The organism is Ignatzschineria rhizosphaerae, assembly GCF_022655595.1.
GTDB lineage: Bacteria > Pseudomonadota > Gammaproteobacteria > Cardiobacteriales > Wohlfahrtiimonadaceae > Ignatzschineria > Ignatzschineria rhizosphaerae.
Genome location: NZ_CP093379.1, coordinates 1,934,289 through 2,164,974, shown reverse-complemented (window position 1 = coordinate 2,164,974; position 230,686 = coordinate 1,934,289). Strand labels below are relative to the sequence as shown.

The window sequence follows — 230,686 nt, the reverse complement described above, 5'->3', positions numbered from 1 at the left end:
AGGTGAGAAGGTTTCACGTCAAGAGGTTGAAGCGGTGTTTCGATTATTAAGCTTACCGATTGAAGAGAGACCTGTGAGATATTTTTCCGCAGGGCAAAAACGCCGCGTAGTTCTAGCAAGGTTGTGGTTAGAAAAGCGAGCCTCTATTTGGATATTAGATGAGCCTTTTACGGCATTAGATGTTGACTCTATCGCTCTTTTAGAAGGGGAAATGGTTCAGCATTGCCAAGCGGGCGGGGCGATTATTTTTACTTCCCATCAGATGCCAAGTAGTACTGTTTTTAGTAAAGAGTTGACGATTGAAGGATTTACTCGCAATGCTTAAGTTACTATCAGCTGTCATGATCCGGGATTTTAAGATCGGAATGCGTAATCGTTCTGAAATTTTTATGCCGCTAGTCTTCTTTTTAATTATTATCTCGCTCTTTCCTTTAGGTTTAGGCTTAGAAAATCAGAAGTTGTTATTAGCAGCAGCACCGGCAATACTCTGGATTGCAGCACTATTGTCGACAATATTAGTATTAGATCGAGTGTTTAAGAATGATTTTGAAGATGGTTCTTTAGAGCAGATGGCAATTAGTGGTGCGCCTCTTTATTTTATTATCTTGGGTAAAATGATTTCCCATTGGCTCTTAACAGGTTTGCCATTAGTGATTTTCTCGCCTGTCTTAGCGGTAATGCTTGGGTTTACCTTGATGCAATCTTGGGTTGTAGCGTTAATTTTGCTTATTGGAACTCCTTTATTGAGTCTAATTGGTGCTATGTGCGTGGCATTAATCGTTGGGCTGCGTCAGGCAGGGTTACTCTTGAGTATTATTACCCTACCACTCTATATCCCCGTACTATTGATTGGTGTTCAGTTAATCTCTAGATTGCAAGAAGGCCATTCATTAGGGAGTTTGATGATGATCTTAATTGGTGGTGATCTTGCGGCGATTATTTTGGCGCCTTTAGTGACAACATTTGCGATTAAGATGAGTTTAGATTAACGCGAGTTGTGATTTAACTAGATCAAGGTGATAAAGAGATTAAAGGTATTGCTATCTTTAATCTTTTTTTATGTGATAAATTTTAGGAAAGCATTTAAATAATTGTTTTTTGTGAGAAGAATATTTTTTCTACTTCGTTTTTTAAGGTCTGCTCAGAGCGCTCATATTGAGAGAAGAGCTGAGGATTGTTGTTGTTTTTTAGAACAATTCTCATTTCAATTTTGTTGACAACAAGGTTGTCAAGATTTACTATCTACAATTGTTTTACTCTTTTCTAAAGAAGATCATGGCTGAAAAAAAAGATATTACTGAAAAACCACTATTTGTTTCGATGTTTCAAGAGATGTTTTCGCTCTTGTCGAAATTGCATCGTATTAGTGAGGATCTATTATCTGAAGCAAAAAGTGATATTACACACTCTTGCTGGGTAATTTTATCGATCATTAATCGAGAGCAAGAAGCATTGTCAGTACCGCAAATAGCTGAGTTACGCTCGACATCTCGTCAAGCTGTGCAAAGACAAATTTGCCTGCTTTTAGAATATGGTTTTATTCAGCCGATTGATAATCCTCAAAACAAACGATCTCCGCTCTATGAGGTAACGGAGGAAGGGGCTTCTTATCATCAATCGTTGGCTGAAAAGATTTATGGCCCTTGGTTAGATGATATTGCAAAAATTATGGGAACCGAAGATGGGGAGAATTTATTAGCCTCTATTCGTCAGCTTGATGAAGCCTTGAATACAGTTGCTAAAAAGACAGAGTATCCCACGAAGTAATTGTGATTTTGGGAAAAGTTATAAAATATGAAGTTCAAAATTAACTTGAGTATATGAGATAAAAAATGAGAAAGACTAACTATTTTAAGCATTTACGAAACGCTTTAGGGGTTGTCAGTTTAGGTTTAGTTATTGCCGCTTGTGGTAATGATGAGCCTAGTCAAATGGGAATGACAGCACCACAAGCCGTGGTTCAACCTGTTGAACGTCAAAATATTACGGTAGAAGCGGAGTTGCCAGGACGAACGGAAGCATCGGTGATCGCAGAAGTAAGACCACAAGTTGGGGGCATTATTTTATCCCAAAACTTCACGGAAGGAAGTATGGTTAAAGAAGGGGATCAGCTCTATCAGATTGATCCTGCAACATTTGAAGCAACGTTGCTTCAAGCAGAGGCGGGACTTGCAAGAGCGCAAGCAAACCAAAATGCGGCAAAATTAAAAGCAGATCGTTTAAATGCTTTAGGGAATTCCAAAGCAGTCAGTCAGCAAGATATTGATGATGCACAAGCGGCGCTTTTACAAGCTAATGCAGAAGTATTAGGCGCTGAAGCACAAGTTTCTACTGCAAAAATTAGTCTTGAATATACCAAAATGGAAGCACCTATTACAGGACAAATTGGCCGTAGTAACTTCACGCAAGGGGCGCTTGTTTCACCAGGTCAAGCTAAAGAGATGGCGGTGATTCAAGTTTTAGATCCGATGAAAGTCAATATTACTTATTCGGCGGCTGAGTTTGCAGAGGTGCAAAAGAAAATTAAAGCAGGTATTTATACTGAGAAACAAGTTGTGAATCCGCAAACGGGTGAGACAGAAAGCGGGCACTTAGTTCGTGTCTATTTAGATGATGGCACGCTTTATGATAAAGCGGGTTACATTAAGTTTTCAGATTTAACTGTTAACCCAACAACAGGATCGATCTTCTTACAAGCACAGTTTGAAAATGATGGCTCACTCTATCCTGGTATGTTCTTAAGAACAGTTGTTGAACAAGGGATTGAGGAAGGCGCTTTAGTGATTCCACAAAAGGCTGTGACACAAGGTCCTGGCGGCATCAGTATGGTCATTGTGATTGATGAGAAAAATGTGGCAAGCTTTCGCCCTGTTGAAATCTCGCGTGCGCATGGTCAAAACTGGGTCATCGCAGGGGGCCTACAAGAAGGTGAACGTGTTGTGGTAAAAGGCTTACAAACTGTTCAATCAGCGATTCAACGTAGTGGTGGGCAGGATGTCCATGTAGATGTCATTAGCGATGATGTATTTACACAACTGTAATGACTCAATCATCTTTTACGCAATAAATGCTAATAGAGAATAGACAGGAAATTACGAATACTTAAATACCGTAAGTAAGGAATAATTGTATATATGGCACGATTTTTTATTGATCGCCCGATCTTTGCATGGGTTCTGGCGATTCTAACAATGTTTATGGGACTACTTGTAGTCAAAAACATGCCAGTTGCGCAATATCCAGAGATCGCTCCACCGCAAGTTTCTATTTCAGGGGTTTATCCTGGAGCTAGTGCGGCAACGGTTGAAGAGAGTGTAACTCAGGTGATTGAGCAGAGTATCTCAGGACTTGAAGGTTTTAGATACATGGATGCACTCAGTTCAAGTGTTGGGGTGTTTCAAATTAACCTCACGTTTGAGCAAGGAGTGGATCCTGATATTGCTCAAGTTCAAGTGCAAAACAAGATTCAGCAATCATTAAGTAAGTTGCCACAAGCTGTACAGCAGCAAGGGGTAACGATTGCGAAATCAAGTGGTTCGTTCATGATGGTTGTGGGTTTCTACTCACCAGATGGCACGATGACTTCTGGGGATATTGGAGATTATATCTCCTCGACTTTGCAAGACCAGATTAGCCGTTTGCCAGGGGTTGGAGATATCCAGTTCTTTGGATCAAGTTATGCGATGAATGTTTGGGTAGACCCAATGAAGTTGCATAAATATGATATGACGACGCTGGATATTGTAAAAGCAATTCAAGAGCAAAACTCGCAAGCAACCCTTGGAAACCTAGGGGCATTGCCGGCAAATCAAGATCAGTTGATTCGTTATACGGTGACATCGCAATCTTTATTAACAAGTGCTGAAGAGTTTAAAGCAATTCAGCTTCGTGTAAATGAAGATGGAAGTGAGGTTTTACTTTCAGATGTTGCGCGTATCGAGCTGTCTCCTGAAAATGAGAACTTTACCGTTCACTATAATGGGATGCAGGCATCAGGGGTTGGGATTAACTTAGCATCTGGGGCGAATGCTTTAGATACTGCTAATATTGTTAAAGATTTCTTGGCTAAAGAGAAACATAACTTCCCATCAGGAATGGATTATACTTATCCGTATGATACAACTCCATTTGTTGAGCAATCTGTAGATGGGGTTGTTCAGACGTTAATTGACGCGATTATTTTAGTATTTATTGTGATGTTCCTCTTCTTGAAGAACATTAGAGCGACAATTATTCCATTATTGGCGATTCCTTATGTTCTTGCAGGAACGATGTTAATCCTTAACTTCTTTGGATTTAACTTAAATACCTTAACGCTTTTTGCTTTAGTTCTGGCAATTGGGCTTCTTGTAGATGATGCGATTGTTGTTGTTGAAAACGTTGAGCGTATTATGGAAGAAGAGGGCTTATCACCATTAGAAGCAACGCGTAAATCAATGACGCAAATTACCGGTGCCTTGATTGGAATCGGGGTTGTACTCTCTGCGGTATTTGTACCGATGGCGTTCCTTGGTGGAGCATCTGGGGTTATTTATCGACAGTTCTCTATCACGATTATTACGGCGATGTTGCTCTCGGTTCTTGTGGCGATTATCTTTACGCCCGCACTTTGTGCAACGATTTTACGTCGTCCTGATGATGAATCTGAACCAACAACTGCAGTGGGTCGCTTCTTAAGTAAATTATTCTCACCTATTACAAAAGTACTTTTTGTCATTGTGAAATACTTTAACTTAGGATTTGATAAATTAAGTAATGCTTATGGCGTAACGATTCGTCGAATCTTAAAACATCCTTTAGTATTCGTTGTGGTATTAGTTGGTGGGCTTGGGTTTATCGGTTATCAATTTACCAAATTACCAACAAGCTTCTTACCTGATGAGGATCAGGGGATTTTAGTCGGGATGGCTATTAACCCTAATGGAACATCACTCTTACAGACAGAGATTCCATTGGAGAAGGTCACAAAGTATCTTATGGAAGAAGAGAAAGATACAGTTGATGCGGTAATGACAGTTGGTGGATTTAGCTTTGCCGGACAAGGTTCAGAGCAGTCAATCTTCTTCATTAAGCTTAAACCATGGGATGAGCGTAAAACAGATCATCAAAGTATTGATGCCGTGATTAGCCGTATTCAAGCATTCTTTGCTGAAGTTCCTGAAGCGAATATGTATATCTTTAAACCACCTGCAATTATTGAGTTAGGTAGTGCAACAGGGGTAAGCTTTGTATTACAAGATACACTTGGTTTAGGGCATGATGCTTTAATGAATTCAGTGATGACATTTATCGGGCATGCAGCACGCTCTGAGAATATGAATATCGCAACATTAATGCCAGGAGGTCAGTTTGACTCAGGACAGTACCATATTGATATTGACCGTGAGAAAGCGCAAGCACTACAAGTCTCTGTGGGAGATATTAACCAATCTCTCTCAATTGCTTGGGGTGGGATGTATGTGAATGACTTTATAGATCGTGGTCGTATTAAACACGTTCAGGTTCAAGCAGATGCTGATTCGCGTATGATGCCAGAAGACTTTAAGAAATGGTATGTTCGTAACGCAAAAGGGGAGATGGTACCATTTAGTGCTTTTGCAGAAGGGCGCTGGAGTTATGGTCCACCGCAATTAAACCGTTTTAATGGTTTCCCTGCATTCCCCCTTTCTATTGAGGCAATGCCAGGTAAGAGTACGGGAGATGTGATGGCGGAGATTGAAACGATCGTCTCTGAGCACTTACCGCAAGGAATCAATGTTTCATGGAAAGATACTTCCTATGAAGAGCGTGAAGCGGGAGATTCTCAAACAACGTTACTTTTAATATCGGTGTTTATTATCTTCTTAAGCTTAGCGGCACTTTATGAGTCGTGGAAAGTTCCGATCTCTGTACTTCTAACGATCCCTGTGGGATTAGTCGGAGCGATTGTAACAGCAAGATTGCTAGGGATTGAAAATGACGTTTACTTCCAAGTCGGAATGTTAACAACCATTGGATTGACCTCGAAAAATGCGATTTTGATTGTTGAGTTCGCAAGAGATCTAGTTCGTACTGGTATGACCATTATGGATGCAACAATTCAAGCTGCCAATGAACGTCTACGTCCGATCTTAATGACATCACTTGCGTTTGGTATTGGGGTTCTTCCACTTGCTTTATCTTCAGGTGCAGGATCTGGTGCTCAGAACGTTGTAGGGCGAATTGTTGTGGGCGGGATGCTTGCAGGAACAATCTTAGTATTAGTTTATACGCCTGTATTCTTTATTCTCTTAAATAGAGACGCAAAGAAATTACAAGCCCATAAGTCTGATGACTCTAATGACAAGCCAGCATTAGAAGATGCAAGTACTCAAGCATAAAGGATCTATAGCGATCTAAAGTAGTATTGAAATAAAACCTCTATCTAAATATTAGATAGAGGTTTTTTTATAGGCTCTTGATCTTATAGTCGATCTTGGTTTCAAAAACGCTATTTTAAAAGCATAACAGTACCGTTGTTGATGAAACGAGTTTGCATGATACTAGATAGTATGACTCTTGCGCTTTTTGTAATTGGTACGCTGGCAATCTGGTTTAGTATCTTTTAAGCCGAGTTTCTAAAACCGGCATTAATAGCGCGGAAAAAAGCCCTAAATCTGATAGATCTAGGGCTTTTTATTCTTAAGGCAGTGAGCTGTTTATACGAACTTATGCATCTTTACGAAATGCAATGGCTTCAATCTCTACGAGCGCACCCATTGGTAATGCACCCACTTCAAAGCAGGAACGAGCTGGTGCATTTTCTGTACCAAAAAATTCTGTATAAACTTCATTAAAATCTGCAAAATCATTGATATCATCAAGATAGCAAGTGACTTTGAGAACTGTTGAAAAATCAGCATCGCCAGCTTCTAAGATTGCTTTGAGATTTAACAGCGCTTGGGCTGCTTGCTCTTTAATGCCACCTTCAGGAAACTTCATCGTTTCCGGATTTAAAGGCAACTGGCCTGATGTGAAAACAAGGTTACCAAACGCATTACCTTGTGAATAAGGTCCTACAGCTGCAGGAGCATGATCGGTATTAATAATTTTTTTCATAATGTCTTCTAATCTATATAAATGAAAATTTCTTTTTTAAAGCGTATAGATGTTAGCAGTTTTCCTGTGAATATCATAATTTTGTCAGGATACTGCTTGTGATAAATTTTAAACACCCATACAGATATTGGTTGCTTTCATCGTTTGAATCAGTGGATGATCGACCGGAAGAAGGCGCGGTTTTCCGGCAACTTCTTCTAGCGGAACAGGAACTAATACACGTCCTTGTTCAGCAACCATGACCCCAAAACGGCCTTCCTTAATAAACTCGATAGCTTTTGTCCCACATTGTGTTGCAAAGATTCTATCGGTTGCCGTAGGTGCGCCGCCTCGGCTGACATATCCTAATGTTGTTAAGCGTGATTGCATTCCTGTTAATTCAGGAATACTGTCAACAAGCTTAATTGCTTCGGCATGTTTTTTGGGGGTTAATCCAAGCTTATGATTTTCTTGTGAGATAGCGCCTTCTGCAACCACTAACAGCGCAGATCTTCTATTGCGAATATTATCGCGAATATAGGTGACAATCGCTTCAAGAGAGTAGGGGATCTCTGGAATTAAGCAGATATCAGCAGATCCGGCTAACGCAGCTCCTGCCGCAAGCCATCCGGCATCTCGCCCCATCACTTCTAAAATCATTAAGCGGTGATGAGAATCGGCGGTAGTTCTTAATCTATCTAAAGACATGACAGAAACATGCACCGCCGTATCATAACCAAAAGTGACATCAGTATGAGCAATATCGTTATCAATGGTCTTTGGTAATGTCACAACAGGAATGCCTTTTTCATGTAGGTAAGAGGCAAAGCGTTGTGTGCCATCTCCCCCTAAGCAGATAAGTGCATCAAGTTCTAACTCATGAAAAGCAATAACACAAGCTTCTACGGCTTCTTCTGTATTTTTAGCACGACCGCCCCCACGACCGGTTCCAAGGATTGTGCCCCCAATGCCGGCAATGCCATAGACATTATCAAAGGTTAATTCACTATGAGATTTCTCGGCAAGTCCCACAAAGCCATCATGGATACCTGTTACTTTCCAGCCTTCTCGTAAAGCAGAGAGCGTAACGCCACGAAGTGCTGCATTTAAGCCTTGGCAATCACCACCGGCCGTTAAAATTCCAATATGCTTTTGCGACATTTATGATTACTCCTTATTCATTCTCAGGTTCGTCATCGTGCCAGATATGCGTAATCTGGATAGGGGATTGTATTTTTAAGGCTTGATCTTTAGATTCTAAACGAATCACAGCAAGGGCATCATTACCTTCACTATATACGATTGTGCCGGCATCTTGCTCTTTTTCATTCAGAATTTTTGCATTAACCTGTAATTCAGTAGCATTTTCAGAGTGGATACGTGCTAAACGGCGTTTATGCTTTCCTAGATATTGCATACGAGCGATGATCTCTTGTCCGGTATAACAACCTTTTTTAAAATTAATGGCTAATAGAAGATCAAGGCTTAGCATCTGTGGCACATACTCTTCACTGTTTTCATCAATAATCCAAGGGATTGTTAGTGAGGTTGGCAATGTTGCAATATCTTCAGAGGAAGGTTCATCACGTGTAATCGTCACTTTAGATCTAAAAATAAAAATAGTGAGGTGCTTTTGCACTTTATCTGCTAATGATTCAGGAAGAAGTAGATGGAAGGTTTCATCATTGATCTTGATCATCCAAAAAAGTGAGATCACACGCCCTTGGCGATTACAGATTGCAGAAAGCCCATATTGCTGCTCAGCCTTTTGATCGATAAAGCTGAGTTTATTGACATCTGCAGTGGTCTGTCCTTGTAAAAAACCTGCCGCATCTTTTCCTGCAACAATGAGTCGGCTAAGCTTGATAGACATGGATGAGTCCTCCGTCATAAGTAAATTTTAGAATATGTTTTAATAGGCAATGTTGAGTTGAAATTTTAAAAATTATGACTCTTTTAAACTGAAAATACCTCCCGGTAAGTATAGGATCTATTTTCTCTATATTGATGATTTTTCTCTATTGGAACGTTATATAGAAATTTGTATAATCGCCTATTTCAGTACCCTTATGATAGACTAAAAGAAGTGATATACCTATCAATTAAGCGTATTTTATCTGTAGTTTGTCTCAATTTTATATCAAAGCTGGAGGACAATATGAGTTATCAAGTTGTTGGGTATCCTTTATGCCCATTTGTGCAAAGAGTTTTAATCACTCTTAATGAAAAAGCCGCAGGTTATGAGCAGATTTGGCTCGATCCTCATGCAGAGTTGCCCGAGTGGTTTAAAGAATGGTCACCACCTGGCAAAGTACCGGTGATGAAGGTCTCTTCTGGTGAAGTGCTTTTTGAGTCGATGGCGATTGTTGAATATATTGAAGAGCAACATAAAGTGCCTTCTATCTATGCAAAATCAGCTACAAAAAGAGCAATCCAAAGGGCTTGGGCTGGGGTTGCGGGGGATCTTTATGGTCCGCAATATATGAGTATGGCAGCAAAGACAAAAGAAGAGGTCGATCAGTATTTCGATGTGATGAAAGAAACACTACAACTTTTGGAAGGAAAATGTGGAGCATCATTTTTTATGGGGGAATCTTTATCTGCTGTGGATGTTGTTTTAGCCCCAATGTTTATCCGCTTTGATGTAGTTGCATCTATCAGTGGAAAAAATATCTTAGATGATTTTCCTAAATTACAAGCATTGAGTAATAAACTGTTAACACATCATTCGGTATTAAAAATCATTAATGATGAATGGCATCAATTGTTTATTGATACTCAAAAGATGCGTGGTGGTCTTATTTTTAAAGATCTTTAAAGCGTGTAATACAAGGTTATATCAAAGTTTTAAGCGAATCTTGAATCTTGGTCTCTTGGGAATTAAGTAGTACAATTAGCGATGCTAAGATATTTCATTTCATGAAAAAAAGATTAGTGAGAGTATTTCTTGCAAAGGTAATACATCTACTGATCTTTTTTTATAGATTTTATTGGCGCGTTTGATATTGGTGTAACCGTATTATCGTTGCCATTACACAATTTAAAAATCGTATCATTTCGACTAAAAGGAATATTATGAGACCGTTAATCGCTTACTTTTCCGAAGCGGCTTTAGAGAATAATTTAGCAATCTTAAAAGGGAAAGCGCCTAATAGCCAGTGTTGCGCTGTGATAAAAGCGAATGCTTATGGTCATCGAGTTGAGAATCTTATTCCTATTTTAAATCGTCAGGTAGATTATATGGCGGTAGCGATTCGAGAAGAAGCGGATGATATTCGTCAAAAAGGCGGCGAGTTACCAATCTTACTATTAGAAGGCGTTTTTTCTGCAAATGAGTATCAAATTGCAAGTGAGCAGAATTATTATGTGGCAATTGGTAATAATCGTCAGTTAGAGATGTTACAAAGTATTGATTTAGAGAGCCCTTTAAATATCTTTTTAAAAGTCGATACAGGAATGCACCGACTTGGATTCACTCCTGAAGAAGCGCCTTCAATTGTTACGCAGTTAAAGGCATTATCCTCTGTTGCTTCTATTACTTTAATGACCCATTTTGCAACTTCTGATGAGAAAGATTCTCCGTTATTAAAACGACAGGTTGAAAGGATGAGTGCATTAGATCGTTTGCAATTACCTCAAACGCTGGCGAATTCTGCGGCATTATTAACACTTCCTATGACGCATCATGATATTGTACGTATGGGCATATCGCTTTATGGAATTTCTCCTATTGATGATTCGACAGGTAAGTATTTTGGTTTAAAACCTTTATTGACGCTAACATCTAAGATTATCCATACCACAATGATAGATGAAGGCGAAAGTGTGGGATATGGGGCAAAGTTTATCGCTCCTGAAAGAATGCCTATCGGCGTTATTGCATGTGGTTATGCCGATGGTTATCCCCGAGAAATTACAAAAGAGGCGTATGTTTTAGTGGGAAAATATCGTGCGCCAATTATTGGGCGGCCTGCAATGGATATGATGATGATTGATTTAAGAGATGTTCCACAAACTGCATGGAATGAGCTTGTTGAGATTTTTGGGGAGCAATTACCTTTAGAAAAAGTTGCCGCGTGGGCAGGAACAATCCCTTATACTATTTTGACGCATATCGCACCAAGGGTGCACTTTTTAAAACGATAGTTTAGAATCAAAGAGTTCTAGGTTAAAATAGATGGCAAGAAATAGGTTATTAGATGATAAAAGTCGGAAAATAACTTGTGAAACAGTATATTATATTGGTTATCGGTAAAATTTATGAATAATCAAATTTGTTATGGTTAATATTTTAAGGGGAAGAGGGTAATATGAAGATCCGTGCCTTATTGGCGTCAATGTTGCTATTAGGAGCAGTATCAAGCGCGCAAGCAGAGATTACGAAAGGGTTTTATGCCGGAGTGAATTTAATTGGTGCTAAACAGAAGGCAAAGGATATGGATGATTCTATTCATGCCGCTGGTGGTCAATTTGAAAAGCATAAGGACAATAAAAGTTTCGTAACAGGCTCTATAGCAGGTGGATACAAGTTTGACGATATCTTCCGTGTCGAGCTTGAGTATGTCATTCCTAAAAAGAATGAGTTTACAAGTTCCTTTGGCACTGACTTTAATACACATAAAATTAAAAGTCAGCGTTTAATGGTGAATGCTTATGCAAGCTATCCTATTAATGATGACTTTTCTGTTTATGGAAGTGCTGGTCTAGGTTATGCGCGCCTTACTTCAAAGGGTGCTCATAATAATGGATTAAGCCATTATAGATCTGCAACAGATAATAACTTTGCATGGTCATTAGGGGCAGGTGTTTCTTATAAGCCGGTGGATAATACCTATATTGATTTAGGCTTCCGTCATGTGGATATGGGGAAAGCTAAAACAGGTGTGAAAAACAATGGTGACCAACTTCGTGCAAAATTGAGCTCTAATGAGGTGACTTTAGGGGTTCGTTATATGTTAGGCGAATGGTATACAGAGGATAAGAATCCTGTATTACCAACAGATAATATCTACGCAGATCATGTGACTCCTGAATTACGTGAGAGTTTTGAAAAAGCAGATCCAGAAAGCGGTAGCTTTAGAGAGTCTCATGCAGCGCAGCCACTTAAAAAAGCAGATGGCACAAGTGTTCCAAGAGAAGTGAAAGTGATCGACTGGAGACAACATCCTTATTAATAGGTGATCTTCAACGAATAAAAAATCCCCTGAAAATAACTTTATTTCCAGGGGATTTTTTTGTGAGAAATTTAAAGATATTCGTCAAGAGCACGCCTTATGATTAGCGCTTATGATTTAAAATAGAAATAAAGAGTATTAATGATAATCGTATTTATAAATGATCATTGTAAATGGTAATCATTACTATATACTGATTTATAGGGTTTTAAACATCTGTTAAATCGTGTTTGTATTGATGAAGGAGTTTGTATGAAAGCAGCAGTCGTTAATCAAAGTAGTGATGGTCAAGTTGAAATTAAAGAGTTAAAACTTCGAGAGTTAGAAGCAGGGGAAGCCCTTGTTGATGTTGTTTGCTGTGGGGTTTGTCACACAGACTTACATGTTGCTAAAGGCGATTTTGGTAAAGTTCCTGGGCGTGTGATTGGGCATGAAGGAATTGGGGTTGTCTCGAAGATTGCAGATGATGTAACAAGCCTTAAAGTAGGGGATAGAGTCAGCATTGCCTGGTTTTTTGAAGGTTGCGGCGTTTGTGAATATTGTATTACGGGTAAAGAGACGTTTTGCCGTAGCGTTAAAAATGCAGGGTTCTCAGTTGATGGGGCGATGGCAGAAAAATGTATTGTGACGGCTGATTACGCCGTGAAAGTTCCTGATGGTTTAGATTCATATCAAGCAAGTAGTGTCACTTGTGCGGGGGTGACGACCTATAAAGCGGTTAAAGTTGCAGATGTTAAAGCAGGGCAATGGATTGTCATTTTCGGTGTTGGTGGGCTTGGCAACTTGGCGGTGCAATATGCGAAGAAGGTCTTTAATGCAAAAGTCATTGCCGTTGATATTAATGATGATAAATTGCAATTAGCAAAAGAAGTTGGGGCTGATAAGATCTATAACTCCGCAAAAATTGAGGATGTTGCAGCTAAAATCCAAGAAGATGTGGGCGGCGCTTATGCGGCGATTGTTACTGCTGTTTCTAAGGTTGCCTTTAATCAAGCTGTGAATTCTCTTCGTGCAACAGGAAAAGTTGTGGCAGTAGGATTACCTCCGGAAACGATGGATTTATCTATTGTTAAAACCGTTTTAGATGGTATTGAAGTGATTGGAAGTCTTGTGGGAACTCGACAAGATTTAATTGAAGCATTCCAATTTGCCGCAGATGGATTAGTGGTTCCTGTGGTTCATAAGCGAAAATTATCAGAAGTAAATGAGATTTTTGCAGAGATGGAGGCAGGTAAAATTCAAGGGCGCATGGTTGTCGACATGCAAGGTTAAGGCAAAAAATATTTATAAAAAAGGCGCTGTTTTATTGAAATAGCGCCTTTTTTATATAGTTGATTCGGTTTAAGAAACATTATTTTAAATGATAATAAGGGAATAGAGTGTGTATCAAATGAGCTTGCACAATGCCGGATAGAACGATTATTGTGCTTCTCATAACCGATGTGCCGGCAATCTGATTCAATCTCTTTTAAACCGATTTTACGATAAATTTGGTAAATGCTTATTTAGGAAGGTGATTGATAAAGTTTTGATGTGCAAAACCTCTAATTTCATCCTCAGAATAGTGTGGTTTAAGGGCCTCAATAAGATTTTGGTACATCGATGCATCGCTTAAATTTTCAACTTTTGATTCAATGCCATCAAAGTCTGAGCCAAAACCAATATTTTTAATTCCCCCAAGTTTTACAATATGCTGAATTTGCCTTACCACATCATCAATAGTTGCATCGCCCCCTTTTTTCACAAAGGCAGGGCAAAAAACAATATGAATCATTGCATCGCGCTTAATCATCGCCATGATCTGCTCATCTGTGAGGTTTCTGCGGTGATCACAAATTGATGTGGCATTAGAGTGGCTAGCGATCGGATATTTTGCCAGTTCCATTACATCCCAAAACCCATTTGGGTGAAGATGAGAAACATCAACAAAAACATCATGATCATTACACCATTCAACTAAGCGTTTACCAAAATGGCTTAAGCCCGCACCACGGGATTCCCCAACGCCATCTGCGGCAAGATTACCATTATTCCATGTTAAACCAATGGAGCGTACGCCAAGTTCATATAAGATCGTGAGTTTATGAAGGTCATTGCCGATGGCATCAACGCCTTCAAGCGTTAAGATTGCCCCGATCTCTTCTTCTTTTAATAAATTAAAATCAGACCACTTTCGAAGAAGTTTCATTTCAGGATTTTTAGCTAAGATTTCACTATAAAAATAGTGAATCTGATCAATCACTTCCTGAAATTGATTCCCACCAGGAATGGATGGATAGATAAATATCGCAAAGGCTTGGAGTTTTACTTTCCCTTGTTGCAATTTAGCTAGATTAATATCAAGCTCTGGCGCATCTTTAAAGGAGAGCTTTCCTTTCGCATCCGAGAGTTTCATAAGCGCATCGCAATGTAGATCGATAATATTCATAATGATGACCTTTTGTAAGGTAGATATAGGTATTGATGATTTTCAAATAACTTATTTCGGATCTTTATAAACCGTTAGTCCGGCAAAGGTTTGCATTGTTGGCATGATCTCAATGCGGTTAACATTAAGATGCTTAGGTTGCGTTGTTAGCCAGTAGAGAATATCTGCAATCTCTTTGCCGGTAACCGCATCAACATCAGCATAAACAGCCGCTGCTTTATCATCATCGCCTTTGAAACGAACATTTGAAAATTCAGTATCGCTGCAAAGCCCTGGTTCAACATTGGTTACACGGATGTTTTTGCCAATAAGATCTGCACGAAGATTTTGTGAAAAACTTGTCACAAACGCTTTGGTGGGCCCATAAACATTAGAACCATAATAAGGGTAATTCCCCGCAGTTGAACTAATGTTGATGATATAACCATCATTACGTTCCACCATCTGCGGTAAGATTAGATGCGTGATATAGGTTAATCCACGAATATTTACATCTATCATCGTTGCAAGATCTGCAAAATCGACATCAAAAGTGGGCTTTAAGTTTAGAGCTAGTCCCGCATTATTAATCAGAACATCTATTTTATCAAAAGGTTCAGGGAGGTTTTCAATGCCCTCTTTGATGGAGGTGAGATTTTGCATGTCAGCCGTTAAAGGATAGAAATTTTCACCAAGAGATGCTTTGATCTCCATGAGTTTTTCATGGCGTCTAGCAAGCCCAATAACGGTATGCCCATGTTGAATAAAAAGTTTTGCCGCTTCAAGTCCAAAGCCAGAAGATGCGCCCGTGATTAGAATATTCATAGATACCTCATTAGTCTTGATGGTTAGTCATTATCATTTTTAGATTATCGATCTTTATCGTCATTTATAGTCCTAAAGACGATAAAATGCTAGAAATTCATACTAGCATGAACTCCGTGGTGGAAAGAAGCGGGTTTTGGAAAGATCGATAATTTATCGCATAATACTCTCAGTATTATTGAGTGATAGTAAAATTGGTTTAAAAGTCACAGAACCTGATTGCCGGCGCATCGGTTATGAGAAGCGCAAGAATCGTTCTATCTGGCATCATGCAAGCTTGTTTGATTTATATACTGTCCTGCTTTACTTTTAAAACAGCGATTTCTTAAACCGAATCGACGATATTATAAAAAGATCAGCAAGTGGTCGATGATCATCAATAGGCAAAGCCCCATAATAATCAACAGTGAGTTTATAAATTGTTGTTTTCCCCACAAGCTTGTATCGTTTAAGGTCGGCGTTTTAATCGCTTGATATAGCCAATAACTAATAAGCAAGATTGTGATGATTTTTGTTAGCGTAAAGTGAAAGCTTTGCAGTACTAAAAGTAATACTGAAATCACCATAATAGCAATATAGAGTGCCGTCCATTTTTGCGCTGTCTTAAAGGGCATTGCAAGTGTCGATATAGGAATACTCGCTTTTTGATAATCTTGTTTGCGATAAAGGGCAATGGCATAAGAGTGGGCAATTTGCCATGAAGAGAAGGTGATAAAGAGATAGAGCATCGTTAAATCAAGCTGATTTGTGATCGCGACATATCCTACAAGGGGAGGAATCGCTCCTGAGATGCTACCAATTAAGATGCTAAAAGAGGAGTGTCTTTTAAAGATTAAAGAGTAGAGAATAACATAGTCAATAAAGCCTATTAATGCCAAGTTTCCGGCAAGTGTATTAACGTGAAAATAGAGTAAGTAAAAGCCTGTTATTCCAAAAAAAATCGCAAGGAGTATCGCGATTGTAAGGGAGATATCCCCATTGACTAAGGGGCGATTTTGCGTTCGTTGCATGAGTTTATCGATATCTCTATCGATAATGTTATTAGTGATAGTAGCGCTGGCAATAACGAAGGTAATTCCTATCATCGTTGTGAGAAGTAAGATCACTGTCGCCGGAGTTTGAGGGGTTAACGCTAAAAAAAAGCCGGCAATAACAGGCACGAGATTACCTAAGATAATCCCGTGCTTGATAAGTTTTAAAAAAGGTTTAAGCGTCTTGTTTTTCACGTTTTACTGTTTTTACCTATTTAGAGCGGTAATTCAGGCATCATATTCATATGAAGATAGAACATGACCCAGCCAGAGCCCCCTACAATCATTAAAAGTATAATGCCGGTGAAAAAGAGTGCCGCTAAATTCCAGCCATCGTTATCGCTTTTTCGAATATGTAAAAAGTAGACAAATTGCACCACGATCTGTACTAAAGCACATAGCGCTAGAATGCTTGCCAGTACGCCAATAGAGAGATAATCCTTTAAATAGACGACAACACCAAAGGCAATTAAAGAGAGTGCAATAGAGAATCCATATCCAATGAGATAATCAAGGAGTTCTTTTTTTGCTTGTGATTGATCGATCATCATAATGAAACCCCCATTAAATAGACAACTGAAAAGATACAGATCCAGATGATATCTAGAAAGTGCCAGAAAAGACTAAAGAGTTTAAGACGCGTTGTCACGGCAAGCGTCGCTCCTTTTGTGGCAAGTTGTAACATCATGACAATCATCCAGATCATCCCAATGGATAAATGCACGCCGTGAAGCCCCACTAAGGAGAAGAAGCCAGATAAAAAGCCGCTACTTTGAGGTGTTGCGCCGATCTCAATAAAAGAGAGGAACTCTTTGATCTCTAAAGCTAAAAATATCCCCCCTAAAATAAAGGTGAGAATTAACAGTAAAATGGTCTGTTTAATTCGCCCTTGTTTTAAAGTGAGCATAGCAAATCCACAAGTTAAGCTACTAGTAAGAAGCGCTACGGTTTCAATAAATGCATTGCTTAAATCAAAGAGTGATTGCGGCGTGTGTCCATGCGTTGTATTTTTAAGTAATACCACAAAGACGGCAAAAAATGTTCCAAAGATGATGGCATCGGTCATTAAATAGATCCAAAAACCAAACACCTTATTATCGGCATTTTCCTGCTCTTGCAGTAGCTCGAGATTTGGGCTGCTTAATGTCGTACTCATTCGCGACCTCCTTGCGGCATATTAAATTGTTTGACCTTCTCTAAGAATGCAAGATCTGTTTTTTCAACTTCTTCTTTAGGAATACAAATTTCCTCATGATCTTTGAAGCTATCAATAATCCAAAGAAGTATCGCTACGCCAAAGAAGATAATCGCAAGCCACCAGATACTCCAAACTAGTGTAAAGGAGAGTAACCCAGCAAGTACGCCGCCGGCAACAAATCCTAGCGCTGTATTTTTAGGCATATAGATATCTTGATACTGTTTGTTTTCAGGATAAGCGGTTCCTTCTTGTTTTTGTTTCCAGAAGAGATCCGGTTCATCAACTGCCGGAATCACTGCAAAGTTATAAGAAGGAGGGGGCGATGCGATAGACCACTCGAGTGTTCTACCATCCCAAGGATCGCCTGTGACATCTTGTAGTTTATGACGCTGCGCTATACTGACAAACAGTTGAACGATGATGGCGACAATACCAAAGAAGATTAAAACAGCACCCACCCAAGCAACGACTAAGTATGGCCCGTAGCGAAGATCCACGTTTTGGCTAATTCGGCGCGGCATCCCATCAAATCCAGCGAGATAAAGTGGGGCGAAAGCCACGATAAAGCCAATAAACCAGAGCCAGAAAGTTGTATAACCCCAGCCTTTATGGAGTCTAAATCCAAAGACTTTCGGGAACCAGAAGTTATAACCTGCTAAGACCCCAAAGACAACGCCAGGAATAATGGTGTTATGGAAGTGGGCTACAACAAATTCTGTATTATGGACAGAGTAGTTTACGCCAGGGATAGCTAGCATAACCCCTGTCATACCTCCAAGAACAAAGAGGATGAGGAAGCCAATCGCCCATAGCATCGGCACATCCATCTTAACGCGACCACCATAGATCGTAAATAGCCAGTTAAAGACTTTAACCCCTGTAGGAATCGCGATAAACATCGTGGTAATTCCAAAGAAGGCGTTGACATTGACGCCGGCCCCCATGGTAAAGAAGTGATGGAGCCAGACGGTTAAAGACATAAAGAGAATCGCAATAATCGCCCAAACCAGCGCTTTATAACCAAAGAGGTATTTGCGGCTAAAGGTAGAGACGATTTCAGAATAGATACCAAATGCCGGCAATATTAAGATATAAACTTCAGGATGTCCCCAAGCCCAGATGAGATTAACGTACATCATCTGATTGCCGCCACCAAGAGTATTAGTGAAGATTTCAAAACCTAAATAACGATCTAACGCGAGTAAAATCATGGTTGCGGTTAAAATAGGGAATACCGCCATGATTAAAACAGAGGTACAAAGCGTTGACCAAGTGAAAAGAGGCATATCAAAGAGCTTCATACCACGAGCTCTACCTCGTAAAATGGTTACGAACATATTAATGGCTGCAAAAGTTGTTCCTAGCCCAGAAACCTGTAAGCTCCAGATATAATAATCAACCCCAACGCTTGGGCTATAGAGTTTTTCAGAAAGTGGGGCATAAGCAACCCAGCCTGTTCTTGCAAATTCCCCAATCCCAAGAGAGAGGTTAATTAAGATTGCGCCCGCAACAGTTAACCAGATACTAACAGCATTTAAGGTTGGGAATGCAACATCTCGTTTCCCTACTTGAAGCGGAACAACAATATTCATTAAGCCAATAATAAAAGGCGTTGCCATAAAGAAGATCATAATCACGCCATGAGCGGAGAAGATCTGATCATAATGCTCTGGAGGTAAATAGCCAACTTGATCGCCAGTAGAAGCGAGCGCAAGTTGTGTTCGCATCATAATGGCATCTGCAAATCCACGAATGAGCATGATGATCGCCACAATAATATAGATGATCCCAATTTTTTTATGATCGGTGGTTGTGAGCCAATTTGTCCAGAGCCAACCCCACCTTTTTGTAAAGGTGATCGTGGCAAGGACGGCTAAAACAATGAGGATGATGACACCAAATGCCGCAAGCGGAATGGGCTCGTTCCATGGGATACTATCAATGGTCAAATTGCCAAACATAGGATATTCCTTTATTGATGAATTTGAAGTAAGTTATTGAGCGGAATGAAGGTGTTGCATCTGCATGTGCATATGCTCTTTCAATTGGTTAAGATCAAAAAATTGGGAAATCACCCGTAAATAGAGACCTTGTTCAACCGGGTGGAAAAATTGTTCTGGCGCGTTAATAGGCGTTTCTTTCACAAATTCTTGATACTTATCCCAATCTAATGGGTGACTATTTTTCGCTTGTTGAGTAAGAACCCATTGATCAAACTCCTCTTCGGAGACGGTATTGACCTTAAATTTCATATCTGAATAACCAGCTCCACTATAGTTATAAGAAGCACCAGGAAACACGCCTTCTTCATTAGCAATGAGATGCAATACATTTTCCATACCAGACATAACATCAAGTTGTGTTCCAAGTTGTGGAATAAAGAAAGCATTCATGACGGTTTGAGAGGTGAGTTTGAATTTAAGGGGGCGATGAGTGGGGATATAGATGCTGTTAATTGTAGCGATCTTTTCTTCCGGATAGATAAATAGCCATTGCCAATCCATAGAGATAACTTCAATCACAAGCTCCTCTTTATGAGATTCGATCGGTTTTTTAGGGTTAAGATCTATCGTGCTTTGAATGGTAACAAAGGCCAATACTGCAATAATAGCAATAGGAACACCCCACATAAATTTTTCAAGAACCTTAGATTCCTGCCAATTAGGGGTATATTTAGCCTTTTTATTCGATTCTCTAAACCACCAAGGGAAGATAATCGCCATAAAAATACAAGGAATAATCACGATTAACATGATTAAGGCGCTAAATATGACGAGCCATTTCTCATATTCAGCAATTTCACCTTTGGGGTTAAATAGTGATAAGTCACAACCTGAAAGAACTAATAGAACCGAGACAAAGGTGCCTATTTTAAGCATTTTGAGGTAGGTTTTATTCATGAGAGAGTTAACCTTTTATGAGAGCAGATAAATTTAAGAAGTCTAAGGCGATGAATGAATCATTTTCAAAGACTTCGTAGTACTTAAAACAAATTAATGTTTTAAGATTGTTTGGACATCTTTTAATGATACAGCTTTTCCTTGATTTCCCCAGCTGGTACGGATAAAGGTTAGGACATCTGCAATATCAGTATCATTTAAACGATCGTTCAATTCATTTGGCATGACGAAGGTTGTAAGCGCATGTTCTGTGCCATGCAGGGTGCTACCTTCTGCGATAATTTTGACAAGAGAGTCAATTTTATCTGCTTGTACCGAAGGATTTCCTGCAAGGGCAGGAAAGACTTCTGAATACCCAAGTCCTGTTGTTCTATGACATGCAGCGCAAGCATCGAGATAAATACTCGCTCCTCGCATAGAATCATTACCTGAGCTTAGCGCTAGATGAGTCGTTTCATCATACACAAAGGGGGGATTTAACGAGTTTACAGGAGACAACGTTTTAAGGTACTTTGCTATAGATATGATATCGTCTTTGGTTGCAAATTGTAAAGAATTATCAACTACTTCTCTCATCCCCCCAAAAACAGCATGACGTTCACTTCTACCGCTCCATAAAAGGATCGCAAGCTCATCTGCGCTAATATCTCCTAAACCAGTAATATGATCTCCACGGAGATTGATGGGTACCCAGCCATCAATAGCGACATTACTGCCGGAGAGAAAGGCAGGATCTGATTCATTATAGCCTTTTTCATTTAAGGTTAAACTGCGAGGAGTATGACAGCTACCACAGTGACCTAAACCTTGCACAAGGTACGCACCTCGAGCGATTTGAGATGTTGGGTATCGTGAGGTATCAAACTCTTTTGGCGTTGGTGAAAACATTAATCGCCATGCGGTTAATGGCCAGCGCATTGATAATGGCCATGTTATTTCTGCTTTCACTCTGGGGGTTGCAGAAGGTTGAACACTATTCATAAAATAAGCATAGAGCGCTTTGATATCTGCCTCTGAAATAACGGCATAATCAGGAAAAGGCATCGCTGGATAGAGAGATTTTCCATCTTTACGAATGCCATAGCGAATAGCATTATCAAATTCTTCTAAAGAGTAGTTCCCAATCCCATGGGTTTTATCTGGCGTAATATTTGGTGAATAAACAGTGCCTATCGGCATTTCAAATGGAACACCGCCGGCGAAAGGCTGTTTTGTATCTGATGTATGACATGAGGTGCAATCTCCTATTTGTGCGAGATAAGCACCTTGATCAATAAGGGCCTTTGAGGGCGATTGATCTGTCAGTTGAAGTTGAGATGTAGGGCCTTTATAAATGTTTAAAAAAATGATTAGTATTACCCCAAGTCCCAAAATGATGAGCAAGCTACGAGTAATGATTGAAGAGATTTTCATAGTGTACTCCTATTTAACGAGCGGCCCAGGATTAGAGAGATAACGCTCTTTAATAGCTTTTGCCGAATGATAGGCAAGTGCGCCGACTAATCCTGTGGGGTTATAAGATAAATTTTGTGGAAAGGCTGAAGCGCCATAAATAAATAGATTAGGAATGTCCCAAGATTGTAGATATTTATTAACAACACTATTTTTAGGGCTATCTCCCGTAATTGCACCTCCGGTAATATGGGTTGATTGATAGTTTCTAGTATCCCAGTCGCCTGTGATTTTTTGCACACTAAAAGATTCGACATTCTCCATAGCTTCACAGATTTTTGTGAGCTGTTTTGCCATATAATCCCCTTGACGGTATTCGTTGTCGTGCCAGTTAAAAGTCATCCTTGCAAGTGGAATACCAAAGCGATCTGTGTAAGTTGGGTCAAGGTCAATATACGCATCTTTATAAGATAAGACCGACCCTTCAGCATTGAGACTAATGGTTCGTTGATATCCCTCTTTTTTCCCCTGTTTCCAGCCAGCTCCCCAGTTTGGTGTTCCTGGCGCCGTATGGGTTTGAGCAATGGGGCGGCCGCCTGTATTTGTTGCGGCAATATAAGCGCCCCCAATAAAGTTTCCTTCTCGATGATCAAAGTTTAAACCATTAAAGTCATCAATAACCGTTCCAGATGCGCCCGCACCAATAAAGGGGTTATTAATTGCCCCTTCTTTTAAGTAAATAGTGGCGCTTGTATTGTATTGATAGGCAAAGTTCTTGCCGACAACGCCATTTCCTGTTTGAGGATTATAGGGCTCTCCAATTTTTGAAACCAGTAATAGTCGAACGTTGTGAATCTGAAAGGCGCAGAGCAATACCATATCCGCCGGTTGAAAGACTAAATCTCCATTTTTATCAACATAGGTCACTCCTGTCGCTCTATCTTTGGCGTCATTTGTATTGATCTTAATGACCTCAGATTGGGTTCTAAGTTCAAAATTAGGGTCTGGAATTAATGCCGGTAAAATAGTTGTCTGTGGGCTTGCTTTAGAGTACATATAGCAGCCAAAATCTTCACAAAATCCACAGTAATTACAAGGCCCTAAACGAACGCCATAGGGGTTGGTGAAGGGTTTTGATGCATTAGAGGCTGGGATTGGAAATGGGTGTAGCCCCAGTTTTTTGGCAGCATTTTTAAAGATATTTCCACTATAGAGTGTTTTTAAAGGCTCATTAGGATAATCATTGGCGCGTGGAGATTCAAAAGGATTTCCTCCTTCTATTATTTTTCCATTAAGATTGCCAGCTTGCCCCGAAGTACCACACACATTTTCAAACATCTCAAAGTGAGGTTCTAGTTCTTCATAAGTAACAGGATAATCTTGAATAGTGCTCTCTTTAGGGATAAAGTCTTCTCCATATTTTTCAATATATTTAGAGCGAATCTGTAGATCCTCAGGTAGTGCACGCCAAGTCATGCCGTTCCAGTGAAAACCGCAGCCACCGACATGTTCTCCTAAATAGAAAGATCCCAGCTGGCGATAAGGAACTGCTTCACTCTCATCATTATAACGAATGGTAACGGTGCTATTTTTCATACGTTGAAATAGTCTAAAGCGCTGCACATGGGAGAGTTCGTCTGCAATGCCGGGATAAGCTGCACCTTCTGAGGTCGGGCGATGATCACCTCTTTCTAAAGCTACTACCTTTAAACCAGCATCGACTAACTCTTTAGACATAATAGCGCCAGTCCACCCTAAACCAATGACGACAACATCGGTCTTTGGCATTGTTTTTTGAGCTTTTTTAGTTAGCATGATTACCCCCTTTTTCCTGCAAGATTAACGGGCCCATAAGGATATGGTTTTCCCGGTTTGTCGACAAAATCCATAAAGTCTGCGCGAGCCCCAGGAAAGCCTAAGAGTTTCCAGCCCATCATCTGCTTATTTCCCCCATATTTAGGGTCAGAGAAGAATCCTTCTTGGGTGTTTTTCCAAAGGAGATTAAAGAATGTTGTGGAAGAAGAAATCCCTTGTAATGGTATTGTTCCTGCCTCTAACTCTTTCATAACGAGGATCTGCGTTTCAGCATCTAGATCGGGAAATTGTTTTTGATATTTTTGTTGTAGGTAGTGATTAATTTGAGCAATAGCATGCTGGTAAAGCTCATTAGGGGCATATTGTTCTTGATATCCTAATGTAGGGAGAGCATCTATATGATAGGGACCACTCATGTAAAAGAGTGCGCCTGTGCCATAATCGGTGAGCATTTGCCGGTCAATAAATTCAGGGACACCCGCCGCAATCGCTCCGCCGCCAAGCTCATCTTCAGGAATTAATTGATCCGTAATTGCACAAATAAAATTCCACTCTTCTTGGTTGAAAAATTGTGGTACATACATTTCATTATGGTTTTGAGTTTGGCTAAAACCTGCTCTTGGGATTAGTAGCATCGTCGATGTTGCAATGGATATTTGCATGAATTTTCGACGTGATGAATCATATTTCTTCATTAGTTATGCTCCTCTATTTATATAATTTTTATTGATACCTCATTATATATTGGTGATTTTTAAAACTAATAAATAGAAAAATAGTTAACTAAATATGGAACAGTTTAATTTATCTTAACTGTCACTTTTGAAAATTTATTAACCCCTTCTTAGATATTTCTTAAAAGATAGTTAAAACAATGGGTTGTGGCTGTTTTATGGCTGAGATGTTAAAGTTTTTTTAAAGAGATAGCAGATGGCAGAGTCTGATAGAGAATGATGCTAGTTTTCTTTTTTTTTCCTAAATTGATATTTAATAACAAAAAAGCCACCCTTTTTAGGGTGGCTTTTGAGGTTGCTTAATAGACGTTAGTTATTGATATCTAAGAGATCATTGAGTTCTTCAATCTTCGCTGAGCCTTCTAGCCAGTTTTCTTCTAGGGTAAGTTGCTCATTTTCTAATGTCAGTTTTTCATCATTGAGAATTTGAATCTCTTCTGGTGATTTTGTGTCATAGGTTGTCGGATCACCTAAAACATCATCAATCTTTGCTATTTTCTCCGTGAGTTTTCCTAATCTCTTTTCTGCTTGCTCAGTCTCTCTTGTAAGACGACGTAATTCAGTTTGTAGCTCTTTACGTTCTTCTCGATCAAGCTGACGCTTCGATTTCGTCGTGGTGCTTTCTATTTTTTCCGTTTTTGTTTCTTGATTTGTTGGACTTTTTTTTTCAGCCCGATTCGCTTCACGATTTTGTTCAATCAAATATTGGCGATAGTCATCAAGGTCACCTTTAAACTCTGTCAGCCCTTTATTAGCGACTAAGACAAACTGATCACAACAAAGCTCTAAGAGAGAAGCATCATGCGAAACCATTAAGACGCCGCCCTCAAATTCCTGAAGTGCCATCGCAATCGCTTCGCGCATTTCGATATCTAAATGGTTCGTTGGTTCGTCAAGAAGGAGTAGATTAGGTTTTTGAAAGACAATCATCGCTAACGCAAGGCGTGCTTTTTCACCGCCAGAGAAGGGGGCAATTTTCTCTAAAACCTTATCGCCATGAAAACCAAAAGAGCCTAAGAAATTACGAGCCTCTTGCATTGTTGTCTCTTTATCGAGCTGTAAGATATGCCAAACGGGATCTGCATCTAAATTAAGATATTCTACTTGATGCTGTGAGAAGTAGCCGACACGAAGATGTTCTGACGCTATGATATTACCCGCTGTCGGGGAATTCTCGCCGGCGATCATCTTAATTAGCGTGGATTTACCCTCACCATTACGTCCTAAAATTCCCATGCGAGTTTCCGGCGTAATGGTCATGTTGATTTTTTCTAAGATATTATGCGCACCATCGTAAGTGAAGCTCACTTCATCAAGACGAATAAGGGGATCTGGTAAGCGATCAGGTGTTTGGAAGCTAAAAGCAAACTCATTTTCAGCGACAACGGGGGCAATATCTTCAAGCTTTTGAAGCGCTTTCACGCGGCTTTGAGCTTGTTTTGCTTTGGTAGCCTTTGCGCTAAAGCGATCTACGAATTTTTGTAAATGCGCCCGTACTTTCTCATTTTTTTCAAATTGTGCTTGTTGATGCGCGAGTTTTTCAGCTTTTAAGCGTAAAAATGCTGTGTAGTTACCCGTGTAAGCCGTTGCTTTTTGTTGGTAGAGATGAATGATATGGGTGCAGATATTATCAAGGAAATCTCTGTCGTGGGAAATTACAATTAAAATACCGGCATATTGCTTGAGCCAATCTTCAACCCAAACAACCGTTTCAAAGTCTAAGTGGTTGGTGGGTTCATCTAAGAGCAAAATATCCGAGCGGCACATTAAGGCTTTACCAATATTGAGGCGCATTCTCCAACCACCAGAGAACTCTTTGACTTTTTTATGATAATCTTCCGCTTTAAAGCCAAGACCATCAAGAAGCTGGTAAGCACGGCTATCAGCGCGGTAGCCATCAATCTGTTCAAGGCGCGTATGGATATCACTGATCTTCATGCCATCACCTTCTTCCAGAGCTTTTAGCTCATCAACTCGAAGCTGAACAAGTTCCTCATCTCCACTTAAGATATATTCAAAAGCTGAGAGCTCGGTATTGGTGATCTCTTGCGCTACTTCTGCCATGACTGCATTTTTAGGGATTTGAATCTCCCCTTTATCTGGCTCAAGTCGACCTAAAATAGTATTAAAGAGTGTTGTTTTGCCGGTCCCATTTTTACCGACAAGCCCAATACGCATTTTAGGAGTGACAGAAAAGCTAAACCCATCAATTAAGACGTTAGCATTCATGCGGACAGTGAGGCCTTGGAATTCGATCATAGCAGTGTTACTTTATTTTTTAATGAAGTTAAGACGAGAATTATACCGAAAAAATGGAAAGAAATAAGGAAGAGTATGAAATTTGAAGATCAAATTGTGTTAGTAACCGGTGGGAATCGTGGATTAGGGGCTCAGATCGTTCGTTCTTTTGCACGAGAAGGAGCAAAAGTAGTCATCAATTTTTATCAAAATAAGACGCAAGCAGAGGCATTAGTGACAGAATTAAATACTCATGATGAGAAGCAAGTGATAGCTCTACAGGGAGATATTCGTGATCGGGAAGCGATGAGGGAGTTATTTGAACAAGCAAGAAGGGCTTTTGGTGTCCCAATTACTACAATTGTGAATAATGCCCTTGTTAATTTTAAATTTGATCCTGTTAATCGCCAAAATGCTGAAAACATTACCTGGGAAGATTTCTTAGGGCAATTAGAAGGTGCTATTCAAGGCTCTCTGAATACTATTCAGGCAGGATTAAAGGATATGAAAGAGGCAAGATTTGGGCGGATTATTAATATTGGAACCAATCTTGTGCAAAATCCTGTGGTGCCTTATCACGATTATAATACGGCAAAATCAGCACTCCTTTCCTTTACTCGAAACATGGCAAAAGAGCTTGGAGTGTTTGGTATCAACGTGAATATGGTTAGTGGAGGTTTGCTTCAGACGACAGATGCAAGTAGTGCAACTTCTGAAGATGTTTTTAAGATGATTGCGCAAAATACCCCTTTAGGGAAAGTCACGACGCCCGCAGAGGTTGCAGATACCGTACTCTATTTTGCATCTCCTTGGAGCCGAGGTGTAACAGGACAAAATATTATGGTCGATGGAGGGTTAGTGATGAATTAGGGCTGTGCATCGCAATAGTTACTGGTAAATATCTGGTAGTGCTATAAGAGCAATTTATGGAGCATCATTTTAAGTTCTCTATTAATCTTGCCGGATAAAAGATCATCTTTGCGATCAATAATCCCTTGGTGAATAATGGAGTGAGTCATAATGCGGATTGTCCACGCTAAATCTTTAGCAGAGATTGATGGTAAATCTGTATTTTGAGTAATCAGTGCGATCGTTTCTAAAAATTGATCATTCCCCTCTTTTAAAATGGCAGTCTTGAGTAACCTAGGAATCTCTTCTTGAAAAACACGGTGGAGCTCTGGATTATCACTATGTGCTTTGACCATCGCATCAACAAAAAGGTCAATCATGGTCGCTGTTGAGCTATTTTTTGCTTTTTTTAGTATCTCATTGATGGTATTTCGGGTCTGTTTAGCGTGATTGGTATGTAATGTGGCGACGAGAGATTCTTTGTTAGGAAAGTATTGATAGAGCGAAGCGATGCTCACTCCTGCACGATCAGCGACATGATTTGTGGTAAGCGTTTTATATCCTTGCTCAATTAAAATGTGAGTAGTGGCTTCTAAAATAGCATGGTAAGTTGCCCATGATCTCTCTTGTGTAGGTGTTTTTAGGGGCTTTAACGATATTTCATTCATGATTTTTTTCTAAAGAAAATGTAAGTTTCAAATATAAGTGATTACTTATATTATAACGCGACATTGATAAAAACTTTATTGAAAGAGGATAATCATGGCAAAAATGCAAGCCGCTGTCATCACGCAGCTAGGTCAAGCACCAAAATATCAGCAATTCCAAATGCCGGTAGCGCAGGATAACGAGGGAATCGTAAGGGTTCTCGCATCATCTTTAAAGCAGTTAGATCGGGCGATTGTTGCCGGGACTCATTACAGTAGCCCATCATCAGAAAGTCTCCCCGTTGTTTGTGGTACAGATGGTGTTGGAATCAATGATAAAGGTGAGAAGGTCTATTTCCAAACGACTTCAAGTCAGTTTGGGGCAATGGCAGAGTATGCGCCGGCATCAATGATGGTCAATATTCCAGAAGGGCTTGATACCGATATGGTTGCAGCGCTGATTAACCCTGCTATTGGTGCATGGCTTCCCCTTGCTTGGCGCGCAAAAATGGTACGGGGAGAAACGGTGCTAATTATGGGCGCAACCGGTGATACTGGGAAACAAGCATTGGCGATTGCGAAATTATTAGGGGCTAAAAAAGTGATTGCGGTAGGCCGTAAACGTAGCGGATTGATGAGTTTGATTGCTGACGAATATATCGATACAGAGCAAGATGAGGCGCTATTGTTTGCAGAGTTTCAACGCTTAGCAAAGCGAGGGATTGATATTGTGGTGGATTATCTTTGGGGCAGACCCGCTGAACTATTGATAAAAGCACTAATGACTAAAAGCCTAAAAGTAGATGAGAAAGCAGGGGAGCGAGGTATTCGTTATGTTTCCGTGGGGGCACTTGCCGGCAGCGAAATTCAGTTAGCTTCTGGAGTTTTCCGTAGTAGTTTTTTAACGATCTTAGGAAGTGGTACTGGTAATTTTCCGCCTAAGGAGCTATTAGAAAATATTGTGATGCAGATTTTAAGAGAGGCGGTGAAGGGCAATCTTAAAATTGAGTATGAAGTTGCATCTTTAGAAGATGTTGAAATATTATGGACACAAAAAACGGCAAAAAGGTTAGTATTTCAAGTTGCGAGTTAACTTGTGATGACCGAGGCGCTGAATTAGATCATGTGCTCAGCCAGTGAAATGTTATAAAATTTTTTACGGCATTTCACGTTGGCTTTCCACGAAGTTATAAGGATGAGGGAGCCGCATTTTGCATGGCTAACCACATTAAAAAGGCTTCCTTAGTGGCTTTAACATCATGGACACGGAGGATTTTTGCGCCTTTTTCAATGCTCCATAGCGCAACCGCTAGATTGCCGGCAAGACGATCTTTCGCCATATCAACATTCGTAATAGTCCCAATAAAGCGTTTTCGTGAGACCCCGACAAGATAGGGATAAGGAGAGGTCGTGACTTGGTCGAGCTCTTTAAGAAGTGAGAGCTGCTCTTCTGGCGTTTTATCAAAGCCAAATCCGGGATCTAAAATAATGCGTGAAGCTTCAATGCCGCTCTGAATACAGAGGGCTGCTTTCTCTTCAAGCTTTGTGATAACGGCTTGAGTAACCCCTCCTTGAGCACTATAATCCCCTTTAATATGCATCTTTTCATGATTGCCGAGCATATGCATTAAAACAATTGCTGCGTTGGAATTTGCAACGACTTCTAAAGCACCAGAATCGCTTAGGGCCGTGACATCATTAATGATATCGACTCCTTCATTGATCATCGATTGCATCGTATTTGTTCTAAAGGTATCGATGGAGAGAGGAACTTTAATATGCTGCTTTAATTTGCGAATGACCGGCAATAGACGACTGATCTCTTCCTCGCTTGTAATGGGATCTGCTTTAGGGTTGGTCGATTCAGCACCAATATCTAAAATATCCGCACCATCTTCAATCATCTCATAAGCTCGATCAAGTGCCTTTTCAGGATCAAAGTAATCCCCTCCATCAGAGAAGGAGTTGGGCGTTAAATTAAGGATCCCCATAATTTTAGGCGTAGAGAGATTTAAAGATTTTTGATTAAAGGTGATATGCATGATGGTTTGCGTCGATTCAATAAAACAGAAGGTTTTATCGTATCACTTTCTATAAAAAAAGGGGGAAAGCGTTTATATAGTCAATTCGATTCAAGAAACACTATTTTAAAACTAAAACTAAAACTAAAACTAAAACTAAAACTAAAACTAAAACTAAAACTAAAACTAAAAGTAAAACAGTATGCCGTGTGAATCAAGCCAACTTGCACAATGGCAGATAGAATGATTATTGTACTTCTCATAACCGATGCGCCGGCAATCTGATTCAGTGACTTTTATAGTCAATTCGGTTTAAGAAAAGCAAGTCTTAAACAGCTGGCACGGGATTTTAGAAAGAACACGAAACATTCCCTCCAGCCTTGCATAAATCTATAAAGGTACGTATTAAACCAGTGTTTTCAAGATGCCGGATAGAACATATTTCATATTGTTAATAGCCGATACTTCGGCATTTAAATCAGCCTGTTTTGAACGTGTTTCACTATAAAGGGTAGATTATGCACAATAAAAAAGATGAGTATAAATACTCATCTTTTAAAGTTAATTCCCAATTGATATTGACGTTCTTGTCAGGGAATTGGAATTATAAAGTTCTTCGAGGATCTGGGTTATTAGGCGTATCAGTATCTGAAGAGTTTTCTACTTCATTCTCTTTTGTATCATCATTATGAGAATCGATAATTTCTGCATCAAGCGCATCATCTACTGCTGTCCCAATTTTTTCAGTTGAAGCAATTAACAGATCGCCATCCACAGGTATGACATCTTTTGGGCGCTCATCAAGCATGAGGCTCATCGCTTCTTTAAACGCAATTAATGCCCCTTTTTCATCATTTTCAATAAGCTTGATTTCGCCGAGTAAGCGATAGGCTTTGACAAAGTGAGGATCTAGTTGCAATGTTTTTTCTAGATGTATTTTTGCCTCTTCATATTGCTGACTTCTAAAGAGCATGTGCGCTAATGTATATTGTGTAATTGCGCTATCTGGCTGACTTTCATTAAAACGCTTAGCATATTTTAAAAGTTGAGGTTGATCTCCTCGGTAGAGATGGGCATACGCCATAATTAAGCGCTCATCTTGAGTTTTTAAGATCTCTTTACGCAGTAACTCTTCGGCGCGTTTGGTATCGCTGACATCAAGTAAGCGATTAGCGTAGTGAATAAGAATCGTAGGATCTTGGCGCAGATATTTGGGGATTTTACTCCAAACTAAACGTAGCTGATCAGACTCTTTACTGATGCGGCTCGCATAATCAAAAAGTGCACAGTAGATATCTTGGGTATATTGGGTAATCTCACGACTAGGTGTTAAGCGAGGCAGGGCTTTTTGTAGATCAGGGAGTAATCTAAAGAGCGCTTCATGCTTGCCTTGACGTTGTAGAGATACCGCTAAAAGAAGCGTTGCCGGATAGTTTTTATAACGGGTAAGGAGGTCTTTTAAAAGGGATTCTGCTTTATCATTTTCTCCAGCTTCTATTAGCAACTCTGCGCGTTTTACTTCTGCGTATTCTCGATCATGTTTTGATTCTGATAGATCGATTTCACGAAGGTAACGATCTCTTCGATCACTTTTATGAAGTAATTGCGCTGCGCGAGCTGCCCCTAGATAACAAAGGTTCGGGCTTTTACTCCCCTTTGCGGCAGTCAAAAAGAGATCTTCGGCAACGGCGGGTTTATTTTCTAAAAGCGCCAGCTCTGCTTGGTTATACTGTTTTTCAGCAGTTTTAGCACGGCGGTTAAGTGAAAACTTACGCATAATGCTCGGGGTACTGAAAATTGTGATAATAATTCTAATCACAATGTAAGCAGCGATAATGCCAATGGCTCCAAATAGTAGCCCTCCAATAATCGTCGTGTTAATAGTTTTAGGGCCGATAATTGGGAATGTTCCGGTGATGAGAACGTGCCCAGCATCATCTTTGACAATTAGAAAGAGCAATATGGCAAGTAAGGGGATGAGAAGAATCCATCCGACAGTTTTAAATAGTTTACCCATGATTTACGCTCCTTTGTATGCTCGAAGGGTTGCTTCGAAATCTGTGAAGGTTCGTTCAATATTGGGTGGGGTTACTTGTAATGGTGCATCTAATAGCCACTGAATTTGCTGAATAGCTTCACGCACATCCGCATTATCTTCATCGTAATAGGTCTTAATCCAGTTTTGAACGGTTTTAAGGCTTTTTTCAAAAATCGCATATTGATCTTGTAACATCGCCACTTTTGCTGCCGAAAGCTCTAGCTGAATATTTTGTCCTAAGAAGAAACGATCATCTTTTGCCATGAGTTCAGGCACTTCAGTGCGTTTATTTTCAATAACGATGAGATGTTTTAAGGAGCTTGTGAGTTTTTCACTCCAACTCTCTCCTTCAGGCGTGCCTTGATTGAAGATCTCATTTTTAAGATTCAATAGTGCACTATCATCTTTTAAGGGCGCTTGTTGAATAAGCGCTGCGATTTTATCAAGACGATTAGAGACTGTTATAAGATCGACTGATTTTAAAGATTGAAGTGCTTCAATATTTTCAGCAAGTAATCGTTTGGTTTCAGAAAAATTAATGCTATTAATTTGATTTAAACGATCAAGCGCAGAAGAGAGAAGGCTACCGGCAATTTGGTAATCTTTATCAAATTGAACTTTTTGAATAGCAACTTTTAACAAGTAATCGACTTCTGTGGTGCGAAGCATCTCAAGATCAGTAATGTTTTTAATGGTGCTAATAAGCTCTTTTGCTTCATTTAACACGACAGATTGTGCAAGTTCTTGCTCTGCTAGTTTTTTGTCAAAGTTATTGGCAATAGTCATCGCTTGGTTGCTAACCGTTGCAATCTTATCGATGCTATCACTTTTCTCAATGAGCGATTGTTGCGTCTTTTTCAGGCTATCAATTTGAGTTTGCAGACTTTTCGCAGAATCAGCGAGCGCTTGATTCAGTGATTCATGTTTTTGGGCAACAAGAGAGACTTGATCTTGAAGTGAACCTTTTTCAGTTTCAGTCGTCTTTTTTGTGGTTTCTTGAAGCGTTTTTAAGTTCGCTTCAAGTGCAGAGATTTCTGATTTTAAAGCATTAATCGTTGCTTTGTCGCTCTCAACGGTTTGTGTCATTGTGGTAAAGCGAGCTTCTTGTTCAATGACCCCTTTATAATAAGCAAAACCACCTAAGCCGATACCGCCAAGTGCAATGAGAAGGGCGAGATAGGTTAAGGATTGTCCTTGTTTTTTGGGAGCGAGGGCTGTTGATTCTTTCGCTTCGACTTTTTCCTCTTCAACTTTACTTGCGGTCTTTTCTGGCTGATTAGCGCTCTTTTGTTCAGGTTCCACCGCTTCTTTTTCAAAGGCTTGTGAGTTTAGCGTATCGCTAGCGCTCCCATTGAGGGATTTATCGTCATTTTCTTCTAAAGCTTGCGCATCGTTGTTATGACGATTATTTTTTCTTTTAGCGCGGCGATTTTTATTATTTGCTTCCCTAGATTGGCGCTTATTTAAATCGTGATTGTCAGCTTTTGCATTATCAGTAGCCTGATCCGCTGAGTCATCAATATTTTTGTCATCTAGCGTGACGTCATTGTTGTTTTGCTCTTTACTCATAGAGAGCTCCTTATTATTATCGGATATGATCGTTAAAGGGGCGTCGGGTATGACTGCCTGAGAGGAAAATTCTGTTTCAATTGCTTGCCAAAGATCGTTTTCAAGTGCCGATCTTGCAACAATAACATTGTCGAATCCTTCTGATTCGACAATATTTTTTAATCTTTCACTGCCTACAAAGATACCATCAATTAAAGGTCTTAAACCACTCTTATCAATAGTAGGTAAAAGATTAAGGAATGCTTCTTGGCTAGAGATTATGAGATAAAGCCTATGATTTGCTGATTCTTTTTTAAAGTTTAATATCTGTGAAACATCAAGATCAGAAGGGGCTTCTCGGCGATAAACATCGCAATAGAGACCTTTGCCCCCTAATTCATTAATTGCATTATCAAGGAGCCTTCTCCCGCCTTCACCACTAACAATTAAGACCGATTGATCTTGCATTCCATGGGCTTTTAGGGTTTGAACTAAAGCTTCAGAGGTATAAGGTTTTGGCGCCGTTAAAATCTTTTTACCATTGAGATACGGTTTTAAGGCATTTTCTGTACCAGAGCCAATGGCTATGAAGGCTTTAATTTTATCAAAACCAAGTTGCAGACGTTTGCCAAACTTCACAGAGTTGGGGCTTGTAAAAAGGCAATAATCGTATTGATCGATTTGCTGCAATGTATCGATGGCTTTTTTTTGGTCTTTTGTTGGAACGATTAAGATCCCTGGAAGATCAAAAGCTTGATAACCTCGATTTTGTAGGCGATTAATAAAGCTTTGTGACTGTCCTTTCGGACGAGTCACAATAATGCCAATCTCTTGAAGTGAAGAAGTCTGATCTTGTTTAGCCATAAATCTTTTCGAGGATCTCTTTTGCGCCGCGTGATAGTAAATTGTCTGCAAGTTCAATGCCAAGCTTTTCAGCATCTTCAGGTTTGCCGTGAACTTCATGGAAGATAATTGTTCCATTATCAAGATCGCCCACTAGCCCACGAAGACGTAAGCCCTCTGCAGAAAGCTGTGCAAATCCTGCAATCGGTGCTTGGCAGCCACCATTAAGTTTTGCGTTAAATGCCCGCTCTGCGGTGACGCAGATAGAGGTTTCTCTATCATTAAGTGCTTCAATGGCTTTTCGCACCTCTTCATTTGCAGTGACACACTCAATGCCGATCGCCCCTTGCCCAACTGCCGGAAGAGAGACCTCATCACTTAAGTATTCTGTAATTTTATCTTCAAAGCCCAAGCGAATGAGTCCCGCCGCAGCTAGGATAATGGCATCATATTCCCCATTTTCAAGCTTTTGCAAACGGGTATTTACATTACCGCGAAGATCTTTTAATTGAAGGTCTGGGCGAATAGCTAAAAGTTGTGCTCGGCGTCTTAATGAGCAAGAGCCGACAATAGCGCCTTGTGGTAAATCTGCTAAAGATTTGTAGGTTTTAGAAATTAACGCATCACGTGGATCTTCACGCTTTAAGATGACCGGCACGCTAAAGCCCTCAGGAAGCTGTGAAGACATTGGGACATCTTTCATGGAATGAACAGCAATATCAGCACGACCTTCAAGCATAGCGACTTCAAGTTCTTTAATAAAAAGACCTTTTCCCCCAATTTTACTAAGAGGAGATGAGAGCATTTGATCGCCTTTTGTGGTCATCCCTAGAAGCTCTACATCCATTTCTGGGAAATGTTTAAGAAGCTCTGCTTTAACATGGTTTGCTTGCCAAAGTGCTAATGGACTTTCACGAGTTGCGATAGTTAATTTCATTGATTTATCCTGTTATCTATTTTTAATTCTGCTGTTTTACTATTGGCAATAGCCTCTAAATTATCAATAATTCTTCAATAGCCAATAATAGTTTAATCAAAATACCCACTATTTATATAATAATTTGGGTGAAACTTACAGGATTAGCGTAGCATAAAGTGATCTCCGTAGTGCTTTTAAAGGATTAAAAGCCTTTGAGAAAGAGGATGCTCCATATATAGGAAACAAAATGCAAAATATTATTACAGTAGATGGCCCAAGTGGTGTAGGTAAAGGAACGCTCTCTTTAGAGCTGGCTAAAAAGCTTCAGTGGCACTTTTTAGATTCAGGTGCGATCTATCGTGCTGTTGCGGTTTACGCATTAAAAAAAGAGATTGATCTAGAAGATGAGATGCAAGTTGCGGCATTAGCGAAAACATTGCCATTAACCTTTAAAGTTACGAGTAATCAGTTAGCGATCTATTTAGCAGATGAAGAGGTGACAAAACTAATTCGCGCTGAAACAACAGGAAATGCCGCATCAATTGTGGCTAAGCATCCATTGGTCAGAGAAAATCTTCTGCAAAGACAACGCGATTTTGCGCAAATGCCGGGGTTAATCGCAGATGGTCGTGATATGGGAACGGTTGTATTTCCAAAGGCGCCATTAAAACTCTTTTTAACAGCAAGTGCGAAAGTACGTGCAGAAAGACGATATAAGCAGTTGTTAGATAGTGGTATTTGCGTTAATATAGAGCAAATTTTATCCGAAGTGGAGGCAAGAGATGAGCGAGATCGTTCACGTTCTGCTTCTCCTTTGATTCCAGCTGAAGATGCGTTAATCATTGATACATCAGAGCTTGGGGTAGAAGATGTATTGCAAAAAGCATGGGAAGCGGTTATTAAAACCTTTCCTAAACGGTAATTAATCTATATTTAAATAGATAAAAGCAGCGTATATCTGATAAAATAGAAAGAATTTATTGGTCTCACGAAGATCGGTTTCAAAGTCGCTTTAAGATTTTAAGGCGGATGAGGAGTCGTCTTTGTGAATTTTTTATTTACTTTAAACAAGTCGTAGGCGGGAGATTAAGGGAAGACTCAATGCTTTAATTGAGATAACTTTAATCATTAATCCAAAGATGTCTATGCATTTTTAATTATATGTCATTAAGTTTTGCAGAATTATTTGAGCAATCAATTGCCGAAGAACAAGCGCGTGAAATCGGTGGAATTATCAAAGCAACGGTTGTTAAAATCGAAAACGGTTTTGTAATCGTAGATGCGGGTCTTAAAAGTGAAGGCCGTATCCCAGCTGAACAATTCCAAGATTTAAATGGTGAGTTAGAAGTTCAAGTTGGCGATAAAGTTGACGTTGTACTTGAATCACTTGAAGATGGTTTCGGTGAAACTCGTCTTTCACGTGAAAAAGCGAAACGTGCAGAAGTTTGGGCGTTCCTTGAGAAAAAACTTGAAAATGATGAAATCATCAAAGGTATTATCTCAGGTCGTGTTAAAGGTGGATTCACTGTTGATATCGGTACAGAACGTGCGTTCTTACCAGGTTCATTAGTTGATGTTCGTCCTGTTCGTGATATCGCTTACCTTGAAGGTAAAGAGCTTGAGCTTAAAGTGATCAAACTTGATCAAAAGCGCAACAACATCGTTGTTTCACGTCGCGCGGTACTTGAAGAAGAGTATTCTGCAGAGCGTGAAGAACTCCTCAAAACACTTGAGGAAGGCGATGTAGTTAAAGGGATCGTTAAGAACCTTACAGACTACGGTGCGTTTATTGACCTTGGTGGTATCGACGGTTTACTTCATATCACAGATATGGCGTGGAAACGTGTTCGTCACCCATCTGAGATCGTAGAGATCAACCAAGAGATCGAAGTTAAACTTCTCAAGTTCGACAAAGAGCGTAACCGTGTTTCACTTGGTCTTAAACAACTTGGTGAAGATCCATGGAAAGATATCGCAATGCGCTTCCCAGCAGGCCTCCAAACTAAAGGTAAAGTTACTAACATTACTGATTATGGTTGCTTCGTTGAGATTGAGCCAGGTATCGAAGGTCTTGTTCACGTTTCAGAAATGGATTGGACGAACAAAAACGTTAACCCTTCAAAAGTTGTTACAGCTGGTGAAGAAGTTGGTGTTGTGGTTCTCGATATCGATGAAGAGCGTCGTCGTATCTCACTCGGTATGAAACAGTGTATGCCTAACCCATGGTCTGAGTTTGAAGTTAAATTCAACAAGAACGACAAAATCAAAGGTACTATCAAATCAATCACTGATTTCGGTATCTTCATTGGTCTTGAAGGCGGAATTGATGGTCTTGTTCACCTTTCTGATATCTCATGGAGCGTTCCTGGTGAAGAAGCAATCCGTGATTTCAGCCGTGGTGATGAGATTGAAGCAATGGTACTTGCAGTTGATGCTGAGCGTGAGCGTATCTCACTTGGTATTAAACAACTTGACCAAGACCCATTCTCTTCATTCTTAGCAGAACACGAGAAAGGTTCACTTGTGAAAGGTCTTATTACTGAAGTTGATGCTAAATATGCAGTTGTTGACTTAGGTAATGGTGTTGAAGGTAACCTTCGTGCAGCAGAGATCTCTTCTGAGCGTGTAGAAGATGTTCGTAACATCTATAACGTTGGTGATGAGCTTGAAGCACGTTTCATGAGCGTTGATCGCCGTAACCGTTCAATCGTTCTTTCTGTGAAAGCGGTTGACGAAGTTAGCCCACAAGATATTGCTGATTACGCAAATAATGAAGCACAAGTTGCAACAACATTTGGTGATCTCTTAAAAGAGCAAATGAAACAACAATAATTCATTTTTGTAAAAAAATGTTTTTGTAAAGAAACCGTGAGAAGCGTTATTCTCACGGTTTTTTGTCATAAAGGCTTTGATTTTAAACTGAAAAATCGAAAAATAATAGGCGTTAGATCTTGCTTAATGAGTTAATAGATTGTATTATTTATCAAATATATACATATATTTACCAAAACTGATGAAAATCAGTTGCAAATTTTAAGTCTATATTTTAAGGAGAAAATATCGTGACTAGATCGGAGTTAGTTCAAAGACTCAGTGCTAAATACCCTCATTGTTCATCAACAGAGATTGAAAAGAGTGTGAAGAAAATTTTAGAGCATATTACAGATACTCTAGGGGAAGGTGGCCGAATCGAAATCCGTGGCTTTGGTAGTTTTTCTGTGCGCTATCGTGAGCCAAAAATCGGTCGCAATCCAAAAACTGGGGATGCAGTAAAATTAAGCGGAAAATATACGACACATTTTAAACCAGGAAAATTACTTCGTGAAAGAGTAGATGAGAGCCGCGAAGGTCATCCTCTTCCAGTATAATTTCTAGTTGTTGCTAATAGCTAATATTTTTTATTTTATACATTCATTATTACAAGAGCATTTTCATCAAGGGAATGCTCTTTTTTTATAATAGTTTCAGGTAGAATGGATATTGATAATCGAGTTATTATAGTCGTATAGTCGGCTAGGTTTAAGAAATGCTGCTTTAAAAGTCAAAACCGTACGGCGTGAATCAAATTCGTTTGTACGATGCCGGAATAGAACGATTCTTGCGCTTTTCATAATCGATGCGCCGGCAATATGATTCGGTCACTTTTAAACCGATTTTACTATAACTTGCAGGATGCTAGATATAGCGATTCTTGAGCCTCTCATAACTATATGCCGGCAATTTTATTTCAGTGATTTTTTAACCGTTGTCACCATACTTTACGGATTGAATGAGTAGCAAAAGCACAAATATGATAAAAAAAGAGATCTATTTTATAATTCCAGCCGCAGGTATTGGCACGAGAATGGCGGTTGAGAAGCCTAAGCAGTATCTAGAGATCAACGGTCAGACAATTTTAACCCACACGCTGAAATTGTTAATATCTGTGCCTGAAATTAGAGGCGGCGTTGTTGTGTTATCAAAAGAGGATAAGACGCCTTTAGCCATTGAAAATGATCATCTCTGGGTAACCATTGGGGGAGAAACACGTACAGATTCTGTTTTTGCGGGGTTAAAGTTTTTATCACAAAAACTGACATCTTTGGGGAAAGATCTTTCCAGTATCTGGATTGCGGTGCATGATGCCGCCCGTCCTGGTTTAACATCTTTAGAGATGTCTCATTTTTTTCAATCTGTTTTGAAAGATCAGCCAGAGGGCGGTGCGATTATGGCGCTTCCAGCACAAGATACTATTAAGCTTGTAGAAGGGGCTTGTATCACAAAGACATTAAATCGAGATCAGATTTGGCTTGCACAAACACCCCAGATGGCGCCGTTAGAGATGTTGCTCTCATCAACAGAGAAAATCATGATGGATGGTGCAAATGTCACAGATGAGGCTTCGGTTTTAGAGTATAATGGCTACTTCCCAAAAGTTTACCGAGGATATCATCACAATTTTAAGATCACCTACCCAGAAGATCTTAAGTTGATGAGCCTCTATTTTAGTGAGAGAGAGAAATGCGAATAGGATTTGGCTTTGATGTCCATACCTTTAAAGAAGGTGATCACTTAATGCTTGGCGGTGTAAAGATTCCTTTTCACAAAGCTTTTAAAGCCCATTCTGATGGTGATGTAGTACTTCATGCATTAACGGATGCTATTTTAGGGGCTGTAAAATTAGGCGATATCGGGACTTTATTCCCCGATACAGATCCGGCCTATAAAGATGCCGATAGCCGTAAACTATTAGTACAGGCTTATCAGTTAGTATTAGATCGCGGATATGAGATTGGGAATATTGATATTACGATCATGGCAGAAAGACCCAAAATTTTGCCACATCGACAAGCGATAGAGCGTATTATTGCCGGCGATCTGATGATTAGCGAAAATGATATTAATGTAAAAGCGACCACAATGGAAAAGCTTGGCTTTGTTGGTCGTGAAGAAGGAATTGCAGCCCAAGTTGCGGTTCTTCTTAAACCGCAGTAAGCTTAAATATTAGCCTTAACAATTTAGGGTATTAAAAGGTGCTGTGATAGCACAAAATGTAACAAGTAAGGGTTTATGAACCCTCATTCATCTAATTGAAGATAGGACTTAGTAGAGTATGCAACAACAGAGAGATATTTTTGTCACAAACGCACTGCCATTTGCCAATGGCGATATTCATCTTGGGCATCTTTTAGGTTATGCTCAAGCAGATATTTGGGTGCGTTTCCAACGAATGCTTGGGAATAATGTCTACTATATTTGTGCAGATGATACTCATGGAACGCCTATCATGCTTAAAGCTGATCAATTAGGCATTACGCCAGAGGAGTTGATTGCTAAAGCTCACGCTGCGCACTTACAAGATTTTGATCGTTTCCATATCGATTTTGATAACTACTACACAACGCACTCAAAAGAGAATCAGCAGTTGGTAGAAGAGATCTATCTAACACTTCAAGCAAATGGTTTAATTGAAACTAAAACAATTGAGCAGTTTTATGATGAAGAGCGCAAAATGTTCCTGCCCGATCGTTTTATCAAAGGGGAATGCCCAAAATGTCATGCGAAAGATCAATATGGGGATAACTGTGAATCATGTGGCGCAACTTATCGCCCAACCGAGTTAATTAATCCTTTCTCAGCAGTGACAGGGAAAACGCCTGTAATGCGTCCTTCTGAGCATTTCTTCTTTAAATTATCAGATCCACGTTGTGTGGAATTCCTTCGTGAGTTCTTAGAAGATAAAGCGCGCCTTCAACCAGAAGCGGCTAATAAAATGCGCGAATGGATTGGTGAGGAAGGGGATTGCAAGCTTTCTGATTGGGATATCTCTCGTGATGCGCCTTATTTTGGTTTTCCAATTCCTAATGCGGAGAATAAATATTTCTATGTTTGGTTAGATGCGCCGATCGGTTATTTTGCATCTTTTAAAAACTACTGTGACAAAACAGGTGGTATTGATTTCGAAAGCTTTATTAAGAAAGAGAAAGCAACTGCTGCCAACACTGAAATGGTGCATTTTATCGGGAAAGATATCATGTATTTCCATACGCTTTTCTGGCCGGCAATGCTCAACTTCTCAGGTCACCGTGTGCCATCGCAATACGCAATCAATGGTTTCTTAACGGTTGATGGCGCTAAAATGAGTAAATCTCGCGGGACCTTTATTACGGCAGATTCTTATATCTCTCAAAATCTTGATCCTGAGTGGTTGCGTTACTACTTTGCGGCAAAATCTAATGGGGCTATTGATGACTTTGATTTAAATCTTGATGATTTTGTCAATCGTGTCAATGCCGATCTTGTTGGTAAATATGTCAATATTGCGTCACGCACGAGCCGTTTTATTGCCAAAGAGTTTGATAATGAACTCGGGGATATCGCAGCAGAAACCAAAGCTTTAATCGCCTCTATTATTGATCGTAAAGCTGCGGTGAAAGCAGGTTATGAGAAGCGTAATTTTGCGGCAGCACTACGTGAGATTTCCGCAGCGTGTGATGATGTGAATGAGCATTTTGACCAGATGAAGCCTTGGGAGATTGCAAAAGATGAATCAAAACGTCAATTACTCCAAGATCTTTGCACAGGCTATTTAGAATGCTTTAGATTGCTCTCCCTCTATTTAAAACCCGTGTTACCAATTGTTGCCGGTAAAGTAGAGAGCTTTTTAAATGTTGAGCCATTATCATTTGCGGCATTAACAGCAAGTTTAGAAAAAGGCCATAAAATTGGGAGCTATGAGCATCTGATGACTCGTTTAAATCGTAAGGATTTAGATAAGCTTATTGAAGCAAATAAAGAGGCGTTAGCGGCGGTTCGTAATGATGCGGCAGATAATCAAAAATCAGATAACGTTAAAAAAGAGGTAAAGGCAGAGAGTAAAGAAGCAGATGCCGGCGATTACATCTCGATTGATGATTTTGGTAAGATCGATCTTCGTTTAGGAAAAGTTTTATCCTGTGACTTTATTGAAGGGGCAGATAAGCTCTTAACATTCCAGATTGATTTAGGGGAAGAAAAACCACGCACGATCTTTTCAGGCATTCGTAAATTCTACGAAGACCCAGCGGCGCTTATCGGCACTTATGTGATTGTGGTTGCAAACCTTGCACCTCGTAAAATGCGTTTTGGCGTGAGTGAGGGGATGATTCTTTCAGCCTCTACAAAAGATCAATTAACGCTCTTAACAACATTAGGTGAATTAGCGCCAGGGGCGAAAATTTCGTAAGCGATTAAGTCATTAAGCGATTCGAAAGAGCATTTTAAGCATAGGAAAAGCTAGTCTCAAGTAAGACTAGCTTTTTTGTTCGCCATTTCATGTTATACCGCATCGTTTGGAGACTAAAAAGGACATGGAGGATCAATCAGCTAGGTTCTATGTCTTTTCGAAATATGGATGGTTGCATAATAGGAAACGGTGAACGGGCAGAACGCAATAATAATGAGGATCATGATCTCTTTCTGATTTATTCTTGGTGAGATCATGATCTTTTTTGATTAAAGCGTAATGAAAGCACTCGCAATCCCAAAGTAGATAAAGACACCGACGATATCGCAAATGGATGTGATGAGCGGTCCACTTGCTGTTGCTGGGTCCATTTTGAGTTTGCTAAAGATAAAAGGTAATGAAAGCCCGATGAGACTACCGATCATTACTACGAAAACCATTGTTAAGGCAACAATAAAGGCAATCTCCATGCCACCGCGATACATTCCCACAAGGGAAACAGCAAGCGCCATAGTAAAACCAAGGAGCGCGGAAACAAGCGTTTCTTTACTGATCATCTTAAACCAGTCTCTCATTCTCACCTCACCAAGCGCCATGGCTCGAATCACAAGGGTAGCAGACTGTGCACCAGCGTTACCGCCACTATCGACCAGTAATGGTAAGAAAAAGACAAGCGCTACATTGCTTTCGATAAGATCTTCATAAGTTGCAATTCCAGCGCCGGAGAAGACATTCATAAAGACAAGTACCACAAGCCAAGCAATACGTTTGCGGTAAAGAAGCCCAATGGTGGCCGTTAAGATATTTTGATTCTCTAACTCATCACTTTTGATAGATGCCATGCGGTAAATATCTTCCGTCCCCTCTTGCTCCATCACATCTAAAATCTGATCGATATGAATAACGCCAAGAAGATGCCCAGATTCAGCAACTACAGGAATCGTGACAAGTTCTGTTTGTTGGAATAATTGGGCAACCTCTTCTTGGTCAATGGAAGTGGTGACTTGCTTGAGCTTTGTTTTCATCACCTTAGAGATTGCCTCATCGCCCTTTGCTGAGAGAAGCTCTCTAATAGCAACAACGCCTACTAAAATCTTATTTTCATCAAGAATATAGACATAATGAATATCTTCTCTTTGATAGAGATTTTGACGAAGGTAGTGGATCGCTTCATCCACAGTTTGATGCATATCGAGGGTGATAAAGTCATTGGTCATGAGCGACCCTGCTGTTTCTAATCCAAACTTCATATTGCGGTCTTGAATTACCATTTTTTGCTTAACTCCGTATCTTTTATTTGCATAAAACGACAGTAATTTGATTGCTGTCTTCGATATATTTTGTTAAGCGCGGCAGTGCGCGGCAGCCGACGCTGGTATCCACTCTAAAGAGCTTATAGATGATCAGTCTATTTTAAGATCAAAAAAAACACCCAACCACAAAAGTGTGAGGAGGGTGTTTTTTGCAAACGCGCACAAAAACGTACACGATCACGTTGATCTCTCCTCTTTCGTAAAGTTTTAGCACTATATGGCATGGGGATGATCCCGGCTACATTAGATACCGCCTTAGCTCGACAGTTTCTGCTGACCCGTTGGTGTCTCTCGACGTTTCTGGGCAGTAGCTTATCTCCATATAGGAGCCTCACCTAACGAGGATAGTTAGCAATCATTGCTAACCCAAAATAATTTGTTGAGCGCATTGTTACGTAAAAATTTTCAATTGGCAAATATTTTTGGCTGTAAATTTTTTTTATATTATAAAAATTCTCATTTCAGCCACGTCTTTTTAAGGAGAATTAGTCGCTGATAAAAGTGTTTGAAAGGGGATTTTTGCGGGGGAAATATCAAAGTTTGATAGAAAATATATACAATCAATATTTTTTATAAATATTACTATTTAATTGTTTTATCAGTATTTTTCGATAGTTTAGAGATCTGTTACAGATGTTGCTTATTGATTTCTCAAGGTGTGAGAAACCATTTTGCAAAAGCTCATTTCTATATTATTGTCATGAGCTCTGTGTTTAAAAATTGTCACAATAATAAGGATTGTTTTATGGCAACTGATGCTGCACCTATTAAGAAAAAAGGTTTCTTAAACGCCGTAGAGCGTTTCGGAAATACGATGCCAAGCGTCACAATGCTCTTTATTTATGCATTAGTGATCTGTTGGATCCTCTCATTTTTACTCTCATTTATTGATTTTGATTATTACTTGCCTTCCCATGTGGAAGGGCAAGCACCGCAAAAGATTGAGGTCTTAAATCTTTTTACTTACGATCGGATCGTCACTTTTATTATCTCTACGGTGAAAAACTTTATGAGTTTCCCACCACTTGGCATTACGATTGTGGCAACACTTGGTATCGGCATTGCGGAAAAAAGCGGCTTTATTAATACGTCACTTAAGAAATTATTAAGTTTTATTTCTCCTCGCTTTTTAACACCAACAGTGGCATTTGTTGCGGTTGTCGCGCATATCGTGTCAGATTCTGCCTACGTTGTCTTAATGCCGGTTGCGGCTCTGATGTTCTATGCTAAAGGTCGCCATCCTCTTGCCGGGATTTCTACGGCATTTGCAGGTTTAGCTGGAGGCTTTAGTGCCAGTTTCTTACCCTCAAAAATTGATCCGATTATGCAAAGCTTTACACAAGATGCGGCGCGGATTGTGAACCCTACCTACGATGTTAACGTTTTAGCGAACTACTTTTTAAGCTTTGGTAGCACCTTTGGGGTGATTCTCATGTGCTGGTTTATTACGGAGAAAGTGGTAGAACCTTGGCTTAATAAAAACTGCCCATTAGATAGCCAGATTTCATCACAAGAGACAAAAGAGCTTTCAGAAGTCACTGCGCTTGATAAAAAAGGCTTTAGATGGGCAGGTTTATCTATTGTGGCGATGATTGTCTTAATTACGGTTCTTTTAATCCCTGAGAGCTCACCTCTACGTGCGCCAGATGGCAGCATGACAAGCTCAGATGCCGGCATTATGCAGATGATTGTTCCGTTAATTTTTATCTTCTTTGCCGTTCCCGGCATTATTTTTGGGTTTATGACAAAGTCATTTACATCCAGTAATGATGTGGTAAAAGCGATGGAAGATATTATTAAGTCTTTGATTCCTTTTATTGTATTTGCCTTTTTTGCTGCACAATTTTTGTATTCCTTTAATGTCTCTAATATCGGTAAACTGATCGCGCTTGCCGGTGCGGATATGTTAACCACAATGAAGTTCCCTGCAGAATTAACGATCTTCCTTGTGATTGCTTTGGTGGGCGTTGTGAATATTTTAATTACCTCAGCGACTTCTAAATGGGCGATTATGGCGCCGGTATTGGTGCCGATGCTGATGGCAGTTGGTATCTCTCCTGAATTAACACAAGCGGCATTTAGAATCAGTGATTCAGCGGTGAACGTCGCAACACCGATGTTCCCATTTTATCCGCTGATTATCATGTACTGCGCAAGATATTATACTAAAGCAGGCGTAGGGACACTTTGCTCAATGATGATCCCTTATACCGCAGGGCTCTTTATCGTGTTAACGCTCACGCTATATGCATTTTGGTGGCTGAATATTCCATTAGGATTTGAAAGTACTTACACTATTCCTGTAATAGGTGCTGGCGCGCCTTAATGGAAAATAGCGATTTCAGTCATCGATAGATCAACATAGAAAGGGAGAAAACTCCCCTTCTCAAAGGAGATTTTTATGTCATTAGGACAAACATTAACAGAACGCTTTTTTAGATATTTAGCAATAGAGAGCCAAAGCTGCGCTTCAGGAACAACGGTTCCTTCTACGCCAAGCCAGTGGAATATGGTGAAAGCCTTAGCAAAAGAGTTAGAAAGCTATGGTTTAGAAGAAGTTCATATTGATGAACATGGTGTTTTAACGGCATTTCGTAGAGGGACAATTAAAAATGTGCCAACGATTGGTTTTATTACACATGTAGATACGGTTGATGTGGGACTTTCTCCTAATATTAAGCCGCAAGTTCTACGTTATGAAGGAGAAGATCTTTGCTTAAATAGTGAAGAAGATATCTGGTTTAAACGTCATGAGCACCCAGAAGCAGAGCGTTACATTGGTGAAGAGATTATCTTTAGTGATGGCACTAGTGTGTTAGGCGCTGATAATAAAGCGGCTGTTACTTGCGTGATGGAGCTTGTAAAGCAGCTTGCTGATAGTAATGCAAATTGTGGCGATCTTTATGTGGCATTTGTGCCAGATGAAGAGATTGGTCTTCGCGGCGCTAAAGTGATGGACTTAGATCGTTTTAAAGTAGATTTTGCTTACACGATTGATTGCTGCGAAGAGGGGGAAGTGGTTTATGAAACCTTTAACGCTGGATCTGTCAAAATTAAGATTGAAGGGGTGACCGCACATCCGATGTCAGCAAAGGGTGTCTTAGTGAATCCTCTTCGTATTGCCCATGATTTAATGGGCTGCTTTGATCGTCTTGATACGCCAGAGCATACAGAAGGCCGTGATGGCTATTTCTGGGTAACGGCAATTAATGGCACGCCTAATGATGCAATCATGAATATCAATATTCGTGATTTTGATAAAAAGAGCTATGAAGCGCGCAAGGCTTTTGTCCATGAAGCAGTAGCGATGATTGCCGCACGTCATCCACGAGCGAAAATCGAGTGTGAAATCACCGATGTCTATAGCAATATTATCGATTCAATGGGGGAAGATAAAACCGCATTAGATCTTCTTTTTGCATCATTTAAGGCGTTAGCCATTGAGCCAAATGTGATTCCAATGCGTGGTGGAACAGATGGTTCAGCGCTCTCAACTAGAGGGATTTTCACTCCTAACTATTTTACAGGGGCTTTAAACTTCCATTCTCGTTTTGAGTTTTTACCGATCTCAGCTTTTGAAAAGAGCTTTAATGTAACGAAAAAGATTGTGGAGCTTGTAAGCCAACATCAAAAGTAAGAAAGATAGTGACATAGGATTAAGAAAGGCTTTTGATTTATAGTCGATTCGGTTTAAGAAACACTATTTTAAAAGTATTAAGGATGTAGAGTCTGTATCCAACTAACTTGCACGTTGCCGGATAGAACGATTCTTGTGCTTCTCATAATCGATGTGCCGGCAATCTGACTCAGTCTCTTTTAAACCGAAGATGTCCTATTTATAAGTTTTCACTACTTATCAAAAGTAATCCCCAATTGTTGTGGATAAGTTTTGTGATAAGAAATGTGTAACATGGGAAAAGTGTAAAGAGCCTGCTAAAATGCAGGCTCTTCTATTTGTGGCTATTAATTAGCCATTATGGGAACTTTGTTATTTTATGAATAGCTTTTGAGTATGGATATAGACAAATAGTGTAAGGATTAAAATAAAGAATAATCCCGCAAAGATCGTCATGAGATACGTAATATGAATGCTAGTAAAGGCAGATAGAGCTCCAAAAATAATGATAACAAGCGCTATAAAGCAGTGTTCAAAGAGGTATTGAATAGCAATCGCAGTGCCTGTATTTTTAAATTTGTTGCCACGTTCTTGAAGCAAAGCATTGAGTGGGACAAGAAAAATTCCGCCAAAAATTCCTATAAACAGTAGGGGAATATAAGCAAAACAGAGATTGTCTTGGATGATAAAAAGAATAATGGAAATACTCATGCCAATTCCTGCCCATAAACTGAGCTGAATATTCCTTTGGGTGATGGTTATTGCAGCAAGCACAGAGCCAAGAATAATGCCAATACCCACAATGAGAGTGAGTTGAGAAACTTTTTCAATGCCTTCGCCTAAAACTTCCCTAACCCAATCGTTGATTAATAATTTTAAAACAATCATCGCTCCCCAAAAAAGACTCGTGCCAAAAATAGCAAAGCGAGCTTTTTTATCTGTTAATAGCCGGCGTAAAACAATCGTGAATTTTTTTAAAATTATTCCCAAGTTCAATTTATCTTGATGTTTTGGGGGGATTTTAGGAATGAAAAGATTAAAGATAAGCGCAATTAAGAATGATGCAAAAGCGAGAGTAATGGCATAGAAAACATTAATTTCGGCAACGATACCGCCTATTGCAGATCCTAGTAAAATAGCAATGATGGTTGCAGCTTCAATAAGACCATTGGCTTTAATGAGCAGTTTATTTGAGACAAGTTCGCTAAGTATTCCAAATTTAGCGGGAGAATACACTGAGGCACCAAGACCGACAATGGCATAGCAGATAAAAGGGTTTACGCCTGCAAATAAAAGAGCTAGACCGATTATTTTAATGCTATTACCTATAAACAGCACATATCCCTTTGAGAGGTTATCTGCAAGATGACCTACAAGCGGGGCAAGGAAAATATAAAAAAGCACATAGGTTCCTTGAAGAATATATGTCGCTTCTTTGCCAAAGTTCTCTCGATGGATAATCTCCATGAATGCAAAAAAGAGAACATTAACCGCAAATGCGGAGAAGAACTGCGCCTTTAGAACCGTCGTAATGCCCCGATTAAATAGCTTCTTGTTGGTTTTGGTGACAGGAATAGGGGATTTAGGAACGTTTTTATTCATATTGAAATATTTCCTATAAGTCCTTTTATAGGGAAGTTATATTCTTTTAAATATACTCAACAATATAGCGCAATTTTTACTCAGGGATCTCAAATAACTCCATAAAGAAGGAATGGGAAATACCCTAATATGATTAATATCATAGGCTCATGACTTATAATTCTCTATCATTCAATGTTAGGCAAAGACATTTCGAATACGGATATGGATAAAAAGGGCTAACACTAAGAGGGAGAATAATCCGGCGAAAATCGCCATGAGATAACCGATATGAATAGTGGTGAGTGCTGATAATCCGCCAAAGATTAGTAGCGCAATCATCATAAAGCTATTTTCAAAGAGGTTTTGAATGGCAATTGCTGTTCCTGTACTTTTAAGTTTTCCGCCACGCTCTTGTAGTAGTGCGTTAAGGGGGATTAAGAAGATTCCTCCACAGACGCCTACACAAAGAAGGGCAGTATAAGCAAGGTAGAGGTTCTCTTGGGTAAGAAAGAGAATAACGGAAATGCTCATCCCAATACCCGCCCAAAGGCTGAGCTTAATATTTTTTTGAGTGATCGTTATTGCCGCAATGGCGGATCCTAAAATTACTCCAACACCCACGATAAGGCTAAGTTCTGAAACTTTTTCAGTCCCTTCACCTAAGACATCACGTACCCAATCATTAAGCAGCAGTTTTAATACCGCAACGCCGCACCAAAAGAGGCTCGTTCCTAAAATGGCAAAGCGTGCCTTTTTATCCATTAATAGACGGCGAAGGACGATTATAAATTTCTTGGAGATCATCCCAAGTTTAAATCCATCTTTGCGCTTTGGGCTAAGTTTGGGAATAAAGAGGTTGAAGATTAAAGCCAAGAAGAAGGCGCTAAAAGCTAATAAAATGGCATAAGTCACATTACTTTCGGCAAGAATCCCCCCAAGTGCGGAGCCTAATAAAATAGCGACGATTGTTGAGCCTTCGATTAAGCCATTGGCCTTGATAAGGAGATTATTAGAGACAAGTTCACTTAAAATACCAAATTTTGCCGGTGAGTAAACAGCCGCCCCAAGTCCGACAATGGCATAACAGACAAAAGGATTAATGCCGGCAAAAAGAAGCGAGATCCCAATAATTTTAATCCCATTCCCGATGAGCAATACTTGCCCTTTTGAGAGGTTGTCAGCAACATGGCCGACAAAGGGGGCTAAGAGAATATAAAAAAGGGCAAAAGTTCCCTGAAGAATATAGGTTCCCTCTTTCCCAAAGCTTCCTTGGCTGATGATCTCCATCAGCGCAAAAAAGAGCGCATTATCTGCAAATGCAGAGAAGAATTGTGCATTTAGCACTGTCAGGATGCCACGATTAAAGAGTTTTTCTTTAGTTTTGATGTTAGGTAGCGCTGAGGGTTTGGCATTCATAATGAAGCTCCTAGAGTCCTTTTAATCTTCTTACCATTTAATAATCTTGGCATTGATCTTAAAAGGTGATGCAATAAGATAGCGTAATATATCAAGGAGAGGGCTAAGAGGTATTGATATTACAATTATTACTCCTTATTAGCCCCTCTATTAGTTTGGTTTAAGAAGCATCGCTGCCGCTTGCCATTTCGGTTAATTCTCGATAATTAATTTTTCCTGATCCTAAGCGAGGAAGTTCTCTGATATAGCGAACATCTCGGCTAATAGCGAGTTCTGGAATGCCTAAAGAGCGAGCCGTTTGTGTTAAGGTGCGGCGATCAGTCTCCTTGCAAGTGGTATAAACCACAATAGCCTCCCCTTTATTCTGATCTTCACGAGTCACTGCTGCATGTTGAAAGTCAGGGTAAGATTCACGAAAGACTCTTTCAGCTGTTTCAAGTGCAACCATCTCGCCGGCTATTTTTGCAAAGCGTTTTGCGCGTCCTTCAATTGAGAGAAACCCCTCTTCATCAATGGCCACAATATCGCCAGTATCGTACCATCCACCATTCTCTTCAATCTCCTTGTTGTCTAAAATGCCAGGATTATCGTAAAGAAGGTATCCTTTCATGAGATTACCACCGCGAATCATTAAGCGGCCACCTTTATCGATGCCTTCTACCGGCATTAGCTTAGATTCAATTCCTGGTAATAATTTCCCTAAGGTATTTTCTTTATAATCCATAGGAACATTGATAGAGATGACAGGTGCGCATTCTGTAGCGCCATAACCTTCTAGGATTCTAATGCCAAATTTTTCCTGCCATGTTTGCTTAACAGTATCACTGAGTTTTTCAGCACCGGCAACAACATAACGAAGAGTGGAGAAATCAACAGGATTAGCGTAACGGGCGTAGTTTTGTAAAAAGGTTGAAGTCCCAAAGAATACGGTTGCTTGTAATTCATAGATCATCTCAGGAATCACACGATAGTGTAGCGGTGATGGGTAAAAGAATGCTTTAGCTCCTGATAAAATCGCTGTAAACATTCCTGCTGTTAAACCAAATGCGTGAAATAGGGGAAGTGCAACCATAAAGCGATCTTTTTTTGTAAAGTCCGCCACCGTATGGAGCTGCTCAACATTTGTTAAGATTGAAGCATTCGTGTGCACAACACCTTTAGGTTTTCCTTCGGAGCCTGAAGTGAAGAGGATAATTGCCTCATCTTGAGCTTCCACTTTAGGAAGATGCTTCATAGGGTTACGGCGGGCCATTAATACCCAGAGTTTATCGGTAAGCGAGATTTGAGGTCTTAGATCCTCTAAATAGATCCAACGTATTTGTGGGAAGCTTTCAGGAAAATGGGTGAGTTTTCCCTCTTTTAGGAAGCGTTTTGAGGTAATGATTGTTTGGATGTTTGCTGCAACGATCGCCGCATCCATCCCTTCAATGCCGGCACTATAGTTTAAAAGGGCGCTGGTGCGGTTAATGGCGTTAAGGGCTAAAAGGGTAATGGCCGAAACGTTCGTATTAGGGAGTAACAGACCAACCCGCTCTCTCTCTTTAGTGTGACGAGTAAAAACACGAGAAAGGGCAAGGGAGCTTTCAATGAGTTTTTGGTAGCTCAGCGGTTTTCGAGTAATATCTTCAATACATTCTGTCTCTTTACCAAATTCACGGCGAGCATTGACGATGCTCTCAAACAAAGAGGTGGGCTGAAAGACTTCAAGACGAGTATTCATAAGACATTCCTGAGTAAATTTTGCGAGATAATGGCGAGAGTTTGGCGTGGAGTTTTTTTCGGGTAGATCAATGTAGACCGGTGCTTGCATGATGATGCGGATGCTTGAGAAAAGACGCTGTTTTACAATCCCTTTTAATCGGCTAAAGTGTGTTTGATCCGCTCCTTCAATAAAGACTGGAATTAGGGGGCGGTTTGTTTTATGGGCAATAAATGCAGCGCCTTCATAGAACTTCATAAAGCTGCCAGTTAAGGTAATTCTTCCTTCAGGGAAGATGACGATGCTTTGACCCGTTTGTGCTTTTTGTAAAATGGTTTTCATCGCCATAGGGTGAAGAGGATCCACGGTAACATGGGGTACAAAGCGTAGAAAGAATTTAAAGTACCATCTTGCGGCAATTTGTCTATCAATTACAAAAAGCGGTTGCTGAGGCAGATAAAGTCCTAGTAATACACCATCTAAAAAAGATTGGTGATTACAGACAATAATGCCTTGTTGATCTTGGCTTTTTGCATCAATTTCTACTTCAATTTTGTAGAAGAAGTTGAGTAGGGTACGTAAAAACCATTTCATGGCGCTGCTCCTATAAAGATGCCTTACTGTTTGAAGGCTTTATCATTACGATTTTTTTGATTCGGGAATCAATTAATTTTAATAAATTCTGTAAGTAAACGTTAGTTAACTTTCTGTTAGGTTAATCGCTTATCGAATCCCTGTCAAGTAAAAGGTAAACGATAGTTAACTTTTTTGAATGTAAGTCATGTACAAAAAGGATAATGATTCCCTCAGTCTTAGATTATTGCTATACTAGATGTTAACAACTGTTAGCTAAAGGGAGTATATCGATGAAATTTGATTTTTCAGAAGAGGGTAGTAAAAGCCGTTACTTAGAAGCAGGTTTAACGCTTTTTGCTCATCATGGATATGATTTAGTCTCTGTGAGAGATATTTCCAAGGAAGCGGGAACTTCTGAAGCTGCTCTCTATAAGCATTTTAAGAGCAAAGAAGAGATGGCTCTTTATCTTTTTAGAATTATTTTACGAACCTACACGAAAGAGATTGCTAGAATCGCAGGGCAAGCGGATAAGAGTACGATTGTGAGATTACAAGAGATGCAGCGTTATACTTATGCGCTTTATCATGTTGATCCTGAAAGCGTGCATTTCGCGCTTCTTTCTCAATATAAATTTTGGGCGAAAGTAGAAGATGAGTTAAAGCCCCATTTTTGGATGCGTGATCTTCTTTTAGAAGGGATGGAAAAAGGGGAGATTGAAAAAGTATCGATCTTAACGCTAGTATCTCTTTATACTGGGCTAATTTTAGAGCCACTAATTCAATACACGATGTTTGAAGATCCCCATGTTTCTTGGGAAGCCTTTACCGATGAGGTGAGCCATGCGGTTCATAAGCTCTTGGTGAAAAAGGATTAAGACTTTTTCCAAGTCTTTTTTAACCTGACTTTTAGGTTTATCTTTAAAATGAAAAAGCGCATATTTATAGATGCGCTTTTTTGATAAAAATGATTGATCTTAATGAATATTAAGAGACTTTCACCGTTAAGATATCGCAAGGGGAATCATTAATGATTGATCCCGAAGTTGAGCCTAAAAGGACACCTAAGCCCGATCTTGTATGCGACCCTATGACTAAGAGATCTGCTTTGAGTTCTTCGGCTGCTCTTAAGATTCCTTCTTTGGTTGAAAGCGCCGAGATGACCATGGTATCGGCATCTGGAATACCGAGTTTCATGGAGAGCTCTCGCATGGATTTTTTTGCTTCTGCGATAATTTCGCTATCAGAGACTTGAGGAATGATCGGCATTAATTCGTAGCCTGCACTAATACTGATGCCTTCAAGAATATTGAGAAGCGTGATTTTTGCATGGTTACGCTTTGCAACAACCAGCGCTTGTCTACCGACTTTTTCAGCATCTTGCGATTGATCGACAGCGACAATGATGTGTTGATATTCTGATTCGGACATTTGTTATCTCCATATAATGGTATGAATGTAATATGCGATCGTATTAATGATTAATACATTAACCTTCTATTTCCTTATAACAAGAGATCAGGGTTTTGGCAATTCTAATGCGCCGAAAAAGCGACCTAAACCAAAAAAAAGTGTACAATACGAGCACCTATTTTTTGAGTAACGTATTAAAAAAATTACAATCATGAGTAAATTAGCGAAAGAAGTTGCAAGACGTAGAACCTTTGCCATTATTGCCCACCCGGATGCCGGTAAAACAACAATGACAGAAAAACTCCTTCTATTTGGGGGTGCGATTAATCTTGCCGGCTCTGTAAAGGGCAGAAAAGCAGCAAGACATGCCACCTCAGACTGGATGGAGCTAGAGCAGCAACGTGGGATTTCTGTAACATCCTCTGTGATGCAGTTCCCTTACCGTGATTGTATGATTAACTTACTTGATACGCCTGGGCACCAAGACTTCTCAGAAGATACTTATCGTACTTTAACAGCAGTAGACTCAGCGCTCATGATGATCGATTGCGCAAACGGGGTTGAAGAGCAGACGATTAAGCTCATGAATGTATGCCGTCTTCGTGATACGCCTATCATTACCTTTATTAATAAGCTCGACCGTGATGGTAAAGAGCCTATTGATTTACTGGATGAGGTTGAAGATGTTCTAAAAATCAATTGTGCGCCTGTGACTTGGCCAATTGGGATGGGCCGTGATCTTAAAGGGGTTTACCATATCTTAGAAGATTATATTCATCTTTATGATTCAACAGAGCGTGGAACAAGAAGTAAAGGGCGCGTGGTTCAAGGGATTAATAGTAAAGAGCTAGATGACGTTTTAGGTGTTGATCGCGCAAATGCTTTTAGAGAAGAAGTAGAGCTTGTGAAAGTGGCAAGTCATGAATTTGATATTGAAGAGTATCGCGCGGGGCGTTTAACGCCGGTTTACTTTGGTTCGGCAATTACAAACTTTGGTGTTCAAGAGATGCTTGATGGCTTTGTAGAGATTGCACCATCGCCGAAAAAACAAGCGACCTTAACACGAGATGTCCTTGCTGATGAAGAACCTTTAACAGGATTTGTTTTTAAAATTCAAGCCAATATGGACCCTCGTCACCGAGATAGAATCGCTTTTATGCGAGTTTGCTCTGGGAAATATACGCCAGGCATGAATGCGCGTCACGTCCGTATTGGGAAGAATATTCGTATTCCAGAAGCATTAACCTTTATGGCATCAGATCGGGGGCATTTAGAAGAAGCTTATGCCGGCGATATTATCGGGATCTATAATCACGGCACAATCCGTATCGGCGATACTTTCTCAGAAGGGGAAGAGATCAGCTTTAAGGGGATTCCCGATTTTGCTCCTGAACTTTTCCGCCGTGCGCGTCTTCGTGATCCTCTTAAGATGAAGCATCTTGAACGAGGTCTTGAGCAACTTTGTGAAGAAGGGGCAACGCAATTATTTAAACCGCTTCGTAATAATGATTTAATTATTGGGGCTGTCGGAATCCTTCAGTTTGATGTGGTTGCTCACCGTTTGAAGCTTGAATATAACGTTGATTGTATCTTTGAGCACGTTGATGTTTCAACGGCGCGTTGGGTACATTCAAAAGATCCGAAGAAATTTGAAGAGTTTAAGCGCAAAGCAGAAGATAACTTAGCGGTAGATCACCATGGTGAATATGTTTATATCGCACCTACTCGAGTAAACTTACATTTAGCGCAAGAGCGTTATCCGGATATCTCTTTTGATGCATTCCGTGAAATTCATGGTTAAGAAGTCGCTTATTAAAGGCGCTCTTTAGTTATAATTTTTATAAAAATATTATCCCAGTTAATCAAAAAGAGATTAGCTGGGATTTTTTATAAAAAAATTTTCTTATAAATATCATTTGCCTTTACTTTTCTTTTCAAATATTTTACATGTAAACAGATCATTATCAATTTAAACAGTAGGTTTGTGTGTAGTATTCGCTATAATACGTGCAGGGATTTTTATATGGGAGATTTAAAGAATGAAAAAGGTATTTTTAATTTCAGCATTATCAATTTCAGTAATGGGTACTGCTGCAGTAGCACAAGATTATCACCACTATATTTCTGGTAAGGCATCAGCAACTCGTTTAGAGAATAAATTTACGAGCGATATAGGGTTAAACCAAGTCAATACATTTGATCGATTAAACTTAGATCATAAAAAAAATGATACAGTCGCAGGATTGCGTTTAGCTTATGGTGTAAACATTCCACTTTGGGATAATAATTTACGTGCAGAGTTAGAGTATGGCTTTAATGGTAAAGCAAAATTAGATGGTTATTCTGTATCATCAAATGTGAACTATAAAAGCGATATCAAATCACAGGTAGTGGTAACTTTGCATGGAACTTAACAGCAGGTATCAGCTATGATGTAACAGAAGATTTCTCACTAGATGCAAGCTATCGTTATATGGATTACGGTAAAGCAAAAGCAAATAATGATGGAGGCTTTGGTGCATCGGCTTATCGCATTAATAGCGAATCCAAAGTGCGTGCAAACGAGATCAATCTTGGTATTCGTTACCGTTTAAATTACAATAAGTAATCTTAAAGGGATTTTAAAAGTCATTTTAGATCTCATAACAGATGAAGAGAAGACCTTGGTGATTGCCAAGGTCTTTTTCATTCCTTAAGAAAAATGAGAGATACGTTATACTGATTTTATTTTATTACTGAAAGAAAGAGGGTTATGACGATAACATCTAAAGTTTCTTTAGCCCAGATCGGCACAGAACAGCGAAATCCCCGGACAATGGCGATAGATACCCTGTCAACATTGGAGATGGTCACTTTGATCAATCAAGAAGACCAGCAAGTTATTATCGCTGTTAACCAAGCACTCCCTGAGATTGCCAAAGCAATTGATGCAATTGTGATAGCCTTAAAAAAAGGGGGGCGATTAATCTATATTGGTGCTGGCACTTCAGGGCGATTAGGCGTATTAGATGCTTCTGAATGTTTACCAACATTTGGTGTTGGTGAAGAAAAAGTGATTGGGATTATCGCAGGGGGGGATAGAGCCTTAAGACACCCTGTTGAAGTTGCTGAAGATAGTGAAGAGAGCGTGATTGCTGATTTAAAAGCGATAGGTTTTAATGATAGAGATATTTTGTGCGCCATCGCCTCTTCAGGGAGAACGCCTTACTGCCTTGGTGGTATTGGTTATGCGAAAAAGATGAAGGCGAAAAGTATAGCGCTTGCGTGTGTTAAAGAGAGTGCGATTGGTAAAATTGCTGATTTTACAATTGAAGCCGTTGTTGGCGAGGAAGTGATTACCGGCTCTACTCGCATGAAATCGGGCTCTGCGCAAAAAATGATCCTCAATATGTTATCTACCGGTACGATGATCCAATTAGGGAAAGTGTATAGTAATTTGATGGTAGATGTTCGCTCGACAAATGAGAAGCTGATAGAAAGATCCCGACAGATGTTGATGGATGCTACTGATTGTGATTATCAGCGCGCTGTTACCCTGTTATCTGCCGCAGATGGTCATGTGAAAAGCGCAATTGTTATGGAAATTTTAAACGTTGATTATCAAGAGGCTAGGCAGTTATTGGAAAAGCATGAAGGGCATATTCGACATCTATTAACCGCTAAGAGGGAGGATTGATGAGTAAGGCTGTATTTGCTGTTGGCTTAATGACCGGTACCTCTTTAGATGGTATCGATGCTGCACTTGTAAAGCTTAAAGGGCAAGGACTAGATACAGAGTGTGAATTGCTACATTTTTTATCAAAGCCTCTCTCTTTAACATTAAGACAAAAGATCAGTAAAGAGTGTGACAATATGCAATCTACGGTGGCAGGAATCTGCTCTTTAAACATGGAGCTAGGAGTGCTCTATAGTGAGACTGTGACTGCGTTATTAGCAGAAGCTTTATTAGCGCAGCAGACATTTCCCGAAAAGTTTGCCGGATTTAAAGGGAAGTTAGACTTTATTGCCTCTCATGGGCAGACGATCTACCATCTTCCCCAAAAAGTTGCTAAAAAAGCAGGATTGATGCCATCGACTCTCCAAATAGGCGATCCCTCTTTGATGGCTTATCAGCACCAAACAGATGTCTATTTTAATTTTCGTATGATGGATGTTGCCGCCGGCGGTGATGGTGCGCCTTTAGTGCCCTTAACAGAGTTGATACTCTATAGTCATCCTCAGAAGAATCGATTGCTTCAAAATATTGGGGGAATTGGGAATGTGACGGTCATGCCTCAAAAAGCGACCATTGAAGATATCTGGGCCTTTGATACCGGTCCTGGCAATATGATGATTAATGATGCCATGATGTATCTTTATCAAAAACCTTTTGATGATAAAGGCGCTATTGCCAAAAGTGGGGCGTTAATTGAGGATTTATACTCACAATTAATAGCGCATCCTTACCTACTAGAAAAACCGCCTAAATCAACGGGAAGAGAGCTTTTTGGCAGCCGCTTTACAGATCAATTATTACAATCTTTTTCTTACGAAAAGCCGGAAGATTTGATTCATACTTTGACAAGATTTACCGCTTACACTATTGCTGAGAATTATCGGCAATTTATATTGCCTTATCATCTAATTGATGAGGTGATTATTGGGGGTGGCGGGGCTTATAATTTAGCTCTTGTGTCTTATCTACAAGAAGAACTCCCTAATATCTCTGTGTTAACCAATGAGGAGATTGGGATCTCAAGTGATGCTAAAGAAGCGATCGCATTTGCATTGCTTGGTTATCAAACAAGGATGCGGCAAATTGGGAATGTGCCTAAAGCAACAGGGGCAATAGAGGCACTTGTGATAGGTCAACTTTGCCCTAATCCTTTCCCTATTATTTTAGAATAGTGTTAGAATGGCGAATTGATAATCATTCTTTTTTATGGTGATAACCAATTGTAATCTGCCTTCAGAGAGCTGTTTTATTAATGGTTTTTAAGGGCTTTTTTTAAACTAAATTCAATAGTATTACGATTTTTGGGAGGTAAAAATGTCAGCATCGACAGATAATGCACCAATTTTGGAATTAGGAATTACAGAGTGGCGTGCGGAGAATATTGATCAAGAAAATATTGTGGCGCATTTAGAGCAAGGTGAAGTGCTTTATTTTCCCTCTCTACCTTTTAAGTTAACTGAAGAGGAAACGGCCCTTTTAGATCCAAAATTTGTGAGCCCAAAACGTAAAAACATTATGTATCAGGCAGATAAAGATGCCATTCGTGGAACGGCTGAAGATCTATCTGAAGCACAAAAAACTGCCTTAAAAGGGCTATTAAAACGCTATTCTGAGGCGAGTTTGCGTTTAATTACGGATCTTATCCCTGAGTATAAGGGGAAGCTTCATAGTCCGATGAATACTTTAAGACTCAATGCGATTGATGAGTGGAGCGATAGTAACTCTTTTCGTAAAGATGACCGTAGGCTTCATGTTGATGCGTTTCCTTCAAGACCACTCCATGGTAAACGTATTATCCGTATTTTTAATAATATCAATCCTGCCGGTGTTCCTCGAAAATGGCGCGTAGGGGAGACTTTTCCTGAGTTAGCAAAACGCCTTTTGCCTCAAACTAAAAGTTATTCCAGTATTGGTGCCACATTATTAGATACGTTAAAGATTACAAAAAGCCGTAGAACGCATTATGATCACATCATGTTACAGTTTCACGACATTATGAAAGAAGATCAAGATTATCAAGATAATGGGGTACAGTGGGATGTTAACTTTATGCCAGGATCGACTTGGATCTGCTTTTCAGATCAAACGCCTCATGCGGCGATGAGTGGGCAATTTATGTTAGAGCAGACATTTCAATTAGATGTCGATGATATGGTGGATAGTTCGCAATCGCCTCTTCGAGTTTTAGAGAAGATGGTCGGGCAAAAGCTTATTTAAAATAGTCAGACTATTTTTAAGTGAGATCATTAGTTTTAGAAGAAATGCTGATATGATACCTATCGGCATTTTTCTTTTTTCACCTTAAAAAAGTAGTGTGCCTATACTATAGTAAAACGGGTCTAAAAGTAATTGAATCAGATTGCCCGCGCATCGGTTATGAGGAGCACAAGAATAGTTCTATCCAGTAGCGCGCAAGCTAATTTGGTACATTCTCCAAACCCTTGATACTATTTAAAATAGTCTTTCTTAAACCGAATCTACTATATAGAAATTTATTATATCTCTTAAAGGCAATTTATCAGTTATGTACGAAGCAACCATGTTATTAATCACTGTTGCGGGGATCCACTTAATGGCATTAATCACGCCGGGCCCTGATTTTTTCTTAGTAACACAAGTCGCGGTGAGTCATTCAAGACGTGAAGCGACAATGGCAGTGATAGGCATTACATTAGGGGTTGCGGTATGGGCGGTGGTTGCTTTATTAGGATTGCATGTTTTAGTTGAAAAACTCCCTTGGATTCAGACGATTCTCTATTTTGCGGGGGGGAGTTACTTAAGTTATTTAGGCTACTTACTTTTAAGATCGAGCTATATTCAAATTAAGCGTCAAAAAAATGTCCATACGGGACGAGTCGGCGATGAGAGTGAAAGTGCGCCTAAAATTCAGATTGAGAAGCAATATAAGAACCGTCTACTTTTAAAAGGTTTGTTAACAAATTTGGCTAACCCCAAAGCATTAATCTATTTTGGGAGCGTGTTTGTGCTTTTTGTGGGGGGACAGGTCTCTAATGTGGTACGTGTAGAGATCTTTGCACTTGTTGTGATCGAGACCTTTTTGTGGTTTATGCTCGTTGCGATTTTATTCTCACTCCCTAAGTTAAAAGCGCTTTATCAAAGTGTTGGTGGTTATATTGATGGCATTGCCGGTATTTTCTTTGTAGGTTTTGGTTTAAATTTAATTTATCAATCGATCATGGCGCTTATTAGTTAATCACAGATCATAACGATTTCCTGATTGCTGTGCACAAAGCGATGGTTAAAAGAGGTTTTCTTCTTTTTAGAAAACCTCTTTTTATATTAATAAGTTATGGTTTTTATAGGCCTAATAATCAAGAAGAAATAAGCAAAGAAGAGCGCTATTCATAGTTATTATCCTTTCATACGCAGAGTTGTCCTAAAAGTTATCCATAGAAATTGTGCATAACTTCGAGTATTTTGGAAAGGATCTGTGATCTATGGTGATTTCTAAATAAAATCAGAGGTCAAAATTTATTAGTTAGCCATCTCTAAAATAGGTCGATGAGCAGCTGTGTCGAATACTTGCATGCTTTTTGAAATTACGCACCAGCAGTTTTAAGCCTTTTTAAGTTCGTATCGGAATTTAATACGTAACAGCTATATTTAAAAAAGGAATAAAAAAACGAGTCTGTAAAAAGACTCGTCTTTTAAGAATATTTTAAGAGGTTGGATTAATTGGTGGAATTGGGGACTTGATAGAGCCCAATTGTATCTTCGATATGAGCCTTCATTAATTCAACGCCTTTATCCGCATCACGAGCTAAAAGGGCATTGTAGAGCTCTCTATGCACATCGACAAAGTAATCAACATTCACCAATTTACGTACCGTGGTTCTTGTCTCATTAAGAGATTCAAAGAGCTGTTTAAAGATAATCTCTACAACACGAACCATCGTCGGATTATGGCTTGCTTTAACGAGTGCTAAATGAAAGCGCAGATCCTCTTTAGTTGCCGCTTTATGCAGTTTTGTGCGCTCTTCAAGGGCAATAAGCGCCTCTTCGATATCTTTAAGATCATCATTTGTAGCCCGTTTAGTGGCAAGTACAAAAGCTCTTGTCTCAAGACCTTCCCGAATCTCTAAAAGATCAATAATATCTGAGCTATGAATATTAAGAACACGATTACGAAGACGGCTTAAGATGAGGTCTTTATCATTATGGGTTAGGAAAAGCAGCCCTTCACGATCTAAAAAGATATTTTCACCCTTTAAGACATCAATCGCTTGTAAAATATCGGCTTCAGGTTTTTTGAGTGATTTTACGATTTCAGGGATTTCCGGCAGGATCTCTCCTGGTAAAAATGCCCCAGTTTCAATCATATCCATAAATTCAACGATCACTTCTTCATGGGGTAAGCGTTCTACAACCGATAATTTCATAATGATTCCTCCTATCAAATAAGCACTGAAAAATTACTAAGCTTATTTATGTGAATGAATGGTAGCAGCCGACTAGGCACGATTAAAGCATCGAAATATCAATGATAATAATAGATCCCTAGGGTTAGCAGCTGCGTATCACTTGTTATTTTAATGAGCTATTTCAAGATCAGGTGATGAAATAGTTAAATATTGTTTTTTATAATAAATTTATGATTTTTATGGTTTTTGATAATTATTTTTTAAGATAGATCTCTTAGATTCACTTTTACATAAAAAAGCGTTTGGAGCAATAGTTACTTATTAATGTATTTTATTTACAATAATCAATTCCATAAAAAAGAGCTCCATAAGAGCTCTTTTAGGCGTTAGATAGAATGTATTAAGACCATTATATTTCTATTAGAAATTATAGTTAATTCCTAAGGCAAAACTTGTCAATGTTGAGCGGTTAGTGATGGGGCTATCCTTTACTTTGCTTGGAAGGAATTTCATCTCAACGCCGCCAAAAACATGAAATCGGTCTGTTGCTTTTACAACCATTCCTAATGCAATATGAGGCGTAACGCTCGCACCAGGGCGGTATTGCTTAATTCCAGATCTAAAAGACTCATCCATGGAAACGCCGTAGTAGTAGCGATTATGCTTATTGTTATCCCAGGTTAATCCTGCTGTTGGAACTAACGTAAAATGGTTATTGACCTGATAGATATAGCCTAAACTCGCATCAGCGCTTAAACCTTTACTACGACCAAGGATATCTCCATTGATTTCAGCGGAGATAAAAAGGTTATTATCAAAGCGATGATTTACCCCCGTTCCTAATAGTAGTGTTGATTTACGGCGATCTAAGAGGGTAAATACCCCATGTGAATCACTAGGTTTAAAGCTTAAAGCTTGATATTTAAGATGAACATCAATCTTTGTATTGTCAAATTCCAGAAGATCTAACCCAAGTTTAAGTCCTTTAATAAAGAACATTCCAGATTGATACTCGACATGAGGAACCGGAACCCAATCAGAGTTATCGCCCACAAAAGGTTTTTGCTGATAACCTACGCCGATTCCTAAGCTTAAACCTTCTAAAGAGTTTGCTTGTGAGATGCTAAATAGTGACGCAATAAATGTGGATAGTAAAATTTTTTTCATCATTATCTTTTTCATAATTCGTTGGGAGATTTCAGCGCTATTTCTGATTGGTAAGATTATTAGATCCCTGTAGGTATCAATCTTTATCAGTATATTGTTAATATTGACAACATTGTTGTCGATATATTCTAGTCGTTGTCTTTCGTTAAAGAAAGTCCTTTTCGCAAATTTGTTGAAAATAATTGTCAAAAGGTGATGCAATCAGTCATTAATTATAGGTTTTGAGAGGATATTCAGGGAATGCCTGTTTTAGAATCAATCCTAAAATAGCTTTTGCTTGAACAAAATTAAAAAGAGCATCTTTATAGATGCTCTTTTATGAAGTGATTAACTCTTAAAAAATAATGATCATTTCCCTTATTTTGCCGTATTTGCTGCAATATTGATAGCTTCCCATGTTGTCGTAAATGGGGGGGCGTAGCCTAAATCAATAAATCCTAACTCATCAGTTGTAATGCCGGCATGAATGGCAATACTTAAAGCATGTAAGCGAAGTGCTGCATCTTTTTTACCAAAAATTTGTGCCCCCAATAGGACCTTAGTATCAGGGCTATAGACTAGCTTGATCGTTAGGGTGATCTGCCCTCGATAATAATTGGTGTGATTAGGTGTTTCAATAAGCGTTGTTTTATAGGGAATATTGGCTTCTAATGCCATTTTTTCGGTAAGACCTGTACTGCCACACTCATATTGCCCGACTTTTAATAAGCTAGAACCTAGAGCGCCGGGAAAGGCGACAAAGTGTTCTTGAGTGGTTACCACATTGGTACCGATTAATCTTCCCATTTTATTGGCATAGGTCGCTAGCGGTAGATAGCGATTCCCTAGTTGTTGATGAGGGATGGTTGCGCAATCGCCGGCACTAAAGACATCGGGAATGGATGTTTGCCCATATTGATCGATGATGATGGCGCCGTTAGGGAGTTTTTGTAAACGAGCATCGGTAATAAACTCCGTATTAGGCCTAAAGCCGATGGCGACTATTACTGCATCTGTGGGAATATGTTCATCAGTTGTCATGACACTTTGTACTTGATTATCAACAACTTTTAAACCTGTTACGGCTTCATCTAAACGAATTTTAATACGCTCTTTAGTGAGGGCTTTTTCAATAAGCTCCGAAAATTCTGTATCAAAGGGCCCTTGCATAATATGAGCGCCTCCTTGAATAATCGTCACTTTTTTCCCTAAAGTTGCGAGCTGATCTGCAACTTCTACGCCAATAAAACCGCCGCCAATAACAGCAATAGATTGATATTTTACTAGATCTGCTTTAAGGGCTTCTACATCTCGTAGTTTTGTATGTAGATAGATATTTTTAGCACTCATTCCCGCAAGGTTTAATTCTTGTGGTGATGCACCCGTTGCGATTACTAAACGATCATAAGCAATATCTGAGATCTCTTGCGTTTTAAGGTTGCAGGCTTTAACGATTTTTTTATCAAAATCAATCTTAATGGCTTCTGTTTCTAGAAGTAAGGTGATACCACTTTTTTCGATCTGCTCAGGGGTTCTTGCAAACATATAGCTTGGGTCATCAAATTGCTTTCCTAGATAGTAAGGTAAACCACAAGCGCCAAAAGAGATGTAATTCTCTTTTTCAATGACCGTGATCTTTGCATGAGGATTCTCTCTTTGTGCTTTCGCAGCTACACTCATGCCGGCACCGATACCGCCGATAATCACGACATTTAAAGGGGGATTCATATTTATCTCCTTTGATGGTTTTATAATTGAGATATCAAAATGGATGAAGCATTTTAGGGTTGTAGTAGGTCAACAAGCCAGTTAGCAATATCTTGTAGCTCTTCATTGATTACTTCATGACGCATAGGATAATCGTGCCACGTTGTTTTAACGCCTCGAGTACGCAAAAATTCTTCCGCAGCCTTGCCTAGCTCGATATTGACAACATCATCCATTGACCCATGGAGATGAAGCGTTGGAATGGCTTTTTTAGTTTCTGCAATATTAAGTGATTCATCAAAGGTAGCGCTATATGTTGAGAGCGCCATCACCCCGCCAACAGCTTTATCATAAGCAATAAATGCGGTATTAAAGACTACGGCGCCACCTTGAGAGAATCCCGCTAAAACAATGCGGTTCAGCGCAATCCCTTTTTGAACTTCATCTTCAATCAAGGAGATTACGTATTGGCTTGATTCATCAAGTTCAGATTGTTTGATTTCTCGTGGTGTTGTCAGCGCAATAATGTCATACCAAGAGGGCATAGGAAAGCCGTTGTTTAGCGTGACAGGGCGAATGGGGGCTTGAGGGAGGATAAAACGTGTTTTAGGTAAGATTTTATTTTGTAGGATTTGAGCTACTGGAAGAAAATCTTCTTTACTTGCTCCTAAACCATGGAGCCAAATGACGGCAGAATCAGCGGTTTGCTTCGGATCTAAAATGATGGGGCTTTCCATTGATTAATTCCTTTATAACTTTTCAAATATGAAAAAATTAAATTTTTATAAAAAGTACTCTATCATAGGATTACGGAAATGGGAGGGAAGAATATTGTTTTTCAGCCGGAATTTGATCATTTAGCAAAGTAGTTTTATTAAAGGATGTTCACTTCAAGTTAGTTATCTTGATGACCTTATGAAGTGATTAATCTATTCTCGCTATGAATAACTTAGACTATTTTTTAATACAAAATAGAGATGAACTATTAAGGTTGTAAGAGAGGGTGAGTGAGAAAATTTATTATAGTAATTATTGTTTTTTTAACAGGCTGTTTTGAAGAAAAGAATCTTCAAGGACTAGATGTTACTGAAATAATAACATCTTTAAATTTGATTATAGAGCCTCGTTGCATTTATACGCCTTTAAAAGGTCTCTATTTTAATACCAGCTCTAGAGTCTATGATGTGGAGGAACGACGTTGGAAAACTACCGCATTGCCGGCAATTAGTGTAAGGCGAGAGTCTTTTGAGCAAGATAAAATCGAAAAAATGATGGTGCTTGTGGATTTAGGCCTTTTCTCGATAGAAGAACGGACGTTGATTCTGAAGAATAGAGATTATCAAGGACGCCATAATCTTTATTATGTTGGGGATTTTAGGGAAGATGAGGAAGAGATACAGTCAACTTATGGCGTGAGATTTATTCTGACAGATTATGGTAAAGAGTATATCAAAGAGAATGATCAATATGGCAACTTAGGGCTTTGCACTGGGTATCACTCTGTTAAGGCAATAGGAAGACCTCACAAAGCTTATCTGTTTGATGCAAAAACAGAAAAAGATATTAGGCGTTTGCACCTCTCTTTTAATACAGAATTTATTTTAATAGATAACTTTATTAATAATAGTAAGTTACAACAAGCATTCCCCGATATTCATGAGGTGATCTCTAGACATCAAGCTGGCTACGGACTTTTCTCTGTTAATAAACGGGAAGAGCTATGGAAGGTTGAGCCAAAGAGCATCATGTTCTAAGGAGGAGAGCGCTTACATGGTGTTAGATGCACGATCTAATATTTAGATAGGTTTAGATAGGAAGAGACATGATTAAAAAAATGGCTGTTTTATTCAGCTTATTAGTAATTATTTCAGCAAATATCGCATTTTCACAAGTAGAGTCAGCTACTAGTGATAAAACAGACAAAGAACTCGAAAGTGAATGTTACGCGCTTGTTAAGGAAAAGCTCAACTTCCTAGAACAGCCAAGATTTCAAGGAACTACAAAATCTTCTTATAGAGAAGGACATACTTTAATCTCTCTTAGCTTTGTTTCAAGAAGTGATACGGGACAAAACACTTTTTGGTCAGGACTCTGTGAAATTGAAAATAAAATAATTACTTCTGTTGAAATCATAGATATGAATTGATCTCTTTCTTTAGCCTTGTTGAACTATAGTTATTTAATGATCGGCGGGAATCACGACCGATGTTAATATCTCTTTGGGTTCCTATGATAAAGGGATTTCTTTGCTCTGATTATTGCTCCGCTACGTTAATTGGCATAGCGGACAATTAAAGGTCTTTCGGATATTTCGTAGATGTATTAACCGCGTAAAGTATAGCTCCATCGGTATAACGATGGATATCTTATATAATGCATTTTAAGCATCAAAAGCTGTTTCAAATCCAAGACTTTCTCCCATATCATCAATCAAATCTAACCATGTAGGGATTACAAAGCTTGTCATTAAGGGGGCAAAATCATAGTTTGGAATCTCTTTTGGTGTAATCCAAATGGCTTCAGCGATCTCAGATGCGGCACTAATTTCTACCAGTTCTGGTAACAAAATAAAAAAGAGGTTTGAGCGAATAAAGTAGCCAGGCTCATTAGCAGCTGGCGCATCATACTCTTTAATAAAGTGGGCAAGCATGGGAGGGATTGTAAGGCCAACTTCTTCTTGAAGTTCTCGCATAAGCGCTTCTATGGGTGTTTCTCCGGCATCAATTTTCCCACCAGGAAGCATATACTTTTGGGTGTTTTTCTTTCTAACAACAAGTAATCGTCCTTTAGGATCGACAATAATACCGGCAGCTAGTATAAAAAGTTTTGATTCATCAACCATGATTATAGATCTCAATTTTTGGATAGCGTTAATTTAAAGTGGAGAGGTAATTGTACGGTATTTTAAGAGGGAACTAGATCTTGAATCATAAAAATAGTACAGATTTTAATTTCTAATATGTCAATGCAATATGTTAATAGCCCCAAAAACAGGTATAATTATGAAGTTAGGCACAACAATTTAATGGCAGAAAAGAAAGGAGTAAGTGATGAGTGAACTGAATTTTCAGGAAGGTTTAATTATTGAAAACCGCGATCATGCAATCTTTATGGAAATTGATTTTAAAAGCGAAGATCTTGATGCTATTAAAGATGCAATTTCAGGGTTATTAGCAAGACAGCGTTCTTATATTAGCCGCTTTTCTGATTCAGGTTTACAGGTCGTGGTGGCGTTTGGCCGTGATGTTTGGACGAAGCTTTCAGGAAATAAAGAGAGTGCGCCTGAGCTTGTGGACTTTAAAGAGCTTGGTTATGGAATGGCTAAAGCGACGCAGCGTGATATGTTTGTACATATTAACTCTCACTCCCATCGTATTAATTTTTCTGTAGCGCAAGATTTAGTTAAGCTCTTTAAAGGGCTTGTGACGATTGAAGAAGAGGTTCATGGCTTTCGCTGGTTAGAAGCGCGTGATTTAAGTGGCTTTGTTGATGGCACGGAAAATCCCAAAGGCGCAAAGGATCGTCAGGACGTTGTGGTAATTAATGATGGCATTGATGCGGGCGGTAGTTATGTGATTGCTCAAAAATGGGTTCATTCATTAGAGCAATTTAATCACTTTGATCTTGAAACTCAAGAGGGCGTTTTTGGTCGTCATAAAGAGTCTGATATTGAGATGGATGATGAGGCAAAACCAGTTGGTGCCCATACGGAACGTGTTGTGATTGATGAAGATGGGGAAGAACTAGAGATCGTTCGCCATAGCTTGCCATATGGTTATGCAAGTGGTGAAAAAGGGCTCTATTTCTTAGCCTATAGTGCTGAGCTTAGCCGTTTTGTGAAGATGCTAGCAAGAATGTTTGGAGATGAGGATGAGCATTTTGATCGAATGCTCTCTTATACTCATGCGGTTACTGGGAGTTTCCTCTATGTCCCATCTTTGGATCAATTAGAAGAGATTGGTGCGGCGTAATGGTATTAATATCATTCAAAATTGCATAAAACTTTAAAATAGCGCTCGTTTGAGCGCTATTTTTTTGTAATGCCATTATCTATTTTCACAATAGGGCTTAGGAGAAGAGATTAGGGAAAGAAGATTTGGAGTGAATAAAGAGATCTCATCTCTCCCTTTTATAAATAGGGGGACAATACTAGCGCGATAAAGGGGATGAAATGATGTGGAGAATTTTATTTTAAGAGATGCTTGCAGGATTGAAATGATTGCTATATAGTCTTTTTCTAAATATTACCTTACGGTAGGTAGGTAATATTTAGATGAAGTATTAAAGATGATGTTTTAGCAGCAAAGCAAGGATGCTTTGATTATTTGATGAATGAATCATAGGTTAGAAAATAAAATTTTATGAGAGCAAAAATAGTGACGAGTAATCGTCGAGCGGTGAGTATCTCCCTTCTTCTTTTAATGGCGCTGTTAACGGCTTTAGATTCTATGGCCATTGATATGTATTTGCCGGGAATGCCAGATATCGCAGAAGATTTACAAGTCCCCTTTGGAAGGGTTCAACAAACATTAGCTATTTTTCTAGGTGGGCTTGCCATTGGGCAGGGGATTTATGGTCCTTTATTAGATCGTTTTGGCCGCAGAATCCCCTTATTGATTGGGATTATCATCTTTATTATAGGTTCTATCATGGGCGCAGTGGCACCAACTGTTGAGTGGCTTTTAGCCGCGCGCTTTATTCAAGCAATTGGCGCATCTGCAGGGTTAGTGACGCCAAGGGCTATTGTGGCAGATACTTGTAACTTAAAGGAATCTGCTCATGTCTTTTCGCTATTAATGCAAGCGATGATGCTCGGCCCAATTCTTGCCCCTGTTCTTGGCGGAATTGTGCTCGATATTAGTGATTGGCGGATGATTTTTTGGGTAATCGCCTTTGTCGGATTGATCAGTCTTGTTTGGGCTTGGTATTTAGTTCCCGATTCTCTACCGATTCAAGATCGCTCTCCTCTTAATGTAAAATATGTGTGTAAAACCTATTTCGCGCAGATGGGTAATTTTCATTTTATGCTCTATGCGCTTGCCTCTGGATTTGCGATGAGTGGGCTTTTTCTTTATGTCAGTAGCTCCGCCTATATTTTTAGAGAGCATTTTGGACTCTCATCAACCATGTTTAGTTATCTCTTTGCGATGAACTCGATAGGGCTTGTGGTAAGCGGCATGATCTCAAATATCTTTTTAGTCAGAGGTGTTTCCGCGCGTGCTTTATTGATGATTGGCATGATTATTCATACGCTTTTTGCTGCTATTTTATATCTATTAACGCAGCAGATGTCGCTAAGTATTTTGGTTTATACCGCCCTTTTAGCAATCTCTATTTCGGCATTAGGATTGGTATTAGGCAATATTACGGCATTAACAATGAATAGTGGCGGTAAACAAGCAGGTGCAGCTTCTTCTGTGATGGGCGTTTTACAATATCTATTGCCGGCAATTACAGGATATATTGCAACTCTTTTTGTGCAGAGCATTGCGCTATTACCAATTGCGATCGCGATTTGCGGTATTTTAGCAATAGGATTATTAATGCTTTGCCGAGTGCCCCAAAATGCATAAGTGTAAAGGTATATTGCCCCTTTCCCCAAAAAGGGGATCGCATGCTTTTGCGGAAGATTAAGAATCGGCGCTGATCATCTGTCATAACTAGTATATAATTTTTAGATAATAGAAAAATGGAATAGAGAGATGACAGCTTCGAAATTACAGCATGTGGCATTAATTCGATTTGCCGAGCAAGGATTTGATGCCACTACCATGAATGAGATTGCCAGTGATGTGGGGATTAAAAAGGCCTCTATCTATGCGCATTTTCGCAATAAAGATGAGCTTTTTTTAAGTCTTATTCCTATTATGATTGAGCGGGAATTAGATTACATTAAAGCCATGATTTGTGGTGGGGAATCTCTTAAAAAGCAGCTCTATGCTTATCTAGAGAGTTTAGATAGTCGTTTTATGAAATCACATGATATGCAGTTTTGGTTACGCACGATCTTTGCACCGCCATCGCATCTATATCATGAATCAATTACGCCAATGCATGCTTTTATGGATCATGTTGAGCGGCATCTTGTGAGTGTGATTGAAAGCTCGCCCTTAAGACATAATGTCAGTGATCTTTCTGTAGAGGAGCTAACAGCGACTTATATGGCAATGATTGATTCACTACAAACAGAGCTGCTTTTCGGAGGGCATGAAAAATATGAAAAGCGCTTTCAAGCGCTTTGGAAGGTATTTGATTGTGTCACAAAACTAAGCGCTTAAAGCGTGATGTTTGTTAAATCAGATAGTGATTTCAAGATTTATTTAGAGCTGTGAGGGAAGAGATCTGACATAAAAAAAAGCAGTTTTCAATTAAGAAACTGCTTTTTGCGATTAAGTCCATTTCATTAAATAGACATAGACTTAAAGGTCTATTGTTAAATGACTACATTGCTGCTTTAAAAATCCCTTCTACATCAGCTTGCGAGCCTTGTACAGGATTTGTTGCTGAACAGACATCTAAAAGCGCATTTTTAGCAAGAAGAGGGATATCTTCAGCTTTTGCATTTAAGAGTGTGAGATTGGCTGGGATATCAATTGATGCTGATAATTCACGGATTTTTGCAATAGCGGCATTTGCTCCATCCATATCACTCATCCCTTCAACATTCACATGGAGCGCTTTAGCCACATCTTTAAGGCGCGCTGCGGCAGCTGTTTTATTAAAATCTAAAACATGTGGAAGAAGAACCGCATTACAAACACCATGAGGTAAGTCATACATTCCCCCTAATTGGTGAGCCATTGCATGAACATAACCCAAAGAGGCATTATTAAATGCCATTCCAGCTAAGAATTGCGCGTATGCCATATTGTCACGAGCCGTAATATCGTTACCATTTTCAACCGCTGTTTTCAGGTTTTCAATAATCAGCGTAATCGCTTTAAGCGCACAAGCATCGGTAATAGGATTTGCCGCTGTTGAGATATAAGCTTCAATGGAGTGTGTCAATGCATCCATTCCCGTTGCAGCCGTTAAGCCTTTAGGCATTCCTTTCATTAGATGAGGATCATTAACAGAAAGGATTGGGGTTGAGTTTTTATCAACGATCGCCATTTTTACATGACGCTCTTCATCTGTGATGATACAAAAACGGGTCATCTCTGAAGCTGTTCCCGCGGTTGTATTAATTGCAACCATCGGTAATTGTGGGTGTTTGGTTTTATCAAGGCCTTCAAATGCGCTGATATCATCACCATTTGTGGCACAAAGAGCGATCCCTTTGGCGCAATCATGAGGAGATCCGCCACCAAGAGAGATCACAAAATCGCATTTTTCAGCTTTTAAAATCGCCAAACCATCCGCGACATTTTTGGTGGTTGGGTTTGGATTCGTGCCATCAAAAACAACAGCCGTCATACCATCTTTTTTAAGGAGATTGATCACTTCATCTGCCATACCTGATTTCGCAAGAAAGCTATCAGTGACGATTAATGCTTTTTTAAAGTTATAACCTTTTAACGTTGCAACAGCATCTACAAGGGCATTTTCACCGATAACGTTGACAGGTGGCATAAAGAAAGTACTGCTCATTATTTGACTCCTTTTGATCACAAATTTTGGATCAATTAGTGAATAAAAAACTTCTGACAATAACTCATGCAGCAATCGAGAACTAGGAAAGGTGCTGAATGAGAATTGTTTATCTTAAAATACTTTTCTATAGATTAATCCTCATTATAGGATGATTAATCTTTCGAGACTTGAAGTTAAAAGGGCAAATATTGATATGGATATGTTTTTCTTTAATAAAATTTTAATATGGAGTTTTAAATGATCATTAAGGATTTTTTGCCGGTAAATTACTGGAAATAGAGGCGCTCTCTTGTCGCTCTTTTGCTAAATGAGCTTGCCTATCTTTACTATTCCAAGCTTGCACCAGCGTTGTAATATAGACCGTAAAGATCGGGAAGATTGTAATCCCTGTAATGGCAAGAATGGCAGTACAGATCTTGCCGGCACCTGTAATGGGAATGATATTAGACCCAAGTGTTGTGACAGTCATTGAAGCCCACCAGAGAACATCATAATAAGATTTTACCTCTGGGTTTTTAGGAGATTCAAAGAGGAAAAAGATGAGCGTTAAGATATAGGCAATTGAGATAAAGATCGAAAGATAGGCAATGAAAAGGCCGGTGATCTTATTACTAATTAAAAGATTAATAAGTAATATCATCGCCACAACGCCGCGGATAATGGGCATAAACTTTAAAAGGTAGAGAAGATCAGCACTTAAATCCACGGAGTAATAGGTTAAAATATTGCTATAAGGAATCGATAAAGGTAGCAAGATAAAGTAGCGCTTAAAGTATTGCCATTTATCATCAGCAATAAGCATTAAGAGCATGAAATCAATCAGAAAATAGATACAGATCCAAAATTGCAAACGTGTCGGCTCTACATCGAGATTTCGCTGAATATTAGGAAGATCAACGATTGTAATATCGGCAATTAAGATGAGAGATGCCACAATCGTGAGAATATAGAGAGTTTTTCTAGCAAATAATTGGAAGTTAAAATGAATTTTAGTCATGGGCTTTGATCCAAAGTCAACAGCAGCAGAGATCCACAAAGATCTCTGTTTTTGTCTATAAATATTTACAACGATCAATTATAGCGTTTATTGCGAGGCTTCGGCATTAATTCCCTCTCTAACTGTGTGAAATCTTTTATATAGTCATTTGGTGTAAGAAACATTGTTTTAAAAGTCAAAGAGTACAACGTGAATCAAATGAGCTTGCATGATGCTGGATAGAATGATTCTTGCGCTTTTTATAACCGATTTGCCGGCGATCTAATTCAGTAACTTTTAAGCGGATGTTACTATAAAATAATTTTGAAAAAATAGCTGATGAGCCTTATTTTAATAATCTTATGGCAACAGCTTATTGCCACAAAATAGAGTAAAATTGGTTTAAGAAAAGCAAGTCTTAAACCGCTGGCACGGGATTTTAGAAAAAAATACGAAACATTCCTTCCAGCCTTGCATAAATCTATAAAGGTATCTATTAAACAGTGCTTACAAGATACCAAATAGCACATATTTCTTATGGTTAATAGCTGATGCGCGGCATTTAATAATCATCATTGAGGAGTGATAAAATGGAGAGTTTGTTAAATCAGAATTTATTAAATCAAGATACATTAGCAAAAATGTCCCCACAAAAGGTAAGAGCCTTGATTCGGGAAGGAGACTTAAAACGCCCAACGGCAGGAATTGCCAAAGGATATGCGCAAGGAAATTTAGTGGTTTTGCCACAAAAATATGCCTATGATTTTTTGCTTTTTGCCCAAAGAAATCCTAAGCCTTGCCCGATTTTAGAGGTCAGTGATGTGGGTTCTAGATGTTTTCATTTAACAGCTAAAGATTCAGATATCGCTCGCGATATCCCCCTTTATCGAATTTATGAAAATGGGGAATATGTCAATGAGCTTGAATCTGTGGAGGATTATTGGCGAGAAGATTTGGTGAGCTTTTTGCTAGGTTGCAGTTTTAGTTTTGAAGCGCCCTTAATGGATACAGAGATTGAGATGCGGCATATTACAGAAAATTGTAATGTCCCGATGTATATCACTAATATTGAAACAACGCCTGCCGGCATCTTTAGCGGTCCCTTAGTCGTGAGTATGCGCCCGATCCCTTATGATCAAGTTGTCAAAGCGGTGACTATTACTCAGCAGCTACCAGAAGTCCATGGTGCGCCTATACATATTGGTGATCCTTCTATCATTGGCATTCAAAATATTCATCAACCTGATTTTGGGGATTCCGTGATGATAAAACCTGGGGAAGTGCCGGTATTTTGGGCTTGTGGCGTGACTCCTCAAGCAGCGGTCATGCGCTCGAAGCCTGATTTCGTCATTACTCATGCGCCGGGACACATGTTTATTACGGATCTTAAAAATACGTTGTTATCTTCTTAAGAGGCGTTTTATTATATGGCGCCTCTTTGAAAGAAGGTATTAGCTCGAGTAGGGAGCGAATATTAGAAGAGACCGTTTTACTAAAAGTTAAAAATAAAAGGATCATCGATGAGCACGGCGCTAATAGCGAGTAGTGAGCCAAAACCTTTTTGGCAAACCCTTAAATGGATGTTGAGTGTTTTGATGGTATTGCTCTTCTTTTTAGACAAGATTCCATTGAGCGCTATCTCAGGGAATCTATCTGCTATGCATGAATCGACAATATTGGGAGTTACAATATCGTTTTCAGAAATAGAAGTTTCTCTACTGCGAGGAATTCTTCTAGGGCTTAATATGGTGCTTATTCCCATGTTTATCTTTATTGCCGCTTACTTATCACAAGGAAGTACAATAAAGGAGATTAATCATGGTGTATTGCCGGCATTCATCACTTATAGTGCCTTTCAGCTCTTAAACACAATCCCATTACTGTTAGAGGGGCATTTCTCTTGGCTAGCATTTTTCCTGTCGCCTTTAGATGGGGTTTGGTTTATTTTAGCCGTTCCTTTTTGGCAGTGGTTTAGCCTTTGGCTCTCTGGATTTAATCTGGGCTCGATAGCAAAAGTGCTACTTTTTTTAGGGTTTTTAGCCATAGGATTTCTCGCTTTCTATAAAGCGCTTCCTTATACAGGATTTGCCCTAGTAATTGGCTATTACCCCATTTTTTATTTAGGCCGGCAAGTATCTCATCACCTTATTGCAAGATGGCGAGGAGTTTCTTGGGTTGTCTTTATTGGTTTTCTTTTAGCTGTTTTAGCGCTATTTATGGGGAGTTTTTTAAGATTGCCAATGAGTGAGTCCTTAATAAAAACCTCCGGCATCTCAGCCACTATTGCGTTACTAAATTATCTTCTTTTTATGCTATTTAGTATTCTTTTAGGGATGATTGCGATCTACCTGATTCGTTATTTAAAGGTTTTGGAAAAAATTGCCCCAAAAGCCCTTGGGATCTATCTTATTCATCCAATTATTTGTACGGGATTACTCGCTATTTTGCACAGTTATGGTATTACCATTAACCTACTGTTGGCGCTGGGATTAACGGGGATAGCGGTTATTATCTCGCTGTTACTTGCATCAATCATGCCATTTAAGTGGTTGCTTGCGCCAAAGTTTTCGTAGAGAGAGGTTTTTACTTTGAATTTAGCTCCAAACAAATTCGCCACTATCGCCTATCCAGCGATCAATGAGTTTTTGGCTTAAGGCTTTATCATCAATGATTTTATTGGCAATTTCAGTCGCTGCTTCAATTAGGTGCTGATGATGGAAAAGATCTGCCATTTTAAAGCGAAACTCCCCTGTTTGCCTTGTGCCAAAGATATCGCCTGCGCCTCTGAGTTCAAAATCCTTCTCGGCAATCTCAAAGCCGTTATTAGTGGCTTGCATGATCTCTAATCTCTCGCGCGTCATATTAGATAAAGGTGGAGAATAGATTAAGAGACAAAAGGACGCTTTTGAGCCACGCCCAACACGGCCACGAAGCTGATGAAGCTGTGATAATCCTAATCTTTCAGCATTTTCAATAATCATGATAGAAGCATTGGGGACATCAACACCGACTTCAATAACGGTTGTTGCCACTAAAACATCGAGCTCATGGGCTTTAAACAATGCCATGATTGCTTCTTTTTCAGCAGATTTTTGTCTGCCATGAACAAGCCCAATACGTAGATGTGGTAAGCGCTCACAAAGATCTGCATAAGTTATTTCGGCAGCTTTTGCCGGCAATACTTCGGATTCTTCAATGAGTGTACAGACCCAATAGACTTGAGTACCTTCTTTGCACTGTGCATTAATTCTCTCGATCACTTTATCTCGCGCTTTTTCGCTCACGACCGTCGTGGTAATCGGAATACGATTAGGTGGATATTCATCAATGATTGAGCTTGAGAGATCTGCATAGAGCGTCATTGCTAACGTTCTAGGGATCGGTGTAGCCGTCATCATCAGTTGATGAGGCGTAAAGCCTTTGGGAGCTTTTTTCTGTAAAGTGAGGCGCTGCTCAACACCAAATCGGTGTTGTTCATCAATAATAACAAGGTTCAGTGATTGATATTCCACTGATTCTTGGAATACGGCATGAGTCCCTATAATGATGGAGACTTCGCCACTTTTAATTTTTGTTTGGGCTTCTCGTTTCTGTTTTTCAGTAAGTTTACCAGTGAGCAAGAGAGAAGTAATACCCAGTGGTTCAAACCATTTTTGCAGGTTAATCGCATGTTGCTCTGCTAGGAGCTCCGTTGGCGCCATAAAGACAGCCTGAAAACCAGCCTTGGCGGCATGAATTAAGGCGCCGGCAGCAACGACTGTTTTACCAGAACCTACATCTCCTTGTACTAAACGCATCATAGGTGATTGAGATTGGATATCATTTTCGATCTCTGAAATCACACGGCTCTGTGCGCCTGTTAATGTGAAGGGGAGATTTTCTTTAAACTGTGATATGGCATCTGGATCTAGATGAATAGGGCTCGATTTCTCGAGACTAAAATGTTCTCGAGATTTTTTAAGCGCCACTTGATGCGCTACGATCTCTTCGAGGGCTAATGTCTCTTGCACTGGGTATTTCTTATTCTCCAAGCGTTCAATATCCACATCTGTTGGTGGCTTGTGAAGAAAGTAGAGTGCATCTTTAAGATTCACATCGGGCGTTTCTAAAAATGCTGGAAAATGCTCTTCTTTGAGCTCTTGGAGGAGATTATCAATAAAGCCTTGCATCTGCCTTTGGGTAATGCCGGAAGTCAGTGAATAGATCGGCGTCATCCGCTCTTCTAACTCGGTGTCTTTATCCATAAAGTTTAAGACTTCCGGATGGCTCATCTCTAAGCGATTCATGCCATAACGCACCTCGCCATAGCAGCGGAGGGTTTTTAGTGCGTCAAAGCGCTTAATCATATTGGTGTAGAAGTTAAAGAACCTCACCGCAATCACGCCTGTTTCATCTTTTAACCAAACAATTAGGGTTGGGCGTTTACCGTGCGTCATCTCTTTTTTAAAGATCTCCCCTTCAATAATAGCAATTTGTGAAGGTTGTAGTAGCGCAATGGGCGTAATTCGAGTGCGATCTTGATAGCGAAATGGCAGGTGAAAAAGAAGATCAAGATAATTCTTAATCCCAATTTTCTCTAAAGTTTCGGCTGTTTTTGGACCTACGCCTTTAAGTTTGGTAATCGGTCGATTCTTTAAGGTTTCCACAATGAACTGAATTTGCCTGTAATGAAAGATTCAAGATGATTAATTTTGCCACGTTTAATAAGGATTGCGAACCCATTTGCGGTTCATATTAGCAAATAGTCGCTACTCGCGGATATTTCTCTCTCTTAAGGGTAGATAACGGGGAGGGTTTTGGGGTTGCTATCACGACTTATTTCTTTGGGGATTTTAAATTTCTGGTGTTAAAGTCTTTAGTTTTTTTAATACTAAAAAAGCTTTAAAAAAGTATTAAAAAAAGGTGTCTCAATTTTAGTGATTTTTAAAAAAGAAGAATTTTTTACGCTTCTTTTAAAGACTTTTTTGAAAAAATTAAGAAACTTTCCCCATCTTTTTAGGAAATAAACTAAATGAAAAAATGAATATTTTGTATAAAGTTTGCGCAAAATATCCTTTTTTCACAGCTATTTTTGAGGGGGGATTTCATTTTAAAAGTTTATTAAAGTTATTGATATACGTGGCGTATGTGAGTTTCTCTCTAATGAGAAAGCTAGTAATAATGACCTTTATGGGGATATTGCATTTAAAAAGGTTGTATGGATATACTGAAATTCGTCACCTTGAGGAGGGTGATTAAGCTTAAAAAGCAAAACAAAAAAGCAGAAGACAAATTAATGAACGATGAGACGAATTTAAAAGCCTATGGCAGACGTCATGGCTTTTGATGCAAAGACATCAATGTCTTGTCGTATAGATGTGATACCACCATCAAAAAAGCATTACGAAAACATAAATTATAAAACAATGTAATCAGAAGGAGGCTACATGGCTTGTTGTGACAACAATAAACTAGATAGCGAAGAAGTTTTTATTAAGCGCGATAAACCTTTGCCAAGTTTAACGATCGCTTTAATCCCCATTGTCTCGATGATGGTGTTACTGTTTACCGGTATTTTTCTCTTTGGTGCAGAGCCCCATATTCCGGTATTAATCAGTGCTGTAATTGCTGGAATTGTCGCCATTTACTTAGGCTACACTTGGTTTGAGATTGAAAAAGCGATTACCGCAGGTGTTGCGCTTTCTGTACAAGCCCTCTTAATTTTGATCATTTTAGGTACGCTAATTGCCACATGGCTGGCAGGCGGTATTGTTCCGACAATGATCTACTACGGATTAAATATCCTTTCTCCTGATTGGTTTTTGCCATTAGCGGTGATTATTACAAGTGGTGTATCGCTTACATCCGGTAATGCATGGACGGCCGCTGGAACTGTGGGAATTGCAGTGATGGGAGTTGGATTAGTATTAGGTTATAACCCTGCAATGGTGGCAGGAGCGGTAATTTCAGGTGCGTACTTTGGTGATAAACTCTCACCTCTTTCTGAAACGACCAATATGGCGCCAGGAATTATTGGCGTAAATCTTTTTGAGCATATTCGCTACATGCTCTATACCACGATTCCTGCGTGGGTGATGACGATTATTCTTTTTGTCATCTTAGGGATTTTTAATAGAACCGGTGTAACAGATATCTCTGATATCACCTTATTACAAAATCAATTAGATGAAATTTTTATCATCAGTCCATGGCTTATCTTGGTGCCGATTACCGTTTTAGGCATGATTATGTGTAAAATGCCGGCGATTCCAGGATTAGTGATTGGTTCGCTTTTAGGTGCTGTGGTTGCATTCTTTGTACAAGGTGAATCGATGGCAGCGATTTTGAATATGATGATTGTGGGTTTTGAAAAGCAGACCGGCAATGAAATGATCGATTATCTCCTTAATAATGGGGGCATCGAGAATATGATGTCTACGGTGAGCCTTGTGATGCTTGCGATGAGTATGGGTGGGATATTGGAATTAACGGGGGCTTTAGAAACGATTGTTAATAGGCTCTTACGCTTTGCTCGCTCAACAGGAAGTTTGATTGCGACAACAGCAGCATCATCGATTACGGCAAACGTGATTGCTTGTGACCAATATTTATCAATTCTTTTACCTGGGCGCATGTATATCCAAGCATATAAAGATAAAGGATTAGAGCTTAAAAACTTATCGCGCACAGTAGAAGATGCAGGAACCATGACCTCTTCACTTGTACCGTGGAATACTTGTGGAGCCTTCATGGCGACAACATTAGGCGTTGCAACGATTGAATATGCACCTTATGTCTTTATCGCTTTCTTAAGCCCACTTGTTGCCATCATTTATGGGTATACCGGATTTAGAATTGCAAGAGTTCCTCGGGCTGAGAGAACCGAGGAACCCGTTGACATAGACACTTCAGGCTCGGTTTTGATTGATGCAAATCCCGCATTAAAGCTTGAGGATATGCAATATCACAAAGGGCAAGGCATATAGTGTCTATTCCCAAAAATGTAGAAGTTTAGATTGAGATGTAGATTTACTAATAATTCATTATCAAAGCATAGCGGAGAAGCAAAAAGGAGACTCGAGCCGACCCGAAGGGCGAAGAAAAAAATTTAATCGTTTACAAAAACGACAGTAGTTAGAAGAAATTAGAAATTGAAATTAAAGAAATAGAAAAGAAGACTGCAATCTCTCTCGCTGACCCATGTAGTCGCAAATTATCGGAAAACGATAAGGTTGATAGGAAAACCATTGAGAGATCGCTACTAAGATTTTAAATAATCGCAAAATTAGGAAATATAAAGGAAATTGTATGAGTAAGAATACAGAAGTAAGAGAATTTATCGGTAAAGTATTAGGTTTAGTTGAGAAAGAATCTGTGACTAAAGAAGATGCAGCATGGATCACAGCGCAAACAATTGAAGGCTTCCGTGAGAACGTAAACCCTGGATTTTTAGAGTACCGTAAAACAGTAACTGAAGATCAAGGCTTTGCGGCAGTTGAGTGGTCAGATGGTGGCAATGGTTTTAAAGATGTTAACGGTAATACTTATATTGACTGCTTAGGTGGTTACGGAATTTATAACGTTGGTCACCGTCATCCTAAAGTTGTTAAAGCGGTTAAAGATCAATTACAACATCAAGCGCTTCATAGCCAAGACTTACTCGATCCATTACGTGCAATGCTTGCAAAAGCACTTGCAGCAATTGTTCCTGGTGATTTGAAATACTCATTCTTCACAAACTCAGGAACAGAAAGTATTGAAGCGGCATTAAAAATCGCAAAACTTTATGCTTACAAACATAATCCTGTTGCTTCAACATTTATCGCAACAGTGGGCGCATTCCATGGTAAGAGCTTAGGTTCACTTGCAGGAACGGCTCGTGGTGCATTCCGTAAGCCATTTATGTCGCTTCTTCAAGGTTTTAGACACGTATTATATGGCGATATCGACATGATGCGTAAAACGTTTGAAGCATGTGCAGCAGTTGGTGAAAATGTGGCAGGGGTTATCCTTGAGCCAATCCAAGGTGAGGGCGGAATTATCCTTCCACCAAAAGGTTATTTAAAAGCAGTTCGTGAGCTTTGTGATGAGTACGGCGCTGTGCTTATTTTTGATGAAGTTCAAACAGGTATGGGTCGTGCAGGTTCAATGTTTGCATGTGAAATCGAAGGCGTTGTTCCAGACATTATGTGTCTTGCAAAAGCATTCGGTGGTGGTGTAATGCCAATCGGCGCAACAATCGCTTCTGAGAAAGTATTTGCACCAATGTTTGATAACCCATTCATGCACACAACAACATTCGGTGGTAACCCACTTGCATGTGCGGCAGCGTTAGCAACTATTGATGTGCTTTTAGAAGAGAACTTACCAGCACGTGCAGCTGAAGTGGGTGAATACTTCTTAAAAGGTTTAAAAGAAGCGGCGAAAGGTCACGAAGATCTCGTAATGGAAATCCGTGGTCAAGGCTTAATGATTGGTATCGAGTTCCATAAAGATGAAGTAGGTTATGAAGCTTCAAAAGGAATCTTCGAGAAAGGAATCGTTGTTGCAGGAACACTTGTAAACTCAAAAACAATTCGTATCGAACCACCATTGACAATTACCTATGAAGAAGTGGATTATGTTCTTAAGTCCTTTAAAGAAGTTTTAGAAAACCTTAAGAAATAATTATTCTCTCATTCTTTGTAAATAACTATTTTTAGGGAGAATTTTTTATTAGAAGATTTGTAGCTTGCATGTTCTAATGAAATTCTCCCTTTTGAATTTTTCTAGAGAATCTTTGAAAGGATTATATTAATAACTAACTAAACCGGTATGGAGAAAATAATGGTTAAAGAAATATTAAACTACATTAATGGTGAGTGGGTAAAACCGGACTCAGGTAAAGAAAATATCGTTATCAATCCGGCGAACCAAGAAGTCATCGGAAAAGGTTTCCATTCTTCAAAAGAACAAACAATCGAAGCAATTAAAGTGGCTAAAGCGAACTTTGAGAGTGGTGTTTGGGCTGACTTATCGACAAGAGAAAGAGCGGATGTGCTTAATGAAATTGCCGATAAAATCGATGAGCGAGCAGAAGAGCTTGCGACACTTGATACGTTAGATAACGGTAAAATCCTTCCAGAAGCGCAAGGTGATGTGGCTGATGCTGCTTCAACTTTCCGTTACTACGCAGGTCTAATCCGTGGAACACAAGGGGAAGTATTCAATGCTTCAGAAGATTATCAATCGATGATCGTTCGTGAACCAGCGGGCGTTACAGGTCTAATCGTTCCTTGGAACTATCCTCTTTTAATGTCTGTTTGGAAAATTGCACCAGCACTTGCGGCGGGTAACTCAATTGTCTTTAAACCAGCAGAATTAACACCACTTTCATGCATGGTGCTCTTTGAGATCCTAGATAGCGTTGAAGGTCTTCCAAAAGGCACGATCAACATGGTAATGGGTGAAGGAAACGTCGTTGGTCAAACGATCTCTGAAAGTGACGATATTGATTTAGTCTCTTTCACAGGTAGTACTGCGGTGGGTAAAAAAATCATGAAAGCTTCAGCAGAAGGAAACCTTAAGCGTGTTTCTCTCGAGCTTGGCGGTAAATCACCAAACGTTGTATTTGCAGATACAGATTTAGATTTAGCAGTAGATTATGGTCTTTTTGGTATTTTCTACGGAACAGGTCAAGTTTGTTCTGCTGGAAGCCGTATTTTAGTAGAAGAGTCTATCTATGATGATTACGTGAAGCTTCTCGTTGAAAAGGCAGCCAAAATCAAAGTAGGTCCAGGACTTGATGAAACTTCAAATATGGGTCCAATCGTTTCTGAAGTTCAAATGAACCGTGTTCTTGAATATATCGAGATCGGTAAGAATGAGGGTGCAAAAGTTGCATTCGGCGGCGTTCGTTTAACAGACGGTGAGCTTTCAAAAGGATTCTTCGTTTCACCAACCATCTTTGTTGATGTGAAAAATGATATGCGTATCGTTCAAGAAGAGATCTTTGGACCAGTTGTCACTGTTCAAAAATTCAAAGATGAAGCAGAAGCAATTGAACTTGCGAACTCTACAAACTACGGTTTAGCAGGGGCTGTATTCTCGAAAGATGGTTCAAGAGCCCTTCGCGTAATTAAGAAAATTCGTTCAGGAATTACCTGGGTGAATGATTACCACCCAACATTTATTGAAGCACCTTGGGGCGGTTACAAGCAAAGTGGGATCGGTTTTAGCCTTGGTACATACGGCTTAGAAGATTTCCAAGCGGTTAAACAGATCAACGTTCGCTTGAACCCAGAATCACCAGGTTGGTTCCCACAATAGTTTTTTATTGATAGTTAGAAGTTATCAATGATAAGAAAACCTCAAAAGCTTCACGGCTTTTGGGGTTTTGTTGTTTTGGGAGTTTCATAATAGTGATGGGGTTTTATAGTCGATTCGGTTTAAGTAAAGCAGTTTTAAAAGTAAAACAGGATAGCGAGTGAATCAAATACGCTTGCATGATGCTGGATAGAATGATTCTTGCGCTTCTCATAACCGATGTGCCGGCAATCTAACTTAGTTATTTTTAAATAGATTTTACTATATAGCTATTGCGCATTAAATTCCGATTCGAACCGAAAAGGCTTAAAACGTGCTGGCACGTAATTTCCAAAAATATGCAAGCATTCGATCCAGCCGTTGGATAGATTTGAAAAGAACCATTAGTTAATTCAAGGCGAATAAAGTTTATTAACGAGAGATCATAAACTTAGTAATGATCTATAACTTATTGAAGCGAAACTGAAATAAAACAACAAAAAAGCGAAGCCATCACAGCTTCGCTTTTTTCTTATTATCATCACCAATCGGGTAATTGGATGACTACTATACCTTAGATATTGCCAATAGAGAGATATTTTGTTTCAAGGTATGGTTGAATTCCTTCAATACCACCTTCGCTACCGATTCCACTCTCTTTCATACCACCAAATGGTGCTTGTGCTGTACTTGGTAAACCATCATTCCAGCCTAAGATGCCAAAATCGAGGTTTTCTTGGAAGAAAATGCCACGTTTGTAGTTATCTGTAAAGAAGTACGCAGCTAAGCCAAATGGCGTGTTATTTGCGATCTCAACGGCTTCTTCATAGGTTTTAAATGAAACGATTGGTGCCACAGGACCAAATGTCTCTTCTTGCATGATATTCATATCGTGCGTCACGTTACCAAGAACCGTTGGGTTGATGAAGAAATAACCTTTCTCAACGTCGTGGTTAGTGGTGCCACCTGCTAAAACAGTTGCGCCTTTTGCTTTTGCGTCTTCGATTTGCTCAACGATCTTATCAAAGCCTTTTTTATTGATAACAGGGCCTACTTCAACGCCGGCATCCATACCGTTACCTACTTTAAGCGCAGCAGCAGCTTTAGCGAACTTCTCGCTAAACTCCGCCACAACGCTTTCGTGGACTAAGAAACGGTTGGCACAAACACAAGTTTGGCCTGCATTACGGAATTTAGAAGCAAGCGCTTGCGTTACTGCGTAATCGATATCTGCATCTTCACAGATGATAAATGGCGCATGACCACCAAGTTCCATTGAAACGCCTTTAACAGTTTCCGCGCTTTGTTGAATAAGGAGCTTACCAACAGGTGTTGAACCTGTGAAAGTAATTTTACGAACGTAATCGCTACCTGTGAAAAGTGGTCCAATTTCAGAACCTTTACCGTTAACGATTTGTACTACATCTTTAGGAATCCCTGCTTCGTGTGCAAGTTCTACTAAGCGGATCATGGTTAATGGGGTATCTTCTGCTGGTTTTACAATGAAAGTACAACCTGCCGCAAGCGCTGGGCCTGCTTTACGAGTCATCATTGCTGCAGGGAAGTTCCATGGCGTAATCGCCGCTACTAAGCCAATTCCTTGTTGTGTCACTAAAAGGCGCTTGCTAGAGGTTGCAGCAGGAATTGTACGGCCATAAAGGCGTTTTGCTTCTTCAGCGTACCATGTTAAGTAGCTAGCTGTATAAGCCGCTTCGCCTAAAGATTCAGGAAGTGGTTTACCATTTTCTTTTGTCATAATCTCTGCAAGTTCTTGTTTATTTGCAAGGATTAATTCTGCCCATTTTTCTAAAAGCGCAGCACGCTCATAAGCGGTCGTTTTTGAAAATTTCTTGAATGCTTCATGGCCTGCTTTTAGTTTTGCATTAACTGTATCTGCACTATCTGCTGGAATTTGTGCAAGAACTTCACCAGTTGCAGGGTTAGTGACAGTAATTTGGTTACTCATTTAATTCTCCTTCAATGAATATTGTTATTTGAAGCATTCCCTTAATGTAGGTTTTTCCTACAATTTATGCTCAAGTTCGGATAGTTGAGGAATTTCCTCAAGACAGTTCTATCATAAAAGAAAGTTGCTTAAAAAGGTAGCTGTTGAAGATGAATCCTGAAATAAATTCTCTAATCCTTTCTAGGGGAATCTTACTAGCGATTTTCTTAAAAAAATATTGTTGTATGTTGCATGCAATTAATAGCATTTTTTGAGGTTTCATTCAAATAGAATGTTTACTGAATTATTGATAGGACTTTGTCTTAGATTCAATGCAGATTATCTCTAGTGGATTGATCTATTTTACTTAAATAAGGCCCTGAATTTAAAAAAGGAAGAAACTTATGCTAAGTTTAGGAATCAGTTTCAATAAAAATGCTAGGAGCGTTAATCTATGATCAATCAAAAGAAACAAGGATTACTTTCTCGTCTTTTATTAGGGGGCGCAATGATGGCAATACTAGGAGGGACAATGAGTTTTGCAGAAAATGGTGCGCTATTGCATAGTGCCGTTGCGAATAAAGATTCGCAGAAGGTTACTGAAATTCTTGCAAAAAGTGTGTCGAATTTAGATTCTAGGGACTATCAAGCAAGAACCCCTTTGATGGTTGCAACCCAACAAAATAATGCCCAAATTGCCAAATTACTCATAGAGGCTGGCGCGGATGTCAACGCTAAAGATGGGATACAAGATACGCCATACTTACTTGCAGGAGCGCAAGGTTATAATGAGATCTTAGAGCTGACATTAGCTCATGGAGCTAATATTAAAGATACAAATCGTTACGGTGGTACCGCTATCATACCGGCTGCTGAAAAGGGGCATCTAGAGACCGTGAAGATTTTATTAAAGGCCGGTTTAGATCCTAATCAGATTAATAATTTAGGTTGGACAGCTTTGATGGAAGCGGTGATTTTAGGGAACGGTTCAGCTCGCTATGTGGAGATTGTTAAAACTTTAATTGATGGTGGCGCAGATCCTAATATTCCTGATAAACGAGGAACAACGCCATTAACGCATGCGAAAAATCGTGGGGATCAAGCGATGGTTGATCTGCTTTTACTGCATGGTGCAAAGTAGGGATAGAGATTATTTATCCTGAAGGCGTTTGCTAATAAATATATTGCTAAAAAGGGTTCTTTAAGAACCCTTTTTTATTATTCTAAAACACGGCATAATTACATTTTTAATAAAATGGATTTTATAGAAGGTCATTATGCGTTGGGAAAATGAACGTCGCAGTCAAAATGTAGAGGATCGTCGAGGGCAAAAGGGACGTGCTCGAAATGGTTTAGGAAAAAGCGCTGGTTTTCCGATTCCTTTAAAAGGAAAGAGTGGGTTGGCGATATTAGTCATCGTGATTGCTGCTGGCTATTTTGGCTTAGATTTAACACCCATTTTAAATGGGGAGTTACCGTTTGGAAACCAGCAGAGCCAACAAGGGCAGACACAATATGTCGCAACGCCAGAAGAGAAAGAGATGGCAGAGTTCACTTCGGTTGCGTTAGCGAAAACAGAAGATCTATGGATCGCACGTTTTCGTGAACAGGGGATGCAATATCGTGAGCCAACTTTAGTAATGTACAGCGGTTCAACAAATACGGCTTGTGGTTATGGGCAAGCAGCAATGGGGCCTTTCTATTGTCCTGCTGATGAGAAGGTCTATTTAGATTTAAGCTTTTATCAAGATATGAAACGCAATCTTGGTGGCGGTGGTGATTTTGCGCAAGGCTATGTTATTGCTCATGAAATCGGGCATCACGTTCAACATCTTTTAGGAGTTACAACAAAGATGAGGGAGATGCAATCTCGCGTTAATCAAGTTGAAGCAAATAAGTTATCAGTGAAGTTAGAGCTTCAAGCAGATTGTTTTGCCGGCATTTGGGGTAGATCGATTCAGGATCAGAATCTCTTAGATGTCAGTGATATTAGTGAAGCGATGAATACCGCTGCGGCAATTGGCGATGACCGATTACAAAAGCAAGCACGTGGTACAGTTGTGCCAGATAGCTTTACTCACGGTACTTCAAAAGAGCGCCAAGAATGGTTTATGCGAGGATTTAATACCGGCTCGATCCAAGCTTGTGATACCTTTTCTCAGCGTTAAAATACTCTTTAGAAGTGTGATTGTCGTTAGCTTGCGCTTTAGAAGATGATCACTCGCAATATTTCGCGAAATTTCTGTTATATTGGCAAAGATATTTATAAAATATAAAAGTGATTTCTAAAAAGGCATCTATCCTGATGTTATGGTTAGGGACAATCCGTCAGCTTTTGAGAATCCAAAAATCTTGTATGTTGAGGAGTAGCATGAACATGATACCTTTTAAAAAGACGATATTCATTGCTGGCGCTGCGCTTTTTTTAGCAGCTTGTCAGCCTAATGGCCCTGATATTGAGGCGCTTAAGAAATTAAGAGATGCAGATTCCGGTATCGAGATCACCAATAGCCGGATCAAGTCAGTCACAGAAATCAATGAAACATTATCGCTCTATGATATAGAAGGAATGTTTAAATACCGTGATGGACGTTATCAATATTTAACGGATTTTGGGGATATTAAGATCTATACCCCATTAAATAGTGATAGCACAGAGCCGTTTAATGCAACGATTATTGCGGCAGAAGTGGATAAAAATTGGCAAATTGTCGATGAAAATCTGCCTGAATTTAAAGGACCATTAGGATCATTGCAAGAGGTGGTGACGCACAATACGCTTTTTGCAAATAGTGAAGAGTTAATGCCGGGATTTTTTACCAATGCAGATGGCGTGACTTTTGCCTTAAATGATAAAACGTTAGATAAATATGCGAAAGCTTTAGTCAAAGGGTATGAAGCGAATCTGAAATTAAATCTTGAGCTAGATAAAAAGCTCGAGAAGACAGAAAAAGAGCTCTCAACGCTTCATGGCAAATTAGAGAAGGACGCTGAAAAATCGCTTTCAGATGAGAAGCTCAAAGGGGAAGCTCTAACACAAAAATTAGCAGAGACATTGCCGGCAATTTTAGAAGAGAGCGGTGCTTATCAAACATTAGTGACAGAAAAAGCCCATATTGAAGCAGAGATTAATGCGCTACATCAAGAGATGCCAAAGTTTTGGGAGATGAACGCTTGTTATGATACGGCATATCGTTTCTATGGCAGAATTTGTAATCAAATTACGAGTGCAAACCGTAGCTATCTGCCGGAGATTCGCTATCAAAATCGTCCTGATGCTAAGCTTGAGTTCATGAAGTAATGAGGAAAGTTATTGCGGTAAAAGGTCGGTTTTACTTAGTGTAAGCTAAGGAGTACTGATCTTTTAAATACGTAATTTTATAAAACCTTGGCTTATCAAAGCCGAGGTTTTTCATTATGAAGAGCGAAAGAGGGCTACCTTTGTCATAAATAAGCTTTATAATAGAGCTGAATATTTGGATAGTGATCCTTAATGATTGGGAGTCTTCAAGCCTATTCATCACTCTATTTTATTTAAAACCTTAAGGTATTCAATCAATGTCAATAGAAGCAGTACAAACGCTTGCAAAAGATGATTTCTCAGCGGTTAATCAGAAAATTTTAACAGCACTTCATTCCGACGTCGTGTTGATCAATCAAGTGGGACAATATATCGTTTCATCAGGCGGTAAACGTTTAAGACCATTGATCACGCTTCTTGCAGCAAGAGCGGCGGGTTATGAAGGTGAGGGGCATATTACAGCGGCAGCATTGATTGAGTTTATTCATACCGCAACCCTTTTACATGATGATGTTGTCGATCATTCAGATATGCGCCGTGGTCGTGAAACGGCTAATGAGCTTTGGGGGAATGAAGCGGCGGTTTTAGTCGGTGACTTTATCTATACGCGCTCTTTCCAAATGATGGTGAGCCTTAACTCAATGCCGATTATGAATATCCTTTCTGATGCGACAAACATTATCGCAGAAGGAGAGGTTATGCAGCTCATGAATATTGGCGATCCTGATACGACCGAAGAGAATTACATGAATGTGATTTACTCTAAAACGGCAAAGCTCTTTGAAGCATCAGGCGCAGTTGCCGGCATTTTAACGAAAGAAGCAGGCGGAAAAGATTATGAAAAGGCGCTCGCAACTTACGGCATGTATTTAGGAACAGCATTCCAGCTTGTGGATGATATCTTAGATTATTCTGCAAGTAGCGAAGAAATGGGGAAAAATACAGGTGATGATTTAGCAGAAGGTAAACCAACACTTCCACTTATTTATGCGATGAGAGCAGGCACAAAAGAGGATGCTGCGCTTATTAAAGATGCATTAGTCAATGCCGATATCTCAAAACTAGACTCTATTTTAGAAGTGGTAGAGCGCACAAAATCACTTGATTACACCCATAGCGTTGCAGTAAAACAAGCTGAGCTTGCAATTGAAGCATTAGCTGAATTACCAGAATCAGCTTATAAAGAAGCTTTAAAAACATTAGCAAATTATGCGGTAATTCGTAAGTTTTAAGCCTTTTAGCATTTACAAATAGTGAAGGATGGTGGATTTTCATCATCCTTTTTTGTTGCCGGCAATTTTTTGAAATGATCTGCTAGTAGTCGAGGTTATTTTTCATTTCTTAGATAATTATTGTTGGATACCAAGCTAGGTCTGAGAGGCTTAATCTGGAATATACATCATTATGATTCATAATAATGTATAAAAGAGTATGAAAATCGAGTAATACCATAGATAATTAACCTTATTATCAATTCCTTAAAACAAAGGGGCTCGTCATGGGACAATCTAGACGAAGAACAGAGAAGTGGTTTAATCGTCTTTTATGGATTATTGCAGTGATTTTTGCCGGATTCTTAATTGGGCTTGGCGGTAAAGTGATTGGGGATCTTCCTTTAATGAGTGAGCCTTTGGTATTGGAGAGCTTTTATCAAGAGCCTCAATATACTAAAACAAATGATCAGCTAAGAGAGAAGATTAGGGAGAGAAATGATCTCTCTAATCAAGCAGAGTTGCTCCAAGAATCGATCTCTCTTGAGAAATCAACCTATAAAAATGAGCGAGAAACTTTTGAAAATTGGCTTAAAACTCGCACGGCAACTTTAGATCCGAAGAAGGATAAAGAACTAATTACAAGAACTGAGCATTTAGAGAATATGAATCAGGAAATCTCAACGCTTGAGAGTGAGTATTCAGGATTAATGGTTGCGCAAAAGGAAGTGCAGCAAGCGATGAATACCATTCGCCAAAATATTAATGACATTGAAAGAGATGGGCAAGAGCTGTTTTATAGCGCCATTAAGAAGCAGCAACTCCAAGAGTTTTTAATTCGCTTACTTTTAACCTTGCCACTTCTTGTTATCTCAGCCTATCTTTTTGCCAAACGCCGCAAAGGGAAGTACTGGCCATTTAGTTGGGGCTTTATCTTCTTTTCACTCTTTGCCTTTTTCTTTGAGTTAGTCCCTTATTTGCCAAGTTATGGCGGATATGTTCGATTTGGGGTGGGAATTATAGTCACTGCAGTCGGTGGTTACTATGCTATTCGGGTGTTTAATCGTTATCGTGAACGCCAAAAAGAGGAAGAGTCCGTGAGTGATAGTGAGCGCCGGAAGATGCTCAATTATAGCTTTGTGCTCCAGCGTATTGATAAATCGCTCTGCCCATCTTGTGAGCGAGGGATTAATTACCGAAATCCGGCAATTGATTTTTGCCCTCATTGCGGCATTACCTTATTTAAACGTTGCCCGGCTTGTCATGTTCGTAAAAATGCCTTTTTAAATTTCTGTGCATCTTGCGGGACAAAAGATGATAATGGCGTGGTAAATGAGTAGTAAAAATATGTAAGAAATAACGAGAGAGCGGGATTATCTCCTAAATTATTCTCTCACTATTTTAATGATCAACCCTAGCTCAATAAAGGAGTTTTCAATGAGCAATACCGGTTCTGAAAAAAAAGGAACGCGCCATAAGGAATATGCGGTATTACTAGCAATTGCAGTGATTACGTTTAATCTGTTTTTTGGTAGTACGCAATCGACGGCATTTTTAGTATTGATTAACCTCATGTCATTGGTGGCTATTTTATATAGTGCCTTTAGTGTGGTTAGACATGCCGATATATTCGCTCACCGTTTAGGAGAACCGTACGGATCGCTAATTTTAAGTCTATCAGTTGTTATTTTAGAGGTTAGCTTAATTACAGCGGTAATGTCATCAAGCCCAGGTCCTGGCGCTGATGGTATAGATCCTTATGCTACTTTAATGCGAGATACACTCTATTCACTGATTATGCTTGTCATTAGTGGTTTTGTGGGGATTTCGCTTTTAATGGGTGGTCGAAAGTTTAAAACGCAGCATGTGAATCTTGCCGGCGTAACGCAATATACAACAGCGATTATCCCGCTTGTATTAGTGGTTTTAATCTTGCCAAGTTTCTTAGATGCACAGACTTTCTCGCAAGGGCAATTAATCTTTGTCGCCTTATTGTCAGCTTCACTTTATGCGGTATTTTTGATTATTCAAACAAAAACGCATCAAACACTCTTTATCTATGAGTATGAGGATCAAGATGAGAGTCATCATGGGATTCCTTCAGCCCACTCTAACCTTTGGCATGGTATTTGGCTTGTAATACATCTTGTCTCGGTGGTTGCCATTACTAAAGTCGATTCAGGTCCATTAGAAGCCTTATTGAGTAATTTAAATGCGCCCAAAGCCTTAACAGGATTGATTGTTGCAATCTTAATCTTTGCTCCTGAAGGATTAGGTGCTATTCGTGCGGTCTTAAAAAATGAGCTACAACGTGCGATCAACATGTATTTTGGTTCAGTATTAGCAACGATCTCTCTAACGGTTCCGGCAGTGGTATTGATCTCTTTAATTACAGGGCATGAGATTATCTTAGGGTTACCGATTACCGATGTGGTGCTATTAGGTGGCTTATTTGTCCTTTGCCAAGCAACCTTTGATAGTGGACGCACCAATCAGGTTGATGGCGTTGCTCACCTTGTGATCTTTGGCGCGTATTTAATGTTGCTATTAGGCAGTTAAACTTTAGGACAAATTTTTTAAATATTAAAATAATATGATGAAATCCCCCATTAAGCACTTTGCGGTTAAGCTGTGATCTTAATGGGGGATTTTTGATCTAGGATCTTCGATTTATAGCCGATTTGGATTATAGTAAAATCGGTTTAAAAGTGACTAAACTAGGCTGCCAGCGCATCGGTTATGAGAAGCGAAAGAATCGTTCTATCCGGCATCGTGCAAGCTAATTTGATACACACTCTGTACCCTTAAATACTATTTAAAATAGTGTTTATTAAACCGAATCTACTATATTTCCGGCGTTTGATTTGTAGCATTTCTGCTCTTATGAGAAGCCAAAGCCGCCCATAATAATGGGGATTGTGATGATGGAAAGTAGCGTACTCCATGTAATCATAGAGGCCATCGCATCAGAATCTCCGCCCATTTGTCTTGAGAGAATATAAGCATTGCCGGCACTTGGCATGGTGCCAAATAGTAGGGCAATTGCCGCAGGAAGCCCGGTGATATTAAAGAGAGAGAGTAGTGAAATTGTTAATAGCGGTGTGACAAGGAGCTTTAAGATTAGCGCTAAGCAGACGCCGCTTGTTTTTTTACGATCCATGACAAGAATTAACCCAGCGCCAACCGACATTAAGCTTAAAGGTGTTGCCGTATTCCCAAGATAGAGCATCCACTGCTTAAAGGGGCCTGAAATGGAGATATTTAAGAGGTTCGCGGCAATACCGATTAATACCCCAACAATTAATGGGTTTTTAAATAGGGCAATGATAATTCCCCCAAAGCTCTTCTTGCCACTTTGATTGCTTCCATAAACGTTGAGCACCGAGATCGAGAGAATATTAATCACGATAATCATATAGGCCATAAAAACGCCGGCAATAACGATTCCAGAGCTTCCAAATAAAGATTGTGAGAGCGCTAAAAAGACATAAGAGTTATAACGCACGCTTCCTTGGAAGATAGAGGTAAAAAGGGTGTTCTCAATATTGAAAATACGCTTCATAGGGAAAAGCGCAATCGCAATAATAATGGTCGCAATAAATGCCGCCATCAATCCGCCCCATAATCCAGGCTCACTAAAGTTGGCTTTAGAGACTTCAAGAATTAATAAGATCGGGAAAAAGAGATAGTAAACGAGGGCTTCAATACCTTTCCAAAGATCATTACTTGGAAGCAGTCGTTTCGCAACAAAGCCTGTCATCACAAGCCCAAAAATAGGAATGACAGAGAGAAGAGTTTCTAGCATTTTGAAAAATCCATAGGTGATCACTGCGAGGAATTATTATTGTTTTGTTACTCAAAATTAGCACTAACGCCGAGAGAATCCTAGGGCTATTTAGATAATTGTAGGAAGTCTCTATTTTCCCAATAAAATTTATGTGAATGCTTTATTGGGAATGTTTAATAGATAGAGTCATTCGTTTTTCTGTAGCTCGATTTCTATCGCATTAAAAAGGGTTGTTGCCATAACTTGGTTGTAGTCTGCAATTTGATTCTCATCTATTGAAAAATCAGGGATATCATGGCTAGTTGGATAGCTAGCGCCAATCCACCATAGTTTTTCTATAAGATTCTTTTTAATAAATTTTGGTAAAGCATGAACAGTTTCACCATGATAACGAGTCGCTAATACGCCGATATTGATTTGATCTTTTTTGAGAGCTTTAAGGTGATTATTAACAGTTTCAGCATCATCTCCTGCTGTTGCAACAGCAATGCGTTTATTTGTTTCGATATGCTTAAATACCGCATATCGATCTTGTATTCCCTCTTGTTCTAATAAGCTAGGGTTTAATAGAAGTGTTTCAAAAGATGGATGTGCATTTATGAAGTTAATAAGATTATTTAAAGTGGTGGTTTTGCCACTATTTTTTGCCCCATAATAAGCAATAATTTTTTGAATAGCACTCATAGAAACATCCTATTTAAAATAAAAGAGATAAATAAAAGCCCATTAAACCGTAGTTTAATGGGCTTTGGAAGCACTTTGGAAGATTATCTGATCTTTTTAGAGCTAAAAACGATTATCGACCACTTTTCATCTTCATCCACATGCGGTTAACCGCTTTTTGTGCGCGCATATCGTATGGGCGTTTGATGTGGACATTTTGGAGCGAATCTTCAGATGGGAAGAGGATGGGGTTATCGCGAAGCGCTGGATCTAAGAACTCAAAAGAGGCCTCGTTAGCGGTTGGGAACATGATTTTGTTCGCAGCTTTTGCGCTATTTTTCGCATCTAGCATAAAGTTAATGAATTCATAAGCTTCATCGATGTTTTTCGCATCTTTCAAGATCACCATCTCATCAAACCAGACAATTGAGCCTTCTTTAGGAATGGTGTATTGGATATCATTATCACGACCTGCATCTTCTGCGCTATTTTTGGCAATAAAGAAGTCGCCAGACCAACCAAGCGCCATACAGATATCGCCATTAGCAATAGCGCTGATATATTCTGATGAGTGGAATTTCTTAATGAAGGGGCGAATTTCTGCCATCATCTTCTCTACATTTTCTAAATCTTTTTTAGAAGTGGATTCAGGATCTTGCCCTAAATACATATTGAGGATTGGCATCGTTTCTGCTGGGCTATCGAGCATATAAATGCCACATTCTGCAATTTTTGCGGCATATTTAGGGTCCAGCATTGCCGCTAATGAATCCATTGGGGCATCGGGCGCTACTTCTGCGATTTTTTGGGCATCAAAACCAATGCCGGTCGTGCCCCAAAAGTAGGGAATCGCATAATCATTAATTCCTTCAAAGGTATTGAGCATCTCTAATGCTTTAGGCCAGAGATTTTTATGATTAGGAATTTTATCTAAATCAAGTTTATGAAGTTGATCAGCCTCCATCAGATAAGTCACGGCAAAGTCAGAAGGAACCACGATATCGTAGCCTGAATTGCCGGTGAGTGTTTTTGCTAACAAAGTTTGGTTACTATCAAAGGCATCGGCAATTACTTTAATGCCGGTTTGCTCGGTAAATTCTGCAATCAATTCTTTATCAATATAGGAAACCCAATTATAGATCTTAAGCTCACGCTGTTTCTCTTGTGCCATTGTAAGCTGAGTTAGTCCCATAAAAGCGATTAACATTGTGATACCACGAATGATTCTCATCATGCATATTCTCCTTAGAAATGAAGGGTAATGGCGTAAAACGCTATTTCAAAATTCTGCTTAAGAGCGGAGATGTGCTCTTTAAGTAGTGTAAATAAATTTTTATTAAAACGCTGCTTAAGTTATTTACTTAAGTCATTTGTATAAGTCATGTGCTTATGACGTTAAAAGGGGCTTTTTAACATAAATAAAAGTGAGAAGAAAGCCCCTAACAAGGAAACGATTATCTGTTAGAAATCGGCGGGTTGTTTACACTTCAGTGTTAAAATAATTTTCTAAAACTTCATAAGGCGTTAAACCATTAATACCCTTATGAGGTTTTACTGTGTTGTAATAGTTCAAAAATCGTTTTAGCTTTTTTTTCCGATCATCTGAACTGATAAACTCTTCCTGATTATGCCACATTTCCATGAGTGTTCGAATGACTCTTTCTGCTTTTCCATTCGTTTGAGGGCAAGCTGGCTTTGTAAACTTTTGATTAATCTTATGTGTTAGACACATTTCGACAAAGGCATGTTCTGATGTACCTTTATACTCACGCCCATTATCCGAATAGGTGCATTCTACAGTATAGGGACACTGTTCTAACAGATCCCATCGAAGAAATTCAGCAGCACTAAACTGTGATTTATCAGGATAAATACCGGCATAAAGTTCTCTTGAAAAATCATCAATTCCTACAAATAAATACTCTCTAGTGCGATTTTTAAGATCTCCTTTTAAAAGAGGGAGCCGTTTAGTATCCACATGGACCATCTCGCCAGGATAGTTTTTGTTATAACGTTTAGCCCTCTTTTTAAGTTTCTCTTCAATAGATTTTTCAATCTTTGCAAGACGTTTAATGCCATACTTAATTGTTCTATAACGTTCATTTTTACTAGCTAATGGCACAAACAAGTTCAATCTACCTTGTTTTAGTACTTTATAGATCGTAGGTCTGCTTACCATAAAACGCTCAGCTAGATAGGTTACGGTAAATTTTTCTTGATGATGTAATCGCCAAATCTCTTCTCGATGAAACGGCGTTAATTTTGTTTTTCGATGGATATTCATAACAGTATTTTCTCCTAATACTGTAAACAACGCGATAAAATCCTACAGATTATCTTATGAATGATTAACTTCAATGAGGCAATCGTTTCTCTATTATAACGTATTGAATCAATAATGATTTATTGGGTAAGAGTTAACTATTAAAAGCCTTGGATTATTTACCACTTTTAATTCTCATCCACATCCGTGTGAGCTTCTTTTGACCAGAGAGATCATAGGGGCGTTTAATATGTACGCTTTTTAGAGATTCTTCAGGTGGAAAGAGCATCGTATTGTTTTTTAGCTTAGGATCTAAATACTCAAATGCCGCTAGGTTTGGGGTTGGTGCCATTGTCTTATTGGAAGCTTTAGCACTATTTTTGGCATCTAACATGTAGTTAATAAACTCATAAGCTTCATCGATATTTTTAGCATTTTTTAAAATCACAAGCTCATCAAACCAGAGGATAGATCCCTCTTTAGGAACACTGTATTGGATATCGTGTGATCGGCCGGCATCATCAGCGCTCTCTTTAGCCATAAAGAAATCTCCAGACCAGCCAACAGCAACGCAAGCATCTCCATTAGCAATGGCACTGATATATTCTGATGAGTGGAATTTTTTGATGTAGGGGCGAATATCTTCTAAAACTTTTTGGACATTAGCAAGATCTTGCGGATCGACAGATTCAGGATCTTGTCCTAAATAGATATTAATAAGTGGCGTCATTTCAACGGCGCTATCGAGTAAGTAAATTCCACATTCTGCAATTTTTGCAGCATATTTTGGATCAAAAACGAGCGCATAAGAATCGACGGGCGCCTCTGGTAAAAGCGCATGGATTTTTTGAGCATCATAGCCAATGCCGGTCGTTCCCCAAAAGTAGGGAATCGCATAATCATTAATCCCCTCAAAGGTCGCTAAGCGCTCAAGCGCAAATGGCAATAGATTATGATAATTGGGCATTTTATTAAAATCGAGCTTTAAGAGTTGATCCGCTTCCATGAGGTAAGTCACAGCAAAATCAGAAGGAACGATAATGTCATATCCTGAGTTACCGGTGAGTGTTTTTGCAAGTAAGGCTTCATTGCTATCAACGGCATCGGTGATGACTTTAATGCCGGTTTTTGCTGTAAAGTCATCCATGAGCGCTTGATCGACATAAGAGCTCCAGTTATAAATTTTCAGTTCCCGAGTTTTCTCGTTTGCTAAAGAGAGTGATAATAATCCGCAAAAAGCGACCAGCATCGTTAAATGACGAATGATACGCATGGCATATCCTCCTATCCAATAAAGTGGTGTAAATTGCTTAGCAAGCTAAATAAAATAACAAGAAATCGGCTGGGAATAAAAGCGGAGTTGAAAGCGTCTAACGTGATTTACAAAGATTACGGAAGCTGATTCTAAAGTTAGAATTTTTATAGTTATTGTACAAAGTAATAGGCTTTTATTTCTGCCGAGCGATCAGCACTGATGATGTGCTAAAAAAGAGTTGTAACATGAAATGAGTGAATAGGACAACCGTTATCTAATTCTGAGAAAATATTATTTTTATCAAGTCTTCTCTAAAATAGGGTATATGAGGTTCTATGAGGATTGTCATACCAGATTAATCTAGTATGACAATTATAGAAAAATTTAGCTATTGAAAATCACATTATTGATTAAGAAGATCTTTTAGAACATCTTCTAAAAATAAACCTTCCAATTATTGCAATGATTAAAATGCCGGCGATGAAACCTAGCATCGCAATCACGGAGGCATGTTTTACGAGAAAGGGCGTGTTTCCACCTGCCTTGATAATTTCGATATCTACTCCTGATAATGTAGTTTCTCCATCACCAAAATGCTCGGTAACATAGTTAGTAACAGCTGCGATTTGTTCATCAGATAGCCATGAGAAAATTTCTGTTTCTTCAAGGGAAAATGCCGGCATTAATGTGATGCTTTCATTTAGGGTTGGCTTTCGGTGAACGCCCTCTAAAATAGTAAGAACTAAGTTGGTACGATCAACTCGACCTACCGTACTATTTTGCGTTAAAGAAGGGATACTCTGATCTAAAGCGCCTTCACCTTGAATACCATGACAAGTTGCACAAGCGGCATTATAGAGTAGGGCGCCATCTATGGTTGTATCATCTCGATAAAATGAAGATTGGTTGTCGTGGGGGGGATATTGTTCAAAATCACTCCAAGTGATGGTTTCTTGATTGCTATATTGATAGGCAGGAAGTTTTTGCTCGGGGTTTGCGATGGGAGGAATTGTTTGCAAATACTCGACAATTGCTGTTAGATCTTCATCTTTAAGATGTTGAAAACTATAATCAATAGCATCAGCCATTGGCCCTGCTGCAGATGATTTTCCAAAAGCTCTCCCAGTTTTGAGATAGGTGAATAACTCCTCTTGGCTCCAGCCCCCAATGCCGGAGATTTTATCACTCGTAATATTGGGCGCGTGCCAGCCATCGGCAATACCACCACCGAGATATTGCTGATAATCTTCTGCCATAAACTGATTTCGAGGAGTGTGACAAGTGGAGCAGTGCGTTAATCCATCGACAAGGTATTTCCCACGATTTTGGGATTCAGTCAAGGAGAGATCATAAGTAAGATTGGAATCTTGCGTAAAGAGGAGGTTCCAAATGGGCATAATGCCGGGTAAGTTAAAAGGAAAGGTTAATTGGGTTGTGATAGGAAGCGCTTCATCAATGGGAGTAACGCCTTTCATAAAGTAGTGATAGAGCGCCGTGATATCCTCTTCGTTAATGATAGCAAATGCGGTATAAGGCATCGCAGGATAGAGATGAGAACCATCAGGGCGAATTCCTTTTTTAACAGCTTTAGAGAAATCTTCTTTACTCCAGTTTCCAATGCCATACTGCTTCGATGGGGTAATATTACTTGCAACGATAGTGCCCATAGGCATTTTAAACTCTAATCCACCGGCATATGGCTTATCATTTGAAGCGGTATGACATGCCATACAGTCTCCAAGGATCGAAAGATATTCTCCTTTTTCAATGAGCTCATCTTTAGGACTCTCGGCATTGGCATAAGTGAAACTTAAAGAGAGGAGTAACGTCAGTGCACGCCCATAAATTTTAAAATATTTTTTGAACAAAGATGTCATTTTATACCTCCCTAGCGATGATATCAGCGGTACGAATACCGAGCGCAATAGCGGTAAGAGTTGGATTAACCACGCCACTGGCAGGAATAACCCCTACCGATGCGATAAAGAGATTATCGTGATCAAAGGTACGCCCTTCATGATTGACAACAGAGTTTTTAGGATCATCGCCCATAATTAAAACTCCCATAAGGTGATCATGGTTTTCCCAAGCACTATTAATAGTAAGAGAATCTCCACCCATCAGTTCAGTAATGAGTTGGTACTGTTTTTTAGCCTCTTTGGCACCTCTTATCACATAATTATCGACATCGTAGTTAATTGTAATTCCTGGTAAACCAATGCTATCTTTCCAATTAGGGTTAGGATAGATCCGGTTACTAGGATCAGGTAGTTGCTCAAAGAAGGTGTAGATTGATATCCAGCGGGATGAGAGATCCATAATTCGATCATCGAGTGCTTGCCCCATTAATCCTTCAGAAATCGCCTTTGCTGCAATATCAATCTGGGGATTATTATTGGCAAAGCTATGTTTGTTCGCAGAATATTGAGATCTAAAATCCCCTTCGCGCCATTGATTAATCGTAGCTTGTTGAACAGGACCTCTTCCCATCCACATAGGCTCTTTTGCGAGAAAGTTCATGGAGATTCCCACATGATCCATCAGGTTTCTTCCCACCATATCAGAGGAATTTGCCACATTATTCATAAGGAGCAATTTTGCCGTTTCAAAGCTATGAGCAGCAATCACAAAGGCTTTTGCTTTGAGGGTATATTCTGTTTTATCGGGGGTTAAATATTTAATGGCTTCAATTTTTTGATTGTTTCCTACAATGATTTTATGCACGACAGCTTCCGTAATGAGCTGCACCCCATTTCTCACGGATTTTTCAGCATGGATTGCGCCATTATAGAGGGTGCCAATCGGGCAGATCTGATCACAATTATTATTCCCTTGGCAAGCAGGGCGACCATCATATGATTTTGGGATACGCACGGTGGGTTCGTGAATAACGGCAATGCCGGCAGGAATAAGTGCTTCTTTGATCTTTGTTGTCATGTAAAGATCTGCTTCTGGGGCAATCGGATAGGGTTTAGAGCGTTTGGGGTAAGCCTTACCTGGATAGATGCCAGATTGATCCTCGCTATCAGAACCGGCAACACCGATCGCATACTCAGCACGAACATAATAGGCCTCTAAATCATCATAAGAGATGGGCCAATCCCTGCCAACACCATATAGCGATTGGATCTTAAAATCATTGGGGGTATAACGCCAAGTAGCACCGCCCCAATGAGAAGTGGTTCCGCCAACATGTTTGAGCATTCCCGGCATCATTCGAAAAGAGCCTATATTGTATAAATAGCCTTCTTGGTTACTAGTGGGTGCCCAAGGATTATTGGGGTATGCATTATTGCGATCATAATGGCGTCCTGAATTTTTAAAGTTTTCTAAGAGCTTCCAGCGAGGAACTCTAGGGCCCGCTTCTAGCATAATGACGGATTTTCCTTGAAGAGCGAGTTCATTGGCGACATTGGCGCCCACAGCACCAGAGCCAATGATAATGACATCTGCATCGTAGAGATTATTCATAATGATTACCTTAATAGGTGGATAAAATGGATGGATAAAAAGTTGGGGTTATGCGGTTGGCAGATTCGCCCAATAATTGGTTTTCCAACGGGAGTATCCGGGGATAGGCGTGTATTTTTGGGTGAGTTTAAAGGTTTCTATTTCGGTATAAGTGACAAATCGAACGTTGTCATGTGCTGCTTGTGGTATTGGTGTACCAGCATATCCAAGGTAGAAAACTGCGATGATCGAACGAGCGGTTGTTTGATGCTCTTTCTTAAAGTGAGCATCTTTTTTTAAGGTTTCTATGGATTGAAATTGCTGATCTTTAATGTAGGAGCAAAGAGCATCTGCTTTCTTTTGAAAATTAGGGTCGACTTTGATGAGCGCTTCAAAAGCACGGTCAACAAGCGCCTGATCTAAAGGCTTATTAGTCAGAAATTTTGCTAAAGAGACATTCCTGTTTTCCGTTATATTGAGGGCAAAAGCAGATGGGCTAAGCATCATATAAGCGGTGATAACAGTTGAACTAAAAAGAAATTTACGGCGAGAAAGGGTGGGAATATGGGCGTGATTCATGAGACTTCTCCAAGCGTTTTAAGGTGAGGCAATGTTTTGAAAAATAAGGCTTACATTTAAAACATGGGACAGATCACTGTATTTTTTTATAAATGATTATGATTTATTGTTTCCCCTAAAGAGATTTGCACCCTGAAAATAGATCCCTTATACTTTTAGCCTATTGGTATTCCCCTAGAGGTGCTGTTAAAAACAGCTGAGATTGAAGTGAAACTTCGGGACTCTTATGACCTGATCTAGTTAATACTAGCGGAGGAAAGTGGCGAATCACTGCTTGGTATTTATTTGTCGTGGCTGTGCGAAATCACTTTCTCTGCAATGGAGAATATATGTCTATGTTACATGCCGTCACGCGTGATATTTCTGATATCCCTGATAGTAGTTTAGTGTCGATAATTGAAGCGATTGTGCCTTTTGTCGATTATATTCAGCTACGGGAAAAATCTCGTTCCTCAAAATCCTTAGGATTATTAATTGAAAGCATTCTTGAACGTGGTATTCCCGCAGAAAAGCTCATTATTAATGACCGAGCGGATATTGCGAAAGCTTTTGGGATTCCACGAACCCATCTAACGGAAAAGAGCTTAAGCCTCTCTAAAATGCAAGATGCATTCCCTGAGATGAAATTTGGTCGCTCTTTTCATAGTATTAGCGCTATTACGCGCGAGATCGCTGCTTACGATTATGGCTATTTAGGCCATATTTTTCGTACCTCAGAAAAGAGCTATCCGGCACTTGGAATGGAAGCATTGAGAGAAGCTTCTAAAGAGGCTAAAGAGAGAGGCGGTAAGCTCATTGCGATCGGTGGTATTGATGTCGATACGATAGGACAAGTTTTGCCCTATGCTTCGGGTGCTGCGGTAATGTCTGCGTTATTTCCGGTGGTGAATTATCAGTTTGATGTGGGTAGAGGTTTGCGCCGAGCGAAAGCCCTTCGTGAGATGATCGATCAATCCTACCAATAATCACGATTCTTCAGATTACGTAAGAATACGGGCTTGATGACAGAGTATTGCCGGAATTTGTCACTTTGTTTTGTCATTTAAAAAGAGACGAAAGCATGAATGAATGTAGAGAAATGAAGGAGGTTTTTCAATGAGTATAAAAATTAAAGTTAATGGAGAAGTGTTAATGCTTGATTCCGCTGTCAATACAGTAGAAGCGTTGGTTACACACTTATATCTTGAGAAGAGGCGATTTTTCATTGTCGAGATGAATCGTGAAGTGATTAAGAAAGAGGATTATGCCAAGACCGTGATCGGTTCGGGTGATCAGTTTGAAATTGTCCATTTTGTGGGCGGTGGTTAGGATGGAGAAAAAAATGAGTGATATTTTAAAAATTGGGAATTTCGAGTTTAATTCACGTCTATTTCTAGGAACGGGGAAATATCGTAACTTTTCAGAGCAAAAAGGGGCAGTAGAAGCGAGTGAATCTGAGGTATTAACCTTTGCAGTGCGCCGAATGAATATCTTTGATGATAATCAGCCCGATCTCCTTGAATCTTTAGATCTTTCTAAATATAAATTATTGCCCAATACTGCCGGCGCAAGCACGGCGGAAGAAGCGGTTCGTACGGCAAAGCTTGCTCACGCTTCAGGGCTTTGCGATATGGTAAAAGTGGAGATTATCGGTTGTGCTAAAACCTTATTACCAGATCCTATCGAGACTCTACGCGCCACGGAGATGCTACTTGCTGAAGGCATGACAGTTTTAGTCTATACCTCAGATGATGTGGTGTTAGCGCGTCGCCTACAAGAGCTTGGTTGTCATGCGATTATGCCGGGTGCTTCGCCGATTGGCAGTGGGCTTGGGATTATTAACCCGATTAATTTGCAGCATATTATTGAGCAAGCAACGGTGCCAGTGATTGTGGATGCGGGACTTGGAAGCCCAAAAGACGCCGCATTTGCAATGGAGCTTGGCGCAGATGGTGTTTTGATGAATAGCGCTGTGGCGTATAGTGAAGACCCGATTAAGATGAGCTTAGCGATGAATCTTGCAACTAAAGCCGGGCGACTTGGATATCTTGCTAAACGGATGCCCATGAAAAAATCGGCAACGGCAAGTAGCCCCTTAACAGGGTTAATAACAAGTTAATTGTTTTTAAAAGAGATTAAAATAGAGATGATTAAAGATCGTTATAGCCGCTTAGCTCGATTTCATCGAATCGGTAGCGCTGGCGTTAAGGCTTTTCAGCAAGCTAAAGTTGTGATTGTGGGCTGCGGGGCATTAGGCTCGCAACATGCGGAAACCTTAGCGAGAGCAGGTTTTGGCCGATTAACACTGATTGACCGTGATTTTGTGGAGTATTCAAACTTACAGCGGCAAACGCTCTTTACAGAGCAAGATGCAAAGAGAGCGTTACCAAAGGTTATCGCTCTCAAGCAGCATCTTGCCAAGATTAATTCAGAAATTGAGGTTTTAACTCATATTGCCGATGTCTCTTCTGATAATATTGAAACGTTAATTTCTGGACATGATCTCTTATTAGATGGTACTGATAACCTCTCGCTTCGTATGTTAATCAATGATGCTTGTTATAAGTTACAAATACCCTGGATCTTTGGTACTGCGCTTGAGAGTTATGGCATGAGTTATAACTTTAATTTTCCGGCAAAGGAGAATAAGGATAGCGATGCTGAGGATATCGGCAAGAGTAGCGCGAATATGATTGCCGGCAATCGATTACAAAGCCCTTGCTTAAGATGTTTGCTCGGCTTATTACCATTAGAAAGCTTATCTTCTGAAAAGAGGGATAGTTGTAGCTCAGTGGGAGTAATTCAGCCGATTTTACAGCTAATCTCCGGCATTCAAACAAGTGAAGCGATGAAGTTTTTTGCAGATTTTTCAGCAACTAGAGAAACGCTCTTTACGATGGATCTTTGGGAATTTCACTCTCAGGATATGAATCTTCATAAGCTCAAGGATGCCGATTGCCCAACTTGCGGTGATCATCCGACTTATCCAGATCTTCATGTTAAGAAGAGGGAAGCGCAAAGACTTTGCGGCGATGGCTCCGTGATGATTCGGGAAGTGAAGCCGCTTGATCTTGAAAAAATTAGCACAAAGCTTGATGCCGGCAATATCCATTATCAATATAACGATTACTTTCTCAATATCCATTTAGAGAATAACCGCATCATTCTATTTCATGATGGGCGAGGGATTGTATATGGGGTTGATGACGTTAAGGAAGCGATAGAAATTTATCGTTTAGTTATTACTGATCCATTTCAGTAGATTAAGTCATGATAGTGAAATCAATTTAAAAGTGACTGAATCAGATTGCCGGCGCAGCGATTATGAGAAGCACAAGAATCGTTCTATCCGGTAGCGTGCAAGCGAATTGGATACACTTTGTACCCTTAATATTTTTAAAATAATATTTCTTAATCAAAATTGATTATAAATTGGATGATTCATGCTATTTAAGAAAAACTGAATTTCCTATGTGAGGTAGGTAGGAAACTGAACTTATGCTATTGTTATCCCCATGAAAATAGTGTGAAAATCTATAAAGCAGATAGCTATAATGTCGCTAGGGAATTATAAAAATGAAAAATTTAGGAATAAAAGCATTGTGGAGTGCGGTAGTTTTATCGCTCTCACTAGGTATTGCCAGTGCAGATCAAGCGGTAGATTTAGATAAATTTCGTTTTGATATTGTTGAAATGAAGGATATCGCAAGTCCTACAAAGTTAAAGCATCGTATTTTTTATGAAGCGCCATCCACAGGTGAAAATGCCGCATGGTTTGATGCAGTAAAGCAGGGAAATCTTGAGCTTATAAAGTCTATGGTTGCAAACGGACAAGATATTGAAGCAAAAGATAGCGGAAGCCTTGATCAAACAGCACTTGGCTGGGCGGCATTTATTGGTTATGAAGATATTGTAGATTTCTTAGTAGCGCAAGGTGCTGATCTTTGGGCGACAGATAAGGGCGATGTTTATCATGTGTTAAAATCTGCAGCGCTTGGCAAGAATGTCCATATCGTGAAAAAGATGCATGAAGCATTAAAAGATGAGTACGATATTAACGATACTTCTTATGAAGATGATGGGGAATCATTAGTGATGGTTGCCGCAAGTAATAATCGTATGGACGTTGTGCAATACTTTATTGATGAAGGTGCGGATTTAAATATTGTGACAACGATCGAAGATCCTGCGCGTTTTTCTTATAACCAAAGTGCATTAAGCTATGCTTGCCAACAAGGTTATGAAGAGATGCAGCAACTTTTAATTAAAAATGGGGCGGTTAATCATCGTACTGGCGATACGAGCTGTCAGTAATTAATTAAATATGAGCTTGTCATCATATTGAAAAGTTAGAGATTTGATATTTTAAATCCCAGATACCAAAGTGGTTCTGGGATTTTTTTATGTTAGTAACAATAGCGAAAAAGAAGCACAACAATCGTTCTATCCGGCATTGTGCAAGCTAGTTTGATTCACATGCTATATTTTTACTGGCATCAATTACTTAGCATAGATTAATAATCGTCCTTTGTAAGGAGCATTATTAACAGGCTCCGATAATCTAATATGCTCTTGCAATGTAAAGCCATATTGCGCCATCTCTCTTGTAAAGTGATTGTGATAGCCTCGGCTAGGATCAATCACCCATACCGTACATTTTTCATCTGCAAATTGATGGATAAACCTCGCAACTTCAATTGCGGCATTGGGTTCATATAACACATCGCTGGCAATAATATGTTGATAATGCCCCGTTAATAGCGGTGCATTGGTATCTGCTAATGATGGAATAGGAACATTGCCCCATTGCGCGTGCTTAAAACGAATAGCAGGAAGATCATTGAGTTTTGCATTTTTAGCAAGGAACTTGCCAGCAAGCGGATGGCGATCACTGGCGGTGATATTATACCCAAGTGATTGCGCTGTGAGGCTTGCTATACCAAGTCCACAGCCGATCTCTAAGAGATGATGATCTTCTGGGGTAGGATATTTGAGAAGCTTTAAAGCAAGCTGAACGCTCGAAGGCCAGAGCATGCCAAATATAGGCCATGCGGCACTACAAATCCCAAGACGTTTTGCTTGGTCGAGAGGATCATAAAACTGTTGCTGATCCAAAAGGGACTTGATCGTGAAACTTAAGTCATGATTAATTGCGACGGATTGTCGTTTTGTTTCATAAGGTATCGTATTCATGGATTTTTGCGTTAAAACAAAAACTCCTTTAATTGCTAATATGTAGGATTTTATCGCGTTGTTTACAGTATTAGGAGAAAATACTGTTATGAATATCCATCGAAAAACAAAATTAACGCCGTTTCATCGAGAAGAGATTTGGCGATTACATCATCAAGAAAAATTTACCGTAACCTATCTAGCTGAGCGTTTTATGGTAAGCAGACCTACGATCTATAAAGTACTAAAACAAGGTAGATTGAACTTGTTTGTGCCATTAGCTAGTAAAAATGAACGTTATAGAACAATTAAGTATGGCATTAAACGTCTTGCAAAGATTGAAAAATCTATTGAAGAGAAACTTAAAAAGAGGGCTAAACGTTATAACAAAAACTATCCTGGCGAGATGGTCCATGTGGATACTAAACGGCTCCCTCTTTTAAAAGGAGATCTTAAAAATCGCACTAGAGAGTATTTATTTGTAGGAATTGATGATTTTTCAAGAGAACTTTATGCCGGTATTTATCCTGATAAATCACAGTTTAGTGCTGCTGAATTTCTTCGATGGGATCTGTTAGAACAGTGTCCCTATACTGTAGAATGCACCTATTCGGATAATGGGCGTGAGTATAAAGGTACATCAGAACATGCCTTTGTCGAAATGTGTCTAACACATAAGATTAATCAAAAGTTTACAAAGCCAGCTTGCCCTCAAACGAATGGAAAAGCAGAAAGAGTCATTCGAACACTCATGGAAATGTGGCATAATCAGGAAGAGTTTATCAGTTCAGATGATCGGAAAAAGAAGCTAAAACGATTTTTGAACTATTACAACACAGTAAAACCTCATAAGGGTATTAATGGTTTAACGCCTTATGAAGTTTTAGAAAATTATTTTAACACTGAAGTGTAAACAACCCGCCGATTTCTAACAGCTAATAATTTAATCACTATCTCAGGCTATTGAAAATAAAGCTACTTTTAAATGCCCTTAAACCGGGATGAAACAAAGATTAATAGTAATTTTAAGTAGGGTAATAGCGGGCTTTTCATCAGCTGGTAGCCTGATAAAATGATAGAAGCCTTCGTATCTTTATGATTTACATCAAATTATGATTTGTTAGTAAAGTTGATTAGACAACTTTAAGAATGGCTTAAGTTAACAGAGATAGGATTTAGCCAATAATTGATAAAGGTTTCTTTGATCGATTATCTGTTTTTGATATCAAGCAGTACGGTGTAAAGGGTTTTAACGGATATAGAGCTCTTGCAATAACAGAAAGCAGTTTGAATATAAAAGAGAAAGATTATGAGCAGAGAAAAGATGATTGTATGGGGCGTTTTATTATTTTCCATACTATTGTGGGGGCTAGATGTATTAGTAACTTATAACATTGGTGATTGGAGCGTTTGGCTTTGGCGTAAAGAGATGATCAACCTAACGGGCGTGATTTGCTTAGTATCTATGGGGATTATCATGCTCTTAGCATTAAGGCCCAAGTTTTTAGAAGGGATATTTCAAGGGTTAGATAAGACCTATTATGTCCATAAGTGGTTAGGGATCTTCAGTGTCATTGCGGTGGTGCTTCATTATGGTGCAAAGCTTAGTAAGACGGTGTTACAGCAATTTTTTGAGCGAGGAGCAAAGTTACAAACATTTCGTATTGAATGGATGGAAGATTACCGTAGTCTGGCAAAAGATACCGGAGAAATCCTCTTTTACCTCTTTTTAATCATGTTAGTAGTGACGCTATTACATAAGATTCCCTATCGGATTTGGCGTGTGATTCATAAGGGAATGTCCCTTCTTTTTTTAGCGGTGATCTTCCATACCATTATTCTATCGCCGGCACGTTATTGGGCGGAGCCTGTAGGAATAGTTTTCATCGTCTTTATGGTGATTGGCGGCTATGCTGCGATGGCATCGCTTTTGGGTGCTATTGGCAAGAAACGTCGTTTTGAGGGAGAAATTATCGGGCTAGCACAAGAAGCAGATATTACAATTGTGACCTGTAAAGTGGATGAGAAATGGCAACATGAAGCAGGGCAATATGCGTTTATTCAGCATAAAGATTCAAAGGAAAAACACCCTTTTACGATTGCTTCGGTGGTTAATAGTGATCATGAGATTCGTTTTGCGATTAAATCTTTAGGGCACTATACCTGTAAAATTCAAGATGAGTGGATGATAGGAGATAAGGTAAAAATTGAGGGGCCTTATGGCAGGTTTTCCTTTGAAAATTCTCAGCTTCCCAAACAGATTTGGATAGCCGGCGGTGTTGGTATTACTCCATTTATTGCTTGGCTTGAATCGCTTCAAGGGCAAAAAATCTCTAAAGAGATTACGCTGTACTACTGCGTTAAAGATCATGAGGAGTGCTTAGTTCTCGATTATTTAATAAAACTTGCTAAAGAGAGTGGAATTCTTTTAAAGATCCATTGCAGTAAGGAAGAGGGATATCTTAATCCAGAGAATCTCTCGATAGATGAAGAGACTTCCATTTGGTTTTGTGGTCCTGCAGCATTTGCCGGCAAGCTTGAGCAAGCGGTTAGAGCGAAGGGGTTATCTTTATCGGATCACTTTCATCGAGAGTATTTTAATATGCGTTAAGCTCTGCAAGCAGAAATTAAGAATATATAAAGGCAAAATCGCTTAAACCCCTGTAAATGGCGTTGGCGTTAAGCGATTTTTATTAAAATCACGTATATAAAAATGTTTAACTATAAAGCTATTTTATAGTTTAGTCGTAAGTGGTGTGATACCACACCATTGAGCGATAAACAGAGCGATAGTTTTTGTTATTAATTTTAGTGAATCAATATGGACTCGTTCATCAAATCCATGAATATCTAGAGATTTTGGACCATAGACTAGCGTAGGCATATCCCCATAGATCACAAATACACGTGCATCTAAGTAACCCGGCGTTGTAAAGCTCTCTAATTCACTTGAAAAAGCTTGGCGGTGACAATCTCGTAGCGTATTTTCGGCATCAGATCCTTCTTCAAGAACGTAACCCTCTGCATAAAACCCATTAAAAGTTATTTTTGGGGGAATTCCGGCAAGTTTAGGATCAGTTGACACCTCTTTTAAGCACGCTTCAATTTGTGAGCGAGCTTCATCAGCAGTCATTCCTGGATAGATTGCAGTTCGAACATCAAACTCACACCAAGGTGGTACTGTTGAAGCCCAGTCCCCTCCTTCAATTTTACCGATATTAAAATTAATAGGATGATCTAAATGTTCAAAATGGCGATGTTGATGGTGTTCGCTATTCCATTTTGTCTCTAATTTACGTAGTGCTGCAATTGTTGTATAAGCGGCATCTATCGCATTAAATCCATTTCCCATTTCACGGGTATGTGTTGGAAAACCTTGTACTCTAACTTTAAACCAAAGAACCCCAACATTGGCTCGAACTAACATATTTTCTTCAGGTTCAGGGATGATGACAGCATCTGCTTGATATCCACGAAGAAGCGCTGCAAGAGCTCCATTTCCGGTGCATTCTTCTTCAACAACTGATTGAAAATAGATAGGTGCTGAAGGTTCATAACCAATGGCTTTTAACGCATCAAACGCAAACAGATTTGCAACTAAACCCGCTTTCATATCAGCAGAGCCACGTCCATAAAGCCAGCCATCAATTATTGCAGGTTCCCATGGAGATCTTGACCACATTTCTTCAGGACCTGTGGGAACAACATCGATATGACCATTGAGGATGAGGGATCTACCTAATTGTGTTTCTGGCCGATAGCTTCCTACTACGTTAAAAGCATTTTCATAAGAAACATCAACAGGACCAAATCCTGGGTGTGATTTAATGTCATCAATATCGATTTTCCAACGATCCATTGCAAGTCCTCGCTGACGCATGGCTTCATATAAAAAATCTTGAGCAGTATGTTCTTGCCCCCTCAAGGAGGGAAATCGGATTAACTCTTGGGTAAAGGCTAATTGTGCATCAAAGTGATGATCAACAGCACTCATAATTTTTTTTATTAACTGGGGATCTAAGGGAGTATTAGATTGATGCGTATTCATAAATAATTTTCCTTATTCAAATATTTAAAATAACAATAGGGATCATGTTGGTTGTAGGAGGATTAGATCATGTTGTTGTTTTTGTAAAATCCTTGTCTAACGTGTATGAGTTATCACCTTTATCGCTTGAGATTAGATATTGGGTCAATTAATGCTTTTTAATAATTAACAGTAATTAAGCTAATGTTGATTTGTTGCGCAATAAATATTTATTTGTTAAATGTTTAGATAGGAGTGCATTAATTTAAAAACAGGCATAGGTGGTGCTTTTGTTTAAAAGCAAGGAGGTGGGTATGGGGAACAATGATAAGATTATAAATCCCTCGTCACGGGATAATCGTCTTAATGAGAGATTAGATTGGAATTTATTGCGGACATATTTGGTAATTGTACAAGAAAGAAGTATTAGCGTAGCGGGGATAAAGTTACATCTCACGCAATCTGCCGTAAGCCAGGCATTAAAGAGACTGGAAGATCATTTTGGAAAGCGTTTAATTGAGAGGCATGGTACGAAGTTCTCCATGACAGCTGCAGGTTTAAAAGTTCAAAAAGCAGCTGAGAATATCTACGGGAATATTTCTGAATTGATTAGTGAAGTGTCACAATCTAAGGAAGAAGCTGTAGGTAAGGTACGATTATTGTGCGCAAGTCGTATTCATTCTATGGTTTATGATGAATTTTGGGGTGAGTTTCATCGCATGCATCCCAGAATTGAGATTCAAATAGAAGTTCTTCCGAGTCGTGATATTGTGAATCTTCTTCAACAACGTACTGCAACTGCGGGAATTGCCCTTTGCCGAAAAATACCTTCTAAAATAGAATCTAAAGTATTTTTAACGCAACGATATGCTCTTTTTTGCGGGAAAAAACATCACTACTTTGGTAAAGAAGATTGTCAAATAGAAGATTTAATTAACGAAAATTTTGTCTCTTTTACAAGTGATGCATTAGGAGATAGCTTATCTCCCTTAACCATTTTTAGAGATCAAAAAGGATTTTCAGGAAATATAGTAGCAACATCAACTCATCATGATGAGGTTAAAAGATTGTTAGTTGCAGGTTTAGGAATCGGCTGTCTTCCCGAGCATAGTGTACAACAATATGTATCTGAGGGGTTGCTTTGGCGTTTACCGCCAGAAGAGGGTGTTTGTACAACGGAGCTTCATTTTCTATGGCATAAAGATGCTTATAGAAGTAGTGCAGAGACAATTTTTATTGAAGCATTTATTGAATATATGGAGAAATATAGCTTATCGCAGCGCTTGTTAACGAAGTTGATATAAAATTTTAAGTGATCGATGTAAGCAAAAGGGACGAATTAACCTGCATTAAAAGGAAAATCCTTGTATCCTATAGCGATTCTATCGCACTAAAATTAAGATCCCACTTTTGTGGGATTTTTTGACGAGCGTGAATGAGATGAAGATTCCCTTTTAGCTTTTGAAATTTTGAGAATATGAGCCTGTTATCCCACGAATTAGAATTATTAAGTCCTGCCCGAAATGTTGAAATTGCGCGAGAAGCCATTATTCATGGTGCGGATGCTGTTTATCTTGGCGGGCCTGAATTTGGTGCGCGTCATGCAGCAGAGAATGATGTGGCTTCTATTGCAAAGCTTACAGGCTTTGCCCATCATTTTAATTCAAAGGTTTTTATCGCCCTTAATACGATTTTGCACGATAATGAGCTCGAAGGCGCGCGTAAGCTCATTTATGAGCTATATGATGCCGGCGTTGATGCGTTAATCGTGCAGGATATGGGAATTTTAGAGCTCGATATTCCACCAATTGAATTACATGCTTCAACACAAACCGATATCCGTACTCTAGATAAAGCAAAGTTTATGGCGGATGTAGGTTTTTCACAGTTGGTATTAGCACGAGAATTAAGCCTAAAAGAGATTCGTGCCATTCATGAAGCTCGCCCAAATACGGCGTTAGAGTTTTTTGTGCATGGGGCGCTGTGTGTCGCTTTCTCTGGGCAATGCTATATCTCACATGCCGATACGGGGCGATCTGCTAACCGTGGGGATTGCTCGCAAGCTTGCCGTTTACCTTATACCTTAAAAGATAGTGAAGGGCGGGTTATTGCTTTTGATAAGCATCTATTATCGATGAAAGATAATAATCAATCTGCCAATATTGATCAGCTCATTGAAGCGGGGATTCGCTCTTTTAAAATTGAAGGGCGTTATAAAGATATGGCGTATGTGAAAAATATCACCGCGCATTATCGCCAACTCATTGATAGCTATATTGAGCGTAACCCAGAGTTTACTAGATTATCGCACGGTAAAGTAATGCATCACTTTATTCCAAACCCTGAAAAAACCTTCCATCGTGGCAGTACGGATTATTTTGTGAATGCACGTAAAGGCGATATTGGTGCGTTTGATTCTCCTAAATTTGTGGGATTACCGATTGGGGAACTACTCGATATTAAGAAGAACTTTATCGAAGTGAAAACCACAGAACCGCTAGCAAATGGCGATGGCTTAAATATCCAGATTAAGCGAGAAACTGTTGGTTTTGCCGTAAACCGTGCTGATAAAATTGGCGAGAATCATTACCTTGTTTATCCCAATGAGATGCCGGAAGCCTTTATTGCAGAGCGGGCGAATATCCAAAAGAAACACCCACTTAATCGCAACCATGATCAAGTCTGGAGCCAGTTACTCACGAAAGAATCCGCTGAGCGTCAATTAGAACTCTCCTTAATGTTTAGTAAAAATGTAGATAATATCTATCTTTTAGAGCTTTTCACAAAAGAGGGGCATTATGCGGCGAGTGAACTTGTGGGAGATTTTGAATTAGCAAATGATGCGGAGAAAGGCTTAGCCAATTTAGAGAAAAATCTTACAAAATTTGGTGGTACAGGATTTGAGCTGACTGATGTGCAAATCAGTTTAGCGGAGATTCCTTTTATTCCGGCAAGTGTGGTGAATCAACTGCGTAGAGATGCGATTTTGGGGCTAGAAGAAGCGATTCAAAATAATTATGTTCGCGGTTCACGCCGTGAAAAGGTTGATCCACCGGCAATCTTCCCATTTGAGAAGCTCACGTTTTTAGATAATGTGTATAACCAAAAGGCGCGTGAATTCTATCATAAGCATGGCGTTACAATGATTGAGCCTGCCTATGAAGCGCACGAAGAGCTTGGGGAAGTGCCGGTAATGATCACCAAGCATTGCCTGCGTTTTTCTTATAATCTCTGCCCGAAACAAACTATCGGTGTTACTGGTGTTCAAGGTCAAGTAAAGCCAACGCCTTTAACGTTAAGTCATCAAGGGGAAGAGTACACACTTAAATTTAATTGCCGCCCTTGTGAAATGCATGTGATGGGGAAAATTAAAACACATGTGTTAAAACAGCCCCAGCTCGGCTCTGAGTTAAAGTAGCGCATTGTTTTTTGATGATGGAATGAGTAAAAATCCTGAATAAAGCAGAACTATTCAGGATTTTTTATTGCCCAAGAAAATCATCCATCTGTCCTTTAAGAAAGCTTAAACACAGATCACTATTCGCCTCTAGTTCTTCATGAATAAATTGGAGCTGTGCTTGATGATCCCGCTCTATCTCCGCTTTTGGAGTTCCCAATAACATGAGCATCTCATTTTTTTTAGAGTACATGATATTTAACTCACGGCAATAACCGGTAAGGTTTTCATCGAAGTAGAGCGGTTTTTCTTCGGCGCAGCCGATTAATAAACCTATTGTGAGTAATATCAGGATAATTTTTCTTGGCATAGGGACTCTTTTTCATGATTGACGCTAAGGGGTCATTAAAGATGATTATAAGAATATTTGCGAGCTAATATAGGGCATATATCAAAATCTATAGCGTTGGGGGATTAAGCTTTTTCTAAAACCAGCTCAATGGTATCAAGATTATGAATATACTCTTTACGGTAATCCCAATGATTTTGAAGATCAGCCCAAATACGTAGACGATTAATGGCGACTTGAACGTAGTACTTATACTCTTCTTCAATGAGTCCTTCATCTACTAATTGCCCGAGTGCGGTTGCGATAATGGTTGTATCGAGAGTGAAGATATATTGTTGATCATCAAAATCAGGATCATTGATTTGTTGGAGAATCTTTTCATGATGGACAAGATTTTCCTCATTATAATCTTCATAGTTATCAAACTCACCCACACTTTCAATAATCCAAGCGATACAAAATCCCACCGAAATATCGGGATTTTCAAGGCGCCATTCTCGAAATTCAGAGAGCGCCTCAAAGCCTTCATCTGAGCCAAAAGGGGCTAGCTCATCACCTATATCCCAGAAGAAGTCTTCGGTCATTAAAGCTTGGGCTTTGGGATGGGCTTTCTCTTTTTCAAGGTCACAATAAATGTCAGTCTCCATGGAGATACTCCTTTAAAAAAATGGCGTGTTATTAATATGAAGTATTTTCATTATAAAAGTGATGGATAAAATGTTATACGATTATTTAAAGCACGTGACAATCTAAATGTTATGATTATTTTTTTTTAGTTGATGATTGATCTCTCTGGATAGGAAATGTTTAACGTGAAACGTTTTATAAAGTGGTTTATCTCCATAGCTTTGATATTTTTGGTGCTTGCCGGTGTGATAGGAGGGATCTATTTTAAAGATCGTTTGTGGTTAATTGCTAAATATTTTGAAAGTGGTCAAAAATCGCCGATAGAGATTGCAAAAGAGGAAGATCCACAGTTTTCTCCGGTGGATTTAACAGTGAGAGCCCATGAGGCTTATGAGTATGCTAAAAACAATGGCTTTGACCTTGAGCATGCGGTATTAATCGATTTTGGTCGACATTCAGGAAAGAACCGTTTTTTTGTGTGGAATTTTAAAGAAAATCGGGTAGAGATTGAGAGTCTAGTTGCACATGGTTATGGCAATACAGGTTATGAAAGTAGTAATCAGGAGATTGTCTTTAGTAATATTCCCAATAGTTATACGTCTTCCTTAGGAAAGTATCGCTTAGGTGAACGATCATGGAGCCGATGGGGTATTAATATCCATTATAAGATGCATGGTTTAGAAGCAACAAATGATAAGGCTTTTGAGCGCTATATTGTTCTACACTCATTTAAGCATGTTCCAAATGAAGAGGTTTATCCCGCCTATTTACCAATGGGATTTAGTCAAGGTTGCCCGGTGATTGATGATGACACGATGCGCAAGGTCGATGCATTATTGCAGACAAAAGAGAAGCCCGTATTGATGTGGATTTATTACTTAGAGTAATGAGCATAGAGTCATCATTGCTAGATAGAATTCAGAGATAGGACTTATAGAGAGGCCTTTTATAAAAAAAGATCACGCATATTGGTGATCTTTTTTTGTAGAGATAGCTAAAACTCTTAGTGCAATATTTGTTTTCAGATCTATTTTGAAATAGTTATTTTAGATACTGAAAGACTAATCCACAACAAAGAAGTTAAGGATGCTAATGCTTCCACTTGTATTGCCAAAAGTTACAGAAGTCTGGTCATGAAGTTCGTTATAGGCAGCATTAAATGAATAGTCCATTTTCTCTCTGCCATCTTCTGTAATCGTAAATTGCTCGTGATATTCCTGTCTCATTTTATGAAATTCAGTAATTGATTTCATGCCAAAGAGTTGATCTTTTTGATCCATTACAGCTTTAGGGTCGGTAAGTTGAAACCAAGCATTAATGTCATTTTGTAAGTTAACAAGATGAGATTTAAATTTTTCCCCTTGAACAGAATCTACTTTTGTTAAAGCAATTTTGTAAGGTACATAATCTTGATAGGCTCTTTTATCGAGGATGATTTTGATATCACTATCAGAGAATTCTTGTAGATACTCTTTAATATAATCTTGTGCCCTAAAGAGCTTTTTCTTTGTGGTTTGAAAAGCGCCAGCTTGGTAGTTAGGATCGTTTAAAAGCAGTCTGTTTTGACGGGTTACGACCGGAGAATAGAGTTCGACCTCTTCAGGAAGCTCTTCATTTAAAAAATAGTCCCAGCTAGCTTTTGAATATTCCATAAAGAGATCATTATGGACAGAGAAGGGAACCTCGATCTCTTCTTCTACGTCATCAATCTCAAAGAGGACTTTATGGTTATAAGTATTACTGAGCCATTCAAGGTAACTATCTGTCGCTCTTGCATCGGTGTCGTCGATATAGATCATGTGATTAATCACATAGGTGCTTTGGGTAGGATTAATAAAGGATTTGTTAGCGCTTGAATTTTGGACAAAGAAGTGAATATTCTCACCATTATAGGTAAGTGAATATTCTCACCATTATAGGTAAGTGCATGTTTACCCCAAGTGAGATTAGCAAAGATTCCAGATTCTGCTGGGATTTGATAAGTGCTCTCGTCAATAGTGACGTGGATCTCTGCATTAGTAGGATTATCAATCCAAAAATCATGGCTAGTAGATTCAAAACAACCGGCTAAGCTGATAGTTAAAAAGCTCAGGAGTATGATCTTAAAGGGATGGTTGAAAATTTTCATAATAATATTGCTCTATAATTATCTTATCAATAATAGGAGTTTGAATATTATCCTATTAATTTTAAATAAATATATAGAAATCAAAAAGATCGCTTTAAGAATTGTTTGTTATCAAAGAAATGCTTTTAAATTGCAATTAAGGGAAGTTAGGAGCCGTTAAGGGCAATATTTTAATCCTGTTTCGATCATAGGTTTTAAGAGCATGTCTTGTGTCTCTTTTTTATTACTCCAAAGAATTGGTGTGAGAGATGGCTCTAAAATAAGCTCTTTAGCACGCTTATGGGCAATATCGTTAAGTGGCCAGAGGGTTTCATTAATCCCATCAAATAGCACTAATGTTTGATCACCAAAGCACCAAAGAGTCAGTTCTGTGATTTCTGGTTTAAAAGGCCAATACATAGGTTCTGGTACGTCTTCTATTTTAAGAAGACCAATAGGCTTTACTGTATCAGCTGCTGAAAGATCAAAGAGGGAAACAGATAGGAAGAGTAATCCTAGAAGTTTCTTCATGAAAGAATTCTTTTTGAGAATATGTTATGACAATGTTTGGGGCTCATTCTAGCATTGTTTTGATTATCTTGTTGTTTATCTTGTTGATTATTTGGGTAGGTGGTTGGTCGTTTTGTTTTAGTAAAAGAAAAAGGGAAGCCTAAAGGCTTCCCTTGTATCATTTTATGATGGTTTAATTGTTAGAAATCGGCGGGTTGTTTACACTTCAGTGTTAAAATAATTTTCTAAAACTTCATAAGGCGTTAAACCATTAATACCCTTATGAGGTTTTACTGTGTTGTAATAGTTTAAAAATCGTTTTAGCTTCTTTTTCCGATCATCTGAACTGATAAACTCTTCCTGATTATGCCACATTTCCATGAGTGTTCGAATGACTCTTTCTGCTTTTCCATTCGTTTGAGGGCAAGCTGGCTTTGTAAACTTTTGATTAATCTTATGTGTTAGACACATTTCGACAAAGGCATGTTCTGATGTACCTTTATACTCACGACCATTATCCGAATAGGTGCATTCTACAGTATAGGGACACTGTTCTAACAGATCCCATCGAAGAAATTCAGCAGCACTAAACTGTGATTTATCAGGATAAATACCGGCATAAAGTTCTCTTGAAAAATCATCAATTCCTACAAATAAATACTCTCTAGTGCGATTTTTAAGATCCCCTTTTAAAAGAGGGAGCCGTTTAGTATCCACATGGACCATCTCGCCAGGATAGTTTTTGTTATAACGTTTAGCCCTCTTTTTAAGTTTCTCTTCAATAGATTTTTCAATCTTTGCAAGACGTTTAATGCCATACTTAATTGTTCTATAACGTTCATTTTTACTAGCTAATGGCACAAACAAGTTCAATCTACCTTGTTTTAGTACTTTATAGATCGTAGGTCTGCTTACCATAAAACGCTCAGCTAGATAGGTTACGGTAAATTTTTCTTGATGATGTAATCGCCAAATCTCTTCTCGATGAAACGGCGTTAATTTTGTTTTTCGATGGATATTCATAACAGTATTTTCTCCTAATACTGTAAACAACGCGATAAAATCCTACAGTTTAATTATTTTCTTAAAATTAAGAGAAGAAGTTAATAAGGTACGTATGGTAAGGGATGGAAACAATGTCGATCAATACTGCGCCACTTAAAGGAACGATCATTAAAGCCTTAGTTGAGATGAGCTTATAGCGGTCACAAACAGAAGTCATATTGGCCATCGCATTTGGCGTTGCACCTAACCCATGGCCTAAAAGCCCTGAGCACATGACAGCAGCATCATAGTTTTTACCAAGGAGTCGAAATACCACAAAAATAGTCATCAGAAGAAGGGCTATCACTTGAAGGGCAAGGATAATAAAGAGCGGTAACGCAATTTCACTAAGCTCCCAAATTTTTAACGACATCATTGCCATGGTAAGGAATAACCCGAGAGAGGCGCCGGAGATAAGATCAATACTTTTTTCTTGAATCTCGACAACTTTTAATCCATCGTTGACATTACGAACAACTACTGCAACTAACATTGCCCCAACATAACTTGGTAATGAGAAGCCTGTTACTTCGGTAAAGTAATTTGAAAGCGCTCTACCTGCCACCATAATTAGGAGGATAAGGGCAAGCATCTTTAAAAAGCCCGTTGTATCCACGATCGCTGGAAGGGGCTGGCCTTTTGTGCTCATTGGCATGTGCAGGTCATCGTTAGCTTCAATTTTAACGTTGTGTCTTTTAATAAGGTAGCTTGCAACAGGGCCTCCAAGTAAGCTACCGGAGATAAGTCCAAATGTTGCCGCAGCAAGTGCTGCAATAGTCGCTGAGCTGTGTCCTAACTCTTCTGCCATACCGCCAAAAGCTGCCGCGCCGCCATGACCCCCTGTGAGAGAAACTGCGCCCGCCATTACGCCAAGAACAGGATCAATCCCAAGCGCCATTGCGATCCCAACACCAAAGGTATTTTGGAAAAAGGCAATAAACCAACAGACACAGAGATAGATAAAGAGTAGTTTTCCTCCAGATTTTAAGATCTTAAAGCTTCCCCCTAATCCGACAGTGGTGAAGAAGGCAACCATTAGATAGCCTTGAATACTGGTATCAAATTGAAATGACGCCATATCCAAGATTTTAAGAATCCAGATCAAAATACTGACTAAAAATCCCCCAATGACGGGAGAGGGAATGCAGAACCTTTGTAACCAATTGACACGTTTTTTTAATTCACTCCCAAAAAGTAAGCAGAGAATAGTAAGGAGTAGGGTACTTAAGACATCAAACTCAAAGACCATGAGAAATCCTCCCGGATTTAAAGATTATTATTAATATATTGATAGACGATAAAGGCTGCGAGTTTGGCCGTTCGGTTGTCGATATCAAATTGAGGGTTACATTCAGCAATATCGAGCAAAATTACTTTCTTGGATGCTGTAATTGTATTGAAGAGGGTTTCAAAAGCTTCTAGGGAGAGCCCTTTTGCGGCTGGTGCACTAACTCCTGGCGCTAGATATGCCGGAAATACATCAAGATCAACGGTAATGTAGAGATAATCCATGCGATCAATAAAGGCTTGAACGTGGCTTAGCGCTTCATTAATTTTGTGTGGTGCGAGCGCTTTATCGAGAATATAAGTCACTTCAAGCTCATCTGCGGTATCAAAAAGGATGCGTGTATTGCCATGCTCAGCAATCCCAAGACAGAGATAGTTAAAATCAATATTGTGCGATTTTGAGAGGTTTGCAGCATTTAAAAAAGGCGTGCCGGAGGTAACAACATCTGCCTGACGAAGATCAAAATGGGCATCGAAGTTAATAATGCCGAGTTGGAAGGGCTTATTCTGTGTTAAGAGATGATTAAAAGCACCTTGAAAGCTACCAAACGCAATTTCATGACCGCCGCCCAGGACAATAGGCAGACTCTTGTCACTTAGAACTTGTTGAATCTTATCCGCAAGCACTTTTTGAGCGGCTTCTAAGTCTTCATCTTCACAAATGACATTCCCTGCATCATTGAGGGTAAATGAGCGGTGAACAGGTAAACTTGCGAGTTGCTTACGGATATGGTTAGGACCATTCTTAGCGCCTAAACGTCCTTGATTACGGCGAATACCTTCATCAGATGCAAAGCCTAACAGGGTAAAATCAGCCTTTTCTTGCTGATTGATGATTTGAAAAAAACGGCGATGTTCGGCAGTATCGCCATCAAAGCGGCCTTCCCATCTAAAAGGTATATTGTCCATAATCCACTCCTTGAGATCAATTATGATTAATAATGTCAGTAATGTGATGCGCTGCTGTCATCACAAGTTTAATAAATTCTGGCTCTTTATCTTGAGAGCGAAAATAAGGGGCCATTAATGTGACAACTGCGGCCGTCTGTTTTTGGCGAAATATTGGGGCAGAGATTCCGAGAACACCCTCATCTATCTCCCCGACACTTCTGCCGTAGCCACATTTTTTAATAGCTTCAAGATCTTTTATAAGCAGCGCTTTTTCAGCTTGCTGATCTTGACGAAAGTATTGCGCTAATATTTTTGTTTGTAGCGCTTTATCGTAAAAGGCTAAGAGTGTTTTTCCGCTAGCACCTTTAATTAAAACATCCCCCTTTCCAGGGATAAATGAGCATCGAAGGGCTTGTTTACTCTCGATCATCGAAACACAAATGCTTTTTGATAAGTCACTGACGATGATAGCCGCAGACTCATTACTCTTTTCCATTAAGGTTGTGAGGATCTTTTCAACACTAGGTGTTAAAAGGGAGTACTTTTCATAAAGCTCTCGTCCTTTAAGACTCTGTGCGCCTAAGGTATAGAATCCCAAGATATGAGAATGTGTGACATATTCCCAAAGAATGAGAGTATTGAGGATTCTATAAACACTAGAAATGGGGATGTTGAGCTTCTCTTCTAACTCCTTAGGGGAGACTGGCTTATCTGCATTTCCAATGTAGGAAAGAATATTGAGTATACGATCTGAATTTTTCATAGTAGGTTCCTATCTGATTTGACCTTAGCAAAATTGATTTTTATCAACAAAATCAATTCCCATTTTGTGGGAATATTGTTTTGATTTTAAAGTAAGATGCCAAATAAAGGAACTTGAAAGAGATTGATCTATGGGGAGTTTGATAGAAAAATGGCGAAATGTAAATATTGCTCTTTTATTAATCAATGATGCTAATGAGAAAGGGGAATCGTTAAAGGGGCCTCTTCACCTTTTTTAGTTTTTAAAGTATAGAAAAAAACCATCAATAAATGATGGGCTTGATTAGAGACTTTTATGGGAGTTCGGGGTTAAAAGTCTATTTAATGGAGACTTAAATTCATCAATGATGAGGGATCAATGGGAGAATCCATTGAATGAGATATATGTTAATAGTAATCATTGTTATTTGCAAGTGTAAATTAAGTAGATTAGAGGTTAGTGATAAAGACCTTATCTGAAATAAAAAAATCCATCACTTTAAATAATCTTAAGTGATGGATTTGATAGTACTTTTCATTTTTTATGAGAAGTGGAGATACTTTTTAAAGGAGTGACTAATTAAAAGTCAACATTGATACCAATCCAATAACGGCGACCATCGATCGTGTGGTTTAAGTTTGGATTATCAATTTTTTTGTTGGTAACGTTATAAACACCGGCATAGATACTGGTATCACTACTGACTTTATAGCTACCTCCTAGATCATAAGTGGTGTATCCCGGATATTTATCACCAGGGCCGCCAGAACGTGTTAATGAAGTCTCTTCTCCGCGGTAGTTAATCTTAGTCCAGATGTTTGCTTGCGGCATTACTTGCCAGTCAGCATGGAGATTAAACATATGCTTAGGTGTTTGCGTAAATTGTTCCCCTTTAAACTTCCCTTGGGTGATTTCTGTTTCAATCCAAGTGTAGTTTCCGGTTAAAGTAACTACATCGATAGGTTTCCAGCGTACCGATAGTTCAATACCTTTAGAAGTGGCTCTATCGGCATTTTCACGGGTTTGAATAAAACCATAACCACGACCATCAGGACCAGGATAGCTTACCCCTGGCGTTTTTGAGTGAAGATCAACGATTTGAATTTTGTCTTTAAATTTAGTGTAGAACGCTGTGATACTTGTATCTAGCTGATCATTAGGCGTGTAACTAACGCCAACTTCATAGTTAAGCGTTTTTTCCGGTTTAAGATCCGGATTACCAATAATCATGCCGCGCGCATAAGGGTCGCCTTGGTTGCCACGACCCCCTGTTTGTTGTCCCCATACTTCTGAGGTTTCTCGTAGGCTTGGTGCTGAGTAGCCCGATGAAACCCCCCCTTTAATAGTGATGGCATCTGTCGTATTCCATACAGCATAGAGTCTTGGCGTAAAGTTGCTACCATAATCTTCATCGTGATCATAGCGTAAGCCACCTGTTAATGAGAAGTTATCGAGTAACCACCACTCATCTTCAATAAAGAGGGCTTGGCTCTTATGCGTGAGTTTTCTTGGAGCATCGGTCACGGCATTATCTTCCCCTTTTAGGGTTTCTTTACGAATTTGCCCGCCAACAGTGACGGTATGCATTCCGATAGGAATGATCACATTCCCGTTGGCTTCAAGATTTTCAAAGGTGATGTGACGGAATCTATTGTCTGTTTTTTCATGAGTGATCATAAAGTCCGAAGTAATACCATTATCATATTCCCCTAAATAGCGAATAGATTGGTTATCTCTTCTGTGGGTATCATCCGCATCGTTCCCTTTTGGGAGGCTTTTGCCAACATTTGCAATAGTTCGCTGAACCGCCGTGCCTGCTTCTAATTCAATGGTGTGACCAGCAACGGGTACAAAGGTGAGTTTTCCACCGAGGTTATGCATTTTATCTTCAGCAGAACCGCCAATATCATCCCCTTTATTATTTTGATAATACTTCCCTTCAGAGCGATGAGAGTATTTACCGTAGAGTTGTAATCCAAGTTTTTCTGTGATGATCGGACCATTTAAATAAATTTCAGCAGTTTGAGTATTACCAGTATGGGATTCCCCTTCAATATTGCTCTCTAAACGAACGCTACCGCCCCAAACATCGCTGACTTTTTTAGTAATAACGTTAATAACGCCGCCCATCGCATCAGATCCATAACGTGAAGACATAGGGCCACGAACAACTTCAATACGCTCAATGGCAGAAAGAGGAGGGATCCAACCTTGCTCAAACCCTTCACTACCATTAGGGCGAGATTGACGAGAGTTTTGACGTTTTCCATCTACCATAAATAGCGTGTATTTAGGATCCATTCCACGAATACTAATATCAGCACTATTGCCGCGACCAGAAACGTTAACACCAGGGATATCTCTTAATGCATCTGTAACATCTCGAAAAGGAGCTTCTTGAATATCTTGTTTACTCACAACAGAGATTGAAGCTGGGGCATCTTTAACTTCTTGGGCAAATCCACCGGCAGTTACGACGATTTTTGATAGATCAATGGTGGGTTTGCTATTGAGGAGCTCTTCCTCTTCTTGTTCAACTAGTGGGGAAGTAGTCTGGCTAAAAGCAAGACCTGTTGTGCAGATCAGAAGGAGGGCAGAGCAGAGGATGCTCTTTTTAAATTGAGGCTGGGAAGGCATAGATAAATTTCCTATGAGCAAGTTTAAGAAAGTTAAGAATAGGGAGTTTACAGATCTCTCTATTTCTTAGTTTTTAGTAATATTGCTAATTATTCTCATTTGGAATTTAAAGTCAAATGTTATAGAGAGCTTTTATTGTTAACTTGATTTACGTGCTTGATTTTTCGGGGTTTATATTTTTAAAATATTATAAAAAAGCCCATTACTGAGGATTTAAGTAATGGGCTTTTAAACTTTTAATGTGGAGAATTAAAAGTCAATGATTAGAGATATTGATTAGAAGTCAACGTTAATTCCCATGAAGTAACGGCGGCCTTCTAAATCACGACCGTGGTTTTGGTCATTTACATCTTTATTTGTAACGTTATAAACACCACCAAACAGGCTTACATCGCGATTGATTTTATAAGATCCACCGATATCTAAGAGTGTATATGAATCATATTCATCACCACGAGCACCACCACGAGAGAGGGATGTTTCTTTACCGCGGAAGCTCACTTTTGCCCAAGCATTTGCTTTAGGCGTAAACTGCCAGTCAGCACTCACTTTCACAAGATGCTCAGGAATACGGTTTAAAGGAACGCCTTTATTAGGGCCACTTGTTTGTTTAGTTTTATTCCAAGTATAGCTACCAGAGAAGGTTAAAGTCTCAATAGGGCGAACTCTTGCCGCAATTTCAATTCCTTTAAGCTCTGCTGTGTCGATATTTTCATTCGTTTGGATAAAGTTGAATTTGTTACCATTAGGTGCAAGACATTGATCATGGATATCTGGATCATAAGCGCCTGTATAATCCGTTCTACAAGTAGTCACGTTTTGGAGTTTATCTTTAAACTTCGTATAGAATCCTGTAACGCTAGTATCTACCATCTCATTTGAGTAGCTTAAACCTAATTCATAGTTAGTAGATTTTTCAGGTTTAAGATCTGGGTTGCCAAGGATAACACCATTAGTGTAACCGCCACCTGTTCCATGACCCCAATCAGCTACAGCACTACGAATTGAAGGAGTTTTATAACCTGTTGAGATTCCACCTTTTAAAGTAAACTCATCATTAATATTCCATACCCCGTAAATTCTTGGGGAGTAGTGGCTACCATAGTTTTCGTCATGGTCATAACGCATACCTGCGGTGATCGCAAAGTTATCTAATAACCACCATTCATCTTCAACAAAGATCGCATGGCTTTTACGAGAGATTTTATCGATATCTTTATTTAACTGGTTGTTAGTATCGGTGAGGTCTTCTTTAATATATTGTCCGCCAACTGTCACAGTATGATTGCCAATAGGGATAATAACGTTCCCATTGACCTCTGTATTTTTAACAATCATATTTCGAGAGTAGTTGTCATTTTTCTCATGGGCGTAGAAGAGTTCAGCGGTAATACCGTGATCAAATTCTCCTAAATATCTTGTAGAGATATTGTTACGCTTGTATTTGTTATCACTGCCATCACGAGCCGTTGATTTACCTTTCGTAGAGATACGTTTTTGGAAACCAGCACCGTACTCTAATTCAAATGTTTGACCTTCAATAGGAACGAAGGTGAGTTTCCCGCCAATGTTCTCCATTCGTCTTTCAGGAATACCCGGAGAAGTATGGCTATCTTCTTGACGATGAGAGTATTTCCCATAAAGTTGAAGCCCTAATTTTTCATGAACTAATGGACCACTGAAGTAGAACTCACTATTGATGCTATTTCCTTCGTCTGATTCATGATTTAACGTGTAATCTGAACGGAAGTTACCAATCCATTTATCGGAGATTTTCTTAGTAATAATATTAACGACACCGCCCATCGCATCAGATCCATAACGTGATGACATCGGGCCACGAACCACCTCAATACGCTCAATTGCAGCAAGTGGTGGAATCCAACCTTGTTCAATCCCTGCGCCATCACTATTAGGGCGAGTTGCGCGAGAGTTTTGACGTTTTCCATCCACCATCATCAAGGTATAGGCAGAGCTCATTCCGCGAATAGAGATATCTTCGCTTGCCCCAGATCCTGTAATAACAACGCCAGGTACGTCAGCGATTGCATCTGTAACATCTCTAAATGGTTGATTTTCAAGTTCTTGTTTAGATACAACAGAGATAGATGCAGGAGCATCTTTTACTTCTTGAGCAAATCCACCAGCTGTTACCACAATCTTTGATAAATCAATCGTTGGCTTTTTATTGAGGAGTTCCTCTTCTTCTAGCTCCACAGTATTAGAAACTGATTGGCTAAAACCAATGCCGGTAGAGCAGATGAGGATTAACGCAGAACTTAAGAGTTTTCTCTTAAAATGGGGGTGATTCGTAGAGATCATGAAGATAATTCCTATTAGCAAGTGTGTTTTTTCTTATCAAAAAAATAGAGTTGAAAGAGTTATCAGTATCAACTCGTAATGATAATTATTGCTATTAAGGATCTAAAGTCAAATGTATTTAAGGTGCTATTGATACTATTTGTTATAAGCACTTGATTTTTATTGAAAAGAATTTGTAAAGAGGAATTTAGGCGTTATTAAACAAAGAGCTAGCGAGGATTTTTTATAAAAAAGGATAGGATAATGATTTGATTTAAATAGTATAAATGTTGTATTTACTGATAAATAGAGGTTTTAGGGGAGGTTTACACTCCATTTTTTTGTATCAAAACTCTCTGTTTTTAATATTTATAATGACATTATTATAATGATTATTGTTTTAATGTATCTTGTTGATAGTAAATGGTTATTGGTAATGTGTTGAGCCGTGATAAAGCGGAGATAGAGAAAACAATTAAGAAAAAATAGAGATAAACGTATATAGCTTGATCACGTATCTAGGCAAGAAGATTTGAATCGGGTATGTTGAGGGGAGTGGCAAAAAAATAATGATTAAGGCCACTGTAAAGATCATCAATAACAATCTTAAAAAGAAGGAGGAGTCGTGTCCATAGAGATCTATTCTGTGGGTGATAGGGGGATTACTTTATCTGTTTGTGGTGAAGTGAGCCTAGCTGACCAGCAAAAAATATGGTGGGTTGGGGAACAGATCGCAAGTAGTGATACCTTAAAAGGCCTTATTATCGATATTGTTCCGGGGATGAATAATTTAACGCTCTTTTTAAATCCCTATTACACCGGCAGTCGTGTGGAGGTTTCACAGGTTCTTGAAAAATTTTGGAAAGCTGCCAATGAGTTAGATCTTACCGAGAAATTTAAAGGCAAGCTGGTAGAGATTCCCGTGACTTATGGGGGCGAAAAGGGCCCAGATTTATTAGAAGTTGCCAAAATTCATGGAATTAGCGCCAAGGCACTTGTACAAAAGCACACTGCGCCCATTTATACTGTCTACTTTGTGGGATTTATGCCGGGATTTGTCTATTTAGGCGGGCTAGATCCGTCTATTCATACAGATCGTAGAGCTACGCCCCGTTTGAAAATTCCCGCGGGTAGCGTGGGGATAGGGGGTTCTCAGACAGGTGTTTATCCTGGAGAATCTCCTGGAGGCTGGCAAATTATCGGCAATACCGAAACTTCATTTTTTGATGTGAATAGGGAAATTCCCTCGCTCTTTTTACCGGGTGATCAGCTTCGCTTTGTGGCTAAGGATGTGCTTTTATGATGGAAGTTATTAATGCAGGGATTTTAACGACAATCCAAGATTATGGTCGGCTCTCTTATGCACATATGGGCGTTGGTAAGTCGGGGGCGATTGATGGCGTATCACTACATCTTGCTAATCGCTTAGTGGGAAATCCTGGAAATAGCCCCGCGCTAGAGGTTAGTGTGATGACGCCGGTGAAATTTTTGTTCCATCAAGATTGTTGGATTTCCGTGACAGGCTCTAACTGTACCATCATTATTGATGGCCGCGGGCAAGGGTGGCATGGCTGGCGGACCTTTATTAAAAAGGGACAAACGGTTGAATTAAAGCCAGCTTATAACTCGGGAATGTATAGTTACTTAGCTGTTGCTGGTGGCTTTGATACGCTTAAAGTGATGGACTCTTACAGTACGGATATTAAAAACCGTTTAGGGGGGCATAAAGGGGATGGTTCCCTTTTACAAAAGGGAGATCGTTTAGCGATTAAAAAGCCAACCCATAAGATTATCCAAGCGGTGGGCGTAAGAGCCTTTAGTCGAACCTATATTAGTAGTACGATTTTTGTCTTAAAGGGCCCCGAGTTTGACCAGTTTGATGATGCTTCTCAGATGCGTTTTTTTGAAGAAGAGTGGGAGATTAGTAGTAATAGTAATCGTATGGGTATTCGACTAGAAGGCAATCGCTTAATGAGAGATAAGCCTTTAGAGATGCGATCGCAAGGCGTATTTGAAGGAGTGATACAAGTTCCCCCAAGTGGGCAGCCTCTTGTACTAGCTGCTGAATGCCAAAGTACGGGGGGATACCCTAGAATTGCCGTGATTCCACAAGCAGAACTCTGGAAGCTGGCTTATTTACCAGCACGAAAAAAGGTACAGTTTAAGCTTATAGATGAATTAAGAGCGAAAGAGAAGCTAGAAGTACAGCAGCAATATTTAGAGAGCGTTGAGTATATCTTAGCGCAGCCCCAAAGAGATCAAGAGGTATATTATGAGTAATAATTTAAGTAATAAGGCATTAAAAATCGACCTTAATTGTGACTTAGGAGAAAGTTTTGGCCCGTGGAAGATGGGAAATGATGCCAAGATCTTACCACTGATTACGTCTGCTAATATCGCTTGTGGTTTTCATGCAGGAGATCCTGAAACGATGCTAAAAACCGTGGAGCTTGCGTTAGAAAATAATATTGCCATTGGCGCGCATCCTGGTTTTTTAGATCTGCAAGGCTTTGGGCGCCGTAATATTGCGATGACGCCAAGAGAAGTCTATGGTTTAGTGGTTTATCAAGTAGGCGCGCTTCAAGGTTTTTTACAAGCTTTAGGGGGGAAGCTTCATCATGTAAAGCCCCATGGTGCGCTCTATAATATGGCAGCGACCGATGCCAATCTCTCACAAGCGATTGCCCATGCGGTTGCTGATGTCTCTAAAGGCGAAGCGATTCTTTATGGGCTATCGGGCAGTGAATTGATTAAAGCTGGGGTAGCGTTAGAAATTCCGGTGATGAATGAGGTTTTCTCTGATCGTACATATCAAGAAGATGGCACGTTAACTTCAAGACGAGAAGCCGATGCGCTGATCACAGATCCCAAAGAATCGATAGCGCAAGTTTTGCAGATGATTGAGCAAGGAACAGTGACGGCAACAACAGGTAAAACTGTGAAGCTTGCGGCTGATACCGTTTGTATTCATGGCGATGGTATTACAGCGCTTGAATTTGCTCAAGAGATTCGTGAAACCTTATTACAGCGTGGGATTGAGCTCTCATCGGCATTGTAAGAAGTTATCTTCAATAAATATTTAAATAATAAAGCGTCACTAATAAAGTGATAACAAAAAGGAATTAGAGGATGAAAGAAGATCAAAAGATAAGACGCAGTGCCATTGTTGGCGCCGTCTTTTTGATGGGGTTATCGGCCATTGGTCCCGGATTTTTAACACAAACCACCACGTTTACCGTACAGCTTGGCGCAAGTTTTGCTTTTGTCATTATGCTATCGATCATTTTAGATCTAGGGGCGCAGCTGAATATCTGGCGCATTATTACCGTTTCTAGGGTCTGTTGAACATTCAAAGTTGAAGGGATGCAATATATTGAATAACCAATACTTTTGAGTCATTTTTTAAAATTAATGAAAATGAATATTTTCAGCAAAAAACAATAGGTTATGTGTCAATGTTCAACAACCCCTAATATGCGTGGGCAAGATATTGCCAATAAGGTGATTCCAGGGCTTGGTTATCTGGTCTCTATCTTAGTTGTGATGGGCGGACTTGCCTTTAATATTGGTAATGTCGCGGGCGCAGGATTAGGTCTGAACGTTTTTACAGGATTATCTGTAGAAGTTGGGGCTATGATCAGTGCCGCGATTGCTATCGGGATCTTCTTATTTAAGGAAGCTGGGCGCATTATGGATAAATTTATCCAATATGCCGGTATATTAATGGTGTTTTTAACGCTTTATATTGTCTTTAAATCATCGCCTCCAGTAGGGGAAGCGGCTTATCGCACGGTAGTTCCTGATGCACCATTATCAGCGCTAATTTTGGCAACAGTGACATTAGTGGGTGGAACTGTTGGAGGGTATATTACTTTTGCCGGCGCCCATCGTCTACTAGATGCCGGCGTTCATGGCAAAGAGGCGGTAAAAGAAGTATCAACAGGTTCTCTTTTAGGAATTGGTGTTACGGCGGTGATGCGTATTATTCTTTTCTTAGCCGTGCTGGGGGTGATTTCGCAAGGCTATCAGTTAGCGGCAGGAAATCCTGTGGCTTCAGTATTTGAACATGCCGCTGGAAAAGTAGGATATCTATTCTTTGGGATTATCATGTGGGCCGCGGCAGTTACATCGGTTATTGGCGCAGCTTATACTTCTGTAACCTTTTTAAGAGTTTTTAGTAAAAAAGTTGCAGAGCATCAAAATCGTTTTATTATCGCTTTTATCTTCATCTCAACCGTTGTGTTTGTCAGTGTCGGGCGTCCTGTAGAGATCCTGATCTTTGTCGGAGCACTCAATGGACTTATTTTACCTTTAACATTAGGGCCCATTCTTTTTGCAGCTTATCGAAAGGATATTGTGGGGGATTATAAGCATCCTATTTGGCAAACTGTGTTTGGAGCGATTGTAGTAATAATGATGACTGTTTTGGGCGTGCAAACACTCTATAGCTATATTGCCGGATAAAGCGATGCATTGATGGTACCTATAAAGAATCGATTTAGTAAAGTAGCCTAATTTTAATAGCCCCTTTAAAATCATTGTTTTAAAGGGGTTACTTTTTATAGTCGATTCAACTTAAGGAATACGATTTTAAAAGTATTAAGAGCACAAAGTGTGTATCAAATTAGCTTGCACGCTGCCGGATAGAACTATTCTTGTGTTTCTCATAATCGATGCGCCTGCAATTTGATTCAGTCACTTTTAAACCGATTTCACTATAAAACCGCGCAGCATGAGCATTAAGCCTATTTGCATCATGCCGGGCAGAGCAGCTCTTGTACTTCTCATAATCGATGAGCCAGCAATCTAATGTAGTGACTTTTAAACGGACTTTACTATCCTTTAATATTGTTTTGATGATGAGAGCTGTTAGGCGTGATGAGATCAATACAGTTATCAAAGGCTTATCTCCATTTTGTGCGCAATGATAAGGCATAAAGTGAAAAAGCGCCGTAACGCTGAATAATTGCGCATAAAAAGTTTTGACTCATTTCAAAAATGAAGTATACTTGTCTTCGTTGTTTGAGAGAGCAAGCTTTAAAAGCTTCTTCTTAAATGACACCAAAAGGAACAAAATTGACGTTCCGATTGGGTGCTTAGCTCAGCTGGTAGAGCATCGCCCTTACAAGGCGAGGGTCGGGGGTTCGATCCCCTCAGCACCCACCAAATTTTAAAACCCTACAGAGCTGTAGGGTTTTTACTTCTAAACTAGAGATGGTTTAGTGAGATTAAAGGAAGATAACTCGTTATCATTTTTAATCAAAAAAGATTTGGTGATAGTGGTTAAAGTTTCAGCTTTTACCCTGTTGACAATCTTAATTCAGTGGAATAGAATATCTCTTCTATTGGGTGCTTAGCTCAGTTGGTAGAGCATCGCCCTTACAAGGCGAGGGTCGGGGGTTCGATCCCCTCAGCACCCACCAAATCAATAGGCAATAACCCTGCAAGAAATTGCAGGGTTTTTTGTTGTGCTTATTTTAAGGGATGACTTCTACATTTATCCATAATCTTTGTAAAAGTTAACTTTATAGTGAAACCGGTTTAAAAGTGACTAAATCAGGTTGTCGGCGCATCGGTTATGAGAAGCGCAGGAATAGTTCTATCCGGCAGCGTGCAAGCTAATTTGATACATAATCCGTAGCCTTAATTTTTTAAAAATAGTGTTTCTTAAACCGAATCTACAATATCGTACTTTCAGTTTAAAAAGGTCTATCGTGCGGCAAGAGAGTGCGTGCATTCTGTCTTACTATCTTGCTCGCAATTGATAGCTATTACGTATTAAATTCCGATACGAACTGAAAAAGGCTTAAAAACTGCTGGCACGTAATTTCAAAAAATAGGCAAGCATTCTACCCAGCTGCTCATCAACCTATTTTAGGAGGATGATTAACTAATAAATTTTGACCGCTGATTTTATTTGGAAATCACTATACATCACAGGTTTTTCTTAAACCAAGTCGACTTATACAAATGGTTTATTAAGTATCTTTTAGATGAAGGCGATGGATCAAGTTACGGGTTAATATAAGTGATTATTCAGGTGCTTTGCTTGGTATTGTGGTTTTATCATCATCTAAGGGGTTATTTAAAGGCTTGTGCGCTTTAAGTAACGTTTTTTCTAAAAGAACCGTATAGAGCGGATGCCCGCCAAAGAGTTGTGCAACAATGGTTGCGCCTAGGCAAGTGATCAGCATTGGTAAAATTAAGACAAAATTATCGGTAAGCTCTAATACTAAAATTGCCCCAGTTAAGGGGGCTCTTACTGTTGCGGCAAAGAGGGCGCCCATTCCTGCGATGGCAAAAATGCCGGCTTCTAAGCCATAGTTGGGAAATAGATCGGCTGCATATTCACCAAAAAATGCTCCTGATAATGTCCCTAATGCCAGAAGTGGAGAGAAGATTCCGCCCGGCGCGCCAGAGCTAAAGCTCACGATAGAGGTAAAAAAGCGAAGGATAAATAGAATTAAGAGGAGCTTAAGGGTAAAAGTCCCGTGGCTCCAACTATGAATAACATTAAAGCCTTCGCCAACGGTATTTGGCAGATAAAGAGCGATAAGACCACAGCTTCCGCCAATAAGCCCGCCTGTGAGAACAAACCTTAATGTTTTACCTTTATAAAAAGCTTGAAATCGATCTTGTAGAAAGAGGAGGGATTTATTAAAAAGAAGCCCAATAATTCCGATGATGAATCCCAAAATAATAAAAAGCCACAGTGAAGCAATGGGGGCTGCTTCAAAGATACCAATATTTAAAAGGGAAGCACTGCCATTGATCAGGCGATAAACAATAGTTGCCATCACAGCGCCGATCACCACGGATTTAAAGGAGATCAAACCATATTTAAATTCCGCTCTCATCTCTTCAATGACAAAGATAATGCCGGCAAGAGGAGCATTAAAAGCGGCGGATAATCCAGCAGCAGCGCCAGAAGCTAAAAGGGTGTGGCGATTATCTTTATCTTTAAGGCGAAAGAGATCACTAAACATCTCGGCAATATTGGCCCCTAATTGTACCGTGGGTCCTTCTCGGCCTAATACCATGCCAGATCCTAGAGTGCCAAACCCGCCAAAGAACTTTACAGGAATGACTCGCCACCAGCGAACAGGACGAAGATCTTCCAGCGCTCCTTCAATTTCAGGAATGCCGGAGCCCCCCGATTCTGGAGAAAAACGTTTCACGATATAGTAGGCAAACATGCTTAAAAAAGCAGAAGCAAAGAAGATTGCAATGGCAATTTGCCATTTTTCTGTGAAAAAACCTTCGATGCTAGAGACTCTAAAGGAGGAAACAAAAGCAACGCCCATCTGAAAAAGCACCCCGACTAATCCAGCAAGAGCGCCAATTACTGCTGAAAGTAGAAGAATGTGTAGTGGTGTTTTATCACTTTTAATAAGCTGTTCGATGAATTTCAAATGAGGGCTTCCTTGTCACGATAATATCTATTAATAATATTATCGCAGAATTGAATTAAGGGGATAGTAAAGATATTACTTATTAGTATTGATAGTGGGAAAAGCCTTTTATAAATCCTTTTTATAACGCTTTTTTATAAAGAGGGAGGGTATTAGCAATCATATTTAGCGTTCTAATACTATTAAAGGTTCTTCTGGTAAATATTCCTCGTAAATTTTCTAGTAAAAAATCCTCAATATAGTAAAATACGGCACGACTTGAATTTATCGCTCACCTGAGTGATTTTTCAATGAGCAGAAAGCCAGAAAATTTTGCGAAAGATTTGCCATAAACGTAGCTTGGTTCTACGTTTTTTGTTTTTCTGGCAACCCTAAATATGAATATTATTTTAAATTGAAATGCGGTAGATCGCTTTCCCCTGAAAGGAACTATTTAAATGTCCAAAAAAAGATCAGTCGAACTTCTTGCACCAGCAGGAACTTTTAAGAATTTACAATATGCGTATGCTTATGGCGCAGATGCGGTTTATGCCGGTCTTCCTCGCTATAGCCTTCGTGTTCGTAACAATGATTTCCGTAATACCGAGCGCGTTAAAATGGGGATTGATTATGCCCATGAACACGGCAAGCAATTTTTCCTTGCGGTCAATACTATGCCTCATGGTGGGAAGCTCAAGACATTCGTTGATGATATGTCGCCTGTATTAGAGCTTAAGCCTGATGCATTAATCATGTCAGATCCTGGTTTAATCATGATGGTGCGTGAACGTTTCCCTGATCAAGATATCCATCTTTCAGTGCAATCAAATGCGGTCAATAGTGCAACCGTTAAATTCTGGCAAAAGCAGGGGTTAACACGCGTGATTCTCTCTCGTGAGCTTTCACTCAATGAGATCGAAGAGATCCGTAATGAATGCCCAGATATGGAACTAGAAGTATTTGTTCATGGAGCACTCTGTATTGCTTACTCTGGTCGCTGCTTACTTTCAGGTTATTTTAACCACCGTGATGCCAACCAAGGAACTTGTACTAATGCTTGTCGCTGGAACTATGGTTTAACAGATAGCACAGAAACGCCGGAAGGAGAGTTAGTACCAGTTGGGACTGATATGCAGCGCATCTACCGTGAAGAGAGCCAGCATCCTAATATCGGTGTGAATCCTGTGACATTTATCCAAGATGCGATGAATGAAGTGGCATATACAGACCTTTCAACAGGGAAAGCTTATACCCCACATCCTGAAGCGATGAAGCCATATCTCATTCAAGAAAATGGTCAGCGTAAAGGTGACTGGATGGAAATTAGCGAAGATGAGCATGGAACTTATATCATGAACTCAAAAGATCTTCGTGCCATTCAACACGTTCAGCGTTTGATCGAGATTGGTGTCGATTCTCTTAAAATTGAAGGTCGCACTAAATCACCATATTATGTGGCACGTACAACGCAGCTTTATCGTCAAGCAATTGATGATGCTTTAGCAGGACGTGAATTTAACCCTGAGCTTTATGGGAAGCTTGATGGGCTTGCAAACCGTGGTTATACCGAAGGTTTCTTACAACGTCATGCACCGCATGCTTATCAAAACTACTTAACCGGTAACTCGATTCATTCCCGTCAGCAATATGTGGCAGAAGTGCTTGAATATGATGCAGAAACTGGTCTTTCTAAGCTTCAAGCGAAGAACCGTTTCTCAACAGGCGATCGTTTAGAAGTGATTCATCAACACGGAAACCGTGACATCGTAATGGGTGAGATGAAAACTGAAAAAGGCGAAGTGATCGATTCAGCGAAAGGATCTGCATATGTTGTATGGGCAGATATCGGACAAGCGGATGAAATGACAATGCTTGCACGTTACTTAGATAATGATGAGAATGTTGATTAATCTAAAGAGATAATCAGTTACCATTATTACCGCCAAAAAGCTTAGGAATATTTCTTAAGCTTTTTTTATTTATATTGATATTTTGCTTATAAATTAATGATTTAAAAAAGATAATGCGGGGTGGAAGCTCATTTAAAAATTATGGCATCTTTTTAGAATCACTTCCTGTAAATTGATAATAGTAAACTTACCATATCATCATTATTTTATAAGGAGCGAGCATTATGATTAGATGTATTAGAATGTGGACAGGAAGCGATGGAAACTCTCTCTTTGAGGAAGGAACTTTGGAAATGAAGGAGGGGGAGCGCGGAGATTTTATTGGTTTGCCGATTGAAGTGAATAAACTCTATTTTCGCGAAACAACTTCAGGAGGATCATTTGATTGGCATCAAGATCCAACCCCTCGCTTTGTGATTACGCTTTCCGGCACTTTAGAGTTTGAAACATTTACCGGTGAGAAATTTGTGATTAAACCTGGGGATATTTTACTCGCTCAAGATAATAGTGGGACAGGACATAAGTGGCGTTTATTAGATGATGCCCCATGGATTCGTGCTTATGTAGATTATGATGATGCTAAGAACTTAACATTTAAAGCTAATAATCTGTAGGATTTTATCGCGTTGTTTACAGTATTAGGAGAAAATACTGTTATGAATATCCATCGAAAAACAAAATTAACGCCGTTTCATCGAGAAGAGATTTGGCGATTACATCATCAAGAAAAATTTACCGTAACCTATCTAGCTGAGCGTTTTATGGTAAGCAGACCTACGATCTATAAAGTACTAAAACAAGGTAGATTGAACTTGTTTGTGCCATTAGCTAGTAAAAATGAACGTTATAGAACAATTAAGTATGGCATTAAACGTCTTGCAAAGATTGAAAAATCTATTGAAGAGAAACTTAAAAAGAGGGCTAAACGTTATAACAAAAACTATCCTGGCGAGATGGTCCATGTGGATACTAAACGGCTCCCTCTTTTAAAAGGAGATCTTAAAAATCGCACTAGAGAGTATTTATTTGTAGGAATTGATGATTTTTCAAGAGAACTTTATGCCGGTATTTATCCTGATAAATCACAGTTTAGTGCTGCTGAATTTCTTCGATGGGATCTGTTAGAACAGTGTCCCTATACTGTAGAATGCACCTATTCGGATAATGGTCGTGAGTATAAAGGTACATCAGAACATGCCTTTGTCGAAATGTGTCTAACACATAAGATTAATCAAAAGTTTACAAAGCCAGCTTGCCCTCAAACGAATGGAAAAGCAGAAAGAGTCATTCGAACACTCATGGAAATGTGGCATAATCAGGAGGAGTTTATCAGTTCAGATGATCGGAAAAAGAAGCTAAAACGATTTTTGAACTATTACAACACAGTAAAACCTCATAAGGGTATTAATGGTTTAACGCCTTATGAAGTTTTAGAAAATTATTTTAACACTGAAGTGTAAACAACCCGCCGATTTCTAACAAATAATCAATAATAATTGGCATGATTTACGATAAGCTTCATAAGGATGTGAGATGAAAAAACAGATAAGTAGTGAAACCGATATTATCTTAGTGGGCGCCGGTATTATGAGCGCCACTTTGGGTTCCTTTTTAAAAGAGTTAGATCCGACGCTTAAGGTACAGATATTTGAGCGCTTAAATCAGTGTGGTTTAGAGAGCTCTGATTCTTGGAATAATGCCGGAACAGGACATGCCGCAAACTGCGAAATGAACTATACGCCAGAGCTAAAAGATGGCTCTATTGATATTCATGAGGCACTTGAGGTGAATACAGAGTTTGATATCTCTCGCCAATTTTGGAGCTATCTTGTCAAAGAAGGGAAGATCCAAAACCCACAGGATTTTATCCATAGTTGTCCGCATATGAGCTTTGTGCAGGGGGCAGATAGCGTTGCATTTTTGAAAAAACGTTTTGAAAAGATGAGTGCAAGCCACTGTTATCATGGAATGGAATATACAGAAAGCCATGAGGAGATCGCTAAATGGACGCCGCTAATTACAGATGGGCGAGATCCTAATGAGCCTATTGCGATGACGCGTATGATTACTGGTGCTGATGTGGATTATGGCGCATTAACGCGAATCTTGATTGGCGCTTTAGAAGAGAGTGAGAATTTCACGCTCTCTTATCAGCAAGAAGTCATAGATATTGCGCGTGATAGTAATGGTCGCTGGCTTGTGACCGTGAAAGACACGGTATTAAAAGAGACGAAGGTTATTTCGAGTAAGTTTGTCTTTGTCGGTGCCGGCGGTAGAGCCATTGAGTTGTTGCAAAAATCAGGGATTCCGGAAGGTAAAGGCTACGGCGGTTTTCCGGTGAGTGGAATTTGGCTACGCAGTGATGAAGCATCGATTGTCGATCAGCACCATGCAAAAGTTTATAGTAAAGCGGCAAAAGGCTCACCGCCCATGTCTGTTCCCCATTTAGATACTCGCATTATTGGGGGGAATAAATCATTACTATTTGGCCCTTATGCCGGCTTTTCAACGAAGTTTTTAAAGCATGGCTCATATGCAGATCTCTTTAAATCCGTAAAACCTGGCAATATTTTACCAATGCTCGATGTGGCAAAGGATAATATGGGGCTTGTGGAGTATTTAATCGGTCAAGTATTACAGACTTCGCACCATCAATTTGCGGCGCTTCAATCCTTTTACCCTCAAGCCTTAAAAGAGAATTGGCGAGAAGTTGTAGCTGGGCAACGAGTGCAAATTATCAAACCAGATAAGCCTGAGAAAGAGGGCATTTTAGAGTTTGGTACAGAGCTCGTTTCAAGCAGTGATGAATCGTTAGTTGTTCTGTTAGGCGCTTCTCCCGGTGCTTCAACGGCGGCATTTATTGCCTTAAATGTATTGCAAAAATCTTTTAAAGAGCAACTTAGTGATGGTTGGGAAGCTAAATTAAAAGAGATGATTCCAACCTTTGGCATTGATTTAAAAGTCGATGCGGATGCGTGCCGTGCAACAAGAGAAAGTACGGCAAAAACTTTAGGCTTAGAGTTTATTTAGGACTAAGGCGTTTCTTTTTCTTCTTAAAAATGGCGCAATTATTTTTGTGCCATTTTTTATACTATTTTTAATAGCTATTTCTTCTTTTTCTGATTGGCTTTTTTAAAGGCTAAAAATAAAGCAGGGAAATATCAATAAGCGCCCAAAAGTTCGTGAAATCCATCTTTTGTCGAGCGCTGTTTTTATAAAAATTTGTGGGAGAAATCCAAATAATTTAAAAAAATTGAAGATTTTTCCAACCGCTCGGAAGGCTAGATATTTTGACCTATATCAAAATATCTAGGGCACTTAAAGTCTCTCTTTTAAAGGTCATCTTAGTAAAAAAATATTGTAGAAGTAGCCTTCAATCGTTATGATGAAATGCTTCTATGGCATTCAGAAGCTATGTCACAAAGCACGTAATTGCTCACTTTTGAGCGATCCGTGTTTTTTTTTGCCCAAAAAATATGAAATGGAATAATAAAGGAAAAAACAAAGATGACAAACCCCGCAACCTTAGTTTTGGCAGATGGCACAACATTTAGTGGTATCTCGATTGGGAAAGAAGGATCAACCGTTGGTAATGTCGTATTTAATACGGCAATGATCGGTTATCAAGAGCTATTAACTGATCCGGCATCTAAAGATCAGCTGATCGCATTTAGTTACCCTCATATTGGTAATACGGGCATTAATCAAGAAGATCGAGGATCAGATCACGTGCAAGCTGCGGGGCTTATTATTCGTGATTTACCGCTTTTTACGAGTAATTTTAGATCCGAAGAAAAGCTGGAGAGCTATCTTATTAGGCATGGGCTTGTAGCGATTGCGGGGATAGATACAAGGCGCTTAACGCGGCATCTACGAACCTTTGGGTCACAAGCTGGCTGTATTGTGACTGGAGAAAACCTTGATATTACAGCTGCTACAACAAAGGCGCAAGCATGGCAGATATCAGAAGTAGACGCGCTTACTTCTGATCATAAAGGCTATGATTGGTCTGAGGGGAAGTGGCAGTTAGGGCGTGGGTTTCATCAGGGGATTAGTGAAAAACCGCTTCATGTTGTGGTGATGGATTTTGGGGTAACTAAAGATATTTTACGCCATTTTGCAGAGAGTGGTTGCCACGTTACTGTTGTCCCTAGGTCAACAATGGCAAGTGAAATTTTAGCGCTTCATCCCAGTGGATTATTTCTCTCAAATGGTTCAGGAGACCCTTCTGCTTATCAAACTGTCATAACAGAAATTGCCTCCTTAATTAAGAGTGAAATTCCGCTTTTTGCGGTGGGATTAGGGCATCAGCTGTTAGGGATAGCGCTTGGCGGAAAGGTTACAAAATTGCCTCATGGTCATCATAGTGTGAACCATCCTGTGCAAGAGATTTTTTCAGGTAAAGTGATGATGACCTCTCAAAATCATCATTATGTGCTTTTGGAAGAGAGCCTTCCTGAAACGGTGCTGGTGACGCACCATTCATTGATTGATCATTCGGTTCAAGGAATACGATTACCGAATCAGTGTGTTTACTCTTTTCAGGGATATCCTGAAGGGGATGCCGCTTTTTTATTCGATCAACTCATTGATGCCATGTGGACTAAATAATTTCAGGAGCCAAAAATGCCAAAACGTACAGATATCAAATCTATTTTAATTATTGGTGCCGGCCCGATTGTGATTGGTCAGGCATGCGAATTCGATTATTCCGGTGCTCAGGCGTGTAAAGCGCTACGAGAAGAGGGGTATCGCGTCATCTTAGTAAACTCCAATCCAGCGACGATTATGACAGATCCTGAGATGGCAGATGCCACTTATATTGAGCCAATCTTATGGCAAACGGTAGAGAAGATTATTGAAAAAGAGCGCCCTGATGCCATTTTACCCAATATGGGTGGGCAGACAGCACTTAACTGCGCTCTAGATCTTAGCCGAAATGGAGTGCTTACAAAATATGGGGTAGAGCTTATCGGCGCCAATGAAGATGCGATTGATAAGGCGGAAGATAGAGGTCGTTTTAAAGAAGCAATGTTAAAAATTGGGCTCAATTCACCACAATCGTATGTGGTTCATACGATGAAGGATGCACTTATAGCGCAGGAGAAAGTTGGCTTTCCGACCCTGATTCGCCCCTCTTTTACGATGGGGGGATCGGGCGGTGGAATTGCTTATGATTTTGAGGAGTTTATAACCATCTGTGAGCGAGGATTTGATGCCTCGCCCACTCATGAACTGCTTGTTGAGCAATCTGTTTTAGGTTGGAAAGAGTATGAGATGGAGGTCATTCGCGATCAAAAGGATAATGCGATGATTATTTGCTCCATTGAAAACTTTGATCCCATGGGCGTTCATACGGGGGATTCTATTACTGTTGCGCCAGCACAAACGTTAACGAATCGTGAATATCAGATTATGCGAGATGCAAGCTTAGCGGTATTGCGTGAGATTGGGGTAAATTCAGGTGGTGCAAATGTGCAGTTCTCAGTTAATCCTGTTAATGGCGAGCTCATTATTATTGAGATGAACCCTCGCGTTTCAAGATCTTCCGCCTTAGCTTCTAAAGCAACAGGCTTTCCGATTGCAAAGATCTCAGCAAAGCTTGCGGTGGGTTATACGCTTGATGAGTTACAAAGCGATATCACTAATGGTAGAGCGCCCGTAGCTTTTGAGCCAACAATTGATTATGTGGTGACAAAAGTCCCCAGATTTGCTTTTGAGAAATTTCCTTTAGCCGATGATCGTTTAACAACGCAGATGAAATCGGTGGGGGAAGTGATGGCAATGGGAAGAACTTTCCAAGAATCTTTGCAAAAAGCATTATCTGGTTTAGAGACAGGATTATCAGGATTAAATCCCAAAAGCTGTAATCGAGAAGAGATTGTTGCCGAGATGAAAACGCCAAGACCTGATCGTTTGCTTTATGTGGCGGATGGGTTTCGTTTAGGAATGAGCCTTACTGAAATCCATGAAATATCTGCAATTGATCCGTGGTTTTTAGCACAGTTAGAAGATTTAATTAAGGAAGAGCGGGCGTTAACAGCATTGCTTGAGCAGTCTTCAAACTCTTTGGAATTGATGGATTACACAACATTACGCCGATTAAAGCGTAAAGGATTTACAGACTTTCGGATTGCTGATCTATTAAAGGTGAGTGAAAAAGCGGTTCGAGAAAAACGAGGAGCGCTCAATCTTCATCCTGTTTATAAGCGAGTAGATAGTAGCGCTGGAGAATTTGAGACAGATATTGCTTATCTCTATTCAACTTATGAAGAGGAGTGCGAAGCGCGCCCAAGTGATAGGCAAAAGGTGATGATTCTTGGCGGTGGGCCAAATAGAATTGGGCAGGGGATTGAGTTTGATTACTGCTGCGTGCACGCATCATTAGCGCTTCGTGAGGCGGGATTTGAAACGATTATGGTCAACTGTAATCCTGAAACAGTCTCCACCGATTTTGATACCTCAGATCGACTCTATTTTGAGCCTTTAACCTTGGAAAATGTATTAGAAATCATTCGTATCGAAAAGCCGATGGGCGTGATAGTCCATTATGGTGGGCAAAAGCCGTTGAAACTGGCGAGCGCTTTAACGACAGCGGGAGTCAATATTATTGGGACTTCAGCAGATAGTATTGATGCAGCAGAAGATCGGGAGAGATTCCAACAGATTTTACATCGTTTAGGCTTAAAACAGCCCCCTAATCGGATTGCGCATGATGAAGGAGAAGCGCTCGTGAAAGCCAATGAGATTGGTTATCCCTTAGTTGTGAGACCTTCTTATGTGTTAGGCGGAAGGGCGATGCAGATTGTGCATTCTGATGCAGAGCTTGAGACTTATATGATAGAAGCTGTCAAGGTTTCTGAAGAGAGCCCTGTTCTTCTTGATCACTTTTTAGATCATGCCATTGAAGTTGATGTTGATTGTGTTTCTGATGGAGAATTAGTAGTAATCGGCGGTATTATGCAACATATCGAGCAAGCGGGCGTTCACTCTGGCGATTCAAGTTGCTCATTGCCAGCATATTCACTCTCTCAAGAGATTCAAGAGGAGATTCGGCTACAGACAAAAGCGATGGCAAAGGCCTTAAATGTGATTGGTTTAATGAACGTGCAGTTTGCGGTGCAAGATGATGAAATTTATGTATTAGAGGTGAATCCTCGGGCCTCAAGAACCGTTCCTTTTGTCAGTAAAGCGACAAATATTCCGCTAGCGAAAATAGGGGCAAAAGCGATGGCTGGAATCTCATTAAAAGCGCAAGGCGTTACTTTAGAAACAATTCCAATGCACTATTATGTGAAAGAAGCGGTATTTCCTTTTATTAAATTTCCCGGCGTTGATGTGATCTTAGGACCTGAAATGCGCTCAACAGGAGAAGTGATGGGGATTGGAAAAACATTCCCAGAGGCTTTTTTAAAGGCGCAGCTAGGGGCAGGGGAGAGAATTGCTAAAGTTGGGAAGGTCTTCTTATCAGTACGAGATACAGATAAGCATGCTTTAGATCTTGTGGCTAAAAATTTCTTAGAACAGGGTTATGGCTTATGTGCCACGAAAGGAACGGCGGTATATCTTCAAGAGAAAGGCTTTTTTGTTCAAGTTGTGAATAAAGTCTTAGAAGGGGGGGATCATATTGTCAATGCGATAAAAGCGGGAGAAATTGCGATTGTCGTAAATACGACAAACAGTGATGTGCAAAGTATTCAGGATAGTCACACAATTCGAAGAACTGCGGTAAATCTTCGTATTCCTCTTTATACAACGATTGCCGGCGCTCTAGCAATCAGTGAGAGTGTACAAAACTTAAAATCCCAAGAAGTCTATGCACTACAAACTCTATAACAATTGAATATTATGAGATGATAGCCGTAATTAAAGGCTGAAAAACCAAAAGGATCTTTAGTAGATCCTTTTTTGTTGGGTAATACTTTGAAATAACTAGTGAAATTCTCTTCAATGTCTTTGTGAAGAACTTTGTGCAAGGTGCCATTATCTTGGGAACTGGGCTCTTGTTGTGGCTTTAATTAAGTTTATTAAAGTCTGCCTTTTTAATTGGTGTTTTGCCAACGGCAACCGTGGTTCCGGCGTTAGCAGTTGGTAATAAAGCATATGAAGATAACGGTATTATTAAGTACTTTGGTACGGTTAATATCGATTATTGTTGGTATTACGATCGTGGATTTGATGTAATATTTATAGATCATCACGAATCTTAAGGGCTTTAAATATTATAGTATCCTCGGTTTAAAAATTTACTGAACCAGATTGCCGGCGCATTGGTTATGAGAAGTGCAAGAATGGTTCTATCCGGTATTGTGCAAGCTAATTTGATACACACTCTGTACCCTTAATACGATCTAAAATAGTGCTTCTTAAACCGAATCGACCATAAAAAAGCCAAGAAGTGATTGTGAAATCATAGATTCTTGGCTTTTATGTATTAAGAAAGTTAATTATGCAGCTGCGCGTACTTTTTTCACCATATCTACAAGAAATACGCGAATATCTGTTGGGTTTTTCGCTTCTTGCTCAAAAGTGAAACGCTCGATTCTCTCATCGTGCGCAATAGCAAAACCATATTGGTCAATTTGCGTCATACGCACCTTATCTGGTTTTGAAACGTTAAAGCGTGTTTGCAAGAAGAGAATCAACGCTTCCATATGATCTTCATTCATATGAGTCATCATATCGTTTTCAGTTTCGGCATCAAAAATGGATGGTTGAACGATTTTGTCAAAATCAACCCAATGAATCTCCCCAAAGCCATTAATATAACGGCCTTTTTTGGGTTTGATGATATAGAAGTTAAAGTCATGAACTTCATGATAATCACGACTTTCAGGGAAGTAGCGCTCGTAGCGATCTGCTAAGAAGGGCACATCTTCTTCTTTTGCAAGCTCTGCATTGCCGGCAATGGTTAAACGCCATCCTTTTTGGATATTATCTTGATCAATATTATGCAGCGTTAATGAAACCTTAGGGTTTTCATTAATATTTTTAGTATGCTGCGCAAGATCACTGATTAAGACAACGATTTCATTATTTTGATTTAAGCAAAAAGGTACTACAGAGCCAAAAGGGTATCCTTCAAGATCTAAAGTATCACGCATAACGGTTGATAATACGCCATTAAAATTACTTAAAATATGCGTTCTTGAATCATCTGCGGCTTGCTGTTTAGTATAGATTTGCACGAGGTTATTATTAGTCGTTATATCTGACATCTCTGATATCTCCTTAAATGTCTGGTGATTTACATGACAACTTTTTTAAGTAAAAGTTGTCATTGGTAGAAAGTGGTTAAACTCGAAAAGCGAGTGTTGAAAAAGTGGCATCCTGAGGATGTTGAAGAGTAATAAAATCCACTTCAAATACTTGGTGTAACTTTTGGGAGTTCCAAAGCTCATCAGGGGTATGGCAGCCTTGGAGGGTGCCATTTTTAAGTAGAACAAGCTCATCGGCGATTTGTAGTGCATGATTGATATCATGCATCACGCAGATAATTGTTAACCCTTTTTTTGTTAAGGATTTAAAATATCTTAGTAGCTGCTGCTGATGATAGAGATCAAGATGATTAAAGGGCTCATCTAAGAGCATAATACGCTCATGAAGATTAGGCTCTCCTTCTCTAGAGAAGAGCGCTTGCATTAGGACTCTACCAATTTGTACACGATGCTGCTCTCCTCCTGATAGCGTTTGATAGGCGCTATCTAGAAGGTTTTCTAGTTCTAAGGTTTCACTAATTTTTTCAAGAAGCAAAAGTACTTTAGGGTGATTAAAGGCAATGTTATAAGGCATAACGCCCATCAGTAAAATCGCACGGGTTTTAATTGCAAAGGGAATATGTTCTGATTGAGGTAATACCGAGCGTTTAATGGCAAGTTCATCAATGGTGTAATCATTTAATAATTTGCCATCAAGCAAGATATCCCCTTTAGTTGCCGTTAAGTCACCTGCAAGAAGATTTAAAAAGGTTGTTTTCCCAGCGCCATTAGGACCAATTAAAGCTGTAAAAACACCACTTTTAAGGGAGAGCTCTTCAATATCTATTAACGTTTTTTGGCGAATAGTTAATGAGAGATTTTGCACGTGAAACATTATGATCTTCCTTGTTTGTAGACTAAGTATCCTAAGAAAGGTGCTCCTAAAAAGGCTGTTAAAATTCCAATGGGAACTTCGCTAGGTGCGGCAATGGTTCGTGAAAAGCTATCGGAAACGATGAGTAAAATCCCACCTAAAAGATAAGAAAGTGGTAAGACAAAGCGATGATCCGCACCAAAGAGCATGCGAACTAAGTGAGGAATTAAGAGCCCAATAAAACCGATCGCCCCGGCAAAGGCAACAGCTGTTCCAGTGATGACGGCAACGCCCCAGATTTGGGCTTTCTTTAATTGCTCAACATGAACCCCAAGATGTTTAGCTTCTCGCTCGCCAAGCAGCATAGCATTCATTGCTTTTGCTTTTTTCCAAAGTAGAGGAACAAAGATGAGCTGTGCGCCTGCGAGGATAAGAATTTTTTGATAGTTAAAGCTACTTAAGCTCCCCATTGACCAAAAGGTGAGAGAGCGAAGCTCTGTTTCGCTAGCAATAAAGGTTAAAAGCCCAATCAAAGCTCCGGTAAAAGCATTAATGGCAATTCCGATTAAGAGCATTGAGCTAATGCTGACCCCTTTTTTATTGCGGGAAAAAAGGTACAAAATAGAGGTGACTAACCAGCCTCCTAAACAAGCTGCAATAGGTAGCGCATAATCCCCTAAAAGGGCAAATACTTTAGGGGCAATCTGTTGCCCTAAAACGATTGTTCCAGCTGCAAAAAGCGCAGCCCCACCTGAAACTCCAATAATGCCAGGTTCCACAAGCGGATTACGGAAAAGCCCTTGCATCACAGCGCCGGAAATGGCAAGTCCCCCGCCAATTAGAAGCGCGGCTAAGATTCGAGGTAAACGCACGTGCCAAACGATGTAGTGTTCAATACTCTCTTTATCAAAGACATTGGCCCAATTAATCTCCATAGCACCTTGCCAGATAGCGCCAAAAAAGATGATGCCAAGACCTGCGAGCATAAAGCTAATAATCTGTTTTTGGTACTGTTCAAAAAAATGACTTCCCATGATTATTGCTCCGCCAAGCATTGGTTAATTGCTTCTTGTAACTTAAGGTTATCTGCATAAATATGGATTCCAAATACAAGATAGTTACTCATATTGACATCAAAAACACATTTAGGTTGTAGCGCTTTTGGCCAGCCTTCTAAACCTTCTGGTCTTAAGGCAAAAGGAGGCAGAGCTTCTTCTTTTAAAGAGCCATCTTTTAGATTAAATTTCCCCGTATTGCCAAGGAGCACAATTTCAGGGCGTTTTTGCATCTGATTTTCAATCGTCACCGCGCGGTAATTGGCATAATCTTTTTCAAAAAGATTCTCAATATTTAAGAGTTCTAACACCTTTGCTGCCGTTGTATCACTTCCTGAAATTTGTGGAGAACCATGACCATTTCCTCCTTGAAGGACAAAAAATCCTTTAAGAGCAGGTCTACTATAACTGAGCTCTTTGAGAGCTATTGCCTCTTCACTAATTTGGGTATTTAATTTTTCTCCCTCTTTTGTGAGGTGAAGTTTCTCGGCAATGATACTGACCGCTTTTGAAATAGAGGCAGCATCTTTCAGCTCTTCAAATTGAATAATTTCCACATTAGAATTTGTAAGCTGTTCAATCGTTGCTTCAGGGCCAGAATCATCTGCTAAGAGAATAAGATCAGGTTTTAGCGATAAAATCCCTTCCGTAGAGAGCTGAATTCGATAACCCACATCTGGAATCTTATCGTATTCTGGTTTTGTATGGCTTGTTTTATCAAGTCCTACAAATAATTGATCTTGCCCTAATGCTGAGACAATTTGCGTTAAAGGGTTAGACGCTGAAACGAGCCTTTGAGGGGCAGGTTTTGATGCTGATTTTTGATAAATAGACTGATCAGCAAAGACGGTAGTTTGAGCCATTACCCCACAAAGTAGTAATGGCGTAAGGAGATATTTTGATAACATGATGCTGTCACTCCTTAGAGATCAATGAGCAATATAAGTTGTAGGAATTGATAGGGTACTGAAAGCGCCGTAGTGATTCACTAGGCGCTTTTTGGTAATAAGGTGATAGCAATGGATTAAAGATCGATTTTGATAGAAAATGCGACATTGAATCCAGGATTTGTTGCTCGATCACGCTCTTGTTGAGAGATTCCAGTCATATTGTTGTACCAACTGTTGGGTCCCCAGCTATGATATTTTTTATTAAAGACATTATAGAGTCCCCCATTAAGCGTAATATCTTTAGCCGGCTTATACTCCCCAATAAGGTCAACGGTTGCATAGCCGCCTGTTGCAGTTGTTCCTGTTTTGAGCATGTTTGCTGAGATATCTTTCTCTTTTTTCGCTTGAACGCCTTTGACTCGAGCGCTTAAATAAAGCTGATCTAAATAGGTGTAATCAATTCCGACAACGGCAGTTAATGGCTCTACGCTATTGATAGGATCATTCGTGCCTTTCTCTTTACCTTTAGCATATGCAAGGCTTGCATTTAACCCGATCACACCGCTACCATTTTGTATGGTAAAGAGATCCTTTTGTGCTTTAATCTCTAAACCATAAATACGGCTTTTTCCTAAGTTAACCGCTTGATAGAGCATATAACCTGTTTGTGGGTCTGTGCCAACAGGGCTAAGCTCTTCGATGAAGTTCTTATAGTTGGTATAAAACCCGGTAACGGCAAATGATTGGTGATCGTCAAGATAGTTCCAACCAATTTCATAAGAGCGGCTTTTTTCTGGCTTAAGATTTGGATTTGAGCGGCTAATATAACCATATAAAGGGTTCCCAAAACCAACGTTTACGGCACTAAAAGAGGGAGCTCTAAAGCCTTCTGAATAGTTAATAAAGAAGGTGTTTTCTTCGGTTGGATGCCAAAGAAGTGCTAAGCGTTTAGAAAAATGATGCTCATTCATTTTTGAAGGCGGTAAAACGCCAGGATTTGCCGTTTCATAAACACTACCTTGCGTTGGATTAAGCTTGTATTGATCGTAACGAATGCCAGCAATCGCTTCAAATTGGCCATCAAAGAAGCTCACACGATCTTGTAAGAAGAGTCCAAGCTCTTTGATTTTTGAATCAGGGAAACCTTTGTTAGGAAATGCTTCTGATTCTGTAGAGACACCATTTGCTAAATTGATAGTATCGCCTTCACGTAAGGTGGAGACTTTTCGGTCAATATAGTTAATACCATAAGTGAAGTTGTGATACATCGCGGCATTTTGCTCCCAGCCTTTGGTAAACTCTGCCATTAGACCGACATTTCGATTGGTAAATGAGGAGTAACGATCACGCGCTGAGACGACAACAGGTCTATTAGGTCTTGGGATAGATTCACGAACCTCATGGCTCCACTGCTCAGCTTCACTTTTTTGATAGTAAACTTGCCAAAAACCTCGGTCAAAGAGCATTGTTGGGAGATCAAAATCATGGCGCAGATTAAGCTGTCTTCTTTTATTGATATCTTTGGTATGAAGCGTGAGCTGCTTAAATGAATTCATGGTCACTAAGCCAAATTTTGAGTAAGGGTCGACATTTAAGGTCTCCTTAAAATACTCATAAGAGAGGCTGAATCTATGATTTTCATTAGGTTCAAATACAATTTTTGAAAGTGAGTTGTAGCTTTTAGCATCAGCGGCATCAGGATGGGTTCTATCGGGGCCCATTAAGCTTTCAGATGAGGCTTTCCCTGCATGGTTTCGTCTTTCATGAGGTGCAAGATAGGTTAATCGAGTAAAAGCGGAGAGTTTATCTGTGAACTTGCCGGCAACAGTGCCGGAGATTAAAAGCTCATCAGAAGCTGAGCGATAGCCAACTTTAGCTTCGCCCCCGATCTGTTTGCCTGCTTTGATAAAATCTAATGGGTCTTTAGTTTGCATAAAGATCCCGCCCGCAAGTGCGCTACCACCATAAAGGGTAGACATCGGGCCTTTAATGATATCAACGCTTTTCATCGCATCAAGATCGAAGTAATTGCGGTTAGTATCCAGATAGCTTCCAAAGCTATAAGTCATAGGAAGGGGCGCTCCATCAATAGAGATCAATACTCTATCGCTACCCATTCCACGAATACGAATATCATTTAAACCACCTGAGATCCCCTCATCAACAGTCACGCCAGGCTCATAAGCAAAGAGCTCAGAGAGTGAGGTTGCATTAAGACGATCCACTTCCTTTACCCCAAAGTGAGCAATACTCGCGGCACTTTCAGCGATCGCAAGCTCTTCTTTTAGGGCACCAGTCACAATCACTTTGCTAAGATTAACGGTGACAGGAGGTTTCTCTGGCGCATTATTAGTGATAATACCTTCGGCATTTTCCGTGTTTTCTTCCACCCAAATCGGTGTTTGAGAAAATGCGTAAGAAGACATAAGGAGTGAAGAAACAGTAATGGAAAGTAATGAACGTTTAAACATGGCTAAAGACTCTTATTTGATGGTAGTTACCTAATGCTAATGAAATTAGTTCTTATTTGTATATTCTTCACATAGCGTATGAGTTGTCAAATAATATCTTGTTGTAAAGTAAAGTGATATGGATCAAATATGTTAGATTTTAAAGAGAAATGATGGCAATAACAGTGAATAAGTTACTTTATAGAGGAGAAGTGGTTGTGACGTTTGTTTATAAAATAAGCAGTTTGTAAAGAGACTTTTTGAGAAAAATTATATCGCTCATTATGGGCTTAACCTCATGATCTCAAAATAAAACTCCCAATAATGGAATGTTTTGGGAGTTTGAGATAAAAGGGGGCAATTATGAGTCATTGTAATGGGGAGATCTGCTTTTTGAAGTTATAAGTCTTTACGCATAGAGTAGAGAAGTCATCGCTAGAGATCCCATGACAGATTGGTTATTAAAGATGAGCAGTTCATCGCTAGATTCTTTGAGTCCTAGGATATAAAGAAGGGGAAGATAATGTTCATCTGTGGGAATAGATAGCCTGAAAGCCTCGCCTTGATCTTTAAAATGAATAAGGGATTTTTGATCATCTTCTAAAAGCATTTTAGTCATAGATTGTCTGGCGTCTTCTGCCCAGTCATGACCACCTTGACTATTGCGGAAATCAAGAAGACGAAGATTGTGAACAATATTGCCACTAGCAAGGATTAAAACGCCGCGATGTCGTAGGGTTGAGAGGCATTTTGCTAGTTCATAATGCGCATCTGGAGAGAGCGACATATCAAGGCTCAGTTGTAATGTAGGAATATCTGCATCGGGGTAAAGATGACAAATCACTGCCCATGTACCATGATCTAAGCCCCATTTGTGATCAAGCTCAATATGTTGATTCATGGTATGAATATGTTTGGCAAGATTAGGATCTCCCTCTGCGGGATAGGTCATATCGTAAAGGGCTTGCGGAAAATTATAAAAATCATGAATGGTCTGCGGTTTTTCCATTGCTGTGACAAAGCTTCCCTTTGTTTCCCAATGAGCAGAAATAGAGAGGATTGCTTGAGGCTTTGGTAATGATTGTCCTAGTTGGTTCCAACTCTCTGTAAAGCGATTTGATGAGATGGCGTTCATGGGACTGCCATGCCCTAAAAAGAGGATGGGCATTTTTTGGGTTGTTTTAAATTTTTGAGTGAGCGTTTGTAGTTGTTGTAAGTTCACGACGAATCCTCCTGTTTAGCGTAGGTCATTAAAGACTCATTGTAGCAGGAGAATATTGTTGCTTTAACGGCATAAAGTTAATTCACTTATTCCTATTTGGAATAAGTTTATAAAGGATAGGGAAGTTGCGAGAATGAGATCTTAAAAATTTGGCTTATAATCGAAATTGTTAGCAGCAGTCTCATCTGTAAAGACATTTAAGCGTGATTTATGCGTCAACCAGTTATTAATAAGGACATTGGGGAAAACTTCAATTTTGACATTAAATTTCTCCACATTCGCGTTAAAAATACGCAGGCTTGCCGAAATATTTCTTTCTAATTCAGATAGCTCACGCATGAAACTTTGATAGATTTCTGAAGCTTTTAATTCAGGGTAGTTTTCTGCCACGATGTGAATATTAGAAAGGAGTGCTTTAGATTCTGTATTGACCTTTTTAAGGGCTGAAATATCGGTATTTTCAGGAGAGATATTATTAAGTGCCGAGCGGAGCTTTGTAATATTTTGTAAGACATCTGCTTCATGGAGCTTATACTCTTCAACCATTTTTTCAAGCGTTGGCAGCAGACGTGTTTTCTGGAGTTCTTGAGTAATCACATCTGCCCAAGCGCGTTGGCAAGCATTAAAGTAGGCGATTATGCTATTGTGCGTTGTAATAATATAGATGGCAAAGAGCACAATGATTGCTAAAACAATAAGAAGGGCTGTCGACATTGTAAATCCTTGAGTGAGAGGGCGTTAATTAAAAGTTATGATCAATCTCTTGGAGCATTTGAGAGATCATATGAAGGGTATAGCGTAGATCAGGGAGCGCTGTTGTTTGTTTGATCTCTTCTAAGAAGAGGTCGGTCTCTTTTAGAGAATATTGCAGATTCCCCGTTAAAATATCATGATTGGTAAAAGAGAGTAGCAGTTCTTGATGCTTATTTGTCTCAATCGTGATCTGATTAAATCCTTGTAAAAGTGATTCAATTGTTTCTACCATACTAGGTGTTAAAAATTTTGCCGCTTGAAGACTCTCTTTGGTTTTAACGATAAAGTTTTTCCGAAAGGTAATGGATGCGGGCGCATAATCCCCTTTATTCATCCCAAATAGTGCTTTTGAGTAGATAATTTGAAGCGCTGAGTTAAAGTCCATATTTTTAATAGAAGCAAGATCCACAATAAAGCCGTAGCGATCATAATGATCGTAGCGCTTTTTTGTGCTAGTTTTTCCATCGCTATCTGTCTTAGTTTCTGTTTTTTCATCCACATAATGAAAATGGTAATAATGGTAATTAAAAGAAATCTCCTCAGCATTTTTGCCGGCAATAACCGTTTTAATTTCGCGGGAATAATTTCCCCGGATAAAATCATGAAAGCGAGCTTCTAGCGCTTTTTGAGAATAATTTGCTGAGTGGATAATTTCTAATTGATTATCAAATAAGAGATCTCGCGCGTAGATGGCGGCGGAGAGTTTATCAATGCTTTTTCTACGCTTAACATAATAAAATAGCAAAATAACTGCCACAAAAAGCGATAAAAAAGTGATGAAGAGCCAAAAGCTCTCATCACTTTTTTGAAAGGCTATAATCCCGACAATAAATGCCGTTATATCGATAATAAAATAGAGTAGAAAATCTCTTTGATCAAATTGCAAGTTGCCCTTAAATTCTTGGGCATTAGCAATAATATCGAGCAAATCTTGCGGCGAATTCGCCTCAGCAGTTTTTTGATCTGCTGAAGCGATAAACTTCTGAAGCCGATGATTGTGTTGAAACATCATTTACCTATTTATGTTCAATAAGCGAGATAAAATTTTAAGCGATTATGGATTTAAGCGCTCTTTTTTCTCATCATTAAAGATTGTGTAGCGTACGTTATAGGTAATAATTTTATTGCTTTCAGCCGGGATTTCTAATTCCCAAATTGCCGTGTCCCCCACAATTTTTGGCGGTTTGCTTTGGTTGATGATTTGCCAGTTTGTATCATTGTTAGGATAGAAACTTTCTTTCACAAAGGTATGTGCGGCTTCTTTTTTCGCATTACTAACGGTGAGTTTATAGCTAATTTCCCACTCATCTTCATTCACCATTGCAAATTGCGTTTGCTCTCTTTTCATTGTGATATCAAAGGCGCTACCGGTATTTAGAATGACTTCCTGTTTATTGGGTGTTGCCGGAATATGATCTTCCCCTATAAAAGTTGTTTGGGTATCTTCTTGCTGATAAAGGCGAATCACCCCATCAGGTAGTGGAAAGCCTAACTGGGAAGTTTCATCATTTTTAAAATGAACAGTAACCATTGCATTTTGAAATGCCGGAGATTGTCCCATACGGTAATTAGGACTGTTGTTAGCGAAGGTATAGTTTTTGGTAAAAGGGATGGCATCTTTTTGAAAGAGGGAGATTTGCGTCTGCTCTTTATCATTTAAAGTAGAGGTGTCTGGTATTTTATAAAGATGATAATCCCCTAAAGAGGTTGCTGCAATAGGCGCTGCTTCATAGTTCATATCAAGCGCCATTGCGGCGCCCGCTTTACGTAACTGTGGTACAGCGCGGCTAACGATATTGAGATCGCCGGCAATGAGATTAATCTTATAATCTTGGTAATCCATACCACTATTGTTATTAAGTGTTGCCCAACCTTCGAGTTTTAAGGTTTTGCTTGCTTCATCTAGTTTTGCAATATAGTCGGTATTCCATGAAAGACCCCGTGTTAAATAACTTAAGTCCGCGCGATAAAGCGCTCTGTTTTCTGGAAGGTTTTTTAAGATAACCGATAATACAGGTGTGTTATTAAGACCTGCAGGGATTGTTTTAAAGGCTAAACGTGCATTTTCTGGAAGATCGAGTTCAATACGATCTTTATATTGTAAAAGTAACCCTCCGTTATTGGAGATAATGGTCGCCTTTTCTTGTTTCTCTCGTCCACTATTGCTTGTGATTACTGTGACTTCTTCTCCTACAGAGTATTGAATCATCGCTTGAGGTGAAAGAAGGTTACGATTGAGTTTCTTCTCTGTAATGACTGGTACGGGCTGATCTTTCTCTTTTGGCGTAAAGGAGATCATCAATGATTCCATCATCGTTTCCGGGGCAACATTTGGTAAAAAAAGCTGGCGGAGCTCATTATTTAATTCAAAATTACGAGCCTCTGTAATGAGTGCAACTCCACCTTGGTAGATTGTGATTGTTGGGTTTTCAACGGTTTCAAGCGGCTGATCATTAGCAAATAAGGGTGACGTCATTGCTAAAGTTGATGCGAGAATAATCGGTAACTCTTTTTTAAATGGAATGGTCATGATGTGTTATTGCCCCTTATTAGAAGAGTGAATAATATGAAATGCTACTGCATTTAGGATTGCGGCTTTTTATAGGTAAAGTACGCCGTTTTTCAATCGATAGGGTCATTATCGTATTTTTAGAAAACATTTAACAATAAAAAATCCCTAAATTTTGAAAGAAATTTTAAAATTTAGGGATTAATAGATTCAATAGTTATTAAAACGTCTTATTTGGAAGAGATTAATCTAGGCGTTTTTCCCGCTCTTCATCCTCTTTTTTATCGATCTGCCAATACGCACAGGCATAAAATTCCGAACTCGTTAAAGATTGCTCTTTACGAAGGAAATCCCTGAGGGTTCTGACGGTGCTGTATTCTGCTGTGATATGTGTAAAGTTCGGGGAATCTAGCTTTTGCCACGCATGCTTTGCAATCTTTGCTAATTGACTGCCTTTTTCAGGGGTTGGGTTGATGACCCATTCTGTTGTAATTTTTGCCTTAGAGGTAAAATGCTCATCTAAGATATCATCTGCCGTTAAAACTTCTGTAATAATAGTGGCATTGGCATCTTCAGGAAGCGTCTCAACTAAAGCTGCAACTACAGGGATTCCTGTCATATCAGTCACAAAAAGAAAGTTTTTAACATCTGGCAAAACATCACGATGTTTGAGTTTCATCGCTAAGCCAATTTGGGCACCAGCTTTTGAATCTCTTGCCCAGTTACATGCGATAGAATCACCATCATGTACCGCAAAATCAACCGTTAGCTCTTTTTTATTAAGGTCAATAAAGCGATGGGTATAAGTGCGTACTGAAGGGCGGTTTTCCTCGTTTTCTAGCTCCCATACTTTTGTTTCTGCATTAAAGACCGGCATTTCAACAGTGGTGTGACCTTGAGGGGGAATAAAGAGCTTATTATTAACACCTAAAGGGACATCGCTATAATGCTCAATATCCTCACATTTTAAAACAAGGCGTAAATAGTTGGGAGTGATGTAGTTTTTGCTAACCAAACTAACGGTTGTACGATGAACTAGCATTTGCATGAATTTTATCTCCAAAAGTGGTGAGATCTCATCAATTTCAAGAAGCAATGAGAAGTTTCTTCGTTGTTGATAGCTGTTCATGTTTTTAGCTTTTATCGTAAAAAAAATGGCGATAGAGGCGCTTTTAAACAGCTTTGTCATTTTTTATAACTAAAATGGATATTCATTATTTTATGGATATAATTGCTAATTGCAAATAGTTATCGTTATTATGGCTTGATGTCTGAATTTTGATAAAATCATTCTCAGTAAAAGACGTTACTTTAAAGGTAAAACAGTACAACGTGTAAATTAACTCAACTTGTACGCTGCCGGGTAGAATGATTTCGGCATCTCTTATAACCGATGCGCGGGAACTTGATTAAGTGACTTTTAAACTCATTTCAGGATATCTTTCTTGTCAAGATTTCTTAGATGACTTTCTATATAGATAACTCCCCTTATATAGATAATAAGAAAAGGGCTTAGGATAAATAATAAAAGCAGGTATCGGGGCTTTTTATGCTGTTTTAATTAATTTCAGAGAATCAAAGTGTGAAAGAGCGTAATAAGCTTGATATTTATCCATAGATTGCGTAAAATGCCGAGATCGTTTACCAGCGACCCCTAACGTTGATTTAAAGCCAATATCCCAAGAGTTCGCTCTTAACCGGTATTCACGTTACCGGAGGAATAGATGTTGGATTTTAAGTTTTTTTGTTAGTGAATTTTTATTTTGGAGTTTTCGATGAAAACATTTAGTGCAAAGCCTGCTGAAGTAACCCGTGAATGGTTTTTAATTGATGCAGAAGGAAAAACCCTCGGACGTTTAGCTACAGAGGTTGCAAGACGCTTACGCGGTAAGCATAAGCCTGAATTTACACCTCACGTAGATACAGGTGATTACATTGTTATTGTCAATGCGGAAAAAATCCGTGTAAGTGGTAACAAGCTTCAACAAAAGATCTATTACAAGCATACTGGTTATGTTGGTCATTTAAGAGAAACAACTCTTGAGAAGATGTTACAAACTAAACCTGCGAATGTTATCGAGTTAGCTGTAAAAGGCATGCTCCCTAAAAATGCTTTAGGAAGAGATATGCTTCGCAAGCTTAAAGTTTACGCAGGTCCTGAGCATGCACACGCAGCACAGCAACCAAAAGTTTTAGACATCTAATTAGGAAGAGAGAATTATTATGGCAGCTAACCAAAACTACGGTACTGGAAGACGTAAAAGATCAGCAGCACGCGTATTTTTACGTAAAGGTACAGGCAGCATTATTGTTAATAATAAACCGCTTGATGAGTACTTTCCACGTGAAGTATCACGTATGATCGTTCGTCAACCTTTAGAGCTTTTAGAAGCAGAAGGTCAATTTGATATTATCGTTACTGTAAAAGGTGGCGGTATGAGCGGACAAGCTGGGGCAATTCGTCACGGTTTAACTCGTGCACTCGTTGAGTATGATGAAGCGAACCGCGCTCCATTACGTAAAGCAGGATTTGTAACACGTGACCCACGTAGCGTTGAGCGTAAGAAAGTTGGTCTTCGCGGCGCACGTCGTGCAACACAGTTCTCAAAACGTTAATTTATACCGATATTTTGAGTATGATAAAAAATATCAAAGCCTTTCTTACGAAAGGCTTTTCTTTTTGGAGTAGAGATTCTATGAATCCTAAGATCTACCATTCGAAAGATCACTCTATTAGAAATCGTCAGATTTCTAGGAATTCTCTAACGGTCATTAATAAGCTTAATAGCGCAGGCTTTAATGCTTATTTAGTGGGTGGGGGCGTTCGTGATCTTCTGTTAGGGCTTGCGCCGAAAGATTTTGATATCGTCACAGATGCGCATCCTAGTGAGATCCGTAAAGTATTTCGTAATAGCCGTATTATTGGGCGACGATTTAGGCTTGTTCACGTTGTATTTGGGCGTGAGATTATTGAAGTTGCAACCTTTCGTTCAAATGATGCGGGGGATAAATCAAAGCATTATCAGACAAATGATGATGGTTTTGTCACGCGAGATAATATTTATGGCACAATCGATGAAGATGCGATGCGCCGAGATTTTACGGTCAATGCGCTCTTTTATGATGTGCGTGATCAAACGATTATTGATTATTGTGGGGGTTATCAAGACCTGCAAAACCAAACGCTTCGTTTGATTGGTGATCCGACGGATCGATTTATGGAAGATCCTGTTCGTATCTTAAGAGCTGTACGCTTTCAGGCAAAGCTCGGGTTTAAGATTGATCAGGCGTTATTACCGCCTATTGCCGAGCACCGTCAGCTTTTAGAGAGTGTTTCTCCGGCAAGAATGTATGATGAGGTTCTTAAGCTCTTTTTAACGGGGCATGGGGAGAAATCCTATCACAGTATGATGGAGCATGAGCTCTTTGGGATCTTATTCCCCTTAACTTACAAGGCACTTAAAGCTCAAGGATTCCCAGATGAGCATCTGCTTTTAAAATCACTTAAAAATTCCGACGCAAGAGCTAAGCAGGGCTTAACAAGTTCTCCTTACTTTGTTTACGCATCACTTTTATGGGCGCCATTTATGGAGCGCTTTGAGAGTTTGGTTGCAGGTGGGATGCGTTATAGTGATGCCTCAAAAATGGCGATTGATGATGCTTTTAAAGTGCAGCATCAAATTACGGTTATCCCTCGTTATGTGCGAGAGTTTATTGAAGATCTTTGGGTGTTTCAGTTTAGATTGCAAGCAAAGGTTATTCGGAGCCCTAAGCGTTTAATGGAGCATCCACGCTTTAAAGCAGCGTATGATTTTTTACTGCTTCGTGCTGAAGCGAATGAAGATACTGACGTTCTTGAGAAGGCGCAGTATTGGGCTACGCAATTTGCTGAATATGAAGCTATATTGGCAGAGCAAGAGCGGGAAGAAAATCGCCAAGAGCGCCGAGAAGGTAAGCAAGAAGTTCGCCGAGAAGTAACGCGGCATCAGAAAAACCGCGATGAAAAGCAGGGTGATGATTCTCAAAAAAGACGTCGCAGACCTAGAAGAAGGCGAGTCGCTCGTAAGAGTAGTGATGCTTAATATGAAAGCAGCTGTTAAGATATAAATCTTAAGAATAAAAAACGACCATTGAATATTGGTCATTTTTTATTAGAAGTTAATAGCTTTTGATTGTTTTTAGTTATAGTGAAATGGGTTCAAAGCAAACTGATTGCAATGCCAGTGCGCTTGCTATTAGCAATAAGCAATAAGCAATATGTTCTATCCCGCATCTTGCAAACATTGTTTAATACGCACCTTTATAGATTGATGTACGGCTGGAGGGAATGTTTCATATTCTTTCTAAAATCCCGTGCCAGCTGTTTAAGATGTGCTTTTTTTAACCGATTTTACTATAAACTAGCTTGCACAGTGCCGGATAGATCGATTCTTACCCTTCTCGTAATGGGATGCCAGCAATCTGATTTAGAAACTTCTGAGTAACTTCTAAGCCGAGGATGCTCTACTATACTGAGTATTCCTTAAATATAATTCATCGGGTTAACTGTTTGGCCTTTGGTGCGGATCTCAAAGTAGAGTACCGTTCTTCCATCAAAGCTATTGCCCATGCCGGCAATTGTTTGACCTTTCTTTACTTTAGCGCCTTCTCGCACATTAATAGAGGAGAGATAGCCATAAGCGGTATAAGTGTTCGCGTTATGGCGAACGATAATCAGCTGCCCATATCCTGAATTTCCAGCACCTGCAAAGACGACTTCACCATCATGGGCGGCTTTAATCGGTTGATTAACCGTTCCGGCAATTTGTATACCTTTTTGGCCTGGAATGTTAGGGTTGTAGCTTTTAACAACAGTACCTTCCGTTGGTTTTACCCAGCCGCTAATCCCAGTAGAGACCTGATCTTTAGGTGTTGCGGGTTTTGGGGTAACAACGGTGTTATCGCGTGTTGCTATTTTTTGAGGAGTTGTGTTGGTTGCAGCAATATTTCTATTAGAGGTTGTATTATTACTTCTAACGGCTGAGCCTGCTTTACCGCTAACCTTTAGGACTTGTCCGACCCGAATATGATTGGGGTTAGAGATATTATTAAGTCTTTGTAAGTCACTGACTGACATTTTATGATTACTTGCAATTTGGCTCAATGAGTCGCCAGATCTCACGGTATAAGTACCGCTAGAACATGCAGATAGGATTAAGAGAGTTGTAAGAAAAAATGTTAGTCGTTTTAGGCTCATAATATTTACTTCTTATTATTTAAAAATAAAAACCCCAAAAAGGAGTAGGTATTTTACCACCTTCATCCTTTTAGGGGTATCTTTATGACGTTTGATGTAACTATTGATAGATTAAATCGCGTCAGTTGCGCACATTGCAGTAACGTTAACGATGCGTCTTGCAGTCGCAATATTGGTTACTACGTGAGCTGGTTTTGAAGGACCTGTTAAGATTGGTCCCACAACAATGCTATCGCTAATGGTGCGCACAAAGTTGTAAGTTACGTTAGCGGTATCAATGTTTGCAAAGATAAAGAGGTTTGCCATGCCTTCTAATTCAGAATTAGGGAAGTAAGCATTACGGTAGCGCTCCCAGATAGCAAGGTCTGGTTGCATCTCCCCTTCGCATTCAAGCTCTGGCGCTGTCTCTTTAAGGATCTGTAAGGTTGCTTGCATCTTTCTTGAGAATTTCGATTCACGTGAACCGAAGTTTGAGTGGGAAAGAAGCGCAACTTTTGGAGTGATACCAAAGCGAGCCACAACTTCCGCTGCCATTTTAGTGATATCAGCTAACTCTTCAGCCGTTGGGTCTTCATTAACATGCGTATCGCAGAAGAAAAGAGGACCCTTTGGTGAAAGAAGTAAGCTAACCGCTGCTGGTTGAGAGGTATCTTTTTTAAGACCAATGGCATCAACGATATGGTGGACGTGGCGGTGATATTGACCTAACACACCACTAATTTGACCATCAATCATGCCGAGCTCTAAAAGCATTGCCGAGAGAAGGTTGCCACGAGTTTGCATGCGTTGACGTGCAAGTTCTGGCGTAATCCCTTTGCGCTTCATGACGCTATAGTATTTTTCTGAACACTCATCAAGCATTGGAGGATTACGATAGTCGATAATTTGTACATATTCACTATCAATATCTTTACTGATGCTATCTTCTGGCGTTAATACTTTAGTTGGAAGGTTGATACCAAGCTCTTCAATTCTTCTTTGGATCACTTTTGGTTGACCAATAAGGATTGGGTTTGCAAGGCGATCTTGCTTAACAAGGTAAACGGCACGAAGTACGCGTTCATCTTCACCTTCACAGTATGCAATTGTACGTGCATTCTCTTTTGCTTGGTTGAAGATAGGGCGCATTGCCATATTGGTTTTATTAAAATGTTGGCTTAAGCGATGGCGGTACTCTTCAAAGTCTTGAATCGGACGAAGTGCAACCCCTGATTCCATTGCCGCTTTTGCAACTGCAATAGGAAGCTCTACAATTAAGCGAGGATCAAATGGTTTTGGGATGATGTAGTGGCGTGAAAAGCGAAGTGTTTCACCAGGATATGCGTGTAAAACTTCATCAGTAGGCTCTTTATGCGTAAGATCAGCAATAGCTTTTACACACGCCATCTTCATTGCTTCATTGATCTCTGTTGCGCCGCAATCGAGTGCGCCGCGGAAAAGATAAGGGAAGCAGAGCACGTTGTTGACTTGGTTAGGGTAGTCAGAGCGTCCTGTTGCTAAAATAGCATCTTGACGAACTGCATGCGCAAGTTCTGGGCGGATTTCAGGTTCAGGGTTGGCTAATGCAAAAATGAGCGGATTAGGCGCCATTTTTGTCACCATTTCAGCGGTTAAAACGCCAGGTGCTGATAGACCTAAAAATACGTCTGCATCTTCGATAATTTCGCCGAGTGTCATTTTGTCGGTTTGTTGTAAGAAGAATGCTTTATATTCATCAAGTGTCTCTTCAGCGCGGTGATGATTTACAACACCATCACGGTCTGAGACAGTGATATTTTCTTTTTTAAGACCAAATTGCATTAAGAGATTTAAGCAAGAGATTGCCGCAGCACCTGCGCCACTACAAACGAGTTTAATCTCTTCAATTTTTTTATCCGCAAGCTTGAGGGCATTTAACACCCCTGCAGCAGTGATAATCGCTGTTCCATGTTGATCATCATGGAAAACAGGGATATTCATGCGTTTTTTAAGTTCTTGCTCAATTTGGAAACATTCAGGAGCCTTGATATCTTCTAAGTTAATCCCGCCGAATGTTGGTTCGAGGCTAGCCACGATCTCGATAAATTTATCAGGGTCAGTTTCGTCAATTTCAATATCAAAAACATCGATATTAGAGAATTTTTTAAAAAGAACGCCTTTACCTTCCATAACGGGTTTACCCGCAAGCGGACCGATATTGCCAAGACCTAATACTGCTGTCCCGTTACTAATTACCGCAACAAGATTGCCGCGTGAAGTGTAATCAAGCGCTGTGAGTGGGTCTTTTTGAATCTCTTCACAAGCGTAAGCAACGCCAGGAGAGTATGCTAAAGAGAGGTCTTTTGAGTTGACTAGTGGTTTAGTGGCTTCAACTGAAATTTTTCCAGGCTGAGGTTGTGCATGATAGCGAAGCGCTTCAATACGAAGATCTTCAGTTTTATTATTTGGAGAATCCATTGAGATCTATCCTTTATACTGAAATTTTGGGTTGTTATACTGAATTTGAAGTAAGTCTTAGATACTAACAAGGATTCTGATTCTAATCTACTAGTGCTCCTATAAAAAAAGAAGGGGTTGCCATGATGGCTTCTAACGTTGTGATAATGTTCATCTTTTTTGAGTAAATAGTGCGTAAATTTATGTGATCTATAAAAAGATTAAATGTGCATTAAATAAGGACGTAGTAGATCAAGTTTGTTATAATGAAGAGTGTTAAGAATTTTGGAAAAGGGTTGCGTAAAAATCGCTTGTTGCGATCTTTTCACCCCTTTATGACTAAGATTTGGAGGGCTATTTTATGCCGAGTGAAGATAAACAATTAGTGCTAAGAGCCAATACTTTTCCCTCTGTTGCAGATGGATTAGACGCTTATATCAGTGCTATTGGCGATATTCCGACCTTAACTGCGGAGGAAGAACAAGCGCTTGCTTATCGTTTGATTGAACATGAGGATCTACATGCCGCTCAAACTCTGATTATGTCCCACTTAAAATTTGTTGTGCATATTGCGAAGAACTATACCGGCTATGGTCTGCCTTTAGTGGATTTGATCCAAGAGGGGAATGTCGGGTTGATGAAGGCGGTGAAACGTTTTGATCCTTCTTATAATGTTCGATTAATCTCTTTTGCGGTGTATTGGATTAAATCAGAAATTCATGAGTTTGTGATCCGCAATTGGAGAATTGTCAAAGTTGCAACAACGAAAGCGCAGCGTAAGTTATTCTTTAATTTAAGATCATCAAAAGAGACTTTAGAGTGGTTAACTGATGAAGAAGCTGCTGATATTGCAAAAGAATTGAATGTGAGTAAAGCAGAAGTAAAGCGTATGGAAATGCGACTTTTCTCTAATGATTTAGCATTTGATCTGCCAGTTGGAAGTCATGCTGATGATGGGGACTTTAGTCCATCAGATTGGCTGTCTAGTAATACATTAGACCCATCTCAAGAATTAGAGCGAGAAGATTATGCGTCGCATAATAATGAAATGTTAGGGAATGCGCTTGCCGAGTTAGATCCTCGCAGCAAAGATATTATTATGCAGCGTTGGATGCGTGATGAAGATGAAGAGCGACCTACATTAACAGAGCTTGCTGAAAAGTATTCAGTCTCTGCAGAGAGAATTCGACAAATTGAAAATCAGGCGATGAGTAAAATCAAAGACCTGTTAACGGTATAATTGATTGATTAAAATTGGTAAAAGACTCAGATGAGAAATGTCTGGGTCTTTTCTATTATGGAGAAGCATAAAATGACAGCAATTTCACATATTAAAGAGAGCCTTGAAGTTAAACAATTAGCCCTTGAAAAAATGCCGGAGGTGATTGAGGCAACAGGGGAGTTAATGATTCAGGCGTTACAATCAGGGAAGAAAGTACTTGTGTGTGGGAATGGTGGGTCAGCAGCAGATGCGCAGCATTTTGCGGCTGAGCTTATGAATCGATTTGAAACAGAGCGTGCGCCATTGCCGGCAATTGCTTTAACGACAGATAGTTCAAACCTCACCTCTATCGCTAATGATTATAGCTATGATGAAGTTTTCTCAAAACAGGTGATGGCATTAGGACAAGCTGGCGATGTATTGATTGCCATTAGTACTAGTGGTAACTCAAAAAGTATTAATTTAGCTATCGAAGAAGCCTTAAAGAAAGGGATGGTTGTTTTAGCGTTAACGGGTGAAACGGGCGGTAAAATGCGCGAAATTGAATCTGCTAATTTACATCTTGTAAATGTTCCAAGTAAACGTACTGCGCGCGTACAAGAGGTGCATATTCTTGTTATCCATATTTGGTGCGCAATGATTGACAAGGTATTTCGTTAATAAATAGAGCTTTATCATTTCAAAAGAAGATTCATTCAGCAATAGAGATATTAGGTTTAAAATTAAATCCTAGGAGACAGTGATGTTGAAGCGTTTTTTATTATTAAGTAGTTTTATGGTGGTTTTAGCAGGTTGTGTTCCGGCAATTTTGGCAGGTGGTGTGGGTGCTACCGCTGCAGGAGTGAATGATCGCCGTACCGCCGGACAAATCGTAGAAGATAATGCGATTACTGTTAAAGTTCAAAATAAGATCGGGCAGATGCCAGGGCGCAATAAAGCCCATATCAGCATTTTAAGTTATAACGGTAAGGTGCTTCTTTTAGGAGAAGTCCCAACGCAAGCATTAGGATTAGAAGTAGAAGATGTTGCGGCTAAAACAGAGCATGTAAAAAGTGTGCATAATGAGTTGATTATTGCGCCAGAGGCCTCTTTAGCGAGCATTACATCTGATACGATGATTACTGCAAAAGTAAAATCTGCTTTAGCAACAGGGATTACATTAAAAGGATTTAATGCTGGGAATGTGAAAGTGGAAACTTCTAATCGAAAAGTCTATTTAATGGGAATCGTTAATGAAGCGGAAGCACGCGAAGCAATTAATATTGTTCGTCATGTTTCAGGTGTTGAAGAAGTGGTCCCTTTTTTTGATATTGTAAACCGTCAGTTTTATAACATTAATTAAAAGAAAACCTTGTTTGCCGGATTTTTAGAGTAAATATATTTAGTTGGTCACGGCATAAGGATATGTCGTGACGTTAATTTTTCAGTCGTAATAACTTCATTAGGAAAAGGACTAAAAATGAGTAAGCAATATGATGCAATTATTATTGGTGGTGGTTCAGGTGGGCTCTCTTATGCAGAAAGAGCGGCGAGCTACGGTGTTAAATGCTTATTAATTGAGAAAGATAAGCTTGGGGGCACTTGCGTAAATGTGGGTTGTGTTCCTAAAAAAGTGATGTGGAACGCTGCGAATATTGCGCATATGTTTGATGATGCAAAAGGTTATGGTTTCTCTTTTGGGGAGACGGCATTTTCTTGGAAGATCTTAAAAGAGAAGCGTGATCAATATATTAGCAACATTGTCACTTGGTATAACAATAGCTATATGCCAGACGCAGGGGTTGATGTTATTCATGGTGAAGCAAAGCTTGTTGATAATAATACCGTTTCGGTAAATGGTGAGACCTTTAGTGCAAAAATTATCGTGGTATCAACTGGGGGGTATCCTTTAGTTCCGGAAATCAAAGGGGCTGAGCATGGGATTACTTCTAATGAGTTTTTCGCACTAGAAGATGCGCCTAAGCGTATTGCAGTTGTTGGTGCTGGATATATAGCGGTGGAGATTGCGCAGTTAATGGCAGCATTTGGTACTGAAACCCACCTTATTTGCCGTGGCGATATGGTCTTAAGGAGTTTTGATGAATATGTCACAAAGCATCTTAAAGAGGTGTTAGATAATGACGATCAATTAACATTGCATCCAAAGTCTAATGTTCAATCTGTTGAGAAAAATGAAGATGGATCATTAACTGTAACAACAGAGACAGAAACCATTGTGGTAGATGAGCTTATTTGGGCAATTGGCCGAGGTTACAATACGCATAATATTGGTCTTGAAAATACAGATGTAAAAGTGAACGCTGATGGTACTATTACGGTAGATAAATTCCAAGAGACCAATGTCCCTAATTTTTACGTATTAGGGGATATTATGGGCGGTCAATTCCAATTAACGCCAGTAGCAATTGCCGCAGGTCGCCGTTTAGCAGATAGACTTCACAATGGAATGACGGATCGACATTTAGAATATAACAAGATTCCAAGTATTGTTTTCTCTCATCCGCCTATTGGTACAACGGGTATTACCGAAAAAGAGGCGATTGCCGAGTACGGAGAGGATGCTGTGAGATGCTATACGGCTTCATTTACAGCGATGTATTCAAATTTTAGTACTAAACCTGTTAAAACAGCTATGAAGATGGTTTGTGTCGGTGATGATGAGAAGATCGTAGGGATTCATCTCATTGGACCAACGGTTGATGAAATGCTTCAAGGTTTTGCTGTTGCTGTAAAAATGGGCGCTCGTAAAAAGGATTTTGATGATACGGTAGCGCTTCATCCTACAGCCGCAGAAGAGCTGGTAACCATGCGTTAACTGGTAAAGAATTTTATTAAATAGAGTAGAAAACGTAATGTTAGAATTTTTTCATAGTATTGATATAGTTGTTTTTTTAACGCTATTCCTATCGGTAGGATTGGTATTGGCGTTTGAATTTGTAAATGGATTTCATGATACTGCGAATGCGGTTGCAACGGTTATTTATACAAAGTCAATGAAGCCAAGATTGGCGGTTTTTCTGTCAGGAATCTTTAACTTTTTAGGAGTTTTATTGGGAGGTTTAGGTGTTGCTTATGCGATTGTTAATCTCTTACCGATGGATCTTCTAGCAAGTGCAAGCTCGACAAAAGGGCTGGTGATGGTTGTGTCATTATTGGTCTCAGCACTTATTTGGAATTTGGGAACTTGGTATTTTGGAATCCCTGCATCTAGTTCTCATACTTTAATTGGTTCAATCTTAGGTGTTGGGCTCGCAAATGCGATGATGACAGACCATTCCTTAGTAGATGGGGTTAACTGGGAGAAAGCACTTGGCGTGTTTGAATCTCTGTTATTCTCTCCATTTATTGGTGCCGGTTTAGCGGGATTACTACTACTTGGCTTATTACGTTTTCTACCTAAAAGTTATATTCATAAAACACCTTATCAACGTCATGTGATTGATAAGAAAAAACGCCCCCCATTTTGGCCGCGCTTTTGGCTTGTAACTTCTGCGATGGGAATGAGTTATGCGCATGGACAAAATGATGGTCAAAAAGGGATTGGTCTTGTGATGTTGGTACTTTTTAGTGTGGTACCTGCGCAATTTGTATTGAATTTAAATTCAAGCGTATTTGAGATTGAGCAGACAAGGGTCGCTGCACAGCAAATGGTATCGTATTATGAGACTAATAAAGAGGTTTTAGATCGCCTTTATCCTAAAGGTGATACAAAAGATAGTGATGGGCTTTTTAGTTGTGAATATAGTGAAATGAAGCAACATTCAGAGAAACTCATTACACTATTAAATGGTATTGATGATTATGATAAATTATCGACTGATGATCGTTGGGCTGTCCGTAATGAAGTGATGTGTTTAGCAAGTATTGCTAAAACTTTAGAATCAAAAGATGAGTTACCAAGCGGTTATCGTAAATCATATAAGGCAATCAGTAAGGATTTAACCAAAACAACAGAATATGCACCATTTTGGGTAATTGCTGCGGTAGCGCTAGCGCTTGGAATGGGGACAATGATTGGTTGGAAGCGAGTCGTTGATACTGTTGGTGGTAAGATTGGGAAAAAAGATATGACTTATGCGCAAGGAATGAGTGCGCAAATTGTCTCGGGTATTGCCATTGCTTCTGCGAGTCATTTAGGATTTCCTGTTTCAACAACGCATATTCTTTCAAGTTCCGTTGCAGGAACGATGATTGCAAATAAGTCTGGATTGCAGAAATCAACCGTGAAAAATATCCTTATTGCATGGATTTTAACACTACCTGTTTCAACGGCGCTATCATTTGGTCTTTATTTCCTTGGTACTTATTTATTTGTAAATTAACATGAAATTGCTCACATATGATGAGGCTGCCACCGCCCTTAAGAATGGTGAAATAATTGCTTATCCAACAGAAGGTGTTTATGGTTTTGCGGCAGATGCGATGAATGCAAAAGCGGTAGAAGCGGTGTTAAGTCTCAAAGATCGCTCAGCGTCGAAAGGATTTATTGTGATGGCTGCCTCGCTTGAAAAGTTATCGCCGCTCATCAAGCCTTTAACCAATGAACAGCGTGAAACGTTATTGGGAAGCCTTCGTGGTGGATCTCGTTATACTTGGATTGTGCCGGCGCAAGATCATTGTCCTGAATATTTAAGAGGGCAATTTACAACGCTGGCGGTAAGAGTCACAAATCACCCCGATGCGCTGGCACTTTGTGATCTGATGCCGGTAGGTGTTGTCTCAACGAGCGCTAATTTGCATAAAGAAGCCCCTCTTGAAAGTCCTGAGGCGATTATGGCGTTATTTGGTGATCGCATTGCGGGAGTGATGGTGGGTAATGTTGGTGGGTTATCATCACCAACGCGAATTGTTCATCTGGAAAGTGGGGAAGTTATTCGCGCTTAATTTATTGAGGCTGCGCTAGGATCTATTTAAGAAAGTGTAAAAAAAGCGTTAAGGTAAAAATCTTAACGCTTTTTTATGGCCTCTAAAGTGGTTATAAAATCTTGGGCGTGAGTTTTAAGAAGCTTTGGAGAAAATTGTTCTTTCTCTAATAGATGATAGAAATAATCTAGTTGAGAGAGGTGTTGAGGATGCCACTTTTGAAAGAGCTCTCGATAATCGGAGAGTTCATAAGGCCACTGATGCTCATCTTTAGGTCTTGTGATATTGCTGGCGCGAATTAATCTTTTGCATATTTGGTTCTTGAGGGTTTTTTGTTGGGCATTTTCGCCATCTTGCAGTAGTGCGAGATCTTTTAAAACGGCTTGTTGATAATCCTGATTAAGCGCTTTGGCAATGATAAGACTAGGTTTAAATTCTGGGAATTGTTCTTGAAGATTTTCCCCTTGTAGATGCCGGCAACAATGCTTTAACCAATATCCCCATCGATAAAATTCTTTTTTATCCAATGCTTCTTCTAGTAAGCCAAAATCAAAATCTATTTTAGTAATCTTTGGGTGTTGAGATTGGAGTGTTTCTTGTAATTGAGAAAGAAGATGCTGCTGATTGGGAGTAAGTGGGGAATTAAGAATAATTGTTAAATCGATATCCGATTTTCCTTCAATTGCTGAGCCTTTGGCCGCACTCCCATAGAGCTAGATGCTATGGATTTGAGGAGGGTTTTTTATAAGAGCAAGCAGAGCCTCTTGAAGAATTGGTTTGATAAAATCTTGAATAGGGGCTTGATAGAGGTCTGTGCGAATAGTCATAAAAGAGTTTAAGTGTTTAAAAATTGATATATAGTGCTTTGGCTGAAAAAGAGCGCGTTGCTTTAAAAAGGTCTATTTTCGGCGGAAAGGAAGCGTTTTATGCTTCTTACTATCTCGCGCCGACAATTTAAATCAACGGTTTTATTTAATCCTGTTTCTTATATCGCCGATTCGGTTTAAAAAAAGTACGTCTTAAACAGCTGGCGCGGGATTTTAGAAAGAACACGAAACATTCCCTCCAGCTGTGCATAAATCAATAAAGGTACGTATTAAATAATGTTTGCAAGATGCTGGATAGAACATATTTCTTATTGCTAATAGCAAATATGCCGGCATTGAAATCAGTCTGTTTTGAACCTATTTTCCTATACTATAAAATAGTATTCTTTAAATAGGATCAACTATAAAGATAAAGTTGATGTAGCGGCAATCTAATTTTGTGACTTCTAAATCAAGATTATTATGTTGAAGAACTGTTTGAGCGCTATAAAAGAGTATCTTGATATTTTGCTCTGACAAATAAAAACCCTACTAAAAAGTAGGGTTTTTGTTGAATCTTGTAATCAAAGCTCGCAAATTAAGCGATGTTTTTGATTTGCGCGTTAAGACGGCTAAGAATACGTGCAACTTTATTCTTATGAATAAGACCACGTTTTACTGAACGATCAAGTGCGCTTTGTGCTTTACCAAATGCTTTTACTGCTTCTTCGCGGTTATTGCCTTTGATAGCATTAATCGTTTTTTTAACATATGTTCTAGTCATTGAACGGTATGATGCGTTAGCTGCATTGCTTTTCTCAGCTTGACGAACGCGTTTTCTAGCTTGTGCTGTATTTGCCAAGGTTTTACTCCAGTTTAAAATGTCAGAATTTATAACACAATATTGCGACGCATATCGACGCAATCAAATTTGTAATAATCACATATGATTATCTTTTTTCAGCCTTTTGTCAATCAATTCTGCTGAAACTTTCTAATCTTATAGACACAAATTCCTATATTAGAATACAGGAACGATGCTTCCTTCATATTTTTCTTCAATAAACGTACGAACATCATCAGAAGTAATGACTTCAATGAGTGCTTTGATGCGTGCGTCATCTTTATTTTCAGGAAGAACAGTGATGATATTAGCATAAGGAGACTGCGCACCTTCAATGAAAAGTGAATCTTTCGTTGGATTCAATTTCGCATCTAATGCAAAGTTGGTATTAATCAGCGCTAAATCAACCTCATCTAAAGTACGAGCAAGCATTGGTGCTTCGAGTTCTACAAAGGTTAATTTAAGGGGGTTTTCTTTAATATCAAACACCGTTGAAAGGATATTCTCAGGATTATTTAAGGTAATGATGCCTTCGTTGTGTAAAAGAATCAAAGCGCGGCCACCATTTGCAGGGTCGTTCGGAATACTGACCTTAGCACCTGTTTTTAAGTCATCTTTTGATTTAATTTTTTGTGAATAAGCAGCAATAGGCTCTACGTGAATAGCAGGCTCTAATGCCACAATGTTGAGATTGTGGTTTTTGTTAAATTCATCTAAATAAGGGGCGTGTTGGAAGAAGTTAGCATCTGCTTCTTTCTCATCAACCATTAAGTTTGGTAAAACATAGTCGGTAACAACAACAACTTCAAGATCAATATCTTTCGCTGCAAGTTGCGGTTTGATAGATTCAAGAATTTCCGCATGAGGAACAGGGGTTGCTACAACTTTAAGTTTTTCTGCTGAAAGTGCGAAGAATGGGACGAGCGAAAGTGCTGTCGCAAGAGCTAATTTACGCATAATAATTATTTCCTTTTTTTATTTAGATGGGGAATCGAGCCCCGAACGATACATCAATATATATAGCGATATTTATCGGTGAATGCAATTGTTAGGCCTATTTCTTTTAGAGTGCCCGTTATAGTCGATTCGGTTTAAGAAGCGCTATTTTAAAAGTAAAATAGTGCAACGTGAATCCAATTAGCTTGCAAGATTCCAGATAGAGCGGCTTTGAGCTTCTCATTGCGGATGATCTGGCAATCTGATTCAGTCCCTTTTAAACCCGTTTTACTATATATGTCCTCGATAAATAACTCTATAGTATATTAAACATATATCTTTAATATTTAATGGTCAACATCTAAAGAGAATATTTTTAAGGGCATACTAAATGATAGCTAAAAAAATATTAGATGCCGTGACATGCATCTAATATTGCTGAGTTTTTTAAAGTAGCTATTTATACTATCTTTAGTTTAAGAGGAGATCTAGGGGCGAAAGGGGCTGCTTGCACTCTTTTGCTATCTCATCCTTGCCATTTTAATTAAAGGCTTCTCTTAATCCTATTTCACTATAGACGTTATACAAGTGCTGTAATGAGTTCGTCACGGTCGCCAGGTAAAAGATCAATTATAGGGATTTCGATCATCGTGTAAGCGCCTGGCATCTGTTTTGTAGCCGCTCTGGCCGTTGAAACTAGGATTTGAGCTGTTAAGGCAGGATTGTTAACACGCATATCAAACTCAAAAAGTTGATTATCCGTAGATCCTGAAACCCCTTTTCGGGTGATAGTTACGCCATGACCTGCATCTTTTAGTGGCTCGATAGAGTCTACTTGTTGGATGACCGTATCATCTTTTTTAAAGTAATCATCATTTAAGATGGTTGATTTTACTGTTTCAAAGTCAAGGCCTTCTTCAATCTCAATATAAACCATACGGCGATGTTGTCCTGTTCCGATAGGGATTGTCATTGAAAGCGCGTCTTTAACGCCATCAATAGCTTTAACCGCTGTTGAGTGTCCCATACTCATGCCAGGACCAAAGTTTGTATAGGTGATGCCTTTTGGAGCTGCTGCTAAGAGGAGTGTGCGGATAATCGAATCAGAACCAGGATCCCAGCCAGCTGAAATAATAGCACTACGATTATTTTTCTTAGCAATCACATCAAGCTCACGGCGCATTGCTGCAATATCTGTATGAATATCGAAACTATCCACGGTGTGAATGCCTTTTTCGAGCATTTCTGTGGCGTAGGCTTTAATATGGCGACTTGGAACGCAAAGAATGGCAATATCGACATCCTTTAAGGCAGTAACATCTGTGACAACAGGGTAGTTAATGCCTTCTATGGGGGTCGCTTCTCGGCGGACAATGCCGGCAACTTTAAAATCAGGAGCGGACTCTAAAGCGTTAAGAACATAACGACCAATGTTGCCGTAGCCAATAATTGCCGCATTGATTTTTTTCATAAAATATCTCCAGTTGAAAAGGGGATGAATAAAAATATATTTGTATCGCCATTATCCATTATGGTGAAGAGGCGTAGCATTTTATTGTAGTGGGATAATCTAGCTGCGCCTAGATTTTTTTAATGGTTACTTAAGGAAAAGGCTCGTGAATTATTTCACAAGCCTCTTTAACGTTATCGGTTATTTACGAGTATAGTGCCTCACGAGCCAATCTCCTACCCACTGCATAATTTGTACCATAACAATTAGCACGAGGACGATCAGATACATCAGCTCGGCCATATTTCGGTGAAATCCAAAACGAACCGCAACATCTCCAAGTCCGCCAGCACCGACCGTTCCTGCCATTGCGGTATAGGAGAGAATTAGAATGCCGGTAACTGTAATGCCGGCAATAATGCTAGGTCTTGCCTCCGGCAAAAGTACTTTGAAGATAATGGTACGAAGTGGGGTCCCCATACTTTGCGCTGCCTCAATGACTCCTTTATCCACCTCTCTGAAAGCCGTTTCGGAAAGTCTTGCGAAAAAAGGCGCAGAGCCTATGACTAGGGGAAATATAGCCCCTTTAATTCCCATTTTTGTTCCCATTAATTGAAAGGTTAAGGGTAAAAGCACTACAATCAAGATTAAAAAAGGAATGGATCTTAAGATATTGGTGATGAAAGAGAATACACGATAAAACTTAGGGCTTGAAAGTAGTTGTGAAGGGGATGAGAGAAATAGCGCAATGCCCCATGGGAGCCCTATTAAAATAGTAAATAACCAGGTAAACCCAAGCATTATGAGGGTAATGAGTGTGTTATCCCAAATAATCGTCCAATATTGTGTATTACTAAGCGCGTTAATAAAATCTGTCATATTAATTATCTCCTTGAGTATCTAAGGAGTTAGATGGAGAAGAGAGTTGTCTAAAAAGGGGAGTTGTGGAGATGCCACGAGCATTAAAAAGGGAGATTGCTTGCATTGTCTCTTTAGGCTCTCCGCTTAATGCCACCACGAGTTGTCCATAAGGGATATCTCGAATATAGCTAATAGAGCCTGAGAGAATAGAGAGATCAATATTACTCTTTTTAATAATCTGGCTTAAGTGGGGTTCAAACGCTTCTGTGCCGATATAAGAGAGTTGGTAGAGATACTCTGCTTGCTCAGGATGGCGTTTTAAATATTTTTGTAGTTCATCTCGCTCTGTTTTATCAATGATAAAATCTTGAGTGACTTTTGATTGAGGGTGTAAGAAAACTTTTTCAACTGGGCCTTCTTCAATAATCTGGCTATCATGAATCACGGCAACGCGGTGGCAGATAGAGCGGATAACTTCCATCTCATGGGTAATAATTACAATCGTTAACCCGAGTTTTTGATTGATATCCACGAGTAGTTCTAAAATCGACTGCGTGGTTTGTGGGTCTAGTGCTGAAGTTGCTTCATCACAAAGAAGAACCTTGGGGGCATTAGCAATCGCTCGAGCAATTCCAACGCGCTGTTTTTGCCCGCCAGATAATTGTGCTGGATATTTATGTTGATGCTCTTTAATCCCCACAAGATCAAGTAGCTCTTCAACTCTTCTTTTAATGTCACGCTCACTTATTTTTTCAAGGCGTAAGGGAAAAGCGATATTGTCATAGACAGTTTGGCTTGAAAGAAGATTAAAATGTTGGAATATCATGCCGATTTTCCGGCGCTCATGCATCAAATGACGATTAGAGAGCTCGGTAATATCAATATTATCAATAATAACCTTGCCGCTGTCAGGGCGCTCTAAAAGGTTTAAACAACGAATTAAAGTGCTTTTCCCAGCACCTGAATGACCTATAACCCCAAAAATCATCCCTTCTTTGATTGTCAAGGAGATATCGTTTAGAGCAATTTTGGCGCCTTCTTTCGTTGCATATGACTTTTTGAGATGTTCTATTTTTATCATGGAGTTTTCTAATCTAAGGTGAAGTGGTTTTGTGGAGATTCATCATCAATACTTGATAAGCAGATTCTATTAATTAAAAAGAGTGCTTTAAATGTTGAAAAAGATCATTTCCAAACCTGAAAATATACTCAGCTAGGGTATCAAAAAGTGGCTCTGTTCGTTATATTTTTGTTTAAAACCAAGGTATTTGTGAAGTTATGCCTAATTTTGCTAAATTAGACTTTACATTTAGTGAGCTTATTTTACGTTGAATTTGAGAAAATTGATGCACAACGCTATTAGCGGAGAAAGTTTTTTTGGCTTATATCGATGTTTAGTAGAATTTTATTAGAAGGTGAAATATGAAATATTTAGGAAGTATTGCAGTAGTTGTGGGAATGATGTTGGCATTAAATATCTCGGTGGCAGCGCCTAATCAAGGATGTCAGAGAAAACTTGCAAATTTAGAGAAGCAGTTAGGCTATGCAAAGCAATATAACAACACAAATCGTATACGCGGCTTAGAGCGCGCCATTGCTAATGTTAAAACCTACTGCGGTGGCGGAACAAATATTGATTCTACGGATGCAAAAGCGAAAGATTATTATGAGGCTGAAAAAAAGCTTGAAAAGTCTGAAGAGATTTTAGAAAAAATCGCCGATGCGCAGCAAGATCTTGCTAAGGCGGAGTATAAATATGATAAAGCGAAATACAAAGGTGATTTTGAAGATCAGTTAGAAGCTGAATATAAAATGAAAGAAGCAAGAATGAGAATCAAGATGTATGAAGAGTTTTTAGAAACGCTTAAATAAAATAGCCATAACGGATGAATCTGGAAAAGAGAATTTAACGCTTATTTCGTACCGTAAAAGAGCGTGATCAAGAAGCCTACTTTATGAAGGGGATCTCGTTTTTTAATGAATGAGATACTTTTATACAAGGAAAAAGCCGTCCTAAATCAAGGCTGTTAGGCGAACATTTGGGCGTATAATTGTTTTTAGTGAGTGGATCAAGCCTTTTTTATGAGCGGTCAAGGTCTGCTTAGAAGAGAAAAATAAGCGTAATTTTCAGAGAATATCCGTTATACTGTTAATGATAGTTATTTTAATTTGCCTCAAGAAAAGTCACCTTTCCTTGGGGCATCTATTAATTGTGTGAAAATTTTTTATCAATCTATTAAAAGAAACAAAATAGACATATAAAGGATTAGATGAGACAAAGCTTATCTAGGTTTTCACAAAGTAAGCGAGGCTGTGAAGTACGGTAGCGCTTGAAATGAAAGAGGATGATTTTATGGCAGACCAAAAGTTATTGAATGATATCGACCCATTAGAAACCCAAGATTGGGTCGATTCAATCGAAAGTGTCCTTGAAACAGAAGGCGAAGAGCGTGCACATTTTTTAATTGAAAAAGTGATTGAGCGTGCGCACCGTGATGGTGTACAAATTCCCTTTATAGGTACGACGGAATATATCAATACCATTCCTGCAGATAAGCAGCCACGTTACCCAGGTAATTCAGAATTAGAGCATAAACTCCGTTCTTATATCCGCTGGAACTCGATGGCGATGATTGTTCGATCAAATGCGATTGATTCAAGCTTAGGTGGACATATTGCGAGTTATGCGTCACTTGCGACGATGTGGGAAGTCGGTTTTAACCACTTCTGGAAAGGGAATACCGAAACGCAAGATGGCGATTTGATTTTCTTCCAAGGGCATTCTAGTCCAGGAATTTATGCACGCGCCTTTATTGAAGGTCGTATCACGGAAGAGCAGATGGATAATTTCCGTCGTGAAGTTGATCAAAAAGGGCTCTCTTCTTATCCGCATCCATGGTTAATGAAAGATTTCTGGCAATTCCCAACGGTATCAATGGGATTAGGTCCTATTCAAGCAATCTATCAAGCACGTTTCTTAAAATATCTCCATTCACGAGGTCTTGCGAATACAGAAGGTCGTAAAGTCTGGTGTTTCTGTGGTGATGGTGAGATGGATGAGCCTGAATCATTAGGGGCAATCTCGCTTGCGGGTCGTGAAAAGCTTGATAACCTTATTTTCGTGATTAACTGTAACTTACAGCGTCTTGATGGACCTGTTCGTGGTAACGGTAAAATCATTCAAGAACTAGAATCAGGATTCCGTGGTAATAACTGGAATGTGATTAAGCTTATCTGGGGAAATGGTTGGGATTCACTGCTGGCACAAGACCATGATGGAATTTTGCGTAAGCGCATGATGGAATGTGTAGATGGGGATTATCAAACTTACAAATCTCGTGATGGCGCTTATGTTCGTGAAAACTTCTTTAATACACCAGAGTTAAAAGCAATGGTAGCGCATATGTCAGACAATGATGTATGGCGTTTAAATCGTGGCGGACACGATGAGAATAAAGTGTTTGCAGCTTATGATTCTGCTGTGAAAACTGAAGGTAAGCCAACCGTTATTTTAGTGAAAACGATTAAAGGTTACGGTATGGGGCAAGATGGTGAAGCGCAAAACGTCGCACACCAACAAAAATCTATAAGCCTTGAATCACTTCGCCGTTTCCGTGACCGTTTTGAAGTGCCAATTTCGGATGAGGATTTAGAAGAGTTAAACTTCATTCGCCCGCCAGAAGGAAGTCCTGAACTTGAATATCTTCATGAGCGCCGCAAAGCCCTTGGAGGTTATGTTCCTTCACGTCGAGTACAAGCGAAAGAGAAGTTAACTGTTCCAAAATTAGATGCTTTTAAAGCACAGTTAGAAGCAACGGCAGAAGGTCGTGAAATTTCTACGACAATGAGCTTTGTTCGTATCTTAAATACCATTGTGAAAGATAAAGAGATCGGTAAGCGAGTTGTGCCAATTCTCGTCGATGAATCTCGTACATTTGGTATGGAAGGAATGTTCCGTCAATTAGGTATTTGGTCGCAAGCAGGACAGCAATATACGCCGCAAGATGCCGGTCAATTGATGTTCTATAAAGAGACTAAAGATGGTCAGATCTTACAAGAAGGGATTAACGAAGCAGGTGGTGTGAGTTCGTGGATCGCTGCCGGTACAGCGTATTCCAACTCTAATGTAGAGATGATTCCATTCTTTGTTTGTTACTCTATGTTCCAAATGCAAAGAACGTTCGATTTAATTTGGGCTGCTGCAGACCAAAGAACTCGTGGGTTCTTGATGGGTGGTACTGCAGGTAGAACAACGTTAAACGGTGAAGGTCTTCAGCATGAAGATGGCCATAGCCATGTGTTAGCAAGTCTTATTCCAAACTGTAAATCATATGATCCTGCGCTTCAATTTGAGCTTGCTGTGATTATGCAAGATGGTTTACGCCGTATGGTAGAAGAGCAAGAAGATGTGTTCTACTACATCACGATGATGAATGAAAACTACGCGCATCCAGCAATGCCAAGTGGTGCTGAGGCGGATATCCTTAAAGGGATGTATCTACTTAAAGCTGGCGAGAAGGGGGAGAATCCTCGTGTTCGTCTTTTAGGTGCCGGAACAATTCTACAAGAAGTATTAGTTGCTGCAGAGCTTCTTAAAGAAGATTGGAATATCGATAGTGATATCTATAGTTGCCCAAGTTTTAATGAACTTGCTCGTGATTTCCATGAATGTGAGCGTCAAGCACTCTTCCATCCTGAAAAAGCTGCGCCAGTTCCATTTGTTTCACAACTATTAAATGGTTCAGATGATCCGGTGATTGTCTCAACAGACTATGTGCGTATGCTTGCAGAGCAGATTCGTCCGGCAGTTAAAGCACCATATCGCGTGTTAGGAACGGATGGCTTTGGTCGCTCAGATACAAGAGCGCAGCTTCGTAAGTTCTTTGAAGTGGATCGTCATTATGTGGTGATTTCAGCGCTTAAAGAGCTTGCAGATGCTGGGAAGATTGAAAAATCAGTCGTCACAAATGCAATTAAGAAATATAACATTGATGTTAATAAACCAAATCCGCTTTGGGTTTAAATAATTTGGGCGCCTCTCTTTTAGGATGAGGCGCTTCCTTATTGCGATGATCTAATGGAGATAGCGGTATTGAAGTTAGATCAATTTGGTAAGTTAACCAATTAAAAAGGATTAAAGTTATGGCAAATATTGATTTAAGAGTGCCAGATATTGGTAATTTTGATGCTGTTGATGTTATCGAGATTAATGTGAAAGTCGGAGATATTGTCGCTGTTGACGATACGCTTATGACCCTTGAATCTGATAAAGCGTCAATGGATGTTCCGGCTGAAGCGGCAGGAAAGATCGTTGAGATTTTAGTAAATGTTGGGGATCAGGTAAAAACAGGTGATGCAATAGCACATATTGAAGCCGTTGATGCACCAGTTGCTGTCGCTACTGAAGCTAAAGTAGAGCCGGTGGCTGAGCCTGAGAAAGTGAAAGAGGCTCCGGTCGCTGAACCAGTAGCGGCGCCAGCTGCTGCAGGTGAGGTTGCAGAGATTCGTATCCCAGCTGTTGGAAATTCAGATGAATTAGATGTTATCGATATTGCAGTGAAAGTCGGTGATACTGTTGCCGTTGATGATACGCTCGCAACATTAGAATCTGATAAAGCATCGATGGATGTTCCTGCTGATAAAGCCGGTGTTATTACGGAAATTGCAGTGGCAATTGGTGATAAAGTGAAAGAGGGTGATCTTGTGGTGAAGATTCAAGCGGCAGGAAGTTCTAGCGCTGCTGCATCTGCACCAGAAACAGAGGCGAAAGCACCGGCAATGCAAGCTGCTGCAGCGCCAACTCAATCATCAGCGGTGGAAACATTAAAAGCTCCTCATCCAGGTCAAGAGATTCCAGTTGCACCGATCACTAATGCCGCAACATTAGATTTCAGTGGTGCGCATGCTTCACCATCAGTAAGAGCTTTTGCCAGAGAGCTTGGGGCAAACTTAAATGAGATTGTCGGATCTGGTCGTAATAGCCGAATTTTACGTGATGATGTCTTAAAATATGTGAAAGGCGTTCTTAGTGGCTCCGTTGCGACTAAAGGCGCTAAGGCTGCTAATGTGAATGGTGGTGGACTAGATCTACTGCCGTGGCCAAAAGTGGATTTTGCAAAATTTGGTGAAGTGGAAGAGAAGCCGCTTAGCCGTATTCAGAAGATCTCAGGGGCGAACCTTGCTCGTAACTGGGCGATGATCCCTCATGTTGCGCAATTTGATGAAGCAGATATCACAGATCTTGAAGAGCTTCGTAAAACGCTTAATAAAGAGTATGAGCGTGAAGGTGCGAGAGTCACAATTCTTGCCTTCCTCTTTAAGGCAGTTGTGAAAGCGCTTCAAAAATTCCCAACATTCAATAGTTCTCTTGAGGGTGATAATCTCATTCTTAAAAAGTATTATCACATTGGATTTGCTGCAGATACGCCAAATGGCTTAGTAGTGCCGGTGATTCGTGATTGTGATAAGAAAGGGGTGATTGAGATTGCTGCTGAAATGCGTGAGCTTGCAGGCCTTGCTCGTGAAGGGAAGTTAAAGCCAGATCAAATGACTGGGGGCTGTTTCACGATCTCTTCACTTGGTGGAATTGGTGGAACGAACTTTATTCCAATCATTAATGCGCCGGAAGTTGCAATTTTAGGGGTCGCAAAAAATCAGATTAAGCCTGTATGGAATGGTAAAGAGTTTGAACCTCGCTTAATGATTCCACTCTCTTTATCTTATGATCATCGCGTGATTGATGGCGCATTAGGTGCGCGTTTTATCGTGTATTTAAATGAGCTATTAGCAGATATGCGTCGTATGGTGATCTAGGAGGAAGGTATGATTATGGATTTAAAACTCCCAGATATTGGGAATTTTGATAGCGTTGATGTTATTGAGATTCATGTGAGTGTTGGTGATACCGTTGCGGTAGATGATACACTTTTAACGCTTGAATCAGATAAGGCATCAATGGATGTTCCTGCGGAAAAAGCAGGGGTAATTAAGGAGATTTTAGTCTCTGTGGGTGACTCGATTGCAGAAGGGGCTATTTTTGCAAAAATCGAAGTTTCAGAAGCACCAGCAGTATCTGAGGCGCCAAAGAAAGTAGAAGATAAGCCTCAAGTTGCAGCGAAGGCTGAAGCGCCAAAAGCAGCGCCAGTACAATCAACATTGGCGGTTGAAACAAGTTCAATAGTGGACCCAGATTGTGATGTGGTTGTAATTGGTGGTGGCCCTGGTGGTTATTCTGCAGCATTTAGAGCGGCAGATTTAGGATTAAAGGTCATTTTAGTAGAGCGCTATTCAACCATTGGTGGGGTCTGTTTAAATGTAGGATGTATCCCTTCTAAAGCATTACTTCATGTGGTGGATGTGATGGAATCTGCAAAATCATTTGCAGATATTGGGATTACGTATGATGCGCCTAAAATTGATATCGATAAGCTTCGCGGCTTTAAAGAGTCAGTAATTGGTAAGCTTACGGGCGGTTTGGCGGGTATGGCGAAGATGCGTAAGGTTGAGGTTGTAGAAGGGTTTGCAACTTTTAAAAATGATCATCATTTGGCAGTTAAATTAACAGATGGGACAACGCGAGAAATTAGTTTTAATAAAGCGATTATTGCGGCTGGATCATCAGTTGTGAAATTACCATTTATGCCAGAAGATCCTCGTATTATGGATTCAACTGGTGCGCTTGAATTGCAAGATATTCCAAAGAAACTCCTTGTTATCGGTGGCGGAATTATTGGGCTTGAGATGGCGACGGTTTACTCAACGCTCGGTAGCGAAATTACAATTGCTGAATTTGCAGATGGTTTAGTCCCTGGGGCTGATCGTGATTTAGTAAAAGTCTTTGAGAAATACAATAAAGACCGTTTCCATAAAGTGATGCTTAAAACTGGCGTTACCGGCGCTAAGGCTACGGATGTAGGTATTGAGGTGACTTTTGAAGGGGCTGATGCACCAAGTACGCCATTAACATTTGATAGGGTATTAGTTGCGGTGGGTCGTAAACCCAATGGGTTAACGCTTAGTGCTGAAAATGCCGGGGTTTTAGTGGATGAGCGAGGCTTTATCTCTGTGGATAAGCAGATGCGCACGAATGTACCGCATATCTTTGCCATAGGGGATATTGTAGGGCAACCTATGCTTGCGCATAAAGCGGTTCATGAAGGTCATGTTGCGGCAGAAGTCTGTACTGGTGAAAAACGTTTCTTTGATGCGAAATTTGTGCCATCAGTGGCGTATACAGATCCAGAGATTGCATGGGCAGGTTTAACAGAAACCGAAGCGAAAGCTAAAGGAATTTCTTATGAAGTATCGGTATTCCCATGGGTAGCAAGTGGAAAAGCAATTGCAAATGGGCGTGATGAGGGCTTTACGAAGCTTCTTTATGATCCGGAGACAAAAGTAATTCTCGGTGGCGCTGTTGTGGGGATCCATGCTGGAGATTTAATTGGTGAGATCTGCTTAGCGGTGGAGATGGGGGCTGATAGTATTGATATTGGGCATACTATCCATCCTCATCCAACTTTAATTGAATCTGTGGGAATGGCTGCAGAGAATATTTTAGGGGCTTGTACGGATTTACCCCCAGTTAAACGAAAATAGGTTTTATTTTCAGGTAATGAAATGAAAGCTCGAAGGATATATGTTCTTCGAGCTTTTTCTTTGTGTGTGTGGAATATTTAAAATAAAAGAGTTCTTAACCTTTTTAAGGTTGATTGGCAGCGAAGGGGGTCTTTGAACTGAATATCCCCTATTAATGTTGTCATAAAAAAGCCTTAAAGATGACATAATCTTTAAGGCTTCTATTTTATAAAGATGAATTTTAATTACTTCTCTTCATTCATCATTGCATAATATTCCTCTTCAGTAAGAAGTTTATCACGCTCTTTTTGTATTGCTTTTTTAGCTTGCTCGTCATATTCATTAACCTCATCAGCGCGCTCTTTATCAATCTCATCCATGATTTGATAACACATTTCACGAGTATGAAGTTTGGAAATTGCAGAGATTGCAAAATGAGGTGATTGACGATCCCATTTAATCGCATTTAAGAAATCTTCAATCGCAGCATCACGTTCATCATCTGGGATTAAGTCAATTTTGTTAATGACTAACCAGCGAGGTTTATTAGCAAGCTCTTCGCTATATTTTCGAAGCTCTTCTAAAATCGTTAAATAATCTTCAACAGGATCTTGAGAATCGCTAGATGGCGAGAGATCAACGATATGTAATAAGATTGAAGTACGGCTGAGATGTTTAAGGAATTGATGACCAAGGCCAATGCCATCTGAGGCACCCTCAATAAGTCCTGGGATATCTGCAACAACAAAGCTGCGTAGAGAGTCGATATCAACAACCCCAAGGCTTGGAGCTAGTGTTGTAAATGGGTAATCAGCAACTTTTGGTCTAGCAGCTGAGATTGCGCGGATAAGTGTTGATTTTCCGGCATTAGGAAGCCCAAGTAGCCCAACATCGGCCATTACTTTAAGTTCTAAGCGTAGTTCTCGCTCATCACCCTCTGTTCCTGGCTTAGATTGTCTAGGAGCCCTGTTTGTCGATGTTTTATAACGAGTGTTACCTAATCCGTGAAAACCACCTTGAGCAACCTTAACAACTTGATCTTCTTCTGTAAGATCTGCGATGAATTCATCCGTTGTGTTATCAAATACTTGAGTACCTAATGGAACATCTAAATAGAGATCTTCCCCATCTTTACCCGTTCTATTCGCACCCGCGCCATCTTCGCCACGCTCTGCGCTATAAGTTCTGGTGTAACGATAAGTCATTAAAGTGTTTAAGGTTTTTGTTGCTCGAAGATAGACAGAACCACCATCTCCGCCATCACCCCCATCAGGGCCACCGAAGGGGATAAATTTTTCGCGTCTAAAACTGACGCAGCCATGGCCGCCATTTCCAGCGATCACAACAATTTTTGCTTCATCAATAAATTTCATTTGATTACCTCAAAATTTAATGTGAGGAAATAAAAAAGCTCCACGTATAAAAAGTGGAGCTTTCATGACTGTTTAGTGCGATATATTAAGCAACAGGATCGATGCTTACATATTTACGCTTGCCTAAACCTTTGGTTTCGAATGTTACATGACCGTCAGCTTTAGCAAATAGTGTGTGATCTTTACCAACACCTACGTTTAATCCTGCATGAAAACGTGTACCACGTTGACGAACAATGATTGAACCAGCTGTTACAAGCTCACCACCAAAACGCTTTACTCCAAGACGTTTACTTTCTGAGTCACGACCGTTACGGCTCGAACCAACACCTTTCTTCTGTGCCATAGTTTAAGTACCTCTATTGTTTAATTAAGCGCTAATGCCAGTGATTTTGATTTCTGTAAAATGCTGACGATGACCCGCATGATGACGGTAGTGCTTACGACGACGGAATTTGATAATGTCGATCTTACGAGTACGACCTTGTTTTCTCACTTCCGCAGTCACTTTCGCGCCCGCTACAACAGGTGTGCCAACTGTTACATTGCCATCTGCACTTACAAGAAGTACATCGTTAAGTTCGATGTTTGAACCTTCTTCTGCGCCTTCGATTTTTTCAATACGGAGGATTTGACCTTCCGCAACGCGATATTGTTTACCGCCCGTTCTAATTACTGCATACATAATTGCTGAATGCTCCGCATAAATTAATTTACATAAAATATTCGATCAAACCAGCCATTTGAGAGGGGACTACAAAACGGTCGGGTTTAAGAGGGGTAATATTAAAGCCTATCTAATAAATAGTCAAGTATTTCTAAGAGGCAAATATATGAAAAATCCCTTTCGAAGATTATAGCGCAATAGAATATAAATAGTGAAAAACTTGTCAGAATAAAATAGATAATTTCCCGTACGTAATGAAAGGCATACTAAGATTGATATAGCTTTATATAATATAGGTTATGGTAGATAAAGAAGATGCCCTAATTTAGGGGTGTTATTTAAACGCTAAGACTATTAATTATATATAGGGGTAAGAATGATACTAGTACAGATTAATTTTGATTTTCCTGTAGAGATGATGGGCGATGCTTTAACGCAAGGGGCTAAAGAGTTAGCGCAAAGCATTAATCAAAAGCCGGGCTTTATTGCAAAATTATGGATTGAAAATAGTGATACTGCAGAAAGCGGAGGTATTTACCTATTTGAAGATCAAGATAGTGCGCAGCATTATGTAGAGATGCACACTAAAAGGGTAGAGGCGATGGGAGCGACAAATACAAATGTAAAGTATTTCAATGTTAATGAGCCTTTAAGTGCGATCAATCATTTTAAAAGACCATTATTTTAGTGTAAATGAAATTAGAGAAAGGTCGTGTATTGCTGGAAGCCCTATTAATGATAGGGCTTTTTTTATTGTTTATTTCAATGATGAATCGATCATTGACAGGGATTTCTATATCGCTTGAAAAAATTGATAAGGCAAGTGATCAAAGGGTTGAGTGGGTAAATCAAAAAGAGGAGTGTCGATCTCGATCTTGTTGATTTAAGTCGAGAGGGGGGGGGAGAGTGCATTATAAAAAGGCTTTTTTGAGTGATTTGAATAAAGATTCAGGTAAGGCACTTTTTGAGATGATTATTTCGTTAGCAATATTAAGTCTTTTGTTGATGATGATCTCGTTAGTGATTCGGCAGCTTATTGTCAAAAGTGATGTATTAAATGGGCGAGTACAGATGCTTGAATCTATTATGGGGATTGAGGATCTGATGCGCTCAGAGTTTCAGCGTCTGCAGTTTGTCCCTTATTGCCCTGAAATGTTGCCTTCTTATAATGAGATGCTTGTTGGTTATTCTCTATCTGTTAGTTATCGCGAGTATTTGCAATCTTCTGTCATGATTTTATCTCCAAAGGTGGAGGGTCAAAGTGCGATTTTAGATTTATTGGCATTAAGGGGGGGCGGTAGTGGGGGGTATTCCCCAGTTCCTAGAAAGCGTTTACAGAGTATTGTTCAGGGCTCTGACATATTACAGGTGAGTGGGTTACAGCCGACAAATTTGTTTGTAAGGGAGGCGCTGTTTGTGGGGGATCTTACGGCTGACCTTGTCGGGGTGCGAAGTTTTACTTTCTTTGTGACTGATTGCCGACAAAGTATGGTGGTTAAGGCACAAAGACGAGGCTCTCATTTTGAAATGGATGCGGGTGATTATCTAGAGTTAAGGAAAAATTTAGATATGGAAGTTTTGCAGGTCTATATTGTTAAAGAATATTTGATTTACCTACAACTCCAAAATAAACGCTCTTATTTGACGATTGATTTTTTGGATGGACAGGTTTTTTATAGAATGCCGGATATTGTTGATATGAGATTGAAGCAATTAGATAGTGGCTTATTGTCGGTGAGATTGCTGCTTGCAAGACCTTCGCAGTATGTTAATTCGAGGCAGGTTTATCAAAATAATGATTATGTAAGGGTGCTTGAAAATGCGCAGCCCCCTATTTTTAGAGAGATATTGATAGGGTTAGAGCAATGAAGATTCGTAAAGAAATAGGGAATGCTCTATTGAGTATATTGGTAGTTTTGGGGGTGGGAGCATTTATTCTGTTTTCTCTTGGAGAGTTAATTAGTGGTTATTTATTACAAGAGAGAGTCTTGTTGCAGGTGATATCAGATAAAGATGTGAAAACAGATAAATTTCGGCAGCAAGTTTACCAGGAGGATTTTCTTGGAGTTTTGGAGTGGGAGGTTATAGATTTATCTGAAGGTTGTCGTTTATTAGGTGATGAATTTAGATATTTAGGGTTTTCAAGAGGTTGGTATGGGCGTCGTCTGTCGGATGAGTGTTTGCTTGGCGCAAAGAGGGAGATTGTCGGAGTATATAATATGAGAGGGGAGGATACCGATGGTAGTTATGCTTATCTTGTAAAAGAGCGGGAAGTAAGGATGCCTCCTCGGATAGAGAAGTGGAATATATCTTCTTCAATGGAGGGCGTTCAGGTTGAGGTTGTATATAACGCTGAGCGTTATAGATATTTTTTGAATGGTGATATTAAAGTTGATGAGATCTTGGTTTTACAAAGTGTGGTAACTGATGGGTTTTCATTAATTATAGAAAATAGATTGTGGCGTTTACCTATGACACAAAAGGCGCCTTATGTTGTTGCTTCTTTGTCTTTAGATGAGGGTGAGGTTTTAGCGGATTATGTTCATGTTGATGGTATCTATCTGCTGCAACTGAATTCATCACAAACCAAAGGGTTATCAGATATCTATATTGCCTTTTATGAGTTCGATGAGCAAAGTAGTGTGATACACCGCTCAAAATGGCTTCAAATTGCGACATTAAAGGTGGATGCTTGGCGTTTATTGCAAGTTGGGTATTATCGTGTTTTTTTAGAAGTGGTGTCACAGGGAGATTTGAGTTTATTGGCGACTAATTGGCAGGGAAGCGCTGTATGGGGTGGTCAGTATCTTTGGCGTAATAAGAAGGGGGTTGAATGCCCGTTGCAAGCAGAACCATTTATGCCTGTTGATGGTTGGGTTTTAGGGTGTCAGAGGGCTCCTATCTTTAAGGTTAATATTAAATAATGAGAGATTATTCTCTGTTAGGTAGAATGATGTTAATCATAGTGAGGTTATTTGTCGATTTAAAAGAGGGGAGATATGGCTATTGCATCGGTGGTAAATGATAAGGTGTTTTTTGAAGAGGTAAAAGTTCAACGGTATCAAGAGGGGATATGGGAGTCTATAGTAGATAGTGTTTTGGTGGAGGTGCCTGTCGCACTGATCTATAATGGTTATTCTCATGTGGTGGTGATGTGTACGCCAAATGACATCATTGATTTTGTTTATGGTTTTTCTTTAACAGAAGGCATCATCAAAAGTTTAAATGATATTCGCTCTATAGAGCTCGTTCCTAACGAGAGAGGAATTGAGGTCGCGATAGAAGTTGACCCCCTTTGCGTTGTAAGGATTGAAGGGCGTAAAAGACAGATGAGTGCGCGTACAGGATGTGGTATTTGTGGGCTTGATTCTTTATCGGATGTTGTGCGTGAGCAGGAAAAAATTGATTTTGATTTTGTAATGGATGAGGCGTCTATTGATAGAGCCTTACAAGATTCATCGGCATTGCAGATGATGAACCAAAAAACAGGCGGCGCGCATGCTGCTTTTTTTGTCTCAAATAGGGGTGAGATTTTATTAACGCGAGAAGATGTGGGTCGGCATGTTGCTTTAGATAAATTAATTGGTGCAATCCATCAAAAAAAGATTAATTCTAAAACAGGGTTTATATTGACGACTTCACGGGCGAGTTTTGAAATGGTGCAAAAAGCTGTTGCGGCAAAGGTGGGGTTGCTGGTGACAATGTCTGCTCCGACAACTATGGCAATTAAGCTTGCTAAGCAGATGAATATAAAGCTTGCGGCATTTACCCGTGTTGGTAAAATTAATCTCTACCAAGGTTGACAGAAATAGCTATTAATTATACTATTTCGTATCCTCTAGAATTACTAGGGGTGTATCGTTATTTTTTGTAACTTATGTTTTAAGCAAGGATTTAGATTTAATGGTAACAGTTAATCAGTTAATCCGCCGTCCGCGCGGAACGAAAGCTGATAAATCTGACGTTCCTGCACTTGAGGGTTCTCCTCAACGTCGTGGAGTGTGCACAAGGGTTTATACAGCAACACCTAAAAAACCTAACTCTGCTATGCGTAAAGTATGTCGTGTTCGTTTAACTAACGGATATGAAGTGTCTAGCTACATTGGTGGTGAAGGCCATAACTTACAAGAGCACAGTGTTGTTTTGGTTCGTGGTGGTAGAGTAAAAGACCTTCCGGGGGTTCGTTATCACGTTGTTCGTGGTGCATTGGACTCACAAGGTGTTGATAAACGCCGTAAAGGTCGTTCAAAATATGGTGCTAAGAAACCTAAATAGGTTTTATTAGTTCGATTGGATTTAGTATTTGTTGAGAGTATCTCATGTCTAGAAGAAGAGAAGTCCCAAAACGCGAGATTTTACCAGACGCTATTTATGGCGATGTAATGCTTGCGAAATTTATTAATATGGTGATGATTTCTGGTAAGAAATCGATTGCTGAGCGTATCATGTACGGTGCTTTAGACATCGTTAAAGAGAAAGGCCACGAGAATCCTGTTGAAGCTTTAGAACAAGCTTTAGACAATGTTCGACCAAAAGTTGAAGTTAAATCAAGACGTGTTGGTGGTGCGACTTATCAGGTTCCGGTTGAAGTGCGTGCGTCAAGACGTGATGCATTAGCAATGCGCTGGATGGTTGATGCGGCAAGAAAACGTTCTGAGAAATCAATGATGCGTCGTATGGGCGCTGAGATCTTAGATGCGCTTGAAAACCGTGGTGCGGCAGTAAGAAAAAGAGAAGACATGCACCGCATGGCAGAAGCGAACAAAGCGTTCTCGCATTTCCGCTGGTAAGAAATTTACAGAATTTGTTCATGCAATTGCGGTGCTCATTTTTTTTGGGTCACCGCATTTGTTGTTTAAAGAAAACAAGATTTAATTAAAAGAAGGATTTATTATGGCTCGAACTATGCCTATTGAACGATACCGTAATATTGGTATCAGTGCTCACATCGACGCAGGTAAAACAACGACTTCAGAGCGTATTCTGTTTTACACAGGTAAAAGTCACCGTATTGGGGAAACTCATGATGGTACTGCGACAATGGACTGGATGGCTCAAGAGCAAGAGCGTGGTATCACTATCACATCTGCAGCGACAACCTGTTCATGGAAAGGAATGAAGCAACAATTCCAAGAGCACAGAATTAACCTTATCGATACTCCAGGACACGTTGACTTTACGATTGAAGTAGAGCGTTCTATGCGTGTTCTTGATGGTGCAGTAATGGTTTACTGTTCTGTTGGTGGTGTTCAGCCACAGTCTGAAACTGTATGGCGTCAAGCGAACAAATATGCGGTTCCTAGAATTGCGTTTGTTAATAAAATGGACCGTACGGGTGCAGATTTCTTCCGTGTTGTTGAGCAGATGAAAGAGCGTTTACGCGCTAATGCTGTTCCTATTCAAATTCCAATCGGTGCTGAAGATAACTTTGAAGGTGTAATTGACCTTGTTACAATGAAGGCGATTTACTGGAATGAAGAAGATATGGGTATGACGTTTGAAGAGCGTGATATTCCTGAAGCGCTTCTTGATGATGCTGAAAACTATCGTTCACAAATGGTAGAAGCTGCAGCTGAGTCTAGCGAAGAGTTGATGGATAAGTATCTTGAAGAAGGTGAATTGTCAGAAGAAGAGATTCGTGCAGGTCTTCGTGCTCGTACACTTGCATCTGAAATGGTGCCTGTATGTTGTGGTACGGCGTTTAAGAACAAAGGTGTTCAGGCGCTTTTAGATGACGTAATTTACTATCTCCCATCACCAGTAGAAGTTAAGCCTATTGCGGGTGTTCTTCCTGATGGTGAACCTGGAGTGCGTCAATCATCTGATGATGAACCGTTCTCTGCGCTTGCGTTTAAATTAGCAAACGACCCATTTGTTGGTAACTTGACGTTTGTAAGACTTTACTCTGGTGTTATTAAATCTGGAGATCACGTTTATAACCCTGTTAAAGGTAAACGTGAGCGTGTAGGTCGTTTACTTGCGATGCACTCAAACTCTCGTGAAGAGATTGATGAGGCGCGTGCAGGTGATATTATTGCAATGGTAGGACTTAAAGATGTAACAACAGGGGATACTCTCTGTGATCAAAAAGATCAAATTACACTTGAGCGTATGGAATTCCCAGAGCCAGTAATTTTTGTTGCGATTGAGCCAAAAACTAAAGCAGACCAAGAAAAAATGGGTATGGCGCTTTCACGTCTTGCTCAAGAAGATCCATCATTCCGCGTTCGTACTGATGAAGAGTCAGGACAAACAATTATCGGTGGTATGGGTGAGCTTCACTTAGATATCATTGTTGACCGTTTGAAGCGTGAGTTCAAGGTTGAGTGTGGTGTAGGTGCTCCTCAAGTTGCTTACCGTGAAACAATTACTAAAGCTGTTGAGGTTGAAGGTAAGTTTGTTCGTCAGTCAGGTGGTCGTGGTCAGTTTGGTCATGTGTGGTTGAAAATTGAACCGCAAGAAATTGGTAAAGGTTATGAATTTATCGATCAGATCGTGGGTGGTGTTGTTCCAAGAGAATATATCCCTGCAGTTGATCGTGGTGTTCAAGAGCAGATGGCGAATGGTGTAATCGCAGGTTACCCAATCGAAGATGTTAAAGTAACACTTTATGATGGTTCATATCATGATGTTGACTCAAGTGAAATGGCGTTTAAAATTGCTGGGTCAATGGGTTTCAAAGCTGGTGTTCAAAAAGCAGGTCCTGTATTGCTTGAGCCAGTGATGAAAGTTGAAGTTGAAACACCAGAAGATTACATGGGTGATGTTATGGGTGACCTTAACCGTCGTCGTGGTAATCTTCAAGGTATTGATGATGCGTTTGGTTCTAAAGTTATTAGAGCTGAAGTTCCATTATCTGAAATGTTCGGTTATGCAACTGCATTGCGTTCATCAACACAAGGTCGTGCAACATACTCAATGGAGTTCTTGAAATATAGCCAAGCTCCTAATAATGTTGCCGAGTCAATCATTAACGCAAACAAAGCAGACTAATAAAAAACGTCTGATTTAAATAATTTGTTTGCAATCTAATAGACAAGCTCTATAATGTAGAGCTTGTTTTTAGCTCTTTAAAAAATTGGGGTATTAAATAATATGTCAAAGGAAACTTTTAGCCGTAGCAAACCGCACGTAAACGTCGGTACAATTGGACACGTTGACCATGGTAAAACAACTTTAACAGCTGCTTTAACAAAAGTAGGTAACGAAGCTGTTGGTGGTAACGTTCGCGCATACGATCAAATCGACAACGCACCAGAAGAGAGAGAGCGTGGTATCACGATTTCTACTTCACACGTTGAGTACGAATCACCAAACCGTCACTATGCACACGTTGACTGCCCAGGACACGCAGACTACGTTAAAAATATGATCACTGGTGCAGCGCAAATGGACGGAGCAATCCTCGTTTGTTCAGCAGCTGATGGTCCTATGCCACAAACTCGTGAGCACATCCTTTTATCACGCCAAGTTGGTGTTCCATATATCGTTGTTTTCTTAAACAAAGCAGATATGGTTGATGATGCTGAGTTGATCGAATTAGTTGAGATGGAAGTTCGTGAACTTCTTGATGCTTACGAATTCCCTGGTGATGATACCCCAGTTATCGTTGGTTCTGCACTTAAAGCAATTGAAGGTGATGAATCAGAAATTGGTGTTCCAGCAATCAAAAAACTTCTTGATGCATTAGATACTTGGATTCCACAGCCAGAGCGTGAAATCGATAAAGCATTCTTAATGCCTATCGAAGACGTATTCTCAATTTCAGGTCGTGGTACAGTTGTAACTGGTCGTATCGAGTCTGGTATTGTTAAAACTGGTGAAGAGCTTGAAATCGTAGGTATCCGCCCAACAGCAAAAACAACTTGTACTGGTGTTGAGATGTTCCGTAAACTTCTTGACCGTGGTGAAGCAGGAGATAACGTTGGTGTTCTTCTTCGTGGTACTAAACGTGAAGATGTAGAGCGTGGTCAAGTATTAGCAAAACCAGGTTCAATCAAGCCACATACAAAATTCGAAGCTGAAGTTTACGTTCTTTCAAAAGAAGAAGGTGGACGTCACACGCCATTCTTTAAAGGCTATCGCCCACAATTCTATTTCCGTACTACAGACGTAACAGGTGCTTGTGAGCTTCCTGAAGGTGTTGAAATGGTAATGCCTGGTGATAACGTGAAAATGGTTGTTGAGTTAATCAACCCAATCGCGATGGACGAAGGTTTACGTTTCGCAATTCGTGAAGGTGGCCGTACAGTAGGTGCGGGCGTTGTTGCTAAAGTTATTGCATAATTAATTTTTTCCTAGGCCCATTTTGGGCCTGGGATTTTTAAATGAGAGTTGTATGGATAATCAAAGAATTAGAATTCGCTTAAAAGCATTTGACTATCGTTTAATCGATCAGTCTGCGAAAGAAATTGTTGAAACTGCAAAGCGTACAGGCGCACAGGTTAAAGGTCCTATTCCTTTACCAATTAAGCGTGAAGTATTTACAGTATTAACATCACCGCACGTTAACAAAGATGCGCGTGACCAATATGAGTTAAGAACTCATAAGCGTCTCATGGACATTGTAAACCCAACAGATAAGACAGTTGATGCTTTAATGAAGCTTGACTTAGCTGCTGGTGTTGATGTGCAGATTCGTTTAGACTAATTAACGAATTTGTTCGCGATGAAGGTCGCCAACCTTCCTCTCGTTTTTATTATTATTTATTGAGGTTATTAAAATGGCAGTAGGATTAATCGGAAAAAAACTCGGGATGAGTAGAGTTTTTGGTGAAGATGGTCGCTCACTAGCAGTGACTGTTGTGCAAATCGAAAACAATGAAATTGCCCAAATTAAAACAGAGGGTATTGATGGTTATAGCGCTATTCAGGTAGCACATGGTCCACAGTACTCAAGTAAAAAGAAAAAGACTTTAGATGGTCACTTTGCGAAAGCAGGGATTACATCAGCGCGTTCACTTTGGGAGTTTCGTGTAAACGCAGCTCAAGAAGCAGAGTTCGAAGTTGCACAAAAGTTAACTGTAGAATTATTTGAAGCGGGACAAAAAGTCGACGTTTCAGGTATTACGCAAGGTAAAGGTTTCGCAGGTACAATCAAGCGTCATAACTTTGCTGGACAACGTAATACACACGGTAACTCATTATCGCATCGTGTACCAGGATCGATTGGTCAATGTCAGGACCCAGGCCGCGTTTTCAAAGGTAAGAAAATGTCAGGGCATATGGGTGCCGTTCGTAGAACAGCGCAAAATCTTGAGGTCGTCGTAGTGGATACAGAGCGCAGCTTACTTCTCATTAAAGGTGCTGTCCCAGGACCTAAGGGGTCAGATGTTGTTGTGTCTCCTGCAATCAAAGTGAAAAGAGGTAAGGCGTAATGGAAATTCAAGTAATTGGCGGATCTCCAGTTGAATTAGATGAGGCATTATTTGCTCGTGATTTTAACGAAGCGTTAGTGCATCAGGTTGTAACTGCATATCAAGCAGGTGGAAGAGCCGGAACTCGCGCTCAAAAAACACGTGCAGAAGTTGCAGGTAGTACAGCAAAACCTTGGAGACAAAAAGGCACTGGTCGCGCCCGTGTTGGTAGTAAGCGTAACCCAATCTGGAGAGGTGGTGGTGTAACATTTGCTGCGAAACCACAAAACTGGAGCCAAAAAGTAAACAAGAAAATGTACAAAGCAGCAATGCTAAATATCCTTGCTGAATTAATCAGAAGCGAAAGATTAGTGGTTGTTGAAGAGTTCACAATGGCTGAACCAAAAACTAAAGAGTTTATTGCGAAGCTTGCGAACCTCAATGTACAAAATGAGAGCGTATTATTAGTCACTGAAGCAGTTGACTTCCCATTATATTTAAGTGCAAGAAACGTACCGCACGTTCTTTTACTTGATGTGGAAGCGATTGATCCAGTAAGCCTCGTGCATTTTGATAAAGTTATCATGACTAAGCAGGCGCTTGAATCAGTTAAGGAGTTATTAGCATGAGTCTAGATGTTAAAGAAAGATTAATGAAAGTGATCGTTGCTCCTCATGCGTCTGAAAAAACAGCGCGTCAAGAAGAGTTAAACAGAGAAGTAACTTTCCGTGTGTTAAAAGATGCAAACAAAAAAGAGATCGCTGATGCGGTTGAATTAATGTTTGGTCGTAAAGTAGAGAAAGTTACTGTGCTTAACCAAAATGGTAAGCGTAGATCATTTGGGCGTCACATGGGTGTTAAGCAAGACTGGAAAAAAGCTTACGTAACACTTGCTGATGGGGAAGATGAAATTGATTTTTTAGGTGATATGTAATGAGTATAAAAAAAGCAAAACCAACTTCACCAGGTCGTCGCTCACTGATTCAAGTTGTAACTCCTGGTCTTCATAAGGGTAAACCTTATGCGCCATTAGTAGAAGGACAACATAGAACTGGCGGTCGTAACAATGATGGACGTATTACGTCACGTCATCGTGGTGGTGGTCATAAACAACATTATCGTTTAATTGATTTTAAACGTAATAAAGAGAACATTCCTGCGAAGGTTGAGCGTATTGAATACGATCCTAACCGTACAGCGCATATTGCTCTTCTTTGCTATGTTGATGGTGAGCGTCGTTATATTATTGCGCCAGCAAAAGTTGAAGTAGGTGATGTATTATTTGCAGGTTCAAATGCACCTATTAAGGCAGGTAACTCACTCCCACTTCGTAATATTCCAATCGGTACAACGGTTCACTGTGTAGAAATGAAACCAGGTAAAGGTGCGCAATTAGCACGTTCAGCTGGTACTTCAGTTCAGTTAATCGCTAAAGAAGGTGAGTATTCAACACTTCGTTTACGTTCAGGTGAGATTCGTAAAGTTCTCTCTGACTGTAAAGCAACAATTGGTGTTGTAAGTAATGGTGAGCATAGCCTTCGTGTTCTTGGTAAAGCTGGTGCGAAACGTTGGGCGGGTGTTCGTCCACAAACTCGTGGTGCAGCGATGAACCCGGTAGATCACCCTCATGGTGGTGGTGAAGGTCGTACAAAAGGTGGTCGTCACCCAGTTACGCCTTGGGGTCAACCAACTAAAGGTTATAAAACACGTACTAATAAGCGCACAACGAAATATATCGTTCGCCGTCGTACTAAATAATTAAATCGAATAAAGGGTAAAATATGCCACGTTCTATAAAGAAAGGTCCATTTATCGATCATCATCTACAAAAGAAAGTAGATGAAGCTGTAGCGTCAAACAACCGTCGTCCTATCAAGACTTGGTCGCGTCGCTCAATGATCCTTCCAGAAATGATTGGACTTACAATTGCCGTACATAACGGAAAAATTCATGTGCCGATTTTAATCACTGAAAACATGATTGGTCATAAGTTAGGTGAGTTTGCACTTACTCGTACTTATCGCGGTCATGCTGCAGATAAAAAAGCACGTTAATAAGGAGATAAAACATGGAAAGTAGAGCAGTACATCGCCATGCGCGAATTTCTCCTCAGAAAGCGCGCTTAGTTGCAGATCAGGTACGTGGATTGCCTGTTGATCGTGCACTTACTTTATTACAATTTAGTGATAAAAAAGCAGCAGATCTTATTCTCAAAGTGTTGGAATCTTCAATGCAAAATGCTGAGAATAATTTCGGAGCTGATATCGACAGCCTATTTGTTAAAACAATTATGGTTGACGAAGGGCCGCTTCTTAAAAGAATGCGTCCACGTGCTAAAGGCCGTGGTGACCGTATCCTTAAGAAGACCAGTCATATCACTGTAATCGTAGCTGAAGCTTAATAGGAGTAAGTCAAAATGGGTCAAAAAGTAAATCCAACCGGTATACGCTTAGGGATCTCAAAAGACTGGAATTCGCGCTGGTACGCGGATTCTAAGACTTTCCCTGAGTTTATTGAATCTGACTTTAAAGTTAGAGAATTTTTAAGAAAGAAACTTGCAGGTGCTGCGGTTTCAAAAATTCATATCAGTCGCCCTTCAAAATCAGCTCAAGTAGTTATTCATACTGCTAGACCTGGTGTTGTTATTGGTAAAAAAGGCGAAGATATTGAAGTTTTACGTAAAGAACTTTCTGAAATCATGGGTTGCCCAGTTCACGTTTCTATCCAAGAAGTTAGAAAGCCTGAGCTTGATGCATACTTAGTAGCTGAAGGAATTGCTCAGCAGTTAGAGCGCCGTGTAATGTTCAGAAGAGCAATGCGCCGTGCGGTAACAAATACTATGCGTCTTGGTGCTGAAGGTATCCGTGTAAACGTTTCAGGACGTTTAAATGGTGCTGAAATTGCTCGTGCCGAGTGGTATCGTGAAGGTCGTGTGCCATTACATACATTCCGTGCAGATATTGACTACGGAACAGCAGAAGCATTAACAACTTATGGTATTTTAGGTGTTAAAGTTTGGATCTACAAAGGTGAGGTATTTGATTACTTAGCTGTAGAACAAGAAGAAGCGGCACCTAAGAGACGAAACAGAAGAAGGAAAGGTGAGTAATCATGTTGCAACCAAAACGTACTAAATTTAGAAAAATGCGTAAAGGTCGTAACCGAGGTGTTGCGGCAGCAGGTAATAAGGTAGATTTCGGCGAATTCGGTATGAAGTCTACTGAAAACGGACGCATTAACGCTCGTGAAATCGAAGCGGCACGTCGTGCGATTACTCGTTACATCCGTCGTGGTGGTAAAGTTTATATCCGTATTTTCCCAGATGTTCCAATTACTGGTAAACCATTAGAAGTTCGAATGGGTAGTGGTAAGGGTAACGTTGAATATTGGGTAGCAAAAGTTCAACCAGGTCGTGTGCTTTTTGAAATTGAAGGTGTCACTGAATCTGTTGCTCGCGAAGCATTTAGACTTGCTGCAGCGAAGCTATCTGTTAAAACAGCGTTTGCTGAACGTACAGTTCTTTAATAGGTGAGGAAATTCATGACTAAAGTAACGAAAGCAACTCAGTTAAGAGATAAATCTGTTGACGAGTTAAGAGAAGAAAAACTTCAGTTGCAACGTGGTTTATTTAACTTACGTATGCAAAAAGCAACTGGTCAACTTGCAAAGTCTCACCAGTTTAATGAATCTCGTAAGCAAATCGCGAGAATTAACACAGTACTTGGTGAAAAAGAAGAGGGTGGTAAATAATGACTGCTGCTATTGAACAACAACATGCTCGTACTGTGATTGGTACAGTAGTTTCAAACAAAGGTGATAAAACCATTACTGTATACGTAGAAAGATTAGTAAAACACGCGAAGTATCAAAAATACATCAAGCGTTCAACTAAGTTCTATGCGCACGATGAAGCGAATACATGTAACATCGGTGATATCGTTGAGATAAAACAAGTACGTCCTATTTCTAAGAAAAAAACTTGGGATTTAGTTCGTGTAGTTGAAGAGTCGAGAGGTTAATAATGATTCAGACACAAACAGTTTTAGACGTAGCTGATAACTCTGGTGCACGTAAAGTTATGTGTATCAAAGTTCTTGGTGGATCGCATCGTCGATATGCAACCGTTGGAGATGTTATTAAAGTTTCTGTTAAAGAAGCGATTCCACGCGGTCGTGCGAAAAAAGGTGATGTGTATAATGCGGTTGTCGTAAGAACTCGTAAAGGCGTTCGTCGTCAAGATGGTTCACTCATCAAATTTGATGGTAACGCTGCTGTTCTTCTTAACAATAACTTAGACCCAATCGGGACTCGTATCTTTGGCCCAGTAACTCGTGAGTTACGTGGTGACAAATTCATGAGAATTATCTCGCTTGCGCCAGAAGTTATCTAAGAGTAGAGGGTAATTGAAATGACAAAAATCCGTAAAGGTGATGAAGTTGTAGTAATCGCAGGAAGCAGTAAAGGCCATCGCGGTAATGTTCTTGAAGTGAAAGATGGACGTGTGAAAGTTGCTGGTGCAAACAAAGTAACTAAACATGTTAAACCAAACCCACAACTCGGTATCGAAGGTGGTAAGGTTGAACAGGAATCTTTCATCGATCTTTCTAACGTGATGATCTATAATCCTGAGACGAAAAAACAAGATAAAATCAAAATCGAATTAACTGAAGAGACACGTGAAAACGGTAAAACTAAAGTTGTTCGTGAGAGAGTTTTTAAATCTACAAATAAAAAAGTTGGCTAGTTAAAATACTTTTGGTATTATAGCCAGCTTATTTTATAAATAATTACTGTGCCAAACAGGATGTATCGCATTAAAAGACATATCCGTTTGGCATTGAGGAATATCATGAAAGCAAGATTAAAGCAGTATTATGATGAAGTCGTAGTACCTAAACTTATTGAAGAGTTTGGCTACGCTAATCCTATGGAAGTTCCGAAAATCACTAAAATCTCATTAAATATGGGTGTTGGTGAAGCGGTTCTTGATAAAAAAGTTATGGACAATGCAGTTGCTGAAATGACTGCGGTATCAGGGCAGAAAGCGCAAGTTACGCTTTCACGTAAGTCTGTGGCTGGATTTAAAATTCGTGACGGTTGGCCTGTTGGTTGCCGTGTAACGCTCCGTCGTACAACAATGTATGAGTTTTTAGATCGCTTAGTAAATATCTCTTTACCACGTGTAAGAGACTTCCGCGGTGTAAGTGCACGTTCATTTGATGGTCGTGGTAACTACAACTTCGGTATTAAAGAGCAGATCGTGTTCCCTGAAATCGAGTATGAAAAAGTTGACGCTGTGCGTGGTATGGATATTAGTATCGCAACAACTGCTAAAACTGACGCAGAAGCAAAAGCTCTCCTTAGCGCTTTCAACTTCCCATTTCGTAATTAATTATAAAGCAGGAAATTATGGCTAAAGTATCAATGGTTAATCGCGAGAAAAAGCGTGCAGAGCTAGTAGCAAAGTATGCAGAAAAACGCGAGCAATTAAAAAAGATTATCGTAAGTGCAGATGCATCTGCTGAAGAAAAAGAAGCAGCTGTCGTTGCACTTCAGAAGTTACCAAGAGATTCTTCTCCATCTAGACGTCGTAGACGTTGTAGCATTACAGGTAGACCACACGGTGTATATCGTAAATTTGGTCTTGGTAGAAACAAGTTGAGAGAAATCACTATGCGTGGTGATATTCCTGGCTTAAGAAAATCTAGCTGGTAGGAGAATTAATAAATGAGTATGCATGATCCAATTTCAGATATGTTAACTCGCATTCGTAATGCGCAAACTTCTGAAAAAGTAAGTGTTGAGATTCCTTTCTCAAACTTAAAAAAATCAATCGCTGACGTCCTTCTTGAAGAAGGTTACATTGCAGGTATTGAAACTGCGGGTGACAAAGCTTCTAACAAGAAATTAGTGCTTACATTGAAATATTACCAAGGTAAGGCAGTAATCGAGCGTATTGAACGTGTTAGTAAGCCAAGCTTACGTGTTTATCGTGACAAAAACAGTCTTCCTCAAGTTTTAGGTGGATTAGGTGTTGCGATTGTTTCTACTTCACAAGGTATGATGACTGACCATAAAGCGAGATCTTTATCGCTCGGTGGTGAAGTGATCTGCGTTGTAGCTTAATAGGAGATTAGAATGTCACGTGTAGCTAAACAGGTTATTACTGTTCCAGCGGGTGTTGAAATCACTATCTCTGGTAACAATGTTAAAGCAAAAGGTCCTAAAGGTGAGCATAATCTTCAATTGCATTCATCTGTAGGCATCAAACAAGATGGTAGCGAGTTACAAATCGTTCCTGATCTTGAGCAAAGCAAAGGTAGCTATGCTATTGCAGGTACAATGCGTTCATTAGTAAGTAATTTAGTGATCGGTGTATCTGAAGGCTTTGAAAGAAAATTAATTTTAAACGGTGTTGGATATCGTGCCGCGGCGCAAGGTTCAAACTTGAATCTTACGTTAGGTTTCTCTCACCCTATCGTTCACGCTATGCCAGAAGGCGTTACTTGTGAAACTCCTACACAAACAGAAGTTGTGATTAAAGGTGTTGATAAGCAAGTAGTAGGCCAGGTTGCAGCGAAAATCAGAGCATATAGACCACCTGAGCCATATAAGGGTAAGGGCGTTCGTTATTCTGATGAAGTTGTTTCATTGAAAGAAGTTAAGAAAAAATAGGTGAGAACGATGAAAAAAAGAGACGCAAGATACAGAAGAAGCCTTAAGGCTCGTATCAAAATGAGAGAGTTAAAGGTTGATCGTTTAACTGTCCATAGAACTCCAAGACACATCTACGCTCAAGTAATTAGCGGATGTGGAAGTAAAGTGTTAGCTGCGAGTTCAACGCTTGTAGCAGATGTTAAATCACAAATCAAAGGCACTGGTAACGTAGATGCAGCAATCGCAGTAGGTAAGGATATTGCCGCTAAAGCGAAAGCAGCTGGTGTTACAAATGTAGCTTTTGATCGTTCAGGATTTAAATATCATGGCCGCGTTAAAGCTCTAGCAGATGCAGCTAGAGAAGCTGGATTAGAGTTTTAATAAGGAAGGAAATAAATGACTACAAAAGTTGAAAATCAAAACGTAGCAGCTGCTACTGACGGTTACCAAGAAAAGCTTGTGACAGTGAACCGTGTCTCTAAAACTGTAAAAGGTGGTAGACAGTTCGCATTCGCAGCACTTACAGTTGTTGGTGATGGTAATGGTAAGATTGGTTACGGATATGCGAAAGCAAAAGAAGTGCCAGTTGCAATCAAAAAATCAATTGAGCAAGCAAAGCGTAATATTAAGAATGTTTCACTTAATGGTGGTACACTTCAATATTCTGTAACAGGAATTCATAACGCAGCTCGCGTATACATGCAACCAGCTTCTGAAGGTACAGGGGTAATTGCAGGTGGTGCGATGCGTGCTGTATTCGAAGTTGCTGGTGTTAAAGATGTTTTAGCAAAATGCCAAAACTCACGTAACCCAGTGAACGTTGTGCAAGCAACTATCAAAGGTTTAGCGTCAATGCAAACTCCAGAAGAGATTGCAGCAAAACGTGGTAAATCTGTTGAAGAAATTAGAGGGTAAGTTATGACACAGAAAACTGTTAAAGTAACTCTCGTTAAGAGTACAAATAGCCGTTTACAATCACATCGTGATTGTGTGAAAGGCTTAGGTTTACGCCGTCTTCATCATACTGTTGAGGTGCAAGCGACACCTGAGAATATGGGGATGATTAACAAAGTAGCTTACTTACTTAAAGTTGAGTAGTTGGGAATAGGTATACAAATGAAATTAAATACATTAAAACCTGCGTTTGGTAGTAAAACTGACAAAAGACGTGTAGGCCGTGGTTGTGGATCAGGATTTGGTAAAACAGCTGGTCGTGGACATAAAGGTCAACATTCAAGATCAGGCGGCTACCATAAAGTAGGGTTCGAGGGTGGTCAACAGCCATTACAAAGAAGACTTCCGAAAGTTGGTTTCAACTCTCAAATCGGTCTTGTAACGGTAGAAGTTCCATTATCAGCACTTAACAAAGTGGAAGGTAACGAGATTACATTCACTTCATTAGTAGATAGCAATATTATTCCTGCAAAATATACGCGTGCGAAAGTAATGCTTTCAGGTGAGATTAATAGAGCAATTACCTTAAAAGGTATTCATGTTACTAAAGGGGCTAAGGCTGCGATCGAAGCTGCTGGCGGCTCTGTTGAAGAGTAAATATGCAAAAAAATCAAATAGGGTCTAGTAACCTCGGACGTTTCTCAGGACTTTTGTCAAGACTATGGTTTTTAGTCTTGGCATTGGTTGTTTATAGAATTGGCGTGTATATCACACTACCAGGTATTGATGCTGTTACACTTTCAAATGTAATGGAGCAACAAGGCCAGCAAGGTGGTATATCTGCGATGATAAACCTCTTCTCGGGCGGTGCTTTTGAGAAGATGTCTGTATTTATGTTAGGTGTAATGCCATATATTACAGCGTCGATTGTTATCCAGATGTTATCTGTGGTTTACGCACCATTAGAGCAACTCAAAAAAGAGGGTGATGCCGGTCGTCGTAAGATGACACAGTATACTCGCTATATGACGATTGCTTTTGGTGTTGTGCAAGGGATTGTGTATTCAATCGCAATCATGAATGGTGGTTTTGTTAATGCTGAGCTAGTTGTTATTCCGCCAGTATTATTTGTGACACTTTCTACATTAACACTCGTTACTGGAACGATGTTCTTAGTGTGGTTAGGAGAGCAGATCACTGAAAGAGGTATCGGTAACGGTATTTCCATGATTATCTTTGCAAGTATCCTAATGGGAGTACCTTCATCGGTTGCTTTCCTATTTGAAACTGCTACCACTCAAGGTGGTGCAATGTGGTTATTAATCGTTGTTCTATTCTTGCTGGTTTTAGCGGTCATTTTTGTGATTGTATTTATTGAGCGTGGTCAACGCCGTATTACAATTCAATATGCACGTAGACAGCAAGGTAGAATGATGTCGGTTGGCAATCAAACTAACCATTTACCATTAAAACTCAATATGTCGGGAGTTATACCGGCAATCTTCGGTTCGGCATTCCTATCTTTTGTTTTTACAATCAGTACTGGTTTAAGCAAAATTAACGTGCCTGAATTGACTGACGCGGATACAGGGCTTTGGGGGAGCTTTAGCTATTATGTATCCTTGACACTTAATAAGCTCGGATTTTATGGAGTTAAGTACTTCTCTATAGGTCAGCCTGCATATATGATTCTCTTTGCAGCGCTCATTATCTTCTTCTGTTTCTTCTACACTGCATTGCAGTTTAACTCTAAGGAAACGGCAGAGAACCTTAAGAGAAATGGTGGTTTTATACCAGGAATTCGCCCAGGTATTCATACCTCGCAATATTTAGATAGAGTATTAACGCGTATTACGCTGTGGGGTTCGCTCTACATTACCATTATCTGTTTATTGCCAGAGTTCTTTAACGGTATTAGCCCTGTGCAAATGTACTTCGGTGGTACTTCAATCTTAATCGCGGTAGTTGTTGTGATGGATTTAGTAACACAAATTCAAGCATTGTTAATGTCTCAGCAGTATGAGTCTTTAATGAAAAAAGCAAATATTAGTTCAGCATTGAATGGTACCCCACCAAACTTTTAGTAAAATTATCGGAGTTATAAATGAAAGTAAGAGCGTCGGTTAAAAAAATATGCCGCAAATGTAAGATTGTAAAACGCGCTGGTGTTGTTCGCGTCATCTGTGAAGATGGTCGTCACAAACAACGTCAAGGCTAATAATATTGAGTAAATTTAAATTATCATGTAGAATAATCTGCTGATATGATTTTAGGATAGGTTTTATATGGCACGTATAGCAGGTATCAATATACCAGTACAAAAGCATGTGATTATTTCACTGCAATCTATTTATGGTGTTGGCCCAACTCGCGCAGCAGCAATCTGTGTTGCAGCAAACGTTGAACCAACGACAAAAGTAAAAGACTTAACAGATGAGCAAGTTGATGCACTTCGTGCGCAAGTAGGCGAATATGTTGTTGAAGGTGACTTACGTCGTGAAGTTTCTTTAAACATCAAACGCTTAATGGATCTCGGTTGCAACCGCGGTATCCGTCATCGTCGTAGCTTACCTTTAAGAGGACAACGCACTAAAACTAATGCGCGTACTCGTAAAGGTCCAAGAAGACTTGTTAAATAATTTGTTAGGGAAATTTTAAAATGGCAAAACCTTCAGTTAAAACGCGTAAGCGCGTTAGAAGAAGTGTTGTTGACGGTATTGCGCACGTTCAAGCGTCGTTCAATAACACAATCGTGACTATCTCAGATCGTCAAGGAAATGTTTTATCTTGGGCAACAGCGGGTGGTTCAGGCTTCCGTGGTTCAAGAAAATCGACTCCTTTTGCAGCGCAAGTCGCAGCAGAAAGAGCGGGCACCGTGGCACAAGAGTATGGTCTTAAAAATTTAGACGTTAACGTAAGTGGTCCTGGTCCTGGTCGTGACTCAGCAGTTCGTGCTCTTAGCGCAATTGGCTATAAAATCACTAGTATCTCTGATGTGACACCGATTCCACACAACGGTTGTCGCCCGCCTAAAAAGCGCAGAGTGTAATTAAATTTTTAAGGAGTATAGATAGTCATGGCACGTTATATTGGCCCAAAATGTAAGTTAGCAAGACGTGAAGGCGTAGATCTTCATTTGAAATCAGGCGCACGTTCTTTCGAATCTAAATGTAAGCATGACAGAGCACCAGGTCAGCACGGTTCTAAACCAGGCCGTACTTCAGACTATGGTCTTCAGTTACGCGAAAAGCAAAAGTTAAAAAGAATTTACGGTTTATTAGAGAAACAATTCCATCTTTACTATAAAGAAGCGGACCGTCGTAAGGGTTCAACAGGTGAAAACCTTCTTGAAATCCTCGAGTGCCGTTTAGATAACGTTGTTTATCGTATGGGATTTGCTTCAACTCGTGCAGAAGCGCGTCAGTTAGTAAGCCACAATTCAATTCTTGTTAATGGTGCGAAGGTAAACATTCCTTCATATCAATTAAAAGCAACAGATACAGTGTCAATTAGAGAGCGCTCTAAGAAACAAGCTCGTATCGCATATGCTTTAGAATTATCAGAAGCAAATGGCCTTGTTGACTGGGTTTCAGTTGATAAGACAAAAATGGAAGGCGAGTTTAAACGAATTCCTGAACGTTCAGATTTACCAGCAGATATTAACGAGTCATTAGTTGTAGAGTTGTACTCAAAATAATAAGCATATTGGTTTTATTTCGTTCCTTCTTATTATTTTAGATCAATCGGGTAAATACATATGGCTTTAAATGAGTTATTAACTCCACGTATAGTGGAGATCAAAACCGACGAAAACCACTTCTCTGAAATAGCGTTAGAGCCTCTTGAGAGGGGCTTTGCGCACACGTTAGGGAATGCCCTTCGTCGTATTCTGCTATCTTCGATGCCAGGTGCAGCGATTACAGAGTGTGAAATTGAAGGTGTTTCTAAAGAGTATTCTGCAATTCCAGGAATGCATGAAGATGTTATCGATCTTCTGCAAAACCTTAAAGGCATTGCGATTATTCTTCATGATGCACCTGAGGCATACATTACCTTAGAAAAGAAAGGTAAGGGTGCTGTCACAGCAGGAGATCTCGAAATTCCTCATAATGTGGAAATCGTGAATCCTGAGCATGTAATTGCAAACCTTACTTCAAGTGGATCATTAAAAATGCGCTTGAAAGTAGAGAGTGGTCGCGGGTACAGCACAGCTGCAAATCGTGAAAACGAAGCAGGGGATAGCTCTTCTATCGCACTCGGTTTATTCAAGTTAGACACGACATTTAGTCCTGTCAATCGCGTAAGCTACCGTGTTGAAACAGCACGTGTTGAACAACGTACTGACTTAGATAAACTCGTAATTGCGTTAGAAACTAACGGAACTTTAGATCCTGAGCAAGCAATTCGCAATGCTGCGACAATTCTTCATGAGCAATTAAGCGTCTTTGTAGACCTTAAACCAATGCCTGAAGAGGAGCCTGTTGAGGAAGAACCAGAGTTCGAAATTGATCCTACGCTGTTAAGACCTGTTGATGATTTAGAGTTAACTGTTCGATCTGCAAACTGTTTGAAAGCAGAGAGTGTGTATTACATCGGTGATCTGATTCAGAAAACAGAAACAGAGCTACTTAAAACACCTAATCTTGGTAAAAAATCATTAACAGAGATTAAAGATGTGTTGGCGCAATACGGATTATCATTAGGCATGACGCTAGACAACTGGCCGCCACCTAATTTAGATACATCAAAGCCACCAGCATAATTTTAATTAATTGAATAGGAAGTATTACAATGCGTCATCGTAAAGCAGGTCGTGCATTTAGTCGCACCTCAGCACATAGAAAAGCTATGTTCAAAAATATGTCTGTATCTATTCTTGAACATGAAATTATTAAAACTACCCTTCCAAAAGCGAAAGAGCTCCGTGGTGTTGTTGAGCCTTTAATCACGCTTGCGAAGGTAGATACAGTCGCTAATCGTCGTAAAGCATTCGCTGAACTCAGATCACGTGAAATGGTTACTAAACTTTTCGAAGTTTACGGTCCACTTTTCAAAGATCGTAACGGTGGTTACTTACGTATCATGAAGTGTGGTTTCCGTCCAGGAGACAACGCTCCAATGGCATACATTGAGTTTGTAGATCGCCCAGCGGCAACAAACGAAGCTGATGCCAGCTAAACCATAAATTATTTATTAGCCGGTTATTCTTATAGCCGGCTTTTTTATTTAACGGTCGAAAATATGAATTTTTTCTTTTACCGAGATTCATGTAATATCCCTAGGGAACCACGGGTTTTAACGATTGGTGCTTTTGATGGTATTCATTTAGGTCACCAAAAGTTATTACATCAATTAAATGAATTGCAAAAAAAGTATCCAGGTACTAAGCGAACCTTGGTTACTTTTGAACCTTTGCCTCATGAGTTTTTCTTAAACGAAGATGCGCCAGGAAGAGTCATGTCTTTGAAAGAGAAGCTGATCTTTCTTCGTTCCCGTAACTTAGTAGATGAAGTCATTATTCTCCCCTTTACGGCAATGCTTCGTGATCAATCGCCAGAGAGTTTTATTAATGATTTTCTAGTGAAAGATTTAAGCGTTAAAGCGATAGTTGTGGGAGATGACTTTAGATTTGGCGCTAAGGCTGCGGGATCTTTTAATGACCTACTCGCTGCATCTGAAAAGTTTAACTTTGAAGTCATCAAGGAAGACTATTACTACATTGGTGGTGTTCGCGTTTCATCAACTTTAGTGCGTGAAGCATTAGCAAGTGCAAACTTCAATCAAGCAGCCCTTTATTTGGGGCGATCTTACGAGATTATTAGCCGAGTTGTCTATGGTAATCAGTTAGCAAGACAGCTCGGGACAGCAACGATCAATCTACCTATTAAGCGCTTTAAACCTCTGTTTACAGGTGTTTATAATGTAGAGGCTCGCCTTTGTAGCACTGATGAAATATTAAATGGTGTTGCTAATATCGGTTATCGCCCAACAGTAAATGGCGTAAAGCCGAATTTAGAAGTACACTTACATGATGTAAATCGAAATTTATATGGGGAAACTTTTAGCGTGAAGTTTCTCTCTAAAATTAGAGATGAGCAACGATTTGAGAACATCGAAGCCTTAAAAAAACAGATTTTAGCAGATGCTAAGGCTTCGAAAGATTATTTTAATCTTCAAAAGTAGGATATGAACGTGAGTAAAGTAAACAAGAACGAAGACAAGAATGATCACGTATACCGTGATACGTTAAACTTACCTGAAACAGATTTCCCAATGCGTGGAAATTTACCAAAACGTGAGCCTGATTTTATTCAATATTGGGATAGTATTGAGCTTTATCATAAACAACGTGAGATTTTTAAAGGTAAGCCAAAGTTTATTCTTCATGATGGCCCTCCTTATGCAAATGGTGCAATTCATTTAGGTCATGCCGTTAATAAAGTTCTCAAAGATATGATTATTAAATCACGTAGCCAATTAGGATTTGACTCTCCTTATGTAACAGGTTGGGATTGTCATGGTTTGCCTATCGAGCTTGTGGTGGAAAAGACTTATGGTAAAGTCGGAGAGAAGTTAACGCCTGCAGAATTTAGAGCAAAATGCCGTGAATTTGCCGGCTCTCAAATTGATATTCAAGCTAAAGGGTTTAAACGTCTTGGGGTTTTATCTTATGAAGAGAAACCTTATTTAACGATGAATCAAGATAGTGAAGCAGATATTGTTTTAGCACTTAAAGATATCGTTGCAAAGGGGCATTTAGAGAAAGGCGCTCGCCCTGTTAATTGGTGTTTAGATTGTGGATCATCTTTAGCGGAAGCGGAAGTTGAGTATCAAGATAAGACATCACTGAGTATTGATGTGGCTTTCCCAGTAGTCGATAGTGCTGATTTAGCAAAACGCATTGGGCATGCGGTCTCTGATAACGTGGCCGTTGTAATTTGGACAACAACACCTTGGACGTTACCAGGAAACGCGGCTGTTTCTGCCCATGCTGATTTTATCTATGCGCTAGTTGATAAAGATGGTCAACAATTATTGGTGGCAAAAGATCTTGTAGAAGCGCTTGAGAAAAGTTGGAATTGTGAATTACCGGTACTTGCGGAGTTTGAAGGAAAAGTCCTTGAAAACTTACAAGTAAAACATCCTATTGATGTTAATAAAGTGGTCCCTGTTATTTTAGGGGATCATGTCACTTTAGATGCCGGAACGGGATTTGTACATACAGCGCCAGCCCATGGTGAGGAAGACTATGCTGTAGCGCTTAAATATGGCATTGAATTTGAAAACCCTGTATTAGGCGATGGTACTTACAGCGATTCGACGCCAGTTTTTGCCGGTAAAAATATTAAAGATAATGAAGCAAACATGGTCGCTTATCTAGAAGAGCGAGGCATCTTGCTGCATAAAACAAAAATTAGCCATAGTTATGCCCATTGCTGGAGACATAAAACGCCAACGATCTATCGTGCGACGCCGCAATGGTTCATCAGTATGGATAACAAGGGTCTTCGCCAAGAAGTTTTAGACCAGATCGATCAAGTACAATTTATTCCTTCATGGGGGCGTGAGCGCCTTTATGCGATGATTGAAGGTCGTGGCGATTGGTGTATCTCTCGTCAACGTTATTGGGGCGTGCCAATTCCTTTCTTTATCCATAAAGAGAGCGGCGAGCTACATCCTAAAAATGATGAGCTGATGCAAGAAGTATCAGATCGCATTCGTAAAGATGGTTTAGAGGCATGGTTCGGGGCGACGGTTGAAGATTATCTCTCTAAAGCAGATGGCTGTGATGAATATCAAAAAAATACAGATACATTAGATGTCTGGTTTGATTCAGGAACAACTCATTATAGTGTTTTAGCAAGAAGACCAGAACTGGCATATCCTGCAGATCTTTATTTAGAAGGATCAGACCAGCATCGAGGTTGGTTTAACTCATCGATCATTACATCGGTTGCGATTAATGGCGTTGCACCTTATAAAGCATTATTAACGCATGGTTTTACGGTTGACTCAAAAGGCCGTAAGATGTCTAAATCTCTCGGTAATGGTATTGAGCCTGCTGATGTTATTAATAAAATGGGGGCAGATGTCCTTCGTCTTTGGGTATCGTCTACAGATTATCGTGGGGAGATTCCTGTTTCAGATGAGATCTTAAAACGTACCTCAGAGACTTATCGCCGTATTCGTAATACGGTGCGTTTCTTACTTGCGAACACCAATGAATTTGATTTAGCTAAAAACGGGGTCTCTTTTAATGAGATGTTACCGCTTGATCGTTGGATTGTAGCGCGTGCTCTTGAAGTACAAGAAGAGATTAAGGAAGCCTTCTTAGAATACTCATTCCATAATGTGTATCAGAAGCTTCAATATTTCTGTTCAATTGATTTAGGTAGTTTCTATCTAGATATCATTAAAGATCGTCAATATACGGCAGCAAAAGAGTCTTTAGCAAGACGAAGTGCACAAACAGCACTCTTCCATGTGCTTGAAGCCTTAGTTCGCTGGATGGCGCCTATTTTGACCTTTACGGCAGAAGAAGTATGGCTTGCAATGCGTGAGCGGGGTAATGAGAGATTAGAATCTGTATATTTAACAGAATTCTATGATGGCTTAGCACCTTTAGATGCATCAAGTCCGTTTAATACCGCATTTTGGAATAAGCTTCTAGCGGTGCGTGGGGAAGCGGCGAAACAAATTGAAGTGCTTCGTAGCGAAGGGAAGGTCGGTTCGTCATTACAAACTCGTATAACGGTTTATGCCTCTGATGATCTTCTTCAAGAGATCTCGATGTTAGAAGATGAGTTACGATTTGTTTTACTCTCTTCCTATGCTGATGTGAAGCCATTTGCTGAACGTCAAACATCATTAGAAGTTCATGAGTTAAATGGGGAGAAATTCTCAGTAGCTGTGGAAGTACTTTCTGATGAAGAGTACAAAAAATGTGTAAGATGTTGGCATCATCGTAAAGAGGTTGGTCATCACGCTGAGCATCCAGAGCTTTGTGATCGCTGTATTGAAAACTTAACAACAGATGGTGAAGTGCGTCATTATGCGTAAGGATCATTCCTCATCAAAGAGACCAGTAAACATGATTTACTGGTCCCTTTTTGTCATTATTGGGGTTATTCTCGATTTTGGGACAAAGTCTTTAGCTGAAAATCTACTGCTTTATGGGGAGCCGATCCCTGTAATCCCCGGGTTTTTAAACTGGACTTTGGCTTATAATCCTGGCGCTGCATTTAGTTTCTTAGCAGATCAAGCAGGTTGGCAACGTTGGTTTTTTATCGGAATTACCGTTGTCATTGCCATTGTCTTATTCTTTTGGATTAAGAGAACTGATAGAGTTGAGAAGCTTTTAAGATTTGGCTTAGCGTGTGTTTTAGTGGGCGCAATTGGTAACCTGATTGATCGAGTTGTTTTAGGACATGTAATTGATTTTATTCACGTCACTTACAATGGGCGTAGTTTTCCGATCTTTAATGTGGCAGATATATTTGTAACCTCAGGAGTGGGGCTGATTATCTTGTCATCATTTACAGAAAAGAAACGAAAATTGTCACAAGTAGCAGATGACAATCAAGCGTAATATCAAGCAATAGGATATAAAATATGGCTGATGATAAATCAATGCTCGATAAGATCTTAGATCATAATCGTGAGTTTGTAGATTCTAAAGAGTATGACAATCTCTGTACGGATAAATATCCTAATAAAGAGATTGCCATTTTAACCTGCATGGATGCTCGTATTGTAGAGCTTCTTCCTAAAGCGATGGGAATCCGTAATGGGGATGCAAAAATTATTAAAAATGCCGGCGCCTTAATCAGCCATCCTTGGGGGGCTGTTATGCGTAGCTTATTAGTTGCGGCACTTGAGTTTAATGTAAAAGAGATTATGGTGGTTGGGCATACCGATTGTGGTATGCGCGGCTTTGACCCTGAGCATCTTTTAGATAAGGCGCGTAAGTTTGGTATTACAGATGGCACAATTCAAACTTTAAGAAATGCCGGCATTGACCTTGATGGCTGGCTTCGTGGGTTTGATAATGTGGCAGATAGTGTGAGATTTACGGTGGATAAAATTCGTAACCACCCATTGATGCCAGGGCGTGTTGTTGTTCATGGTTTAGTGATTCACCCGACAACAGGGAAGTTGCATACGGTTGTGAATGGCTATGTTGAAAATATTAATTTGCTTGATGAAGAGCGAGAAAAATCAGTTGAAGGGAAGTCATGACTAAGAAGATATTTTTAGCAAATCCTCGAGGTTTTTGTGCTGGCGTTGATCGTGCAATTAGCATTGTAGAGCGAGCATTAGATCTATTTGGGGCACCGATTTATGTGCGCCATGAGGTGGTTCATAATAAATACGTTGTGGATACTTTAAAGGATCGCGGCGCAATTTTTGTGGATGAATTAGATGAAGTGCCAGATGGGAAAATTGTTATTTTCTCAGCACATGGTGTTTCTAAAGCGGTTCAAGATAATGCTAAAAATAGAGGCTTAGAAGTTTTTGATGCCACTTGCCCACTTGTGACAAAAGTTCATTTAGAAGTGACGCGTTTTGCCAAAGATGCAATGGATACGGTGCTCATCGGTCATGAAGGGCATCCTGAAGTGATTGGAACTATGGGGCAGTTTGATGAGCAATATGGTGGCAAGATTCATCTTATTGAAGATTTAGAGGATGCTGATCAATTAACGGTTAAAGATCCATCAAAAATCGCTTATGTAACGCAAACGACCTTATCACTTGATGATACATCGCAAATTATCGATCGCCTACGGGAGCGTTTTCCTGAGATTCAAGGACCAAAAAAGAGCGATATCTGTTATGCAACACAAAACCGTCAAGATGCTGTTAAAACATTGGCAGAGCAGTGTAGCTTGATTTTAGTAGTGGGCTCTAAAAATAGCTCTAACTCAAATCGTTTACGGGAACTTGCAGAGAAAGAGGGCGCTGTAAGCTTTTTGATCGATAGAGCAACGGATATTGATCTTGCGTGGCTAGATGGGCATGAGAATCTTGGTGTTACAGCGGGTGCTTCAGCACCTGATGTATTAGTACGAGAAGTGATTACTTATCTTAAAGATAATGGCTATGCGTTAGAAGGGAATATGCCTGGATGTGAGGAAGATATTGTCTTTCCTCTCCCCAAATTATTACGCCCTTCAGAAGAAGCATAAAGATTGATTCCCTTAGAAAGAAAAGATAAAAAAAGCGCCGTTATGGCGCTTTTTTAGTTTTATAGTCAAATCGGTTTAAAAATAGCTAAAACAGGTTGCCGGCACATTGGTTATGAGAGGCATAACTGCTGTTCTATCCGGCATCGTATCAGCGGGTTTGGTTTACACGCTGTATCGTTTTATTTTTAAAATACGGTTTCTTAAATTGAATCGATTATCAACGTTTATAGAAAGAGCTTAAATGCAGGGTTGTCATTTTCATCTTCAAAGTTATAACCTAACTCATCTAAAAATGATTGGAATGAACCATCTGTGATATTCTCATCAGGAACTTGCATGCCAATTAAAACGCGGCCATAGTCCGATCCATGATTTCGGTAGTGGAATAGGCTGATATTCCATCTGCCGGCAAGTGTTGATAAAAATTGTAATAAGGCGCCAGGTCTTTCTGGAAATTCAAATCTAAAAAGACGTTCATCACTGACGTTTGCTTTTCCCCCAACCATATGGCGAATATGTAGTTTTGCCATCTCATTGTCACTAAGATCGATCACATTGAGGTTATGTTCAGTGAGGCGATCGATGATATGTGTTTTTTCATCGTCTCCTTGCGTGAGCTGTAAGCCGACAAAAATCACGGCTTCTTGAGGATTGCTATAGCGATAGTTAAATTCTGTAATGCTTCTTTTGCCGATGATATTGATAAAGTTTTGGAAGCTTCCGGGGGTTTCTGGAATTTTTACCGCAATGAGTGCTTCATTACGTTCACCTAGTTCTGTACGTTCAGCTACATGGCGAAGACGGTCGAAGTTGATATTGGCGCCACTTAAAATGCCGGCAACATTTTTAAAGCCACAATGGGGATTTTCTTGTAGATATTTTTTAATACCTGCCACACTCAATGCCCCCGAAGGTTCGCTAAGTGCGCGTGTATTATTAAAGATATCTTTCATCGCTGCGCAGAGCTCATCTGTAGATACCGTGATAATCTCATCCACATACTGTTGGCATAGTTCAAAAGTTTTTTCCCCAACAAGCTTTACCGCAGTGCCATCTGCAAATGAACCTACTTGGTTGAGCTTGATGCGTTTTCCCTCTTCTAAAGAGACCTTCATTGAAGCGGACTCTTCCGGCTCTACGCCAATAATTTTACAATTAGGAGCGATAAACTTTACGAAAGCGGCAACGCCGGCAATAAGTCCACCACCACCAACAGGAATAAAGATTGCATCAAGATCTGGTTTTTGATCCATTATCTCTTTGCCGATGGTGCCTTGACCGGCAATAACAGCAAGATCATCAAAGGGGTGGACAAAACATTTACCTTCGGTTTTAGATAAGTAAAGGGCATGATCATAAGCATCATCAAACGTATTGCCATGAAGGATCACATTTGCTCCCATCTCCCGACAAGCATTAACCTTTAAGTCAGGTGCAGATACAGGCATTACAATAGTGGTGTCAATTTTAAGATAACGGCCACTTAACGCAACGCCTTGAGCATGATTACCCGCAGATGCACAAATCACTCCACAAGCACGTTCCTCTTCGCTTAATTGGAAAATTCGGTTAAATGCGCCTCTAATCTTAAATGAGAAAATCGGTTGGAGATCTTCACGTTTGAGCCAAATATTACATTTTAATTGGCGGCTTAGGAGATAGAGGTTGTCTAGTTGCGTATTTTTTGCAACATCATAGACACGGGCAGATAGGATATCCCGGATTAACGAATTCATGAATAATTGACCTTTAGTGATTACAAAAAAATGATTATCTAAGTAGAACAGAATGCCTGAGCGCAGTAGAGTTATCAAGCTTTACTTCGAGAAAAGAGCATCTATAGGCTCTCTGTTGTATCGTTGATTATTTCTAATTATTTGCAATAAATTGTCAATCTTTAAAATAGGTTAATATTGAGGGGCTGATCAATAAAGAGGGATGAGCGTTACAGTGAAATGGGTTTAAACGATCCTAAATTAAATTGCCGGAGTATCGGTTATGAGAGGCAAAAGAATCGTTCTATTTGGGTATCATACAAGCTGAATTGATCGATATGCCGTATTCTTTTACTTTTAAGGTAGTATTTTTTAAACTGCACGGCTATATTTCAAAACAGGAAAAGTAGGCTCTTTTTTAGCGAATTCATGATGATCTAGTTTATTGATCTAAAATCATTAAACGATTAATGAAGCTAGAGATTTCATTGAAAAGTGCGTGTTCTTCATGTTGGAGGGACAGATCTTGAGGCTTAATGGATAATGTGGTGCATTTTTGTAAGAGATCTATCGGATCTGCTTGTTGTTGTATCTCATTAATAAAGCCCTGTGAGCCAATAATGGCAGAGATTTGCCGATTATCAGCTTGATGCATTTTGATCGTTTTGGGTATTTCATGCATTGAAATAGTCTGAAAGGTGATTTTCTCATATCCCAGAACTTCAACAGCATTAAAAAGTTTTAAGATTGCCGGAAGTAGCGCCGTATTGGGGGAAAGTTGCTCTTCAATGATAATTGTTTTGGTAAAAAAGCTGCGAATGATCGTCGGAATATAGGTCCAGTATTGAAAAGGGGTATTACGAATTTTAGTTGCTGAAACGGGAAAAGCATCTCGCGGAGGGTCGACTAAGGTGACAGCTGTTTCAAAATATTTTTGATAGAAATCTTTATCTTGCAATTCACTACTAAAAATCATCGTTGGCTTGATACTTTTGGCAATTAAAGTCTCTTTTAAGCGGTCACTCCAGGCTTGCCAGCCGTTGGGGTAAGCAGGAATGCCATCTTCATTAAAGCCATGTACTATAATACCTTCAATACCCTGTAGTAGCTCTTTAGCCCATTGAACACGATCGGTACTCGTAGGTGCTTTTGTAAAGGCGCTTTCAAGGTAGAGTTGCCAATCTCTTTTGGTTTCACTGCAGACAAAAACATGTAACTCATCTACGGTTAGTTTCGCAGAGAGAATCATATTGATATGCCCTTGATGCAGGGGGTAAAACTTACCAACGATTAAACCGATTTTTTGGGTAGACATATTTAAAATATTATTTACTAAAATGGACAAAAATTCTTTAAGATAAAGAGTCTGTTATAATATCATATGCAAAACATATTCCCTCTCATTATACGTTATAAGAAAGCCAATCAATGATTACATCGATACTTACTGGAAGTTTTTTATGGGCAGGCAGCATGATTGCCTTGATTATCTATATCATTTTTATCTTAACCATCTGCGTTAAAATTATTTATGACACAACAAGTGTTAGTAAAACGTTAGGTTATTTAGTATTGATAGTATTTTTACCGCTATTTGGGGTCATATTATATCTCTCATTAGGGGTTAATTATCGTAATAAAGCGATGTATGACAAAAAGCTTGAGTATAACGGGGATTTGAAAGATGAGATTTATGAATATACCAAACATATTGATCAGGATCCTTTAGCGATTGAAAATCCTGTTATTGAACAATTTAAGCGTTTAGCTCACTCTGTATCAACAGAGGATGTGCATTGGATGAGCCTTAACAATGATGTTAAACTCTTAAAAAATGGTGAAAATAAATATCCAGAAGTGCTTAAAGCGATTGCTGAGGCTAAAGAGACGATTCACATAGAATATTATATTGTTCGTAATGATGGTATTGGCAATCAGATAAAAGATGCGCTTATTAAGAAAGCGAAAGAGGGCGTTAAAGTTCGCTTTATTTATGATGATTTTGGAAGTAGTAAAATTCGTAAAGCCTTTGCTCAAGAGATGCGAAATGCTGGCATAGAGGTCTTTGCATTTAGAAAGCTTCTCTTTATTTTTTGGGCAAATCGGGTAAATTACCGCAATCACCGTAAAATTATTGTGATAGATGGGCGCGTTGGTTTTGTCGGGGGAATTAATATTGGGGATGATTATATTAATGTGCCTAATAGCGGTAAGCCGATTTTACGAGATATGCATGTTCGTTTAGAAGGATATAGTTGCTATGCGCTTCAACACCTTTTCTTATCAGATTGGAACTTTTGTGCTAAGCAAAAGGTAGAGCCTAATGCCGAGCTTTTTCCGATAGATCTTCGTGAAGATAAGGGAACAACTGCGGTACAAATTGTTGCAAGTGGTCCGGATTCTGAAGAGCCTTATATTATGAATTCTGTGATGCAAGCAATAGCGCTTGCGGAGAAAGAGGTCTTAATTACGACACCATACTTTATTCCGACAGAGCAAATTTTAACAATGTTAAAGATTGCCGCAAGAAGTCAGGTAAAAGTAAAACTGTTAGTGCCAGAGCGGACAAACTCTCTCTTAGTGCGTATGGCAAGCCGAGCGCTTTATCTTGATCTATTACGTGCTGGGGTTGAAATTTACCATTATCGTAAAGGCTTTATCCATGCAAAGACCAGTGTCTATGATCGAAGCTTAGCGATGATTGGAACAGCGAATATGGATATTCGAAGTTTTGACTTAAACTTTGAAGTGAACTCAATTGTCTATGATCGAGATTTTGCAGAGAAGATGACGGCGCAGTTCTATGAAGATTTAGAAAATGCCGTGCCGGTGACTTTGGAAGAGTGGGAAAAGCGTCCTAAATATAAAGTTTTTGCAGATAAGTTTGTTTATCTCGCATCTTCTTTATTATAAGAATTATCTGTTTTAAGATACAAAAAAGATCACTTTAGATGTGATCTTTTTTTATGTTGTTAAGATTGTAGGCATATCGCTTACGAGAATCAGCTAAGTTATTTTATCTGGCATCAGGCAAGCTGGTTTGACTCCCATGCTTATTTTAGGCGGTACGTCAGATATTACCTTATATTAGCCCTAGCTTTTGCTGTAGTAAGGTTTTTTCATTATTTGAAAAAGAGGTTAAAGCATTGCGCAATAAAAAGTGAAGTGTGACTAAACCACTATTGGGTTTGAATTTCTCGCCGTCAAGCAACGCTGTAATAATCTCTTTAGGAGAGAGCTTGAAGAAGTTTTCAACTTCACCATCATTAATCGTAGGCGTGAAAGTTTCTGGCAAAGCGAGATCAAATACATAAATACATTCATTACGAATAGTTTTATTAAACTCAGCAAGATAGTTAAAGGGCGCAGAAAAATGTAAGTTTTGAGTTAAGATTTGTGGAATATTTGCTTCCTCCATCGCTTCTCTTTGTGCGCTTTCCAGGGGGTTTTCTCCATAACTTAAGCCACCTGCGGCAAGATTATCGAGTTTATGGGGTTCGATTTTTTTTAGTTTTGAACGTTTAGCAATCCAGATATATTCAATTGCTGTATTAGATATTGGTTTTTGATAACCATTGATATGAACGCCAAAAACTCTAAATCCTAACAGGGGCGCAACCCCTCTTTCGATTGTAAAAAGGGCATTATGAAGATCAGATCCAGGGAGATAGATCCCATAGGATTCATCCCGCCAATTAGTAATAATACCAGTCTGCTGTAAAGCGCTAGAAAATTCTGCTAACTGAGCTGTTCTCTCTTTAAAGGGGGCTTGTACAAATTTTTCTGTGAATTGGATTTGATCACTTTTAATTGTAAAAATTTCAGGGAAGTGATGCAAAATCTCCAGATAATCAAGATGAACCCAGCCTATCTGCTGCTGATGAAAGGTCAGCGGCAGATAGTGTTTAAATTGAGGTGTCGGTAGGTATTTAAAGAGGTTTTCAAGCATCTGTAATAATTATTTAGCGGCGAAGTGTTTGTGTTAAGTTTTGCGTAAGTTCAGAGACAATTGCTTGTAGTGCTCTATTGTAAGCTGCGACCCCGCCTTCGGCATTATAGGTTGAACTAGGTTCTACTTTTTGATAGCTAAAGGATTTTACAATGCGGTTATTGGTGCTATTGATGAGGCGAGCCTGAAGTTTTAAGACAATGTGGCTACTTTTTGCGGCTTCATCAAAATATTGATTCATCTCTACAATTGTCATATCAAGGCGATATTGTGCAGTTACACTATTGGGGGCCATGATGATGTATTGAAAGATATTTTGTGCATCTAAGTTTTGTGTAATCGCTGCTTGAAGCATTTGTGTGGGGGGGGTAATCCAATCACTTTTTGTGAATATCTCCACTTCATTAGCACTACGGCTATAGTACATATCTGTTGAGAGTCTATTGGTAGATCTTACTTGAGAGATCAGTAGTGATGGTAATTGTGCATTACCGGCTGTAATATTTGTCGTTTCAGTCGTGAGGATATAGCTTTTTTTAACAGGCGCTGAAGCACATGCTGTTACAACGAGTGAAAGAATTAATAATAGGGCAAATTTCTTAAAATGGTACATCGTAAACGGTCTCCTTATAGGATAAGGTTGAAGCTCACATGAATATTGTGCGCAAAAGAATGATGAGAAAATTGTTAGTAAGAATAATGAATATGTTCTTTTAATAATTTTCTATCTATTCTCCAGGTCCAGGTTTTTGTTGTGGTTTACCAAGAATGATGGCATTTGGTTTTGCTTCTAATTCTTGCATCAATAATGAGAGATTATAGAGGGCATTTTCTAAAACAGGGAAGATATCTTGTAAGCTTCCATTTGCTTCTTGCCCTAAGCTATCCCATGTATTTAATGTGGATGTTGCAGTATCTAAAGTGCTATTAATTTTAACGGCCATCCCTTCGAGCTGCTTTGTTGAACCTTGAAGATGATCTGCAAAGGATGCTAATGCCTGAGCGGCATCCTTAATTTGAGGCTGTATCGTATCAATCGTTCCTGTTGCTTTATCTGTAAAGGTATTAATCTTATTTCCCATTGTGGCAAGATCTGAGGTAAAGGCATTTGTATTGCTTAAAATATTGCTAAGATTATCAATATTTTGGGTCGTTAAGATAGACCCCATCTTTTTCGATAACTCAGAAAGAGAGTGGGTAATGTTATTTAACGCCTCATCTAAACGACGAGAGAGAGAGGCCCCATTTTTAATGGTTGGGATAGGATTTTCTTTAGTGGGTAGTAAATCCTTTGCATCTGGAGTGCCGCCTGAAAGGCTCACGTTAACAAGCCCTGTAATTCCTCGGCTCATTAAAACGGCTTCTGTATCTGTTTTGATAGGAGTGCCCGCATCAATATTGAGATAGATTGTGACGTAACGAGGATCATCATGATTTAGCTCCATTGATGCAACTTTACCGACAGTGACACCTCGATAATCAATAGTGGAGTTAACCGTAAGTCCTGAAACAGATTCACTCGTGATGACGCGATACTCATTTGTATTCACTTTTTCAAAGCCATTTGTCAGCCAGATAATTAAAGCGATTAAACAGGCAAGAAATCCAAGGACAAACATGCCGACAACTGTGTAATTAAATTTGTGTTCCATATGCCTCTCCCACTGCTCGGCCGCGAGGACCTTGGAAGTAATGTTGAATTAAAGGATTATCATTTTTTACAAGATCTTGAATAGGCTCATAAGCAATTAAGGTTTTATTACCTAAAAATGCAACTTTATCAGAAATAGCCCAGATCGAGTCGAGGTCGTGTGTGACCATAACGACTGTGAGGTTAAGAGATTCTTTTAACTGGCGCATTAAGCCATCAAAATCACTTGCAGAAACAGGATCAAGCCCAGCTGTTGGCTCATCTAAAAAGAGAAGCTCTGGGTCTAATGCTAAAGCACGAGCAAGACTTGCGCGTTTAATCATTCCTCCTGAAAGATCTTTGGGAAGAAGATTTGCCGATTGTGGCTTAAGTCCTGAAAGCGTTAATTTAAGCATGGCAATCTCTTCTTGATCCTTGCGGCTGAGGCTCGTGTGCTCTTGCAAAGGAACCATGATATTTTCTAGCACGGTTAAGGAGCTAAATAACGCTCCTCCCTGAAATAGCATGCCAAAAGTTTGTCGAAGCTTTTGTTCTTCTTTATGGGAAGCGCCCCAGACAGGATTATCAAAGAGATAAACCTGACCTTTCGTTGGCGGCTGGAGCATAATAATACTGCGAAGAAGGGTCGTTTTTCCCGAGCCTGAACCACCGACTAATGCTACGAGTTCTCCCCGTTTGACCGTCATATTGAGATCTTCGTGAACAGAGTGAGTTCCAAAACTGTTATAGACATGTTCTACACGAATGACATCATCTTTTTGAGCCTTGTCTGTTTGAGGAGATTGTTTTCCTTGTTCGTTCATGATTTCCCCTTTATAGTCCCACATTGCGCATTAAAATTGAGAAGAGCGCCACAATAACAATAACTAAGAAGATTGATTGAACAACCGCTTTAGTCGTCTGTTGGCCAACACTATCTGCGCCTCCAGAAACTTGGAATCCTTGATAGCAACCTACAAGTGTAATGACAATAGCGAAGACAGGGGCCTGTACTAATCCGACAACAAGAGAGCGCCATGTAATGGTATTAGGAATCGTTGAAAGATACTCTCCAAATGAGATATCTAAATAGAAATAGGCTAATACCATGCTACCTAAAATGGCCATCATGTCCGCAAATAGGGTTAGTAAGGGAAGTGAGATTGCTAGCGCATACATTTTTGGAAGTACTAATTGATCATATTTATTAATACCAATTGTTTCTAAGGCATCTACTTCCTCATTAACCACCATTGTCCCTATCTGCGCAGCATAAGCCGCCCCTGTACGTCCCGCGATAATGATAGCGGTTAAAAGCGGCCCTAAAACACGCAGTACAGCAACTGCAGAGAAGTCAACGATATAGATACTTGCCCCAAACATCCGTAGTAGGTTTCCCGCTTGGTAAGCAATAACCGCGCCAATTAAGAAGTTAAGGAGTCCGATAATGGGAAGAGCCATAACTCCCGCAGATTGAATATTTGACCAAAAAGCACCCCAGCGAATATTCCAGGGCGTAAAGGCTCTTTTCATGGCAATAACCGATATTTCGCCTATAAATTCGATGAATTTTTGCATCTCATCTAGTGCTGAAACTGTTATTAAACCAACTCTTCCAATGAGAGAGCAGTGATTGCTCGGGGCTGTTTTTTGAATGCCGGCATCATCAATTTTAGTTTTAATAAATTGAAAGAGATCAATCTGCTTTTTCTCAAAGTTTGTAAAATCAACAGAGGTTGATTTGGGGATCGCCTCTAAGGCAATATATAATTCCTGACAACCGATAGTATCTAGATTTTTGAGTTTTGATCCATCAATTGTGATTGATTTGAGATTGAGTGATTGAGCTTTAAATTTGTCAGCCGCAATTTGGATCGCTTTAAGATTGGAAAGCGTCCAGTCCCCATCGATATATATCGTGTTTTTATCAAGCGTTATCATGATTTATTAAGCTCATTTTCGTAGATGATAGATATTATCGCATAGCTTCTTAAAAAGGATTAACTTTTCGCCAAGCAGCGGGGTTTTGTTGTGGTCCAGGGTGTTGCCAAATCCCCTTTTTATGGCTTTTTGCAAGGTCTTCATGGTAAAGGTATTGTGGATCGTTATTATATTGTTTATAAACAACTGCAAAGCCCTCACTTACCATTTGTAGTCCGACATCTATCTCTTTATTGTTAATGAAGATTTGACCAACATAACGATTATATTGATCTATATCTCTTATTAGAATGGTAATAATATCATGTTTATTCATAAGAAAAATCCTATTTAATGCATTTGTGGCTTTTTCTCCCCAGGGAATTTGGTTTGTTTCAGGTGCATCCATTCCCCAAATACGAATATTCACAAGCTTTGGATTTTTTAAAGGGCAGTTCGCAACCACCGTATCACCATCAATAATTCTATGTAATGTGCAGTGATACATCTCCTCCTTTGCTAAGTTGTAATCAACTGTAACATTAGGTAATGGTCCATTACTCCAAAGAAAAGAACAGATAAATACTATGATAAATAAGAAGAAAGTTACCAATGGTAGTTTTTGGGTTTTAACTTTTTGTTTTATACCATTTTTTAAATAAGCAAAAACCTTATTGGAATTTGTCTGATGTTGTTTCATACAGACTTTATAGGATAAATTTAGGCGAAAATGGGGAATATCCAAGTAAGAATAAGGTGGATTGTAATTAAGGAGAAGATTGCCGCTAAGATATCATCTAGCATAATGCCAAAGCCACCTTGAACCTTCTCATCGATCACTTTTATTGGCCATGGTTTTAAAACATCAAAAAAACGAAATATTAAAAAGCCTAAAATGGCATTAGGGATAGAAACAGGAACACAGATCATCGTAATCCACATGCCGACAAATTCATCCCAAACAATCCCGCCATGATCATGGACGCCGAGTTCATCGCTGGCTTTTTGGCAAATAACAATGCCAAAAAGCGCTGAAATAATGATGATGAGCAGATAACCCCAAAAGGGGAGATAAGTGGCAAAGAGAAACCAAAAAGGCATCGCTGCTAAAGTTCCCATTGTGCCTGGCGCGATAGGAGATAAGCCCGAACCAAATCCTGAAGCAATAAACTGCCAAGGTGTTTTAATGGTGATTTTTGGTTTCATAAAAAATCCTTAAAATGAGTAGCGTAACGGCTAATTTGATGTCAGTAAATTTAAAGAGATTTTACGTTATTTGAAATAGTTTTCGCGAATAAATCGTAACTCATTGATTGATTCTAAAATATCATCGAGCGCTAGATGGGTGTTCTGTTTCTCATAGTTTTTAGCATCAGGGTACCATCGTTTAACAACTTCTTTAAATGAACTAACATCAATATTACGATAGTGACAAAACTGATCTAGTGCCGGCATATATTTTTTTAAAAAACGGCGATCCGTGCCGATACTATTGCCACAAAGTGGCGTTTTGCCTTCAGGAATCCATTTTATTGCAAAATCAATCGTCGCTTGCATCGCTTCTTCTACAGAAGTTTTACTCTCTTTAATCCTTGCTGTTAAGCCGGAGTTTCCGTGTGTTGTTTGGCACCACTCATCCATCAAGTTTAAAATCTCTTCGGGCTGATAGATTGCAAGATTAGGGCCTTGTGCCAGAACATTAAGGTCTTTATCTGTAATGATGGATGCGATTTCAATAATATGATGAATCTCTTCATCAAGCCCTGTCATTTCAAGATCGATCCAGAGAAGGTTGCTATCTGCTTGCATGGTTTTACTAGCCTTTATGAATATTATTAATCAATAAAATTGAAGTAGTTTGTTGCGAAGTCGTAATCGCAAACTAAAGGGATATCATACCTTAAACCACTTTGGATATATAGAATTTGGGTAATGTAGAGTATTGTTAGTGAAGGGGGGGGGTTAAGCGTTTACTTTTTGAAGTAGATTGCAAGGAGCGATGATCTATTTAAAAGATCTTCAATGAAAAAACCATGTAGATGCTGCTGTTATTAGCATTTACATGGTTTGTTTGTGTTTATCGATAAAGCTTTATGTAAGTAATCCTCTTTTAAATAGAAGATCAAGATATTTAGTGACCATCAATTTAAATGGATCGGTAAATGGATCGGAAAAACCTCGGTTAACCTCTAATAAAGACAATTTCACCCGTAACATCATTGGGTTTGTAAGCATAGCCTTCGTGGTTGAATTTTTTGAGCTCTTGAAGGTCTGTAATATTATTTTCGCTGACAAATCGCGTCATTAAGCCGCGAGCTTTCTTTGCGTAAACGCCAATGACTTTGTATTCGCCGTTACTAAAATCTTTAAAGATCGGTGTTACGACTCGAGCTTTTAGTTTTTCAGGTTTTATCACTTTGAAATACTCATTAGAAGCTAGGTTAATGACAACTTTTGCATCTAACTCATCAATGCGAGTATTGAGATATTCAGTAACAAGATCTCCCCAAAATTCATATAAGTTTTTGCCTCGCTCAGTGGTGAGCGCTGTTCCCATTTCAAGGCGATAAGGCGCAATTAAATCTAAAGGACGAACCGCGCCATAAAGACCTGAGAGGATCGCAAGATGGCGATTTAAAAATTCCACACATGGCTCTGGCAAATCATAGGCTGATAACCCTTGATAGACATCGCCATTAAAGAGATAGAGTGCCGGTTTGGCATTTTGCGAGGTAAAGGGCGTTTGGTATGCTTGGAATCGTTCTACATTCTGCTCAGCAATGCGCTCAGATACTTTCATTAAATTCTGAATCTCTTCGGCCGAATAGTTGCGAAGGGTATCAATGAGTATTTGAGAGTGCTCTAAAAGTTTTGGTTCTTCTAGGCTCGTAATGGGTGGTGGAGTATGTTCATCCAACATCTTTGCAGGTGAAAGTAAAAACAGCATAATAATCCTCTTATTGTTGTTTTAATTGAATATTAGCAACGCCTGTGTTTATGATTCGTTGTAGGTTTACCGATAAAACTATTTGTGAGTTTCTGCTTATTAGTTTTATAGAAAAAGTACGATAAGTACAAGCGTGGATCATAAAGATTATGTTCAGCGTCAGTTTTTTTGGGTAACATTCTGTTTTTTAGGCGCTGGTTTATTAAATGTCCCATCAATCAGAGTATCTCTTTTTGCTAGAAAGTAAAAGAAAAATAGTGCGATAGGGTATCCGATGAGGGTGCTGACAAAGAGATCAATAGGGAAATGCATCCCTAATCGTATGCGGCTGATCATCATTAAGCCGGCCCATAAAATCATGATTCCCATGGCAAGTGGTGTTTTAGAGTCTTTTTCTCGAGTTAAGAAACCAACGATGATAAAGGCCCACATCACCGCAAACATCGTATGGCCGGAAGGAAAAGAGTAACCTGTCTCTTTTTGCCAGTGCTGTTCAAGCCACTGTGGTGTTGTTTTATCATCAACTAACGTTTTTTGAATAACTACTCCCCGCTCTTTTCGAGAAAGCTCATAGAAGGGCTCAAGCTCAACGCCTTTTTCGACCATATAACTCATATAAGGACGAGGTTCTTCCCAGAGCGTTTTAATCGTGCTTTTGATAACTTGTGTTGTGCCTTGTAGCAGAAATACACTTAAAAAAATCACCACCCAATGATGCTTAAGAAGTTTGCAACGCATGCTGAGCCAAATAGCGAGAACGAGTGAGGTGATGAGTGCGAAATAAGGCGCAGATCCGGATTCTGTAATGATAAATAGTAGGTGATCAAAGAAGCCGTATCGCTGTCCTGATTGCCAATGCCAATCTATCAGCCAAGTGGTAATAGGAATGAGCAGTAAGCAGATGAACACGATGCTGATATTGCGCGCTAAAGTTTTATAGTTATTCATAATAGGGAGTAAATTAATAGATGATTGTGGAGCTTTTAAGTTTAGAAATTAAAAATAGTTCAACTTAAAGAGCTGATCTAATGTTTTCGCAACTCCGTCATTGATATTCGTGTCAATAATGCGTGAGGGGAAATGTGACTTTAAAGCATCATTGGCATTGCCCATAATAAAAGGATGTTCAACTAGGGATAATAATTCAAAATCATTGAGTTGATCTCCAAATGCCACGCAATGTTTGGGGTCGATACTGAGCGCTTCTAAGACATGTTTGGCGCCGACAGATTTATTAATACCTTGCGGCATAATCTCTAAATAGGTAGGGGAGGAGGTTGAAACAGATGCGCCATCAAAGTGATTATAAGCAATGTGAAGATGCTTCATAAGCTCAGTTTCCGGCATTACAAATAGCGCTTTAGTTAAAGTTTCATTGATCCAATCATGATGAGGATCTAATACTTCAAAGCGTTCACCTGGGCAGGTATAGTGATGAGGAATCCCATCTTTTGTATAGATCACATTGTTGTGATAAAAAATAGGCGGGTATTGATATTGGTGAGAGAAATCAAATACTTGCTCTAAAACAGTTTTAGGCAGTGTTGCTTGATGGAGAATCCGTTCATTTTTAAAATCAAAAACACGAGCGCCATTATAATTGATGATAAATTCAGTACCGCCAATCGCATTAGCAAAAGGTAAGGCGCCGGCAAAACTTCTGCCTGTACTGAAGATAATATGAATCCCTTTTTGTTTTAAGGTAATGAGAATCTCTTTTAGCGCAGGGGATAATGAATTGTTATCATTGAGGCTTGTGCCATCTAAATCGAGAAAAAGCGCTTTAAAAGTCATGAAGAATCCCTTTAATTGATTGATTACTCGTATATACTGAACTAGAGAGTATAGTGTGATTACGGCTTAGCGACAACCTTAGATCATTTTTCAGAATAATCTAATTTTAGGATGATGAGTGCTATTTTTTTAAGTTGTCATAAAACTAATTTATCCCTTAAGCGATAAATGGATTATAATTACTGCAATGACAAGCCTGAATGATTCAGGGGTTATGATAAAATAGAGTCGGCTTTCTTGTAGCGAAGTGCTATAAACAATAAAGAACTCATCATGTATGAAGATAAGAACAAATAAGTGAGAATAAAAAATGGCAAAAATGCAATCCCTCCAAGACCCTTTTCTAAACTTGCTCCGTAAAGAGCGAGTCCCTGTATCAATTTTCTTAATTAATGGTATCAAACTCCAAGGGCAAATTGAGTCCTTTGATCAGTTTGTGATTTTATTAAGATCAAACGTAAGCCAAATGATTTATAAGCATGCGGTATCTACAATTGTTCCTGCACGTAATGTGAATTTAGGAACAGAATTAGATGCATCAGACGATGCACAAGAATAACAACAGGCTAAAAAGATTTTTAATAAACTCTTGGAGTAAGTTTTAGGGTTGTTGAAATCAATCATTAGCGGTTTTGTATCTCATGTTAGTTATATTTTATCCTTATCAATTTCCTCAATAAGAGGGGGAATTGATAAGGCTTGTTTTGGTGCTATTTAAAAATTTTTTAATGTTCAACATGATGAGGTTTGTACTCTAAATAATGGGTCATATAGTAGAAGAGTTTAGTCATTCTGATGATAGAGCGATTATTGTATCTTTGGAAATGCCAGAGAGTGAAGATGGTGATTTAGCAGAATTTAAAGAGCTGGTAACTTCTGCGGGTGTAACAATTGAATGTTGCATTACAGGTTCACGGCAAACGCCCCATCATAAATATTTTTTAGGTACAGGTAAGGCCGATGAGGTAAAAGATGCCATCACGCAATATGATGCTAATGTCGTCCTCATTAATCACGATTTAACCCCTAGTCAAAATCGAAACCTAGAAGCACTGTGTGGTGTGAGGGTTGTAGATCGTACAGGGTTGATTTTAGATATATTTGCTCAAAGAGCCCAAAGCTTTGAGGGTAAATTACAAGTTGAATTAGCACAATTAACAAGACTCTCCACAAGATTAGTTCGTAAACATACCAATCTCTCTCAACAGCGTGGTGGGGCCGTAGGGCTTCGTGGACCGGGGGAGACTCGTCTTGAGATGGATAGACGAGTAATTAACGATCGGATTCGTCAGCTTAAAAAACGATTAGAAACGGTTACAAAAATGCGCCATCAAGGGCGCGTTTCAAGAGAACGTAATGAAGTTCCGACAGTCGCTTTAGTCGGTTATACCAATGCCGGAAAGTCCTCTCTTTTTAATGCTTTAACAGATGCTAATGCTTATGTGCAAGATCAGCTTTTTGCAACCTTAGACCCTACGCATCGCGCCCTAGATATCGAACATGTCGGACGAACGGTGCTTGCTGATACGGTTGGGTTTATCTCAAAATTACCCCATGATTTAGTTGAGGCATTTAAATCGACATTGCAAGAGGCGGTGGAAGCAGATCTCTTATTAGAAGTCATTGATGTGGCAGACCCTGAAAGAGAGCTTAAAATTCGGGAAGTTGATAAAGTCTTAGAGCAAATCGGCGCCGATGAAGTGCCTCGTTTGCAAGTATTTAATAAAATCGATTTAAATCCAGAAATTAGCCCCCATATATCTGAAGATGGTAATGGTTTAGTAAATGCGGTCTGGATCTCTGTTGTCAAAAATGAAGGGATTGATCTTCTTTTAGAGGGGGTTGCATCGCATTTTCAAAAAGGGCATTTAGAGATGAAAGTAACGTTGCCTCCAAGCGAGGGGCGGTTACGTGCGGAGCTATATGCTTTAGATGCTGTAAAAAATGAATCATTTAGTGAAAAAGGTGAATTTGAATTGCATCTTTACGTGGCGAAATATCGCCTTAAAAGGCTTCTGAAAGAGATGCCGAAGGCAATTACTTATTTCGAACAATATCTATAGGTGCAAAATAGGTAAAAAATTGGTATCTTGTCGAGTTGAAAGTACAAATTTCGGTAAGATCTGTATTTAAAGGGATTAAATGAAAAAAAATAACTTAGAGATGGCTTGGCAAGAGCCTAAGGATAGTCAAGGTGGTCCATCTAATAATGATGGTCGAAAGCCTCATGGACAAGGTAACGGTTCAGGTCCTGATTTAGATGAGATCTTTAAGAAGTTAGGGGGTGTTTTCCGTGGCAAGGGTGGTCATGGACATAAACCTCAAGGGTTAGGAAAGTATGTCGCACTAGGTGGTGCGGTGCTTCTTTGTGGTTGGCTTGCAACAGGGTTTTATACCATTGATGCGGGGCAAAAAGGAGTTGAGCTTCTTTTAGGCCAATATCATGCGACTAAAGATCCAGGTTTAAGATGGCGTTTACCAAGTCCGATCGGTGATCACCGTATTATTGATATTCAGCGCCGTTTCTCACAGAAAATTGGCTCGATTGCAAAAGGTAATCGCCGTGCTGCTATGTTGACTAAAGATGAGAACTTAGTTGATGTGAGTGTGGAAGTCCAATATCAAATTAATAATGATAAACCGATGCAATATTGGTTTACTTCAGTAGATCCTGATAAAACGCTCAAAGAGGTTGTTGATAGTGCAACACGTGAGCGAGTTGGGCAAACAACGCTTGATGATATTTTAACAGATGGTCGTGAGCAATTAATGCAGGAAGTTAAAGAGCTTGCACAAAGTATCTTAAATAACTATGAAATTGGTCTTGTGATTACTAACGTCAACTTAGAAGATGCGCAAGCACCGGCGGCAGTGCAAGATGCCTTCTCTGATGCAATTCGTGCACGAGAAGATGAACAGAGCCGTATTAACCAAGCAAATGCTTACCAGAGTAAGGTTCATGAAGAGGCGCGAGGGGAAGCTGAGCGTGTTCTTCGTCAAGCAGAAGCTTACAGAGATAGTAAAGTAGCCCAAGCTCGAGGGGAAGCGGAGCGATTTAATCGACTTTATAGTGCTTATAAAGTCTCTCCAGAAGTCACTCGTGAGCGTCTCTATCTTGAGAATATGGAAGAAGTATTACAAAACAGCAATAAACTCTATATGGGTTCAGATAGCAATAATTTGATGATGTTACCGCTTGATAAAATGACTGGCAACATGGGATTGAATGATTCATCAAATAGTAACCGTGCTGCTGCTCCTAAGACTGAAACAGCAACGCCACAAAGCGGTGCTAAGCAATCAGTGATTCAGGTTCAGCCGAGTAATGTAAATGACTCTAGAAGTCGTGCACGCATCACCCGATAATTATAGAGAGGA

Annotated in this window: 209 protein-coding genes, 2 tRNA genes, 3 pseudogenes and 2 riboswitches (1 of these 216 running past the window's edge); of the genes and pseudogenes, 125 read left to right on the top strand and 89 right to left on the bottom strand. The window is 39.6% G+C overall.

Translation table 11 applies throughout. The features are described from left to right. The 5 genes from ccmA to MMG00_RS09485 all read left to right on the top strand — a co-directional run. Positions 1–325 carry the 3' end of a heme ABC exporter ATP-binding protein CcmA gene (ccmA, locus tag MMG00_RS09505; RefSeq protein WP_242147728.1) on the top strand. It extends 326 nt beyond the left edge of the window, so 325 of the gene's 651 nt are visible here — the last part of the coding sequence; its start codon lies off the left edge, out of view; the stop codon is at positions 323–325. Next, positions 318–989, top strand: coding sequence for a heme exporter protein CcmB (ccmB, locus tag MMG00_RS09500; protein WP_242147726.1), 672 nt, complete (start codon positions 318–320; stop codon positions 987–989). Before ccmA ends, ccmB begins: the two co-directional genes overlap by 8 nt. A gap of 286 nt (positions 990–1,275) precedes the next feature. Further along, entirely contained in the window at positions 1,276–1,767 is a 492-nt protein-coding gene (locus tag MMG00_RS09495; RefSeq protein WP_242147724.1) for a MarR family transcriptional regulator, read from the top strand. A 65-nt stretch (positions 1,768–1,832) separates the two neighbouring features. Then, positions 1,833–3,041: an efflux RND transporter periplasmic adaptor subunit gene (locus MMG00_RS09490; protein WP_242147722.1), complete on the top strand. Its 1,209-nt coding sequence runs from the start codon at positions 1,833–1,835 to the stop codon at positions 3,039–3,041. Positions 3,042–3,134: 93 nt separating this feature from the next. Continuing rightward, positions 3,135–6,359: an efflux RND transporter permease subunit gene (locus MMG00_RS09485; protein ID WP_242147720.1), complete on the top strand. Its 3,225-nt coding sequence runs from the start codon at positions 3,135–3,137 to the stop codon at positions 6,357–6,359. A 328-nt stretch (positions 6,360–6,687) separates the two neighbouring features. On the opposite strand, the gene MMG00_RS09480 is transcribed toward MMG00_RS09485, so the two are convergent. The 3 genes from MMG00_RS09480 to ygfZ form a co-directional block, all read right to left on the bottom strand. After that, the gene (locus tag MMG00_RS09480) at positions 6,688–7,077 is read right to left on the bottom strand and encodes a RidA family protein (protein WP_242147718.1); all 390 of its coding nucleotides are present in this window, start codon (positions 7,075–7,077) and stop codon (positions 6,688–6,690) included. Between the two features lie 108 nt (positions 7,078–7,185). Then, complete coding sequence (locus MMG00_RS09475; protein ID WP_242147717.1) at positions 7,186–8,217, bottom strand: 6-phosphofructokinase; 1,032 nt, start codon at positions 8,215–8,217, stop codon at positions 7,186–7,188. Between the two features lie 13 nt (positions 8,218–8,230). Further along, a complete protein-coding gene (gene ygfZ / locus MMG00_RS09470) occupies positions 8,231–8,929 on the bottom strand; it encodes a CAF17-like 4Fe-4S cluster assembly/insertion protein YgfZ (protein ID WP_242147715.1) in 699 nt (232 codons plus the stop codon). A gap of 285 nt (positions 8,930–9,214) precedes the next feature. On the opposite strand from ygfZ, the gene MMG00_RS09465 reads away from it, so the two are divergent. From MMG00_RS09465 to adhP, 4 genes are all read left to right on the top strand, one after another. Then, positions 9,215–9,874, top strand: a complete 660-nt coding sequence (locus MMG00_RS09465) for a glutathione S-transferase family protein (RefSeq protein WP_242147713.1) — start codon at positions 9,215–9,217, stop codon at positions 9,872–9,874. A gap of 257 nt (positions 9,875–10,131) precedes the next feature. Further along, entirely contained in the window at positions 10,132–11,202 is a 1,071-nt protein-coding gene (gene alr / locus MMG00_RS09460; protein WP_242147711.1) for an alanine racemase, read from the top strand. Between the two features lie 164 nt (positions 11,203–11,366). Then, entirely contained in the window at positions 11,367–12,230 is an 864-nt protein-coding gene (locus MMG00_RS09455; RefSeq protein WP_242147709.1) for an outer membrane protein, read from the top strand. A gap of 252 nt (positions 12,231–12,482) precedes the next feature. Beyond that, positions 12,483–13,502: an alcohol dehydrogenase AdhP gene (gene adhP, locus MMG00_RS09450; protein WP_242147707.1), complete on the top strand. Its 1,020-nt coding sequence runs from the start codon at positions 12,483–12,485 to the stop codon at positions 13,500–13,502. A gap of 229 nt (positions 13,503–13,731) precedes the next feature. Here the strand turns inward: adhP and MMG00_RS09445 are convergent, their stop codons facing one another. The 11 genes from MMG00_RS09445 to MMG00_RS09395 form a co-directional block, all read right to left on the bottom strand. Then, complete coding sequence (locus MMG00_RS09445) at positions 13,732–14,658, bottom strand: dipeptidase (RefSeq protein WP_242147705.1); 927 nt, start codon at positions 14,656–14,658, stop codon at positions 13,732–13,734. Positions 14,659–14,709: 51 nt separating this feature from the next. After that, the gene (locus MMG00_RS09440; RefSeq protein WP_242147703.1) at positions 14,710–15,462 is read right to left on the bottom strand and encodes an SDR family NAD(P)-dependent oxidoreductase; all 753 of its coding nucleotides are present in this window, start codon (positions 15,460–15,462) and stop codon (positions 14,710–14,712) included. A gap of 344 nt (positions 15,463–15,806) precedes the next feature. Then, complete coding sequence (gene cyoE, locus MMG00_RS09435; protein WP_242147702.1) at positions 15,807–16,688, bottom strand: heme o synthase; 882 nt, start codon at positions 16,686–16,688, stop codon at positions 15,807–15,809. Between the two features lie 20 nt (positions 16,689–16,708). Continuing rightward, positions 16,709–17,044, bottom strand: a complete 336-nt coding sequence (cyoD, locus tag MMG00_RS09430; protein WP_242147700.1) for a cytochrome o ubiquinol oxidase subunit IV — start codon at positions 17,042–17,044, stop codon at positions 16,709–16,711. After that, positions 17,041–17,649, bottom strand: a complete 609-nt coding sequence (gene cyoC, locus MMG00_RS09425) for a cytochrome o ubiquinol oxidase subunit III (RefSeq protein WP_242147698.1) — start codon at positions 17,647–17,649, stop codon at positions 17,041–17,043. Before cyoC ends, cyoD begins: the two co-directional genes overlap by 4 nt. Beyond that, entirely contained in the window at positions 17,646–19,652 is a 2,007-nt protein-coding gene (locus MMG00_RS09420) for a cbb3-type cytochrome c oxidase subunit I (protein ID WP_242147696.1), read from the bottom strand. Before MMG00_RS09420 ends, cyoC begins: the two co-directional genes overlap by 4 nt. Positions 19,653–19,685: 33 nt before the next feature. Beyond that, complete coding sequence (gene cyoA / locus MMG00_RS09415) at positions 19,686–20,591, bottom strand: ubiquinol oxidase subunit II (protein WP_242147694.1); 906 nt, start codon at positions 20,589–20,591, stop codon at positions 19,686–19,688. A 93-nt stretch (positions 20,592–20,684) separates the two neighbouring features. After that, complete coding sequence (locus MMG00_RS09410) at positions 20,685–22,004, bottom strand: c-type cytochrome (RefSeq protein WP_242147692.1); 1,320 nt, start codon at positions 22,002–22,004, stop codon at positions 20,685–20,687. Between the two features lie 9 nt (positions 22,005–22,013). Then, positions 22,014–23,798, bottom strand: coding sequence for a GMC family oxidoreductase (locus MMG00_RS09405; protein WP_242147690.1), 1,785 nt, complete (start codon positions 23,796–23,798; stop codon positions 22,014–22,016). 2 nt (positions 23,799–23,800) lie between these two features. Then, positions 23,801–24,493, bottom strand: a complete 693-nt coding sequence (locus MMG00_RS09400) for a gluconate 2-dehydrogenase subunit 3 family protein (RefSeq protein ID WP_242147688.1) — start codon at positions 24,491–24,493, stop codon at positions 23,801–23,803. 348 nt (positions 24,494–24,841) lie between these two features. Then, positions 24,842–26,791 (bottom strand): ATP-binding cassette domain-containing protein, encoded by a 1,950-nt coding sequence (locus MMG00_RS09395; protein ID WP_242147686.1) that lies wholly within the window; start codon positions 26,789–26,791, stop codon positions 24,842–24,844. Between the two features lie 75 nt (positions 26,792–26,866). Between MMG00_RS09395 and MMG00_RS09390 the strand changes: the two genes are divergently transcribed. After that, positions 26,867–27,640: a 3-oxoacyl-ACP reductase gene (locus tag MMG00_RS09390; RefSeq protein ID WP_242147684.1), complete on the top strand. Its 774-nt coding sequence runs from the start codon at positions 26,867–26,869 to the stop codon at positions 27,638–27,640. 41 nt (positions 27,641–27,681) lie between these two features. On the opposite strand, the gene MMG00_RS09385 is transcribed toward MMG00_RS09390, so the two are convergent. After that, positions 27,682–28,287 (bottom strand): TetR/AcrR family transcriptional regulator, encoded by a 606-nt coding sequence (locus tag MMG00_RS09385; RefSeq protein ID WP_242147682.1) that lies wholly within the window; start codon positions 28,285–28,287, stop codon positions 27,682–27,684. Positions 28,288–28,381: 94 nt separating this feature from the next. Here MMG00_RS09385 and MMG00_RS09380 point away from each other — a divergent pair, with 94 nt between their 5' ends. Beyond that, a complete protein-coding gene (locus MMG00_RS09380) occupies positions 28,382–29,359 on the top strand; it encodes a quinone oxidoreductase family protein (protein ID WP_242147680.1) in 978 nt (325 codons plus the stop codon). A 94-nt stretch (positions 29,360–29,453) separates the two neighbouring features. On the opposite strand, the gene folP is transcribed toward MMG00_RS09380, so the two are convergent. From folP to hemC, 4 genes are all read right to left on the bottom strand, one after another. After that, a complete protein-coding gene (gene folP / locus MMG00_RS09375) occupies positions 29,454–30,308 on the bottom strand; it encodes a dihydropteroate synthase (protein ID WP_242147678.1) in 855 nt (284 codons plus the stop codon). Between the two features lie 583 nt (positions 30,309–30,891). Further along, positions 30,892–32,304: a heme biosynthesis HemY N-terminal domain-containing protein gene (locus MMG00_RS09370; RefSeq protein WP_242147676.1), complete on the bottom strand. Its 1,413-nt coding sequence runs from the start codon at positions 32,302–32,304 to the stop codon at positions 30,892–30,894. Between the two features lie 3 nt (positions 32,305–32,307). Continuing rightward, positions 32,308–34,737: a uroporphyrinogen-III synthase gene (locus MMG00_RS09365; protein ID WP_242147674.1), complete on the bottom strand. Its 2,430-nt coding sequence runs from the start codon at positions 34,735–34,737 to the stop codon at positions 32,308–32,310. Further along, positions 34,730–35,653 (bottom strand): hydroxymethylbilane synthase, encoded by a 924-nt coding sequence (gene hemC, locus MMG00_RS09360; RefSeq protein ID WP_242147672.1) that lies wholly within the window; start codon positions 35,651–35,653, stop codon positions 34,730–34,732. The genes MMG00_RS09365 and hemC overlap by 8 nt, the downstream gene beginning before the upstream one ends. A 229-nt stretch (positions 35,654–35,882) precedes the next feature. Between hemC and cmk the strand changes: the two genes are divergently transcribed. The 6 genes from cmk to metG all read left to right on the top strand — a co-directional run bounded on the left by cmk (position 35,883) and on the right by metG (position 42,839). Further along, on the top strand, positions 35,883–36,557 hold the full coding sequence (gene cmk / locus MMG00_RS09355) for a (d)CMP kinase (protein WP_242147670.1): 675 nt from the start codon (positions 35,883–35,885) through the stop codon (positions 36,555–36,557). Between the two features lie 239 nt (positions 36,558–36,796). Then, a complete protein-coding gene (gene rpsA / locus MMG00_RS09350) occupies positions 36,797–38,467 on the top strand; it encodes a 30S ribosomal protein S1 (protein ID WP_242147668.1) in 1,671 nt (556 codons plus the stop codon). 230 nt (positions 38,468–38,697) lie between these two features. Further along, positions 38,698–39,003, top strand: coding sequence for an integration host factor subunit beta (locus tag MMG00_RS09345; RefSeq protein WP_242147666.1), 306 nt, complete (start codon positions 38,698–38,700; stop codon positions 39,001–39,003). Positions 39,004–39,425: 422 nt separating this feature from the next. Further along, complete coding sequence (ispD, locus tag MMG00_RS09340; RefSeq protein ID WP_242147664.1) at positions 39,426–40,145, top strand: 2-C-methyl-D-erythritol 4-phosphate cytidylyltransferase; 720 nt, start codon at positions 39,426–39,428, stop codon at positions 40,143–40,145. Beyond that, positions 40,136–40,609 carry a 2-C-methyl-D-erythritol 2,4-cyclodiphosphate synthase gene (gene ispF, locus MMG00_RS09335; RefSeq protein ID WP_242147662.1) on the top strand — a complete coding sequence of 158 codons (474 nt, stop codon included), beginning with the start codon at positions 40,136–40,138 and terminating at the stop codon, positions 40,607–40,609. The genes ispD and ispF overlap by 10 nt, the downstream gene beginning before the upstream one ends. Positions 40,610–40,727: 118 nt before the next feature. Further along, positions 40,728–42,839, top strand: a complete 2,112-nt coding sequence (gene metG, locus MMG00_RS09330; RefSeq protein ID WP_242147660.1) for a methionine--tRNA ligase — start codon at positions 40,728–40,730, stop codon at positions 42,837–42,839. A 269-nt stretch (positions 42,840–43,108) separates the two neighbouring features. Here the strand turns inward: metG and mgtE are convergent, their stop codons facing one another. Beyond that, positions 43,109–44,110 (bottom strand): magnesium transporter, encoded by a 1,002-nt coding sequence (gene mgtE / locus MMG00_RS09325; protein WP_242147658.1) that lies wholly within the window; start codon positions 44,108–44,110, stop codon positions 43,109–43,111. Between the two features lie 227 nt (positions 44,111–44,337). Continuing rightward, positions 44,338–44,502, bottom strand: a riboswitch (M-box (ykoK) riboswitch). Between the two features lie 395 nt (positions 44,503–44,897). Between mgtE and MMG00_RS09320 the strand changes: the two genes are divergently transcribed. Beyond that, positions 44,898–46,478 carry an AbgT family transporter gene (locus MMG00_RS09320; RefSeq protein WP_242147657.1) on the top strand — a complete coding sequence of 527 codons (1,581 nt, stop codon included), beginning with the start codon at positions 44,898–44,900 and terminating at the stop codon, positions 46,476–46,478. A 75-nt stretch (positions 46,479–46,553) separates the two neighbouring features. Then, positions 46,554–47,789 (top strand): peptidase T, encoded by a 1,236-nt coding sequence (pepT, locus tag MMG00_RS09315; protein WP_270049291.1) that lies wholly within the window; start codon positions 46,554–46,556, stop codon positions 47,787–47,789. Between the two features lie 351 nt (positions 47,790–48,140). On the opposite strand, the gene lplT (MMG00_RS09310) is transcribed toward pepT, so the two are convergent. The 3 genes from lplT (MMG00_RS09310) to aas form a co-directional block, all read right to left on the bottom strand. Continuing rightward, positions 48,141–49,370 (bottom strand): lysophospholipid transporter LplT, encoded by a 1,230-nt coding sequence (lplT, locus tag MMG00_RS09310; RefSeq protein WP_242147655.1) that lies wholly within the window; start codon positions 49,368–49,370, stop codon positions 48,141–48,143. Between the two features lie 177 nt (positions 49,371–49,547). Next, complete coding sequence (gene lplT, locus MMG00_RS09305) at positions 49,548–50,768, bottom strand: lysophospholipid transporter LplT (protein WP_242147653.1); 1,221 nt, start codon at positions 50,766–50,768, stop codon at positions 49,548–49,550. 160 nt (positions 50,769–50,928) lie between these two features. Continuing rightward, the gene (aas, locus tag MMG00_RS09300; protein ID WP_242147651.1) at positions 50,929–53,061 is read right to left on the bottom strand and encodes a bifunctional acyl-ACP--phospholipid O-acyltransferase/long-chain-fatty-acid--ACP ligase; all 2,133 of its coding nucleotides are present in this window, start codon (positions 53,059–53,061) and stop codon (positions 50,929–50,931) included. Positions 53,062–53,333: 272 nt separating this feature from the next. Between aas and MMG00_RS09295 the strand changes: the two genes are divergently transcribed. Beyond that, positions 53,334–53,918, top strand: a complete 585-nt coding sequence (locus MMG00_RS09295; protein ID WP_242147650.1) for a TetR/AcrR family transcriptional regulator — start codon at positions 53,334–53,336, stop codon at positions 53,916–53,918. A 109-nt stretch (positions 53,919–54,027) separates the two neighbouring features. Here MMG00_RS09295 and MMG00_RS09290 read toward each other — a convergent pair whose 3' ends face one another. Then, positions 54,028–54,471 carry a universal stress protein gene (locus MMG00_RS09290; protein WP_242147648.1) on the bottom strand — a complete coding sequence of 148 codons (444 nt, stop codon included), beginning with the start codon at positions 54,469–54,471 and terminating at the stop codon, positions 54,028–54,030. A 193-nt stretch (positions 54,472–54,664) separates the two neighbouring features. Here MMG00_RS09290 and MMG00_RS09285 point away from each other — a divergent pair, with 193 nt between their 5' ends. The 7 genes from MMG00_RS09285 (at position 54,665) to MMG00_RS09255 (ending at position 61,382) form a co-directional block, all read left to right on the top strand. After that, on the top strand, positions 54,665–56,254 hold the full coding sequence (locus MMG00_RS09285; RefSeq protein WP_242147646.1) for a peptide chain release factor 3: 1,590 nt from the start codon (positions 54,665–54,667) through the stop codon (positions 56,252–56,254). A 238-nt stretch (positions 56,255–56,492) separates the two neighbouring features. Then, entirely contained in the window at positions 56,493–56,867 is a 375-nt protein-coding gene (locus MMG00_RS09280) for a hypothetical protein (RefSeq protein ID WP_242147644.1), read from the top strand. Next, the gene (locus MMG00_RS09275) at positions 56,834–57,061 is read left to right on the top strand and encodes an outer membrane protein (protein WP_349775526.1); all 228 of its coding nucleotides are present in this window, start codon (positions 56,834–56,836) and stop codon (positions 57,059–57,061) included. Before MMG00_RS09280 ends, MMG00_RS09275 begins: the two co-directional genes overlap by 34 nt. A 144-nt stretch (positions 57,062–57,205) precedes the next feature. Beyond that, entirely contained in the window at positions 57,206–58,129 is a 924-nt protein-coding gene (murQ, locus tag MMG00_RS09270) for an N-acetylmuramic acid 6-phosphate etherase (protein WP_242147642.1), read from the top strand. Then, complete coding sequence (gene anmK, locus MMG00_RS09265; protein ID WP_242147640.1) at positions 58,129–59,340, top strand: anhydro-N-acetylmuramic acid kinase AnmK; 1,212 nt, start codon at positions 58,129–58,131, stop codon at positions 59,338–59,340. Before murQ ends, anmK begins: the two co-directional genes overlap by 1 nt. 142 nt (positions 59,341–59,482) lie before the next feature. Continuing rightward, positions 59,483–60,385: a Kdo hydroxylase KdoO gene (kdoO, locus tag MMG00_RS09260; protein ID WP_242147638.1), complete on the top strand. Its 903-nt coding sequence runs from the start codon at positions 59,483–59,485 to the stop codon at positions 60,383–60,385. 322 nt (positions 60,386–60,707) lie between these two features. Further along, positions 60,708–61,382, top strand: a complete 675-nt coding sequence (locus tag MMG00_RS09255; protein WP_242153436.1) for a LysE family transporter — start codon at positions 60,708–60,710, stop codon at positions 61,380–61,382. Between the two features lie 478 nt (positions 61,383–61,860). Here MMG00_RS09255 and MMG00_RS09250 read toward each other — a convergent pair whose 3' ends face one another. From MMG00_RS09250 to MMG00_RS09235, 4 genes are all read right to left on the bottom strand, one after another. After that, positions 61,861–62,568: a FadR/GntR family transcriptional regulator gene (locus MMG00_RS09250; protein ID WP_242147635.1), complete on the bottom strand. Its 708-nt coding sequence runs from the start codon at positions 62,566–62,568 to the stop codon at positions 61,861–61,863. A 402-nt stretch (positions 62,569–62,970) separates the two neighbouring features. Continuing rightward, positions 62,971–63,720, bottom strand: coding sequence for a MipA/OmpV family protein (locus MMG00_RS09245; RefSeq protein ID WP_242147633.1), 750 nt, complete (start codon positions 63,718–63,720; stop codon positions 62,971–62,973). A gap of 354 nt (positions 63,721–64,074) precedes the next feature. After that, the gene (locus tag MMG00_RS09240; protein WP_242147631.1) at positions 64,075–65,424 is read right to left on the bottom strand and encodes a CoA-disulfide reductase; all 1,350 of its coding nucleotides are present in this window, start codon (positions 65,422–65,424) and stop codon (positions 64,075–64,077) included. Positions 65,425–65,477: 53 nt separating this feature from the next. Then, entirely contained in the window at positions 65,478–66,140 is a 663-nt protein-coding gene (locus tag MMG00_RS09235; RefSeq protein WP_242147629.1) for an alpha/beta hydrolase, read from the bottom strand. A gap of 270 nt (positions 66,141–66,410) precedes the next feature. Here MMG00_RS09235 and MMG00_RS09230 point away from each other — a divergent pair, with 270 nt between their 5' ends. Both MMG00_RS09230 and MMG00_RS09225 read left to right on the top strand, forming a co-directional pair. Continuing rightward, on the top strand, positions 66,411–67,157 hold the full coding sequence (locus MMG00_RS09230) for a hypothetical protein (protein ID WP_242147627.1): 747 nt from the start codon (positions 66,411–66,413) through the stop codon (positions 67,155–67,157). A gap of 68 nt (positions 67,158–67,225) precedes the next feature. Then, positions 67,226–67,549, top strand: a complete 324-nt coding sequence (locus MMG00_RS09225) for a hypothetical protein (RefSeq protein ID WP_242147624.1) — start codon at positions 67,226–67,228, stop codon at positions 67,547–67,549. Between the two features lie 234 nt (positions 67,550–67,783). Here the strand turns inward: MMG00_RS09225 and MMG00_RS09220 are convergent, their stop codons facing one another. Next, positions 67,784–68,245, bottom strand: coding sequence for an NUDIX hydrolase (locus MMG00_RS09220; protein WP_242147622.1), 462 nt, complete (start codon positions 68,243–68,245; stop codon positions 67,784–67,786). A 208-nt stretch (positions 68,246–68,453) separates the two neighbouring features. Between MMG00_RS09220 and MMG00_RS09215 the strand changes: the two genes are divergently transcribed. The 3 genes from MMG00_RS09215 to MMG00_RS09205 all read left to right on the top strand — a co-directional run bounded on the left by MMG00_RS09215 (position 68,454) and on the right by MMG00_RS09205 (position 71,681). Then, a complete protein-coding gene (locus MMG00_RS09215; RefSeq protein ID WP_242147620.1) occupies positions 68,454–69,374 on the top strand; it encodes a Dyp-type peroxidase in 921 nt (306 codons plus the stop codon). A 390-nt stretch (positions 69,375–69,764) separates the two neighbouring features. Further along, positions 69,765–70,976 carry a multidrug effflux MFS transporter gene (locus MMG00_RS09210; protein WP_242147618.1) on the top strand — a complete coding sequence of 404 codons (1,212 nt, stop codon included), beginning with the start codon at positions 69,765–69,767 and terminating at the stop codon, positions 70,974–70,976. 129 nt (positions 70,977–71,105) lie between these two features. Then, a complete protein-coding gene (locus tag MMG00_RS09205; protein WP_242147616.1) occupies positions 71,106–71,681 on the top strand; it encodes a TetR/AcrR family transcriptional regulator in 576 nt (191 codons plus the stop codon). 163 nt (positions 71,682–71,844) lie between these two features. On the opposite strand, the gene yiaY is transcribed toward MMG00_RS09205, so the two are convergent. Together yiaY and MMG00_RS09195 are read right to left on the bottom strand one after the other, a co-directional pair. Beyond that, positions 71,845–72,993: an L-threonine dehydrogenase gene (yiaY, locus tag MMG00_RS09200; protein ID WP_242147614.1), complete on the bottom strand. Its 1,149-nt coding sequence runs from the start codon at positions 72,991–72,993 to the stop codon at positions 71,845–71,847. Positions 72,994–73,240: 247 nt separating this feature from the next. After that, the gene (locus MMG00_RS09195) at positions 73,241–73,993 is read right to left on the bottom strand and encodes a potassium channel family protein (protein WP_242147612.1); all 753 of its coding nucleotides are present in this window, start codon (positions 73,991–73,993) and stop codon (positions 73,241–73,243) included. A gap of 569 nt (positions 73,994–74,562) precedes the next feature. On the opposite strand from MMG00_RS09195, the gene MMG00_RS09190 reads away from it, so the two are divergent. After that, the gene (locus tag MMG00_RS09190) at positions 74,563–75,384 is read left to right on the top strand and encodes a putative hydro-lyase (protein ID WP_242147610.1); all 822 of its coding nucleotides are present in this window, start codon (positions 74,563–74,565) and stop codon (positions 75,382–75,384) included. A gap of 108 nt (positions 75,385–75,492) precedes the next feature. After that, a complete protein-coding gene (locus MMG00_RS09185) occupies positions 75,493–76,545 on the top strand; it encodes a hypothetical protein (RefSeq protein ID WP_242147608.1) in 1,053 nt (350 codons plus the stop codon). A 21-nt stretch (positions 76,546–76,566) separates the two neighbouring features. Here MMG00_RS09185 and recG read toward each other — a convergent pair whose 3' ends face one another. Continuing rightward, entirely contained in the window at positions 76,567–78,618 is a 2,052-nt protein-coding gene (recG, locus tag MMG00_RS09180; RefSeq protein WP_242147606.1) for an ATP-dependent DNA helicase RecG, read from the bottom strand. A gap of 780 nt (positions 78,619–79,398) precedes the next feature. On the opposite strand from recG, the gene nhaC reads away from it, so the two are divergent. The 3 genes from nhaC to MMG00_RS09165 all read left to right on the top strand — a co-directional run bounded on the left by nhaC (position 79,399) and on the right by MMG00_RS09165 (position 84,259). Continuing rightward, positions 79,399–80,937 carry a Na+/H+ antiporter NhaC gene (nhaC, locus tag MMG00_RS09175; RefSeq protein WP_242147604.1) on the top strand — a complete coding sequence of 513 codons (1,539 nt, stop codon included), beginning with the start codon at positions 79,399–79,401 and terminating at the stop codon, positions 80,935–80,937. A 322-nt stretch (positions 80,938–81,259) separates the two neighbouring features. Next, entirely contained in the window at positions 81,260–82,618 is a 1,359-nt protein-coding gene (locus MMG00_RS09170; protein ID WP_242147602.1) for a putrescine aminotransferase, read from the top strand. A 159-nt stretch (positions 82,619–82,777) separates the two neighbouring features. Beyond that, a complete protein-coding gene (locus MMG00_RS09165) occupies positions 82,778–84,259 on the top strand; it encodes an aldehyde dehydrogenase family protein (protein WP_242147600.1) in 1,482 nt (493 codons plus the stop codon). A 550-nt stretch (positions 84,260–84,809) separates the two neighbouring features. Here MMG00_RS09165 and MMG00_RS09160 read toward each other — a convergent pair. After that, the gene (locus tag MMG00_RS09160) at positions 84,810–86,201 is read right to left on the bottom strand and encodes an NAD-dependent succinate-semialdehyde dehydrogenase (RefSeq protein WP_242147598.1); all 1,392 of its coding nucleotides are present in this window, start codon (positions 86,199–86,201) and stop codon (positions 84,810–84,812) included. 433 nt (positions 86,202–86,634) lie between these two features. Between MMG00_RS09160 and MMG00_RS09155 the strand changes: the two genes are divergently transcribed. The 6 genes from MMG00_RS09155 (at position 86,635) to MMG00_RS09130 (ending at position 93,251) form a co-directional block, all read left to right on the top strand. Beyond that, the gene (locus MMG00_RS09155) at positions 86,635–87,321 is read left to right on the top strand and encodes an ankyrin repeat domain-containing protein (protein ID WP_270049289.1); all 687 of its coding nucleotides are present in this window, start codon (positions 86,635–86,637) and stop codon (positions 87,319–87,321) included. 136 nt (positions 87,322–87,457) lie between these two features. Next, positions 87,458–88,348 (top strand): KPN_02809 family neutral zinc metallopeptidase, encoded by an 891-nt coding sequence (gene ypfJ / locus MMG00_RS09150; protein ID WP_242147596.1) that lies wholly within the window; start codon positions 87,458–87,460, stop codon positions 88,346–88,348. Between the two features lie 203 nt (positions 88,349–88,551). Beyond that, entirely contained in the window at positions 88,552–89,481 is a 930-nt protein-coding gene (locus MMG00_RS09145) for a hypothetical protein (RefSeq protein WP_242147594.1), read from the top strand. A gap of 257 nt (positions 89,482–89,738) precedes the next feature. Beyond that, a complete protein-coding gene (gene ispB, locus MMG00_RS09140; protein ID WP_242147592.1) occupies positions 89,739–90,713 on the top strand; it encodes an octaprenyl diphosphate synthase in 975 nt (324 codons plus the stop codon). A 266-nt stretch (positions 90,714–90,979) separates the two neighbouring features. Then, positions 90,980–92,032, top strand: coding sequence for a zinc ribbon domain-containing protein (locus tag MMG00_RS09135; RefSeq protein WP_242147590.1), 1,053 nt, complete (start codon positions 90,980–90,982; stop codon positions 92,030–92,032). A 97-nt stretch (positions 92,033–92,129) separates the two neighbouring features. After that, entirely contained in the window at positions 92,130–93,251 is a 1,122-nt protein-coding gene (locus MMG00_RS09130; protein ID WP_242147588.1) for a calcium:cation antiporter family protein, read from the top strand. 322 nt (positions 93,252–93,573) lie between these two features. Here the strand turns inward: MMG00_RS09130 and MMG00_RS09125 are convergent, their stop codons facing one another. From MMG00_RS09125 to MMG00_RS09090, 8 genes are all read right to left on the bottom strand, one after another. Continuing rightward, positions 93,574–94,497 carry an AEC family transporter gene (locus tag MMG00_RS09125; RefSeq protein WP_242147585.1) on the bottom strand — a complete coding sequence of 308 codons (924 nt, stop codon included), beginning with the start codon at positions 94,495–94,497 and terminating at the stop codon, positions 93,574–93,576. A 168-nt stretch (positions 94,498–94,665) separates the two neighbouring features. Then, a complete protein-coding gene (locus tag MMG00_RS09120; RefSeq protein ID WP_242147583.1) occupies positions 94,666–95,163 on the bottom strand; it encodes a hypothetical protein in 498 nt (165 codons plus the stop codon). A 112-nt stretch (positions 95,164–95,275) separates the two neighbouring features. Next, positions 95,276–96,376: an extracellular solute-binding protein gene (locus MMG00_RS09115; protein WP_242147581.1), complete on the bottom strand. Its 1,101-nt coding sequence runs from the start codon at positions 96,374–96,376 to the stop codon at positions 95,276–95,278. Between the two features lie 246 nt (positions 96,377–96,622). Further along, a complete protein-coding gene (locus MMG00_RS09110; RefSeq protein WP_242153261.1) occupies positions 96,623–97,426 on the bottom strand; it encodes an integrase core domain-containing protein in 804 nt (267 codons plus the stop codon). A 154-nt stretch (positions 97,427–97,580) separates the two neighbouring features. After that, positions 97,581–98,678 (bottom strand): extracellular solute-binding protein, encoded by a 1,098-nt coding sequence (locus MMG00_RS09105; protein ID WP_242147580.1) that lies wholly within the window; start codon positions 98,676–98,678, stop codon positions 97,581–97,583. Positions 98,679–99,070: 392 nt separating this feature from the next. Then, positions 99,071–100,537, bottom strand: a complete 1,467-nt coding sequence (locus MMG00_RS09100) for a cytochrome c (protein WP_242147578.1) — start codon at positions 100,535–100,537, stop codon at positions 99,071–99,073. Position 100,538: 1 nt separating this feature from the next. Further along, complete coding sequence (locus MMG00_RS09095) at positions 100,539–102,131, bottom strand: GMC family oxidoreductase (RefSeq protein WP_242147576.1); 1,593 nt, start codon at positions 102,129–102,131, stop codon at positions 100,539–100,541. Between the two features lie 48 nt (positions 102,132–102,179). Further along, positions 102,180–102,689 carry a sorbitol dehydrogenase family protein gene (locus MMG00_RS09090; RefSeq protein ID WP_242147575.1) on the bottom strand — a complete coding sequence of 170 codons (510 nt, stop codon included), beginning with the start codon at positions 102,687–102,689 and terminating at the stop codon, positions 102,180–102,182. A 166-nt stretch (positions 102,690–102,855) separates the two neighbouring features. Continuing rightward, positions 102,856–102,964, top strand: a riboswitch (TPP riboswitch). A 54-nt stretch (positions 102,965–103,018) separates the two neighbouring features. Between MMG00_RS09090 and MMG00_RS09085 the strand changes: the two genes are divergently transcribed. From MMG00_RS09085 to MMG00_RS09065, 5 genes are all read left to right on the top strand, one after another. Then, positions 103,019–103,654 (top strand): thiamine phosphate synthase, encoded by a 636-nt coding sequence (locus MMG00_RS09085; protein WP_242147572.1) that lies wholly within the window; start codon positions 103,019–103,021, stop codon positions 103,652–103,654. Between the two features lie 130 nt (positions 103,655–103,784). Continuing rightward, positions 103,785–103,997 carry a sulfur carrier protein ThiS gene (gene thiS / locus MMG00_RS09080; protein WP_242147570.1) on the top strand — a complete coding sequence of 71 codons (213 nt, stop codon included), beginning with the start codon at positions 103,785–103,787 and terminating at the stop codon, positions 103,995–103,997. 22 nt (positions 103,998–104,019) lie between these two features. After that, on the top strand, positions 104,020–104,787 hold the full coding sequence (locus MMG00_RS09075) for a thiazole synthase (protein ID WP_242153429.1): 768 nt from the start codon (positions 104,020–104,022) through the stop codon (positions 104,785–104,787). Positions 104,788–104,814: 27 nt separating this feature from the next. Beyond that, entirely contained in the window at positions 104,815–105,930 is a 1,116-nt protein-coding gene (locus MMG00_RS09070; protein WP_242147568.1) for a ThiF family adenylyltransferase, read from the top strand. Positions 105,931–106,244: 314 nt separating this feature from the next. Next, the gene (locus MMG00_RS09065; protein ID WP_242147566.1) at positions 106,245–106,982 is read left to right on the top strand and encodes an ankyrin repeat domain-containing protein; all 738 of its coding nucleotides are present in this window, start codon (positions 106,245–106,247) and stop codon (positions 106,980–106,982) included. 186 nt (positions 106,983–107,168) lie between these two features. On the opposite strand, the gene MMG00_RS09060 is transcribed toward MMG00_RS09065, so the two are convergent. Continuing rightward, complete coding sequence (locus MMG00_RS09060) at positions 107,169–107,861, bottom strand: class I SAM-dependent methyltransferase (protein WP_242147564.1); 693 nt, start codon at positions 107,859–107,861, stop codon at positions 107,169–107,171. Positions 107,862–107,949: 88 nt separating this feature from the next. Between MMG00_RS09060 and MMG00_RS09055 the strand changes: the two genes are divergently transcribed. Beyond that, positions 107,950–108,753 carry an integrase core domain-containing protein gene (locus tag MMG00_RS09055; protein ID WP_242153261.1) on the top strand — a complete coding sequence of 268 codons (804 nt, stop codon included), beginning with the start codon at positions 107,950–107,952 and terminating at the stop codon, positions 108,751–108,753. A gap of 396 nt (positions 108,754–109,149) precedes the next feature. Then, on the top strand, positions 109,150–110,451 hold the full coding sequence (locus tag MMG00_RS09050; protein ID WP_242147562.1) for a ferredoxin reductase family protein: 1,302 nt from the start codon (positions 109,150–109,152) through the stop codon (positions 110,449–110,451). 123 nt (positions 110,452–110,574) lie between these two features. Here MMG00_RS09050 and MMG00_RS09045 read toward each other — a convergent pair whose 3' ends face one another. Then, the gene (locus MMG00_RS09045; RefSeq protein WP_242147560.1) at positions 110,575–111,888 is read right to left on the bottom strand and encodes an ArgE/DapE family deacylase; all 1,314 of its coding nucleotides are present in this window, start codon (positions 111,886–111,888) and stop codon (positions 110,575–110,577) included. 293 nt (positions 111,889–112,181) lie between these two features. Here MMG00_RS09045 and MMG00_RS09040 point away from each other — a divergent pair, with 293 nt between their 5' ends. Beyond that, the gene (locus MMG00_RS09040) at positions 112,182–113,171 is read left to right on the top strand and encodes a LysR family transcriptional regulator (RefSeq protein ID WP_242147558.1); all 990 of its coding nucleotides are present in this window, start codon (positions 112,182–112,184) and stop codon (positions 113,169–113,171) included. Positions 113,172–113,344: 173 nt separating this feature from the next. Continuing rightward, positions 113,345–115,285, top strand: a complete 1,941-nt coding sequence (locus tag MMG00_RS09035) for a peptidase U32 family protein (RefSeq protein ID WP_242147556.1) — start codon at positions 113,345–113,347, stop codon at positions 115,283–115,285. 64 nt (positions 115,286–115,349) lie between these two features. On the opposite strand, the gene MMG00_RS09030 is transcribed toward MMG00_RS09035, so the two are convergent. Together MMG00_RS09030 and MMG00_RS09025 are read right to left on the bottom strand one after the other, a co-directional pair. Continuing rightward, the gene (locus tag MMG00_RS09030) at positions 115,350–115,634 is read right to left on the bottom strand and encodes a hypothetical protein (RefSeq protein ID WP_242147555.1); all 285 of its coding nucleotides are present in this window, start codon (positions 115,632–115,634) and stop codon (positions 115,350–115,352) included. Positions 115,635–115,738: 104 nt separating this feature from the next. Next, positions 115,739–116,260 carry a hypothetical protein gene (locus MMG00_RS09025; protein ID WP_242147553.1) on the bottom strand — a complete coding sequence of 174 codons (522 nt, stop codon included), beginning with the start codon at positions 116,258–116,260 and terminating at the stop codon, positions 115,739–115,741. A 165-nt stretch (positions 116,261–116,425) separates the two neighbouring features. On the opposite strand from MMG00_RS09025, the gene MMG00_RS09020 reads away from it, so the two are divergent. Beyond that, positions 116,426–117,127 (top strand): murein L,D-transpeptidase catalytic domain-containing protein, encoded by a 702-nt coding sequence (locus MMG00_RS09020; RefSeq protein WP_242147551.1) that lies wholly within the window; start codon positions 116,426–116,428, stop codon positions 117,125–117,127. Positions 117,128–117,301: 174 nt separating this feature from the next. Here MMG00_RS09020 and MMG00_RS09015 read toward each other — a convergent pair whose 3' ends face one another. The 8 genes from MMG00_RS09015 to MMG00_RS08980 form a co-directional block, all read right to left on the bottom strand. Further along, the gene (locus tag MMG00_RS09015; protein ID WP_242147548.1) at positions 117,302–118,051 is read right to left on the bottom strand and encodes a hypothetical protein; all 750 of its coding nucleotides are present in this window, start codon (positions 118,049–118,051) and stop codon (positions 117,302–117,304) included. Positions 118,052–118,524: 473 nt separating this feature from the next. After that, positions 118,525–118,878 carry a DUF2511 domain-containing protein gene (locus tag MMG00_RS09010; protein WP_242147546.1) on the bottom strand — a complete coding sequence of 118 codons (354 nt, stop codon included), beginning with the start codon at positions 118,876–118,878 and terminating at the stop codon, positions 118,525–118,527. A gap of 198 nt (positions 118,879–119,076) precedes the next feature. Then, positions 119,077–119,880, bottom strand: a complete 804-nt coding sequence (locus MMG00_RS09005) for an integrase core domain-containing protein (protein WP_242153261.1) — start codon at positions 119,878–119,880, stop codon at positions 119,077–119,079. A gap of 67 nt (positions 119,881–119,947) precedes the next feature. After that, a complete protein-coding gene (gene gltS, locus MMG00_RS09000; protein ID WP_242147543.1) occupies positions 119,948–121,150 on the bottom strand; it encodes a sodium/glutamate symporter in 1,203 nt (400 codons plus the stop codon). 17 nt (positions 121,151–121,167) lie between these two features. Then, positions 121,168–122,097 carry a formimidoylglutamase gene (hutG, locus tag MMG00_RS08995; protein WP_242147541.1) on the bottom strand — a complete coding sequence of 310 codons (930 nt, stop codon included), beginning with the start codon at positions 122,095–122,097 and terminating at the stop codon, positions 121,168–121,170. Between the two features lie 16 nt (positions 122,098–122,113). After that, positions 122,114–122,842, bottom strand: a complete 729-nt coding sequence (locus MMG00_RS08990; protein ID WP_242147539.1) for an IclR family transcriptional regulator — start codon at positions 122,840–122,842, stop codon at positions 122,114–122,116. 558 nt (positions 122,843–123,400) lie between these two features. Beyond that, the gene (locus MMG00_RS08985) at positions 123,401–125,458 is read right to left on the bottom strand and encodes a TonB-dependent receptor domain-containing protein (protein ID WP_242147537.1); all 2,058 of its coding nucleotides are present in this window, start codon (positions 125,456–125,458) and stop codon (positions 123,401–123,403) included. A gap of 276 nt (positions 125,459–125,734) precedes the next feature. After that, complete coding sequence (locus tag MMG00_RS08980) at positions 125,735–127,780, bottom strand: TonB-dependent receptor domain-containing protein (RefSeq protein ID WP_242147534.1); 2,046 nt, start codon at positions 127,778–127,780, stop codon at positions 125,735–125,737. Between the two features lie 604 nt (positions 127,781–128,384). Here MMG00_RS08980 and pxpB point away from each other — a divergent pair. The 7 genes and pseudogenes from pxpB to MMG00_RS08945 all read left to right on the top strand — a co-directional run bounded on the left by pxpB (position 128,385) and on the right by MMG00_RS08945 (position 133,182). Further along, on the top strand, positions 128,385–129,062 hold the full coding sequence (gene pxpB / locus MMG00_RS08975) for a 5-oxoprolinase subunit PxpB (RefSeq protein ID WP_242147532.1): 678 nt from the start codon (positions 128,385–128,387) through the stop codon (positions 129,060–129,062). Next, entirely contained in the window at positions 129,059–130,039 is a 981-nt protein-coding gene (locus tag MMG00_RS08970; protein ID WP_242147529.1) for a 5-oxoprolinase subunit C family protein, read from the top strand. The genes pxpB and MMG00_RS08970 overlap by 4 nt, the downstream gene beginning before the upstream one ends. Continuing rightward, on the top strand, positions 130,032–130,817 hold the full coding sequence (locus MMG00_RS08965; protein ID WP_242147527.1) for a LamB/YcsF family protein: 786 nt from the start codon (positions 130,032–130,034) through the stop codon (positions 130,815–130,817). Before MMG00_RS08970 ends, MMG00_RS08965 begins: the two co-directional genes overlap by 8 nt. 71 nt (positions 130,818–130,888) lie before the next feature. Then, positions 130,889–131,092 (top strand): annotated as a pseudogene (locus tag MMG00_RS08960) (hypothetical protein); the annotation flags it as partial. Between the two features lie 114 nt (positions 131,093–131,206). After that, entirely contained in the window at positions 131,207–132,223 is a 1,017-nt protein-coding gene (locus MMG00_RS08955; protein WP_242147525.1) for an NRAMP family divalent metal transporter, read from the top strand. A gap of 626 nt (positions 132,224–132,849) precedes the next feature. Further along, positions 132,850–132,925 (top strand) — tRNA-Val (locus MMG00_RS08950). Positions 132,926–133,106: 181 nt separating this feature from the next. Next, a tRNA-Val gene (locus MMG00_RS08945) sits at positions 133,107–133,182 on the top strand. A 609-nt stretch (positions 133,183–133,791) separates the two neighbouring features. Here MMG00_RS08945 and clcA read toward each other — a convergent pair. Beyond that, a complete protein-coding gene (clcA, locus tag MMG00_RS08940) occupies positions 133,792–135,171 on the bottom strand; it encodes a H(+)/Cl(-) exchange transporter ClcA (protein WP_242147523.1) in 1,380 nt (459 codons plus the stop codon). Between the two features lie 437 nt (positions 135,172–135,608). Here clcA and trhP point away from each other — a divergent pair, with 437 nt between their 5' ends. The 7 genes and pseudogenes from trhP to MMG00_RS14310 form a co-directional block, all read left to right on the top strand. Next, positions 135,609–137,060, top strand: coding sequence for a prephenate-dependent tRNA uridine(34) hydroxylase TrhP (trhP, locus tag MMG00_RS08935; protein WP_242147520.1), 1,452 nt, complete (start codon positions 135,609–135,611; stop codon positions 137,058–137,060). A gap of 224 nt (positions 137,061–137,284) precedes the next feature. Further along, positions 137,285–137,674 carry a cupin domain-containing protein gene (locus tag MMG00_RS08930; RefSeq protein ID WP_242147519.1) on the top strand — a complete coding sequence of 130 codons (390 nt, stop codon included), beginning with the start codon at positions 137,285–137,287 and terminating at the stop codon, positions 137,672–137,674. Between the two features lie 42 nt (positions 137,675–137,716). Then, entirely contained in the window at positions 137,717–138,520 is an 804-nt protein-coding gene (locus MMG00_RS08925; protein ID WP_242153261.1) for an integrase core domain-containing protein, read from the top strand. 73 nt (positions 138,521–138,593) lie between these two features. After that, a complete protein-coding gene (mqo, locus tag MMG00_RS08920) occupies positions 138,594–140,090 on the top strand; it encodes a malate dehydrogenase (quinone) (RefSeq protein WP_242147517.1) in 1,497 nt (498 codons plus the stop codon). 477 nt (positions 140,091–140,567) lie between these two features. Beyond that, a complete protein-coding gene (carA, locus tag MMG00_RS08915) occupies positions 140,568–141,671 on the top strand; it encodes a glutamine-hydrolyzing carbamoyl-phosphate synthase small subunit (protein WP_242147515.1) in 1,104 nt (367 codons plus the stop codon). 15 nt (positions 141,672–141,686) lie between these two features. Further along, the gene (gene carB, locus MMG00_RS08910; protein WP_242147513.1) at positions 141,687–144,896 is read left to right on the top strand and encodes a carbamoyl-phosphate synthase large subunit; all 3,210 of its coding nucleotides are present in this window, start codon (positions 141,687–141,689) and stop codon (positions 144,894–144,896) included. A 92-nt stretch (positions 144,897–144,988) separates the two neighbouring features. Next, a pseudogene (locus MMG00_RS14310) lies at positions 144,989–145,244 on the top strand (AEC family transporter); the annotation flags it as partial. A gap of 263 nt (positions 145,245–145,507) precedes the next feature. On the opposite strand, the gene MMG00_RS08900 reads toward MMG00_RS14310, so the two are convergent. The 10 genes from MMG00_RS08900 to MMG00_RS08855 all read right to left on the bottom strand — a co-directional run bounded on the left by MMG00_RS08900 (position 145,508) and on the right by MMG00_RS08855 (position 157,058). Then, complete coding sequence (locus MMG00_RS08900; RefSeq protein ID WP_242147509.1) at positions 145,508–146,278, bottom strand: HugZ family pyridoxamine 5'-phosphate oxidase; 771 nt, start codon at positions 146,276–146,278, stop codon at positions 145,508–145,510. 76 nt (positions 146,279–146,354) lie between these two features. Continuing rightward, complete coding sequence (locus tag MMG00_RS08895; RefSeq protein WP_242147506.1) at positions 146,355–147,152, bottom strand: ATP-binding cassette domain-containing protein; 798 nt, start codon at positions 147,150–147,152, stop codon at positions 146,355–146,357. Beyond that, on the bottom strand, positions 147,152–148,165 hold the full coding sequence (locus MMG00_RS08890; protein ID WP_242147504.1) for a FecCD family ABC transporter permease: 1,014 nt from the start codon (positions 148,163–148,165) through the stop codon (positions 147,152–147,154). The genes MMG00_RS08895 and MMG00_RS08890 overlap by 1 nt, the downstream gene beginning before the upstream one ends. A 2-nt stretch (positions 148,166–148,167) precedes the next feature. Beyond that, positions 148,168–149,094 carry a heme/hemin ABC transporter substrate-binding protein gene (locus tag MMG00_RS08885; protein WP_242147502.1) on the bottom strand — a complete coding sequence of 309 codons (927 nt, stop codon included), beginning with the start codon at positions 149,092–149,094 and terminating at the stop codon, positions 148,168–148,170. Between the two features lie 116 nt (positions 149,095–149,210). Further along, positions 149,211–151,547 carry a TonB-dependent hemoglobin/transferrin/lactoferrin family receptor gene (locus tag MMG00_RS08880; protein WP_242147500.1) on the bottom strand — a complete coding sequence of 779 codons (2,337 nt, stop codon included), beginning with the start codon at positions 151,545–151,547 and terminating at the stop codon, positions 149,211–149,213. Positions 151,548–151,935: 388 nt separating this feature from the next. Beyond that, positions 151,936–152,748: a 4,5-DOPA-extradiol-dioxygenase gene (gene ygiD, locus MMG00_RS08875; RefSeq protein WP_242147497.1), complete on the bottom strand. Its 813-nt coding sequence runs from the start codon at positions 152,746–152,748 to the stop codon at positions 151,936–151,938. Positions 152,749–152,889: 141 nt separating this feature from the next. Next, positions 152,890–153,462 (bottom strand): LemA family protein, encoded by a 573-nt coding sequence (locus MMG00_RS08870; RefSeq protein ID WP_242147495.1) that lies wholly within the window; start codon positions 153,460–153,462, stop codon positions 152,890–152,892. Positions 153,463–153,490: 28 nt separating this feature from the next. Beyond that, positions 153,491–154,510 carry a DUF3137 domain-containing protein gene (locus MMG00_RS08865; RefSeq protein WP_242147494.1) on the bottom strand — a complete coding sequence of 340 codons (1,020 nt, stop codon included), beginning with the start codon at positions 154,508–154,510 and terminating at the stop codon, positions 153,491–153,493. Positions 154,511–154,555: 45 nt separating this feature from the next. Next, complete coding sequence (locus MMG00_RS08860; protein ID WP_242147491.1) at positions 154,556–156,031, bottom strand: DUF4139 domain-containing protein; 1,476 nt, start codon at positions 156,029–156,031, stop codon at positions 154,556–154,558. A gap of 223 nt (positions 156,032–156,254) precedes the next feature. Continuing rightward, a complete protein-coding gene (locus tag MMG00_RS08855) occupies positions 156,255–157,058 on the bottom strand; it encodes a siderophore-interacting protein (RefSeq protein WP_242147488.1) in 804 nt (267 codons plus the stop codon). A gap of 727 nt (positions 157,059–157,785) precedes the next feature. Between MMG00_RS08855 and rplM the strand changes: the two genes are divergently transcribed. The 3 genes from rplM (at position 157,786) to pcnB (ending at position 160,092) form a co-directional block, all read left to right on the top strand. Further along, positions 157,786–158,214: a 50S ribosomal protein L13 gene (gene rplM / locus MMG00_RS08850; protein WP_242147486.1), complete on the top strand. Its 429-nt coding sequence runs from the start codon at positions 157,786–157,788 to the stop codon at positions 158,212–158,214. Positions 158,215–158,233: 19 nt separating this feature from the next. After that, positions 158,234–158,626 (top strand): 30S ribosomal protein S9, encoded by a 393-nt coding sequence (rpsI, locus tag MMG00_RS08845; protein ID WP_242147484.1) that lies wholly within the window; start codon positions 158,234–158,236, stop codon positions 158,624–158,626. Positions 158,627–158,706: 80 nt separating this feature from the next. Further along, the gene (gene pcnB, locus MMG00_RS08840) at positions 158,707–160,092 is read left to right on the top strand and encodes a polynucleotide adenylyltransferase PcnB (RefSeq protein ID WP_242147482.1); all 1,386 of its coding nucleotides are present in this window, start codon (positions 158,707–158,709) and stop codon (positions 160,090–160,092) included. Positions 160,093–160,532: 440 nt separating this feature from the next. Here pcnB and MMG00_RS08835 read toward each other — a convergent pair whose 3' ends face one another. Next, positions 160,533–161,246: a peptidoglycan DD-metalloendopeptidase family protein gene (locus MMG00_RS08835; RefSeq protein ID WP_242147480.1), complete on the bottom strand. Its 714-nt coding sequence runs from the start codon at positions 161,244–161,246 to the stop codon at positions 160,533–160,535. Between the two features lie 111 nt (positions 161,247–161,357). After that, complete coding sequence (locus MMG00_RS08830) at positions 161,358–163,682, bottom strand: NADP-dependent malic enzyme (RefSeq protein ID WP_242147478.1); 2,325 nt, start codon at positions 163,680–163,682, stop codon at positions 161,358–161,360. 340 nt (positions 163,683–164,022) lie between these two features. Between MMG00_RS08830 and rpoH the strand changes: the two genes are divergently transcribed. The 6 genes from rpoH to MMG00_RS08800 all read left to right on the top strand — a co-directional run bounded on the left by rpoH (position 164,023) and on the right by MMG00_RS08800 (position 169,767). Beyond that, positions 164,023–164,901: an RNA polymerase sigma factor RpoH gene (gene rpoH / locus MMG00_RS08825; protein ID WP_242147476.1), complete on the top strand. Its 879-nt coding sequence runs from the start codon at positions 164,023–164,025 to the stop codon at positions 164,899–164,901. A gap of 72 nt (positions 164,902–164,973) precedes the next feature. Continuing rightward, complete coding sequence (locus MMG00_RS08820) at positions 164,974–165,543, top strand: D-sedoheptulose-7-phosphate isomerase (protein ID WP_242147475.1); 570 nt, start codon at positions 164,974–164,976, stop codon at positions 165,541–165,543. Between the two features lie 82 nt (positions 165,544–165,625). Beyond that, entirely contained in the window at positions 165,626–166,225 is a 600-nt protein-coding gene (locus tag MMG00_RS08815; RefSeq protein WP_242147472.1) for a BON domain-containing protein, read from the top strand. A gap of 117 nt (positions 166,226–166,342) precedes the next feature. Further along, a complete protein-coding gene (gene gorA / locus MMG00_RS08810; RefSeq protein ID WP_242147470.1) occupies positions 166,343–167,698 on the top strand; it encodes a glutathione-disulfide reductase in 1,356 nt (451 codons plus the stop codon). A gap of 37 nt (positions 167,699–167,735) precedes the next feature. Next, a complete protein-coding gene (locus MMG00_RS08805) occupies positions 167,736–169,205 on the top strand; it encodes an inorganic phosphate transporter (RefSeq protein WP_242147468.1) in 1,470 nt (489 codons plus the stop codon). A 1-nt stretch (position 169,206) separates the two neighbouring features. Then, positions 169,207–169,767, top strand: coding sequence for an L-threonylcarbamoyladenylate synthase (locus tag MMG00_RS08800; RefSeq protein WP_242147466.1), 561 nt, complete (start codon positions 169,207–169,209; stop codon positions 169,765–169,767). A 62-nt stretch (positions 169,768–169,829) separates the two neighbouring features. On the opposite strand, the gene MMG00_RS08795 is transcribed toward MMG00_RS08800, so the two are convergent. From MMG00_RS08795 to MMG00_RS08770, 7 genes and pseudogenes are all read right to left on the bottom strand, one after another. Further along, positions 169,830–170,273: a hypothetical protein gene (locus MMG00_RS08795; RefSeq protein ID WP_242147464.1), complete on the bottom strand. Its 444-nt coding sequence runs from the start codon at positions 170,271–170,273 to the stop codon at positions 169,830–169,832. Between the two features lie 60 nt (positions 170,274–170,333). After that, a pseudogene (locus tag MMG00_RS14360) lies at positions 170,334–170,447 on the bottom strand (hypothetical protein); the annotation flags it as partial. A gap of 703 nt (positions 170,448–171,150) precedes the next feature. Next, on the bottom strand, positions 171,151–171,414 hold the full coding sequence (gene rpsT, locus MMG00_RS08790; protein WP_242147462.1) for a 30S ribosomal protein S20: 264 nt from the start codon (positions 171,412–171,414) through the stop codon (positions 171,151–171,153). Between the two features lie 159 nt (positions 171,415–171,573). Further along, positions 171,574–172,353: a MetQ/NlpA family ABC transporter substrate-binding protein gene (locus tag MMG00_RS08785; protein ID WP_242147460.1), complete on the bottom strand. Its 780-nt coding sequence runs from the start codon at positions 172,351–172,353 to the stop codon at positions 171,574–171,576. 559 nt (positions 172,354–172,912) lie between these two features. Next, complete coding sequence (locus MMG00_RS08780) at positions 172,913–173,803, bottom strand: diaminopimelate dehydrogenase (RefSeq protein WP_242147458.1); 891 nt, start codon at positions 173,801–173,803, stop codon at positions 172,913–172,915. A 180-nt stretch (positions 173,804–173,983) separates the two neighbouring features. Continuing rightward, entirely contained in the window at positions 173,984–174,661 is a 678-nt protein-coding gene (locus tag MMG00_RS08775; RefSeq protein WP_242147456.1) for a methionine ABC transporter permease, read from the bottom strand. 1 nt (position 174,662) lies between these two features. Further along, a complete protein-coding gene (locus MMG00_RS08770; protein WP_270049286.1) occupies positions 174,663–175,724 on the bottom strand; it encodes a methionine ABC transporter ATP-binding protein in 1,062 nt (353 codons plus the stop codon). A 341-nt stretch (positions 175,725–176,065) separates the two neighbouring features. Between MMG00_RS08770 and MMG00_RS08765 the strand changes: the two genes are divergently transcribed. The 4 genes from MMG00_RS08765 to lpdA all read left to right on the top strand — a co-directional run bounded on the left by MMG00_RS08765 (position 176,066) and on the right by lpdA (position 183,238). Further along, positions 176,066–176,515, top strand: a complete 450-nt coding sequence (locus MMG00_RS08765; RefSeq protein ID WP_242147454.1) for a DUF1090 domain-containing protein — start codon at positions 176,066–176,068, stop codon at positions 176,513–176,515. A 481-nt stretch (positions 176,516–176,996) separates the two neighbouring features. Beyond that, positions 176,997–179,666 (top strand): pyruvate dehydrogenase (acetyl-transferring), homodimeric type, encoded by a 2,670-nt coding sequence (gene aceE / locus MMG00_RS08760; protein WP_242147452.1) that lies wholly within the window; start codon positions 176,997–176,999, stop codon positions 179,664–179,666. A gap of 119 nt (positions 179,667–179,785) precedes the next feature. Continuing rightward, a complete protein-coding gene (gene aceF / locus MMG00_RS08755; protein WP_242147450.1) occupies positions 179,786–181,456 on the top strand; it encodes a dihydrolipoyllysine-residue acetyltransferase in 1,671 nt (556 codons plus the stop codon). A 9-nt stretch (positions 181,457–181,465) separates the two neighbouring features. Then, a complete protein-coding gene (gene lpdA, locus MMG00_RS08750; protein ID WP_242147448.1) occupies positions 181,466–183,238 on the top strand; it encodes a dihydrolipoyl dehydrogenase in 1,773 nt (590 codons plus the stop codon). A 224-nt stretch (positions 183,239–183,462) separates the two neighbouring features. Here lpdA and cgtA read toward each other — a convergent pair whose 3' ends face one another. The 3 genes from cgtA to rplU form a co-directional block, all read right to left on the bottom strand. Further along, positions 183,463–184,590, bottom strand: coding sequence for an Obg family GTPase CgtA (gene cgtA / locus MMG00_RS08745; RefSeq protein ID WP_242147445.1), 1,128 nt, complete (start codon positions 184,588–184,590; stop codon positions 183,463–183,465). Positions 184,591–184,675: 85 nt separating this feature from the next. Further along, complete coding sequence (gene rpmA / locus MMG00_RS08740) at positions 184,676–184,936, bottom strand: 50S ribosomal protein L27 (protein WP_242147443.1); 261 nt, start codon at positions 184,934–184,936, stop codon at positions 184,676–184,678. Between the two features lie 24 nt (positions 184,937–184,960). After that, a complete protein-coding gene (rplU, locus tag MMG00_RS08735) occupies positions 184,961–185,275 on the bottom strand; it encodes a 50S ribosomal protein L21 (protein ID WP_242147441.1) in 315 nt (104 codons plus the stop codon). Positions 185,276–185,633: 358 nt separating this feature from the next. Here rplU and MMG00_RS08730 point away from each other — a divergent pair, with 358 nt between their 5' ends. The 41 genes from MMG00_RS08730 to ispH all read left to right on the top strand — a co-directional run bounded on the left by MMG00_RS08730 (position 185,634) and on the right by ispH (position 213,353). Beyond that, on the top strand, positions 185,634–185,945 hold the full coding sequence (locus tag MMG00_RS08730) for a monooxygenase (RefSeq protein WP_242147439.1): 312 nt from the start codon (positions 185,634–185,636) through the stop codon (positions 185,943–185,945). Between the two features lie 281 nt (positions 185,946–186,226). Continuing rightward, positions 186,227–187,126 (top strand): hypothetical protein, encoded by a 900-nt coding sequence (locus MMG00_RS08725; protein WP_242147436.1) that lies wholly within the window; start codon positions 186,227–186,229, stop codon positions 187,124–187,126. Next, complete coding sequence (locus MMG00_RS08720) at positions 187,123–188,181, top strand: hypothetical protein (protein WP_242147434.1); 1,059 nt, start codon at positions 187,123–187,125, stop codon at positions 188,179–188,181. Before MMG00_RS08725 ends, MMG00_RS08720 begins: the two co-directional genes overlap by 4 nt. Positions 188,182–188,256: 75 nt before the next feature. Continuing rightward, on the top strand, positions 188,257–189,060 hold the full coding sequence (gene fdhD, locus MMG00_RS08715) for a formate dehydrogenase accessory sulfurtransferase FdhD (RefSeq protein ID WP_242147432.1): 804 nt from the start codon (positions 188,257–188,259) through the stop codon (positions 189,058–189,060). Between the two features lie 100 nt (positions 189,061–189,160). Further along, on the top strand, positions 189,161–189,532 hold the full coding sequence (gene rpsL / locus MMG00_RS08710; protein WP_242147429.1) for a 30S ribosomal protein S12: 372 nt from the start codon (positions 189,161–189,163) through the stop codon (positions 189,530–189,532). A gap of 44 nt (positions 189,533–189,576) precedes the next feature. Continuing rightward, the gene (gene rpsG, locus MMG00_RS08705) at positions 189,577–190,047 is read left to right on the top strand and encodes a 30S ribosomal protein S7 (protein WP_242147427.1); all 471 of its coding nucleotides are present in this window, start codon (positions 189,577–189,579) and stop codon (positions 190,045–190,047) included. Between the two features lie 103 nt (positions 190,048–190,150). Further along, complete coding sequence (gene fusA, locus MMG00_RS08700; RefSeq protein ID WP_242147425.1) at positions 190,151–192,250, top strand: elongation factor G; 2,100 nt, start codon at positions 190,151–190,153, stop codon at positions 192,248–192,250. A gap of 102 nt (positions 192,251–192,352) precedes the next feature. After that, complete coding sequence (tuf, locus tag MMG00_RS08695; RefSeq protein WP_242147423.1) at positions 192,353–193,543, top strand: elongation factor Tu; 1,191 nt, start codon at positions 192,353–192,355, stop codon at positions 193,541–193,543. Between the two features lie 52 nt (positions 193,544–193,595). Beyond that, entirely contained in the window at positions 193,596–193,907 is a 312-nt protein-coding gene (rpsJ, locus tag MMG00_RS08690; RefSeq protein ID WP_094566716.1) for a 30S ribosomal protein S10, read from the top strand. Positions 193,908–193,980: 73 nt separating this feature from the next. Continuing rightward, positions 193,981–194,634 carry a 50S ribosomal protein L3 gene (gene rplC, locus MMG00_RS08685; RefSeq protein WP_242147421.1) on the top strand — a complete coding sequence of 218 codons (654 nt, stop codon included), beginning with the start codon at positions 193,981–193,983 and terminating at the stop codon, positions 194,632–194,634. Further along, entirely contained in the window at positions 194,634–195,242 is a 609-nt protein-coding gene (gene rplD / locus MMG00_RS08680; RefSeq protein ID WP_242147419.1) for a 50S ribosomal protein L4, read from the top strand. The genes rplC and rplD overlap by 1 nt, the downstream gene beginning before the upstream one ends. Next, positions 195,239–195,547 carry a 50S ribosomal protein L23 gene (gene rplW / locus MMG00_RS08675; RefSeq protein WP_242147417.1) on the top strand — a complete coding sequence of 103 codons (309 nt, stop codon included), beginning with the start codon at positions 195,239–195,241 and terminating at the stop codon, positions 195,545–195,547. Before rplD ends, rplW begins: the two co-directional genes overlap by 4 nt. Further along, on the top strand, positions 195,547–196,371 hold the full coding sequence (gene rplB, locus MMG00_RS08670; protein ID WP_242147415.1) for a 50S ribosomal protein L2: 825 nt from the start codon (positions 195,547–195,549) through the stop codon (positions 196,369–196,371). Before rplW ends, rplB begins: the two co-directional genes overlap by 1 nt. Before the next feature lie 23 nt (positions 196,372–196,394). Then, the gene (gene rpsS, locus MMG00_RS08665) at positions 196,395–196,667 is read left to right on the top strand and encodes a 30S ribosomal protein S19 (protein WP_026878334.1); all 273 of its coding nucleotides are present in this window, start codon (positions 196,395–196,397) and stop codon (positions 196,665–196,667) included. Positions 196,668–196,681: 14 nt separating this feature from the next. After that, the gene (rplV, locus tag MMG00_RS08660; protein ID WP_242147413.1) at positions 196,682–197,014 is read left to right on the top strand and encodes a 50S ribosomal protein L22; all 333 of its coding nucleotides are present in this window, start codon (positions 196,682–196,684) and stop codon (positions 197,012–197,014) included. A gap of 15 nt (positions 197,015–197,029) precedes the next feature. Next, positions 197,030–197,722, top strand: coding sequence for a 30S ribosomal protein S3 (gene rpsC / locus MMG00_RS08655; RefSeq protein WP_242147411.1), 693 nt, complete (start codon positions 197,030–197,032; stop codon positions 197,720–197,722). A gap of 2 nt (positions 197,723–197,724) precedes the next feature. After that, a complete protein-coding gene (gene rplP, locus MMG00_RS08650) occupies positions 197,725–198,138 on the top strand; it encodes a 50S ribosomal protein L16 (RefSeq protein WP_242147409.1) in 414 nt (137 codons plus the stop codon). 15 nt (positions 198,139–198,153) lie between these two features. Further along, complete coding sequence (gene rpmC / locus MMG00_RS08645) at positions 198,154–198,363, top strand: 50S ribosomal protein L29 (RefSeq protein WP_242147406.1); 210 nt, start codon at positions 198,154–198,156, stop codon at positions 198,361–198,363. Next, complete coding sequence (rpsQ, locus tag MMG00_RS08640; protein WP_242147404.1) at positions 198,363–198,632, top strand: 30S ribosomal protein S17; 270 nt, start codon at positions 198,363–198,365, stop codon at positions 198,630–198,632. The genes rpmC and rpsQ overlap by 1 nt, the downstream gene beginning before the upstream one ends. Before the next feature lie 2 nt (positions 198,633–198,634). Then, positions 198,635–199,003 (top strand): 50S ribosomal protein L14, encoded by a 369-nt coding sequence (gene rplN, locus MMG00_RS08635; RefSeq protein WP_242147402.1) that lies wholly within the window; start codon positions 198,635–198,637, stop codon positions 199,001–199,003. 18 nt (positions 199,004–199,021) lie between these two features. Next, a complete protein-coding gene (rplX, locus tag MMG00_RS08630) occupies positions 199,022–199,357 on the top strand; it encodes a 50S ribosomal protein L24 (protein ID WP_242147400.1) in 336 nt (111 codons plus the stop codon). Positions 199,358–199,462: 105 nt separating this feature from the next. Then, positions 199,463–200,005: a 50S ribosomal protein L5 gene (gene rplE, locus MMG00_RS08625; RefSeq protein ID WP_242147398.1), complete on the top strand. Its 543-nt coding sequence runs from the start codon at positions 199,463–199,465 to the stop codon at positions 200,003–200,005. Between the two features lie 17 nt (positions 200,006–200,022). After that, positions 200,023–200,328 (top strand): 30S ribosomal protein S14, encoded by a 306-nt coding sequence (rpsN, locus tag MMG00_RS08620; protein WP_242147396.1) that lies wholly within the window; start codon positions 200,023–200,025, stop codon positions 200,326–200,328. 12 nt (positions 200,329–200,340) lie between these two features. Beyond that, positions 200,341–200,739, top strand: a complete 399-nt coding sequence (gene rpsH, locus MMG00_RS08615) for a 30S ribosomal protein S8 (protein WP_242147394.1) — start codon at positions 200,341–200,343, stop codon at positions 200,737–200,739. A 12-nt stretch (positions 200,740–200,751) separates the two neighbouring features. Next, the gene (gene rplF, locus MMG00_RS08610; RefSeq protein WP_242147392.1) at positions 200,752–201,288 is read left to right on the top strand and encodes a 50S ribosomal protein L6; all 537 of its coding nucleotides are present in this window, start codon (positions 200,752–200,754) and stop codon (positions 201,286–201,288) included. Between the two features lie 9 nt (positions 201,289–201,297). After that, positions 201,298–201,651, top strand: a complete 354-nt coding sequence (rplR, locus tag MMG00_RS08605; protein ID WP_242147390.1) for a 50S ribosomal protein L18 — start codon at positions 201,298–201,300, stop codon at positions 201,649–201,651. A gap of 15 nt (positions 201,652–201,666) precedes the next feature. Further along, complete coding sequence (gene rpsE, locus MMG00_RS08600) at positions 201,667–202,185, top strand: 30S ribosomal protein S5 (RefSeq protein WP_242147388.1); 519 nt, start codon at positions 201,667–201,669, stop codon at positions 202,183–202,185. Between the two features lie 3 nt (positions 202,186–202,188). Then, a complete protein-coding gene (gene rpmD / locus MMG00_RS08595; RefSeq protein ID WP_242147385.1) occupies positions 202,189–202,368 on the top strand; it encodes a 50S ribosomal protein L30 in 180 nt (59 codons plus the stop codon). 18 nt (positions 202,369–202,386) lie between these two features. Further along, positions 202,387–202,821 carry a 50S ribosomal protein L15 gene (rplO, locus tag MMG00_RS08590; RefSeq protein WP_242147383.1) on the top strand — a complete coding sequence of 145 codons (435 nt, stop codon included), beginning with the start codon at positions 202,387–202,389 and terminating at the stop codon, positions 202,819–202,821. Between the two features lie 2 nt (positions 202,822–202,823). Continuing rightward, positions 202,824–204,248 (top strand): preprotein translocase subunit SecY, encoded by a 1,425-nt coding sequence (gene secY / locus MMG00_RS08585; RefSeq protein WP_242147381.1) that lies wholly within the window; start codon positions 202,824–202,826, stop codon positions 204,246–204,248. 20 nt (positions 204,249–204,268) lie between these two features. After that, the gene (rpmJ, locus tag MMG00_RS08580) at positions 204,269–204,382 is read left to right on the top strand and encodes a 50S ribosomal protein L36 (RefSeq protein ID WP_094566737.1); all 114 of its coding nucleotides are present in this window, start codon (positions 204,269–204,271) and stop codon (positions 204,380–204,382) included. Between the two features lie 67 nt (positions 204,383–204,449). After that, positions 204,450–204,803, top strand: coding sequence for a 30S ribosomal protein S13 (gene rpsM, locus MMG00_RS08575; protein WP_242147379.1), 354 nt, complete (start codon positions 204,450–204,452; stop codon positions 204,801–204,803). Between the two features lie 20 nt (positions 204,804–204,823). Then, a complete protein-coding gene (gene rpsK / locus MMG00_RS08570; RefSeq protein WP_242147377.1) occupies positions 204,824–205,213 on the top strand; it encodes a 30S ribosomal protein S11 in 390 nt (129 codons plus the stop codon). A 27-nt stretch (positions 205,214–205,240) separates the two neighbouring features. Next, entirely contained in the window at positions 205,241–205,861 is a 621-nt protein-coding gene (gene rpsD / locus MMG00_RS08565) for a 30S ribosomal protein S4 (protein WP_242147374.1), read from the top strand. A gap of 54 nt (positions 205,862–205,915) precedes the next feature. Then, on the top strand, positions 205,916–206,926 hold the full coding sequence (locus MMG00_RS08560; RefSeq protein WP_242153426.1) for a DNA-directed RNA polymerase subunit alpha: 1,011 nt from the start codon (positions 205,916–205,918) through the stop codon (positions 206,924–206,926). 29 nt (positions 206,927–206,955) lie between these two features. Beyond that, positions 206,956–207,342, top strand: a complete 387-nt coding sequence (gene rplQ, locus MMG00_RS08555; protein WP_242147371.1) for a 50S ribosomal protein L17 — start codon at positions 206,956–206,958, stop codon at positions 207,340–207,342. Between the two features lie 63 nt (positions 207,343–207,405). Further along, the gene (ribF, locus tag MMG00_RS08550; protein WP_242147370.1) at positions 207,406–208,347 is read left to right on the top strand and encodes a bifunctional riboflavin kinase/FAD synthetase; all 942 of its coding nucleotides are present in this window, start codon (positions 207,406–207,408) and stop codon (positions 208,345–208,347) included. A 90-nt stretch (positions 208,348–208,437) separates the two neighbouring features. Beyond that, complete coding sequence (ileS, locus tag MMG00_RS08545) at positions 208,438–211,224, top strand: isoleucine--tRNA ligase (RefSeq protein ID WP_242153421.1); 2,787 nt, start codon at positions 208,438–208,440, stop codon at positions 211,222–211,224. Positions 211,225–211,255: 31 nt separating this feature from the next. Beyond that, entirely contained in the window at positions 211,256–211,753 is a 498-nt protein-coding gene (gene lspA, locus MMG00_RS08540) for a signal peptidase II (protein WP_242147367.1), read from the top strand. A gap of 23 nt (positions 211,754–211,776) precedes the next feature. After that, entirely contained in the window at positions 211,777–212,403 is a 627-nt protein-coding gene (locus tag MMG00_RS08535) for a beta-class carbonic anhydrase (protein ID WP_242147365.1), read from the top strand. Next, positions 212,400–213,353: a 4-hydroxy-3-methylbut-2-enyl diphosphate reductase gene (gene ispH / locus MMG00_RS08530; protein ID WP_242147363.1), complete on the top strand. Its 954-nt coding sequence runs from the start codon at positions 212,400–212,402 to the stop codon at positions 213,351–213,353. The genes MMG00_RS08535 and ispH overlap by 4 nt, the downstream gene beginning before the upstream one ends. A 224-nt stretch (positions 213,354–213,577) precedes the next feature. Here the strand turns inward: ispH and ilvA are convergent, their stop codons facing one another. Both ilvA and MMG00_RS08520 read right to left on the bottom strand, forming a co-directional pair. Further along, positions 213,578–215,089 (bottom strand): threonine ammonia-lyase, biosynthetic, encoded by a 1,512-nt coding sequence (ilvA, locus tag MMG00_RS08525; RefSeq protein ID WP_242147361.1) that lies wholly within the window; start codon positions 215,087–215,089, stop codon positions 213,578–213,580. Between the two features lie 421 nt (positions 215,090–215,510). Then, on the bottom strand, positions 215,511–216,383 hold the full coding sequence (locus tag MMG00_RS08520) for an adenylyltransferase/cytidyltransferase family protein (protein WP_242147359.1): 873 nt from the start codon (positions 216,381–216,383) through the stop codon (positions 215,511–215,513). A gap of 113 nt (positions 216,384–216,496) precedes the next feature. On the opposite strand from MMG00_RS08520, the gene cls reads away from it, so the two are divergent. Next, positions 216,497–217,981: a cardiolipin synthase gene (gene cls / locus MMG00_RS08515; protein ID WP_242147357.1), complete on the top strand. Its 1,485-nt coding sequence runs from the start codon at positions 216,497–216,499 to the stop codon at positions 217,979–217,981. A 169-nt stretch (positions 217,982–218,150) separates the two neighbouring features. Here cls and MMG00_RS08510 read toward each other — a convergent pair whose 3' ends face one another. From MMG00_RS08510 to MMG00_RS08460, 11 genes are all read right to left on the bottom strand, one after another. Continuing rightward, entirely contained in the window at positions 218,151–219,017 is an 867-nt protein-coding gene (locus MMG00_RS08510) for an NUDIX hydrolase (protein WP_242147354.1), read from the bottom strand. A 13-nt stretch (positions 219,018–219,030) separates the two neighbouring features. After that, the gene (locus MMG00_RS08505; protein WP_242147352.1) at positions 219,031–219,630 is read right to left on the bottom strand and encodes an ABC-type transport auxiliary lipoprotein family protein; all 600 of its coding nucleotides are present in this window, start codon (positions 219,628–219,630) and stop codon (positions 219,031–219,033) included. 115 nt (positions 219,631–219,745) lie between these two features. Further along, a complete protein-coding gene (locus MMG00_RS08500) occupies positions 219,746–220,669 on the bottom strand; it encodes an MlaD family protein (protein WP_242147350.1) in 924 nt (307 codons plus the stop codon). Next, entirely contained in the window at positions 220,653–221,471 is an 819-nt protein-coding gene (locus MMG00_RS08495) for an ABC transporter ATP-binding protein (RefSeq protein WP_242147348.1), read from the bottom strand. Before MMG00_RS08495 ends, MMG00_RS08500 begins: the two co-directional genes overlap by 17 nt. A gap of 10 nt (positions 221,472–221,481) precedes the next feature. After that, entirely contained in the window at positions 221,482–222,588 is a 1,107-nt protein-coding gene (locus tag MMG00_RS08490; protein WP_242147346.1) for an MlaE family ABC transporter permease, read from the bottom strand. Positions 222,589–222,637: 49 nt separating this feature from the next. Then, positions 222,638–223,267 carry a thermonuclease family protein gene (locus MMG00_RS08485; protein WP_242147344.1) on the bottom strand — a complete coding sequence of 210 codons (630 nt, stop codon included), beginning with the start codon at positions 223,265–223,267 and terminating at the stop codon, positions 222,638–222,640. A 20-nt stretch (positions 223,268–223,287) separates the two neighbouring features. Continuing rightward, entirely contained in the window at positions 223,288–223,773 is a 486-nt protein-coding gene (locus MMG00_RS08480; RefSeq protein WP_242147342.1) for a phosphatidylglycerophosphatase A family protein, read from the bottom strand. A gap of 66 nt (positions 223,774–223,839) precedes the next feature. Further along, a complete protein-coding gene (gene orn, locus MMG00_RS08475; RefSeq protein ID WP_242147340.1) occupies positions 223,840–224,376 on the bottom strand; it encodes an oligoribonuclease in 537 nt (178 codons plus the stop codon). A 373-nt stretch (positions 224,377–224,749) separates the two neighbouring features. Beyond that, positions 224,750–225,514: a peroxide stress protein YaaA gene (yaaA, locus tag MMG00_RS08470; RefSeq protein ID WP_242147338.1), complete on the bottom strand. Its 765-nt coding sequence runs from the start codon at positions 225,512–225,514 to the stop codon at positions 224,750–224,752. Positions 225,515–225,673: 159 nt separating this feature from the next. Continuing rightward, positions 225,674–226,462, bottom strand: a complete 789-nt coding sequence (locus MMG00_RS08465; RefSeq protein WP_242147336.1) for a phosphatase PAP2 family protein — start codon at positions 226,460–226,462, stop codon at positions 225,674–225,676. 48 nt (positions 226,463–226,510) lie between these two features. Continuing rightward, entirely contained in the window at positions 226,511–227,308 is a 798-nt protein-coding gene (locus tag MMG00_RS08460) for a Cof-type HAD-IIB family hydrolase (RefSeq protein WP_242147334.1), read from the bottom strand. Between the two features lie 310 nt (positions 227,309–227,618). Between MMG00_RS08460 and hfq the strand changes: the two genes are divergently transcribed. The 3 genes from hfq to hflK all read left to right on the top strand — a co-directional run bounded on the left by hfq (position 227,619) and on the right by hflK (position 230,674). Next, complete coding sequence (gene hfq, locus MMG00_RS08455; protein WP_242147332.1) at positions 227,619–227,867, top strand: RNA chaperone Hfq; 249 nt, start codon at positions 227,619–227,621, stop codon at positions 227,865–227,867. A 202-nt stretch (positions 227,868–228,069) separates the two neighbouring features. Further along, complete coding sequence (gene hflX, locus MMG00_RS08450; RefSeq protein ID WP_242147330.1) at positions 228,070–229,371, top strand: ribosome rescue GTPase HflX; 1,302 nt, start codon at positions 228,070–228,072, stop codon at positions 229,369–229,371. 79 nt (positions 229,372–229,450) lie between these two features. Further along, complete coding sequence (hflK, locus tag MMG00_RS08445; protein ID WP_242147328.1) at positions 229,451–230,674, top strand: FtsH protease activity modulator HflK; 1,224 nt, start codon at positions 229,451–229,453, stop codon at positions 230,672–230,674. Positions 230,675–230,686 lie beyond the last annotated feature (12 nt).

Coding starts and splice junctions, on each gene's coding strand:
- MMG00_RS08925 (WP_242153261.1), top strand. CDS start 137,717: ATGAATATCCATCGAAAAACAAAATTAACGCCGTTTCATCGAGAAGAG.
- MMG00_RS08505 (WP_242147352.1), bottom strand. CDS start 219,630: ATGTACCATTTTAAGAAATTTGCCCTATTATTAATTCTTTCACTCGTT.
- MMG00_RS08500 (WP_242147350.1), bottom strand. CDS start 220,669: ATGGAACACAAATTTAATTACACAGTTGTCGGCATGTTTGTCCTTGGA.
- MMG00_RS08720 (WP_242147434.1), top strand. CDS start 187,123: ATGAAGATTCGTAAAGAAATAGGGAATGCTCTATTGAGTATATTGGTA.
- rplC (WP_242147421.1), top strand. CDS start 193,981: ATGGCAGTAGGATTAATCGGAAAAAAACTCGGGATGAGTAGAGTTTTT.
- carB (WP_242147513.1), top strand. CDS start 141,687: ATGCCAAAACGTACAGATATCAAATCTATTTTAATTATTGGTGCCGGC.
- cmk (WP_242147670.1), top strand. CDS start 35,883: ATGCAAAATATTATTACAGTAGATGGCCCAAGTGGTGTAGGTAAAGGA.
- MMG00_RS09170 (WP_242147602.1), top strand. CDS start 81,260: ATGAGTAAGAATACAGAAGTAAGAGAATTTATCGGTAAAGTATTAGGT.
- MMG00_RS09160 (WP_242147598.1), bottom strand. CDS start 86,201: ATGAGTAACCAAATTACTGTCACTAACCCTGCAACTGGTGAAGTTCTT.
- MMG00_RS09090 (WP_242147575.1), bottom strand. CDS start 102,689: ATGAATCACGCCCATATTCCCACCCTTTCTCGCCGTAAATTTCTTTTT.
- MMG00_RS09045 (WP_242147560.1), bottom strand. CDS start 111,888: ATGAATACGCATCAATCTAATACTCCCTTAGATCCCCAGTTAATAAAA.
- rplV (WP_242147413.1), top strand. CDS start 196,682: ATGGAAAGTAGAGCAGTACATCGCCATGCGCGAATTTCTCCTCAGAAA.
- rplX (WP_242147400.1), top strand. CDS start 199,022: ATGACAAAAATCCGTAAAGGTGATGAAGTTGTAGTAATCGCAGGAAGC.
- MMG00_RS09135 (WP_242147590.1), top strand. CDS start 90,980: ATGGGACAATCTAGACGAAGAACAGAGAAGTGGTTTAATCGTCTTTTA.
- cls (WP_242147357.1), top strand. CDS start 216,497: ATGATTACATCGATACTTACTGGAAGTTTTTTATGGGCAGGCAGCATG.
- MMG00_RS08985 (WP_242147537.1), bottom strand. CDS start 125,458: ATGCCTTCCCAGCCTCAATTTAAAAAGAGCATCCTCTGCTCTGCCCTC.
- ccmB (WP_242147726.1), top strand. CDS start 318: ATGCTTAAGTTACTATCAGCTGTCATGATCCGGGATTTTAAGATCGGA.
- MMG00_RS09030 (WP_242147555.1), bottom strand. CDS start 115,634: ATGCCAAGAAAAATTATCCTGATATTACTCACAATAGGTTTATTAATC.
- MMG00_RS08465 (WP_242147336.1), bottom strand. CDS start 226,462: ATGAATAACTATAAAACTTTAGCGCGCAATATCAGCATCGTGTTCATC.
- rplN (WP_242147402.1), top strand. CDS start 198,635: ATGATTCAGACACAAACAGTTTTAGACGTAGCTGATAACTCTGGTGCA.
- MMG00_RS08880 (WP_242147500.1), bottom strand. CDS start 151,547: ATGTTTAAACGTTCATTACTTTCCATTACTGTTTCTTCACTCCTTATG.
- MMG00_RS08765 (WP_242147454.1), top strand. CDS start 176,066: ATGAAATATTTAGGAAGTATTGCAGTAGTTGTGGGAATGATGTTGGCA.
- MMG00_RS08730 (WP_242147439.1), top strand. CDS start 185,634: ATGATACTAGTACAGATTAATTTTGATTTTCCTGTAGAGATGATGGGC.
- MMG00_RS09165 (WP_242147600.1), top strand. CDS start 82,778: ATGGTTAAAGAAATATTAAACTACATTAATGGTGAGTGGGTAAAACCG.
- MMG00_RS09390 (WP_242147684.1), top strand. CDS start 26,867: ATGAAATTTGAAGATCAAATTGTGTTAGTAACCGGTGGGAATCGTGGA.
- MMG00_RS08805 (WP_242147468.1), top strand. CDS start 167,736: ATGTTAGAATTTTTTCATAGTATTGATATAGTTGTTTTTTTAACGCTA.
- MMG00_RS09105 (WP_242147580.1), bottom strand. CDS start 98,678: ATGCGTATCATTCGTCATTTAACGATGCTGGTCGCTTTTTGCGGATTA.
- rpsA (WP_242147668.1), top strand. CDS start 36,797: ATGTCATTAAGTTTTGCAGAATTATTTGAGCAATCAATTGCCGAAGAA.
- ispH (WP_242147363.1), top strand. CDS start 212,400: ATGACTAAGAAGATATTTTTAGCAAATCCTCGAGGTTTTTGTGCTGGC.
- rpsG (WP_242147427.1), top strand. CDS start 189,577: ATGTCTAGAAGAAGAGAAGTCCCAAAACGCGAGATTTTACCAGACGCT.
- ilvA (WP_242147361.1), bottom strand. CDS start 215,089: ATGAATTCGTTAATCCGGGATATCCTATCTGCCCGTGTCTATGATGTT.
- MMG00_RS08830 (WP_242147478.1), bottom strand. CDS start 163,682: ATGGATTCTCCAAATAATAAAACTGAAGATCTTCGTATTGAAGCGCTT.
- carA (WP_242147515.1), top strand. CDS start 140,568: ATGACAAACCCCGCAACCTTAGTTTTGGCAGATGGCACAACATTTAGT.
- rpsQ (WP_242147404.1), top strand. CDS start 198,363: ATGACTGCTGCTATTGAACAACAACATGCTCGTACTGTGATTGGTACA.
- cyoD (WP_242147700.1), bottom strand. CDS start 17,044: ATGATGATCGATCAATCACAAGCAAAAAAAGAACTCCTTGATTATCTC.
- MMG00_RS09440 (WP_242147703.1), bottom strand. CDS start 15,462: ATGAATATTCTAATCACGGGCGCATCTTCTGGCTTTGGACTTGAAGCG.
- rpsK (WP_242147377.1), top strand. CDS start 204,824: ATGGCAAAACCTTCAGTTAAAACGCGTAAGCGCGTTAGAAGAAGTGTT.
- MMG00_RS09280 (WP_242147644.1), top strand. CDS start 56,493: ATGAAAAAGGTATTTTTAATTTCAGCATTATCAATTTCAGTAATGGGT.
- MMG00_RS09110 (WP_242153261.1), bottom strand. CDS start 97,426: ATGAATATCCATCGAAAAACAAAATTAACGCCGTTTCATCGAGAAGAG.
- MMG00_RS08855 (WP_242147488.1), bottom strand. CDS start 157,058: ATGCAAATGCTAGTTCATCGTACAACCGTTAGTTTGGTTAGCAAAAAC.
- MMG00_RS09190 (WP_242147610.1), top strand. CDS start 74,563: ATGGAGAGTTTGTTAAATCAGAATTTATTAAATCAAGATACATTAGCA.
- ygfZ (WP_242147715.1), bottom strand. CDS start 8,929: ATGTCTATCAAGCTTAGCCGACTCATTGTTGCAGGAAAAGATGCGGCA.
- pepT (WP_270049291.1), top strand. CDS start 46,554: ATGTCATTAGGACAAACATTAACAGAACGCTTTTTTAGATATTTAGCA.
- MMG00_RS08520 (WP_242147359.1), bottom strand. CDS start 216,383: ATGTCTACCCAAAAAATCGGTTTAATCGTTGGTAAGTTTTACCCCCTG.
- MMG00_RS09095 (WP_242147576.1), bottom strand. CDS start 102,131: ATGAATAATCTCTACGATGCAGATGTCATTATCATTGGCTCTGGTGCT.
- trhP (WP_242147520.1), top strand. CDS start 135,609: ATGTCCAAAAAAAGATCAGTCGAACTTCTTGCACCAGCAGGAACTTTT.
- lspA (WP_242147367.1), top strand. CDS start 211,256: ATGATTTACTGGTCCCTTTTTGTCATTATTGGGGTTATTCTCGATTTT.
- rpmA (WP_242147443.1), bottom strand. CDS start 184,936: ATGGCACAGAAGAAAGGTGTTGGTTCGAGCCGTAACGGTCGTGACTCA.
- MMG00_RS09405 (WP_242147690.1), bottom strand. CDS start 23,798: ATGCTAACTAAAAAAGCTCAAAAAACAATGCCAAAGACCGATGTTGTC.
- mqo (WP_242147517.1), top strand. CDS start 138,594: ATGAAAAAACAGATAAGTAGTGAAACCGATATTATCTTAGTGGGCGCC.
- MMG00_RS09395 (WP_242147686.1), bottom strand. CDS start 26,791: ATGATCGAATTCCAAGGCCTCACTGTCCGCATGAATGCTAACGTCTTA.
- rplF (WP_242147392.1), top strand. CDS start 200,752: ATGTCACGTGTAGCTAAACAGGTTATTACTGTTCCAGCGGGTGTTGAA.
- MMG00_RS09010 (WP_242147546.1), bottom strand. CDS start 118,878: ATGAAGAAACTTCTAGGATTACTCTTCCTATCTGTTTCCCTCTTTGAT.
- rplB (WP_242147415.1), top strand. CDS start 195,547: ATGAGTATAAAAAAAGCAAAACCAACTTCACCAGGTCGTCGCTCACTG.
- MMG00_RS09040 (WP_242147558.1), top strand. CDS start 112,182: ATGGGGAACAATGATAAGATTATAAATCCCTCGTCACGGGATAATCGT.
- MMG00_RS09130 (WP_242147588.1), top strand. CDS start 92,130: ATGAGCAATACCGGTTCTGAAAAAAAAGGAACGCGCCATAAGGAATAT.
- MMG00_RS08965 (WP_242147527.1), top strand. CDS start 130,032: ATGAGTAATAATTTAAGTAATAAGGCATTAAAAATCGACCTTAATTGT.
- MMG00_RS09320 (WP_242147657.1), top strand. CDS start 44,898: ATGGCAACTGATGCTGCACCTATTAAGAAAAAAGGTTTCTTAAACGCC.
- MMG00_RS09475 (WP_242147717.1), bottom strand. CDS start 8,217: ATGTCGCAAAAGCATATTGGAATTTTAACGGCCGGTGGTGATTGCCAA.
- MMG00_RS09400 (WP_242147688.1), bottom strand. CDS start 24,493: ATGAAGAAATATGATTCATCACGTCGAAAATTCATGCAAATATCCATT.
- MMG00_RS08865 (WP_242147494.1), bottom strand. CDS start 154,510: ATGTTTCAACACAATCATCGGCTTCAGAAGTTTATCGCTTCAGCAGAT.
- rpsH (WP_242147394.1), top strand. CDS start 200,341: ATGAGTATGCATGATCCAATTTCAGATATGTTAACTCGCATTCGTAAT.
- rpsM (WP_242147379.1), top strand. CDS start 204,450: ATGGCACGTATAGCAGGTATCAATATACCAGTACAAAAGCATGTGATT.
- rplU (WP_242147441.1), bottom strand. CDS start 185,275: ATGTATGCAGTAATTAGAACGGGCGGTAAACAATATCGCGTTGCGGAA.
- MMG00_RS08870 (WP_242147495.1), bottom strand. CDS start 153,462: ATGTCGACAGCCCTTCTTATTGTTTTAGCAATCATTGTGCTCTTTGCC.
- MMG00_RS09420 (WP_242147696.1), bottom strand. CDS start 19,652: ATGTTTGGCAATTTGACCATTGATAGTATCCCATGGAACGAGCCCATT.
- MMG00_RS09025 (WP_242147553.1), bottom strand. CDS start 116,260: ATGGAGACTGACATTTATTGTGACCTTGAAAAAGAGAAAGCCCATCCC.
- MMG00_RS09035 (WP_242147556.1), top strand. CDS start 113,345: ATGAGCCTGTTATCCCACGAATTAGAATTATTAAGTCCTGCCCGAAAT.
- MMG00_RS09085 (WP_242147572.1), top strand. CDS start 103,019: ATGTCTATGTTACATGCCGTCACGCGTGATATTTCTGATATCCCTGAT.
- fdhD (WP_242147432.1), top strand. CDS start 188,257: ATGGCTATTGCATCGGTGGTAAATGATAAGGTGTTTTTTGAAGAGGTA.
- MMG00_RS09060 (WP_242147564.1), bottom strand. CDS start 107,861: ATGAATACGATACCTTATGAAACAAAACGACAATCCGTCGCAATTAAT.
- aas (WP_242147651.1), bottom strand. CDS start 53,061: ATGAAATGGTTTTTACGTACCCTACTCAACTTCTTCTACAAAATTGAA.
- MMG00_RS08770 (WP_270049286.1), bottom strand. CDS start 175,724: ATGATAAAAATAGAACATCTCAAAAAGTCATATGCAACGAAAGAAGGC.
- MMG00_RS09465 (WP_242147713.1), top strand. CDS start 9,215: ATGAGTTATCAAGTTGTTGGGTATCCTTTATGCCCATTTGTGCAAAGA.
- MMG00_RS08485 (WP_242147344.1), bottom strand. CDS start 223,267: ATGAAACAACATCAGACAAATTCCAATAAGGTTTTTGCTTATTTAAAA.
- MMG00_RS09005 (WP_242153261.1), bottom strand. CDS start 119,880: ATGAATATCCATCGAAAAACAAAATTAACGCCGTTTCATCGAGAAGAG.
- MMG00_RS09185 (WP_242147608.1), top strand. CDS start 75,493: ATGAGCACGGCGCTAATAGCGAGTAGTGAGCCAAAACCTTTTTGGCAA.
- MMG00_RS09490 (WP_242147722.1), top strand. CDS start 1,833: ATGAGAAAGACTAACTATTTTAAGCATTTACGAAACGCTTTAGGGGTT.
- rplP (WP_242147409.1), top strand. CDS start 197,725: ATGTTGCAACCAAAACGTACTAAATTTAGAAAAATGCGTAAAGGTCGT.
- MMG00_RS09240 (WP_242147631.1), bottom strand. CDS start 65,424: ATGAATCCCCCTTTAAATGTCGTGATTATCGGCGGTATCGGTGCCGGC.
- lplT (WP_242147655.1), bottom strand. CDS start 49,370: ATGAATAAAAACGTTCCTAAATCCCCTATTCCTGTCACCAAAACCAAC.
- MMG00_RS09195 (WP_242147612.1), bottom strand. CDS start 73,993: ATGACTAAAATTCATTTTAACTTCCAATTATTTGCTAGAAAAACTCTC.
- rplO (WP_242147383.1), top strand. CDS start 202,387: ATGAAATTAAATACATTAAAACCTGCGTTTGGTAGTAAAACTGACAAA.
- MMG00_RS08885 (WP_242147502.1), bottom strand. CDS start 149,094: ATGTTATCAAAATATCTCCTTACGCCATTACTACTTTGTGGGGTAATG.
- MMG00_RS09055 (WP_242153261.1), top strand. CDS start 107,950: ATGAATATCCATCGAAAAACAAAATTAACGCCGTTTCATCGAGAAGAG.
- MMG00_RS08895 (WP_242147506.1), bottom strand. CDS start 147,152: ATGTTTCACGTGCAAAATCTCTCATTAACTATTCGCCAAAAAACGTTA.
- nhaC (WP_242147604.1), top strand. CDS start 79,399: ATGGCTTGTTGTGACAACAATAAACTAGATAGCGAAGAAGTTTTTATT.
- rpsD (WP_242147374.1), top strand. CDS start 205,241: ATGGCACGTTATATTGGCCCAAAATGTAAGTTAGCAAGACGTGAAGGC.
- MMG00_RS09115 (WP_242147581.1), bottom strand. CDS start 96,376: ATGATGAGAATCATTCGTGGTATCACAATGTTAATCGCTTTTATGGGA.
- MMG00_RS09145 (WP_242147594.1), top strand. CDS start 88,552: ATGAACATGATACCTTTTAAAAAGACGATATTCATTGCTGGCGCTGCG.
- rplW (WP_242147417.1), top strand. CDS start 195,239: ATGAGTCTAGATGTTAAAGAAAGATTAATGAAAGTGATCGTTGCTCCT.
- MMG00_RS08785 (WP_242147460.1), bottom strand. CDS start 172,353: ATGCGTAAATTAGCTCTTGCGACAGCACTTTCGCTCGTCCCATTCTTC.
- MMG00_RS08460 (WP_242147334.1), bottom strand. CDS start 227,308: ATGACTTTTAAAGCGCTTTTTCTCGATTTAGATGGCACAAGCCTCAAT.
- MMG00_RS08990 (WP_242147539.1), bottom strand. CDS start 122,842: ATGAAAAATTCAGATCGTATACTCAATATTCTTTCCTACATTGGAAAT.
- alr (WP_242147711.1), top strand. CDS start 10,132: ATGAGACCGTTAATCGCTTACTTTTCCGAAGCGGCTTTAGAGAATAAT.
- rpsI (WP_242147484.1), top strand. CDS start 158,234: ATGGCAGCTAACCAAAACTACGGTACTGGAAGACGTAAAAGATCAGCA.
- hflX (WP_242147330.1), top strand. CDS start 228,070: ATGGGTCATATAGTAGAAGAGTTTAGTCATTCTGATGATAGAGCGATT.
- MMG00_RS09370 (WP_242147676.1), bottom strand. CDS start 32,304: ATGGGTAAACTATTTAAAACTGTCGGATGGATTCTTCTCATCCCCTTA.
- ispD (WP_242147664.1), top strand. CDS start 39,426: ATGATAAAAAAAGAGATCTATTTTATAATTCCAGCCGCAGGTATTGGC.
- MMG00_RS09385 (WP_242147682.1), bottom strand. CDS start 28,287: ATGAATGAAATATCGTTAAAGCCCCTAAAAACACCTACACAAGAGAGA.
- MMG00_RS09285 (WP_242147646.1), top strand. CDS start 54,665: ATGAGTAAATTAGCGAAAGAAGTTGCAAGACGTAGAACCTTTGCCATT.
- hemC (WP_242147672.1), bottom strand. CDS start 35,653: ATGAAATTAACTATCGCAACTCGTGAAAGTCCATTAGCACTTTGGCAA.
- adhP (WP_242147707.1), top strand. CDS start 12,483: ATGAAAGCAGCAGTCGTTAATCAAAGTAGTGATGGTCAAGTTGAAATT.
- cgtA (WP_242147445.1), bottom strand. CDS start 184,590: ATGAAATTTATTGATGAAGCAAAAATTGTTGTGATCGCTGGAAATGGC.
- rpsC (WP_242147411.1), top strand. CDS start 197,030: ATGGGTCAAAAAGTAAATCCAACCGGTATACGCTTAGGGATCTCAAAA.
- MMG00_RS09220 (WP_242147622.1), bottom strand. CDS start 68,245: ATGGTTGATGAATCAAAACTTTTTATACTAGCTGCCGGTATTATTGTC.
- lplT (WP_242147653.1), bottom strand. CDS start 50,768: ATGAATGCCAAACCCTCAGCGCTACCTAACATCAAAACTAAAGAAAAA.
- MMG00_RS09445 (WP_242147705.1), bottom strand. CDS start 14,658: ATGAATATTATCGATCTACATTGCGATGCGCTTATGAAACTCTCGGAT.
- MMG00_RS08820 (WP_242147475.1), top strand. CDS start 164,974: ATGACAGCAATTTCACATATTAAAGAGAGCCTTGAAGTTAAACAATTA.
- kdoO (WP_242147638.1), top strand. CDS start 59,483: ATGTCAGCATCGACAGATAATGCACCAATTTTGGAATTAGGAATTACA.
- murQ (WP_242147642.1), top strand. CDS start 57,206: ATGACGATAACATCTAAAGTTTCTTTAGCCCAGATCGGCACAGAACAG.
- MMG00_RS09100 (WP_242147578.1), bottom strand. CDS start 100,537: ATGACATCTTTGTTCAAAAAATATTTTAAAATTTATGGGCGTGCACTG.
- yiaY (WP_242147614.1), bottom strand. CDS start 72,993: ATGAGCAGTACTTTCTTTATGCCACCTGTCAACGTTATCGGTGAAAAT.
- rplR (WP_242147390.1), top strand. CDS start 201,298: ATGAAAAAAAGAGACGCAAGATACAGAAGAAGCCTTAAGGCTCGTATC.
- MMG00_RS08970 (WP_242147529.1), top strand. CDS start 129,059: ATGATGGAAGTTATTAATGCAGGGATTTTAACGACAATCCAAGATTAT.
- ileS (WP_242153421.1), top strand. CDS start 208,438: ATGCGTGGAAATTTACCAAAACGTGAGCCTGATTTTATTCAATATTGG.
- MMG00_RS09155 (WP_270049289.1), top strand. CDS start 86,635: ATGATCAATCAAAAGAAACAAGGATTACTTTCTCGTCTTTTATTAGGG.
- MMG00_RS09050 (WP_242147562.1), top strand. CDS start 109,150: ATGAGCAGAGAAAAGATGATTGTATGGGGCGTTTTATTATTTTCCATA.
- MMG00_RS09070 (WP_242147568.1), top strand. CDS start 104,815: ATGATTAAAGATCGTTATAGCCGCTTAGCTCGATTTCATCGAATCGGT.
- rpsJ (WP_094566716.1), top strand. CDS start 193,596: ATGGATAATCAAAGAATTAGAATTCGCTTAAAAGCATTTGACTATCGT.
- rpoH (WP_242147476.1), top strand. CDS start 164,023: ATGCCGAGTGAAGATAAACAATTAGTGCTAAGAGCCAATACTTTTCCC.
- MMG00_RS09210 (WP_242147618.1), top strand. CDS start 69,765: ATGAGAGCAAAAATAGTGACGAGTAATCGTCGAGCGGTGAGTATCTCC.
- MMG00_RS09065 (WP_242147566.1), top strand. CDS start 106,245: ATGAAAAATTTAGGAATAAAAGCATTGTGGAGTGCGGTAGTTTTATCG.
- MMG00_RS09495 (WP_242147724.1), top strand. CDS start 1,276: ATGGCTGAAAAAAAAGATATTACTGAAAAACCACTATTTGTTTCGATG.
- MMG00_RS08510 (WP_242147354.1), bottom strand. CDS start 219,017: ATGCTTGAAAACCTCTTTAAATACCTACCGACACCTCAATTTAAACAC.
- rplM (WP_242147486.1), top strand. CDS start 157,786: ATGAAAACATTTAGTGCAAAGCCTGCTGAAGTAACCCGTGAATGGTTT.
- MMG00_RS08900 (WP_242147509.1), bottom strand. CDS start 146,278: ATGTCAGATATAACGACTAATAATAACCTCGTGCAAATCTATACTAAA.
- orn (WP_242147340.1), bottom strand. CDS start 224,376: ATGCAAGCAGATAGCAACCTTCTCTGGATCGATCTTGAAATGACAGGG.
- MMG00_RS08860 (WP_242147491.1), bottom strand. CDS start 156,031: ATGACCATTCCATTTAAAAAAGAGTTACCGATTATTCTCGCATCAACT.
- thiS (WP_242147570.1), top strand. CDS start 103,785: ATGAGTATAAAAATTAAAGTTAATGGAGAAGTGTTAATGCTTGATTCC.
- rpsS (WP_026878334.1), top strand. CDS start 196,395: ATGCCACGTTCTATAAAGAAAGGTCCATTTATCGATCATCATCTACAA.
- rpsE (WP_242147388.1), top strand. CDS start 201,667: ATGACTACAAAAGTTGAAAATCAAAACGTAGCAGCTGCTACTGACGGT.
- cyoA (WP_242147694.1), bottom strand. CDS start 20,591: ATGAATAAAACCTACCTCAAAATGCTTAAAATAGGCACCTTTGTCTCG.
- MMG00_RS09215 (WP_242147620.1), top strand. CDS start 68,454: ATGAGTGAACTGAATTTTCAGGAAGGTTTAATTATTGAAAACCGCGAT.
- MMG00_RS09295 (WP_242147650.1), top strand. CDS start 53,334: ATGAAATTTGATTTTTCAGAAGAGGGTAGTAAAAGCCGTTACTTAGAA.
- hutG (WP_242147541.1), bottom strand. CDS start 122,097: ATGGACAATATACCTTTTAGATGGGAAGGCCGCTTTGATGGCGATACT.
- MMG00_RS09205 (WP_242147616.1), top strand. CDS start 71,106: ATGACAGCTTCGAAATTACAGCATGTGGCATTAATTCGATTTGCCGAG.
- MMG00_RS08890 (WP_242147504.1), bottom strand. CDS start 148,165: ATGGGAAGTCATTTTTTTGAACAGTACCAAAAACAGATTATTAGCTTT.
- MMG00_RS08480 (WP_242147342.1), bottom strand. CDS start 223,773: ATGAAACCAAAAATCACCATTAAAACACCTTGGCAGTTTATTGCTTCA.
- metG (WP_242147660.1), top strand. CDS start 40,728: ATGCAACAACAGAGAGATATTTTTGTCACAAACGCACTGCCATTTGCC.
- hflK (WP_242147328.1), top strand. CDS start 229,451: ATGAAAAAAAATAACTTAGAGATGGCTTGGCAAGAGCCTAAGGATAGT.
- mgtE (WP_242147658.1), bottom strand. CDS start 44,110: ATGGTAATTCAAGACCGCAATATGAAGTTTGGATTAGAAACAGCAGGG.
- MMG00_RS09380 (WP_242147680.1), top strand. CDS start 28,382: ATGGCAAAAATGCAAGCCGCTGTCATCACGCAGCTAGGTCAAGCACCA.
- aceE (WP_242147452.1), top strand. CDS start 176,997: ATGGCAGACCAAAAGTTATTGAATGATATCGACCCATTAGAAACCCAA.
- rpmD (WP_242147385.1), top strand. CDS start 202,189: ATGACACAGAAAACTGTTAAAGTAACTCTCGTTAAGAGTACAAATAGC.
- gltS (WP_242147543.1), bottom strand. CDS start 121,150: ATGGTCTTTGAGTTTGATGTCTTAAGTACCCTACTCCTTACTATTCTC.
- MMG00_RS08800 (WP_242147466.1), top strand. CDS start 169,207: ATGAAATTGCTCACATATGATGAGGCTGCCACCGCCCTTAAGAATGGT.
- fusA (WP_242147425.1), top strand. CDS start 190,151: ATGGCTCGAACTATGCCTATTGAACGATACCGTAATATTGGTATCAGT.
- gorA (WP_242147470.1), top strand. CDS start 166,343: ATGAGTAAGCAATATGATGCAATTATTATTGGTGGTGGTTCAGGTGGG.
- MMG00_RS08490 (WP_242147346.1), bottom strand. CDS start 222,588: ATGATAACGCTTGATAAAAACACGATATATATCGATGGGGACTGGACG.
- MMG00_RS09250 (WP_242147635.1), bottom strand. CDS start 62,568: ATGAAATTATCGGTTGTAGAACGCTTACCCCATGAAGAAGTGATCGTT.
- rpmJ (WP_094566737.1), top strand. CDS start 204,269: ATGAAAGTAAGAGCGTCGGTTAAAAAAATATGCCGCAAATGTAAGATT.
- yaaA (WP_242147338.1), bottom strand. CDS start 225,514: ATGCTGTTTTTACTTTCACCTGCAAAGATGTTGGATGAACATACTCCA.
- MMG00_RS09485 (WP_242147720.1), top strand. CDS start 3,135: ATGGCACGATTTTTTATTGATCGCCCGATCTTTGCATGGGTTCTGGCG.
- MMG00_RS09225 (WP_242147624.1), top strand. CDS start 67,226: ATGATTAAAAAAATGGCTGTTTTATTCAGCTTATTAGTAATTATTTCA.
- MMG00_RS09255 (WP_242153436.1), top strand. CDS start 60,708: ATGTTATTAATCACTGTTGCGGGGATCCACTTAATGGCATTAATCACG.
- aceF (WP_242147450.1), top strand. CDS start 179,786: ATGGCAAATATTGATTTAAGAGTGCCAGATATTGGTAATTTTGATGCT.
- MMG00_RS08780 (WP_242147458.1), bottom strand. CDS start 173,803: ATGAAAAAAATCAATGCGGCAATTATTGGCTACGGCAACATTGGTCGT.
- MMG00_RS08980 (WP_242147534.1), bottom strand. CDS start 127,780: ATGATCTCTACGAATCACCCCCATTTTAAGAGAAAACTCTTAAGTTCT.
- ispB (WP_242147592.1), top strand. CDS start 89,739: ATGTCAATAGAAGCAGTACAAACGCTTGCAAAAGATGATTTCTCAGCG.
- folP (WP_242147678.1), bottom strand. CDS start 30,308: ATGCATATCACCTTTAATCAAAAATCTTTAAATCTCTCTACGCCTAAA.
- ribF (WP_242147370.1), top strand. CDS start 207,406: ATGAATTTTTTCTTTTACCGAGATTCATGTAATATCCCTAGGGAACCA.
- hfq (WP_242147332.1), top strand. CDS start 227,619: ATGGCAAAAATGCAATCCCTCCAAGACCCTTTTCTAAACTTGCTCCGT.
- MMG00_RS08535 (WP_242147365.1), top strand. CDS start 211,777: ATGGCTGATGATAAATCAATGCTCGATAAGATCTTAGATCATAATCGT.
- MMG00_RS09290 (WP_242147648.1), bottom strand. CDS start 54,471: ATGTCCGAATCAGAATATCAACACATCATTGTCGCTGTCGATCAATCG.
- MMG00_RS08495 (WP_242147348.1), bottom strand. CDS start 221,471: ATGAACGAACAAGGAAAACAATCTCCTCAAACAGACAAGGCTCAAAAA.
- MMG00_RS09365 (WP_242147674.1), bottom strand. CDS start 34,737: ATGGCTAAACAAGATCAGACTTCTTCACTTCAAGAGATTGGCATTATT.
- MMG00_RS08955 (WP_242147525.1), top strand. CDS start 131,207: ATGTGTCAATGTTCAACAACCCCTAATATGCGTGGGCAAGATATTGCC.
- MMG00_RS08930 (WP_242147519.1), top strand. CDS start 137,285: ATGATTAGATGTATTAGAATGTGGACAGGAAGCGATGGAAACTCTCTC.
- MMG00_RS09120 (WP_242147583.1), bottom strand. CDS start 95,163: ATGAGTGCTATTCAAAAAATTATTGCTTATTATGGGGCAAAAAATAGT.
- rplD (WP_242147419.1), top strand. CDS start 194,634: ATGGAAATTCAAGTAATTGGCGGATCTCCAGTTGAATTAGATGAGGCA.
- cyoC (WP_242147698.1), bottom strand. CDS start 17,649: ATGAGTACGACATTAAGCAGCCCAAATCTCGAGCTACTGCAAGAGCAG.
- MMG00_RS09455 (WP_242147709.1), top strand. CDS start 11,367: ATGAAGATCCGTGCCTTATTGGCGTCAATGTTGCTATTAGGAGCAGTA.
- MMG00_RS09125 (WP_242147585.1), bottom strand. CDS start 94,497: ATGCTAGAAACTCTTCTCTCTGTCATTCCTATTTTTGGGCTTGTGATG.
- anmK (WP_242147640.1), top strand. CDS start 58,129: ATGAGTAAGGCTGTATTTGCTGTTGGCTTAATGACCGGTACCTCTTTA.
- MMG00_RS08775 (WP_242147456.1), bottom strand. CDS start 174,661: ATGACAGATTTTATTAACGCGCTTAGTAATACACAATATTGGACGATT.
- tuf (WP_242147423.1), top strand. CDS start 192,353: ATGTCAAAGGAAACTTTTAGCCGTAGCAAACCGCACGTAAACGTCGGT.
- rpsN (WP_242147396.1), top strand. CDS start 200,023: ATGGCTAAAGTATCAATGGTTAATCGCGAGAAAAAGCGTGCAGAGCTA.
- secY (WP_242147381.1), top strand. CDS start 202,824: ATGCAAAAAAATCAAATAGGGTCTAGTAACCTCGGACGTTTCTCAGGA.
- rplE (WP_242147398.1), top strand. CDS start 199,463: ATGAAAGCAAGATTAAAGCAGTATTATGATGAAGTCGTAGTACCTAAA.
- MMG00_RS09480 (WP_242147718.1), bottom strand. CDS start 7,077: ATGAAAAAAATTATTAATACCGATCATGCTCCTGCAGCTGTAGGACCT.
- MMG00_RS09410 (WP_242147692.1), bottom strand. CDS start 22,004: ATGAAAATCTCTTCAATCATTACTCGTAGCTTGCTCATCATTTTGGGA.
- MMG00_RS08815 (WP_242147472.1), top strand. CDS start 165,626: ATGTTGAAGCGTTTTTTATTATTAAGTAGTTTTATGGTGGTTTTAGCA.
- MMG00_RS08725 (WP_242147436.1), top strand. CDS start 186,227: ATGATTATTTCGTTAGCAATATTAAGTCTTTTGTTGATGATGATCTCG.
- rpmC (WP_242147406.1), top strand. CDS start 198,154: ATGACTAAAGTAACGAAAGCAACTCAGTTAAGAGATAAATCTGTTGAC.
- pcnB (WP_242147482.1), top strand. CDS start 158,707: ATGAATCCTAAGATCTACCATTCGAAAGATCACTCTATTAGAAATCGT.
- lpdA (WP_242147448.1), top strand. CDS start 181,466: ATGATTATGGATTTAAAACTCCCAGATATTGGGAATTTTGATAGCGTT.
- MMG00_RS09245 (WP_242147633.1), bottom strand. CDS start 63,720: ATGATGAAAAAAATTTTACTATCCACATTTATTGCGTCACTATTTAGC.
- MMG00_RS08835 (WP_242147480.1), bottom strand. CDS start 161,246: ATGAGCCTAAAACGACTAACATTTTTTCTTACAACTCTCTTAATCCTA.
- MMG00_RS09235 (WP_242147629.1), bottom strand. CDS start 66,140: ATGGAAAGCCCCATCATTTTAGATCCGAAGCAAACCGCTGATTCTGCC.
- ispF (WP_242147662.1), top strand. CDS start 40,136: ATGCGAATAGGATTTGGCTTTGATGTCCATACCTTTAAAGAAGGTGAT.
- rplQ (WP_242147371.1), top strand. CDS start 206,956: ATGCGTCATCGTAAAGCAGGTCGTGCATTTAGTCGCACCTCAGCACAT.
- rpsL (WP_242147429.1), top strand. CDS start 189,161: ATGGTAACAGTTAATCAGTTAATCCGCCGTCCGCGCGGAACGAAAGCT.
- ypfJ (WP_242147596.1), top strand. CDS start 87,458: ATGCGTTGGGAAAATGAACGTCGCAGTCAAAATGTAGAGGATCGTCGA.